The following is a 208,530-nucleotide window of genomic DNA, read 5'->3' on the forward strand; positions in this document are numbered from 1 at the left end:
GGAGGATGTGCAGACCGTCGATTACCAGGCCCTGCGCGAACGCGATATCGAGCGCCTGGCCGATCTGGTGGAAAAGCACCTGGACACCGCGCGGTTGCGCCAACTCTGTGGGGTGGCCTGACATGCTCAACCTGATCCTCGGCGGCGCCCGCTCGGGCAAGAGCCGCCTGGCTGAACAGCTGGCCTGCGCCAGTGGCCTGCCGGTGACCTACATCGCCACCAGCCAGCCGCTGGATGGTGAAATGAACGAACGTGTGTTGCTGCACCGCCAGCGTCGCCCCGATGACTGGGGGTTGGTCGAAGAACCCCTGGCCCTGGCCGCGGTACTGCGCGCCGAAGCGGCCGAAGGGCGCTGCCTGCTGGTGGATTGCCTGACCCTGTGGCTGACCAACCTCCTGATGCTCGAAGACGACCAGCGCCTGGCCGAGGAGCGTGATGCGCTGCTGGCCTGCCTGGAACAGTTGCCGGGCACGGTCATCCTGGTCAGTAACGAAACCGGCCTGGGCATCGTGCCCATGGGCGAGCTGACCCGGCGCTATGTCGACCTGGCCGGCTGGCTGCACCAGGCCGTGGCTGAGCGCTGTCAGCGTGTGGTGCTGACGGTGGCAGGGTTGCCCTTGATGTTGAAAGGACCTGCTTTGTGAGGGTGGGGGTGGGTTCAAGATTGTATCGGGGCGTACAGGTGCCTGCCTTGGGTTGTGTGGCGCCTGGGAGATCGAGCGCCGCCCGCGCGGCGCTTCGCGGCACAAGGCCGCTCCCACATCTGTTTCGGGCCAGTTACTCCTGTAAGGTCTCCTCTATCCGCCTTGTTTGTTCCATTCGATATCGAAGGGGTGCAGTTGCTCTTCATCCATCTCCAGCCATGCACCAAGGCTGCAACCCACCTGGCACAGGAATAATTGGCCCGAAACAGATGTGGGAGCGGCCTTGTGCCGCGAAGCGCCGCGCGGGCGGCGCTCGATCTCAAGAGCGCAGAAGATCTCCAGCCAAGCACCTGCCAGCCCCACCACGCACTAATAACCCCCATTACCCAACCCGAACAGGCCCATGACCATGACCCAACCCTGGTGGCAAACCCCCTGCCAACCCCTCGACAACGCCGCCATGGACCAGGCCCGCGCCCGTCAGCAGCAGCTGACCAAGCCTGCCGGTTCGCTCGGCCAGCTGGAAGGCCTGGCCATTCAGCTGGCTGGCCTGCAGGGGCGTGAGCGGCCAACGCTGGATCACGCCGCAATCAGCATATTTGCTGGTGATCACGGTGTGGTCGAGGAAGGCATCTCGGCCTACCCGCAAGCGGTGACCGGGCAGATGCTGCGCAACTTCGTCGGCGGTGGCGCGGCGATCAGCGTGCTGGCGCGCCAACTGCAGGCAAGCCTGGAAGTGGTCGACCTGGGCACCATCGACCCGCACCTGGAACTGCCTGGCGTGCGCCATCTGCGCCTGGGCGCCGGTACCGCCAACTTCGCCCGCCAACCAGCGATGACCGAGGGCCAGCTGCAGGCCGCTCTGCAGGCTGGTCGCGATAGTGCCCTGCGCGCCGCCGAACAGGGTGCGCAGCTGTTCATCGGTGGCGAGATGGGTATCGGCAACACCACGGCTGCGGCAGCCCTGGCCAGCGTCCTGCTGGGCTGCCCGCCAGCTGAATTGAGTGGCCCGGGTACCGGCCTGGACCGGGCCGGGGTGCGGCACAAGGCCGAGGTCATCGAGCGAGCGTTGAACAAGCATGGCCTGTGCGCCGACGATCCAGTGCGGGCTCTGGGCTGTGTCGGTGGTTTCGAGATCGCTGCCTTGACCGGTGCTTACATAGGCTGCGCGCAGGCGGGTATCGCGGTGTTGGTGGACGGCTTCATCTGCAGCGTCGCCGCGCTGTTGGCGGTGCGCCTCAACCCGCAGTGCCGGGCTTGGCTGCTGTTCGCCCACCAAGGTGCAGAGCCTGGGCACAAAGCCTTGCTCGACGCGTTGCAGGCCGAGCCGTTGCTTGCCCTGGGCCTGCGCCTGGGCGAGGGCAGTGGGGCTGCCCTGGCCGTGCCACTGTTGCGCCTGGCGTGTGCGTTGCACGGGCAGATGGCGACCTTCGCCGAGGCTGCGGTGGCGGACCGCCCGGCATGATCCTCGACCTGCTGCGCCATGGTGAAACGGAGCAGGGCGGCCTGCGTGGCAGCCTTGATGATGCCCTGACCGACAAGGGCTGGGCGCAGATGCGTAGCGCCGTGGCCGAGGCCGGCCCGTGGGAGGTGCTGGTCACTTCGCCGCTGCAACGCTGTGCGCGTTTTGCCGAGGAACTGGGCGAGCAGTTGAACTTGCCCGTACAGCGCGAGGCGGCGTTTCAGGAGCTGCATTTTGGTGACTGGGAGGGCCGTAGTGCGGCGCAGATCATGGAAGACCAGGCAGATGCGCTGGGGCGCTTCTGGGCGGACCCATACGCGTTCACGCCGCCCAATGGCGAGCCGGTCGAGGCGTTCGCCGAGCGTGTGCTGGCAGCTGTCGAGCGCCTGAAACGTCAGCATGCCGGCAAACGTGTCCTGTTGGTCACCCATGGCGGCGTGATGCGGCTGCTGCTGGCCCGTGCCCGTGGCTTGCCGAGGGCGCAATTGCTGCAGGTTGAAGTCTGCCACGCTGCATTGATGCGACTGGTGCCGGGTGGCGACGGCCAGTGGGTCGAGGGGCGCTGAGATGTTGCCGTTGTGGATTGCCTTGCAGTTTCTCAGTAGCCTGCCGGTGAGTCTGCCGGGGATGCCGGCCCCGCGCGAGGTGGGGCGTTCGCTGCTCTGCTACCCGCTGATCGGGTTGCTGTTCGGCCTGTTGCTATGGCTGGCCAGCCATTTCCTACAAGACACGCCGGCGCCGCTGCACGCGGCCGTGCTGCTGACATTGTGGGTCTTGCTCAGTGGCGCCTTGCACCTAGATGGGCTGGCGGACAGTGCCGACGCTTGGCTGGGCGGTTTCGGTGACCGCGAACGTACTCTGCAGATCATGAAAGACCCGCGTAGCGGGCCAATTGCCGTGGTCACTCTGGTGTTGGTGCTGTTGCTGAAGTTCTGCGCCTTGTGGGTGCTGGTCGAGCAGGGTGTCGGTGCGCAGTTGCTACTGGCACCGTTGATCGGGCGGGCGGCAATGCTTGGGCTGTTCCTGAGTACGCCTTATGTGCGACAGGGTGGTTTGGGGCAGGCGCTGGCCGAGCACCTGCCCCGGCGTGTGGCCTGGTGGGTGTTGCTGGGTTGTGTGCTCTTCTGCCTGGTCCTGGGCGGGTGGATCGTGGTGCTGGCGTTGGCAGTGTTTGCCTGGTTGCGGCACCTGATGTGCCGGCGCCTGGGTGGGACTACCGGCGATACCGCTGGTGCAATGCTGGAATTGCTCGAACTGGCCGTGGTGCTGGGGTTGGCGTTGGGCCTTGCTCAACTCTAGAAGGTGGCGCGATCCCTGTGGGAGCGGGCTTGCCCTAATGCCAGTCAGTTAAGCGATTTGGGGCCGCTTTGCGGCCCATCGCCGGCAAGCCAGGCTCTCATAGAACAACACATGACTCATTGGTTCAGTGAGGTTCTGTAGGAGCAGCCTTGTGCTGCGAAGAGGCCGGTACTGACAAAGCCTGTCTGTTGCTTGTGCCGGCCTCTTCGCAGCACAAGGCTGCTCCTACAAAGGACGCGTCAAACGAGCGATATTTGTTCTCTGCGCGACAGCGCAGCCCAAAAGGGTTGGGCGATCTCCCACAGGTACGGCGCAGACCTCAAGATTTTCGCGGTCCCTGTGGGAGCCCGGCTTGCCGGCGATGGGCTGCGCAGCAGCTCCAATGAGAGACCGCGCAAGCAGGATGTTTCTGTAGGGGCTTTCTGAGCCCAACGTGCCGGCAAATTCCTGAAAAAACTCAGCAAGAAGCGGCATCTAGTCACTGGCGTATGCTTGCCCCTCCGCTAACTGTCGAGGAGTGTTCGCACCATGCGTCATGTCATTCTCGCCGCGCTGTTGTTGGCCATGGGGCCTGCTGCCATGGCAGCCGATCTCATGGCTTTCTGGAACACTCCCCGCCATGGCGGCAACAGCTTCAACCGGCTGCCACCTGACCAAGCCTACTTCGACGCCTTGAGCGGTTATGGCGCGACCTGGGTGCGGCTGTCCTACGATAAATGGCAGCCGGCGGAACGCGATTTCCTCCTCGGCGATGCCGATGCCTACCAAGGCCTGCCTGCCGCCGACCTAGCCACGCTGCGAGCCACCCTCGACCGTGCCCATCAGGCCGGCCTCAAGGTGGTCATCGCACCGCTTTCGCTGCCCGGCATGCGCTGGTCGCAAAACAACCACGGCCAGTTCGACGACCGTCTCTGGCAAGACAAGCGCTACTGGGTGCAGGCTGCGGCCTTCTGGCGGGATCTGGCGCGTGAGCTGAAAGGCCACCCGGCCATCGCCGCCTACAACCTGGTCAATGAGCCCGCCCCGGAGAAGCAAGGTGGCCTGGCCGAGCATGCCGACCTTGGGCAAATGCAGCAGTGGTATGCACGGCAGCAGGGCGGTGCGCGTGATCTGCCCGCCCTGTATCGGCAACTGATAGCGGCCATTCGCGAGCAGGACGCGGATACGCCGATCATGCTCGATGCCGGCTGGTTCGCCGCCGCTGACGCTTTCGGTTACTGGCCGGCACCTCTGGAAGACCAGCGGGTGCTATACAGCGTGCATATGTACGAACCCTATCTGGTGACCAGTGCACCGAACATGACGCGCAAGCAACCCATCGCCTATCCCGGCCCGGCACCGTTCGCAGGGCAGACACAGCGGTGGGATGGCCAGCGTGTGGCGCAATACCTGCGTCAGCCGCTGGACTGGGCCGAGGCCATGAAGGTTCCCCGCTCGCGCCTGGTGGTGGGCGAGTTTGGCTGCATGCGCAGATTGCCGGGGTGCCGGCAATACCTGGAAGACGTGCTCAGCGTGCTCGATCGCCACCGGTTGCACTGGGCCTTCTACAGCTTTCGTGAAGATAGCTGGGATGGCATGGACTACGAACTGGGCTCGGCCAAGGTGCCGTGGCGCTACTGGCAGGCCATCGAGCAGGGCGCTGCAGACCCGCTGCCGCGCAAGGCTACGATGGAGTTCGAGCCGATTCGCAGGCGCTTGAACCCGGGCTGACGTGGTGGGCAGTCGTGAAATCTCTTGCAACACACATGAAGCGGGTATATACACGTATCCATGTTGACCAGTGAATGCATCTGCACCCATCTGCGTCGGGCCGCCCGTGGGGTGAGCCGGCATTACGACGAGGCCCTTGCCGGCTTTGGGGTCAATGTCGCCCAGTTTTCCTTGTTGCGTCATCTGCAGCGGCTCGACCGCCCCAGTATCACCACGCTGGCAGAGGCCATGGGCCTGGAGCGCAGCACCTTGGGCCGCAACCTGCGGGTGCTGGAGGCTGAAGGGCTGGTGGCCTTGGTCGATGGCGACGACCAGCGCAACCGCGTGGTGCTGCTGACCGAGGCCGGTACGCAGCTGCTACGCGCTGCTCATCCTGCCTGGGAACAGGCCCAGGCCGAACTGGTGGAACGGCTGGGGGCAGGGCAGCGGGATGAACTGGTGCGTTTGCTGGATCAACTGGCTTGAATTGATACGACGATATGCGGGTATATACCCGTAAAACCTTGCGATGTGCTGGAGATAACGACAATGACTTCGGTGTGGCGAACCAGCGGGTGGGTATTGGTGGGGGCAGCGTTGATCCTGGCGCTATCCTTGGGGGTGCGGCACGGCTTCGGCCTGTTCCTGGCGCCGATGAGCGCCGACTTCGGCTGGGGGCGTGAGGTGTTCGCCTTTGCCATTGCCTTGCAGAACCTGATCTGGGGGCTTGCGCAGCCGTTCGCCGGCGCCCTGGCTGACCGCCTGGGCGCGGCGCGGGTGGTGATCATTGGCGGTATTCTCTACGCTGCCGGGTTGATGCTGATGGGCATGGCCGACTCGGCCTGGTCGTTGTCGCTGAGTGCCGGCTTGCTGATCGGCATCGGTCTGTCCGGTACCTCGTTCTCGGTCATCCTCGGTGTGGTCGGGCGTGCCGTGCCGGCGGAGAAGCGCAGCATGGCCATGGGCATTGCCAGCGCTGCCGGGTCTTTCGGCCAGTTCGCCATGTTGCCGGGCACCCTCGGCCTGATCCAGTGGTTGGGCTGGTCCGCAGCGTTGCTGGTGCTGGGGCTGATGGTGGCGCTGATCGTGCCTTTCGTGGGCCTGCTGCGCGACCGCCCGTTGCCCAGTCATGGTGCCGAACAGACCTTGGGCCAGGCCCTGCGCGAGGCGTGCTCGCATTCCGGCTTCTGGTTGCTGGCGCTGGGCTTCTTCGTTTGTGGTTTCCAGGTGGTGTTCATTGGCGTGCACCTGCCGGCCTACCTGGTCGACCAGCACTTGGCTGCGACCACCGGCACTACGGTGCTGGCGTTGGTAGGTCTGTTCAATATCGTCGGTACCTTCACCGCCGGCTGGCTGGGCGGGCGCATGTCCAAGCCGCGCCTGCTGACCGGGTTGTACCTGCTGCGTGCGGTAGTGATCGTGCTGTTCCTCTGGGCGCCGGTGACTGAATTCAGTGCTTACCTGTTCGGCATCGCCATGGGCCTGCTGTGGCTGTCCACGGTGCCACTGACCAACGGCACCGTGGCCACGGTGTTCGGCGTGCGCAACCTGTCCATGCTTGGCGGTATCGTCTTCCTGTTCCACCAGCTGGGCGCCTTCCTGGGTGGCTGGTTGGGCGGGGTAGTGTATGACCGTACCGGCAGCTACGACCTGGTCTGGCAGATTTCCATCCTGCTCAGCCTGCTGGCCGCCGCCCTCAGCTGGCCCGTGCGCGAACGCCCGGTCGCCCGCCTGCAGGCCCAGGCCGCATGAACCGCTATCTGGCTCGGGGGCTACTGGCCGTCGCCGCCTTGTTACTGCTGGCGCTGGTGTGGTGGGGCTGGCACAAGGGCGGGATGGCGTTGATGCAGCTGGGCATGAGTGTTTGTTAGGCGCTACCCTGCAAGTTCGAGGATTGTCTTGCAGGAGAAACGAGTCATGCGTGCACATTGGTTGACGGTGCCGGTGCTGGCCCTGCTTGCCAGCGCATCGAGCTGGGCTGCTGATTGCCCAGCGTTGTTGCAGGGCAGCCTGCCGGAGCTGCGTGGCAAGGGGCAGGTTGACCTGTGCGAGCGCTTTGCCGGCAAGCCGCTGGTGGTGGTGAACACGGCCAGCTATTGCGGTTTTGCGCCGCAGTTCGAGGGGTTGGAGGCGACGTACAAGGAATATCACGAACAAGGCCTGGAAATGCTTGGCGTGCCGTCCAACGACTTCAAGCAGGAAGATGCGGACAGCGAGAAGACCGCCAAGGTCTGCTATGCCAACTACGGTGTCACTTTCACCATGACCAAGACGCAGCCGGTGCGGGGCACGGATGCGATACCGCTGTTCGCTGAACTGGCCAGCCAGAGCAGTGCGCCGAAGTGGAACTTCTACAAGTACGTGGTGGATCGCAAGGGCAAGGTGATCGGCAACTTCTCCAGCCTGACCAAGCCGGATGATCCTGCGTTCCGGGCGGCGATCGAAAAGGCCATTGCCTCGCAGCCATAACCTGGCTGCTCTTGCTCTTGCTCTTGCTTCGGCTTTTGCTTCTAAGCGCGCGATAGTTCAGGCGCCGCAGATTGCGACTTCAGGAGGCCGAGCGAAGGGACTGCGTAGGGAGGTGACGGGCATGGATGCCCGTCAAGCGCTGAGGCCCCATGGATGGGGCCTGCAGCGCGTACTCCCGGGAGCAGGCCCGTAGCGAGGGAACCCCGGAGCGCAGCGTAGGGGCCGGATGATGGGAGCCAGCGTTTTTTGGTTACTTTTTGTCGCGTTTGACAAAAAGTGACCCGCCGTAAGGGCGGAAAGGTGAATAAGCGCCACCTTCGAAAATGAATGTTGACCCCGTTGTTGATGCCCACGCTTGAAAGCGAAGAGCGAAGAGCGAAGAGCGGAAAAGTACTGGTCTTGATATCGCGTATAGTCCATTTACGATGGCGACGCTTACTCACCTTTTCGCCCTTACGGCGAGTCACTTTTTGTCAAACGCGACAAAAAGTAACCAAAAAACGCTGCGCTCCCATCATCCGGCCCCTGCGCTGCGCTCCGGGGTTCCCTCACTCCGGCCTTGCTCCCGGGAGGACCGCGCTGCAGGCCCCATCCTGGGGCCCAGCGCTTGACGGGCATCCATGCCCGTCACCTCCCTCCGCAAGGCCTGCGTTCGGCCTCCTGAAGTCGCGAAGATCAAGATCAAGATCAAGATCAAGATCAAGGTCAAGATCAAGGTCAAGAGCCGAAGCAGGGGGCTTGGCTTGGTTTCGGGTTACTTCACTTTGCATGCACCGTAATCGCCACCAACCGCACTACCACCGGCCTGACCATCAACACACATACGAACGCCACAGGCATCGCCAACTGGTACGCCTTCAGCACATTGTCGAGGTATTCGGGGTTGACCCCCGCATTCGCTGCAGTGATCACGAAACACATCAACAGTGCCATGATCGACGACATGTAGAAGGCAAAAACGTAGGGCGTGGCGCCCGGGTGCAATTTGCGTCGGCTGCGTGCCTGGGGCAGGTTGCTCATGCGAACTCCTGAAAGGTGAGTAGAGGCGCAGGTTAGCAACGCACCTGGCAGCAGCTGTAGACCAGTCGTATTGAGTTCTTTATAAAGAGATTCTTACGAATCCAAGGGCTCAGCATGGACCTGCTCAATGCCATTCGCAGCTTCATCAAAGTGGTCGAAGCCGGCAGCATAGCCGCCGGTGCCCGCAATCTGGGCCTGAGCCCGGCCGCGGTCAGCCAGAACCTGGCTCGTCTGGAAGGCCATTTGCAGGTTCGCCTGCTTAGCCGCACCACCCGCAGTATGGCGCTGACGCCCGCCGGGACACAGTATTACGAGCGCGTCAGGCACATCGAGCGCGACCTGGCCCTGGCCGAACAGGCCGTCACAACCCCCGACAGTGAACCCCAGGGGCGACTGTGCATTGCCTCGACGTCCGCCTTCGGTCGTCACGTCCTGGCCCCCTTGATACCCGCGTTCAGTGCCCGCTACCCACTGCTTTCGATAGAGTTGATAACGACTGATCGCCGGGTCAACCATGCTCGGGAAGATGTGGACGTGAGCCTGCGCATTGCCCCGCAACTGGAAGACCAGTTGCTGGCCTGGCATATCGCCCGTATCCCGTTCATTTGCTGTGCCTCGCCCGGTTACCTGCAAGACGCCGGCGTGCCGGCCACGCCCGAGGCCTTGCGTGACCACCGCTGCCTGGTGTTCCGCTACCCGGTGGACGGGCGCTTCCTGCGTTGGGGGTTCATGCGCGACGGGCTGCGGTTCGAGGCAGAGTTCGGCAGTGTCCTGATAAGCGACGACATCGATGCCCTGACCCAGATGGCACTGCACGATGGCGGCATCACCCGCTTGGCCGAGTTCATCGTACGACCGCACCTGGCCGCTGGGGCGCTGGTACCGTTGTTCGAATACAGCGATAGCGGCCAGGCCTATGCCCAGACCGAACCGATGGATATCTACCTGTGCCTGGCCGACCGCTTCGCCATGACCACTAAAGTGCGTGTGTTCATGGACTACCTGCGCGAATGCCTGGGCGACAGCTGGCAGGTGCAGGCATGAAAAACCGCCACGAGGGCGGTTTTTCATGTAACGCGTACGAATCAGAAGCGGTAGGTAAGGGATGCACCGATACCGTGAGCACTGTTCTCATACTTGGCCTGATAGGTGCCTTTCAATGCCTGTTGTGTCGGCGAGCCCGACACATTGTTGACCTTGGTATCCTCTTCCCACAGGTACGAGTAGGCAACATCGATGGTCATGTCATCGTTCGGGCTCCAGCCGGCACCAAAGCTGACCGCTTTACGATCGCCAGTTGGAATACGTGGCGAGCGATCGTGGTTGTTGGTGGGTGACTGATCGACCGAGAAGCCTGCACGCAGGGTCCATTCCTTGTTCACCTTGTAGGCCGCACCAATGGCATGGGCCCAGGTGTCATGCCAGTTCTGCTCTTCGGTGATGGTCTGCAGCGGGTAACCCGCCGGTGCTTCGTTCTTGACAACGATGCTCTCCAGGCGGCTCCATCGGGTCCAGGTGCTACCCGCATACAGTGTCCAGTGGTCATCCAGCTCATGGGTGACCGAAAAGTCCACCGACTCTGGCGTCTTGATCTTCAGGCTGGCGTCGAATTTGCCGCTGAGACGCGCAACACTAACCGGATAGGAAACACGGGTGTCGCCTTCAAGCTTGTAGTCGACCATCGAGTGATAGGTCAGACCCAGACGGGTGCGGTCTGTGGCTTGTACGAGAATGCCAATGTTGTAACCGATCGCGGTGTCGTCGCCCTTGATCTTGATTTCTCCATCTGGGCCTCCGCCCAAGAACGAAGGGGCGGACGCGCTGTTCAGGTTCGAACCCAGTTCACCCTTGATACGGTTGATGGTCGGGCCAAAACCGATCGACACCTTGTCGTTGAAGGCATAGCTGATGGTTGGCTGGAAGGTGACAACCTCGACCTTGCTCTTCTTGCCCCAGTAGCGTGCCGCATCGTCGCTGCCGTAGTCGGTGATCAGGCCGTATGGCACGTAAACACCGAAACCGACGCTCCAGTGATCATCGATCGGCTTGACGTAGTAACCCATGGGTACGCCCACGACCGGGACCATGTCGCCATCGGTTTCCCCCCCGAAATTGCTACCACGACCCGAAATATCAGACTTGGCAATCACGGCCGCGCCACCCACGGTGACTTGCTCGCGCTTGAGGCGCGACATGCCTGCAGGGTTGCCATACACAGTGCTGGCATCTTCGGCAGAAGACGAGCGTCCCGCAAAACCGGTTCCCATGCCGCTGATACTTTGTTCGTTCAGCGCAAAACCTGCGGCGAGCAGTTGGCTGGAAGCAAGTGCAACGGCTACGCCGAGGGAGGCTTTGAGCATTACTTTTTTCATTATTAGAAAACTCCTTGGGATCTCCGGGGCGAAAAGCTACCAACAAATCTCCCGCCGCGCTATAGCCTCAATCGCAGGAGATAGAGCTGTTTTGTAGGACAATCCGACCAAAATTCCCTTTTTTCCGGGCACGCTGTAGGACGCGTCTCAAGATACCTGTGGCAATCTCTGATCTATGCAGGTATGCCAGGCATGGGTGAAGTCACGCAGGCGACCTTGGGGGTTGAAAATCTGTCGCCAGATCCGCGCCAGTGCGAGAAGGTCATCTGCGGCAGGTAGTGGCGTGGCCTGCTCTTCGACGAGCATCCAGGCAATGGCGGTGGAGTAGCGCAGGTTGACGGTGAGTTCCAGGTGCGGGCCGCCGAGGAAGGCGTGCTGGCTGGCCAGGCCGCGGACCAGGCTGGCCAGGTCGGGGTCACGGGCAAGGTAGTCGTCCCAGATAGCCTGGTGACGGTGTTCGCCGATGCGGTACAGGCCATGCCCACGTCGGTCGTGTAAAGCCGACCCCAAGGCCGACTGGCTGGCGGCGATGCCCAGCAACAAGGCTTCGGCGCTGGCGCAGTGACGGTTCAGGTAGACCAGGGTGGGTCGGATCACATACTGACACAATTCATTCGCCGCGATACCCATGATGCCCTCGAGCAGTTAGGGGCCGGACGGGCGCTGGAGCTTGGCAGCTGGTGAGTGATCAGGCCCGCCGGAAGCGGTAAGCACCGCTCGAGTTGAAGTCTAGTGTGATAATCGTGGCGTAAAGGGCTGTTTTTAAATCGATTACTGCCTGACGTGCCGGGCTATATGCCGTAAGGCAATTACGCCAGGGACATTCAGGCAGGCTTGCGATTGGATGATTCAGCGCTTGAATACCGCAGTATTCGCCGCTCACGCGGTAAGCGACTGGCGGGTTCGGGCAATGACCGCCTGCAGTGGTTCACTACGGCTGTACTGTTCAGGGTACAGGCGCTCGGTGTGGCAGGCGACGCCGTGTTCGTCTACCAGGGTGAAGCTGAAGCTACCCTTGCGAGGGGCAACGATAAGGCACTTCAACGGCGAGAAGGCCTGGGAGAGGGTGCCAATGGCAGCCTGAATCTGATGATGAGTTTGCATATTGTTGGAGGTTCCTGCTTTAAACACGGGGGTTATGATCCGTGCATGATAGAAACGTTCCAGTGACGCCTTTATTAAGGGACGAACGAACCTGACTGGAACAGGGCAGCCAGAGGGGGCGCAATCAAAGGTGGGCGCTTGGGCTGACTGGTAGGTACTTCAGAAGGCAGGCAGCACGCCGGGGCCAAGGTTCTAGGCCGTCGGGGTGGGATCCTGATCAATCTGTCACGTGATTCGTGCTTGAACAGCGCGAGGGCTGGCGAGTGAACCATCGAATGGGCCGGTCCTGGTTTCAGCAGCACCACTCTTGGGGGGAGCGGGTTCTGCAAGGACGCTTGAGGCCAGAATTGACTTTCAGCTTGGTACTAACGGAGCGAACCTTACCGAAAAGAAAGGCGCTTGGCAAGCATTTCATACTTGTTCAGATGAGCCGAGCAGTATGGCGCGTATTTATCCTGCTGGGAAGAGGGGGGGAAAGGCCCGCATCCTGCCTGATGTACCGATTTCGTGCACTCAAATGAAGGGTTATGGTGCACTTGTTCACATTCGGGGCAGCGCTTGCAACTGCCCGGCAACATGCCGCGACAGCTTCGCCAATGCCTTGACTGAGCGGTTAAGTCAATGAAAAAAAACACTATTTTTAGCTGGTGAAAAAATCGTCAGTTTGAGCGAAAGCCCCAAATCATGGGGGTTTGAGGGGGATGGGAGGGGGTTGTCCACCGAGTTATCCACAGGAACTGTGGATTGTCCCGGGCACTTGCTCTAGGACGGGCGTGCCAGCAATACAGTGATCTGTCTGACAATCGACATGCTCCGGGACACCTATTGGTTATCCGCTTGAAAACGTCAAGAAAAGATCGCTGAATTTTTTTTTCAATCCTCCGGAAATCCCAAGGTCAGGGCGCTAAAAAAAGCGTAGAGTGGCGCGCCTTTCGAGTTGCCAAACCTGTTGCTCATGAAGTTTCGCGGTAAACACCTCGCCGGCCCCGCTGCATCGACGCCTGCCCCTCCCCCCAAACGTTTCTCCCTCAAAGTAGCCTTGTGGCTGCTCGACAACCCGCGCCTGGGTGACAAGCCGCAGGTCAAGCACCTGGCCGGGCACCTGTTGAAACAGCCGGCGCGCCAGGGCGTGGTGGTGGCGCAAAGCCGTCTGGGGCAGATGCTGTGCCGCGATTGTGGCAATGCCCGTGACCGGCGTATTGGCCATGAACTGCTGCGCCAGGCTGCCCGTGCCGGTGATCGACGGGCACAACTGGAGTATGCGCGGCTGTGCCAGCACAGCGAGCCGGAGCAGGCGAGGTACTGGCTGGAACTGGCGGCGGGGCAGGGGTCGCAAGAGGCGCGGCGGCTTCTGAGGCAGTGGTTTCCTGCCTGAGGTGTGTTGCCAGCACTGGCCTCTTCGCGGGTAAACCCGCTCCCGCCGGAATAGCTATACCTCGGATACTGTGCAATTCCTGTGGGAGCGGTTTTACCCGCGAAGAGGCCGGAACAGGCAACACATCGCTCAGGCTGATAAGCTGCGCTGCATTCATCCAGGATCATTCGGGGTAAGCATGACAGTGGATCTGGCCAGCATTCTGCTGGGCTTGGTGGCAGGTGCCTTACCCTGCCTGGGTTGGGTCATGCAGGTGCAGCGCCGCCAAGGCGCGCGGCAAGGCGAGCAGGCCTTGCTCGAAGAGCGCCTTAATGCTGCCCAGCTAGCCCAGGCCGGCCTGCAGGCGCAACTGGACGCCAGCCGCGACGAGGTCAGCGACCTCAGCGAAGCCAACACCGTCAAGCAGACCCAGCTGGCCGCCCAAGGCCGTGAGCTGGAACTGCTGCAGATCGAACGCGACAATGCCCGGGACGCCGCCCATGCCTGGAACCTCGAGCGTGCCAACCGCGAAGCCGAGCTGCGCCGCCTGGAAGCCCAGAGCGCACGTCTGGAGGCCGAATTGCGCGAGCAGCAGGAAAGCCACCAGCAGCGCCTGGAAGACCTGCAGGAAGCCCGCGACACCCTGCGCGCCCAGTTCGCCGACCTGGCTACCAGGATCTTCGACGAGCGCGAACAGCGCTTCGCCCAGACCAGCCAGCAACATCTCGGTCAGTTGCTCGACCCACTCAAGGAGCGCATCCAGGCCTTCGAAAAACGCGTGGAGGAAAGCTACCGGCAGGAAGCCCGCGAGCGTTTCTCGCTGGGCAAGGAGCTGGAGCGCCTGCAGCAACTCAACCTGCGCCTGTCCGACGAAGCTACCAACCTGACCCAGGCCCTGAAGGGGCAGAAAACCCAGGGCAACTGGGGGGAGCTGATCCTCGAACGGGTGTTGGAGCATGCCGGCCTGGAAAAGGGCCGCGAATACCAGACCCAGGTCAGCCTGAAAAGCGCCGACGGCGAGCGTTTCCAGCCCGATGTGCTGATCATGCTGCCTGGTGACAAGCAGGTGGTGGTGGATGCCAAGGTCAGCCTCACCGCCTACCAGCAGTTCGTCGCCGGTAATGACGAGGCCGCGCTCAAGCAGCATGTGCAGTCGCTGCGCAGCCATGTCAAAGGCCTGTCGAGCAAGGACTACAACCGCCTCGAAGGCCTGCACAGCCTGGATTTCGTGCTGCTGTTCGTGCCGATCGAGGCAGCCTTCTCGGCAGCCCTGCAGGCCGAGCCGAACCTGTTCCAGGAGGCCTTCGACCGGCAGATCGTAATCGTCAGCCCGACCACCTTGCTGGCTACCCTGCGGGTGATCGACAGTCTGTGGAAGCAGGAACGCCAGGGCCAGAACGCTCGCGAGATCGCCGAGCGCGCCGGCTGGCTGTACGACAAGTTCGTGCTGTTCATTCAGGACCTGGACGAGTTGGGCAACCGCCTGCAGCAGGTGGACAAGGCTTATGCTGCGGCGCGTAACAAGTTGTGCGAAGGGCGCGGCAACCTGGTCAGCCGCAGCGAACAGCTGAAGCTGCTGGGCGCCCGTGCCAGCAAGAGCCTGCCGGCCGACCTGCTGGAGCGGGCGATGTCCGATGAGGCGTTGCCGGACGAAGTACTTACTGAACCAGGCTCAGATGGCGATTGAGCATGGCGCGCAGGGCCGCCGGCTTCACCGGCTTGGCCAGGTAGTCCAGGCCAGAGGCATGCACCATGGCGATGGTTTCCTTGCTGCCATCGGCACTGATCACCACGCCCGGCACCGGCTCGCCCAGGCGCGCCCGTAGCCAGCCCATCAGCCCGGTTCCGGTCTCGCCATCGTCCAGGTGGTAGTCCACCAGCGCCAGGTGCGGGCGCATGCCCTTGGTCAGCAGGGCTTCGCATTCAGCGCGGTTGCGCGCGGTCCACACCTGGCAACCCCAGCGGCTGAGCAGGCTGTTCATGCCGATCAGGATGCTGTCTTCGTTGTCCACGCACAGCACCTGCAGCCCGGCCAGTGGCTGGCCACCCTGTTCCACTGGAGCGCTGGGCGCCGGGGCGGCCTGGCGGGCAATCGGCACGCTGACCCGGAACACCGTGCCCTTACCCGGCCACGAGCGCACTTCCAGCCTGTGCCCCAGTACCCGGCAAAGGCCGTCGGCAATCGCCAGGCCCAGGCCCAGGCCTTTTTCGGCGCGGGTCTGGTGGCTGTCCAGGCGCTTGAACTCCTGGAATATCACCTGCAGCTTGTCGTCGGCGATGCCCGGCCCACGGTCCCACACCTCCAGCCACAAGCGTTCGCCCTGGCGCCGTACTCCTAGCAGGATCGGGCTCTTGCCATAGCGCAGGGCGTTGGTCAGGAAGTTCTGCAGCACTCGGCGCAGCAGCTTCATGTCGCTGTCCACCCGCAGGCGGCTGCCGCGCAGGCGGAACTCCAGGCCTTTCTCGGCGGCCAGCACCTTGAACTCGGCGCCCAGGGTATCGAACAGCTCGTTGAGGGCGAAGGGCTTGGTATCCGGGGTGATCTTGCCGTTTTCCAGGCGCGAGATGTCCAGCAGGTCGCTGATCAGCTCTTCAGCCGAGCGCAGCGAGCTGTCCATGTGCTGCACCAGTTGCCGGGCCTCTTCGTTCATGCCTTCGGCCTGCTGCGACAGGGCTGCGGAGAACAGCCGCGCGGCGTTCAGCGGCTGCATCAGGTCATGGCTGACTGCGGCCAGGAAGCGGGTCTTGGACTGGCTCACCGCTTCGGCATGGCTCTTGGCTTCGGACAACGCCTGGTTCAGTTGCGACAGCTCATGGGTGCGTTCCGCTACCCGTTGCTCCAGGCCTTCGTTGGCGTCGCGCAGGGCCTGCTCGGCTTCGCGGAACGGGGTGATGTCGGTGAAACTCATGACGAAGCCGCCGCCCGGCATCGGGTTGCCGATCAGTTCGATCACCCGGCCATTGGGGAACAAGCGTTCGGAGGAATGCGCACGGCCTTGGCGCATCCAGTGCAGGCGCCGCGCCACATGCACCTGCGCTTCGCCCGGGCCGCACAGGCCGCGCTCGGCGTTGTAGCGGATAATGTCGGCAATCGGCCTACCGACGCTGATCAACCCGTCGGGATAGTTGAACAGCTCCAGGTAGCGGCGGTTCCAGGCCACCAGGTGCAGGTTCTGGTCGACTACGCTGATGCCCTGGTTGATGTTCTCGATGGCCCCTTGCAGCAACGCGCGGTTGAACTGCAGCACCTCGCTGGCCTCGTCGGCGATACGCACCACGTCTTCCAGCTGCATGTCGCGGCCTTCGATGGCGGCCTTGACCACGGCGCGGGTCGACGAGGTGCCGAGTACACCGGCCAGCAGGCGTTCGGTGTGTTCGATCCAGTCGCCGTCGGCGTTCTGGTTGGGGTTGAAGCCTTTGCCCTGGCGGTAGGCGAAGCGGATGAAGCTCTGTCGGGCGCGCTCCTCGCCGACAAAGCGCGAGGCCAGGGTCAGCAGGTCATCGATCTGCACCGCCAGCAGCGGCTTGCTGCTGGGCCTGGCGCTGGTCTGCTGGCCGATGAAACGGCCGGCCTGCCAATGCTCGGAAACCCGCGTGCGCGACAGCACCGAGACCCAGGCAAACAGGGTGAAGTTGCCCGTCAGCGACAGCACCACGCCCTGGGTCAGCGGGCTGATCGGCAGGTTCAGCGGGTTGCCGTGCAGCCACGCCAACCCTGGGAACAGCTGCAGCGACCAGCCCACGCTGTGCGCGGCAATCGGCAGCACCAGGGTGTAGAACCACAGGAATATACCGGCAGCCAGGCCGGCGAACACGCCGCGCCGGTTGGCCTGCTTCCAGTACAGCGCACCGAGCATGGCCGGGGTCAGCTGGGTCACGGCGGCAAAGGCGATCTGGCCGATGGTCGCCAGGCTGGCGGTGGAGCCCAGCAGGCGGTAGCTGACATAGGCCAGCAGCAGGATCACCACGATGGTCACCCGGCGCACCGAAAGCATCCAGTGGCGGAACGCCTCGAACGGCCGCTCGGCGTTGGTACGGCGTAGCAGCCAAGGCAGCAGCATGTCGTTGGAGACCATGGTCGACAGCGCCACGGCCTCGACGATGACCATGCCGGTGGCCGCCGAGGCGCCGCCGATGAATGCCAGCAGGGCCAGGCTCGGGTGTGCCTCGGCCAGCGGCAGGCTGATGACGAACGAATCGGAGATTACCGTGCCCGGCAGCAACATCTGCCCGGCCAGGGCAATCGGCACCACGAACAACGCGGCCAGCGCCAGGTACATCGGGAACACCCAGCGCGCCAGGCGCATGTCCTGGGGTTCGATGTTTTCCACCACGGTGACGTGGAACTGCCGTGGCAGGCAGATGATCGCCATCATCGCCACAGCGGTCTGTACCACCATCGACGGCCAATTGATGGTCTCTTGCCAATAGTCCTGCAGGTGGACCGATTGGCGGGCCTGGCTGAACAGGTCGTCGAAGCCGTCATACAGGTTGAAAACGACGAAGATGCCCACGGCGAGGAAGGCCAGTAGCTTGATCAGGGATTCAAAGGCAATCGCCAGCACCATGCCACGGTGGTGTTCGGTGACGTCCAGGCTGCGGGTACCGAAGACGATGGCGAACAGTGCCAGTACCAGCGACACCACCAACGCGGTGTCCTGCACGCGGGTGCCGGTGGCGTCGGCATTGGCGCCGATCAGCAGGTTCACGCCCAGCACGATGCCCTTGAGCTGCAAGGCGATGTACGGCAGCACACCGACCAGGCAGATCAGCGCCACTACCACCGCCAGGGACTGCGACTTGCCGTAGCGCGCGGCGATGAAGTCGGCGATCGAGGTGATGTTCTGTTGCTTGCTGATCAGCACCATCTTCTGTAGCACCCAGGGTGCGAAGATCAGCAGCAGCACCGGGCCCAGGTAGATCGGCAGGAACGCCCAGAGCTGTTCGGCGGCCTGGCCGACCGCGCCGAAGAAGGTCCAGCTGGTGCAGTACACGGCCAGCGACAGGCTGTACACCCAGGCACGCAACTTCGGCGGCAACGGCGTGCTGCGGCGGTCGCCATAGAAGGCGATGGCGAACATGATGGCCATATAGGCCAGGGCGACCACGGCGATCAGCCCGCTGGACAACGACATGAAGACTCCGAAGCAAAAAGATAACGCGGTCCCGATCAATCAGTCTGGCACGCAGGTGCCGCTTCGTCAGCGCAGACGATGGTCGCAGTGGCAGGTGGTCGCAGGGTTCTCTTCAACCTGTGCCGGCCCTTTCGCGGGTGAACCCGCTCCCACAGGTACTGCACAGGCTTCGAAAGCGGCGCTGCCCCTGTGGGAGCGGGTTCACCCGCGAAGAGGCCAGCAGAGCAGGCATCATCCTTTACGGGTACCCAGCCAATAAAACACCCCCGCCAGTATCACCGACAACACCAGCAGGTAGAAGATCGCCCCCGGCCACAGATGCACAAGGGCAAACCCAACCAATACCGGCCCCAGCGCTGCACCGAGGTTGGACAGGTTCTGCGCACCGTAATACACCCCACGCAAGTGCTCCGGCGCAATCAGGTCGATGAACATGTACTCGGCCGGGATCACGATGATCTCGCCCAGGGTGAACACCAGCATCGCCAGGCACCACGCCAGTGCCGAACCGGCCATGGCAAAGCCCAGCAGCCCGGCGATGAACAGGCCCATGCCGGCCAGCAGCCAGGGCATCAGGCGCTGGCGGCTGATGCGCCGGCCGATCAGGTACTGCAGGGCGATCACCGTCACCGCGTTGGTGGTGACCAGGTAACCGACCAGGCGCGCTGCCTCGGCCGGGCTGCTGGTCACCACCAGGTACTGCGACAGGTAGGCGGTGAACTGGCCGAACACCACTGCGCTAAGCACCCCGCCCAGGGTGAAGCATACCAGCCGCCGGTCACGGGCCAGCCCCAGCGCCACCTGGCCAAAGCCGGCCCCGGGCGTGTCCGGCGCACTGGCCTGCAGGCTGCGGTCACCCAGGCGCCAGTAGGCCAGGCACATACCGAGGCCGAGCAGGGCAGAGGCGATGAACGGCATATGGTCGTTCAGCTCCAGCATGACCACACCCAGCAGCGGGCCAGCGGCGTAGCCGACGTTGCTGAGGGTATACTTGATGGCGAACACTTCGGCCCGTTCCTCCACCGGCAGCAAGGCGCAGAAGCCTGCCTTGGCGGCGATGTCGACCACTGCCAGGGCCAGGTTGATCAGCACCAGGCAGAGGAAGAACAGCAGCGCCGAGCGGCTTACGACCGCGCCGACGAAAGCCAGGGCAAACAGCAGGGTGCTGGCGCTGACCAGTGTGTGGTTGCGCAAGGTATCCACCAGGTGACCGCCATACAGGCTCAGCAGCGAGGCGATGATCAGCGCGCCACCGATCAGCAGGCCGATCTGGCTGATCGGCAGCTGGAAGTTGTCGGCCAGGTACACCACCAGGTAGGGCAGGGTAAGAGCGCGTGCGACAGTGAGGGTGAAGGTGGTGGTAAGCAGCAGGCGTACGGTGTGCGGGTAGCGTTTTATAGCGGCGAGCATGACCACATCCTTGTTGTTCTGTTTTGCCGGGGCCAGCATATGCCAATAGAGGCCTGCTGCGCAGGCCTTTCGCGGGCGCGCCCGCGAAAGGGCCGGTACAGGCCTCCAAAATCCTTGAGCGCTTGCCAGCCAGCGCATTTCCCATGCAGATTTGTGGCTTGTCGCGCCCGGCGCGCCTCCAATTGAAAAGCCCTCAGGACCAAGGACGATGAGTCACTCCTCGCAATTCACCTTGCTCGGCAAGCGGCGTTTCCTGCCGTTTTTCATCACCCAGTCGCTGGGTGCCTTCAACGACAACCTGTTCAAGCAGTCGCTGATCCTGGCGATCCTGTTCAAGCTCAGCCTGGGCGACGGTGACCGTTCGATCTGGGTCAACCTGTGCGCCCTGCTGTTCATCCTGCCGTTCTTCCTGTTTTCGGCGCTGGGCGGGCAGTTTGGCGAGAAGTTCGCCAAGGACGCGCTGATCCGGGCGATCAAGCTGGCCGAGATCGTGATCATGGCGGTCGGTGCGCTCGGCTTCATCACCAACCACCTGGCTCTGATGCTGGTGGCGCTGTTCGGCATGGGTACCCACTCGGCGCTGTTCGGCCCGGTGAAGTACTCGATCCTGCCGCAGGCCCTGCGCGAGGAAGAACTGGTCGGCGGTAACGGACTGGTGGAAACCGGTACCTTCCTGGCCATTCTCGCCGGCACTATCGGCGCCGGGGTGATGATGTCGGCCGACAGCTATGCCGCCGTGGTGGCCGGCGGCGTGGTCGGTACCGCCGTGCTGGGCTATCTGGCCAGCCGCTGGATCCCACGGGCCGCTGCCGCCTCACCGCAAATGCCGCTGGACTGGAACATCTTCAGGCAGTCGTGGGCGATCCTGCGCATGGGCCTGGGGCAGCCGCCGGCGGTGTCGCGCTCGATCGTAGGCAACTCGTGGTTCTGGTTCGTCGGTGCCATCTACCTCACGCAGATTCCGGCCTACGCCAAGGACTGGCTGCACGGTGATGGCACGGTGGTGACCCTGGTTTTGACCTTGTTCTCGGTGGGGATCGCCCTGGGTTCGCTGCTGTGCGAGCGGCTGAGCGGGCGCAAGGTGGAAATCGGCCTGGTGCCGTTTGGCTCGTTCGGCCTGAGCCTGTTCGGCCTGCTGTGGTGGTGGCACTCCGGCGATGTGCCGGCTGCGGCGGCGCCACACGATTGGCTGGCGCTGTTGGGCATGGGCCAGGCCTGGTGGATCCTGCTGTCGATCGTCGGCCTTGGGGTGTTCGGCGGCTTCTATATCGTGCCGCTGTATGCACTGATCCAGGCTCGCACGGCCGAAGACCAGCGCGCCCGGGTGATCGCTGCCAACAACATTCTCAATGCCCTGTTCATGGTGGTGTCGGCAGTGCTCACCATCATCCTGCTGGGTCTGGCCGAGCTGAGCATCCCGCAGCTGTTCCTGGTGGTGTCGCTGCTCAACATCGCGGTCAATGCCTATATCTTCAGGATCGTGCCCGAGTTCACCATGCGCTTCCTGATCTGGCTGCTCAGCCATTCTATGTACCGCGTGCAGCATCGCGACCTCGAGCGTATCCCCGACGAAGGCGCGGCACTGCTGGTGTGCAATCACGTGTCGTTCGTCGATGCGCTGCTGCTGGGCGGGGCGATCCGCCGGCCGATTCGCTTCGTCATGTACTACAAGATCTACAACCTACCGGTGCTCAACTTCGTGTTCCGCACCGCAGGCGCCATCCCGATTGCCGGGCGCAACGAAGACATGGCCATCTACGAACGTGCATTCGCGCGCATTGCCGAGTATCTGGCCGATGGCGAGCTGGTGTGCATCTTCCCCGAAGGCAAGCTGACCGGGGACGGCGAAATCGATGTGTTCAAGGGTGGCGTCAACCGCATACTCGAAGAAACCCCGGTGCCGGTAATTCCATTGGCCTTGCAGGGGTTGTGGGGCAGCTTCTTCAGCCGTGACCCGGCCAAGGGCTTTTTCAAGCGCCTGTGGTCGCGGGTGACCATCGTGGCGGGCGCCGCCATCCCGGTAGAGGCGGCGCAGCCAGAGGCGTTGCGTGAGCAGGTCAGCCGCTTGCGCGGCAACCTGCGCTAGGGGAGGGGGTTAGCTGGCGCTGACTTTCAGGCCGACCAGGCCGGTAACGATCAGCGCCACGCTGGCCAGGCGTACCAAGGCCATGGACTCACCGAACAGGATGATGCCGGCGATCACCGTGCCGACGGCGCCGACTCCGGTCCAGATGGCATAGGCGGTGCCCAGCGGCAGCTCTTTCATGGCCAGGCCCAGCAGGCCCAGGCTGATGGCCATGGCGGCGACGGTGAGTACGGTGGGCAGTGGCTTGCTGAAACCGTCGGTGTATTTCAGGCCGACGGCCCAGCCGACTTCGAACAGGCCGGCGAAAAACAGGATGACCCAGGACATGGTACGTCTCCATCGTTGTAAATGATGGGGCCGTCCCCGGAGTGGTCACGCGGTGCGTCGTGAGGTCGTCCTCACAGTGGGTGCCATGGTGCACATATGCAGCCCTCTGGGCAAGCTTGTGCGGGCCTCTTCGCGGGTAAACCCGCTCCCACAGGAATCTCCACAATTTTCATGCCTGTGCAGTACCTGTGGGAGCGGGTTCACCCGCGAAAGGGCCGGCACTGCCAAAAAATCACTTCAAGGCCAGCACCGGCATTTCAAAACACATCAGACCCCTTGCGGAATCTCCTCGCCACCCAGCGCCTCGAACAGCACCGGCAGGAATTCGGCAAAGGTCATCATCATCAACTGGAAGCTGGCATCGAACTGCTGGGCAGCCTCATCGCCACCGTCCTGCTCGGCCTGCTCCTGCAGCAGCTCTTCGAACTTCAGGCGCTTGATCACCATCTTGTCATCCAGGATGAACGACAGCTTGTCCTGCCAGGCCAAGGCCAGCTGGGTGACCACCTTGCCAGTGCTCAGGTGCAGCTGGATTTCCTCGCCGGTCAGGTCCTGGCGCTTGCAGCGCACGATGCCGCCATCTTCGGCGGTGTCGCGCAGTTCGCACTCGTCCAGCACATAGAAGCCTTCGGCAGCCTCTTGCGACTTGACCCATTCGGTCATGGTGGCAACCGGTGCGATTTTCACGGTGGCCGGGCGCACCGGCAGCGAGCCCATCACTTCACGCAGGGTAGACAGCAGGTCTTCGGCACGCTTGGCGCTGGCCGAGTTGACCAGGATCATGCCCAGGCGCGGGGCGATGGCGGCGAAGATCATCGAGCGGCGGATGAACGCGCGCGGCAGGAAGGCCTGGATGATCTCGTCCTTGATCTGGTCGCGTTCCTTTTTATAGACCTTGCGCATCTGCTCGGTCTCGATCTCTTCGACCTTTTCCTTCACTGCGTCGTTGACCACGCTGCTGGGCAGTATGCGTTCTTCCTTGCGCGCGGCAATCAGCAGGTACTCGCCGCTGACATGCACCAGGGGAGCGTCTTCGCCCTTGCCGAACGGCGCGACGAAACCATAGGTGGTCAGCTCCTGGCTGGCGCAGGGGCGGGCCGGCTTGCTGGCCAGGGCCGCTTCCAGCGCTTCAGGCTCGAACGGGACTTCCTGGGTCAGGCGGTAGGTCAGCAGGTTCTTGAACCACATGAGGGGCAATCTCTCCTTAATGCATAAGGCGCGCATTATTCTCCGAGCGGTGCTCTCAGGCCAACCCTGTCGGAGTGCCAGTAGCGGTTGCTGGACGTAAAGATGCGCGTAGCAACGCTAGGTCTTTGAAAGGCATGAGTTTTTTTTTGAAAAAAGTTTAAAAAGTGCTTGCCAGGATACGGGGCCGCCCGTAGAATGCGCGCCACACCGAGACGAAGGGTGATTAGCTCAGCCGGGAGAGCATCTGCCTTACAAGCAGAGGGTCGGCGGTTCGATCCCGTCATCACCCACCACTCGATGTTTAGCGCAGCGGTAGTTCAGTCGGTTAGAATACCGGCCTGTCACGCCGGGGGTCGCGGGTTCGAGTCCCGTCCGCTGCGCCATATTTCACTTCCAGGGCCTACTGAACACCCGGAAGTTACAAAGAAAGCGACCTTAGGGTCGCTTTTTTTGTGCCTGCGATTTGGTGGTTTGCCGAAATTTGCAAAAAGTTGGATAAGTGCTTGCCAGAGCGCCAAGTCGCCCGTAGAATGCGCGCCACACCGAGAGACATGGGTGATTAGCTCAGCCGGGAGAGCATCTGCCTTACAAGCAGAGGGTCGGCGGTTCGATCCCGTCATCACCCACCACTCGATGTTTAGCGCAGCGGTAGTTCAGTCGGTTAGAATACCGGCCTGTCACGCCGGGGGTCGCGGGTTCGAGTCCCGTCCGCTGCGCCATATTTCACTTCCAGGGCCTACTGAACACCCGGAAGTTACGAAAAAAGCGACCTTAGGGTCGCTTTTTTTGTTTCTGCTTGTACTACAGGGCCTTTACGGGAATGCAGATATCGCAGCTGAACTCACCCGTTTGAGGATTGAATGCCGTCGCTGCATAAAACCTCTCAAAACACGGCCGGTCGTCACATTGCAGGCCGTTGGACGGTATCCACTCGCGGATCAGCCGCGTCCAGGCGTCAGCTATGTTCTCCACCTTCCCTTTGAAGCTCGAAACCGCATAGCGACCACCCGGCAGGGTCTGAATGTCTGCCTGACCGCTGGTGACAAAATCGGCTGGTACCTCAACGCAAGCATCATAGCGGCACTTGTTGGCTGGCGTGATGGACGGATCGTCATAACCGATTCCGAAGCAAGCTCCTTCGCTGAAGCCGTGTGAGTGCATCCATGGCGCCATTGTGCCGCGCCAGAATTCGCCGATCGCGGGGCCGTAGGGACCGATCAAACGCTGGTATGCGACTCGCGTTCTAGGTAAGTCGATGATGCGAACATTCATGGCGGTATCCTTTGCCGACCGATAAGAGACGACAGAATCACCGAACGCAGTCTCGTGTGTCTGATTCATATTGCTGAAGGCCTGACCAGGATTGCTCTCTCCCTCAGCGGGGTGCTGCCCGATGGCGGCCACCAGTGCTGCCGCTCGGTGGGGAGTGTTGGCCCGCCAGTCCGATGGCGTACAGCCAAACTTGAGTTTGAAGGCCCGCGCGAATGCCTCACCCGAATTGAAGCCAGTAGCCAGGGCGGTCTCCAGCACTGTTTCGTAGCTGCCGCAGGAAAGACGGAGTGCTGCTTTCTCCAGCCGTCTGCGCCGGATGTAGTTGCCCAGGGTCTCGCCCATCCATGCAGCGAAAATCCGGTGAAAATGAAAGCGCGAAAAATTGGCAATTTCGGCTAATTCCGCGCCATCCAACGGTTGCTCCAGGTGAGCATCGATATAGTTGAGTACACGATTCATGCGTCGTGTGTACTCAGCGCGGGATGCCTGAGCGGCAGGTTCGGTCGTCATAATGCGGAGACAATATTCTCAGATCAAAAAGCAGTGGCTCAGTAGTGTGAGCTGAGTAAACCTCTTCCAGCATTGAAAATGCCAGTCTTCCCGCTGCCATGATAGCGAATGTGCTCCAGCATGGCGCCAGAGTGCCCGCGTGTGCCATTGCATGGTGCACTGCCTGTGCCGGCCTCTTCGCGGGCAAGTCCGCTACCATAGGTGCAGCACCGCTCTCCGGCTTTGCGATATCCCTGTGGGAGCGGGCATGCCCGCGAAAGAGCGGCACAGCTGGCCCATAAATTGCTGTATCACCTGCATCAAGGGCTATCAACGTCGACAGCCCACGCATCTCACGACAACGGCGCCGTGTTGCCCCGCTTGCAAAGCAAGCCAGGCAGCCGGCGCCTTTTTGCGTTTCCCACAGGAGCCCGCCCATGACCAACAGCGAAGTGCGCAGCGTCTGCCCCTACTGCGGCGTCGGTTGCGGCATCGTCATGAGCGTTGCCGATGGCAAGGTCGGCAAGATCGGCGGCGACAAGCTGCACCCCAGCAACTTTGGCCGCCTGTGCACCAAAGGCCTCACCGCACACCTGCCGCTGACCGCCGCCGGACGCATGGAAGATGCCTATGTGCGCCAGCAGCGCAGCGAGCAGCCAGTGCGTACCGGTATCGACCAGGCCATCGCCGCTGCCGCCAGCCGCTTGCTCGGCATCATCGACCAGTACGGCCCGGACGCCGTGGCGCTGTACGTTTCCGGGCAACTTTCGCTGGAGGCCCAGTACCTGGCCAACAAGCTGGCCAAGGGCTTTATCCGCACTCGCCACATCGAGTCCAATTCGCGCCTGTGCATGGCCAGCGCCGGCAGCGGCTACAAGTTGTCGCTCGGTGCCGACGGGCCACCCGGCAGCTACCAGGATTTCGAGCACGCCGACGTATTCCTGGTGATCGGTGCCAACATGGCCGACTGTCACCCGATCCTGTTCCTGCGCCTGCTCGACCGGGTGAGGGCGGGCGCCAAGCTTATCGTCGTCGACCCGCGGCGCAGCGCCACCGCCGATAAGGCCGACCTGTTCCTGCAAGTGCGTCCCGGTAGCGACATGGCCTTGCTCAACGGCCTGCTGTACCTGTTGCAGCGTAACGGCCACACCAACCCCGACTTCATCGCCCGCCACACAGAAGGCTGGGACGAACTACCGGCTTTCCTCGACGACTACACCCCTGAACGCGTGGCCGCCATCACCGGGCTGGCCGAGTCCGACATCATCCGGGCCGCTGAGTGGATCGGCAGCGCCAGCAACTGGATGAGTTGCTGGACCATGGGCCTGAACCAGAGCATCCATGGCACCTGGCACACGAATGCGATCTGCAATCTGCACCTGGCCACGGGCGCCATCTGCCGCCCCGGCAGCGGGCCGTTCTCGCTGACCGGCCAGCCCAATGCCATGGGTGGCCGCGAGATGGGCTACATGGGCCCAGGCCTGCCAGGCCAGCGCTCGGCGCTGGTAGCGCAAGACCGTGCCTTCGTCGAGCAGCAGTGGCAACTGGCACCGGGCAGCCTGCGCAGCGAAGGCGGCGAGGGTACGGTGGCGCTGTTCGAGCAGATGAAAAGTGGCGAAGTGAAGGCCTGCTGGGTTATCTGCAGCAACCCGGTGGCCAGCGTCGCCAACCGTCAGCAAGTGATCGATGGCCTGCGCCAGGCCGAGTTGGTGATTACCCAGGATGCCTTCCTCGACACCGAGACCAACCGCTACGCCGACATCCTCCTGCCGGCCGCGCTGTGGGCCGAAGGCGAGGGTGTGATGATCAACAGCGAGCGCAACCTCACCCTGATGCCACGCGCTGTCGAACCACCCGGGCAGAGCCTGCCTGATTGGCAGATCATCGCCCGGGTCGCCTGCGCCATGGGCTACGCCGACGCCTTCGATTACCCCGATGCCGAAGCGGTGTACGAGGAGCTCCGCCGCTTCCACAACCCGGTGACCGGCTACGATCTGCGTGGCATCGGCTATGCCGAACTGCGCGAACAGCCGCGCCAGTGGCCCTGCGCCCCGGGCCGCGACAACCCGCGCAGCCCGCTGCGATATTGCAACGACGGCAGCAGCCAGGCGCTGCTGCACGATGCCCAGGGCGAGTGCCCGGCGTTGGCCTTCCCGACCGCCAGCGGCAAGGCCCGTTTTTTCGCCCGGCCTTGGTTGCCGGCAGCGGAGCAGCCGGACGCCGATTACCCCATGGTGCTCAATACCGGCCGCGTACAGCACCAGTGGCACACCCTGACCAAGACCGGCAAGGTGCCGGCGCTGAACAAGCTGGAGCCTGGCCCCTTCGTGGAGATCCACCGCGACGATGCCGCCCGTCTGGGCATCGCCGAAAAGGACCAGGTGGCCATCCGCTCCCGCCGTGGGCAGGCCGTGCTGCCCGTGCGAATCAGCGACCGGGTCATGCCGGGCAACTGCTTTGCCCCGTTTCACTGGAACGACCTGGTCGGCGAGCAGCTGGCGATCAACGCCGTGACCTGCGATGCGGTCGACCCGCTGTCGCTGCAGCCGGCGTTCAAGCACTGTGCCGTGACCCTGGAGCGGGTTGCAGGCGAGCGGATCGAAGCCCTTGATCTGAACACTGCCATTCCGCCGACCGCCGCCCTGTCCCGTCTGCTTGGCCTGGACACCCTGCCAGCCCCGGTACTGCCCGATGCTGCGCTGGCGGCGCCACGGCACCAGGTATTGTGGGCCTCGCAGACCGGCAACGGTGAGTTGCTGGCCGAACGCTGTGCCGAGCGCCTGCGTGGTGCCGGCCTCGATGTGCAGCTCAGTTGCATGGACGCGGTCAGCCCGCGTCAGTTGCAGGGCGCCGCCAGCGTGGTGCTGATCGCCAGCACCTTTGGCGATGGCGATGCGCCCGACAGCGCGGCGGCGTTCTGGCACGCCTTGCAGGGGGAGGAGGGCGCCCACTGCGCCGAACTGCGCTATGCCGTACTGGCCCTCGGCGATTCCAGTTACAACCAGTTCTGCGGCTTTGGCCGCAAGCTTGACCAACGTCTGGCCGAACTGGGTGGGCGGCGCCTGCTGCAACGGGTGGACTGCGAGCCGGACTTCGACGACGCCTTCGCCGCCTGGCTCGATACGCTGTTGCCTACGCTGGGCAGTGCCGCTGCACCGCAACCGGTCACCGAGCCTGCGCCCGCGGCGGCTTACAGCAAGCAGCAACCCTGGGCTGCCACCTTGCTGGAAAACCGCCTGCTCAACGGCCCGGGTGCCAGCAAGGAAACCCGTCAACTGGTGTTCGACCTGAGCGGCAGCGGCTTCACCTATGCCGCGGGCGATGCCTTGGGCGTGTGGCCGCGCAACTGCCCGCAGCTGGTCGACGAACTGCTGGCGCTGATGCAGCTCGATAGCCAGACCATGGTCGAGCTGAAAGGCCAGCCCGCCATGCCGCTGACTGAAGCCCTGCAAGCGCACCTGGAGATTGCCAAGGTCACCGCGCAGCAGTTGCAGGCCTTCGCCGGTAATGCCCCGGACCTGCAGCGCCTGGTGCAGCCCGAGTGCAAGGCCGAGCTGCAGGACTGGTTGTGGGGCCGGCAACTGGTCGATGTGTTGCGCGCCTTCCCCCAGCAGTTGCCGCTGGCCAGCTGGCTGGCCCTGCTCAAACCGTTGCAGCCGCGCCTCTATTCGATCAGCTCCAGCTCGCTGGCGCACCCGGAGCAGGTGCACCTGACCGTTTCCACGGTGCGCTATGGCGCGCGCAAAGGTGTGTGTTCAAGCTTCCTTGCCGACCGTGCGCAGGCGCTGAAGGTGGCCATCTTCCCGCAGGTGTCGAAACACTTTCGCCTGCCCGAGGACGACAGCGTGCCGGTGATCATGGTCGGCCCCGGCACCGGCATTGCGCCGTTCAGGGCCTTCCTCGAAGAGCGAGAGGCACGTGGGGCGAAAGGGGCTAACTGGCTGTTCTTCGGCGAGCAGTACGCGGCCACCGATTTCTATTACCAGGAGCAGCTGCAGGCCTGGCAGGCGGCAGGGCATTTGCGCCTGGACACAGCGTTCTCGCGCGACCAGGCCGAGAAGGTCTATGTGCAGCAGCGCATGCTCGAACAGGGCGCGCAGTTGTGGCAATGGCTGGAGGCGGGGGCGTACTTCTATGTGTGTGGCGATGCGCAGCGCATGGCAAGGGATGTGGATGCGGCGTTGCGGGCGATCGTGGCCGAGCATGGCGGCCTGGATGCAGCGGCGGCTGCGGCTTATGTCGAAGCGCTGGGCAGGGCCAAGCGGTATCGGCGGGATGTGTACTGAAGTGCTCCAGGATGGTGATGAATGCACCGGGAATGTGCATGGCTGTGCCGGCCCCTTCGCGGGTAAACCCGCTCCCACAAGAACTGCACAGGTCTGAAAATTGCGCAGATCCCTGTGGGAGCGGGTTTACCCGCGAAGAGGCCGGCACAGGGCAATCCAGTTGGCACACTCCCTGCTTTACCCCAGTTACAACAAAGCCCACTGATCAACGGCGATCAACCCGGGCCCCCTACCGTGATGAATACAGGCAAAGGCGCCTGGAGCTTCGGCTCCAGGCGCTTTTTTTTTGATCGAGGATCGGCTTATGAAGGCAACAGCGAGCAGCGGGCAACGAGAGCGACTGGTCATTGTCGGCAACGGCATGGTCGGCCACCATTGCGTCGAACAACTCATCAGCCGCGGCGCGCTGCAGCGCTTTGAGGTGCACGTGTTCGGCGAAGAGCGCCAACGCGCCTACGACCGCGTGCATCTGTCCGAGTACTTCGGCGGCAGCTGTGCCGAAACCCTGGCCCTGTGCGGGCAGGACTTCTACGGCGCCAACGGTGTTCACCTACATCTCGGTGAAGCGGTGCTGGAAGTCGACCGTGAGCGCGGCGAAGTGGTCACCGCCGAGGGCCGCTACGGCTATGACCACCTGGTGCTGGCCACCGGTTCCTACCCCTTCGTGCCCCCGATCGAAGGTTCCAGCGGCAATGCCCGCCTGGTCTACCGCACCCTCGACGACCTCGACGCCATCCGCGTTGCCGCAGCCAGTGCCCGCCGTGGCGTGGTAGTGGGCGGTGGCCTGCTTGGCCTGGAAGCGGCCAACGCTCTCAAGTCGCTGGGCCTGGAAGCCCACGTGGTGGAATTCGCCCCACGGCTGATGCCGGTGCAGCTGGACGGCGAGGGCGGCGCCGCGCTCAAGGCACAGATCGAAGCGCTGGGCGTTGGTGTACATCTGTCGCGTGCCACCCAGTCGATCAGTGCGGGTGAAGACTACCGCTACCGTATGAACTTCGATGGCGGTGAGCATCTGGAAACCGACCTGGTCGTGTTCTCCGCGGGTATTCGCCCGCAAGATGCCTTGGGCCGCGCCTGTGGCCTGGAGATAGCCGCGCGTGGCGGGGTGGTGATCGACAACCACTGCCGCAGCAGCGACCCACGCATTTTCGCCATCGGTGAGTGCGCCTCGTGGAACGGTAGCGTGTTCGGCCTGGTCGCCCCGGGCTACAGCATGGCGCGTAACCTGGCGGCGCTGCTGATGGGGGAGGCCGCTGGTGAATTCACCGGTGCCGACATGTCGACCAAGCTCAAATTGCTGGGCGTGGATGTTGGCTCCATCGGCGATGCCCATGGCGTCACTCCGGGCGCACGCAGCTACCGCTTCATCGACGAAGCCAACAGTGCCTACCGCCGGCTGGTGGTGGATGCCAGCGGCAAGCACGTGCTCGGTGCGGTGCTGGTCGGCGACAACAGCTACTACGACACCCTGCTGCAGTACGCCCAGAACGGCATCGCCCTGCCGGCCGACCCGGCGGTGCTGATCCTGCCGCAAGGTGGCGGCGCACCGGCTCTGGGCGCCGATGCGCTGCCCGACAGTGCGACCATCTGCTCCTGCCACAACGTCAGCAAGGGTGCAGTCTGCGCCGCCATCGACAGCGGCTGCGGCGACCTTGCCGCAGTCAAGGGCTGCACCAAGGCAGCCACCGGTTGTGGTGGTTGCGCGGCCCTGCTCAAGCAGGTGTTCGAGCACGAGCTGACAGCCCGTGGCGTGGCGGTGGACAAGAGCCTGTGCGAGCACTTCGCATACACCCGCCAGGAGCTGTACGGGCTGGTACGGGTGGAGGGCATCCGCACTTTCAACGAACTGCTCGAGCGCCACGGCAAGGGCCACGTTGGCTGCGACATCTGCAAGCCTGCGGTGGGCAGTATCCTTGCTTCGTGCTGGAACCAGCCGATCATGGAGCCGGCACTGGTGCCGCTGCAGGACACCAACGACACCTTCATGGCCAACATGCAGAAGAACGGTACCTACTCGGTGGTGCCGCGCATCCCCGGTGGTGAAATCACCCCCGACAAGCTCATCGTGATCGGCCAGGTGGCGAAGAAGTACGACCTGTACACCAAGATCACCGGCGGCCAGCGCATCGACCTGTTTGGCGCTCAGTTGCACGAGCTGCCGCTGATCTGGGGCGAGCTGATCGAAGCCGGCTTTGAAACCGGGCATGCCTATGGCAAGTCGACCCGCACGGTGAAGTCGTGCGTCGGCAGCACCTGGTGCCGTTACGGCGTGCAGGACAGCGTTGGCATGGCCCTGCGCCTGGAAGACCGCTACAAAGGCCTGCGCAGCCCGCACAAGCTCAAGTTCGCCGTGTCTGGCTGCACCCGCGAATGCGCCGAGGCACAGAGCAAGGACATCGGCGTGATCGCCACCGACAAGGGCTGGAACCTGTACGTATGCGGCAACGGCGGCATGCGCCCGCGGCACGCCGAACTGTTCGCCACCGACCTCGACGACGAAACCCTGGTTCGCCTGATCGATCGCCTGCTGATGTTCTACATCCGCACCGCCGACAAGCTGCAGCGCACTTCGGTGTGGCGCGAGAACCTGGAGGGTGGGCTGGATTATCTGAAGCAGGTGGTCATCGGCGACAGCCTGGGCCTGGCCAGCGAGCTGGAAGCGCAGATGCAGCATGTGGTCGACCAGTATGAATGCGAGTGGGCCAACGCCCTCAACGACCCCGAGAAGCTCAAGCGCTTCCGTACATTCGTCAACGACCACCGTGCCGACCCGGACGTGCACTTCGTGCGCGAACGCGAACAGCGCCGGCCCGCTGCGCCGCTGCACCTGATCCCAACCGTCGAGGAGGCTGTCTGATGAACCTGTCCAATGCTGCTGTGAAAACCCAAGCGAACTGGCAGGTGGTGTGCCGGGTGGATGACCTGGTGGCGGATTCGGGGGTGGTGGTGTGGTTCGACGGGGCCCAGGTGGCGCTGTTCTACCTGCCGGGGCAGGCACAGCCGCTGTACGCGGTGGACAACCGCGACCCGCGGTCCGGCGCCAACATCATCGGCCGCGGGCTGGTGGGCAGTGTGCAGGGCGAGCTGGTGGTGGCGGCGCCGTTGTACAAGCAGCACTTCAGCCTGCAGAGCGGGGAATGTCTGGAAGATAGCGGGCAGCGCCTGCGGGTGTGGCCGGTGCGCTTGAACGGGGAGGCGGTGGAGTTGGCTGTGGCCTGATGCTCATCAGTTGCCTGCACCGGCCCTTTCGCGGGTGAACCCGCTCCCACAGGGATCTCCACAGTTCTCCAGACCTGTGCATTACCTGTGGGAGCGGGCATGCGGTAAGCTTGAGCCCATGAACCTCGACACCCGCATCAAGTACCGCCACCTGCTGTGTTTCCTGGAGATTGCCCGGCAGGGCAGCCTGGCCAGGGCTGCCGACATCCTGGCAATCAGCCAGCCGGCCATCTCCAAGACCCTCAAGGAACTAGAAGACCTGCTGGAAACGCGCCTGTTCGCGCGTAGCCGCCAGGGCGTCGAGCTGACCCCGGCCGGGACGCGTTTCATGCGTTATGCCGGGCCTAGCGTGCAGGCCCTGCGCGATGGGGTCAGCAGCCTGCGTGGCGAGGCGCGGGCGCCGTCGCAGGTGCGCATCGGTGTGCTGTCCACGGTCGAAGGCCTGCTTATGCCCGAAGTGTTGTGCCGACTGCACCAGCGGCATGAGGCGCTGGTGATCAGTGTGGTGACCGGGGTCAGCGCGCAACTGCTCGGCCAGTTGCGCCTGGGCGAACTGGAGCTGGTGGTCGGGCGCATGACCGACAGCCCTCAGATTCAGGGCCTGTCGTTCGAGCACCTGTACAGCGAGTCGATGAGCCTGGTGGTGCGCCCGGGTCACCCGCTGCTGGCCAGCACACCAGTCGAACGGGGGCAGGTGGGGCGTTACCCGCTGGTGCTGCCGCCAGCCGGCACCACCATCCGCCAACATGCCGACAGCCTGTTCGTGCAATGCGGCATCCAGATGCCGGCGCAGCGCCTGGAAACCCTGTCACTGGCCCTGAGCCGACGCTACCTGCTGGGCAGTGATGCGCTGTGGGTGGCGCCGCGCGATGCGGTGCTGCTCGACCTGCGCCACGGCGAGTTGGTGGAGCTCGACCTGGGCGTGCGCGAACCCGGCGGTTCGGTCGGCATCTGCCGCAATGCCGCCTTGCCGCAGAGCCTGCCGGGGCAGTGGGTGTGCGAAGTGCTGCGCGAGGTGGCAGGGCAGTATCGCGAGGGGGCCTACCCTTGAACCCGCTCCGTCAACAGGGCACTGAGGGCCTTGAGATTGTCGTCGCTCAGGCTGCCGCTGGCTGCCATCAGGCGTAACTGCGCCTGCAGGATGGCATAGCGCTGACGGGCCAGTTGCAGGCGGGTGCGAGTCAACTGCTGCTCGGCATCCAGTACATCGCTGCTGATCCGTGCGCCAGCCTCGAAGGCATGCGTGGTAATGCGCAGGTCACTCTGGCTGGAGCGCAAGGCCTGTTGCAGGGCCTGGTACTGGCTGATCCCGCCGGTCAGGTTGAGGTAGGCCTGGCGGGCCATGAAGTCCGCCTCACGCCGTGCATCTTCCAGCTCATTCTCGGCGGCGCCTTGCAGGGCGCGGGCCTCACGGGTACGGCTTTGGGTGCCGCCACCGGCATACAGGGGCACGCTAAGCTGCACGCCAACCACCGTCTGGGTGTACTTCTCCTCGGGTACGGTCACGTCGTAGAGGCTGCCACCGACCGAAGCAAAGCGGCCATGCGCGGCCACCAGGTCGAGGGTTGGCAGATGGCCGGCCTGTTGTTTGTCCACTTCCTGTTCAGCGATCAGCTGGCGTACTTCGGCCGCCTGCACCTTCAGGTTGTGCTGGCGGGCCTGGTCGGTCCAGGCATCCAGGCGGGCCGGTTGCGGGCCACTGAACGCCACCTGGTCATCAAGCCTGGCCAGCTCGCCCGGCGTACTGCCGGTCAGCCTGGCCAGCGCCTGCTGGTTGAGGCGCAAGGCATTGTCGGCGGCAATCTGCTCGGCCTGCGCCAGGTCGTAACGGGCCTGGATGCGCTGCACCTCGTTCTCGGTGCCCGATCCCTCGCGGCGGAAGCGCTGCGCCTTGTCCAGTTGCTGGCCCAGGGTGTGCACCTGCTGGCGACTGGTGGCCAACTGGTCTTCGGCCAGCAACAGTTCGAAGTAGGCGTCGGCCACGCGCAGCATCAGGTCCTGGCGCGCAGCGAGCAGGTCGATTTCACCGGCCGTGGCCAGGGCCTTGCCTTGTTCATGGCCGATGACGTCCTGCCAGCGCAGCAGGGGCTGGATCAATACCAGCGCATAGGCATTGGAGTTGTCGCGTTTGCGGTTGGCAGCGCCGCTGTTCTCGCGGTCGACCCAGGCCGCGCCGCTTTCCAGGGACAGGTGCGGCAGTAGCTTGGCCAGCCCCTGTGGGGCCTTTTGTGCAGCTGCCTGCTGGCGTTGCTGGGCGGCGGCGTAGGCCATGTCATGCCCCAGGGCCTGCTGGTAGGTCTGGTACAGGTCGCGGGCCTGGACCGAGCTGGCGCAAGCCAGCGCCAGGCCCAGCACGGCTAGGCGGGTTCGTGTGCTTTGTCCGAACACGTCACGGACTCCTTTGCAAGTGAGGGCTTGGGTTGGCGGGGGTTGCGCATCAGCAGCACCATGGGCACGCCGATCAGCATCACCGCACCGAGCAGGCCGAAGAGCATGCTGAAGCCGAGCATCTGTGCCTGCTCCCGGGCCTGGATGAAGGCCAGCACGGCGTTGGCCTGGTCGGCACCGAGCAGGTCGGTGGAGAGCCGTCGCGGGTCGAGGTTGGCCAGGTCCCAGCCGCTGGCGAGCAGGCGGTTTTCGTCGACATGCTCGGAAAGCTGCCGATAACGCGCCCAGGAGAAGCGCGTGAGCAGGGTGGCGGCGATGGCGATGCCCACGCTGCCACCCAACTGGCGCATCAGGTTGAGCACGCCGGAGCCCATCGAAATCAGCTGCGCTGGCAGTTGGCGCATGGCCAGGTTGGTCAGTGGCACGAAGATCATGCCCAGGCCGAAGCCACGGATGATCAGTGGCCAGTACAGGGTGTCGGGGTTGCTTTGCAGGGTGAACTGGGTATGCAGGTACATGGCGTAGCCGTAGACCAGGATGCCCACACAAATGAAGTAGCGTTCATCGATGCGGTTTTCTTGCGACAGCTTGCCGATCACCAAGGTGCTGACCGCACTGGCCAAGGCGCCGGGGAAGATCACCAGGCCACTCTGGTAGGCGCTTTGTTCGAGCAGCGTCTGCAGCAGCAGGGGCACCATGAACAGTGTGCTGTACAGGCCAAAACCGACGCAGAAGGCGCAGACCGAGCCCAGCAGGAACTCGCGGTTGTTGAATAGCGCCAGGTTGACGATCGGGTTGGCCACCCGTCGCTCCCAGTAGCAGAACCCCATCAGGCCAAGCAGCGCCAGCGCCAGGCACAGCAGGCTCAGGTCTGACTCCAGCCAGTCCCAGTGCTCGCCGCGCTCCAGCAGGATCTGCAAGCTGCCGACGCCGATTGCGAGCAGCACGAAGCCCAGGTAGTCGATACTTTGCGGGCGTCGTTCGTTGGGCGAATCGCCCACACACAGCCAGGCCAGCAGCAGGGCCAGCGCACCGATCGGCAGGTTGATCAGGAAGATCCAGTGCCAGGAGAACTCGTCGATCAGGTAACCGCCCACCGACGGGCCAAGGGTTGGTCCCATCATCACCCCGACGCCGTACAAGGCCAGGCCGGCGCTGACCTTTTCCTTGGGGAACACGTCGTAGATGATCGCCTGCGAGATACCCAGCAAACCGCCTCCGGCCAGGCCCTGCACCACCCGCCACAGCACCATCTGCCACAGCTCCTGCGACAGCGCGCAACCGAGCGAGGCCAGCACGAACAGCGCCGACGACACCAGGTAGTAGCGGCGTCGGCCAAACCAGGCCGACAGCCAACCGCTGGCAGGCAGGATCACCACGTTGGCGACGATATAGCCGGTCGAGACCCAGGAAATTTCGTCCACCGACGCGCCGAAACTGCCCATCATGCTAGGGATAGCGACGTTGACGATGGTGACGTCGAGCAGCTCCATCATCGAGATCAGGGTGACTGTCACGGCCACCAGCCAGGGAGACTTCATAGTGGCTGCCCGCTGTCGCGGGTATCTACCTCGACGAACACGCTCATGCCCTGGCTAAGCGCCTGTTGCATGGCGGTTGGCAACTGGCGGAACTCGATGCGCGCCTGGATGCGCTGCACTACCTTGGTGAAGTTGCCAGTGGCGTTTTCCTGCGGTAGCAGCGAGAAGCGGGCGCCAGTGGCCGGCACCAGGCTATGCACCACGCCCTCGAACTGCTGCCCGGGAAAGGCATCGACGCTGATGCGTGCCGGTTGGCCGACGCGAACCCGGCTGATCTGGGTTTCCTTGAAGTTGGCCACCACCCATATGTGCTCGGTGCTGACCAGGCTCAACAGCTTTTGCCCGGCGACCACGAATTGTCCGGGTTGCACATCCTTGTGCACGATCACCCCACCCTGTGGGGATGCCTGCCGGGTGTCCTGCAGTTCAATGCGGGCCAGTGCCAGTGCTGATTCAGCGGCCTTGATCCGGTACTCTTCAACCTTCAGCGCCGCCTGGTTGGCCAAGGTACCTTCGCGGGCTGCCGTGGAGTTGTCGCGGGCTGCCTGCAACTGGTGGTTCAGGGCGTTGAAGCGGGCCCGCGCAGCTTCCAGGTCCTGGGTGCTGACCACCCCCTGGTTTGCCAGGCGTTGCGTGCGTTGGTAGTCGCTGCGGGCTTGCTCGACATTGGCCACCAGCTGGCCGATGGTGGCCTGTGCTGCCTGGCTGCGCGCTGCTGCACTACGCACCTGGCTGTCCATAAGGCCGGGCATGCCGCCTTGCCCGGTGGCCACCAGCGCGCCCAGGTAATTGGCCCGGGCTTGTTCAAGCCGCTGCTGGTATTCATCCTCGCGCACCTGGAACAGCAGGTCGCCTTTGTTCACCCGCGTGTTCTCGTGCACAGGCACCTGTACTACCACGCCGCTCAGCCGGGCCCGAATGGGGATGATCACGCCTTCCACCTCGGCGTTGTCGGTGCTGACGTACTGCCTCGCGTATTGCCAGCGTTGCAGCCCGAGTACTGCCAGGCCTGCGATGACCAGCGTCGATACTGCCAACTTGGCGTACTTGCCTTTCACCATGTCACACGCTCTCGTCCTTGTCGTTGTGGGCCATTACCCCTTGCCTGCGGTGGGCGCAGGCAAGGGGTAATGCTCAGCTGGTTGCTGCCACACACGTGGCCTGCGCGGTAGCGCGCTGATGCAGTTGCTCCAGCACGCCATCCCACAGCACGGTGCGGGCCACCAGCGCTTCGGCGGCGCTTTTCGCCAGGACCTGCTGTTGCTCCGGTTCGTTGACGATCTCGGTGATGATGCGTTTGGCCGCCGGACCGTGATCGTCGCCGTCCATTTCGATGTGGCGCTTGAGGTAGTAGGTGAGCATCGGCACGCTGGTTTCATCGATGGCCCAGCGTTGCAACAGGCCGCTGAACATGTCCGGGATGATGTCTTCGCGACCGAAGAAGAAGTACGCCAGCACCTGCTCGGTCGAGCCGTGCAGGGCAACCTCCAGGGTTTTGCTGACGAATACCTTGGCCGGCAACGGGATGTCGACATTGGTCAACGCCTGGGCCAGCGGCACGCCCGCTTGCAGCAGCGCCTGGAACTGACGGAACGGGCCGGTGTCGGCGCCAATTTCGTCCATCGCGCTAAGGTACAGGTCCAGGTGGCTTATGAAGCCGCCGTCAGGGTGTTCGTCGGTTTCCTCGCCGGTTACGATCTCGTTGATCAGTCGCGCGGCAATGATGTGCCGGGGCGGCAGCCAGGGCAGGGTGACGCAGGTAAGGTCGCGCTGGATGCGCTTGAGCAGCGTCATGAAATCCCACACGGCAAAGACGTGGTTCTCCATCAGCAGGCGTACGTCATCCAGGGTGCTGATGCGGGCGAACAGCGGGTGTGCCAGCAGGGTGCGGCGTTCGTTTTCAATCAGTTCATCTACGTCAAAAGACATACTCGGCTCCTTGAGTGTGGGGGGCTCACCGGGCAGTGAATCACTGCCTGGGGCTACCAGGCGGTGGCATCGTTTGCCAGGCGCCGGCATAGGGGAAACGTGCCTTGCAGTAGCGCAAGGCTCCGAAGAAACGCGGTTCGATCAGCGCCTGGCGGCCTTCATACCAACCGCTGGCGAGCAGTTGGCGGTGCAGGCGCGGCAGGCGCCAGCACGGCACCCGTGGATACAGGTGGTGCTCCAGGTGGTAATTGGAACCCAGGTGCAACAGGGTGCTCAGGCCGGCGGTACGCGAGCGGGCCACTGGCAGCGCGACACTGGCCTCGAAGGCATGCTCCTGGTAGGCGTTCAGGGCAGAAATCAACAAAGCCAGCAGCAGGCAGCCCGCCACGGCGGGCAGCAGCAACGGCCACTTTGCCGCCAGCAGCAGCCACAATGCCGGCCACAACAGCTGACAGGCCAGGTTGGCTCTGGCCAGCAAGCGGATCTGCCGGTCCGGCAGTGGCAGCGTGCCGCTTACCTTGGCGCCGGGCAGGGCCAGGCGCACGGTTTGCAGCAGGTACCAGGCGGTGGCATGCAGGCGCGACACCAGCAGCCGGGTAACTGCCAGGCGATAGCGCCGCAACAGGCGCCAGTCCGGGTCCTTTGGGCTGCCGTTGTAGCGATGGTGCTGCCAGTGGTCGACGAAGTAGCCAGTGACGCAGAAGCCCGTGAGCATCGAGCTCAGCAGCACCGCCAGCAGGCAGCTGTACAGGCGGTTGTCGCTGAGGTTGAAGTGGAAGCCTTCGTGGCCCAGGATTCCCTGCAGGAACAGGCCGTAGCCCGCCAGTAGCAGCAGCGGCAAAGCCAGCGGCCATGCCTGTGGTGCCTGGTCGAGGATGGCCACCAGTAGAACCAGCGGTGCGGCGAACAGCAGCAACGCATACCCGACCACCAAGGTGGTTTCCAACGCCGACGGCTTGAGCAGGCTGCGCTCCAGGCGTAGCGTGGGCTTGTCCAGTGCCAGTTGCGTCATCGGCCTGGCCTCAGTCGATCAGTTCGGGTTTGAGCGACAGCTGCCCGGCCTTGCTCAGGCTGCGCAGGCGCAAACCGATGAAGGCATCGACCAGGCTGGGCAGCCAACGCGCGGTGTACATGGCCACGCTGCCGAGGAAGGTCAGGCCGCGGTTGCGCAGGCCATGCTGGGTGCAGGCTCGTACCAGGCCATTGCTGGCGTCATCGAGCTTTTCCTCCAGCGACAGCACCACGCGCTCGCCGCGCTTGAAGCTGACCAGTCGCTTGACCGACAGACCGACCCGTTCAGCCGGGTCGTGAATGGCGGTATCGATGAACCCGGGGAACACCGTGACCACGTCCAGCTGCCCGGGGTACTGCATGCGCAGCACATCCGAATAGGCGCTCATGGCTCGCTTGCTGGTGGCATAGGCGGCGACGTAGGGCGCGTTGACCAGGGCGAACAGCGAAGACACGTTGACCACCTTGCCACGCTTGCGCAGCAGCGCCGGCAAGAACCGCGAGGTCAGTTGCCAGGGCGCCAGCAGGTTGACTTCCAGGGCACGGCGCACGTCATCGTTCACCCCTGTTTCGCCCCGTTCCAGGGTCAGCACCCCGGCATTGTTGATCAGGATGTCGATGTCGCCGAAGCGCTCCAGGATCGAGGCGGCAGCTTCGTCCAGACGCTCGCGATCGCACAGGTCGAGCAGGTAGTAGGCATCGAAGTTCAGTGCCATGTGCGGCTCGAGCCGGTCAATGCCGATTACGGTTGCCCCTTGGCGCTTGAGCTTGCGCGCGGTTTCCAGGCCAAGGCCGCGTGCCGCGCCGGTAATGACGACGATCTTGTTGAGCAGTTTCACAGGGTGACTCCATTGGCAATGCTGAAGGTGGCGCCTTGCAGGTAGCGGTCGAGGTTGGCCGTCATGCTGAAACGCCCGGGAGGGTGGAACTGCAGGCCACGGGTACTGGCCAGCCAGTCGCAGCCCAGGTTCGAGCGGATGAAGGCCAGGCCCCCGAGCATCTGGTGGGCCAGGTCGGACGCGCTGGCCAGTTGCTGCTCGATGCCGTAGCGGGTCAGCAGCAGGCGCGCCAGCAAGTCATCGGCGTTGCCTTGCAGGTGTTCCACTTCGTGCGCCAGGCCTTCCAGCGCGCTCAGGCACAGTTGCAGTTGGCAGGCCAACTGCACGCGCTGCTGGTCGCTCCAGCGGCGCTCGTCGATCGCCCGTTCCACCAGGCCCATGCAGGCGCCCAGGTAGCTGGCGCTGATCAGCAACTCGAACCAGATGAAACCGATGGTCTGCACGTCGCCCAACTGCGACTTCAGCCCGGCGGAGAAGATCATCTTGTCGCTGACGTAGACATCCTCCAGGCGAAGTTCCAGGCTCTGCGCCGCGGCCAAGGCGCTGTTGCCCCAGAATGGGTGATGGCTGATGCCCGGGGCGGTCGCGGGGATGAGCGCGATCATCAGTTCCTCGCCGTCCTCGCTGGTGCGGCTGTAGCTGGCGGTCAGCAGGTCCATCGAGCTGCTAAGGCTGCACGGTTGCTTGCTGCCGCTCAGGCGTACACCGTCGGCCAGTTGCACGGCTTCCATGCCGGCATCGAGGATGCCGCCACCAGGTACGCCTTCGGCGAAGCCCGAAGCCAGCAGCAGACGTTGCCGGGCGATAGCCGACAACAGCAGGCCTTCGGCGCCTGCACCATTGGCGGCAACGGCGACCAGGCTGGCCACGGAAAACTGGTGCATGGTGCTGGCCACAGCTAGCGAGGGCGATAACGCACCGAGGGCAAGCTGTACCTGCAGCGCTTCGCGTGCGCTGGCGCCCAGGCCACCGCCAGCCTTTGGCACCAGCAAGGCAACCGGGCCGGTATGCTTGAACCAGTCCACCACCGGGCTGTCCGCGGCTTCGCGCTGTTCGAAGGGCAGCTCCGTCAGCAGGTCGGCAAAACCTGGGGCAAAGCGCTGCAGGGTTTGCCTGGCGTTGTGCAGGAGTGACAAGGGCATGGCATCAATCCTTGATCTGGCTGTTCGGGAACAGGCCATGGATGATGGCGCTGATGTTGTCGCGGATCGCTTGTCGGGCGACCGGGTCCAGCATGTCGGCCAGCATCGGCAGGCCCAGGTCGAAGCAGGAACGGAAGGCAATGCTGGCGCCTTCGGCGGTTTCGCTGACTTGCCAGGAACCGGAGAAGTGGTCGATGTCGCCAGCGGTCTGGCGGAAATGAATATGCAGGTTGGCCGGGTCGAACACGTCACGTTCCTGCCATTTGAGAATGCCGCTGTGGAAGTTCACCTCCCAGTTGCTCAGCACCTCGTGTTCATGGATCGCTTCGATCTCGATATTGCGCACCGACTCGCACAGCTGCGGATAGATGCTGAAGTTGCTGATGGCGGCGTAGACCTGTTCGGCACTCTGGCTGGGAACATGGGCGTTCAGGCTGACTTCTTTCATTTCGGTGTCCTATTCAAAGGTGCTTGCGAGGGCGCGGGCGAAACCGCCGAGCAGCCATTCAACGTCGCTGTCGCTGTACAGGGCGGGCGGTGTCAGGCGGATTACCCGGTGATCGTTGAGTGAGTGGTTGACCACGATGCGTTGGTCGATCAGGTGCATGACCATGTTTGCCGCCAGCCCGGCATCGACGAACTCCAGGCCCAGCAACAGGCCGGCACTACGCAGCTGTACCTGGCCGCCGCGCGGGTGTTGGCGCAGCACGCTCTGCAGGCCCTGGCGCAGGCGTTGCCCCAAGGCTTCGGCGCGCTCCACCAGCTGTTCGCGCTGCATCACCTGCAATGTCGCCATTACCGCGGCCATGGCCAGCGGGTTGGCGCCGAAGGTGGAGGTGTGCATCAACGGGTTGCGATTGAGCGGTGCCTGCATGTCGGCCGTGCAAACCATGGCGCTGACTGGCACGCAGCCGCCGGACAGGCTTTTGCCGACCAGCAGGATGTCCGGTACCACGCCCTCGTGCTCGCAGGCCCACCAACGGCCGGTACGGCCCATGCCAGACTGGATTTCATCGGCAATCAGCACCGCTCCGTATTGGTCGCAGAGTTTGCGCACCTGCTGCAGGTAGCCGGCCGCAGGCACTATTACCCCGGCTTCGGCCTGCACCGGCTCGAGGATCACGCAGGCGCGTTCGGGCTGCGCCTGTAACTGCAGGCGCAACGCATCGACATCACCGAATGGCACGAAATGGCTGTCGCCCAGGCGGTCGGCGAACGGTGAGCGATACAGTGCACGGCCAGTGACCGCCAGCGCGCCAAGGGTCTTGCCGTGGTATCCACCCAGGGTCGAGATCACCTGTTGGCAACCGTTGAGCCAGGCCAGTTTCAGTGCTGCCTCGGTGGCTTCGGTGCCGGAGTTGCAGAAATACACATACTGCAGGGGCGCCGGGCATACCGCGGCCAGGGCTGCAGCGGCCTGTGCCTGGAACGGGTTGAGCATCAGCTTGCTGGCCATCGGGTGGCTGTGCAGCTGTTGGCTGACCTTCTCGACTACCTGTGGGTGCGAATGCCCGAGCAGGAACACGCCGTAGCCGCCGGCATCCAGGTAGCGGTTGCCGTCCATGTCGAACAGGTAGACGCCTTCGCCAGCCACTTCGATCGGCAGGTTCATCATCGACGCAAGGCGCGCATAGCCGGCATTGACATGGTCACGGTACTGGGCGCGCACGCGCTCGGCGTCGAGCCCTTCGGGCAGGGGAATGAAGCTGTTCATCGTCTCAGGCCTCCATGGCCAGTTCGCCACGGCTTTCACCCGCTACCGGAATCTTCAGCATGCGTTGCATGGCAGAAAGCTTGGGCGACAGGCGTGCCAGGGTCAGGGCCAGCTCTTGGTGTGGTGAACGCATGGCCAGGCGCTTGGCTGGCAACAGTTGTTCAAGGGAGCTGGGCAGTGGCTGCAGCAGGCTGGCGTAGCGGCACAGCTGGGTGGCGCGGCCGAGGGCGGCGCGGATATTTTCTTCCAGGGCCGGCAGGAACACCGGGCGTACCAGGCGTTCGTAGATGTCCGGGTTCATGCACCGCGGACGCTGGAAGGGCTTGCCCTGGTTGTGCATTTCCGCGCACATCAGGTCGAGCAGGTTGCGGATATCCAGTGCCTGCGGGCCGTTGCTGAGGAAGTAGTCGTCACCGATAAGGCGCTGGTCCAGCGCGCTGGCGATGCCTGCCGCCGCCACGTCGCGGGCGATCACGTCGACCCGTCCGTCCTCCGGGCACGGGATGATCGGCAGGTAGCCCGACATCATCAGCCCCATGGTCAGGTGAAAGCCCTGCAGTATGGGCATGTGGCCGCTGTGGCTGTCGCCGATGATGATCGACGGGCGGAAGATCGACACCGGTACGCCCGCATCACGTACCAGGCTTTCGGCCTGGCGCTTGACCACTTCGTACGGGGTCGAAGGCATCACCCCTGGGTGATAGTCACACGGGTGGGTGAAGGCGGTGCTGATGTGGTACAGCGGCACATCGGCGTCGCGGACAAACTCCAGTACTTGCTCGGTGCCCTGGTAGTTGACCGCGAACACCGCTTCGGCGTGGCCATCCAGGCGGGTAATGGCCGCACAGTGGATGACCCAGTCGACCCGCTTGGTCAGCGCCAGGTAGTCCGCGCTGGAAAGGCCCAGGCGCGGTTGGCAGATGTCACCGCGCAGGGTTTCGACCCCCGGGTGGCGGATGCTGCTACGGCGGGTCAGGCAGACCAGGTGATAGCGCTCGGCCAGTTGGTCGATCAGGGTATCACCCAGTACGCCGGCACCGCCGGTAAGGAAAACGGTCAGCCGTGAGGGTCCTGACATGGGCTAGCACTCCTTGCTCGCTAGGTTGATGAAGTGGCATGTGCCATGGCGCCCGTCTGCCTGGCAGTCGCAAGGGGGCCAAGAGACCGGAACGATTAAAAAAGCCGACCAGTAATCACGTGGTCGGCAAGTGGCCCTGCGCCTGACGTTGGAGACCCTGGTTGGCGCGGGCTGGAGGGGATGATGGCGATTTAGAAGTGGGGATTCTTGAACGAATCGCTTGTATTGCGCAGCACCATGGCGACGCGGCTGGGCGACATGCCGACCATGCGTCGCATCATGCGGGTGAGGTGGGCCTGGTCAGCGAAGCCACCGGCCATGGCGGCGTCGCTGAGGCTGGCGTCGTGGGCGAGGGCGTGGCAGGCTCGTTCGAGCTTGCGCCAGATGATCCATTGCGACAGTGGTACGCCCATTTGGCGCGTGGCGAAAAAGCGCAGGCGCGGGCTGGACAGGCCCACCGCGCTGGCCGCCCGCGATACCGCGCCGGTGCCGGCCCAGTCCTGGCGCAGCAGGTGCAGGGCATTGGACAGGCGCGGATCGAAGCTTTCGGGGGGGACCAGCTTGAGCTCCAGGGCCGCCACCACCTCGTGGAAGTTGGCGGCCTGGCGCACGCAATCGACGATGTCCTGGCTGACTGCTGCCTTGCCGCTGTCATCGAGCAAGGCTTTCAGCGCGCGGCCAAGCGGTGCATCCGGATAGAAGTAGAGAAAGGCAACGCGGTCTGGGTTTGGCAGTGAACGATGGTCGACGGAAGGCCCGATCAGAACCCCGGGCGCGGTGATGACCTGCTTGCCGAACTCCACCGTGATGTCGAAGCGCAGGCCGATGCACAGCTGGATGGCAACGTGGGCATGGGCTTCAGTCTGGTCGGTCTTGCCGGTGTAGCCCAGCCAGTAATCACCGAAGGTTACTGCTCCATCCCATCTCATTGCGCATCCCTGAAGCCTGTTCTAGATAGCCTGGCCGCATCTGAGCCCTTATCCTGAAGCGGCAGATGATAGCGTTATGGTATATCTTGGTCGATACAAAGCATAACGAATGATCTTTCGCAGAAATTAAGGCTTTTCTGCCGCGTGCAGGGCTGTGGAACTAATCCGTCTTTGCTGGCTCTTATGCCGGTAGCCATGGGTTGGGGACGCCTGATAAGCTCGCGGCTTCTACCCTGATTGCCCTTATGGCGCATGAACAAGGAAATTACATGAAACAGCATCGTTTGGCGGCTGCGGTTGCCCTGGTTGGCCTGGTACTGGCTGGCTGTGATCAACAGGCCAGCAGCCCCGAGCTGAAGACTCCGGCACAGAAAGCCTCGTACGGTATTGGTCTGAACATGGGCAAGAGCCTGGCTCAGGAAGGCATGGAAGACCTTGATTCGAAAGCGGTCGCCCTCGGCATCGAAGACGCCGTTGGCAAGAAAGAACAGCGCATCAAGGATGAAGAGCTGGTAGAGGCTTTCACCGCATTGCAAAAACGCGCTGAGGAGCGCCTGGCCAAGGCGAGCGAAGAAGCTGCCTCCGCCGGCAAGAAGTTCCTCGAAGAAAACGCCAAGAAGCCAGGCGTGGTCACCACGGCTTCGGGCCTGCAGTACGAAGTGGTCAAGAAGGCCGACGGCCCGCAGCCCAAGCCGACCGACGTGGTCACTGTCCACTACGAAGGCAAGCTGATCGATGGCAAGGTGTTCGACAGCTCCGTCGAGCGCGGCAGCCCGATCGACCTGCCTGTCAGCGGCGTGATCCCGGGTTGGGTCGAAGGCCTGCAACTGATGCACGTTGGCGAGAAGTACAAGCTGTTCATCCCGGCTGAACTGGCCTACGGCGCACAAAGCCCAAGCCCGCTGATCCCGGCCAACTCGGTATTGGTGTTCGATCTGGAACTGATCGCCATCAAGGACCCGGCCCAGCTGCAAGGCGCCGAGCCGGAAGCCGAAGCTCCGGCCGAAGCCCCTGCTGAAGCCCCTGCCAAGTAATACCGGCAAGCTTACGCAAAACGCCCCGTCCTGACGGGGCGTTTTCGTTTATGCCGGGTGGTTGGACGAACCTGCAACTGCTGGTACTGTCCGAGGAAATGCAGCGTGAGGAAGTAGGATGCTTCTGACGCAAATCGTTTGCGGCGTACGCACCCACGGTGTGAAACGGCTGTGTAAAAAACGCCCGATCTGACCGGGACCCTTGTCTGGCAGGCACCCGGGGTCAGAAACGTTGCCCTGTTCACAAGGTTATCCACAATAAATGTGGATAACCTTTTCCTCTCGGAGGCTCCATGAGCGCACCCTGGAATTTCGCCCGTTTCCTGCCCTTGGCCGAGCGCCTGCTCAGCCGTGGCCGGTTGCCGGCCTTGCTGTTCGCGGTAGCCCGCAAAGGCCCGCGCATCGGCCGGCTGCGTGAAGATGTGAAACTGCTGCAGTCGCTGTGCCTGGCCTGGTGGCGCGGCGAGTACCGCGCCATCAGCCCCAGGGCCTTGGTCACCATCGTCGCAGGCCTGCTGTATTTCGTCAGCCCCATCGACGCCATCCCCGACTGGCTGTTGGGCGTGGGCTTGCTCGATGACATCGCGGTGCTGGGCTGGGTGCTGAAGACCGTGGCTGATGAACTGGCGCGCTTCAAGGCCTGGCGCGACAGCCAGGCGCCCGAACGGCTGCGGGTGGTCGAGCGCCTGCCGGCCACCCCCGAAGCGCTGCGCTTGGAACGCAATACGCAGTGAAACTGGCCGCAACCGCAGCGCAACTGCACAGACCCCGGAGTTGGTAATATAATTGGCATAAGGGTTATGCCTACGGATTACATGCTGTAATCCTTTTTAAAGGGGTTTGTAATGGGTATTCAGGTCATCAGCCGGGACGGTCAACCCGAGTACGCCGTCGTTCCCTGGGAACAATACCAGGCACTGCTCAAGGCCGCAGGGCAGGCATCTGCCGAGGTGGTTGTCAGTGAAGCAGGCAATGCCGCTGCCAGTGCACCATTGCCAGCGTTCGACGAAGTTGCGCAGATTCGCCAGGCCAAGGGCATTGCTCCTGAGCAACTGGCGCGCAATGTCGGCGTTAGCCCGGCGTACCTGGCCATGATCGAATCAGGCGAACGCCAGCCGGACGCGGCCATCCGCCGTGCCCTGGCCTGGCATCTGGGGGTGGCTGGCTGGAGCGAGCCATCATGAGCCAGGTCAGGATCAGCCGTCAGCACTGGGATAACCTGCTGGGCGAGCTTGACCTGGCCCGTCGTCAACGTCACTTGCTGACGTACCGAGCGCTGATCGAGCGCTTGCAATTACCCAGCCCGGCCATGCAAACGCTGACCGCCGCGCTGGAGTATCTGGCGGTGCTGGATGCCCGCGCCGAGCAACCATTGCGCAGCTCGCTGGTGATCAGCCAGGGTGCCAGCCGTTTGCCGCGTACCGGCTTCTTCGAGTGCGTGGAGCGCCTGGGGCGTTTCTCCGGGCCGGTCGATGGCATGGAGGCGGCGTCGTGGCATGCTTCCGAAGTCGTCCGGGTGTTTGAGTACAGCTACCCCGAATCGGCCTGATTCGTTGCCTATTCCGGCCTCTTCGCGGGTAAACCCGCTCCCACAGGGATAGCGCCGACCTGTGGGAGCGGGTTTACCCGCGAAGAGGCCGGAACAGGCAAAGCATCCCTGTGGATCAGCCCGCAAGCCCTGCCATCGGCATCCACCACCTCCAATGCCTCCAGGTGCTGATGCCGGCCAAACAACTCCAGCAACTGCCCGATCGTGGCATTGAGCCGCACCGTCGGCTGTTCTTTCAACGGCAGCCCGGGCAATCTGCAATATCGACCCTTTTCGGCGATGGTCATGACGTATTCCTGAAAATGAAAGGGCCGGGCGTTTCCACGCCCGGCCCTTTCATTTCATGACAGCGCGATGACTGCTTGATGACAGATCGCATTAATTTGCCATCATTGCCACGGCGCCTTACTTCTTGGCCACCTTGGTGCTCGCACTCAGGTAGTCGATCAGGATGCGACCGGTTTCCGACAGGTAGGCATCGTCTTCCGGCTTGGTGTTTTCATCCTCGGCCGGCAGTGCATCCTCGTCCTCTTTCTTCAGCTCTTTCAGCGGCTCTTCACCCTTGGCCTTGCGGCGGATGTTCTCCAGCGCAAGCTGTTTGGCCTCGATGGCGTCGTGGCGTGCACGGCGGTCCTGCTCGTTGAGGCTGACCGTTTTCTCGTTCATCAGCTTCTGGGTCAGGGCCAGGCGGTCGCGGATGTAGGTGAACTCCGCGTCCTTGTCGCTGCGCGCTTCATGCTGCGCCTTGAGCTGGGCCAGGAACGGCTTGAACGGGTCGGCCGCCGGTTTGACCACAGGGCGGATGGTGTCCCATGGCATAGCCTCGGGCAGGGCGCTCTCGCCGATTTCCTTGGTGTCGATGATCGACGGGTAGTCAATGTCCGGCAGCACGCCCTGATGCTGGGTGCTCTGCCCGGAAACCCGGTAGAACTTGGCCAGGGTCAGCTTCAACTCGCCATGATTGAGTGGCTGGATGGTCTGCACTGTGCCTTTGCCGAAGGTTTGGCCACCGATGATCAGCGCGCGGTGGTAGTCCTGCATGGCACCGGCGAAGATTTCCGACGCCGAAGCCGACAGGCGGTTGACCAGCAGCGCCAGCGGGCCCTTGTAGAAGGCTCCGGGGTTTTCATCTTCCAGCACGTCGACACGGCCGTCGCTGTTGCGCACCAGTACGGTCGGGCCTTTCTCGATGAACAGGCTGGTGAGCTCGGTAGCTTCCTGCAGCGAGCCGCCACCGTTGTTGCGCAGGTCGATGACTACGCCGTCGACTTTTTCTTTCTGCAACTCGGTGAGCAGCTTTTTCACGTCACGCGTGGTGCTCTTGTACTCAGGGTCTCCGGCGCGGTAGGCCTTGAAGTCCAGGTAGAAAGCCGGGATTTCGATGATGCCCAGCTTGTAGTCACGCCCGTCCTGTTTGAGCTTGAGCACCGACTTCTTCGCTGCCTGCTCTTCAAGCTTCACCGCTTCACGGGTGATCGCCACGATCTTGCTGGTCTGGTCGCTAGGCGCGTTGCTGGCCGGGATGATCTCCAGGCGCACCACCGAGCCTTTCGGGCCGCGGATCAGCTTGACCACTTCGTCCAGGCGCCAGCCGACCACGTCGACCATTTCCTTGTTGCCCTGGGCCACACCGATGATCTTGTCGGCCGGGGCCACCTGCTTGGTCTTGGCTGCCGGGCCTGCCGGCACCAGGCGCACGATCTTCACCTGGTCGTTGTCGCTTTGCAGCACTGCGCCGATGCCTTCCAGCGACAGGCTCATGTTGATGTCGAAGTTCTCGGCGTTGTCCGGCGACAGGTAGTTGGTGTGCGGGTCGTAGGACTGGGCGAAGGTGTTGATGTAGGCCTGGAAAATGTCTTCGGCACGGGTCTGGTCCAGGCGCGCCAGCTGGTTCTTGTAGCGCTTGGTCAGGGTTTCCTGGATCTGCTTGGGTTCCTTGCCGGCGATCTTCTGGCGCAGCACTTCATCCTTGACGCGTTTGCGCCACAGGTCGTCGAGCTCGGCCTGGTCCTTCATCCATGGGGCGTCCTTGCGGTCGATCAGCAAGGTTTCCTTGGCGTTGAAGTCGATCTTGTCCACGCCTTTGTTCAGCTCGGCCAAGGCGAAGTCCAGGCGTTGCTTGACGCGGTCCAGGTAGCGTTTGTAGATGGTGAAGCCCGGGTCGAGGTTACCGCTCTTGAGGAAATCGTCGAATTGCGTTTTCCATTTGTCGAATTCAGCGATATCGGCGGCGGTGAAGTAGCTGCGCGCCGGGTCCAGCAGCTTGATGTAGCTGTCATAGATGATGACCGAGCGGGCGTCGTCCAGCGGCGGCTTGCTGTAGTGGTGGCGCTTGAGCAATTCCACCACGTTGAGGCTGGCGACGATCTCGTCGCGGTCCGGCTGCAGGCTATCCCACTTGTTGGCGGCCGCCGCATTGCCGCCGAGCGTGAGGCTGCCCAGGCCGATCATCAGCGCCAGGGCGGTGCTTGGGAGGAAATGCTTCATGCTGATTCGACGTGGAGACAATTGATCACGCATAGTAGGCCGTCTTTTCTGTTCACCGGTTGCAAAAAACCGGATGCATACTGCAAAAAGCCTGGGGACTTGGCGTTCCCAGGCTCGGTCATATGATTCAACTATGGAGGCACTGTGAAGGCATTGCAAGGCGTTGACGGACATGTGGCCTGGGTCGAGGCCGAACGCCCGACCTGCGACGCGGGCCAAGTGCGCATTCGCGTGGCTGCTGCGGGGCTGAACCGCGCCGATCTGCTGCAGATGAAAGGTTTGTATCCGCCACCGCCAGGCGCCAGCCCGTACATGGGCCTGGAGTGTTCCGGCGTGATCGAAGAAGTGGGCGCCGGTGCCGACTGGCGCGTGGGTGACCGTGTTTGCGCGCTGCTGGCCAGCGGCGCCATGGCCGAGGAGGTGGTGGTGGATGCCCGCCACGTGCTGCCTGTGCCCGAAGGCCTGAGCCTGCACGAGGCGGCGGGGTTGCCGGAAGTGTATGCCACTGCCTGGCTGAACATCTTCCAGCTGGGTGGCGTGAAAGCTGGCGAGAAGGTGCTGGTGCACGCTGGCGCCAGCGGCGTTGGCTCGGCCGCGATCCAGCTGTGCAAGGCGTTCGGCAGCCCGGTGTGGGTCAGCGTCGGTTCGCAGGACCGCTTGGCCTACTGCGAGGCGTTGGGCGCTGCCGGTGGCGTGGTACGTAACGAGAACCTGGAGGCGCTGGAAGGTTTCGGCCCGTTCGATGTGATTCTCGACCCGGTGGGCGCCAGCTATGGCGAACTCAACCTCAAGCTGCTGGCGCGTGACGGGCGCTGGGTGATCATCGGCCTGATGGGCGGGCGCAAGTTCGAGCTGGACCTGGCACAGGTACTGGGCAAGCGCCTGGAGATTACCGGCTCCACGCTGCGCAACCGCGATGACGGCTTCAAGGCCGAGTTGCTGCGCGATTTGCAGCAGCAGGTGTGGCCGCTGTTTACCGAAGGGCGCTTGTCGCCGCAGCTGGTGGATACCTACCCGGTGGAGTTTGCCCAGGCGGCATATGCCGAGCTTGAGACCAACCAGGTGTCTGGCAAGCTGGTGATGGTGATCGACCCAGGCCTGGCTTGAGATTGCCGGGGCTGCTTTGCAGCCCATCGCGACACAAGGCCGCTCCTACAAGGTAATGCGATCTCCTGTAGGAGCGGCCTTGTGTCGCGAAAGGGGCGCAAAGCGCCCCTATGGCCCTCAAGTCCAGCTCAGGATCGGCCACTTGTTGATCTCGGCATGCTCCCGCAACACCGCATCGGGGTTCACCACATGCGGATGATCCACCTTCAACAACAACGGCAAATCGTTCCGCGAATCGGAATAGAAACTCGCCCCCTCCAGGTTCTCCTGCTCCTGGTCCAGCCATTCCAGCAACCGCGTGATCTTCCCTTCGCGATAGGTCAGTACCCCATGGGTCTTGCCGGTATACACCCCGTTCACCGCCTCCAGCTCGATTGCCAGGTATTCGTCCACCCCCAGCCGCTCCGCAATCGGCCCGACCAGGTGGGTACCAGACGCGGAAATGATCAGGATACGGTCCCCACGCTTGCGGTGTTCGGCAATGCAGCGGCAGGCGTCGCCGTAGATGATCGGCTCGATCACCTCTTCGACCCACGGCTTCACCAGGTGCTCGACCTCTTCCAGGGTACGCCCTGCAATCGGCTCCAGGCTGAAGGCCATGTACTCCTCCATGTGCAGGTGGCCCCTGCCGTAGGCTTCCATCAGTTCATGGTCGCGGCGCAGGAACGCCTTGCCGTCGACCCAGCCCAGCCGGGCCATCTGCTCGCTCCACAGTGACGCGCAGTCGCCGTGGATCAGGGTTTCGTCCAGATCGAAAATTGCCAGTGCCATGGTGTTGATTCTCCTTAGGCCACTTCCCGTAGCGCCGTGGGGTCGATCGACAAGCTTACCCGTTGCCCGTCCGCGTGCAGGTCGGCCGGTGAACGGTTGAGCACGTCGACCACCAGCTCCACCTCGCGCACCTGCACCCGGTAGCGGATCACGTTGCCCAGCAGGCTGTGGCTGCGCACTTCGGCATCCAGTTCGCCGTTGATGCCCAGGGTGATCGATTCGGGCCGGATCGCCAGGCGGCTGGTCACCGGGCGCTGCAGCAGGCGGCTGGCGCTCTCGGCGTCGAGCAGGTTGTAGTTGCCAATGAAGCCGGCGGCAAACAGGTCCACCGGCGCGGTGTAGAGGGTTTCGGCATCGCCGCTCTGGACGATACGCCCCTGGTTCATCAGGAAGATGCGGTCGGACATGGTCAGCGCTTCTTCCTGGTCATGGGTGACGAAGATGGTGGTCAGTCCCAGCTCGCGCTGGATGGCGCGGATCTGCTCGCGCAGGTGCTTGCGGATGCGCGCATCCAGCGCAGATAGCGGCTCGTCGAGCAGCAGCAGGCGCGGGCGGGTGACCAGCGAGCGGGCCAGGGCCACGCGCTGGCACTGGCCGCCAGACAACTGGTGCGGGTAGCGCCCGGCGAAGTTGCCCAGTTCCACCAACTCCAGCACTTCGCGCACCCGAGCCTGGCTTTCATCGGCCTTGACCTTCTGCATGCGCAGGCCGAAGGCGACGTTCTGCTCGACGGTCATGTTGGGAAACAGCGCATAGCTTTGGAACACCATGCCAATGCCACGCTTTTGCGGGCTCAGCGGCACAATGTCATGGCCGTCGAGGAGGATCTGCCCACTGTCCACCGGGGTCAGCCCGGCGATGCAGCGCAGCAGCGTGGACTTGCCGCAACCGGACGGGCCAAGCAGTGTGACGAACTCGCCGCGCTCGATACGGCAGTCGATGTTTTCGAACACCGGGCTGCCGGCGTAGCTTTTTTGCAGTTTCTGTACGCTGACGAAGCTCATGTCAGGTCTTGTCCTTGTTCAGGCGGTTGGCGACCCAGGTGAGTACCAGCACGAAGGCGAAGTACGAGATCACCAGCGCGCTGTTGAAGTGGCCGCTGCTGTTGCGCATGTTGTTCAGGTAGACCTGCAGGGTCTCGTAGCGGGTGCCGACCAGCAGGTTGGCGAACACGAACTCGCCGAACAGGAACGAGAACGACAGCAGCAGTGCCACCATCAGGCCCTTGCGCAGGTTCGGCAGCACTACCAGCAATGCCGCCTGCCAGGTGCTGGCGCCCAGCAGCTGGGCGGCGTCCATCAGGTCGCGCAGGTTGATTGCCTGCAGGTTGTTGGTTATGGCCCGGTACATGAACGGCAGTGCGATGGTGAAGTAGCAGCCGATCAGGATCCACGGTGTGCCGACCATGGCCATGGGCCCGCTGCCATACAGCTGCAGCAGCCCCACCGACGACACCACCGGCGGCACCGCGAACGGTAGCAGGATGAGGATGTTCATCAGTGCGTCGAGCCTGGGGAAGTGGTAGTGCACCACGAACAGCAGCGGCAGGATCAGCACCACCGACAGCAGCAGCGCGCCCACGCACACCAGCAACGACTGGCCGAAGGCGGCCAGGAAGCGTGGCTCGCTCCACAGCGCGATGTACCACTTGAAGGTCAGGCCGCTGGGTAGCAGGCTGGCCGACCAACTGGTGGCCAGTGAGTAGAGGAGGGTGCCGGCCAGTGGCAGCAGCAGGATGAGGAACAGCAGGTAGACCACGGCGCGGTGGTACCAGCCGCCGGAATGGGCGTCAGCGCGCATGGTAGCTCCTTTTCAGTAGCCATTGATGCACTACCGTGACCAGCGTCATCAGCCCCACCAGGACCATCGCCAGGGCGCTGGCCAGGTTGGGATCGAGGCTGATATCACCGGCCACCAGGCCGGCGATGCGGATAGGCAGCACGTTGAAGTTGCCGGTGGTCAGCGCGTACACGGTGGCATAGGCACCGAGCGCGTTGGCCAGCAGGATGACGAAGGTGCCCAGCAGTGCCGGGGTCAGCACCGGCAGGCCGATGTGCCGCCAGAATTGCCAGTGGCTGGCGCCCAGCAGCGCGGCTGACTCGCGCCAGTCTTCACGCAGGGCGTCGAACGCGGGGTACAGCAGCAACACGCCAAGCGGGATCTGGAAGTAGGTGTACACCAGGATCAGCCCGCTCTTGGAATAGATGCTGAAGTCTTCCAGCAGGCCGACCTGTTTCAGCAGCAGGGTCAGCGCGCCGTTGAAACCGAGCAGGATGATGAAGGCGAAGGCCAGCGGCACCCCGGCGAAGTTGCTGGTCATGTTGGCGAAGGCGCTGACGAAGTCGCGCAGCTTCGAGTCCACCTGGCGCAGCGAGTAGGCGCCGAGGGTGGCGATGACGATGCCGAACAGGCTCGACCAGAAGCTGATCTCCAGGCTGCGTTGCAGGGCCTGCAGGTAGAACTTCGAGGCGAACACCTTGCTGAAGTTGGCCACGCCCCAGCCCGCTTCCGATTGCAGGCTGTTGATCGCCACCCAGGCCAGCGGGGCGATCTGGAAGATGACGAAGAACACGGCGAACGGTAGCAGGCAGAGCAGGGCCAGGTAGCGGCCTCGGGCGCTGCTGCTCTTGGGTGTAGTCACTTCAGCAGCTCCCGGCAGACACTCTTGTCATGCGCTGCGCCGAGCAGCTCGCAGATGGTCCCGCACAGCTCGGTTTGCAGCGGTTTGGCCGCAGGGTCGAGGCTGAAGGCATCGCCGAAGACGAACAGCGGCACTTCGCGCTCCTCGGCCAGCAGTCCGTTGTGCGAGCGGTCGTTGTTCATGCCGTGGTCGGAGGTGACCAGCACCTGGTAGCCCTCTTCGAGCCAGCCCGGCAGGTAATCGGCCAGCAGGATGTCGACGCTGCGCGCGGCGTTGCGGTACTGGCTGCTGTCCAGGCCGTGATGGTGGCCGACATCGTCGATGCTCATCGGGTGCACCAGCAGGAAGTTGGGGGCGTGGCGGCGGCGCAGGTATTCGCCATCGGCCAGCAGGTGCGAATCGGGGTAGCGGTCGTCCCAGTAGAACAGCCCGTGCTGGATCGGCAGCTTCGGCGCGTGGGTATGGCGGTCACGCTGCGGGTCGAAGGGAGAGCGATTGTACAGCTCGCTCATCCAGTGATAGGCCGCCGCCGCAGTGCCCAGGTTGGCCTCGCGGGCGTAGTGGAACACGCTGCGCTGGTTGGACAGGCGGTTGACATTGTTGTGCACGATGCCGCTGTCGATCGGCGGCACACCGGTGAGGATGCACTCGTACAGCGGCCGCGACAGTGACGGCAGTTCGCATTCCACGCGATACAGCGCGGCACGGTCGGCCTCGACGTAGGCGTGCAGATGGCCCATGGCGTGGTGGGCGACCTGGTAGTTGAGGCCGTCGAGCAGGACCAGGATGACGTTGTGTTGCATGGTGGCTCCAGTCATAAACCGCGTTGGCTTCTTCGCGGGTAAACCCGCTCCCACAGGGGCATGCGCCAGCCTTGAGACACGTGCTTTACCTGTGGGAGCGGGTTAACCGCGAAAGGGCCCGTCCAGGCGCTAGAGAAGCTAGCCCCTTACTCCATCTCGATGATCACCTGCTCCTGCCACATCTGCGGCAGCTTCTTCGAGCTCGCTTCCCAGGCATCGGCATTCTTGATCGGCTGCGCGGCCTTGTACTGTTCGTTGGGCAGCAGCTTGGCCTGTACGTCTTCAGGCAGCTTCAGGTGCTCGGCACGGATTGGCCGCGCGTGCCCCTTGGCCAGGTTGATCTGCCCGGCGTCGCTGAAGATGTATTCACGCGCCAGCTTGGCCGCATTCGGGTGCTTGGCGTATTTGTTGATGATGGTGGTATAGCCGGAGATCACCGAGCCATCCGACGGGATCAGCACTTCGAAACGCTTGGGGTCGATCTGTTCACGGTAGCTCAGACCGTTGAAGTCCCACACCACGCCCACTTCCACCTCGCCTTTCTCCAGGGTCTGGATGGTCGGGTTGGCCAGCGACAGGCGCTTCTGCTGGGCGAGCTTGGTGAACAGTTGCAGGCCCGGAGCCAGGTTGGTTTCGTCACCCTTGTACGCGATAGCCGCAGCCAGCACGCCGTTGGCGGCCTGGGCAGCGGTGCCGACGTCACCGATGGCGACCTTGTACTTGCCTTTTTCCAGGTCATGCCAGGAGGTTGGCCGCTCGCCTTCCTTGACCAGGTCCTTATTGATGATGAAGGCGATCGTGCCGGTATAGGCCAGCGCCCAGTGGCCGTCCTTGTCCTTGGCCCAGGTAGGTACCTGGTCCCAGGTGCTCGGCTTGTACGGTTGGCTCACGCCCTTGCTCACGGCGATCGGGCCGAAGGCGGCACCCACATCGCCGATGTCGGCACTGGCGTTGTCCTTCTCGGCTTCGAACTTGGCAATTTCCTGGGCCGAACTCATGTCGGTGTCGCTATGCTTGAGACCGTATTTGCTGGCCAGGTCTTCCCAGGTGCCTTTCCAGTTGGCCCAGGCATCGGGCATGCCCACGCTGTTGATGTTGCCTTCCTTGCGGGCAGCGTCTTCCAGGGCCTTGAGGTCGGGGCCGGCGGCCATGGCCGAGGTGCACAGGGTAATGGCCGAGCCGAGCAGTGACGCCATGAACAACTTTTTCATCCGAAGCTCCTAGGGTGGGTGCCTTTAGCGATGGTTGTTATGAGTGAAGCCGTTGTCTGGTGACCGTTGGTCTAGGTCAGCAAACCTTGAGCCAAGGTAGGCTGCTTGCGTGACAGTTTGATGTAGGGAAGGGCCGGTGAAGGCCCTGAGGCTACAGCGTAGACTACACAATCGCTCCGGTTCTGCTGGCTTGGCGCGTTTCTGGCACTATCTGGCCAAAGCCTTTGTCACAGGATGTTCATCAGCCCTGCCTAGGCTTGCACTATTCTCCAAGTGCCCTGTTTTGGGGCTGGACTAGTCCAGATAGGTAACCTTTGATGCAGTCGACGCCACCGCGTGCGGTAACAGCCATCTGTCACGCCCTGCAGGAGCAGATCGAGCACGGCCTGCTGGCCCCGGGCGGCAAGCTGCCGGCCGAGCGCAGGCTCAGCGAGGTGTTCGACACCACGCGCATCACCCTGCGTGAGGCGCTGGTGCAGCTGGAAGCCCAGGGGCTGATCTACCGCGAAGAGCGCCGCGGCTGGTTCGTCGCGCCCGAGCGGCTGACCTACGACCTGATCGAGCGTAGCCACTTCCATGCCATGGTCCGCGACCAGGGGCGGGTGCCCAGTACCGAACTGTTGTCGGCGCGGCTGCAGCCGGCTTCGGCGACCATCTGTGCGCGCTTGCAACTGCCGGCGTTGTCCAGCGTGGTGCGTATCTGCCGGTTAAGGCGGATCGATGGACGGGCGGTGCTGTATGCCGAGCACTACCTCAACCCCCGGTACTTCCCGGCGATTCTCGAACAGGACCTGGCGCAGTCGCTGACCGAAATTTATGGGCGGGTGTATGGCATCCAGTATGGGCAGGTGTGCTTCGAGATCTTGCCGACGGCGTTGCCGGTGGAGGCGGCCAGTGCCTTGAAGGTATCGGCGGGAAGCCCAGGGTTGCATATCACCCGGGTCAACAGTGACCAGCATGGGCACCTGATCGACTGTGACCTGGAGTATTGGCGGCATGATGCCATCCGCATCCGCGCTCAAGCTGGATGAAATGTTGGCTTCTTCGCGGGTAAACCCACAGGGACCGCACAGGTTTCAGCCTTTGCGCAGTACTTGTGGGAGCGGGTTCACCCGCGAAGAGGCCCTAACTGGAGGAACCGGCAGTCACTACCTGCACTGACAACCTTGGCGTTGCCAAATCCAGCCCGGCCTCATCCAGCTGCCGCTTCAACGCCAGGTTGAATGCCCGCGAAACCTCCCACTGCTTGATCGGTGCGGTCTTGAACCGCGCCCGCAAGATCGCCGAACCCGACTCGAAGCTTTCCACCCCCTGCAACTCCAACGGTGACCAGATGTTGCGGCGCATCAGCGGGTCGTTGCGCAGTTTCTGCCCCACCTCGCGAATCAGCGTGATCGCCTGGTCGATGTTCATGCTGTGCGGGATCGCCACGCGGAAGATCGCGTAACCGAACTCGCGCGAGTAGTTCTTGATGCTCTTGATCTCGCTGAATGGGATGGTATGCACGATGCCGTCGATATCACGCAGACGCACGGTACGGATGGTCAGCCCCTCCACCGTGCCCAGGTGACCGCCCACATCCACGTAGTCGTCGATGGCCAGTGAGTCTTCGATGATGATGAACAACCCGGTGATCAGGTCGGCCACCAGCGACTGCGCACCAAAGCCGATGGCCAGACCGATCACACCTGCACCGGCCAGCAGTGGGGTAACGTTCATGCCCATGTTGGCCAGGGCGACGATTACCGCGATGATGAAAATGACCACGAACATCACGTTGCGGATCAACGGCATCATGGTTTGCGCGCGGGCGTTGGCCAGGCCCCGGCGCGACCGTACCAGGGCGTGGTGCACTGCGGTGTCGGCAAGGATCCACACCAGCCAGGCGACGATCAGCGTGCCGGCCAGGCCCAGCAGGCGCACGCTTATGTCATGGCCTTCGCCCTCGGCGAAGCTGATCATCGACAGCCCCCACACGCGCAGCCCCAGCTCGATGAACACCAGCCAGATAAACAGGTGCACCAGCAGGTAGCCGAAGTTGCGCAGGCGTTCGGCGTACACTGCCTGGCGCTTGCTGGCGCGCTTGGGGTTGGCGGCGTGGCGGCGTACCAGGCCGTTGAGCACCATGCACACCACCACCAGCACCGTGCACATCAGCGACTGGCGCAGGGCGGTGCTGGTATCGCCGGCCGAGATGAAGGTAGCGAACAGCGAAATTGCCACCAGGATCAATGCCGGCACGAACCAGAAGCTGCCGAGAATCTCGATGGTGTCACTGAGGGTGCGCCGGGTCAGGCGCCGTGACAGCGGCTGGTTGCGGATCAGGTGGGCGATCGGGCGGCGGAAGCGCAGGATGAACAGCCCGGTGCACAGCGCCGCGATCACGTTGGCCAAGGTGGCCAGGGCGTGGGCCAGGTGGGTGCCGAGGGCGACCGTCAGGCGCGGGTCGCTCATCGCTTCACCGAACGCGGCGAAGCTGCCGATCAGCCACAGCGGGCGGAACGCCTGATGGCGCAGAATGTACAGGGCGCGGTGACGGTGGGGGCCGTCGAGCAGCGAGAAGGCGATCACGCAGATGGCCGAGAAGCAGGTGCCGACCACCAGCGCGTAGGCCAGCACCATGGCCAGCGATTTGCCCAGCGACGGCGGCAGCACGAAGCTCAGGTACACGGTGAACACCAGCGCCACCAGCCACGGGCCCAGCTTGCGCAGGGCAAAGCGCACCAGGTCCCAGGTGCGCGGGTGCTGCGGCAGTTCCTCGCTCAGGCCAAAGCGCAGGCGGACCCGGTGGCCGACCCAGTTGAAGGCGTAGGCCAGCACGCTCCAGACAGCGATGACGGCGGCAAAGCCGAACAGGATGGCCGGCCACTGGTGCACTGGCACCATCAACTCGGTCAGTTCGGCCTGGGCCTGTTCGATTTCCGCGGCCCAGCGATGAAACGGGCTGGCATCGCCGCTGAACTGTTTTTCGAAGTCATGCAGGGCACCGCCGATCAGGCCGAGCACACCCTGTTCGACGGTGGGTTGCGATTGCCTGGTGGCGTCGCGCAGCTTTTTCAGGTCGGCCAGCAGCTTGGCGCGTTGCTGGTCGTTTTCCAGGTTCTTGATCACCTCGTCCAGCGACTTGCCCAGCGGTTCGCTGGCTTCCGGTTGCGTGGACGCGCTACCGCCAAGCAGGCCTGGCAGGCCCGCGGCCTGCACCGGTAGGACAAACAGGAATAGCAGCAGGAACAAGCAACGCAGGAGAGCAGGCACTGGCAAAACTACCTCAGGTCAAACGATTGACCGAGTGTAGAGGTTTATGACGGCAGTTTCTCGAGGATCTTCCAGCAAGTGAGGCCGAAGATGCCCAAGGTGCCAATCCACATCATCAGCACGCCGATGTTGCGCTCGCGCAGGCTGAAACCGATGGTCAGCAGCATCAGGAACAGAAACACCGGCACGAACAAGGAAAGGAACGGGGACATGGACAGCAATCCTTTTGCAGTGGGGCCATGTAACAAGCATAGCGGGTGGCAGGCGAAGCGGGATTGACCTTGAGCACTGAACCAGGCAACGACGCTCTCTGTAGGAGCAGCCTTGCGCTGTGAAGAGGCCAGTACACTCCAAGCATCTCTGCTGGTTGTACCGGCCTCTTCGCAGCACAAGGCTGCTCCTACAAAGGGCGGGGTCTTCAGGATCTCAAGGCAACTCGCGGCAACGGTAGAAGGCGCTCAGCACCTTCACCAGGTGCGCCAGGTCATGGCTTCCGCACAGCTCGCGAATCGAATGCATGGCAAAGGTCGGCAAGCCGATATCCACCGTACGCACGCCCAGGTGGCTGGCCGCAATCGGCCCGATGGTCGAGCCACAGCCCATGTCGCTGCGTACCACAAAGCTCTGCACCGGCACTTCCTCGGCCATGCACAGGTGGCGGAAGAACCCGGCGGTTTCGCTGTTGGTAGCGTAGCGCTGGTTGTTGTTCACCTTGATTACCGGCCCGGCGTTGAGCTTGGGCCCATGGTTGCCGTCGTGCTTGTCGGCGTAGTTGGGGTGCACGCCGTGGGCGTTGTCGGCCGATACCATCAGCGAGCGCTGGATGGTGCGCACGTAGGCGTCGCCATCGGGCAGCAGGCGCTGCAGGGTCTGCTCCAGCATCGGGCCGTCGGCGCCACAGGCCGAGCAGCTGCCGACTTCTTCATGGTCGTTGCACACCAGTACGCAGGTTTCGTCGCTGTCGGCGGCCAGCAGGGCCTGCAGGCCGGCGTAGCACGACAACAGGTTGTCCAGGCGCGCACCGGCGATGAAGTCGCCGTTCAGGCCGACCAGCGCGGCGTCCTGGGTGTCGTAGAAGCTCAGCTCGTAATCCAGCACTACGTCGGCGATCAGCTCGTGCTCGCGGGCCAATTGCTCTGTGAGCAGTGCGCGGAAGTCGATGCGCTCGTCACCCGCCACCTGGGCCAGGATTGGCGGCAGTTCGTTCTGCGGGTTGATAGCCCAGCCTTCGTTGGCGGTGCGGTTGAGATGGATGGCCAGGTTGGGGATGATCGCGATCGGCAGCTTGAAGTCGATCAACTGGCTTTCGACCTTGCCGTCACGGCGGTAGGTGACCCGGCCGGCCAGCGACAGGTCGCGGTCGAACCATGGCGCCAGCAAGGCGCCGCCATACACTTCGACGCCTAGTTGCAGGAAGCCCTGGCGCTGCAGCTCGGGCTGTGGCTTGACCCGCAGGCATGGGCTGTCGGTGTGGGCACCGACCATGCGGATGCCGTTCAGCAGTGGTGCCTGCTTGCCCAGCTTGATGGCGATGATCGACGAGTCGTTACGGGTGACGTAATAGCGACCGCCAGGCACCGTGGCCCAGCTGTCGCGCTCGTCCAGGCGCTGGTAGCCGGCAGCTTCCAGGCGCTGGGCCAGGCTGGCGGTGGCGTGGAAGGGCGTGGGGGAGGCCTTGAGGAAGTCGATAAGGCCAGAATTCAGTGCGTCGCGCATAGCTCACTCCAGACAGCAGTGGCGCGAGTTTAGCGTATTAGGTCGACAAATTGTGTCCGCTTCTTCGCGGCTGAAGCCCCCACAGGTACTGCACAACCCTCGAAAGCGGTGCGGTCCCTGTGGGAGCGGCTTTAGCCGCGAAGAGGCCAGTACAGGCTGTACACATTCAGAAGGGCGCAGGGCACTCGAACTTCAGCCGCTCCCCGGATACCGGGTGGGTAAAGCTCAGCATCGAGGCATGCAGGCACAGCCGCTCATGGGCCGCCAGTGCCTCGGGGTTGGCATACAGCCGGTCGCCGAGCAGCGGGTGCCCGATCGACAGCATGTGCACGCGCAACTGGTGCGAACGCCCGGTAATCGGTGTCAGCTCTACCCGGCAGTAATCACCGCAGCGCTCGACGATGCGCCAGAAGGTCAGCGCATGCTTGCCCTGCTCGTGGTCCACCACATGCCGTGGCTTGGTTGGCGGGTCGTAGCGCAGCGGCAGGTCGATGCTGCCGCTGTCCAGCGCCGGCTGGCCCCAGCACAGCGCAGTGTAGGCCTTCTCGGTTTCGCGGTCGTGGAACTGGCGCGACAGCTCACGGTGGCTGTCGGCATCCCGGGCCAGCAGGATGATACCGGAGGTTTCCCAGTCCAGGCGGTGCACGATCAGCGCGTCGGGGTAGCCGTTTTCTTGCAGGCGGGTGATCAGGCAGTCCTTGTTGTCCTCGGCGCGGCCGGGTACCGACAGCAGCAGAGTCGGTTTGTTGATCACCAGGATGGCGGCGTCTTCGTGCAGGATCTGAATGTTGGACAGCGGCATTGCAGTATCTCTGTGATATCGGGGAAAACCATCGGGGCCGCCTTGCGGCCCATTCGCGGCACAAGGCCGCTCCTACAAGGAAATGCGTACCCCTGCAGGAGCGGCCTTGTGCCGCGAATGGACTGCAAGGCAGCCCCGATGGCCAATTGCGCGGATCAGCGATCCGGCAAGGTGATGTTCAGCTCCAGAATCGAGCAGCTACCCTGGTTTTCCAGCTCGATATGCACATCATCGTTGCCGATGTTTACATACTTGCGGATCACTTCCAGCAGTTCTTTCTGCAGTGCTGGCAGGTAGTCCGGTTCGCTGCGTTGGCCGCGCTCGTGCGCCACGATGATCTGTAGACGCTCTTTCGCTACCGACGCGCTGGTCTGTTTCTGTCTGCCACGAAAGAAGTCAAAAAGGTTCATGGTTTACTTGCCTCCAAACAGGCGCGCGAAGAATCCTTGCTTCGGCACTTCGATGAACCGCAGGGGCTTTTCTTTACCCAGCAGGCGGTCGACGGTATCGCTATAGGCCTGGCCGGCATCGCTCTGGTCGTCGAGGATGACCGGGATACCCTGGTTGGAAGCCTTGAGCACGGCCTGGCTCTCGGGGATCACACCCTTGAGCTTGATCGCCAGGATCTCTTCGACGTCGGCAATGCTCAGCATTTCGCCCTTTTCCACGCGCTCCGGGTGGTAGCGGGTGATCAGCAGGTGTTCCTTGATCGGCTCTTCGCCGTTCTCGGAGCGGCGCGACTTGCTCGACAGGATGCCCAGCATGCGGTCGGAGTCACGTACCGACGATACTTCGGGGTTGGTGACCACGACGGCTTCGTCGGCAAAGTACATGGCCAGGTGTGCGCCTTTCTCGATACCGGCCGGCGAGTCGCAGATGACGAAGTCGAAGTCTTTCTTCAGCTCCATCAGGACCTTTTCCACGCCTTCCTGGGTCAGCGCGTCCTTGTCACGGGTCTGGCTGGCAGCCAGCACGTACAGGTTCTCGAGACGCTTGTCCTTGATCAGGGCCTGTTGCAGGTTGGCTTCGCCGTTGACCACGTTGACGAAGTCGTACACCACGCGGCGTTCGCAGCCCATGATCAGGTCGAGGTTACGCAGGCCCACGTCGAAGTCGACGATGACGGTCTTGTGGCCACGCAGTGCGAGGCCGGTACCAATGGCGGCGCTGGTGGTGGTCTTGCCCACCCCCCCCTTGCCGGAAGTAACCACGATAATCTTGGCCAAGGTGTTTCACCCCTAAAATAATCGGGACACAAGTCCCTGCAAAAATACAAATAAATGGCAACGGTAAAAAGTTGCACTAAAAATGCTGGCAAGTATCCGTTAAAGCCGGGTGATGTTCAACACGTCGCCAGACAGGCTGACTTGCACGCCAGTGCCCCACAGCGGGTCGCGGCGCAGGTCTTCGCAGACCTTGTACTGGCCGGCGATGGAGACCATTTCGGCGGTCATCTGCTGGCAGAAGATTCGTGCCTTGGTATTGCCTTTGATGCCGGCCAGGGCGCGGCCGCGCATGGCGCCGTACACATGGATGTTGCCGTCGGCCAGAAGTTCCGCCCCCGGGCTGACCGAACCGGTTACCACCAGGTCGCCGCCCTGGGCATAGATCTGCTGGCCGCCACGTACTGGCGAAGTGATGATGCGGGTCGGGCGCACCTCGGGTTCGAGGATTGGCGGCGGGACGGGGGCCGGCTCGGGCTTCTTCACCTCGGGTTCAGGCTCCAGCGGCCGTTCGCGAGCGCCGGATGGCGGCAGCACCGGCAGGTCGATGGCGATGGCGGCGGCGATGTCCTCGATGCGGCTGGCGCGGATGGCCAGGGTGCGCAGGCCGTGGTGGCGGCAGATCCTCATCAAACCGGGCAGGTCGATTGCCCCCTCGTTGGCCGGCAGCTTGTCCAGCGCCAGCACCAGCGGCGTGTTGCTGAAGAAGTTCGGTGCCTGGGCGACTTTGGCCGCCAGTTGGCGGTCGAGGGCTTCAAGGTCATTGCGCGCCAGTTCCAGCACTGTAATGGCGAGCATGCTGCCCTTGAGCTGGAACACGGAGGCGGTATCGGGTGTGTGGTTTGGGCTCATGGTCTGCATAGACGGCTTGTTGCGAAAAAAGTGCCCTGACTTATAACGATAAGACCGGTTGCCCGCAACATGCGTTGATCCGTTGTAGAATGCGCGGCCTTTGTCTTTCCGGAAGCTTCAATGGAACGCCCGCGTTTTCGTCCCTATTTCCTTCACCCACGTTTCTGGGCCCTGTGGTTGGGCCTGGGCCTGCTGTGGCTGGTGGTCCAGTTGCCGTACCGGGTCCTGTTGAAAGTCGGTGCCGCGTTGGGTGCGGTGATGTACCGCTTTGCCGGTGAACGGCGCCGCATTGCCGCGCGCAACCTGGAGCTGTGCTTCCCGGAGCTGTCGGTCGACGAACGGCAGCACCTGCTCAAGGCCAACTTCGCCTCCACCGGTATTGCCTTCTTCGAAATGGCCATGAGCTGGTGGTGGCCCAAGGCCCGGCTGGCGCGCCTGGCCCATGTCGAGGGGCTGGAGCACCTGCAGGCCGCCCAGCAGGCGGGGCAGGGTGCCATCCTGATGGCGGTGCACTTCACTACCCTGGAAATCGGTGCTGCGCTGCTGGGCCAGCAGCACACCATCGACGGCATGTACCGCGAGCACGGCAACCCGCTGTTCGACTTCATCCAGCGCAGCGGCCGCGAGCGGCATAACCTCGACTCGCTGGCGGTGGAGCGCGAGGACGTGCGCGGTATGCTCAAGCTGCTGCGCTCAGGCCGGGCGATCTGGTACGCACCGGACCAGGACTACGGCGCCAAGCAGAGCCTGTTCGTGCCGCTGTTCGGCATCCCGGCGGCGACAGTGACGGCCACCACCAAGTTTGCCCGGTTGGGCAAGGCGCAGGTGATTCCGTTCACCCAGAAGCGCCTGGAAGATGGCAGCGGCTATCGTCTGGTGATCCACCCGCCGTTGGCGGATTTCCCCGGGGAGAGCGAAGAGGCGGACTGCCTGCGCATCAACCAGTGGGTCGAAAGCGTGTTGCGCGAATGCCCCGAGCAGTACCTGTGGGCGCATCGCCGGTTCAAGTCGCGGCCCGAAGGGGCGCCGCGGCTGTATGACAAGAAGAAGCGTTGAATCTTGTTTTGCCTGTGCCGGCCTATTCGCGGGTGAACCCGCTCCCACAGGTTCTCCACAGGCCCTGAAGGCTGTGCAATACCTGTGGGAGCGGGTTTACCCGCGAATAGGCCGGCACTGAGAGCACATCAACCCCAGGAAGGACTCCTATGGCGCCACCCCCGGTAACCGGTCTCATCCTTTCTGGCGGCGGCGCCCGCGCTGCCTACCAGGTCGGCGTGCTGGCCGGCATTGCCGAGCTGCTGCCCGCTGGCGCGCACAACCCGTTCCCCGTCATCGTCGGCACCTCTGCCGGTGCCATCAACGCCGTCACCCTGGCCAGCGGCGCTACCCATTTCAGCGAAGCCGTACAACGGCTCACCGCCTTCTGGCAGAACTTCCGCAGCCACCTGGTCATCCGCAGCGACTGGCCCGGCGTGGTCCGCCAGGCCAGCCGCTTCGTTGCCCACAACCTGCTGGGCGTGGGTGGCCCGGCGCCAGTGGCGCTACTGGACAGCAGCCCATTGCGTGGCTTGCTGCAGGCGCACCTGAACCTGGACGGCATTGCCCACTCCCTGGCCGCCGGGCAACTGCGCGCCGTCGCGGTGACCGCTTTTGGCTACGAATCCGGCCAGGCGGTGACCTTCTACCAGGGCCGCGGTACCATCGAAGCCTGGTTGCGCCACCGTCGCATCGGCATGCCCACGTCGTTGACCATCGACCACCTTCTGGCCAGTGCGGCCATCCCGCTGCTGTTCGCCCCGGTGCGGCTGGGCGACGAGTATTTTGGCGATGGCGCGGTACGCCAGTCGGCGCCGATTAGCCCGGCCTTGCACCTGGGCGCCAGCCGGGTACTGGTAGTCGGGGTCAGCGGCAACCCGCAGCGGCCGGCGCCACCGTTGCCAACCCAGCGCGTGTTCAGCGGGCAGCAGCCGAGCCTGGCGCAGATCGGCGGGCACATGCTCAACAGCACGTTCATTGACAGCCTGGAAGACGACATCGAGCTGCTACAGCGCCTCAACCACCTGAGCCACCTGTTGCCGGAGCACCTGGACGCCCGGCGCCTGGGCCTGGCGCCAATCGACGTGTTGGTGGTAGCGCCCAGCCAGCCCCTGGACGAGATTGCCGCGCGGCACCGGCGTGAGTTGCCGGCGGCGTTGCGCGTGTTCCTGCGCGGGCCGGGGGCGACCCGTACCAGCGGGGCGGGGGTGTTGAGCTATTTGCTGTTCGAGGCCAGTTACTGCAGCGAGCTGATAGAGCTGGGGCGAAAGGATGCCTTGGCCAAGAAGCGGGAGCTTTGCCAGTTCCTGGGGATTTGAAGTTGCCTGTGCCGGCCTCTTCGCAGCACAAGGCTGCTCCTGCAGGGGAGCGCGTCGCCTTGTAGGAGCAGCCTTGTGCTGCGAAGAGGTCTGGCCTGCCTACTCGGCTATCTGCAACTTGCGCGCCTGGGTATACACATACCGCACCTTCTCGTACTCGAACGGCGAGTTGAGCTGGCCATAGCGGAATTTGGTGCTGTAGCGCTTGTCCACCACACGCAACACGGAAATTTCCGGGTGGTCGCTGCTGGCTTCGGCCACGTTCAGGTAGTTGATCGCCTGTTCGCCCGCATAGTCCACCACCAGCCCGGCGGTGTCGCGCAGGTTCGACGGCCCCAACACCGGCAGCATCAGGTAGGGCCCGTCCGGTACGCCGTAGAAGCCCAAGGTCTGGCCGAAGTCTTCACTTTGCCGTGGCAGGCCCATCTTGGTCGCCGGGTCCCACAGCCCACCCACGCCGATAATGGTGTTGAACATCAACCGTGCGGTGATCTCCGCCGAGCGCTTGGCTTTCAACTGCAATACGCTGTTGAACAGGTTCGGCACGTCGCCCAGGTTGTTGAAGAAGTTGGTCACCCCGGTGCGCACGAAGCGCGGGGTGACGTACTGGTAGCCGCTTACCATCGGCAGCAACACCCATTGGTCCAGGCGGTAGTTGAAGTGATAGACGCGCCGGTTGATCGATTCCAGCGGGTCGTACACGTTCAGCGCTTGCAGGGTAGAGCGCTCGAACTCGCGCTGGTCCAGCCCGGGGTTGAATTTCAGCTCGCGCAGCGGGTCGACGAAACCATCGGCCTCGGGCGCCAGTGGTGCTTCGGTAACTTGCGGGTCGGCTTCGACCACGCTGGCCCGGGGGGCGGTTTCGGCGGCCAGGGCATGGCCGGCGGCGAACAGGGCAGTGGCGAAGAGGAGTTTGTTAACCACGGAAGAACTCCAGCATGGCGTCACTGTTGACGCGGTAATTGAGGTTGCCGCAATGGCCGCCGTGAGGGTAAAGGGTCAGGCGCTCACCGAATACCTTGCGCAGGAAGCCGATATCACCGGGGCCGAGGATGACGTCGTCGGCGTTGTGCATCACGGCGATCTTGTCGCTGCTGCTCAGGTAGTCTTCCAGCGCATACAGGCTGACCTGGTTGATCAGTTGCAGGATGCTGTTGCCATCGGTGCGGGCGCGCCACATGGGGATGACCTGCTCAGTCATGTAGCAGTCGAAGTCGCACTGCAGGGCACGCTTGAAGAACGGCGTGAGGCTGCTGCCCTCGGTGATCGGGAACTTTGGCGGAATGATCAGGCCGCGACGGTTGATCAGGTCAGAGGTGAAGGCAATGTCGGCCGCCGAGAAGCGGAACGAGGTGCCAATCAGCATGGCCATCTGCTCGTTGGAAAGGTGCTGGCGTGACTGCTGGAAGTCATACAGCAAGGCTTCATTGAGGTCGATGTAGCCCTTTTCCTGGAAGTAGCGGGTCAGCTTGGCCAGCATCAGCTCGTAGAAAGTGGTGCTGCGATCGATGCCCTTGACCTGGGTCTGCACCAGCTTGTCGAGGTTGTTGATTGAGGTGTACAGGTTGACCGGCGGGTTCAGCAGCAGCACGCGCTTGAAGTTGAAGCTGCGGCGGGTTTCGTCCAGGTGGCTGACGAAGGCAGCGTCGAGTGCGCCCAGGCTGTAGCCGGTGAGGTAGAACTCGCTGATTGGCAGGCGTGGGTGCTGGGCGCGCACGGCCTGCATCACCCGGTACATGTCTTCGGCATCATCCTGGCTGACGCCAGGGGTGGCGAAGCGCGAGGCGGCGCTCATGAAGTCGTAGCTGGTGGGCGAGGACAATTGCACCACGTGGAAGCCGGCCTGGTAGAACAGCTTTTTCAGGTATTCGTTGATGCTGCTGGTGTAGGGCGCCCCGGTGCCAGCGATGATGAAGATCAGCGGCGCCTCGCGGTCTTGGCGGGCCAGGCGGTACTTGAGCTTTTTCACTGCCCAGAAGTTGTCGGGCAGGGTGAACTCACGGTCCGGGCGCAGGTTGAGGCTGTAGTCGGACTGGCTGATTTCGTCGTCGTCGGGCAGGGTGGGGCGCTGGTCCGGCGGTGTGGTGGCGATGGTTGCCTCGAACGGGTTGGTCAAGGGGTAGCCATAGCTCGCGGCGTCGATATCCCGCGCCGAAGCGGCCACAGCCATGAGTAGGCCGCCGAGCAAGGCAGCGAGGCGCAAAGATCGAAGCATGTAATCCCCCAAGAGAACGCAAGGTCGAGCAGTGTGCAGGCTAGGACCACAGCGGGCCGGGCAAAGTTGCCAGGTGCGGTGGTGTTTGGTGTGCCTGTTATCCGCAACATAGCTGCAGAGATGTGATTTTGCCTTACAACAGGGCATCAGCGATCATGGATGCTTTCAATTACCGCTATTGGAGAACTGGATGTCTCGTTCGCTGCCGGCTGCGCTGCTTTTGCTGTTTCTGGGGCTGTGGCTTGCTGCCAGTTATGGCGTGCGCTACGGGCTGATGGAGGACGGGCAGTGGGTAGGGCTGTGCACGGCGCCGGCAGCCTACTGGCAATGTGAAGTACGGTCGTTGCTGGGGCTGGGCATTCATCATCAGGTGTTGGCCTGGAGCGGGCTGGCGCTGGCGCTGCTGGCGCAGGTCGTTGCCGGCCGTGGCGGTTGGTGGCTGGCGGTGTTGGCGTTGGTGTTCGCAGTGCCGGCGCTGGTGCTGTATACCGCCAGCATTGCCGTGTTCGCGCTGGTGCTGGCGGGGTTGCGGCTGGTCAGGCAAGCGCGGCGTGGCTGACAGGGGATGCCTTGGTTGTTGTGCTGGGGCGGAAATCGAGCGCCGCCCGCGCGGCGCTTCGCGGGACAAGCCCGCTCCCACATTTGTTGCAACGTGCCGAACCTGTCAGGCCATGGTTGCCAGCCTTGGTGGGTTGACTGGATTTCTGAGTTGGCATTGCTGCCGCATCACCTGTCTCAAGCCCTGCACCCAGGCTGGCAACGCCTCTCCCACAGGCATGGCCACGTTGCAACAAATGTGGGAGCGGGCTTGTCCCGCGAAGCGCCGCGCGGGCGGCGCTCGATTTCCGCCCCAGCACAACACCCAAGTCATGCCCCTGCCGGCCCCACCCTAATGCTCAAGCCGGTCGCAATCGCAAGCTCCGCCACAAAGCCGCCGTCATCAGCACACTCACCCCGGCCCACCCCCAGGCCTGCTGGTTCTCCAGCCCTTCCACAAACAACTGCGGCGCCACCCCGGCACCGACGATGAACGCCAGCAACGCCACCTCTGCCCGTCGCGCAGACACTGGCCAAAGTGCAAATACCAGTGCCGGCAACGCCAGCGCTGCGCTGGGGAAGCTGCGGTAGCGCGGGTCGAACACCATCGCCAGCATGCTCACCGCCGCGGCAAAGCCCGCCGCCAGCAACAGCCAGCCGGCCCGCGCCTGCAACCAGGCGTACAGCCGCTCGCGCCAGCCCGCACGCCGCGCCAGGGCTAACATCGCGTGGGCCAGCACCAGCAGGTTCAGCGCCGTCAGCAGCAGCGCCCACAGCCACTCCCCGGCAAAGCGTGCATGGGTACGCATCAGCTCGCCCCAAAGCCCCAGGCAGCCTGCGCCAAACGCCGCCAGCAACGGCAGCAGCAAGGCCGCCATGGTGGTAGCGGGGCGCCCGGCAAGCAGCAGCATCAGCACCATCAGCCCGGCACTGGCCAGCAACCACTGTGGCCAGTAAGGCAGGTTGCTCACCGGCCCTTCGAGTATGCCCTTGTCCTGCCGGTCGGCATCATAAAGCCCCCAGTAACCGCCGACCGCCCCCTCATTGGCGCGCTTCCATGGCTGGTCGAACGCCTCGATCAGGTTGTAGTGCCAGCCGTTGCTTTCGGCCATGGCCACGAACCCACGAATGAAGCGCGCCTCGTTGACCCGGCTGGGCTCTGCGGTCTCGCGCTGGCGGCCTTCGCTGGGCCAGCCTGTTTCTCCGATCAGGATGTCCTTGGGCGCGAAGCGCGTGCCGAATACCCGGCGCACATCGGCAACGTGGGTCAGGGCTTCGTCGATGCCACGCGGGTCGTCTTCCCAGTAAGGCAGCAGGTGGATAGTCAGGAAGTCCACCGATGGTGCTACCTGCGGGTGCTGCAACCAGAATTCCCACACATCGGCGTAGGTTACCGGCACCTTGACCTGGCTTTTCACCCGGGCGATCAGCGTGGCCAGCTGGGCGCCGGTCACCTCCTTGCGTAGCAGCGTCTCGTTGCCGACGATCACCGCGCTGACCACGTCGGGGTTGGCGTTGGCGGCGGCGATCAGCAGGTTGATTTCTTTCTCGGTGTCGGCGGGGTGGGCATTGACCCAGGCCCCCAGCATCACTTTCAGGCCATGCTTGCGCGCCAGCGCCGGAATCGCCTCAAGACCGGTCTGGGAATAGGTACGGATGCACTGGAATCGCTCGGCCAGCAACGCCAGGTCGGCATCCATGCGTGCCGGGCGCAGCCGGAACGGCTGGTCGTAGGGCGACTGGTCCTTGTCGAACGGGGTGTACGAGGCGCATTGCAGCTTGTGTGTCGGGCCGGCCGCGTCGGGCAGTTGCACCGGCTTGCCAAGCCCGTACCAGAGCCCTCCGAGCCCGAGCAGGGCGAGCAGGCAGGCGAGCAGGTACAGCGGAAGCAGCAGGCGGGCAGAACTGGGCATCGGGCGGTCCATCGTCAGGCGCAAAAGGGTAGATAGTAGCCCGGCGCCAAACCTTTGGCATGCAAGGATCGCGCAGGTCGGCGTAGGCCGATGGCGCTAATGGCACAGTGCTGTCGCATATGGGGCGGGTACAGGTCGTAGCTGGAGCAGGTCAAGTATTGTTGCAGGACGATGATGCAAACTCCGAGACCTGACGAGGGGATGCTTTGATGGCTGCTATTACAAAAATGCGACGTTTCCTGGGTGTGGGCACTGCCATGGTACTGGCCATGAGTGCGGCACAGGCAATGGCCAAAGAAGTCAGCATTGGTTACGTTGATGGTTGGGCCGACAGCGTGGCGACCACCAACGTGGCCGCCGAAGTGATCAAGCAGAAACTCGGCTACGACGTGAAGTTGCAGGCCGTCGCCACCGGGATCATGTGGCAGGGCGTGGCAACCGGCAAGCTCGATGCCATGTTGTCGGCCTGGTTGCCGGTGACCCATGGCGAGTACTGGGCCAAGAACAAGGACAATGTGGTCGACTACGGCCCGAACTTCAAGGACGCCAAGATTGGCCTGATCGTCCCCGAATACGTCAAGGCGGTGAGCATCGCCGACCTCAAGACCGATGACACCTTCAAGCAGAAAATCGTCGGCATCGACGCCGGCTCCGGCGTAATGCTCAAGACCGACCAGGCCATCAAGGACTACGACCTGACCGGTTACAAGCTGCAGGCCAGTTCCGGCGCGGCGATGACTGCGGAGCTGGGCCGTGCCTATGCCAAGCAGCAGTCCATTGCGGTCACCGGCTGGGTTCCACACTGGATGTTCGCCAAGTGGAAGCTGAAGTTCCTCGAAGACCCGAAAGGCGTGTATGGCGCCGCGGAAACCGTGAACAGCATCGGCAGCAAGGAACTGGCGACCAAGGCCCCGGAAGTGGCGGAGTTCCTGAAGAAGTTCAACTGGCAATCGAAGGACGAGATTGGCGAGGTGATGCTGGCGATCCAGGAAGGCGCCAAGCCTGAAGCGGCGGCCAAGGACTGGGTGGCCAAGCACCCTGATCGCGTGAAGGAGTGGACTGGCAAGTAACAACCCGTTACGGCCAATTTTGCTGCTTCGCGGGTAAACCCGCTCCTACAGGGATATCCACAGTCTTCAGGCTTGTGCACATCCCTTGTGGGAGCGGGTTTACCCGCGAAGAGGCCATCACTTTGTTACGCAACCGGTAAAACACCGTTGCATCTAAGACTAAGGTCGTCTGGTTGGCGTCCGATAGCCGCATAAAGTAAGGGTCGTGGGTTCCACCCCTATCTGTGCTGCTAGGACAAAAACAATGAACGACAGCATTTACCTCTCGATACAAAACAGCCCCCGCTTCAAGGAGCTGGTCACCAAACGCGAACGGTTCGCCTGGATTCTCTCGGCGATCATGCTCGGCCTGTACTGCGCCTTCATCCTCCTGATCGCCTACGGTCCTCAGATACTGGGCACCAAGCTCAGCCCTGAGTCATCGATTACCTGGGGCATTCCCCTGGGTGTCGGCCTGATCGTCTCGGCATTCGTCCTGACCGCCATCTACGTACGCCGCGCCAACGGCGAATTCGATGAGCTGAACAAGGCCATCCTGAAGGAGGCGCAACAATGATTCGCCATGCCAAAGCCCTGGCCGTACTGGCCTGCGGAGCCTTCGCACCCGCCGTTTGGGCCGCCGATGCCCTGACCGGCGAGGTGCAGAAGCAACCGCTGAACGTCTCTGCGATCGCCATGTTCGTGGCCTTCGTCGCCTTCACTCTTGGCATCACCTACTGGGCCTCCAAGCGCAACAAGTCAGCGTCGGACTACTACGCCGCCGGCGGCAAGATCACCGGCTTCCAGAACGGCCTGGCGATTGCCGGTGACTACATGTCGGCTGCCTCGTTCCTGGGTATTTCCGCACTGGTGTTCACTTCTGGCTATGACGGCCTGATCTACTCGATCGGCTTCCTGGTCGGTTGGCCGATCATCCTCTTCCTGATCGCCGAACGCCTGCGCAACCTGGGCAAGTACACCTTCGCCGACGTGGCCTCGTACCGCCTCGGGCAGAAGGAAATCCGCACCCTGTCGGCTTCCGGCTCGCTGGTGGTGGTGGCGTTCTACCTGATCGCGCAGATGGTCGGTGCCGGCAAGCTGATCGAGCTGCTGTTCGGCCTGGATTACCACGTGGCGGTGATTCTGGTGGGTATCCTGATGTGCCTGTACGTGCTGTTCGGCGGCATGCTGGCCACCACCTGGGTACAGATCATCAAGGCCGTGTTGCTGCTGTCCGGCGCCAGCTTCATGGCGCTGATGGTGATGAAGCATGTGGGCTTCGACTTCAACACCCTGTTCTCCGAAGCGATCAAGGTGCACGCCAAGGGCGAGGCGATCATGAGCCCGGGCGGCCTGGTCAAGGACCCGATCTCGGCATTCTCGCTGGGCCTGGCGCTGATGTTCGGTACCGCCGGCCTGCCGCACATCCTGATGCGCTTCTTCACCGTCAGTGATGCCAAGGAAGCGCGCAAGAGCGTGCTGTACGCCACCGGCTTCATCGGCTACTTCTACATCCTCACCTTCATCATCGGCTTTGGCGCCATCCTGCTGGTCAGCACCAACCCGGACTTCAAGGACGCCGCTGGTGCCCTGCTGGGCGGCAACAACATGGCAGCGGTGCACCTGGCCAACGCCGTGGGTGGCAGCGTGTTCCTCGGCTTCATCTCGGCAGTGGCCTTCGCCACCATCCTGGCGGTGGTTGCCGGCCTGACCCTGGCCGGTGCCTCGGCGGTGTCCCACGACCTGTACGCCAGTGTATGGCGCAAAGGCAAGGCCAACGACAAGGACGAGATCCGCGTGTCGAAGATCACCACCGTCGCCCTGGGCGTGCTGGCGATCGGCCTGGGCATCCTGTTCGAGAAGCAGAACATCGCCTTCATGGTTGGCCTGGCGTTCTCCATTGCCGCCAGCTGCAACTTCCCGGTACTGCTGCTCTCGATGTACTGGAAGAAGCTGACCACCCGCGGCGCCATGATCGGCGGCTGGCTGGGCCTGGTGAGCGCGGTGACGCTGATGATCCTCGGCCCGACCATCTGGGTACAGATCCTCGGCCACGAGAAGCCGATCTACCCGTACGAGTACCCGGCGCTGTTCTCGATGCTGATTTCCTTCATCGGTATCTGGTTCTTCTCGGTCACCGACAAGTCCAAGGCAGCTGAAGACGAACGTGCGCTGTTCTTCCCGCAGTTCGTGCGTTCGCAGACTGGCCTGGGTGCTTCGGGTGCTGTTTCGCACTGATCCAGCACTGACGCTTCAGCAAAACGCCCCGCTTGCCGGGGCGTTTTGCTGTCTGGCACACCCCGGCGGGATGTCGTTGGGAAATTTCAACAATTCGCTCGGAGGGTTCCCGTATTTTCCTTGTGGGTAAATGCGAATAATCCAACCTGTCAACGGCGCTTTGCCTGATTGACTCTCAATCAAAGCTTATGTCTACAGGTTTCCAGGAGATCTATTCGTGAAAGCATTCATGCTGGCACTTCCTTTCGTTGCACTCGTCACCGGCCAGGCCATGGCGGGGGACCCGATCGAGAAACAGGTGCTCATCACTGCCACAGTGCCCACCGCCAACTTCTACGTCGAACCCGTCGGCGGCAACTGGATGAACGACCCGCAGGAAATGGCCTGGAACTCGTTTCAAGGCAACCTGACCCCAGTTCGCAAGCAGTTGCAGGCCAAGAGCACCATCGGCCCGATCACCGCCCACCTGCTGTCGCCGGCCGTAGTCAGCAGCGGCCTGGACGCCATCGACCTGGATGTGAAGATCGGCACCACTGTTCTCACCACCAGTGCTGCACAAATCCTCACCGAAACCGAGGCTGCGCCGGGTGCCATCGTTGACTTCGAAGTCGCCGCGCAGGTTCCGGCCGGTGGCTACAAGCCAGGCAACTATCAAGGCCTGGTCAGCATGATGTTCGAAACTGCCGCGCCCTGATTCGTCCATACGTTTCTTATCCTTTCATCCGTTGTTGCTTACCTTCACCCCTTGGGTCGCGCCGGGGGTGAGGGCGGCGTCTTGCTTGCAGACAGGTCATGGCCTTTTCCTCAACTACAAAGACTTTGCTGCTGACCGCATGCTTTACCGTGCTCCCGGTCGCTGCCCAGGCTTCTGACAATGCGATGGGCGTGGTCAGCCAGGCCCAGGGGCTACCACGGGAGTTTCAAGAACACTTTTTCGATGTGCCGCTGGCGGTGCGGGTGGACCTGGATGGCCGTTACCTGGGTGATGCCATGGTGGTGCTCAGCCGCGACGAGCGCGTTCAACTGCTGGAGTTCACCGACCATTTCGACAGCCGCGAGCCAGAAACCCTGCGCCGCCGCTGGCAGGAGCGCCTGGCTTCCGGTCGCCCTCTGGGCGACTGCAAGCGCGACTGCCCTGATGGCTTGCGCGCTATCCACTACAGCCTGGTCAACTCGCAGCTTTCCTTGCTTACCCATGCCGCCGAGCTGGCCGGTGACGCACCGCGTTACCACGCCTTGCCCGACCAGGGCAGCGGGCTGCTGCTGCGCAACCAGCTGAACCTGGTCAGCGATGGCCGCGATACCAGTGGCCTGTTTTCTCTGGCAGGCCAGGGCAGCCTGGGCAACTGGACTACCCTGGGCGATGCCCAGTTCGACCGTGGCAGCGCGAGCAACCAGCAGACCCGCCACCGGGTCAGCCAGCTGTACGCCGAGCGCCTGCATGATGAACATTTTTTCGCCTGGGCTACTTCACCCCGGGCGTCCAGGGCCTGACCCGGCAGCCGCGGCTGCTCGGGCAGAGCCCCGATACCACGCTTGGCCTGATGTTCGGTAGCAGCGACAGCCTGCTTGTCGACAATGGCCAGCCCAGCTCGACACCTATTTACGTCACCCCCAACCGCCCCGGCGTGGTGGAGATCTACCGCAACGGCTCGCTGATCAACAGCCAGCCGGTGCAGCCCGGCTTGCAGGCCCTGGACACTCGCGTGTTGCCAGGCGGCATCTATCAGGTCGAAGTGCGCCTGCTGGAAGACGGCCAGGAAACCGCACGCACCGAAGAGTTCGTCTACAAGCCCAACAGCTGGCGCAACCCCGACAGCCGCTGGCGCTACAACCTGTACCTCGGCCAGCAGGCCAGCCTGCTGAGCAACTGGGACGAGAACCATGCCGACAGCCTCAGCGCCGGTGTCATTGCCAACTACCTGCTGCACCCGCGTGCAATCCTCGGTCTGTCCGTGCAGCAGGTGGACGAAGCCATGCAGTACGGCACGTCGCTGGACTGGGACGTGCTCGACCGCCTCAAGTTCTACGGCAACCTCTACCGCACCGAAGACCAGGGCGATGGCTACGACCTGCAGGTGATCCACAACCATGATCTGGGCTCGCTGGTGTTCAGCCACAGCCGTTCATGGCTGGAAACCGTCAGCCGCCCGACCCATAGCCAGTTCGTGCGCTACGAAGAACAGAGCCAGACCTCCATGTTGTTGACCCACCGCCTGAACAACCGCAGTACCGCCACCATTCGGCTGGCCCACAGCTCGGGTGCCGCTGACGGCGTCGGCATCGACCTGGGCTGGTCGTACTACGGCAAGTTGCTGGGTTCCGATGCCAACTGGCGCCTGAGCCTGTTCGACCGCCCCGGCACCCGCAGCAGTGGCGACACGCGCAGCCGTGGCGTCAACCTGACCGTGAGCATGAGCCTGGGTGGCCCCGGCGAGCGCATTGCCGCCAGCATCGGCAGCCGCACTTCCCATGATGGCGGGCGTGACCAGAATGCCTCGTTGTCCTACCAGCGCGACGTCGACCTGGGTGCTGTGCGCAGCCTTGGCGGTACCGTGACGGCGGACCGTTATGGCGCCGGTTTCGGTGGCGATGCCCAGTTCCAGAACGAGGTGCTGTATGGCGACGCCTATGCGCAGAGCTCGTCCTACAACGGTGAGATCAGCGCCGGCCTCAACCTGCAGAGCATCGTCGCGGTGGGCGAGGGCAAGGTGGCCATGACCGGCCAGTACCTGCCCCACGAGGCCGGGCTAATCGTTGATGTCGAGAGCGACATCGACGGCCTGGCGCTGCGTGCCGACGACCAGTACGGGCAGAGCGCCACGCTGCACCCCGGTCGCAATGTGATCCCGGTGGGGGCCTACAAATCCGGTTATGTGCAGTTCGATCTGGATGGCGACAACGAAGCGGCGGCGGTGATCCAGCCGACCAGCTTCGACTACCACCTCAATCGTGGGGGCGTGGGTTATCGCAAGCTGCGGGTGATGCGCACGGTGACCGTGCTGGGGCGGGTGCTGGATCGTCATGGCGCGCCGCTGTCAGGGGTGCAGGTGGTTAACCATGCCAGCCGCAGTGTCAGCGAGGCGGGAGGGCATTTTGCCGTGGAGATGAGCGAGTCGACGCCGACCCTGGAAGTGCGCAAGGGAGGGCAGGCGCTGTGCCTGCTTGAACTGGCGCTGACGCAACTCGAACGCGAGGGCGATGTACTGCTGGCAGGCGACCTGACCTGTGAGCCGGGCAAAATCGCTCAGATCGGGGCGGTGAAAATGGAGGACAAGGGTTGAGTGAGTACCTGAACAACAGAGGGGCTTCCCGACTGTCCTGGGGGTTATGGCTGTTGCTTGGCCTGGCCACGGCCGGGCGAGAGGCTGCCGCCCTGGAGGCGCTCGTCAGCGCTGAATACCTGGGGGATGCTGCGGGGCGCTTCGTGAATACCACCCCGCTGGCTGCTTACTGCCAGCGCTGGTCTGCAGACTGCCGGGAAATGCGTGCCATGCAGCTTCCCATCACTTATGACAGGACGACAATCAAGAACAGCGGCGATGTACGTGACCATTTCTACGTTCAGTTGCCTTCAGCTCGAACGGTGGACGTGTTCAACAGTGCTACCGGAGAGTCCTATCGCCTGAACTTCGAGTTTCTTGGCGTCAGTCAACAGGTTCAGGGCACGCCCGAATTACGTGTCAATCCTGTGTGGACACAATTCATCAAAGGAGGCTGTACGTATCGGCGGACATTCGGTTATGCCGCCCGCCCTTATGCCACGCATTACCTATGGCTGGTACGCGACCCGAATTCACCTACCGGTTGCCAATCCATTCATGATGCGATGTCTAGCGGGTATACGGTCAAGACTTCGGTCAGCAATATGGGGATCGCATATCGGCTGACCATGCCCGAACCCAGTCGAATGAAGCCCGGTTTTTATACCGGTAGCCTGACCTATAGCATCGGGCCAGGTGGCGACTTCGACTTCGGCAATGGTGTCAGTGCTCTGAATGGCAATAGCCTCACATTGAACTTTGAACTCGATGTGCAGCATGCCTTTGTCTTTGAGTTTCCACCTGGGTCGGAGCGGGCCGTGCTGGAGCCGCCGGGTGGGTGGAGTGCATGGCTGGGAGGCAGGGGAACGCCCCAGCGGTTGCAGCGGGACGTTCCGTTTCGGCTCTGGTCCACGGGCCCGTTCAAGGTCTACAAGCTTTGCCAGCAATACCAGGGCAGTGAGTGCACCATCCGCAGTAGCGACAACCATAGCGTGCCAGTCTCCATTGCCCTGAGCCTGCCGGGGGGCATTCAGCATCAGGGCAAGCCGGTACAGAGGCTGGAACTGCCGAGCGGCCGTGCTGCGGCATTGGCGTTCGATTCGGTGACACCGGTACTCAACCGCCCCGGGCAGTTGCATTTCACCGTGGGCCCGGAGGATGTCAAGGCCATGCTGGGCCATCCGGGCAGCCGCTATGAGGGCCTGGTGACGGTGGTGTTTGACTCGGAGCTATGACCGGCAGCTTGTCTCTAGGAAGTTTCCTCAAACGATAGGGAAATTTCCTGCAGTTTGAGTACGAACAAAAGACCACAATCGATCCATTGATGCTGATTGGCTATCAAGGGTTTTCTGCTATGAGGATTCTGTCGTGAAACCACTTCGCTATTTCTGCCTGGCTTTGACGCTGTTGCCGTGCATGGCCCATGCAGCGCCGGAGCTCAACGTCGGCGGGCTCTATGATTACCTGGAGGAAGGCAGGAGCACCTTGCTCAAGCGCGTGCGCAATGGCGGTGATTCCACTGCCTTCGTCAAGGTCAGCGTGGTCGAGTTGGTGTATGACGGCAGCGCGGCCCCCCGCGAAGTGCCCCTCGACGGCCTGGCGCTGGAGCAGCGGGGCCTGATAGTCAGCCCGGCACGTCTGATCGTTCCGGCGCGTGGTATGCAGGCAGTGCGCCTGTTGTACCGCGGCGAGCGTGACAAGGAGCGCTACTACCGCCTGCGTTTCATCCCGGTGTTGCCGGAGCTGGGTGACGGCTTTGCCGTCAGCGAAGCCGAAGCCGAGCAGTACCGCGACAGCCTCAAGGCTGGCGTCAACCTGCTGGCCGGCTACGGCACGCTGCTGTTCGTGCGCCCCGACCAGACCCGCTACGAAACGCCGATCCGTCGCCAGGGCGGTGCGTTGACCGTGACCAACCAGGGCAACGCTACCGTGGTGCTCGACCACTTCCGCCAATGCCAGGCCCAGGACCAGGTATGCGAGCCGGCCACCAAGCACCATCTGCTACCCGGGCGCACCCGCAGGTTCGACGGCCAGGCCGCCAAGGTGCACCAGTTCGAACTGCAGGAAGGGACCGAGCGCAAGGCCATGGTACTGGAAGGATGAGTCCCTCTGCAGCAACGTATCAGCCAGGCGAGGTGGGCGATGCATAGCGCACTGGTCGTCGACGACCACCCCTTCATCCGCTCCACGGTTTGCATGCTGTTGCGCCAGGAGCGCCTGCGGGTCATCGGCCAGACCGACAACGGTATCGATGCGGTGCGCATGGCGCGCGAGCTGGCTCCCGATATCATCATCCTCGACATCAGCCTGCCTGGGCTCGACGGCATGGAAGTGATCGCCCGGGTCAAGCGCCTCGAACGCCCGGTCAAGACCCTGGTGCTGACCTCGCACCTGGCCGAAGCCTATTCCCTGCGCTGCATGCAGGCCGGGGCTGCCGGTTTCGTATCCAAGACCAACGACCTGGGCGAACTGAACAAGGCGGTACGTGCAGTGCTGTCCGGGTTCACCTACTTCCCCGATGTGGTCATGAGTTCGGTGCACAGCCACGAACTGCATGCCACCGACGCCCAGCGCATTGCCAGCCTCAGCGATCGCGAGCTGATGATTCTGCAGCACCTGGCCCGCGGCCTGAGCAACAAGGCGGTCGGCGAGGCCATGCTGCTGAGCAACAAGACCGTCAGCACCTACAAGGGGCGCCTGCTGGAAAAGCTGCGCCTGAACTCGCTGATCGACCTGGCGGATTTCGCTCGTCGCAACCAGCTGATCTGAACCGTGCGTGCAATCTGGCTGCTGTTGTTGTGTTGTGTATTTCCCCTGCCGGGCCTGGCTGTACCTGTGTTCCATGGCCGCGCTACCTTCGAAGGACCACGTGCGGAGCCGGCCGGCAGTGACCTGCGCTGGCTGTGGCAGCAACGGGTGTTACGCCTTGGGGTACTGGGCAGCGACCAGCCGCCGCTGGATGTGCTCGGTAACGGGCGTGCCTACGAAGGCATCACGGCCGATTACGCGGGGCTGGTGGCCGAACACCTGCACCTGGACATGCAGGTACAGGTGTTCGACTCGTTCGAGGCGGCGGTCGCAGCGTTGCACGAGGGCAGGGTCGACATGCTCGGCTCGGTCAGCACTCAGCAGGCGCAGCAGGCCGGCTTGCACCTGTCGTCACCCTACGCCGAGGACCTCCCCTTGCTGCTGGCCCAGGAGCGCAAGGTCGGCATCATGGGCACCGAGCCGCTGCGGCTGGTGATGGTGGACGGTTACCGCACAGCGGAGCAGGTCGGCCAGTACTACCCGCAGGCCAGCCTTCAGTTGCATCCCACCGCGTTCAGTGCCTTGGCCGCGCTGTCCCTCGGCCAGGCCGACCTGTACCTGGGCAATGCGTTGGTCGCACGTTACGTACAGGGGCGCAGCCCATTCAGCGGTGTGGAGGAGATCGGCCATGCGGCCTTGCCGCGCCAGGGCATCGGCTTTGCCATGCTCGACAACGCTACGCCCCTGCCGCGGCTGGTGGACACGGTGCTGGCGGGTATCAGTGCGAACCAGCGTGCACGCATACAGGCACGCTGGAGCCCGCTGGCGAGCGGCGCGCGCTCGGGCCAGGCGGTGCACTTGAGCGAGGCCCAGCAGCGCTGGCTGGCTGCCAACCCGAAGGTGCGGGTATTGGTGGACGAGCAAGTGCTGCCGCTGAGCTACCGCGACAGCAAGGGCCAGTTGCACGGCCTTACCCTCGATGTGCTGCAACTGATCACCCGGCGCACCGGCCTTGAGTTCGACGTGCAGTCAGGGGCAGGCGTGGAGCAGATGATCGGCCAGGTAACCCAGGGCAAGGCGCAGCTGATTGCCGGGCTGCCCTACAGTGACAGCCTGGCGCAGCGGCTGGGCTTCAGCCGTGCCTATCTCAGTGCTTCGCGGGTATTGGTCAGCCGCACGGGCGCCCAGGCGCCGGCCAGCCTTGAGCAACTGGCCGGGCGGCAGGTTGCGCTGGTCTGGGGCAGTGCAATGGTCGAACTGCTGCGGGAACGATATCCGCAGGTGCGCCAGCGCTTGCTGCATGGCCCCCTGGAGGCCCTGCACGCGGTTGCCGATGGTCGGGTGGACGCGGCATTGCTGACCCTTGACGACGCTCGGCCACTGGTCGCCCGCTGGTACCCCGGGCAGTTGCAGGTCAGTGCCAGCCTGGCTCTGCCGCCAGCGCACTTCGCCCTGGCCGGGGCCCGGGGCGCCAGCGAGCTGCTGGGCATCATCGACAGCGCCTTGCTCAGCCTTGCACCACACGAAACCAATGCGCTGGTGCGCCGTTGGCGCAATCCGATGATCGTTCCCGACGGCGCATGGCCGCGCTTGCGCAGCAAAGTCCTGATCGGCTTCGGCATTGCCCTGTGCCTGCTGCTGATGGCCTTGTTGTGGATTCGCTACCTGGGCCGCCTGCAGGTGCGGTTGCGGCGGGCCAAGCGTGCGGCAGATGCGGCCAACCAGGCCAAGACCGAATTCCTCGCCACCGTCAGCCACGAGATCCGCACGCCGCTGCATGCGGTGCTGGGCATGCTTGAGCTGGCCCAGCGCAAGGCCGCCCAAGGTGTGCTCGACCGCCTGGCCATCGAGGTGGCCACCGAGGCAGCACGCGGGTTGAAAGAGCTGATTGGCGACATACTCGACATCACCCGCATCGAAACGGGCCATCTGCAGCTTTCGCCACAACGGGTACGAGTGAGCGAGCTGGTCGGGCGGGTGGTGCAACTGTTCGAACAGCTGGCCCGTGGCAAAGGCCTGGAGTTGCAGATGCAACTGAGCGGGGCAGTCGGGGCCGAGGTCATGCTCGACCCCCTGCGTTTCAAGCAGGTGCTGGCCAACCTGCTGAGCAACGCGATCAAGTTCACCCAGCGCGGACGCATCGTGGTCAGCCTGCAGGCGGCTCCGCTAGACGGGCAGCTCGATGTCGTGCTGCGGGTCAAGGATAGCGGCGTGGGTATCGCCGCCAGCGAGCTGGCGGCACTCGGCGAGCCGTTCAGGCAGGCCAGCAACCACCGCCAGTCGCCACGTGCCAGCACGGGGCTGGGCTTGAATATCAGCCGCAGCTTGTGCCAGTTGATGGGGGGCAGCTTGCAGCTGCGCAGCACGCTAGGGGAGGGCACCGAGGTGCAGGTGCAGCTCAAGTTGCCGTTGTTGCCGGGCGCGGGAGCGCCACCTGGCACATCGTTTTTGCCGGAGGTCGAACCTGGCGCGCGGCTGCGGGTACTGGTGGTGGACGACTACCCGGCCAACCGCTTGCTGTTGGCGCAGCAGCTGGATTATCTCGGGCACCAGGCCCGGGTGGCGGAAGATGGCGCGCAAGCCTTGCGCCTGTGGCTGAAGGAGCATTTCGATGTGGTCATCAGTGACTGCAACATGCCGAGGCTGGACGGCGACGGACTGGCTCGCGCCATCCGCGAGCACGAGCGCCGCAGCGGGCGCCCGCGCTGTCGGCTGATCGGCCTGACCGCCAGCGCCCAGGAGGTCGATCGCAGGCGCAGCTGCGAGGCAGGGATGGATGATTGCCTGTTCAAGCCCCTGGACCTCGACAGCCTCACCCAGGCCCTGATCAGCGCCCGGCCAGTGGCGGAACCCGATGACGGCAGTAGCCTGCTCGACCTGCAGCACCTGAGGCACCTGGTAGGCAACGACGAAGCTGCGTTGAAGGCGCTGCTGGGCGACCTGCGTGCCAGCAACCGTGAAGACCTGCAGCGCCTGGAAAACCTCGGCGATACGCCTGAGGCTATCGTCGGCCTGGCTCATCGGGTAAAGGGCGGCGCCCGTATTGTGCGCGCCGATGCGTTGGTTGCCCTGTGCGAGCAGGTCGAACGCTGTTGCCACGCCCAGCCGCTGGAGCGCGCTGCGCTCAGCCAAGCGGTGCGTGCCATGGGCGACGCCATGCGGCGCCTCGAACGGCAGCTGGCGCGCCAGGCCGGGCTGGGCGTGGCGGGGTCATATCATGCCGAGCAACAACAACACCAACAGGATCACCAGTACCACGCCGATGATGCCGGACGGACCATAGCCCCAGCTGCGCGAGTGCGGGAAGACCGGTAAGCCACCAATCAGCAGAAGGATCAGGATGATGATGAGGATCGTGGTCATGACGGAGTCCTTGCGTGGTTGAGGGTCAAGGGCCTCGGACTGCTGGCCTCTTGTAAGTAAGGACCGGTGGTGATTGCCAAAGATTCCATTTGTGTGGTGCCTGTACCGGCCTCTTCGCAGCACAAGGCTGCTCCTACAGCTGTGTGCGGTCCCTGTAGGAGCAGCCTTGTGCTGCGAAGAGGCCGGTACAGGCCAACCACACAGTCATGCCCGTCCATTCACTAGCCTGATGAACCCTGCCAGTCCCCCTGGCCTTGATTAGACTCGTTGCACAACCCATCAGAACAAGGCCAGCCACAATGCAAAACCGCATCATGATTACCGGCGCCGGGTCCGGCCTCGGTCGCGAGATCGCCCTGCGCTGGGCGCGTGAGGGCTGGCGCCTGGCGCTGGCCGATGTCAACGAAACCGGCCTGCGCGAAACCCTGGAGCTGGTCCGCGCGGTCGGTGGCGAGGGCTTCGTCCAGCGCTGCGACGTGCGCGACTACAGCCAGCTCACCGCCCTGGCCCAGACCTGCGTCGAGCAGTTCGGCGGCATCGACGTGATCGTCAACAACGCTGGTGTCGCCTCGGGCGGGTTCTTCGCCGAATTGTCGCTGGAGGACTGGGACTGGCAGATCGCGGTCAACCTGATGGGCGTGGTCAAGGGCTGCAAGGCCTTCCTGCCGCTGCTAGAGCGCAGCAAGGGGCGGATCATCAACATTGCCTCGATGGCCGCGCTGATGCAGGGCCCGGGCATGAGCAACTACAACGTGGCCAAGGCCGGCGTGCTGGCCCTGTCGGAAAGCCTGCTGGTGGAACTGCGCCAGCTGGAGGTGGCGGTGCATGTGGTGTGCCCTTCGTTCTTCCAGACCAACCTGCTGGACTCGTTCCGCGGGCCGAATCCGGCGATGAAGGCGCAGGTTGGCAAGCTGCTGGAGGGCTCGCCTATCAATGCGACGGAAATCGCCGAGTACATCCACCAGCAGGTTGCCGCTGGTGAGTTCCTGATCCTGCCCCATGAGGCCGGGCGCCAGGCCTGGCAACTGAAGCGTCAGGCCCCCGAGCGGCTGTATGACGAGATGGCTGAAATGGCGGTGAAAATGCGGGCCAAGGCTCAGTCGCGATGATTCGTCTGTAGGGAAAATTACCTAGAAATGTAGGGAGCCTCTGAATCACGGTTGAGCTATTGAGTAGCCGAATGCCATCAGGGCAGGCTGCGGTTTTCCCTTTCGCTGGAGGATCGGAGCATGTTGGTAATAGGGCGCCAAGTAGGGGAGGTTATCGTGATTGGTGATGACATACGGGTCATGGTGGTGGAGACGCGGGAGGGGGTGGTGCGCTTTGGCGTGGATGCCCCGCGCGAGGTGCCGGTGCATCGGGCCGAGGTGTACAAGCGCATCAAGGAGGGGCAGCAGGCTAAAGCCCGCGGGGTTTGATGTTGCCTGTGCCGGCGATGAGGCCGGCGCTGCTAGTCGAGCAATTCGCGAGGCACATCATGCTTGGCCAGCAACTGGCACTGCTGGCTTTCCGGGTCGAACAGGATGTACGCCTGGCCCTTGGCCAATGCCTGTCGTACCCGCAGCACGCGGGTTTCCAGCGGGGTATCGTCGCCGTTGTCGGTGCCGTCGCGGGTGACGAAGTCCTCGATCAGGCGGGTCAGGGTTTCGGCTTGCAGTTGGTCGTAGGGGATCAGCATGGTGTGCGGTATCTAGGGTGTCGGTATGGGCATGCTACGCGAAACATCTGGCATTTTGGGGCCGCGTTGCAGCCCCCGGGGCCCTCAAGCCTTGTTCCCGACCAGGCTATCCACTATGGGCACCCGCGTATCGCTCTCCATCTGCGCATCATGTTCCAGCTGGTGGCTGAAGCGCTCCAACGATGCATTGGCCGGCTGCGAGTCACTGGCAAACACCGGCGGGCTCAGCAGGTACGCCGATAACAATCGGCTCAGCGCCGCCAGGCTGTCGATATGGGTTCGCTCATACCCATGGGTAGCATCGCAACCAAACGCCACCAGCGCGGTACGAATATCGTGCCCCGCCGTCACCGCCGAATGGGCATCGCTGAAGTAATAGCGAAACAGGTCGCGCCGCACCGGCAGGTCGTGGTCATTGGCCAGCTTCAGCAGGTGCCGGGACAGGTGGTAGTCGTAAGGCCCCGACGAGTCCTGCATGGCCACGCTCACCGCATGCTCGCTGGAGGCCTGCCCGGGCGCCACCGGGGCGATGTCGATGCCGACGAACTCGCTGACATCCCAGGGCAGGGCGCCGGCGGCACCCGAGCCGGTTTCTTCGGTGATGGTGAACAGCGGGTGGCAGTCGATCAGCGGCTGGCTGCCGCTTTCCACCACGGCTTTCAGCGCCGCCAGCAGCGCTGCCACACCGGCCTTGTCGTCCAGGTGGCGGGCGCTGATATGGCCGCTTTCGGTGAATTCGGGCAGTGGGTCGAAGGCAACGAAATCACCAATGCTCACGCCTAGCGCCTCGCAGTCGGCGCGGGTGGCGCAATAGGCATCCAGGCGTACCTCCACGTGTTCCCAGCTGATCGGCATCTGGTCGATGGCGGTATTGAAGGCATGCCCGCTGGCCATCAGCGGCAGCACGCTGCCACGGAACACGCCAGTGTCGGTGAACACGCTGACCCGGCTGCCTTCGGCGAAGCGGCTGGACCAGCAGCCGACCGGCGCCAGGGCCAGGCGGCCGTTGTCCTGCAACTGGCGCACGCTGGCGCCGATGGTGTCCAGGTGTGCGGACACGGCGCGGTCAGGTGAGGTCTGCCGCCCCTTTAGAGTGGCGCGGATGGTGCCGCGGCGGGTCAGCTCGAAGGGTATGCCCAGCTCGTCCAGGCGTTCGGCCACGTAGCGCACGATGGTGTCGGTGAAACCGGTGGGGCTGGGGATGGCGAGCATCTCCAGCAACACGCGCTTGAGGTAGTCGAGATCGGGTTCGGGATGTCGGTCGGACATGGTTGGGGGCTCCTTATATCCTGCGGCGGCCTCTTCGCGGGTAAACCCGCTCCCACAGGGACCCCACAGGGCCTGAGTGCAGCGCCGTACCTGTGGGAGCGGGTTTACCCGCGAAGAGGCCAGCAGCGGTTACGCCAAAGGCCGGCTATGCGGAAACAGCAGGTCGATAAAACGCTCGGCGGTCGGTTGCGGTTCATGGTTGGCCAACCCGGCACGCTCGTTGGCCTCGATGATCACGTACTCTGGCTGCCCGGCATCACGCACCATGAAGTCCAGCCCCACCACTGGAATCTCCAGCGCCCGTGCAGCGCGCACGGCAGCGTCGGCCAGCGCCGGGTGCAGGCGCTCTGTCACGTCTTCCAGGGTGCCGCCGGTGTGCAGGTTGGCGGTGCGTCGCACGGCCAGGCGCTGGCCGGCGGGCAACACGTCGTCATAGCCCAAGCCCGCCGCGCGCAGTGTGCGCTCGGTTTCGTCGTCCAGCGGAATACGGCTTTCGCCACCGGTTGCCGCCTGGCGCCGACGGCTCTGGGCATCGATCAGTTGGCGGATGCTGTGATTGCCATCGCCCAGTACCTGCGCCGGGTGACGGATGGCGGCGGCCACCACTTCATAGCCGATCACCACGATGCGCAGGTCATGCCCGGCATGGAAGCTTTCCAGCAGTACGCGGCTGTCGAACTGGCGGGCATGCGCCACGGCGCGGGTGATGTCGTCGATGCAGGTGAGGTTCACCGCCACCCCTTGCCCTTGCTCGCCATCGACCGGCTTGACCACCACCGCGCCATGCTCGTCGAGAAACGCCAGGTTGTCATCGGCATTGCCGGCCAACTGCTGCGCCGGTACCTGCAACCCGGCGCTGTGCAGGGCATGCCGGGTCAGGCGCTTGTCCTGGCACAGGGTCATGGTCACGGCGCTGGTCAGGTCGCTGAGCGACTCACGGCAGCGTATGCGACGCCCGCCCAGGCTGAGGGTGAACAAGCCGCCGGCAGCATCGTCCACTTGTACCTCGATACCCCGACGCAGCGCTTCGTCGACGATTATGCGTGCGTACGGGTTGAGGTCGGCTTGAGGCCCAGGCCCGAGAAACAGCTGCTCGTTGATGCCGTTCTTGCGCTTGACCGCAAAGGTCGGCAGGTTGCGAAAGCCCAGCTTCTGGTACAGGCGCTTGGCCTGGCGGTTGTCGTGCAGCACCGACAGGTCCAGGTAGGCCAGGCCGCGGCTCATGAAGTGCTCGACCAGGTGGCGCACCAGCACTTCACCCACGCCGGGGCGGGTGCAGTGCGGGTCCACGGCAAGGCACCACAGGCTGCTGCCGTGCTCGGGGTCGTCGAACGCCTTGGCGTGGTTCAGGCCCATGACGCTACCGATCACCGCGCCGGTGTCTTCGTCCTCGGCCAGCCAGTACACAGGGCCGCCCAGGTGCAGAGGGGTGATCAGCTCGGCATCGACCGGCAGCATGCCACGCGCCTGGTACAGGGTGTTGATCGCCTGCCAGTCGCCGGGGTTCTGCGCCCTGCGCACCCGAAAGCCACGGAACACACGCTGCGCTGGGCGGTAATCGGTGAACCACAGGCGCAGGGTGTCTGACGGGTCGAGGAACAGTTGCTGCGGGGCCTGGGCCAGCAACTGCTGCGGCGCGGCCACATATAGCGCGATGTCGCGCTCGCCGGGGCGTTCTTCCAGCAGGTCGGCGGCCAGGTCGGCCGGGTTGGGGTAGGTGTGGCCAATCAGCAGCCGGCCCCAGCCGCAATGCACGGCGCGCGGCTGGGCGTGGGGCTGGCTGCCGTCGCCGGCCAGGCGCGCCTGCAGGCGCTCGTAGGACGGCGCCTGGCCGCGTAACAGGCGCTGACCGTAGGCAGTTTCGTGAGCTTTCATCGGTCAGATTCCTTGTTCGCTCAGCCACAGGTTCAGCGCCGCCAGCTGCCACAGCTTGGAGCCGCGCAGCGGGGTCAACTGGCCGTGCGGGTTGCTCAGCAGGCGGTCGAGCATGGCCGGGTTGAACAGCCCGCGATCCTGGCTGGGGTCGGTCAGCAGCTCACGCACCCAGCCGAGGGTGGCGCCTTCCAGGTGTTTCAGGCCCGGCACCGGGAAGTAACCCTTCTTGCGGTCGATCACTTCGTGTGGAATCACTCGCCGCGCCGCCTGCTTGAGCACATGCTTGCCGCCATCGGGCAGCTTGAAGCGCGCCGGAATGCGCGCCGACAGTTCCACCAGGCGGTAGTCGAGGAACGGCGTGCGCGCCTCCAGGCCCCAGGCCATGGTCATGTTGTCCACCCGTTTGACCGGGTCGTCGACCAGCATCACCGTACTGTCCAGGCGCAGCGCCTTGTCTACCGCGTCGGGGGCGCCGGGGCGGGCGAAGTGTTCACGAACGAAGTCGCCGGCCGCGTCGGTTTCGAGCAACCAGGGTGCCTGCACGGTGTCGCGATACTCGGCGTGAGTGCGGTCGAAGAAGGCCTCGCGGTAGGCGGTGAATGCATCCTGGGCGCCGTCCACCTGCGGGTACCAGTGGTAGCCGGCGAACAGCTCGTCGGCGCCTTGGCCGCTTTGCACGCCCTTGCAGTGCTTGGCCACCTCCCGCGACAGCAGGTAGAAGGCAATACAGTCGTGGCTGACCATTGGCTCGCTCATCGCGCGGAAAGCGGCTGGCAACTGGTCGATGACCTCGTGCTCGGCGATGCGCAGTTGGTGGTGACGGGTACCATAGTGTTTGGCGATCAGGTCGGAATACTGGAATTCGTCGCCGCGTTCGCCGCCGGCATCCTCGAAACCGATGGAGAAGGTCGACAGGTCGTCCACGCCTGCTTCGCGCAGCAGGCCCACCAGCAGGCTTGAGTCGACCCCGCCAGACAGCAGCACACCTACGTCCACCGCTGCACGCTGGCGGATGGCCACGGCGTCGCGGGTGGCGTCGAGCACGCGGGTGGTCCAGCCTTCCAGGTCCAGCTCACGTTCGTCGGGGTTGGCGCCGTAGTGCAGCTGCCACCAGGTCTGGCGTTCCACTTCGCCACGGTGGTCGATGCGCATCCAGGTGCCGGGCTCCAGCTTTTGCACGTTGGCCAGCAAGGTGCGTGGCGCCGGCACCACGGCGTGGAAGTTCAGGTAGTGGTTGAGTGCCACCGGGTCGAGCATCGGGTCGATGTCACCACCCTTGAGTAGCGCTGGCAGGGCCGAGGCGAAACGCAGTCGCTCGCCGTTGCGCGACAGGTACAAGGGTTTGACGCCCAGGCGGTCGCGGGCGAGGAACAGGCGCTGGTTGTCGCGCTCCCAGATAGCCAGGGCGAACATGCCATTGAGCTTGGGCAGCAGCGCCGCGCCCCAGGCGTGGTAGCCCTTGAGCAACACCTCGGTGTCGCCGTCGGACCAGAAGGTGTAGCCCAGGGCTTGCAGCTCCTGGCGCAGCTCGGGGAAGTTGTAGATGGCACCGTTGAAGGCCAGCGACAAGCCCAGGGTGTTGTCGACCATCGGCTGGGCAGAGCCGTCGGACAGGTCCATGATTTTCAGGCGCCGGTGGCCGAGGGCGATCGGGCCCTGGCTATGGAAGCCCCAGGCATCCGGGCCGCGGGGCGCCAGGTGGTGGGTGATGCGCTCTACCGCAGCCAGGTCGGCTGGGCGAGGGGCTTGGTCGATGGGGGTGAAACGCAACTCTCCTGCTAATCCGCACATAGGTCCTTACCGGTTTTTCCGTTGGGGAGGGGGTGCCCCGGATTAGGGCACCTTAAGGAACTGACCCATGTGGTTTTTGAGAGTTTTAGATCGATCTGTTATATGAGGTTGGAGTGAAGGGGATGGCGTTGGATTTGTTGTGGCTTTGAGACCGAGCGCCGCCCGCGCGGCGCTTCGCGGGACAAGCCCGCTCCCACATTTGTTGCAACGTGCCGAACCTGTCAGGCCATGGTTGTCAGCCTTGTTGCCTTGACGCGATTTCCCGGCTGGCGCTACCGCCGCCTCGCCAGTCTCAAACTCTCCACCAAAGCGGGCAACGCCTCTCCCACAGGCATGGCCACGTTGCAACAAAATGTGGGAGCGGGCTTGTCCCGCGAAGCGCCGCGCGGGCGGCGCTCGGTCTCAAAGCCACAACAAATCCAACGCCATGCCCCCGGGCTTATCACTTGCCTCGAATCAACCTGCGCAAGGCAAACCGGTTCGGATGGCACGCCTCCGCCACCGCCCGTGGCAACGGCAGCGGTTCCCCGCACACCCACGCCGCCACCAGTTCGCCGCTCAAAGGCGCTGTGATCAACCCGCGCGAGCCATGCCCGCTGTTCACATACAACCCATCCAGCCAGGGGCAGGCCACATCCGGCACCTGCCGTGCATCCCGGCCCAGCACTGCGTAGGCCTCGGCGAACGCCTGCGCATCCGCCACCGGCCCGACGATCGGCAGGTAATCCGGGCTGGTGCAACGGAACGCCGCACGCCCCTGCAATTGCCCGGGGGCCAGCTCTGCGGTGCCCAGGCGCTGGGCCAGGTCGGCCGAAATCTCGTCCAGCAATGCCAGGTTGCCCTGGTGCTCGGCCACCGTCGGTGCCAGGTCTTGGCTGTGGAAATCGAAGCTCGCGCCCAGGGTATGTTCATCGCCGCGCGGCGGCGCTACATAGCCCTCCGCGCACAGCACGGTGCGCAGCGCGCGGCTGCCGGCGGTGGCCGGCAGGCGGGTGATCTGCCCACGGATGCGCTTGAGCGGCAACTTCGCGCATGGCTCGAAGCGCCGTACGTCGGCGGCACCGGCCAGGACCACCACCGGCGCGCTGGCCAGCAGGCGTTCGCCAGCCCAGGCTTGCCACTGCTCGTCGACCTTGCGCAACTCCAGCACTTCCTGGTGCGTCAACAGGCGAACACCTGGGTGCTGCAACTGCTGCTGGCACAGCGCTGGCGGGTGTACCCAGCCACCTTCGGGATAGAACAGTCCACCAGCTGGCAAAGCCACCCCGGCGATAGCTTCGGCTTCTGTACGTTCCAGCGAGTGCAGCAGGCCATGTTCGAAGGCGGCGGCCAGTTTGCCCTGGCGTTCGGCTTCCTTGCTGTCGAACGCCAGTTGCAGCACGCCACAGGCATCCCAGTCGCGGCCGCGTTGCAGGCGCTCCAGCTGGCGCCGCGTGTAGCCGAAACCGGACAGGATCATCTGCGACAGCGCCGTGCCATGGGCGGACAGCTTGAGGTACAGCACCCCTTGCGGGTTACCTGAAGCTTCCTGTGCCGGGGTGTCGTGGCGTTCCAGCACGGTAACCTGCCAGCCACGCCGTGCCAGGCTGGCGGCGGTTGTGCTGCCGGCGAGCCCGGCGCCTATCACCAGCGCTTCACGCGGCCCCGGTGGGGCCGCCGGGCGCGCGTACCACGGCGCGCCGGGGCAGGACACGGGACCGACGTAGGCGCCGTTCATCACTTCCCATTTCTTGCCGATGCCCGGCACCTTCCTCATGGCGAAGCCGGCGTCGACCAGGCTGCGGCGTACCCAGCCGGTGGTGGTGAAGGTGCCTAGCACCGTACCCGGGTATGACAGCCGCGCCAGTTGCGCGAACAGCTGCGGGGTCCACATGTCGGGGTTCTTGGCCGGGGCGAAGCCGTCGAGGAACCACACATCGATCTGTGCATCGAGTTGCGGCAGCTGTTCCAGTACGTCGCCTATCAGCAAGGTGAGGGTGACCCGGCCGTTGTCGAAGGTGAACTGCTGGAAGCCCTGGTGCACCGCCACGTACTGTTCCAGCAGGGGCTGGCTGTAGGCCGCCAGCTCCGGCCACAGGCGCACGGCGCGGGCCATGTCTTCGTGACCGAGGGGGTACTTTTCGACGCTGACGAAATGCAGGCGGGCCTCGGCGTGGGCGTGTTGCTCGAACAGTTGCCAGGCGCAGTAGAAATTCATGCCGGTGCCGAAACCGGTTTCGCCGATCACCAGACAGGCGTGCGGGGCGAGGGCGGCGAAACGTTCTGCCAGGCGGGTTTGCCCGAGAAACACGTGACGGGTTTCCTCGATGCCTTCGTTGACCGCGAAATAGACGTCGTCATATTGCCGCGAATGGGGGCGGCCCTGGTCGTCCCAGTCGATCTGGGCGTGCTGGAGGAGGGTGGACATGGTTGGCTCGGTTGCAGCGGATGGGCGGATTTTATGCCATCCGGAAGGTTTGCGCAGGCTGTGCCGGACGCTTCGCGGGCAGAAATGAAATCCGCTAGTCTTGCTTATCCATTGAAGGAGCCAGTGCATGTTCGAATCCGCCGAAATCGGCCACAGCATCGACAAGGAGGCTTACGACGCCGAGGTACCCGCTTTACGCGAGGCCCTGCTCGAAGCCCAGTACGAACTCAAGCAGCAGGCGCGTTTCCCGGTGATCGTGCTGATCAACGGCATCGAAGGCGCCGGCAAGGGCGAGACGGTCAAGCTGCTCAATGAGTGGATGGACCCGCGAATGATCGATGTGCTCACCTTCGACCAACAGACTGACGAGGAACTGGCCCGCCCGCCGGCCTGGCGCTATTGGCGGGCCCTGCCTCCGAAGGGGCGCATGGGTGTGTTCTTCGGCAACTGGTACAGCCAGATGCTGCAGGGGCGGGTGCACGGTGTGTTCAAGGATGCCGTGCTCGACCAGGCCATCACCGGCGCCGAACGCCTGGAGGAGATGCTGTACGACGAAGGCGCGCTGATCATCAAGTTCTGGTTCCACCTGTCCAAGAAGCAGATGAAGGCGCGGCTGAAATCGCTCAAGGACGACCCCCTGCACAGCTGGAAGATCAGCCCGCTGGACTGGCAGCAGTCGGAAACCTACGACCGTTTCGTGCGCTTTGGTGAGCGAGTGCTGCGCCGTACCAGTCGCGACTATGCGCCGTGGCATGTCATCGAGGGCGTCGACCCGAACTACCGCAGCCTGGCGGTAGGGCGCATCCTGCTGGAAAGCCTGCAGGCGGCGCTGGCCAACAACCACAAAGGCAAGCACCAGGGCAACGTTGCCCCGCTGGGCCGTAGCATCGACCAGCGCAGCCTGCTCGGCGCGTTGGACATGACCCTGCGCCTGGACAAGGCCGACTACCAGGAGCAACTGGTCACCGAGCAGGCCCGTCTGGCCGGCCTGCTGCGCGACAAGCACATGCGCCGGCATGCCCTGGTGGCGGTGTTCGAAGGCAACGACGCTGCTGGCAAGGGCGGTGCCATCCGCCGCGTGGCCGCCGCGCTGGACCCACGCCAGTACCGCATAGTGCCGATTGCCGCGCCCACTGAAGAAGAGCGCGCGCAGCCTTACCTGTGGCGGTTCTGGCGGCACATTCCGGCGCGCGGCAAGTTCACCATCTTCGACCGCTCCTGGTATGGTCGGGTGCTGGTGGAACGGGTGGAAGGCTTCTGCAGCCCGGCCGACTGGATGCGCGCCTACAGCGAGATCAACGATTTTGAAGAGCAGTTGGTGAATGCCGGCACGGTGGTGGTCAAGTTCTGGCTGGCGATCGACCAGCAGACTCAGCTGGAGCGCTTTGAGGAGCGCGAGCAGATCCCGTTCAAGCGCTACAAGATCACCGAAGATGACTGGCGCAACCGCGACAAGTGGGATGACTATGTCCAGGCGGTGGGGGACATGGTCGACCGTACCAGCACCGAGATCGCGCCGTGGACGCTGGTGGAGGCCAACGACAAGCGCTGGGCTCGGGTGAAGGTGCTGCGCACCATCAACCAGGCGCTTGAGGCGGCGTTTGCCAGGGACAAGAAATAATCGAAGTTCCTGTTTGCCTGTGCCGGCCTCTTCGCGGGTGAACCCGCTCCCACAGGAATACCACAGGGCTGAATTTTGTGTGATCCCTGTGGGAGCGGGTTTACCCGCGAAGAGGCCAGAACAGGCAGCACACCCGCCAAGCCATGCCGCAGAAGAATGACCTGATGAATTCTTTTCCCGGCACTCGCCACCGTCTCCGCCCTCCAAGCCCGTAGAATTCAACTACCCCCACCACGGGCTTGATCGAGGATTTTATGCACACCATTACTGGCCGCTGGGGCTATGGCCTGTTCCTGGCACTTCTGACCGCGCTGCTCTGGGGCATCCTGCCGATCAAGCTCAAGCAGGTGCTGCAAGTGGTCGACCCGGTCACTGTCACCTGGTATCGCCTGCTGGTTTCCGGTGGCCTGCTGTTCGCCTGGCTGGCCGCCAAGCGCAGGTTGCCTTCCTTCAGCAAACTGGCAACCAAGGGCAAGGGCCTGGTGGTGTTGGCCGTGCTCGGCCTGATGGGCAACTACGTGCTGTACCTGATTGGCCTCAAGCTGCTCAGTCCGGGCACCGCGCAACTGGTGGTGCAGATCGGCCCGGTGTTGTTGCTGGTGGCCAGCGTGTTCGTGTTCCGCGAACGCTTCAGCCTGGGGCAGGGCATGGGCCTGCTGGTTCTACTGGCGGGGTTTGGCCTGTTTTTCAACCAGCGCCTGGAAGAGCTGCTGACCTCGCTCGGCACCTATACCACCGGCGTGCTGACCATCCTGCTGGCCACCAGCATCTGGGTGTTCTATGCGCTTAGCCAGAAACAGCTGCTGACAGTGTGGCATTCGCAGCAGGTAATGATGGTGATCTACCTCAGCTGCGCCGCGCTGCTGACACCCTGGGCCCACCCGCTGGAGGCGTTGCAGCTGACCCCGGTGCAAGGCTGGCTGTTGCTGGCCTGTTGCCTGAATACCCTGGTGGCCTATGGCGCGTTCGCCGAGGCGCTGGCGCACTGGGAGGCGTCGCGGGTGAGTGCCACGCTGGCGCTGACCCCGCTGGTGACCTTTGTCGCGGTGGCGCTGGCAGCCCTGGTTTGGCCTGAGTATGTGCATGCCGAGGATATCAATGCCCTGGGCTATGTGGGGGCGGTAACCGTGGTGCTCGGCTCGGCGCTGGTGGCACTGGGGCCGTCGCTGGTGGCCGGGTGGCGGGCGCGCAGGGCGCGGTTGGCCCAGGTCTGACAGGCCTGCGCGCTTTTGTGGGAGCGGCCTTGTGTCGCGAAAGGGCTGCAAGGCAGCCCCAGCATTTTTGCATCCAGGCAGAGATCCTGGGGCCGCTTTGCGGCCCTTTCGCGACACAAGGCCGCTCCCACAATGACCGCGTAATGGCCTGCTACCCTGGTTAGCCCTTGCCCCCCGGGGCCAGCATGTTCTCAGGCCTCACCCACTGGTCGAACTGCTCATTGGTCAGGTACTTCAACTCCAATGCCGCTTCGCGCAAGGTCTTGCCTTCGCTATAGGCCTTCTTGGCAATTTCTGCCGCCTTGTCATAGCCAATATGCGGGTTAAGCGCCGTCACCAGCATCAACCCCCGCTCCAGGTGCGCCGCCATTTGCCCGGCATCCGGCTCGATGCCCGCCACGCAGTGCTGCTGGAAGTTGCGGCAGCCATCAGCCAGCAATTCGATCGACTGCAGCAGGTTGTGGATGATCACCGGCTTGAACACGTTCAGCTGTAAATGCCCCTGGCTGGCGGCAAAGCCGATTGCCGCGTCGTTGCCCAGCACCTGGCAGGCCAGCATCGACAGCGCTTCGCACTGGGTAGGGTTGACCTTGCCTGGCATGATCGAGCTGCCCGGCTCGTTGGCCGGCAGGCGTACCTCGGCCAGCCCGGCGCGCGGGCCGGAACCCAGCAGGCGCAGGTCGTTGGCGATTTTCATCAGGGCCACGGCCAGGGTCTTCAGGGCGCCGGCCAGGCTGGTCAGCGGCTCGTGGCCGGCGAGGGCGGCAAACTTGTTCGGCGCAGTGACGAACGGCAGGCCGGACAGCGCCGCCAGCTCGGCGGCGACGGCTTCGGCAAAACCATGCGGGGCGTTGAGCCCGGTACCCACGGCAGTGCCGCCCTGGGCCAGTTCACATACCGCCGGCAGGGTGGCGCGGATGGCGCGCTGGGCGTAGTCGAGCTGGGCGACGAAGGCCGACACCTCCTGGCCGAAGGTGATCGGCGTGGCGTCCATCATGTGCGTGCGGCCGGTCTTCACCAGCTTGTGGTGGCGTGCCGACAGCTCGGCCAGGCCCGAGGACAGTTCGGTGATGGCCGGCAGCAGCTTGTCGTGCACGGCCTGCACCGCGGCGATGTGCATGGCGGTGGGGAAGCAGTCGTTGGAGCTCTGCGAGCGGTTGACGTGGTCGTTGGGGTGCACGGGCGCCTTGCCGCCACGGCCCTTGCCGGCCAGTTCGTTGGCCCGCCCGGCGATCACTTCGTTGACGTTCATGTTGCTCTGGGTGCCGCTGCCGGTCTGCCAGACCACCAGCGGGAACTGGTCGTCGTGCTGGCCGTCCAGCACTTCGTCGGCGGCCTGTTCGATCAGCCGGGCGATGTCGGCCGGCAAGTCGCCATTACGGTCGTTGACGCGGGCCGCGGCTTTCTTGATCAGCGCCAGGGCATGCAGCACCGCGATGGGCATGCGTTCCTTGCCAATGGCGAAGTTGATCAGAGAACGCTGGGTCTGCGCACCCCAGTAGGCGTCCTCAGGAACTTCGACCGGGCCCAGGCTGTCTGTCTCGATACGGCTCATTCTGTACTCACTCCTGTGTAGTTCGAATTCGCAGTTTAGGCCCTGATTCGACCGAGCGGTTCAGTCGCTCGTCGTGCCACTTGAGCACATCGCCACCACGGCGCAGAATGCTCTACTCCTGAGGTACCCGCCTCCCTCTCTTCTGAAGGAAATGCAATGACCCGTCTCCGTGTCCTTTGTGCCGCCGTTGCCCTGGCTTGCGCCAGCGGCCAGGTACTCGCTGCCACCGCCAGCCACAACGCTGCTGCCGAGAAGTTCCTGACCCTGGCCAACGCCGACAAGCTGGGCACCCCGGTGTACATGCAGGTCCAGCAGATGTTCGCCCAGCGTTTCGCCCAGACCAAGGCCCCGGCCGCCAAGCAGCCGGTGCTGGAAAGCTACCAGGCCAAGGCCAACGCCGCGCTGGACAACGCTATCGGCTGGAACAAGCTGAAGCCGAAGATGGTCGACCTGTACACCCAGACCTTCACCGAGCAGGAGCTCAAGGACCTGGTCAAGTTCTACGAATCGCCGCTGGGCAAGAAAGTGCTGCGCGAAATGCCCAAGGTTACCCAGCAGTCGGCCCAGTTGACCCAGCAGAGCCTGGAGCCAGCGGTACCGGTGGTGAACAAGCTGCTGGATGACATGACCAAGGAGCTGGACCCGAACGCAGGCAAGGCCGCCGCCCCGGCGAAGAAGTGAGTACACCGCGATGACCATGCAACAGCGTATCGAACAGCAGCTGGCTGCCCTGGCGCCGCAACACCTGCAAGTGCTCAACGAAAGCCACATGCACAGTCGTGGTCAGGAGACCCACTACAAGGCAGTGATCGTCAGCGAGCAGTTTGCCGGGTTGAACAGCGTCAAGCGCCACCAGAAGGTGTACGCCACCATGGGTGAGCTGATGGGGCAGATCCATGCCCTGGCCATCCACACCTACACCGCCGAAGAGTGGGCCAAGGTCGGCGTTGCACCGGCCTCGCCGGTGTGTGCGGGCGGCGGGCACTGAAACCTTGCTGTTGTTCTGGTAGAATCCGCAGCATTCCGGGGGCCGCTTTGCGGCCCATTCGCGGCACAAGGCCGCTCCTACAGGGATAGCGCAGCCCGTCGGCTGGTGCATTCCCCTGTGGGAGCGGCCTTGTGCCGCGAATGGGGCGCAAAGCGCCCCCTGCTTTTTTGTCACACTGTCAAACCCGGTCCGCCCCTTACGAGGGCAACCACCTGGAGAACCTGCTTCATGTCCCAACCCATCGTCGTCGCGGCGCTGTACAAATTCGTCACCCTGGAAGACTACGTCGAGCTGCGCGAGCCGCTGCTCAAGACCATGCTCGACAACAACGTCAAAGGCACCCTGCTGCTGGCCCACGAGGGCATCAACGGCACCGTGTCGGCCACCCGCGAAGGCATCGACGGCCTGCTGGCCTGGCTGCGCAACGATCCGCGCCTGGCCGATGTCGACCACAAGGAGTCGTACTGCGACGAACAGCCGTTCTACCGCACCAAGGTCAAGCTCAAGAAAGAGATCGTCACCCTCGGCGTACCTGGCGTGGACCCGAACAAGGCAGTCGGTACCTACGTCGAGCCCAAGGACTGGAACGCGCTGATCAGCGACCCGGAAGTGCTGCTGATCGACACCCGCAACGACTACGAAGTGGCCATCGGCACCTTCAAGGGCGCCATCGACCCGAAGACCGAAACATTCCGCGAGTTTCCTGACTACATCAAGGCCAACTTCGACCCCGGCAAGCACAAGAAGGTTGCCATGTTCTGCACCGGCGGTATCCGTTGCGAAAAAGCCTCCAGCTACATGCTCGGTGAAGGCTTCGAGGCGGTCTATCATCTTAAGGGCGGCATCCTGAAATACTTCGAGGAAGTGCCTCAGGAAGAAAGCCTGTGGGACGGCGACTGCTTCGTCTTCGACAACCGCGTCACGGTGCGCCATGACCTGAGCGAAGGCGAGTACGACCAGTGCCACGCCTGCCGTCACCCGATCAATGCAGAGGAGCGTGCGTCCGAGCACTACTCGCCAGGGGTCAGCTGCCCGCATTGCTGGGACACCCTGAGCGAGAAGACCCGGCGTAGCGCCATCGACCGGCAGAAGCAGATCGAGCTGGCCAAGGCCCGCAACCTGCCGCACCCGATCGGTTACAACTACAAAGCCGAGGCTTGATGCATGTCTGCACGCCTGATCTATGTGATGGACCCGATGTGCTCCTGGTGCTGGGGTTTCGCGCCAGTGGCCTCGGCCCTGATCGCCCAGGCACGTGACGCAGGCGTGCCCACTCGGCTGGTGCCTGGCGGGCTTCGCACTGGCGGCAGTGCCCTGGACAGCTCCACCCGCAAGTACATCCTCGAACACTGGCAGGCAGTGGCTGATGCCACCGGCCAGCCATTCCGCTTCGAGGGGGCCATGCCGGAGGGCTTCGTCTACGACACCGAGCCGGCCTGCCGTGCCCTGGTCACCGCCCGCGAACTGGACGCCGAGCGCGTCTGGCCGCTGTTGGCGCTGATCCAGCGTTCGTTCTACGAGCAGGGCGTGGATGTGACCATTGCGCCGCAACTGGTCGAGCTGGCCGAACAGGCAGGCTTCGACCGTGCCGGGTTCGCCGAGGCCTTTGCCCGTGCCGACACCCGCGCCGCTACCGCAGCCGATTTCAGCTGGGCCCAGGACCTGGGCATTGCCGGTTTTCCGACCCTGCTGGCCGAACGTAATGGCCAACTGGCCCTGCTGACCAACGGCTACCAGCCGCTGGAACGCCTGCAACCCTTGCTCGGCCGTTGGCTGCAGCAGGCCGCCTGTGCTTGATCTGCCTGGGTCACCCGACCCGGTGCCGGGCAAGCCTCACAGTGCGGCCGATCGACTGAGCTGGGCGGAAATCCGCCGCTTGGCCCTGCACCACAAGAAAAGCCTCTGGTCCGCCAACCTCATCGCCGTATTGGCGGCCTGTTGCAGCGTACCTATCCCGTTGCTGCTGCCGTTGCTTGTGGACGAAGTGCTGCTGGGCCATGGCGATGCCGCACTGAAGTGGATGAACCACCTGCTGCCGTCCAGTTGGCAGGTGGCGGCCGGCTACATCGGCCTGATGCTGCTGCTGACCCTGTGCCTGCGCCTGGCTGCCCTGGCATTCAACGTGATCCAGGCCAAGCTGTTCGCCGGCCTGGCCAAGGACATCGTCTACCGCCTGCGCATTCGCCTGATCGAGCGGCTCAAGCGTATCTCGTTGAAGGAATACGAAAGCCTGGGCAGCGGCACGGTGACCACCCACCTGGTCACCGATCTGGACACCCTCGACAAATTCGTCGGCGAGACCCTCAGCCGCTTCCTGGTGGCCATGCTGACCCTGACCGGCACGGCGGCCATCCTTATCTGGATGCACTGGCAGCTGGCCTTGTTGATCCTGTTGTTCAACCCACTGGTTATCTACTTCACCGTGCAGTTGGGCAAGCGGGTCAAGCACCTGAAAAAGCTCGAGAACGACAGCACTGCGCGGTTTACCCAGGCGCTGGCGGAAACCCTCGACGCCATCCAGGAAATCCGCGCCGGCAACCGCCAGGGCTACTTCCTCGGTCGCCTTGGTCTGCGCGCCCGGGAAGTGCGTGACTACGCCGTGGACTCGCAATGGAAGAGCGATGCCAGCGGCCGTGCCAGTGGCCTGCTGTTCCAGTTCGGCATCGATATCTTCCGCGCCGCGGCCATGCTCACTGTGCTGTTCTCCGATTTGTCGATCGGCCAGATGCTGGCTGTGTTCAGCTATCTGTGGTTCATGATCGGCCCGGTGGAGCAACTGCTCAACCTGCAATACGCCTACTACGCCGCCGGAGGTGCGTTGAGCCGCCTCAACGAACTGCTTGCGCGTGCCGACGAGCCGCAGTACCCGGCTGCCAGCGACCCGTTCGCCGGCCGCGAGACCGTGGGTATCGAAGTGCGCGACCTGCGCTTTGCCTATGCCGACGAGCCGGTGCTCGAGCACCTCGACCTGTCCATCGCCCCGGGCGAGAAGGTGGCGATCGTCGGCGCCAGCGGTGGTGGCAAGAGCACCTTGGTGCAACTGTTGCTGGGCCTTTATAGCGCCCAGGCCGGCACCATCCGCTTTGGCGGTGCCAGCTTGCAGGAGATCGGCCTGGAAACCCTGCGCGAAAACGTTGCGGTGGTGTTGCAGCACCCGTCTTTGTTCAATGACACAGTGCGCGCCAACCTGACCATGGGCCGTGACTGCAGCGATGAGGCCTGCTGGCAGGCGCTGCGCATCGCCCAGCTGGATGCCACCATCGCCGCCCTGCCGCAGGGCCTGGACAGTGTCGTGGGGCGCTCTGGCGTGCGCTTGTCCGGTGGTCAGCGCCAGCGCCTGGCCATTGCCCGCATGGTGCTGGCCGAACCCAAGGTGGTGATCCTTGACGAAGCCACCTCAGCTCTGGATGCCGCCACCGAATACAACCTGCACCAGGCCCTGGCGCGCTTCCTCAGCGGCCGCACCACACTGATCATCGCCCACCGCCTGTCGGCGGTGAAACAGGCTGACCGGGTGCTGGTGTTCGATGGCGGGCATGTGGCCGAGGATGGCGATCATCAGCAACTGATTGCCGAGGGTGGGTTGTATGCCAAGTTGTATGGGCACCTGCAGCAGAGCTGAGTTGGTGGTTGCCTGTGCCGGCCTGTTGGTACAAATCCCCCGATTTCCTGTCATAAAAAACCCAACCGCAGGGGTGGCAAATGGCCTACGCTGTGCTTGTCTGGGTTGATTTGCGCCTTATCTGCTCTGTGACAGGGACTCCATGAAGGGACATCGCACTCTAGAAGCGCCAAAGTTGCTCGGCATCACCTGGCCCTTCATTGCCGTTGTGGTCTTCCAGGTGGCCTTGGGCAGCCTCAGCCTTTATACGCTCTCGGCCGTGCGTGCCTATGTCGCGGGTGAAAGCCTGTGGTCCAAGGCGCAGAAAGACGCCATCTACTACCTCAACCTGTACGCTGAAACCCGCGACGACAGCACCTTCCAGCGCTATCGTCAGGCCATCACCGTGCCCCAGGGCGACCACCAGTTGCGCGAGGTGCTCGACCAGCCCATCCCCGACCTGAACGCCGCGCGCCAGGCTGTGCTGCAAGGCGGCAACCACCCCGAAGATGTCGAGCGGATCATCTGGTTCTACCGCAACTTTCGCAACGTCAGCTACATGCAGACGGCCATCGACTATTGGGACATCGGCGATGACTACCTGAGCAAGCTGGATATGCTGGCCGTGGAAATGCGTAGCAGCTTCGCCGCAGGCCCGGTCGATGCCCGCACGGTCAGCGACTGGAAGGCGCGTATCGTCACCATCAACGAAGGGGTAACCCCCGCCGCCAGGGCGTTCAGCGATGCCCTGGGCGAAGGCTCGCGCATGCTGTTACGGGTGCTGCTGATCACCAACCTGCTGACTGCGATGTTCCTGATTGCCATTGCCTGGCGCCGTTCCAGCAAACTGTTGGCCCAGCGCCAGGCCTTTGCCAGCGCCCTGCAGGAAGAAAAGGAGCGGGCGCAGATCACCCTGCAGGCCATTGGCGATGCGGTGATTACCGCTGATGTGGAGGGCAGTATCGGTTACATGAACCCGGCCGCCGAGCAACTTACCCACTGGCAGGCCGGCCAGGCCCAGGGCCTGCCGCTGTCGGCGTTGTTCAGCCTGGTGGACGAGCAGGCCGAGGAAGACGGCCGCAGCCTGGTCGAGCAGGTGCTCAGCGGTAGCCTCAGGGGCGGCGCCGAGCATGCCCGGTTGATCCAGCGCCTGGACGGCAGCACTGTGTCGGTCAACCTGGTCGGCTCACCGATCGTCAGTGACGGCCAGGTCAGTGGCATCGTGCTGGTGCTGCACGACATGACCCAGGAGCGCCAGTACATCGCCAACCTGTCCTGGCAGGCTACTCACGACGCCCTGACCGGCCTGGCCAACCGCCGCGAGTTCGAGTACCGCCTGGAGCAGGCGCTCAATGGCCTGGCGCGTCTGGCCGGGCGGCATTCGCTGATGTTCCTTGACCTCGACCAGTTCAAGTTGGTCAACGACACCTGCGGGCATGCCGCAGGCGACGAGTTGCTGCGGCACATCTGCGCCGTGCTGCAGTCCGGTTTGCGCGAAGGCGATACCCTGGCCCGGCTAGGTGGTGACGAATTCGGTGTGCTGCTGGAAAACTGTCCGCCCGACCAGGCCGAGCGCATTGCCGAGCAGCTGCGCCAGATGGTGCAGAGCCTGCATTTCGTATGGAAGGGGCGGCCGTTCGTCACCACCGTCAGCGTCGGCCTGGTGCACATGGCCCAGGCCCCTGGCACCCTCGAGACATCGCTGCGCGCCGCCGACATGGCCTGCTACATGGCCAAGGAAAAGGGCCGCAATCGCGTGCAGGTGTACCATGCCGACGACAGCGAGCTGTCCATGCGCTTTGGCGAAATGGCCTGGATCCAGCGTCTGCACGTGGCCCTGGAGGAAAACCGCTTCTGTCTGTACGCCCAGGAAATCGCCCCGCTGAAAACATTCGAAGGCCCCGGGCATATCGAGATCCTGCTGCGCCTGCACGACGAAAGCGGCCGAACCATCCTGCCCGGCAGCTTCATCCCGGCGGCCGAGCGCTATGGCCTGATGACCGCGCTGGACCGCTGGGTGGTACGCAATGTGTTTAAGGTCATCCACCAGTGCCTGGACGAAGGGCGTGAAGGGCCGCTGTCGATCTGCGCGATCAACCTGTCGGGGTCGAGCATTGGCGACGACAAGTTCCTCGAGTACCTGCAGCGCCTGTTCGTCGAGTACGCCATCCCTGCGCGGATGATCTGTTTCGAAATCACCGAGACCAGCGCCATAGCCAACCTTGGCAGCGCCATACGCTTTATCAACGAGTTGAAGGGGCTGGGTTGTCGCTTCTCGCTCGATGATTTCTGCGCTGGCATGTCATCGTTCGCCTACCTCAAGCATTTGCCCGTGGATTACCTGAAGATCGACGGGAGTTTCGTCAAGGACATGCTCGACGATCCGGTCAACCGGGCAATGGTCGAGGTCATCAACCACATCGGTCACGTAATGGGCAAGCGCACCATCGCCGAATTCGTCGAAACACCCTTGATCGAGCAGGCCTTGCAGGAGATTGGCGTTGATTACGCCCAGGGCTACCTGATTGAACGCCCCCAGGTGTTCACCTGTGACAGTCTGCAGCGCCAACGGATCGCCACCCGGCCTCTGTTGCAGCGGGCGCCTGGCACGTTTCGTTAGCTAGAGATCGCAAGGATCAAGGAGCTCAAAGTGATTGATGCATTCGTTCGTATCGGCCCTCTGATGGACCCTGCAAGCTACCCCCACTGGGCCCAGCAACTGATTGAGGATTGCCGCGAAAGCAAGCGCCGGGTTGTGGAACACGAGTTCTACGCACGGCTGCGCGATGGCCAGTTGAAGCAATCGACCATCCGCCAGTACCTGATCGGTGGCTGGCCGGTGGTTGAGCAGTTCTCGCTTTACATGGCGCACAACCTGACCAAGACCCGTTACGGTCGGCATCAGGGGGAGGATATGGCGCGGCGCTGGTTGATGCGCAATATCCGGGTCGAGCTCAACCATGCCGACTATTGGGTCAGCTGGGCCCAGGCGCATGGTGTGCACCTGCATGAATTGCAGGCGCAGAACGTCCCGGCCGAGCTGAACGGCCTGAACGACTGGTGCTGGCGTGTGTGTTTCACCGAAAACCTCGCCATATCCATGGCGGCGACCAATTACGCCATTGAAGGCGCGACTGGCGAGTGGTCGGCGGTAGTGTGTTCCAGCGACACCTATGCGCTGGGCTTTCCGGAGGATGAGCGCAAGCGGGCGATGAAGTGGCTGAAGATGCATGCCCAGTATGACGACGCGCACCCATGGGAGGCGCTGGAGATCATCTGCACCCTGGCCGGCGAGAACCCGACGCTGGGGCTGCGTACCGAGCTGCGCAGGGCGATATGCAGGAGCTATGACTGCATGTACCTGTTCCTGGAGCGGTGCATGCAGCTGGAAGGGCGCCAGCAGGAGCGTAGGCGCCCGGCGTTGGCAGTGGGCTGATCGTTCGTCTGTATCGGCCTCTTCGCGGGTAAACCTGCTCCCACAGGTACTGCACTGCCCTCATGGACGGTGACTCTCCCGTGGGAGCGGGTTTACCCGCGAAAGGGCCGGTACAGGCAAACCTTTACTGGGCGTTGAACGCCTGCCCATTCACCCCTTTGCTGTCCGGCCCCATCAGGTACAGGTACACCGGCATGATCTCTTCCGGCAGCGGGTTGTTCTGCGGGTTTTCACTGGGGTAGGCCTGTGCCCGCATCGCCGTGCGCGTGGCGCCCGGGTTGATGCTGTTGGCGCGCACCGGCGCCACGCCTTCCAGTTCATCGGCCAAGGTCTGCATCAGGCCCTCGGTGGCGAACTTCGACACGCCATAGGCGCCCCAGTAGGCCCGGCCCTTGCGCCCGACGCTGCTGCTGGTGAACACCACCGACGCATCTTCCGACAGCTTCAGCAGTGGCAGCAGGGTGCTGGTGAGCATGAAGGTGGCATTGACGTTGATGTGCATCACGCGCATGAAGTTGTCACCCGACAGCTGCTCCAGCGGTGTGCGCGGGCCGATGATCGAAGCGTTGTTCAGCAGGCCGTCGAGGCGACCGAACTGGTCCTCGATCATCACCGCCAGTTCGTCGTACTGGTGGGGCAGGGCGGTTTCCAGGTTGAACGGGATCACTACCGGCTGCGGGTGCCCGGCGGCTTCGATCTGGTCGTAGACCTCGTTGAGATTGGCCTCGGTCTTGCCCAGCAGCAGCACGGTGGCGCCCAGCGCAGCATAGGCCTTGGCGGCAGCAGCGCCGATGCCGCGGCCGGCGCCGGTAACCAGGATGATCCGGCCTTGCAGCAGGTCGGGGCGGGCGGTGTAGTCGAACATGGTAGGTCCTTCGAGTTCGTTGGCGCGGCACCGCTCCCACAGGGGCTGTGCTGCGGTCTAGACGGGGTTCAGCAGCCGCACAGCGCGCTGTCGATAACCTTGCGCAGTTCCAGTGGGTGGTCCACCACCACGTCGGCGCCCCAGTTGTTGGGGTTGTCCTCTGGATGAATATAGCCGTAGCGCACCGCTGCCGTGCGGGTACCGGCGTCGCGGCCAGACTCGATGTCGCGCAGGTCGTCGCCGACGAACAGCACGCTGGCCGGGTCCAGCCCCAGGGTCTTGCAGGCCAGGATCAGCGGCTCGGGGTCGGGCTTGCTGTTTTTGACGTGGTCCGGGCAGATCAGCAGCGCCGAACGCTCGGCCAGGCCCAACTGCTGCATGATCGGCTCGGCGAAGCGTACCGGCTTGTTGGTGACCACGCCCCACAGCAGGTTGCCTTTCTCGATGTCGGCCAGTAGCTCGGCCATGCCGTCGAACAGCTTGCTGTGCACCGCGCAATCGCGCTGGTAGCGCTCGAGGAACTCCAGGCGCAGGGCCTCGAAGCCCTCTGCCTCCGGGCTGATGGCGAAGGTTGCGGCGACCATCGCCCGGGCACCGCCGGAGATCACGTCGCGGATCAGCTTGTCATCGACGGCCGGCAGCCCGCGCTCGGCGAGCATGGCCTGGCAGATGGCGATGAAGTCCGGCGCCGTGTCGAGCAAGGTGCCATCCATGTCGAAGAGTACTGCTTGCAAGCGCATGCTCATTCCTCGCGCAGGGTCTGGATCATGTAGTTGACGTCAACGTCGCTGCTGAGCTTGTAATGCTTGGTCAGCGGGTTGTAGGTCAGGCCGATGATGTCCTTCACCTGCAGGCCGGCAACGCGGCTCCAGGCGCCCAGCTCGGACGGGCGGATGAACTTCTTGAAGTCGTGGGTGCCGCGCGGCAGCATCTTCAGGATGTACTCGGCGCCGACGATGGCCAGCAGGTAAGCCTTGGGGTTGCGGTTGATGGTGGAGAAGAACACCTGCCCACCAGGCTTGACCATGCGGTAGCAGGCGCGGATGACCGAAGACGGGTCGGGCACGTGCTCGAGCATTTCCAGGCAGGTGACCACGTCGAACTGTTCGGGCATTTCCTCGGCCAGGGCTTCGGCGGTGATCTGCCGGTACTCCACCTGCACGCCCGACTCCAGCTGGTGCAACTGGGCCACGGCCAGCGGCGCCTCGCCCATGTCGATGCCGGTGACCGTGGCACCGCGCAGGGCCATGGCCTCGCTGAGGATGCCGCCACCGCAACCCACGTCCAGCACTTTCTTGCCGGCCAGGCTGGCGCGCTCGTCGATCCAGTTGACGCGCAGCGGGTTGATTTCGTGCAGCGGCTTGAACTCGCTTTCGCGGTCCCACCAGCGGTGGGCCAGCGCTTCGAACTTGGCGATTTCGGCGCGGTCGACGTTGCTCATTGAACAGTCCTCTGAAACTTCGCAAAATTGCGCCGGAGTATACCCGAGCGCTCGGCCCCGAGGGTCGCTATAATCGCCGGCTTTTGATATCCGAACGACGGGGAGAGGCGATGCGCGAGCGACTTTTGGCGGCGGAGAAGGTGATCGGGATCCGCTGGCAGGGCGGCGTCTTGCACCTGCTCGACCAGCGCCTGCTGCCGTCAGAAGAACGCTGGCTGGCCTGCGACAATGTCGCGCAGGTGGCGACGGCGATCCGCGACATGGCCGTGCGCGGCGCCTCGGCCATCGGCATTGCCGCGGCCTATGGCCTAGTTCTGGCCCTGGAAGAACGGCTGGCCGAGGGTGGCGACTGGGAAATGGACCTGGAAGAAGACTTCCTCACCCTGGCTGAAGCGCGCCCTACCGCCGCCAACCTGTTCTGGGCGCTGAACCGCATGCGCGAGCGCCTGCAGCGCCTGCGTCCGGACGAAGACGTGCTGGCGGCGCTGGAGGCCGAAGCAGTGGCCATCCACGAAAGCGACCGCGAAGCCAACCTGACCATGGCTCAGTACGGTATCGAGCTGATCCGTCGCCATCAGGGCAATGCCCAGGCCCTGCTCACCTACGGCAATGCCGGCGCCCTGGCCTGTGGTGGCTTCGGCACCGCGCTGGGGGTGATCCGCGCCGGCTACCTCGAGGGCATGGTCGAGCGGGTGTATGCCGGCGAGACCCGCCCCTGGCTGCATGGCTCGCGCCTGACCGCCTGGGAGCTGGCCAACGAAGGCATTCCGGTGACCCTGTGCGCCGACTCGGCGCTGGCTCACCTGATGAAGAGCAAGGGTATCACCTGGGTGGTGGTGGGTGCGGACTGCATCGCCGCCAACGGCGACGTGGCCGGCAAGATCGGTACTTACCAGCTTGCGGTCAGCGCCATGCACCACGGCGTGCGTTTCATGGTGGTGGCGCCGAGCACCAGCATCGACCTGAATCTGGCCACGGGCGAGGACATCCCGCTGGAAGAGCGCGCTGCCGACGAGTTGCTGGACATCGGCGGCACCCGGGTGGCGCCGGATGTCGAGGTATTCAACCCGGTATTCGACGTGACCCCGGCCGACCTGATCGACGTGATCGTGACCGAGCGCGGCATCGTCGAGCGGCCGGATACCGCCAAGCTGGCACAATTGATCTGCCGCAAGCGGTTGCACTGAGGGTGTAAGGCGGTAGAGATGTGGCGCCTGTGAGGTCGAGCGCCGCCCGCGCGGCGCTTCGCGGGGCAAGCCCGCTCCCACATTTGTTGCAACGTGCCGAACCTGACAGGCCATGGTTGCCAGCCTTGGTGGGCTGGCTGGATTACTGAGTTGGCACTGCTGCCGCCTCACCTGCCTCAAGCCATGCACCAAGGCTGACAACGCCTCTCCCACAGGCATGGTCACGTTGCAACAAATGTGGGAGCGGGCTTGCCCCGCGAAGCGCCGCGCGGGCGGCGCTCGATCTCCCAGGCGCCACAAATTTCACGGCAGGCACCCCTGTGCCACATCTCCCCACCGCCCCTGCCTTTGTGATAACATCCGGCAGTTTCCAAGACCGCCCACCACAGCGGCCTTCATTGCGCAGATCCATGGCACAACTCATTGATTTGTCGTAAGTCGTCGCACCCTTATGCGCTGCGGCGGCGAGCTTCGTTCGGCCCTTGATGGAGCTGCGAAGTTTCACCAGAAAAAGGAATCAGGCTTCTCATGGGCGAACTGGCCAAAGAAATCCTCCCGGTCAATATCGAAGACGAACTGAGACAGTCTTACCTCGACTACGCGATGAGCGTGATTGTCGGGCGAGCGCTGCCCGATGCGCGTGACGGCTTGAAGCCCGTGCATCGCCGCGTTCTCTATGCGATGAGCGAACTGGGCAACGACTGGAACAAACCGTACAAGAAATCCGCCCGTGTGGTCGGTGACGTGATCGGTAAGTACCACCCGCACGGCGACACCGCGGTCTACGACACCATCGTGCGTATGGCCCAGCCGTTCTCGCTGCGCTACCTGCTGGTCGACGGCCAGGGCAACTTCGGGTCGGTGGACGGCGACAACGCCGCAGCCATGCGATACACCGAAGTGCGCATGGCCAAGCTGGCCCACGAGCTGCTGGCTGACCTGCACAAGGAGACCGTCGACTGGGTGCCCAACTATGACGGCACCGAGCAGATCCCGGCGGTCATGCCGACCCGTATTCCCAACCTGCTGGTCAACGGTTCCAGCGGTATCGCCGTGGGTATGGCGACCAATATCCCGCCGCACAACCTCGGCGAGGTCATCGATGGCTGCCTGGCACTCATCGACAACCCCGAAGTCACCATCGATGAGCTGATGCAGCACATCCCTGGCCCGGACTTCCCGACTGCCGGCCTGATCAACGGCCGCCAGGGCATCATCGAGGCTTATCGCACCGGCCGTGGCCGCATCTACATGCGCGCCCGCTCCGAGATCGAAGACATCGACAAGGCCGGTGGCCGCCAGCAGATCGTGGTTACCGAGCTGCCGTACCAGCTGAACAAGGCCCGCCTGATCGAGAAGATCGCCGAGCTGGTCAAAGAGAAGAAAATCGAAGGCATCACCGAGCTGCGCGACGAGTCCGACAAGGACGGCATGCGCATCGTCATCGAGCTGCGTCGCGGCGAGGTGCCGGAGGTGGTGCTCAACAACCTGTATTCGCAGACCCAACTGCAGAGCGTGTTCGGCATCAACGTCGTCGCCCTGGTCGACGGTCGTCCGCGCCTGCTCAACCTCAAGGACCTGCTCGAGGCGTTCGTCCGTCACCGCCGTGAAGTGGTGACCCGCCGTACCGTGTTCGAGCTGCGCAAGGCCCGCGAACGCGGCCACATCCTCGAAGGCCAGGCAGTCGCGCTGTCCAACATCGACCCGGTCATCGCCCTGATCAAGGCCTCGCCGACTCCATCCGAAGCCAAGGAAGCCCTGGTCTCCACCGCCTGGGAATCCAGTGCCGTACAGGTCATGGTCGAGCGCGCCGGCGCCGATTCCTGCCGCCCGGAAGACCTGCCGGAGCAGTACGGCCTGCGTGAAGGCAAGTACTACCTGTCGCCGGAACAGGCGCAGGCCATTCTCGACCTGCGCCTGCACCGCCTGACAGGCCTGGAACACGAGAAGCTGCTGGCCGAGTACCAGGAAATCCTCGAGCAGATCGGCGAGCTGATTCGTATCCTCAGTAGCGCCGAGCGCCTGATGGAAGTGATCCGCGAAGAGCTGGAAGCCATCCGCGCCGAATATGGCGATGCCCGCCGCACCGAAATCCTCGATGCGCGCCACGACCTCAACTACGGCGACATGATCCCGGAAGAAGAGCGCGTGGTGACCATTTCCCACGGCGGCTACGCCAAGACCCAGCCGCTGTCCGCCTACCAGGCCCAGCGCCGTGGTGGCAAAGGCAAGTCTGCCACCGGGGTGAAGGACGAGGACTACGTCGAGCACCTGCTGGTTGCCAACAGCCACGCCACCCTGCTGCTGTTCTCCAGCAAGGGCAAGGTGTACTGGCTGAAGACCTACGACATCCCTGAAGCGTCCCGCGCCGCCCGCGGTCGCCCACTGGTCAACCTGTTGCCGCTGGAGGAGGGTGAGCGTATCACCGCCATGCTGCAGATCGACCTCGAGGCCCTGCAGCAGAACGCTGGCGCCGACGAAGAGCTGGAGGACGCGGAAGACACCGTGCTCGAAGGTGAAGTGGTCGAAGCCGAGGAAGTGGACGAGGAAGACGGCGACACCCCAGAGTGGGTAGCCGAGCCGACCGGCGCCTACATCTTCATGGCCACCGCTTCGGGTACCGTTAAGAAGACCCCGCTGGTGCAGTTCGCCCGTCCACGCTCCAACGGCCTGATCGCCCTGAAGCTGAAGGAAGGTGACACCCTGATTGCCGCGGCCATCACCGACGGTGCCAAGGAAGTCATGATGTTCTCCGATGCTGGCAAGGTGATCCGCTTCGCTGAAAGCGTGGTGCGCGAGATGGGCCGTAACGCCCGTGGCGTGCGCGGCATGAAGCTGGGCAAGGGCCAGCAGATCATCTCCATGCTGATCCCGGAGTCCGGCGCACAGATCCTCACCGCCTCCGAGCGTGGCTTTGGCAAGCGCACCCCGTTGTCCAAGTTCCCGCGTCGCGGTCGTGGTGGCCAGGGCGTGATCGCCATGGGTACCAAGGGGCGTAACGGCCTGCTGATTGGCGCCATCCAGGTGCAGGAAGGCGAAGAGATCATGCTGATCTCCGACCAGGGCACGTTGGTGCGTACCCGCGTTGGCGAAGTGTCCAGCCTGGGCCGTAACACCCAGGGCGTGACCTTGATCAAGCTGGCTGCTGATGAAACGCTGGTGGGGCTGGAGCGTATCCAGGAGCCTTCCGAGGAGGAGCTCGATGATGTGATCGAGACGGACGCGGAGGGCGCCGAGGCCGACGCGCCGGACAACGAAGAAGCTGCTGGCGCCGAAGAGGCCCCGCAGGAGTAAGCAAGTGTAAAACCCGAACGGGGCGACCAAGGTCGCCCCGTTTGACTGATTAGAGTTGGCAACGTCCTCAGGGCGGTGCAATACCCTGTGGGAGCGGGTTTACCCGCGAAGAAGACACCGCGGTGCATGGCAAGGGCTTCGCCCTTGTTCGCGGGTAAACCCGCTCCCACAGGGTTCCCGGCAGCATCGAAGATTGACGATTTGTTCTATTTGGCAGAGCGAGAGTGGATGTGAGCAAACGAGCCTTTAACTTCTGCGCAGGCCCTGCCGCGCTTCCTGACGTTGTGTTGCAGCGCGCCCAGGCCGAGATGCTGGATTGGCGTGGCAAGGGCTTGTCGGTGATGGAAATGAGCCATCGCAGCGACGATTACGTGGCCATCGCCGAAAAGGCCGAGCAGGACCTGCGTGACCTGCTGTCTGTCCCCTCCAACTACAAGGTGCTGTTCCTGCAGGGCGGTGCCAGCCAGCAGTTCGCCGAAATCCCGCTGAACCTGCTGCCTGAAAACGGCACCGCCGACTACATCGAGACCGGTATCTGGTCGAAAAAGGCCATCGAGGAAGCGCGCCGCTTCGGCAACGTCAACGTCGCCGCCAGCGCCAAGCCCTATGACTTCCTGGCCATCCCGGGCCAGAACGAGTGGAAGCTGACCAAGAACGCAGCCTACGTGCACTATGCGTCCAACGAGACCATCGGTGGCCTGCAGTTCGACTGGGTGCCGGAAACCGGTGATGTGCCGCTGGTGGTCGACATGTCGTCCGACATCCTTTCGCGCCCGATCGATGTGTCGCAGTACGGCCTGATCTACGCCGGCGCGCAGAAGAACATCGGCCCAAGCGGCCTGGTAGTGGTGATCGTGCGCGAAGACCTGCTGGGTCACGCCCGCAGCAGCTGCCCTACCATGCTCGACTACAAGGTCTCGGCTGACAACGGCTCGATGTACAACACCCCGGCCACCTACTCCTGGTACCTCTCGGGCCTGGTGTTCGAGTGGCTGAAAGAGCAGGGTGGTGTCGACGCCATGGAGCAGCGCAACCGCGCCAAGAAAGACCGCCTGTACGGCTTTATCGACAGCAGCGAGTTCTACACCAACCCGATCAGCCACAACGCCCGTTCGTGGATGAACGTGCCGTTCCGTCTGGCTGACGAGCGCCTGGACAAGGCCTTCCTCGCCGGTGCCGATGCCCGTGGCCTGCTCAACCTCAAGGGCCACCGTTCGGTGGGCGGCATGCGCGCCTCCATCTACAACGCCCTGGGCCTTGAAGCGGTTGAAGCCCTGGTGGCCTACATGGCCGAATTCGAGAAGGAGCACGGCTGATGTCCGAGCACGAACTGAAGGCGCTGCGCGTTCGCATCGACAGCCTCGACGAGAAGATCCTCGAGCTGATCAGCGAGCGTGCCCGTTGCGCCCAGGAAGTGGCCAAGGTAAAGACCGCCTCGCTGGCGGAAGGCGAAAAGCCGGTGTTCTACCGCCCCGAGCGTGAAGCTGCCGTGCTCAAGCGCGTGATGGAGCGCAACAAGGGGCCGCTGGACAATGAAGAGATGGCGCGCCTGTTCCGCGAAATCATGTCGTCGTGCCTGGCCCTGGAAGAGCCGCTGAAAATCGCCTACCTCGGCCCTGAAGGTACCTTCACCCAGGCTGCGGCCATGAAGCACTTCGGCCACGCGGTGATCAGTCGGCCGATGGCAGCCATTGACGAAGTGTTCCGCGAAGTGGCGGCCGGTGCCGTCAACTTCGGCGTGGTGCCGGTGGAGAACTCCACAGAAGGCGCGGTCAGCCACACCCTCGACAGTTTCCTCGAACACGACATGGTGATTTGTGGCGAGGTCGAGCTGCGTATCCACCACCACCTGCTGGTGGGTGAGAACACCAAGACCGACAGCATCACCCGCATCTACTCCCACGCCCAGTCGCTGGCCCAGTGCCGCAAGTGGCTGGACGCGCACTACCCGAACGTGGAACGCGTGGCCGTATCGAGCAATGCCGAGGCGGCCAAGCGGGTCAAGGGCGAGTGGAACTCGGCGGCGATCGCCGGCGATATGGCGGCCAACCTGTACGGTTTGACCCGCTTGGCCGAGAAGATCGAAGACCGTCCGGACAACTCCACGCGCTTCTTGATGATCGGCAACCAGGAAGTACCGCCGACCGGCGATGACAAGACCTCGATCATCGTTTCGATGAGCAACAAGCCGGGTGCCTTGCACGAATTGCTGGTGCCGTTCCACCAGAACGGTATCGACCTGACCCGCATCGAGACCCGCCCGTCGCGCAGCGGCAAGTGGACCTACGTGTTCTTCATCGACTTCGTCGGCCACCACCGCGACCCGCTGATCAAGGCGGTGCTCGAGCAGATCAGCCAGGAGGCTGTGGCGCTGAAGGTGCTGGGGTCGTATCCGAAGGCGGTGCTTTGATTTGAGATTGTTGGGGCTGCAAAGCAGCCCCAATGGCCCTCACAGGCTATCTAGTTTCTGAACAGGGTTCGCACCAGTGGTAAAAGCAGTAACAACCAAACCCGCGCCAATCATCAACCGCCTGGTCGTGGTCGGTCTCGGCCTGATCGGTGGCTCGTTCGCCAAGGGCCTGCGTGAAAGCGGCCTGTGCCGCGAAGTGGTCGGTGTCGACCTGGATGCCCCCTCACGCAAGCAGGCCGTGGCCCTGGGCGTGGTCGACCGCTGCGAGGAAGACCTTGCTGCCGCCTGTGTCGGTGCCGATGTCATCCAGTTGGCCGTGCCGATCCTGGCCATGGAAAAAGTCCTGGCCCGCCTGGCCAGGCTTGACCTTGGTGATGCTGTCATCACCGACGTCGGTAGCGCCAAGGGCAACGTCGTGCGTGAAGCGCGTGCCGTCTTCGGTGAGCGCCTGCGCCGCTTTGTCCCTGGCCACCCTATCGCCGGCTCCGAGCAGAGCGGGGTAGAGGCTGCCAATGCCACCCTGTTCCGCCGGCACAAGGTCATCCTCACGCCGCTGGCCGAAACCGACCCGGCTGCTTTGGCCCTGGTCGATCGGCTGTGGCGCGCGCTGGGCGCTGACGTGGAGCACATGCCGGTCGAGCGCCACGACGAAGTGCTGGCCGCCACCAGCCACCTGCCACACCTGCTGGCCTTCGGCCTGGTCGATTCACTGGCCAGGCGCAATGAAAACCTCGAGATCTTCCGGTACGCTGCGGGAGGCTTCCGCGATTTCACGAGAATCGCCGGCAGCGACCCGACCATGTGGCACGACATCTTCCTCGCCAACCGCGACGCTGTCTTGCGCACGCTTGATACATATCGCAGCGATCTGGACGCCTTGCGCGATGCGATCGCTGAAGGGGACGGGCATCAGCTGCTGGGTGTATTCACCCGAGCACGCGTTGCCCGCGAGCATTTCAGTAAAATCCTGGCCCGCCGGGCCTATGTGGACGCTATGAACGCCAACGATCTGATTTTCCTGGCCCAACCGGGTGGCCGCCTGTCCGGGCGAATCCGCGTACCGGGCGACAAGTCGATTTCCCACCGCTCGATCATGCTCGGCTCGCTGGCCGAAGGCACCACCGAGGTCGAAGGCTTCCTCGAAGGTGAGGACGCGCTGGCGACCCTGCAGGCATTCCGTGACATGGGGGTGGTCATCGAAGGCCCCAACCACGGTCGCGTGACCATTCACGGCGTCGGCCTGCACGGCCTCAAGCCGCCACCCGGGCCACTGTACGTGGGCAACTCGGGTACCTCGATGCGCCTGCTGTCGGGCCTGCTGGCCGGCCAGCCGTTCGACGTGACCATGACCGGCGACGCCTCGCTGTCCAAGCGCCCGATGAACCGTGTGGCCAACCCGCTGCGCGAAATGGGTGCCGTTGTCGAGACCGGCCCGGACGGCCGCCCGCCGCTGACCATCCGCGGTGGCCACAAGCTCAAGGCGCTGACCTACACGCTGCCGATGGCCAGTGCCCAGGTCAAATCCTGCCTGTTGCTGGCCGGCCTGTATGCCGAAGGCAAGACCACCGTCACCGAGCCTGCGCCAACCCGTGACCACACCGAGCGCATGCTGCGCGGCTTCGGCTACAGCGTCGAGAGCAACGGCCCGGTAGCCTCGCTGCAGTCCGGCGGCAAGCTCACTGCCACCCGTATCGAAGTGCCGGCCGACATTTCCTCGGCAGCGTTCTTCCTGGTGGCAGCGTCCATTGCCGAAGGCTCCGAGCTGGTGCTGGAACACGTTGGCATCAACCCGACCCGCACCGGCGTGATCGACATCCTGCGCCTGATGGGCGGTGACATCACCCTGGAAAACCAGCGTGAAGTCGGCGGCGAGCCAGTGGCCGATCTGCGTGTGCGCGGTGCCAAACTGAAGGGTATCGATATCCCTGAAGAACTGGTGCCACTGGCCATCGACGAATTCCCGGTGCTGTTCGTTGCCGCTGCCTGCGCCGAAGGGCGTACCGTGCTGCGTGGTGCCGAAGAGCTGCGGGTGAAGGAATCCGACCGCATCCAGGTCATGGCCGACGGCCTCATCACCCTGGGCATCAAGTGCGAGCCGACCCCGGACGGCATCATCATCGACGGCGGCCAGCTCGGCGGCGGCGAAGTGCACGGCCACGGTGACCACCGTATCGCCATGGCCTTCAGCGTTGCCTCGCTGCGCGCCAGCGCGCCGATCCGCATCCACGACTGCGCCAACGTCGCCACCTCGTTCCCCAACTTCCTGGCACTGTGCGCCGAAGTGGGTATCCGCGTGGCGGAAGAGGGCAAGTCGTGAGTGCCCTGGCGCCGGTCATCACCATCGACGGGCCAAGCGGCTCGGGCAAGGGTACGGTCGCCGGGCTGCTGGCCCGCGAGCTGGGCTGGAAGCTGCTGGACTCCGGCGCGCTGTACCGTTTGCTGGCGTTCAACGCCAGCAACCACGGCGTCGACCTGACCAACGAAGAGCTGCTGACCAAGCTTGCCGCCCATCTGGATGTGCAGTTCATGGCCGCCGAGCCCGGTAAGCTGCAACAAATCATCCTCGAGGGTGAGGACGTCAGCAACGTCATCCGCACCGAAACCGTCGGCGCCGGTGCATCGATGGTCGCCTCGCTGCCTGCCGTGCGTGATGCGCTGCTGGTGCGCCAGCGCGAATTCCGCGAGGCCCCGGGCCTGATCGCCGACGGTCGCGACATGGGCACCGTGGTGTTTCCGGACGCGCCGTTGAAGGTCTTCCTCACCGCCAGCGCGGAGGAGCGGGCACGTCGCCGCTACCTGCAGTTGAAGGGCAAGGGTGAAGATGTTAGTCTGTCGAGTCTGCTGGATGAGATTCGTGCGCGTGACGAGCGCGACACCCAACGTGCAGTGGCCCCGCTGAAACCAGCGGCCGATGCCATTCAGTTGGACTCTACCGAGTTGTCCATCGAGCAGGTGTTGCAACGTATCAGGAGCGAGATCGCGCTGCGCGACCTTCTCTGATAGCCAGGAGAGCAGGCAGGGGCACCAGTCAACGTCCTGCCGGCTTTCCTTTACTTAAAACAAACCCACATTGTCTGGAATGTGGCTATGGGCGTCTGTTTCGCCCGAATCTACAGGAATTAAAATGAGCGAAAGCTTTGCAGAACTCTTTGAAGAAAGCCTGAAAACCCTCAATCTTCAGCCGGGTGCCATCATCACCGGTATCGTTGTCGACATCGACGGCGACTGGGTTACCGTACACGCTGGCCTGAAGTCCGAGGGCGTCATCCCGCTCGAGCAGTTCTACAACGAAGCTGGCGAGCTGACCATCAAGGTCGGTGACGAAGTTCACGTTGCGCTGGACGCGGTCGAAGACGGCTTTGGCGAAACCAAACTGTCCCGTGAAAAAGCCAAGCGCGCCGAGTGCTGGATTGTTCTGGAAGCAGCTTTCGCCGCCGAAGAAGTGGTCAAGGGCGTTATCAACGGTAAGGTTAAGGGCGGCTTCACTGTCGACGTTAACGGCATCCGTGCGTTCCTGCCGGGCTCCCTGGTTGATGTCCGCCCAGTGCGCGACACCACCCACCTGGAAGGCAAAGAGCTGGAATTCAAGGTCATCAAGCTGGACCAGAAGCGCAACAACGTTGTCGTTTCCCGTCGCAGCGTGCTGGAAGCCGAGAACAGCGCCGAGCGCGAAGCCCTGCTGGAAACCCTGCAGGAAGGCCAGCAAGTCAAGGGTATCGTCAAGAACCTCACCGACTACGGCGCATTCGTGGACCTGGGCGGTATCGACGGCCTGCTGCACATCACCGACATGGCCTGGAAGCGCATCAAGCACCCATCGGAAATCGTTAACGTTGGCGACGAAGTCGACGTACGCGTTCTGAAGTTCGACCGCGAGCGCAACCGCGTTTCGCTGGGTCTGAAGCAGATGGGCGAAGATCCGTGGGTAGCTATCACTGCCCGTTACCCGGAAGGTACTCGCGTACAGGCTCGCGTTACCAACCTGACCGACTACGGCTGCTTCGCTGAGCTGGAAGAAGGCGTTGAAGGTCTGGTACACGTTTCCGAAATGGACTGGACCAACAAGAACATCCACCCGTCGAAAGTCGTTCAGGTTGGCGACGAAGTGGAAGTCATGGTTCTGGACATCGACGAAGAGCGTCGTCGTATCTCCCTGGGCATCAAGCAGTGCAAGTCCAACCCATGGGAAGACTTCTCCGGCCAGTTCAACAAGGGTGACAAGATCACCGGTACCATCAAGTCGATCACCGACTTCGGTATCTTCATCGGTCTGGACGGCGGCATCGACGGTCTGGTTCACCTGTCCGACATCTCCTGGAACGAAACCGGCGAAGAAGCCGTACGTCGTTTCAAGAAGGGCGACGAGCTGGAAACCGTCATCCTGTCGGTCGACCCAGAGCGCGAGCGCATCTCCCTGGGCATCAAGCAGCTGGAAGACGATCCGTTCTCCAACTTCGTTGCTGTCAATGACAAGGGCGCTATCGTCAAGGGCATCGTGAAAGAAGTTGACGCCAAAGGCGCCATCGTCACTCTGGCCGACGACATCGAAGCTACTCTGAAAGCTTCCGAAATCAGCCGTGACCGCGTTGAAGACGCGCGTAACGTCCTGAAGGAAGGCGAAGAGATCGAAGCCAAGATCATCAGCGTTGACCGCAAGTCCCGCGTAATCAGCCTGTCCATCAAGTCGAAGGACGATGCTGAAGAGCGCGAAGCCATCCAGAGCCTGAAAAACGCTCCGGAAGCGGCTGCCGACACCACCATGGCTGCGCTGCTGCGCGAAGCAATGGCCAAGCAGAACTGAGTTCTGTTTGATCGGTAAAAAGGGCGACCCTCGGGTCGCCCTTTTTTTTGGTGTGGATTCAGGTTTGGGTTTGCGTTGTTCGTCGTGGGTTTTGTTGCGTCTGGCAGATCGAGTGCCGTCCGCGCGGCGCTCGATTTACCAGGCGATGCACCCCTACCGCCATACCCTCATGCCCCCGATGGTTGCCGGCCTGCCACCAATCCATTCCAACCCTGCCTGCCCCCACCAGCTAGACCATTCCTGTAAAACTTCAATCTTGAATTTTTTTATTAAGTCAAGAAGCACCCTGTTCAAATCCCTTCCAGCGTGCTACAAACTGGTTAAGCAATGATCTAGCTGCTTGATAACGAAGGGAAAAATATGACGAAGTCGGAGCTGATCGAACGTATTGTCACCCATCAGGGGCTGCTCTCGTCCAAGGACGTGGAGCTGGCCATCAAGACCATGCTTGAGCAGATGTCACAATGCCTTGCCACTGGCGATCGCATCGAGATCCGCGGTTTTGGTAGCTTCTCGCTGCACTATCGCGCCCCTCGCGTAGGCCGTAACCCGAAGACCGGCCAGTCGGTCAGCCTCGAAGGCAAGTTCGTGCCGCACTTCAAACCTGGCAAAGAGTTGCGCGACCGGGTCAATGAAGAAGAACATGATGAGGCCCACACCTGATTCCACAAGGAGCAATCTGATGCGTAACCTCAAGCGCGCCCTGGCGGCGGTGTTCGTGCTGCTGTTGGCGGCTGTGGTGCTGTTCTTCGTGCTGGAGAACCAGCAAACCGTCTCGTTGGTCCTGTTCGGTTGGGCAGCCCCGGCCATGCCAGTCGCCGTGCTGGTCCTGGCCGCCCTGGTCATTGGTCTGGCAGTCGGGCCGCTGCTGGGTGCCTACGGCGTGCAGCGTAGCAAACGCAAGATCAGGGCTTCTGCCCGCCAGGCGGCGCTGAACGGTAACTAAGGATATTTCCTACACCCGAATGGGAAAGTCTCACCTATGCCTGCACCGGCCGACATGGAGTAATAACGCACTTCATTTTCGGCCTAGGCGAGTGTGCGCAGCATGGATTTTCCCGTCCTTTCCCATCACGGTGGTACCCGCGGCGTTACCGGCTCCTGCCATCAACTGCACCTCGACCCGTCCACCAGCCTGCTGATCGACTGCGGCCTGGAGCAGGGCGCCGAGGCGGCACCAGGCGTAGCATCGGCACCGCTCGGTTTCGATGTGCAGGGCATCGAGGCCCTGGTTATCACCCATGTGCACCTTGATCACGTTGGCCGCATCCCGGCACTGCTGGCTGCCGGCTACCGTGGGCCCATCCTGTGCAGCGAGCCGTCCGCCCGGCTGCTGCCGCTGGTGCTGGAGGATGCCTACAAGCTGAGCATCAGCAGCGAGCCTGCCCATGTGGCGAGGTATCTCGATTTTGTCCGCGACCTGATCGTGCCTCTGCCTTTCGAACAATGGCGCACCTTGGTCGATCACCCCGGCCTCACCTGCCGCATTCGCCTGCAACGCGCCGGCCACCTGCTGGGTTCAGCCTATGTCGAATGCGACATGCAGCACGAACAAACCAACACCCGCTACGTGTTTTCTGGCGACCTCGGCGCCTGTGGCAACCCCTTGCTGCGCCCCGTACAGCCCCCGGAGCGGGCCGATGTGCTGGTACTGGAGAGCACCTACGGCGACCGCTTGCACCCGCCTGCAGGCGACCGTCAGCAGCGGTTGGAGGCGGCCATCGACCGCGCCCTGGCCGACCAGGGCACGCTGCTCATTCCGGCCTTCAGCCTGGGTCGCACCCAGGAGCTGCTGTACGAGCTCGAAGGCATTCTTCACCGCAAGGCCTTGCTGAACAAGGCCGGCCCGGCCCTCGATGGCGACCCGCTCGACTGGTCGCAGTTGCCTATCATCCTCGACTCACCCTTGGCCCAACGCATTACCGGCGTGTATCGCGAGTTGCATGACTATTGGAGTGCCGAGGCCCGGGCGCGCCTTGCCGAAGGGCGCGACCCGCTGGGTTTCAGCCAGCTGATCAGCGTGGACACCCACGCCCGCCACCAGCAGGTGGTCAATTACCTGAAGAGCACCGGTCGGCCGGCGATCGTGATTGCCGGCAATGGCATGTGCTCGGGCGGGCGTATTGTCAATTACCTCAAGGCCATGCTGGGGGACCCACGGCACGAGGTGATGTTTGTCGGTTACCAGGCCAAGGGCACGCCGGGCGCGGTGATACAGGCTAGCGAAGGGGCGGAAGGGTTTGTGCAGATCGACCTGGATGGGCAGATGTATGAGGTGCGCGCAAAAGTCGTAACCTTGCCGGGTTACTCTGGGCATGCGGATCAGGATGGGTTGGTGAGCTTCGCACTGGATGGTGCTGAAGCTGCCAGGAAGGTTGTGCTGGTCCACGGAGAAGCCCGGGCGAAAGCTGCGTTGGCCCAAGCGCTATGCAAGCGTGGCGGTAGAGGGGTCGACGTAACGGTTGCCTTGTAGCGGGCTGCAGGCCGTCGGCTTGTGGGGTGCTGGTGGAACTTTGTTGACGGTATCTTTCTCTTAGGTCGGATAAGTGCTAAAGCTGTAGGTCGTTTTGTGCGGTCTGCGGTGGGTGAGCAAAATGCCGCTACGCTTAGCTTCAGCAGGTCTTTTACGTCGGATCAGCTGCAGCCAAGGCTTAGCCTCGCTGCCATAGGAATCATGCAAATGGTCAGATCTAAGGAAAACGAGAACAAATGCCAAATGAACGTAGCCCCGGAGTCGAAAATGACGAAGTTGATGTTCTCGAGCTTTGGCATGTCTTGTGGAGTCGTAAACTGCTCATCCTTTCGTGCATTGTTTTAGTTACGGCAGCGGCTCTTGTTTATATCTCCTTCAAGACGCCGATGTACGAAGCCAAGTCTTTTATCTTGCCGCCGACCAAGAATGATATTGCCCAATTGAACTATGGACGCACCGAAGCGAGCGGCCTCGAAGCGTTCACGCCCAAAGATGTTTATGAGATTTACCTGCGTTCCCTGCAGTCTGAGGCCCTGCGACGCCAGTTCTTTCGCACGGTCTATTTGCCTAATTTGCCAGAGGTGGCCCGCCAAGGCTCTCAAGATGCACTTTATGACCAGTTTGGCAAGGTATTGACTGTGGGGCCGGTGACGGGAGATAGTGCCGAGCGCTTTCTGATCAGGGCGTTAAGTGACGACCCCAAGATGAGTGTAAAGTGGGTAACGCGTTTTTCCGAAATGGCCAGCGACCTTGCCAAAAAGACGCTGGTTGAAGATGCCGATACTGAAGTGAAGGTGCTGGTCAAGACTCTGGAGCAACAGATCCGCAGCGCAAGGGATGCGGCGCGCAAGCAGCGGGAAGATCAAATCGTCCGCCTTGAAGAGGCGCTGAAAGTTGCCAAGGCAGTGAGCCTGAGCAAGCCCCCCATCATTGCCAGTGGTATGAACACTGAAGTGTCTGGCGGTATGCAGGGCGCACTGACCTACATGCGCGGCAGCCAGGCCCTTGAGGCAGAGCTTGCAAACCTTCGCGCGCGGGAATCCGATGACCCTTTCGTCGCCGATTTGCGGGAGATCCAGGAGAAGCTCGACTTCTACCGCAACCTGCACTTGAACCCGGCCGTGATCGAGGTGTTTCAGCAGGATGGTGCCATTGAGGTGCCTGATAGTCCGGTCCGGCTTCGCAAGTTGCTCATTGTTGTAGGGGGCGTGTTCGCCGGGCTGGTACTCGGTGTGCTCTTGGCCGCATTTGCCCACCTGGTTTCGGCTGAAAGGGAGCGTCGTCTGGGGCGCGCTTGAGCTACTACCCCCGAGTCTGCATGCTGCGGGTAGAGTCGAATCGATAGTGATGAATTTTAACAAGAGGCTGGTTGCGTGAAGCTCATAGAAACAAATATCTCGGACGTAGTCGTTTTTGAGCCTACCGTTTTCGAGGACGACAGGGGCTGGTTCTATGAGTCTTATAGCGAGCCTAAGTTCCATGCGTTGCTCAGTGCGCAAGGTATTACGCTTCCTCCTTCTTTTGTTCAGGAGAATTGCTCTCTATCCAAAAAGGGGGTGATGCGCGGCTTGCACTATCAACTTTATCCTTTTGCCCAAGGCAAGTTGGTAAGTGTGGTTCAGGGCGCGGTGTTCGACGTGGCAGTGGACATTCGAAAAGGTTCTCCTACCTTCGGGCAGTGGGTAGGCATGGAGCTATCGGCGGCCAACCGCAAGATGATGTGGGTGCCTGAAGGCTTCGCCCATGGTTTCATCGCCCTGGAAGAAGATACGGTGTTCCAGTACCGCACGACCAATGTCTACTCCAAAGAGCATGAACGCAGCATTGCCTGGAATGACCCGGACTTGGCTATCGAATGGCCGCAGGTGGAGGGGCTGCTGATCAGTGACAAGGATGCGATAGCGCCAACCCTTGCCGAGGCTGACTTGCCACCTTTGATCCTGAAGGGGCAGGCGGAAGACTTGGTACTGCCGATCATCGGTGATGATCGCGGGAGTCTGATCAGCATCGAAAAGGCGTTGAATATCCCGTTTGCCATCCGTCGCGTCTACTACATCTTCGGTACCAAGGCCGGCGTCAGCCGCGGTTTTCATGCCCACCGGGATCTTCAGCAACTGATCATCTGCCTGGCCGGCAGTTGCCGCATGACCCTCGATGACGGTACCGGCCGGGTTGACCATATGCTTGATGCCCCGCAGAAAGCCCTGCTGATCAAGAATATGGTCTGGCGTGAAATGCATGATTTCAGTGAAGACTGTGTGCTCATGGTCATCGCCAGTGAAACCTACGATGAGCGTGATTACATCCGCAGTTATGATGACTTCAAGAGGCTGATCGCCCATGCCTAGTATTCATGCCCTGGCCGATGTACAAACCGACGCCATCGGTGAAAAAACCAGAGTCTGGCAATATGCAGTCATCCTCAAAGGTGCGCGAATTGGCAGCAATTGCAACATTTGCGCCCACACCCTGATCGAGGGAGGGGTTGTAGTCGGGGACAACGTCACTGTGAAAAGTGGTGTGTTTCTGTGGGAGGGGCTCGTGATCGAGGACAATGTCTTCATTGGCCCCAATGCTACATTCACCAATGACAGGGTGCCGCGCTCCAAGTGCTACCCCGAAGCGTACGAAGTCACGGTGCTGAGGGAAGGCTGCAGCATCGGGGCGAATGCGACATTGCTCCCGGGCGTCACGATTGGTCGACATGCCATGGTAGGTGCTGGCGCCGTAGTGACAAAGGATGTACCTGATTACTGCGTGGTAGTGGGTAATCCGGCAAAAGTAATAAGGGAGCTAGAGCATGGTTGATTTCCTGAATCTGAAGGCCGTAAATAAACAGTACCGCGACGAACTGTTGAAGGCGTGCGCCGATGTCATCGACTCCGGCTGGTACATCGGCGGTAGCGCCCTGGCCCGCTTTGAAAGCAACTTTGCCGCTTATTGCGGTACCGCTCATTGCATTGGCGTGGCAAACGGCCTTGATGCACTAACGCTGACCTTGACTGCCTGGAAGCAACTGGGGCGTGTGAAGCAGGGTGATCAAGTCATCGTCCCGGCCAATACCTATATTGCGAGCGTGCTGGCAATCACCGCCAGTGGGTTGGAACCTGTGCTCGTCGAGCCGAGCCCTGCAACGTTCAATATTGATCCTTCCCTCATTCGTCAGGCTATTACCGACAAGACCCGCGTCATCTTGCCGGTGCACCTGTATGGGCAGATTGCAGACATGAAGGCGATCAACGAGATTGCCGCCGAGTACGGTTTGCTGGTGCTCGAAGACTCGGCCCAGGCTCACGGTGCCTCAATCGATGGCAAGCGAGCGGGGAACTGGGGGGATGCCTCAGGCTTCAGCTTCTATCCGGGCAAGAATCTGGGGGCGCTCGGCGATGCCGGCGCGATCACCACCTCGGATGCCGAGTTGGCGGAAGTGCTGCGCGCCCTCAGAAACTACGGTTCCCATGAGAAGTACAAGAACTTGTACGTCGGTGTGAACAGTCGTTTGGATGAGATACAGGCGGCTATGCTGGACGTAAAACTCAAGTATCTCGATGAAGAAATCAGCAAGCGTCGGCATATCACCACGTGCTACCGCGCAGGCATTCGCAATGCTCATATCGTCCAGCCGCAAAGCAGCGTTGCCGAGGAGCATGTCTGGCATCTGTATGTAGTGCGCACGGCGTACAGAAACGCGCTGCAGCAACATCTTCGCGAGCAGGGTGTGCAGACGCTGGTTCACTACCCGATCCCGCCTCACAAGCAACAGGCTTACCGCCAATACAACGGTTTGAGCCTGCCGCTGACTGAAATTATTCATGATGAAGTGCTCAGCCTGCCTGTGGACCCCACCATGAGCGACGCGGATATCCAGAAGGTCATCGATGCCTGCAACAGTTTTACTGTGTCCGGGCAATAATTCATGACGTTGATCAAGACCAGTCTGCTGAATGCTATTGCTGTTGTTGTAAAGATGGCGACATTGCTGGGGCTCAACAAGGTGCTGGCCCTTTATGTAGGGCCAGCGGGTTATGCGGCGATCGGGCAATTGCAGAATGCCGTGACCATGTTCACGACACTGGCCAGCGGCGCTGTAAGCACCGGGGTAACCAAATACACCGCGGAGTTTGCTGATCGGCCGGACGAACAACACAGGATCTGGCGAACTGCCGGGACGCTGTCACTGCTGGTTTCGTGTGTATTGGCAGCGCTGATCGTGGCCTTGCGGGCACCTTTGGCAGGCTGGTTTTTCAACGATGAAACATTCGCACCGGTGTTGGTTTGGTTTGCCGCTACCTTGGTATTTTTTGCCTTCAACTCGTTGCTGCTGGGCATTCTGAACGGCAAGAAAGACGTTCAGCGCTACGTGCTCGCCAATATTCTCGGCAGCCTGATATCGCTGGTGGTAACCTGTGCACTGACCATCAGGCTGGGGTTGTACGGTGCTCTGGTTTCGCTGGCCGTGTACCAGTCGTTGAGCTTCGTGGCCACCTTGGTCATCTGCATACGCACGCCATGGTTCCGCCTCACTGATTTCATCGGGGCGCTGGACAGGCAGTCCCTGTCACGGCTGGCAAAGTTTGCTCTGATGGCCGTGGTGACAGCGTGCTCTCTGCCCATTTGCCATGTGTTCATCCGGGATTACCTGGGGGCGGAATTCGGCTGGGATTACGCAGGTTACTGGGAGGCCATGTGGCGGTTGAGCACGGCCTATCTCATGCTGATCACCACGACGCTTGCGGTCTACTACCTGCCAAGGCTCTCGGAACTTTCCGATGCGGGTGAACTTCGTCGGGAAATCATCCAGGGATACAAGCTCATCCTGCCCCTGACCATTGCTGCCGGTCTGGTTATCTACCTGCTCAGGGACTTCATCATTCATGTGCTGTTCTCGGAGTCATTCCTGCCCATGCGTGAGTTGTTCGCATGGCAGATGGTCGGAGACAGCCTGAAGGTAGTCAGTTGGCTGATGGCCTATCTGATGCTCGGCAAGGCACTTACCCGCTTGTATTTGGTTACCGAAGTCTTCTCGACGCTTTCGCTGTACGCACTGACTGTCTATTTCACTCAGCTGTGGGGGTATGAAAAAGTTACCCTTGCATACGCGGCAAACTACCTGTTGTACGGAGTCATGATGTATTTCTCGGTATTCCGTCGTTTGCACATTATTGTTGGCGATACGGCGCGGAGCTGAGTAGATGAAGGACGTCATCGAACAGTTGCATGGACGCATTCTTGGCGCTGAACCGGCCCAGGCTTTGGTGCAGGCGCAGGTCTATGGGGCATTACTCTGGGCGGTGGACCTGGGTATTTACGATGCCATCGTGCTGGAGCGCGAATTGGTGACCCGGTGCGCCAGCCGGGTAACGCTGCCGACCGCCAGCGGCGTATCACGCGGCTGCCTGCATGTGGTCAGCGAGCCCTATATGCAAGGCGGGCATACCCGGCTGATGGAGCGCCTGGCCCACATGCACGAAGGGCCTGTGGACCTGCTGGTGGCGCGCAGCGCCAAGCCCCAGGTGCTCGAACGCCTGGCGGGCTATTTCGCCCATATCGAGGTGGCACGCGGCGATGACCCGTGCGCCCGCCTCCAGTCCATCGTCGACACCCTGGCCCAGTACGACAAGGTTGTGCTGCACATCCATCCGGACGACATCATCACCACCGTCGCCTGCGGCTTGTTGAAGCAGCAGCGTGGCGTCGCGCTGACGGTGTATTTCGTCAACCACGCCGACCATGTGTTCAGCTTTGGCGCGTCGGTGGCCGATGTGTACTTCGAGATCAGCGCCTACGGGCACCACCTGGACAAGAAGAAGCACCTCACCTGCCAGAAGAGCTTCCTGGCGATCCCGATCGAGACCAGCGGCGCCAAAGTGCCGGATGCCGTGCCAACCCACGAGCGAATCAAGGTGTTCAGCGCCGCCTCGGCGGCCAAGTACAAGCCCCACCGCGGCCTGGACATGCGCCCGTCGATCACGGCGATTCTCGAACGTTTCCCCAATGCCGAATGCTGGATCATCGGCGCCAATCCCCTGACCAACACTTGGTGGTGGACAGTGAAGTTGCGCTACCCCAAGCGCTTCTTCATCCGCCGTCACCTGCCGTACAAGGACTACTTGGCCTTTGCGGAAAAAGCCGACTTCTACCTGGACAGCTACCCTATACCCGGTGGCACGGCGTTCGCTGAACAGTTGCTCAAGGGCCGGCGTTGCGTGGGGTTGGTGGCGCCTATCCAGGGCTACTCCCCCGCAGACAGCCTGAAGGTGGCCAGCGTTGACCAGCTGCTGGCGAGCATTGCACAGCCCCGGCCCAGTGCCCCGGTGGTGGAAGCGGTGCAGCGGGTCAACTCGTTGGAGGCGGTGAAAGCGCGTTACCTGGCCTGCATCGAGCGGGGCGAATACAGCGAGAACGAACTGGCAGCCATGCTGCCGTGGACGGGCAACCTGGATTTCATGAAACCGACAGGTAAGGTCACTAGCATGATCCCTGCGGAAGTCTTCGACGCCCTGTGCCGCATAGACACGAACCTGGCGTTGCGAACGCTGCTTTCCTACGCCTGGGTGCCGAGAATCAAGCTCTTGATCAAGGTCACGCTGTACCGGCTGGCCAGGCTGACCAGAGCGCGAGGGTGAGTGTGATCAGGATCTTTATCGGCGTGCTGTTCTGCCTGCTGTTCTTCAGCGACTTCGTCGTGTTGACGCTGGGGCTGGGCAGCGTGTTTGCCGGTTGGCGAGAAATGATCAGCCTGCTGATGATCATGTGGCTGCTGTTGCGGGCGCTGGCCAGCATCACGGCGCGTGGCATGGTCAACCTCGAAGTAGGGCGGTGGTTGCTGGTCGTGCTGTTCTTTGTCTTCCTGTACCTGCTGTTCGGCGACCTGAGCGCGTCATCGGTGCGCATGTTCCGTGCACTGGCCGTGCCGGTGTTCGTCGGCATGGCGGTGGCCGTCTGGGCGCAAGCGGTGTCGACCGAGAAGAAGCTGCGCCATGTGTACTGGTCGGTGTTGGCCATGAGCGTGCTCACTGGCGTGTATGCGTTGTACCAGTACCTGACCATCGTCTCGGCCGAGCAGTTCTGGTACTGGCCGCTGCTTACCGCCAAAGGCTATGAACTGCAACCCTACAACTCTATGCGTGACGGGCTGCCGCGGGTTTCCGGCTTCTTCACTGGCACGCTGGAATTTTCTGCAGTAATCCTCAACACCGCCGCCATGACACTGGCCGTGTTGCTCAGCGGGCGTAACTGGTCGTTGATCCGGCGCCTGCTGCTGATTGCGGCCTTCCTGCTGCTGTGCGGGCTGATTGTGATCGGCTCGGTGCGTACGGCAATGATCGGCCTGGTGTGCATCTGCTCGATGCTGGTGGTGGCCCGGGTACTGCGCACGGCCTGGCTGATCTCGCTGCTGGGCTATTTGCAGTTCGTTGGCCTGACCGTGGCAATTTTCGCCTACCTGTCGATGGGCTACACCCAGGATTTGTCGGCGCTGGACCGCGAGCGCCAGTGGCTGCACATGTATGAGGTGCTGAGCGCGCACCCCATGGGCTATGGCTTTGGCGCGGTAGGCCCGGGCCAGCCGCACTGGTTCGATTCGTTCTGGCTCAACCTGCTGGCCACCTGCGGTTTGGTCGGCCTGCTGATCATGGCCGGGTTGATCCTTTGGTATCACAAGCTGGTGACGATCGTCGTCCGGGACAGGCCCCATGCCAGCTCCTGGAAAAACGGCCTGGGCAACTTCGTGATTGCCAGCTACCCGTTCTTCCTGAGCTCGTTCTTTTTCCAGTCCTATACGAACAGTGTTGTCCTCTACATTTTCGCGATCGTGGTGATGGTGATCATTGGTGAAAACAGAAGAACAAAAGTTGAGCTTGGCAGTACTGATCGTTCTGTATCGGAAAACTAGCCAGGACTCGATTGCCCTGCAGTCGCTGCTCGCACAGCAGGCGCTGCTGCATGACGAGGGCATCGACCTGCAACTGTACGTCTGGAACAACTCCCCCGGCGTGGCGCAGCCGTGCCCGGGCGTACGCTGGCACGAGGCGGACAACCAGCGGCTGTCGGTGGTCTACAACCAGGTGGCCGAACAGGCGTTTGCCGCCGGGGTCGATCTTTTCATGATTTCGGATGACGACACCAACTACTCGAACATCCGCCTGTCCAGCTGCCTGGCGCAGATCGGCAAGGTGCGCCAGGCACCGGGTGGCGACCAGGTGGGCGTGTTCATGCCCCGGCTGATCAGCCATGGGCAACTGGTTAGCCCCGGCAAGCGCTGGCTGTTCATGGGCCGCCTCACGCCCAACGTGGCCCCTGGGCTGGTGGACTCGAAAAACCTGTTGGGCATCAACAGCGGCCTGATTTTCACCCGCGAGTGCTTCCAGCGCATGACGCCGTTCTATGACGAGCGGTTGCGCTTCTATGCCACCGATACCGACTTTTTCATCCGCTACGAGGAGTATTTCCCAAAGGCCTGCGTGCTGGATGTGGAGATTGCCCACGACCTGTCCGAGCACAGCGCCGATACCCCCGAGCGTGCCTTGTTCCGCTTCGAGGAAATGATCCACGGGTTGCGTATCAGCTTTCATTCCCACGGCCTGCTGGAGCGCATCCTGCTTGACCTGTACCTGGTCTATGCGGCCATTCGCAAAGCGGTGGCTTACCGCCGTCCGGCCTTCGTCAAGGCCTTGTTTACCCAGGTGAGGGCTGTGAAATGATGCATGCCTTGCTCGAAAAACTGGTGCTGCTGATTAAAAAACGCCCATTGGTGGTCGACCGGCGCATCTCGTCGGGCTACCTGCTGGGGCTGTTCGTGACTAAGCTGCTGATGGCCTGCCGCGGTATGATCCGCCTGCGCCGACGGCGCCTGGCGTTCATTGGCTCGGGAGTAACCTTGAAGGAAGTGGGCAAGATCGAGTACGGCCCAGGGCTGGTCATCGACCAGGGCTGTTTCGTCGATGCCTTGTCCAATGACGGCATCCGCTTCGGCACCGCCGTGTCGCTGAACAAGCACATCATCATCGAGTGTACCGGTAGCCTGGCCAACATTGGCAAGGGCCTGGTGATTGGCGACAACGTCGGTCTGGGTGCAGGCTGCTTCCTGGGCTGCGCCGGTGGCATCGAGATTGGCAGCGACACAATCATCGGCAACTTTGTCAGCTTCCATTCGGAAAACCACAACTTCGAAGACCCAGTGCAACCTATCCGACTGCAGGGCGTGAGCCGCCAGGGCATCAAGGTGGGCCGCAATTGCTGGATCGGTGCGAAGGTGACCGTGCTCGATGGCGCTGTGATCGAAGACGGCTGCGTGTTCGCCGCAGGGGCGGTGGTGGCCGCGGGCGTGTACCGCAAGAATTCGATTTATGGTGGCGTGCCGGCCAAGTTCATCAAGGCGCGCGTGGCGGAAGAAGGGGTGGCATGAAAACGTTGCACTTTGTCCATCTGCTGAATGACTACAGTGGTAGCCCGCGGGTACTGAACCAGACCATCACCGCGCTGCAGCAACATGGCGCTGACTGCACCCTGCATGTGGGCAGCAGCGGCCACGGCGTGCTCGACGAACTGCAGGTACGCACCTGCAAGTTTGCCTACAAGCGTTTTGACAACCGCTGGCTGACCTTGCTGGCGTATGCCGGATCGCAGGTGGCGCTGTTCTTCAGCCTGTTGTGCCAGGTGCGGCCGGGGTCGGTCGTACTGGTGAACACCATGCTGCCCTTTGGTGCAGCCTTGGCCGCCCGTTTGCGTGGCGCCAAGGTGGTTTACCACGTGCATGAAACCTCCATCCGGCCTGCGCTGCTCAAGGCGTTCTTGCGTCGGGTGATTGCCGGTTGCGCCAGCAAGGTGGTCTACGTATCGAAGTACCTGCAGGTACAAGAAGACGTGGCTGGCGTGCCTGCAGTGACCGTGTACAACGGTCTGGCCGAGGGCTTTCAGCAGCAGGCGATGGCCACGCCGTACCAGCACTTGCACGACGGCCGCTTCAATGTACTGATGCTGGCGTCGTTGAAAGGCTACAAGGGGGTGGACGAATTTGTTGCCCTTGCCACGGCACTGGCCGCGGACCCTGTGCTGAAGTTCACCCTGGTGCTCAATGCCAGCCCGCAGGAAGTGGACGCCTACTTCGCCGGCAAGGCTCTACCGCAAAACCTCATGCTCAGCCCGGCCAGTGCCGAGGTGGCGAAGTTCTACCGCAATGCCAGCCTGGTGCTGAACCTCTCCCATGTGGATGGCTGGGTCGAAACCTTTGGCCTGACCATTCTCGAGGCGATGGCCTTCGGCATCCCGACTATCGTGCCCCCGGTAGGCGGCCCGGTCGAACTGGTCAGCGACGGGGTAGAGGGTTACCAGATCGATTCGAAGAACCATGAACAACTGGTGTGCACCGTTGCGCGCCTGTCGCAGGACCCAAAAGTGTGCCAGGAGCTGTCCGAGCGCGCACGCAGGAAAGCGAGTGAGTTTTCCACCGCCAACTTCCAGAAGAATATCGTGATGGTGTTTGATGACTTATAAGATTGCAGTGATTGGTACGGTCGGTTTACCCGCCCAATACGGGGGGTGGGAAACATTGACCGAACAATTGGTGCGCAACCTGCCGGGTGACTGCGAACTCACCGTGTATTGCAGTGCGCCGCATTACCCCCAGCGTCCGAAGTTTTTCGAGCGCGCCCGCCTGGTCTACCTGAACCTCAAGGCCAATGGCGTGCAAAGCATTCCGTACGATGTACTGAGCATGCTGCATGCCTACCGCAAGCATGACCTGATGTTGATTCTGGGGGTTTCCGGCTGCATTGCCCTGCCATTCATGCGCCTGCTGACCCGCAAGCCTATCGTGGTGAACATTGACGGCTATGAATGGAAACGCGCCAAGTGGTCCAACTTCGCCCGCTGGTTCCTGAAGTTGTCCGAAGCGGTGGCTGTGCGTTTTGCCCATGCGGTCATCACCGACAACAAGGTGCTGCAGGAATATGTGACCGCCGAATACAACAAGCCTAGCGAACTGATTGCCTACGGTGGCGACCAGGCCCGGGCCGGCGAGCCAACCGAGCAAGCCCGCCAGGCTTACCCGTTCCTTGGTGCGCCCTATGCCTTTACGGTGTGCCGCATCGAGCCAGAGAACAACATCCATGTCATTCTCGAGGCCTTCGCCGGCTCTGGCATGCCGCTGGCGATCATCGGCAACTGGAATCACAGCGAATATGGCGTGCAACTGCGCAAGCAATACGAAGGTGTAAGCAATATTCACCTGCTGGACCCGATCTACGACGTGGAGCAACTGAGCCCGCTGCGCAGCAATGCCACGGTGTACCTGCATGGCCACAGTGCCGGCGGCACCAACCCTTCGCTGGTCGAAGCCATGTGGCTGGGCCTGCCGGTGGTAGCCTTCGATGTGTCGTTCAACCGCGCTACCACCGAAGACCAGGCGCTTTACTTTGCCGACAGCACCTCGCTGCGCAACCACGCCCAGGCACTGTTTGCCGATGAGGGCGCCCGTGCGCAACTGTCTGCGCGCCTGCACGAAATTGCCAACCGCCGTTACCGCTGGTCGGTGGTGGCAGACCAATACCGCAGCGTGTTCACCCGCCTGCTGGGCCGGGCGGGGAGAGGTTGATGGCCGGGCAAGGCAACGTGCAACGGCCGGGTATCCTCATCACCGGCGGTAGCGGTTTTGTCGGCAAGGTGTTGCTGCAGCGTCTTGCTGCGGACACACGCTGGGCACCGCGCGCACTGGTGCGGCAGTCGCCTGGCCAGCGGCTGGCTGGCGTCGATTACCGGCCATTCAGCGAGTTGGCGGCGGTAGAGGTGGCGTCCGGGCATTTCGAGCAGGTCGACACCGTAATCCACCTGGCCTCCCGTGTGCACGTAATGCAGGAAACCGCCGCCAACCCGCTGGCCGAATTCCGCCGGGTAAACGTGGAAGGCACCCTGAGCCTGGCCCGGGCCGCTGCCCAGGCCGGCGTGCGGCGCTTCATATTTGTAAGCTCGGTGAAGGTGAACGGCGAAACCACTGACGGCCGCCGGCCCTTCACCGCCGACGAAGCCCCCGCGCCTTCGGACCCGTACGGCATCTCCAAGCGCGAAGCCGAAGACGGCCTGCGCCAACTGGCGGCTGAAACCGGACTGGAAGTGGTGATCGTGCGGCCGGTGCTGGTGTATGGCCCTGGCGTGAAAGCCAACTTCCGCAGCATGATGAACTGGCTGAGCAAAGGCGTGCCGCTGCCGTTTGGCGCCATCCACAACAAGCGCAGCCTGGTGGCGCTGGACAACCTCGTGGACCTGCTGGTGACCTGCATCGACCACCCGGCCGCCGCCAACCAGACTTTTTTGGCCAGCGATGGCCACGACCTGTCCACCACCGAACTGCTGCAACGGCTGGGCAAGGCGCTGGGCAAGCCCGCCAGGTTGCTGCCGGTGCCCGCCGCCTGGTTGAAGGGCGCGGCCACCTTGGCCGGCAAAGGCGGGCTGGCCCAGCGCCTGTGCGGCTCGTTGCAGGTAGACATTGGCAAAACCCGTGAACTGCTGGGCTGGCAGCCCCCGCTGGATGTCGACCAGGCACTGCGGGCCACGGCACTCAACTTTTTGAAAGAGCAAGACAAATGACGGCATGGTGGCTCATTCCCCTGGTCGCAGGGGCATCCCTGCTCTTGACCGCAGCGCTGCGGCGCTACGCCCTGAACAAACAGATCATCGACGTGCCCAACGCGCGCAGTTCGCACACCGTGCCTACTCCACGGGGTGGCGGTGTGGCCATTGTGCTGAGCTTTCTGGGCTGCCTGCCGCTGCTGGGCCTGGCCGGTGCAGTGCCGTTGCCGACGCTGGTCGCCATCGGCGGGGCAGGGGCACTGATCGCGGTAATCGGCTTCATGGATGACCATGGACACATCGCCGCCCGCTGGCGCCTGCTCGGCCACTTCGCCGCAGCCGGCTGGATGCTGTACTGGCTAGGCGGCCTGGCGCCGGTGCTGGTGTTTGGTTTTACCCTGGACCTGCAGTGGTTCGGCTACATCCTGGCCGCGCTCTACTGTGTGTGGATGCTCAACCTGTATAACTTCATGGACGGCATCGACGGCATCGCCAGCGTCGAAGCGGTGACTGCCTGCCTGGGCATGGTGCTGCTCTCGGCCCTGGCCGGTGCGCCGCAGCTGATGGCGCTGCCGCTGTTGCTGGCCGCAGCCACGCTCGGCTTCCTGTTCTGGAACTTCCCGCCGGCCAGGATCTTCATGGGTGACGCCGGTAGCGGCTTTCTCGGCATCGTATTGGCGGGCCTGTCGCTGCAGGCGGCCTGGGCCGCGCCACAGTTGTTCTGGTGCTGGCTGATTCTGCTGGGCGTTTTCGTCGTCGACGCCACCTTCACCCTGATCCGCCGCCTGTTGCGCGGTGACAAGGTGTACGAAGCGCACCGCAGCCACGCCTACCAGTTCGCCTCGCGCCACTACGGCAAGCACCTGCCGGTGACTCTGGCGGTGGCCGCGCTCAACCTGTTCTGGCTGCTGCCGATAGCCCTGTGCGTGCTGTTGCTTGGTCTGGACGGCGTGTGGGGCGTGATCATCGCCTACCTGCCATTGGCATTTCTGGCCGTGCGCTGGCGCGCCGGCGAACTCGAACACTAGCTAGAGTGATAGAAAGAAGACGCTAGACATGTCACTTTGTAAAGCTCTCAGAGGTTCTATGGATAAGCTGCGCTCAAGACTGCTTGGACTACCTCGGCGCCACAAGCGGGCGATCCAGGTAGCGACTGATGTCATTCTGGTCTGGTTTGCGCTGTGGCTGGCGTTTGTCGTGCGCCTGGGCATCGATGACCTGGCCAACCCTGTCCGTGACCACACCTGGTTGTTCATCACTGCACCGATCATCTCGATCCCGCTGTTCATCCGCTTTGGCTTGTACCGGGCAGTGATGCGCTATTTCGGCAATGACGCACTGATCGCCATCATCAAGGCCGTGACGCTGTCGGCGCTGATCCTCGGCTTCATCATCTACTGGGCCAGCAACCACCAGAACGTGGTGCCGCGCTCGATCACCTTCAACTACTGGTGGCTGAGCCTGATCATGGTCGGCGGCCTGCGTCTGGCCATGCGCCAGTACTTCCTGGGTGACTGGTTTGCCACTGCCGTGCAGCACGTGCCCTTTGCCAACCGCGACGATGGCCTGCCACGGGTGGCCATCTATGGTGCCGGCTCGGCCGGTAACCAGCTGGTGGCGGCGCTGCGCATGGGCAAGGCCATGCGCCCGGTCGCCTTCATCGACGACGATGCCAGCATCACCGACCGGGTTATCGCCGGCCTGCAGGTGTACCAGCCGGAACAGCTGCAACGCATGATCGACGACACCGGCGCCGAAGAAATCCTGCTGGCGTTGCCCTCGGTCAGCCGCAGCCGCCGCCGCGAAATCCTCAACCTGCTGGAAGGCTACCCGCTGCACGTGCGCAGTGTGCCCGGCTTCATGGACCTGGCCAGCGGCCGGGTCAAGGTGGACGACATTCAGGAAGTGGACATTGCCGACCTGCTGGGCCGCGACGCGGTGCCGGCACAAGGCGACTTGCTACAGCACTGCATCATCGACCAGACGGTGATGGTGACCGGTGCCGGCGGCTCGATCGGGTCCGAACTGTGCCGCCAGATCCTCGGGCAGGCGCCGCGCACCCTGCTGTTGTTCGAGCACAGCGAATTCAACCTGTACACCATTGCCAGTGAGCTGGAGCAGCGCATTATCCGCGAAGGCCTGGCCGTGCAGTTGATCCCCATCCTGGGCTCGGTACGCGACCAGGCCAAGATGCTCGACGTCATGCGCGCCTGGCAAGTGGACACCGTGTACCACGCCGCGGCCTACAAGCACGTGCCAATTGTCGAGCACAACATTGCCGAAGGCCTGTCGAACAATGTGTTCGGTACCCTGTACACCGCCCAGGCGGCGCTGCAGGCCGGCGTTGCCAACTTCGTGCTGATTTCCACCGACAAGGCCGTGCGCCCGACCAACGTGATGGGCAGCACCAAGCGCCTGGCCGAAATGGTGCTGCAGGCCCTTAGCCGCGAGGTGGCGCCGGTACTGATGGGTGACACCGGCAATGTCTCGCAGGTGAACAAGACCCGCTTCACCATGGTGCGCTTCGGCAACGTGCTAGGCTCGTCGGGCTCGGTCATTCCGCTGTTCCACAAGCAGATCAAGGCCGGCGGGCCGCTGACCGTGACCCACCCGAAAATCACCCGCTACTTCATGACCATCCCCGAGGCCGCGCAACTGGTGATCCAGGCCGGCTCCATGGGGCAGGGCGGTGATGTGTTCGTGCTGGACATGGGCGAGCCGGTGAAGATCGTAGAGCTGGCGGAAAAGATGATTCACCTGTCCGGCTTCAGCATCCGTTCCGAGCGCAACCCGCTGGGCGACATCGCTATCAACTTCACCGGCCTGCGCCCGGGCGAGAAGTTGTACGAAGAGCTGCTGATCGGCGACAACGTGATTGCCACGCGACACCCCATGATCATGAGCGCCAACGAGGACTACCTGCCCTGGGATGTGTTGAAGCAGCGCCTTGACGCCCTGCGCGCGGCGACTGCGGCGGATGACTTTGCCACCGTACGCCAGCTGCTGCGCGACACCGTGAGCGGCTATGTGCCTGGTGGGGAAATTGTGGATTGGCTGTACCAGCGCCGGCGCATGGAGCCCTGAGCACTGAGTACTGAACCCTTATAAGAGCAGGTGTTGCCGGTAGCGCAACACCAACATGAACTTCAAACGTTGTGAAGTTTGAACGCGGGAAATGGGAAGAACTGAACGATGACTATTCTGGTAACTGGTGGTGCGGGTTTCATTGGCGCGAACTTCGTCCTGGACTGGCTAGCCGGCAATGACGAGCCCGTGGTCAACCTCGACAAACTCACCTACGCAGGCAACCTGCAAACCCTGAGCAGCCTGCAGGACGACAAGCGTCATATCTTCGTGCACGGCGATATCGGCGACTCCGAACTGGTTGCCCGCCTGCTCGAGGAGCACCAGCCGCGTGCGATCGTCAACTTCGCTGCCGAGTCCCACGTGGACCGCTCGATCCACGGCCCGGAAGACTTCATCGAAACCAACATCGTCGGCACCTTCCGCCTGCTGGAAGCCGTACGCGCCTACTGGGGCGGCCTGGATGAACAGGCGCGCCAGGCGTTCCGCTTCCTGCATGTGTCCACCGACGAAGTGTACGGTTCTCTGGGCGCCGGCGACCCGGCCTTTACCGAGACCCACCAGTACCAACCCAACAGCCCGTACTCGGCCAGCAAGGCCGCCAGCGACCACCTGGTGCGCTCGTATCACCATACCTACGGCCTGCCGGTGCTGACCACCAACTGCTCGAATAACTACGGCCCGTACCACTTCCCGGAAAAACTCATCCCGCTGATGATCGTCAACGCCCTGGCCGGCAAGCCGTTGCCGGTGTACGGCGACGGCCAGCAGATTCGCGACTGGCTGTACGTCAAGGACCACTGCAGCGCCATCCGCCGCGTGCTGGAAGCCGGTAAAACCGGCGAGGTGTACAACGTGGGCGGCTGGAACGAAAAGCCCAACCTGGAAATCGTCAACCGCGTGTGTGCCCTGCTGGACGAACTGCGCCCACGCGCCGACGGCAAGCCCTACGCCGAACAGATCACCTACGTGACCGACCGCCCCGGGCATGACCGCCGCTACGCCATCGATGCCCGCAAGCTCGAGCGCGAACTGGGCTGGAAGCCTGCCGAAACCTTCGAAACCGGCATTCGCAAAACAGTGGCCTGGTACCTCGACAATCAGGAGTGGGTGCAGAACGTGCAGTCTGGCAGCTACCGCGACTGGGTCGAGAAAAACTACGCAGGGCGCTCGGCATGAAGATTCTGCTACTGGGCAAGGACGGCCAGGTAGGCTGGGAACTGCAACGCAGCCTGGCCCCGCTGGGCCAGCTGCTGGCGCTGAATTCCCGCAGCCAGGCACACTGCGGCGAGCTGGCCAACCTGCCGGGCCTGGCCGAAACCGTGCGTGCCTACACCCCCGATGTAATCGTTAACGCCGCCGCCTACACCGCCGTGGACAAGGCGGAAAGCGACCGCGAGCAAGCCTTCAAGGTAAACGCCGACGCCGTCGGCGTGCTGGCCCGTGCTGCCGCCGATTGCGGCGCACTGCTGGTGCATTACTCCACCGACTACGTGTTCCCGGGGCAGGGCACCCAGGCCTGGCGCGAAGACGACGCCGTCGGCCCGCTGAATGCCTATGGCGAAAGCAAGCTGGCAGGTGAACAGGCCATCCAGGCTGCCGGTTGCCAGCACCTGATCTTCCGCACCTGCTGGGTGTATGCCGCACGCGGCAACAACTTCGCCAAAACCATGCTGCGCCTGGCTGCGGAACGCGAAAGCCTGGGTGTGATCGACGACCAGCATGGCGCCCCAACCGGTGCCGAACTGATCGCCGATATCACCGCCCACGCCATCACCGCCACCCGCCGTGACCCGGCCTTGGCCGGGCTGTACCACCTGGCGGCGGCCGGCGAAACCACCTGGTGCGGCTACGCCCGTTACGTGCTGCAGCAGGCAGAGGCCCTGGGTGTGCCCTTGAAAGCCCATGCCGAGCAGGTCAACCCGTTGACCACCGATGCCTACCCGACCCCGGCCAAGCGGCCGGCCAATTCGCGTCTGGACACCCATAAACTGCAGAAAGCCTTTGCCCTGACCCTGCCAGACTGGCGCCTGGGTGTGGCTCGCATGCTTACGGAAATACACGAGAAATGACCACTATGAAGCGTAAAGGCATCATTCTGGCGGGCGGGTCGGGTACCCGTCTGCATCCGGCGACCCTGGCAATTTCCAAGCAACTGCTGCCGGTGTACGACAAACCGATGATCTATTACCCGCTGACCACCCTGATGTTGGCGGGTATCCAGGACATTCTGATCATCTCCACCCCGCAAGACACCCCGCGGTTCGAGCAACTGCTGGGTGACGGCCATCAGTGGGGCATCAATATCAGCTACGCCGTGCAGGCCTCGCCAGATGGCCTGGCACAGGCCTTCCTGATTGGTGAGGATTTCATCGGTAACGACCTGTCGGCGCTGGTGCTGGGCGACAACATTTATTACGGCCACGACTTCCAGCAACTGCTGCGCAACGCCATGGACCGCGGCGAAGGCGCCAGCGTGTTCGCCTACCACGTGCACGACCCCGAACGTTACGGCGTGGTGGAGTTCGATGGTCAGGGCAAGGCGATCAGCCTGGAAGAAAAACCGGCCAAGCCGAAATCCAGCTATGCCGTGACCGGGTTGTACTTCTACGACAAGGACGTGGTCGAGATTGCTAAAGGCATCAAGCCGTCTGCGCGGGGCGAGCTGGAGATTACCGATTTGAACCGGGTGTACCTGGAGCAGAACCGGTTGTCGGTAGAGATCATGGGGCGCGGATATGCCTGGCTGGATACCGGGACGCATGATTCGTTGCTGGAGGCTAGCGGGTATATTGCGACCATTGAACGCCGGCAGGGGTTGAAGGTGGCTTGCCCGGAAGAGGTGGCGTACAGGCAGGGGTGGATTGGGGCGGAGCAGTTGCTGAAGCTGGCTGAGCCGTTGGCCAAGAATGGGTATGGGCAGTATTTGAAGAGGTTGGTGCAGGATAGGGTTTATTGAGTCTTATGCAGACGCCCTGAGTAGAGAAGCACTCCGTTAATCTCTGCAAGTTAGTGATTGATGGAACGCTTAATATGCAACGGAGTGTGCACCCTCACCGTGCCAGGCCTTCGTAGCCTTGCATTTGGAAGGTCAATGGTAATTGCCTTTTGCATGGCCCAGCCATGCAAAAGGCTATGTGTCGTTAATTCTGGCTGTCTAGGCTGGGTTTTAGAGTTGTGAACTGGAAGGCCTTGAACTATTGGGGCATTGCGTCAGTCAGGAATAAAACCCCCTCTTGCGAGGGGGCACTTAGCTTTATGACTGGTGTGCACTAACTACAGTGCTCAAAATATTTGGCATTTTCTCGTACAACTTAAGCGATCCTGTTGTGCTCAGGTGTCCAGGGTCTCGATAGATCGGGACACCATCGATGATCGTCTTGCACGAATTGGCATCGCAGAGCACGTCGGACAGGTAGATCACTTTGGCACCCAAAGTGGTCTCTGCGTACTTCATGAGGTTGAGCACGTTCTTGTGGGATCGCTCGAACAGCTTTCTGTCGAGCAGACATTTGTTGGACTGATTGAGCGATGGGTTGACCATCTCGCCCTGAATGCAGCTCACAATGGTGTTGTTGAGTGGCGGTGGCGGAGCAATGATTACCACCTGCTTGCCCAGTGCTTTCAGCTTCTCAACGACCACTTGCATATCCTTCATGGCGCGCTCTGGGGTCGACTTCGCAATTTGCATTGCTCCATTGGCGTCGAAGGAAATCGACTCATAGGAGTCATGCATGTACTGTCCATACGAGCCCGCCAGGATAACGGTCTTGATCGTCGGGGTTTCGCTGATGAATTTGAAGGCGCTGTCGTTAAAACCGACACATTGGCGCGCCTGCTCTTCGAAGTTGCTCCGTTTGGTGTTCGGCGCTGTGTTCAGGAAGGGTGCGCATGAACTGCGGGTGGCCTGGCGGATGTCGATTTTCTGTGATTGAGCCATCCCTGGGATGTTGTGCATCGCGTAGGAGTCCCCCCACACGATGATCTTCGGGTCTTGCGAGGTTCGGCACTTCTCAGTGTCTTTATAGATGTTAGTGCCACAGGAACGGTCAAGGCCGTAGTTCGGCGCGAACAACTTCTCGATCTTTTCAGCCGATTGGACCTTCAGGAACGCGTGCGAGAGGCCGAACAGTGCCAGGGTCAGGGCAGGGAACACGACCAACGAAGGCTTGAAGCCGTACTGCATCTTCCGGAACGGCTCTTCCACCAGGTGGTACAGCGCGAGGGCCGACGCCAACGATGCGGCCAGCAGGGTCGCTTTCACCGTCATGCTTTCAGTACTGATTGTGGCGTTTGCGATCGCGATAATTGGCCAGTGGACCAGGTACAGCGAGTAGGAAATATCGCCGGCCTTCTTGATGGGAAGTGTCCACGTTTGGCCGTTGAGTTGTCGGTGGTTCGCCAGCAGGACGATGGCCGTTGCAAAGCACACCACCACGGCGTCCAGGCCAGGATGCGACAGGCCAGAGTTGACGAACGGTGAAACCAGCAGTACGGCGAAGGCAGGAATAGCCAGCTTTGATGTGACGCTCTTGACGACGGTGCTGTGCACGAGCATCGATGCGATGCTACCAATCAGAAGTTCCCAGGCCCGGGTGGGGAGAAGATAAAATGCAGCCGACTGATTGCTCGCTGACAGGTACAAGCAGCCAACGAAGCTGACAATGGCAAGCGCTATCAGAAGCTTGCGCCAGTGCTTGGCTGGGGTGAAGGCCAAGAGCGCAGGGACGAAGAAGTAGAACTGCTCTTCAACCGCGAGCGACCACATATGCAGTAATGGTTTGGTCGCCGACTCAAGGTCGAAGTAGCCGGCTTGGCTCATCAGTACAAAGTTAGTGGAAAAGGAGAGTGCGCCGATAATCTGCTGTTTTAGAGATTCTATCTGCATGGGTGGCAGTAAGAGTTTTGCGGCGATGATGGTCGCAAAAATTGTTACGAAAGAAGCGGGCAGCAAACGCTTTGCTCGCCGAAGATAGAACTGCTTGAAGGAAAAGCTGTCGCGTTCAAGTCCCTTTGAAACGATCGATGTAATCAAGAATCCAGAGATTACAAAGAATATGTCTACCCCTAGATATCCATATTGGAAGCCAGGAATAGCCAAATGTTCAAGAACGACGAATAAGACAGCAAGCCCGCGTAAGACCTGAATATCAACCCTGATTGTAGACATCTCATTCCCGGTTTGGATTTTTGCGAAAGGTGCAAATTATATCCATAACCCATGCCATTACCAAGCCGGATGCGGGGCATTTTTAAAATGCTAGCTAAGGCGGAGTCGCCGTAAATCTAAATAGTAGGCTGAATCTGCTTGCCTTCTTCGATGGTTTGGCTGTGCTTCTTGACCTATGCACCATAGCGCAGTGCACGGGCTATGCCCGCCAGCCATTACAACCTCGGTTGCAACGCGAGACGTAGTGGTCAGCACAGCCAGTTACCACGCAGCTGTGTCAGGTGGCCAGCCGACGTAATGCTTGCTGCTACGCATTGATCAACGCGTAGTCGAAACGGCACGCCTACAGGATCTGGGGACCGCTAAGATGTGCTCACACCTAAGTGGGGATTTGGTGTTTTGAACACCATACCGAGGCTTGTGCCTCCGCGTCCCTTGGGAGATCGCGGTTGCGGTGCTGCTCGCCTGAACATCCTGTTAGGCAGAATTCTTGGCGAATTGATCGGGGGAGCGGTCGCCTATGTCAAGGGCTAAGCCGACCAAAATACCGTGATATGATCGGCCTGACTCTTGGCTATTATTCAGAGCGTTCTAGATCTTTTGCGATGCATTGAGCGGAGACTTTTTCTTCTTTTGGGTCTTGATAGAAAGCCACAACGGTTATTTCCCCTGTAGTCTCGGGGATCGGGAAGCGCGCGGACTGTGAGGTTTCATACCAGCGTGCAGCATGACGATTGCCGTCAATGAGTAGGTAAAATGCAAATTTGCCACTTTCGTGTATTTTTCCATCCACAACAAGTGAGCAGTGCGCGAAGACATCGCTCTTGGTTTTGTAAGCGGCAACAGTGACTTTAGCACCGTCGGAAACGAGTGGCGAAGCGTTTGCCAATGATTCTTTGCTTATCGGTTTTGTGTGCTTATCGGAGGCTGTTTCTGTGCTCAGTAAAGCCAAAGCTTCTTTATAATAGCGCTCGCTATAATGGAAGGGGGATATACCCCAGCGGTGCGTTTCGTCCGCAGTCAAAATATCGGGTGAGAACTGCAGGAACTGGTCTTTTCCGAGCTTTTTCTCGAGCTCATTGTACATCCAATCTAGTTCTTGGTTGGCTTTCTCGGTGGCTGCAAGGGTTACCGGGAATTCTGTATCACTCGAGTGTTCAAACTGGCTAGCCCAGTAGACTTTATTGATGACTACGGAGTTTAACTTGCCATGCGATTCCAACAGGTCCAGGAATTTTTGCATTCCTTGAAGCCATAGTTCACGACGCTCTTTCGAAGCGTGCTTGATCAGTCGGTATCCACTGACGGAACTGTCCGCCAGCAAACCACTCTCAGCAAGTTCGCTTGAGTTAGTGATAATATGCCCAGTTGGTAGGGCGACCAAATCGAATCTTTCATCGATCAGATCTATCAATATCACATCGGCACTGCTTAGGTTTTCCGTCTCAGTGAGTATTTGCTTGGAAAAATCGTACGCAACCATGCGTCGCCGAAACGCTGAAGCTATGCGATTGAGCGCTTCTTCATTTTCGTAAGGGTCGCTACACAGCGAGGCCATTGAGGAGCGTGCGAAGTAAGCCGTTAACTTAAAGTTCCGGTTTTCCTCTAGGTTGAATATATCTCTAGATACACAGCTACCGTAAATCATTAAGTTCTTGAGCACAGTTTACTTCAGCCTTCTATACTTTTGATTTATATAAGTGGGTATGCATCCCGCTCCGCCAGGCCGCTCCTTGGATCCAGTCACCAAGCGTCCCGGCTGCAAAGGAAGCCTTGGGTGCTAGGTGTAACTGAAGAACCATTATCCATAGACAGATTCAGGAATGCAACGTGCGGATTTCTTGGCCCCTTCGTTCAGGGATTACCATGAACATGCGCCGAAATGGATCCAATAAGAATCGCTAGATATATGAACTTTTTTGGCTTGAAGGTGTCGCTGAGCGATCATGTGCGCAGGACCATTGCAAGACAGGGTGTGCTCAAAATGAGAGGCATTTTGTGATCTTCGTCACATAAATGGAGCTTGGGCAAGCTCCGCGCCTGCACACCTTGCTTAGGCGGAATGAAAAGGCTTAAGCGGAAGTTTCAGTATTGCAGCTATCGAGAGACTCATGGCAGGCGCTGATGCGCTATAGTCAATGCTAGGCTTTCTTTAACGGGCTATAGAATTCGAGGGCAGCCTTTCTTCCCGTCAGGTAGGTATCCCCCTCGCAGTCTTTGATGGATGTTATATAGAACTCCTCAAAGATTTTGGCGGTTGCCTTCAGTGCTTCGTCGTCGGTCGCTTCGGCAATCTGTTTTGCCAAGTGCACTGCTCTCGTTTGGCCATAATCTGGAAGTGCTACGGCTTCAATGGAATAGGAGAAATACTTATTCTCAAATATCTGCTTACTCAAGTTCTTCGACATCGTAAGTAAAGATTGCTCGATGGTTTTGTCCACAAAGCTCAGGCCTGTAAGCTTACGGTATTTCATGAGTGTAATGATTGCGCCTATGTGGCCATTGTAGACACGAAAACGCATGTTTCCATTTTCCTGCATTTCGGTGCCAAGTTTTTTCAGGTACTCAATTTCGTTTTCTTGAGGCGTGAAAACATATTCATAAAGCCAAAGATCGCCTTGTGAGTCCTCTTCCGATAGTTTAATTGTTATGTCTTTGGATGTGATTGTGCGGATTAGTCTGAAGGCCTTGCTCAGGTACTTTTCATCTTTGGTTGTCTCGTAAAGTCGCATGTATCCATACGCTGTATAGGCGTTCATGAAGGCGCCATAGAAAGGTTTCTTCATTGTTGCCCAGTACATGGGGAATGCAAAATCATTTCTTATGTAGGCATGATCCTCTATTGTTTCGGTATAGATGCTAGCCGCCAGATCAAGATAATCGATTTGATCGCGCATGGCCTTTGATAAGCCGTGTTTCCTGGATGAAGCATCTAGCGCGCATGCATTGATGGCGAAAGCGAATGGATTGAATGGCTGGTGGTAGTCGGTGACGTATTTTTCCGGCCATGACCTGAATAGATCAAGATGATGCTTGGGCTGCCAGTCGGTTCTGTTTGGGCCGGTGCTCATCGCCCTGTCGAACCAGTCGTTTGTCAATGCTTCGTAATGAATCTTCATGGGTCTCTATCCTGCGCCCAATGTGTAACGGCCAGTGAAATTCTGGTGTCCTTACATATCCGCGATGTAGGTTCGGGTCGTAGTGTTATCCGGTCTGCGGAAACGTCAGGTGGCTGGAAAAATATACCCCCACAACGAAACTGTTCGTGGTGGGAGTATCAAGATTGCAAGGTGGTCCAGAATCGCTCAGAGGATGCTGGTTATTGCTGTTTTTCTTGCCAGTAAATGCTGACTACGGCTGGATTCTTGTCATTAATCAGAACGCCAATGGTTGGCGAGTTTTTCTTGACGTAATGAACCTTCAGCGTTGTCGACGCTACGTTTGTTTGTTCGGAAACAGCATAACCCAAGGTGCGGAAGTGCTCGTCAAATTTTGCTTTTGTAGCATCTTGTGCGAGCGTGTACTGAACCTCATAGCTCTTGAATGTACCGTTTTCAATAGGTTTGCTGGTGTTCTTGGTGATGCTGCCCTCAAGGGTCAGTTTCTCGCCCGAGGGGAGTTGAATATCAACGCCTTTTTTCTCATTGCAGCCGCCCAAAGCGAGCAGGCAGGACAAAACGGCAACGCAGGTGATTTTTTTCATTTTGAACTGTAAACCTAGGGTTGTTAGTGTTGAGACGTAATTTCGGATTTTACCAAGCTTGGCAGCGGGTTGCTATTCCGTTTGCTTGAACTCCGCATGCTTGGGTGAGGTTTTGAGCAAGTCGAAGGCCATCCTCCTTTTGATAGCTTTTCGTGAATACTTTTGTATAAACTCATTTCGAGCAGTCTGGCGAAATTCCAGGCTTCTGAAGGATCTTATTGCGTCCTCGATATCGCACGGATTGAAAACGGCTGCATTCTGAATTCGGTTGCTGGCAAAACGGCCTGGGTAGCCCGATAGGCCGGCTAGTATCGGTTTCTCAGTGGCTGCGTACTCGAACAGCTTTGATGGCAGCACGCGACGGAAAGCCTTCATGTCATTCAGGTGCAAAAACAGAACATCAGCTTCACGATAGAGTTTAAGTAGGGCATCACGCTTCATTGGCGGAGTCAGGTAAACGTTGCTCACCTTTTCACTTTCAAGCGCTTTTTCAAGCCGGTCAGTAGCACCGCCAGATCCAATGATGTGGAATTCCACTTCCGTTTCCAAGCGTTTGGCCAGTTGCGGCACAATCAGATGTAAACCTTGGCCTGCACCTATGTTTCCTGCATATACAATTTTTAGTTTGCGTGGTAGTGCTGGGAGGCTTTGCACTGCAACTGTTGCCGGGAGTGGCGTCAGGAACAGCTCATCGATTCCGTTCGTATAGAAGGTAAAGGCTTTTTCCGGATAGCGTTTTTTAAAATATGAGGTGAATCCTGGTGAAATAAGATTCACTTTGGCGGCTTGCCGTATGGTGGTAGCCTCTACCGATGAAAAGATTGCAGACGTTATTCTTCCAAGTGCCGGAGGCAGCACCCCTTGCAAGGTATCGACAAAAATGTCCCTGATGTCCAAGTATAGCTTGGTCCCAGTTCTTTTGGAGATATAGGCCCCTAGGGAAGCGGTCATCAGGCGTGACGAGGTGGCGAAGATCAAATCGTATTGCTTGTTTCTGGCTGCCTTGCACACTTGCATGGCAAAACTGCCGAAAGAAAAAGCCTGGTCAACAAAACCACTTTTGTGTGAAGGCACGGCAAGACGCCGTACAGTGAGATTGGAAAACCGCTCATAGCTGGGCGCGGTGGCCTTGAAAGTATGATACCGATTGGGCTGCGTGGTGATGACATCGATTTCCACGTGGTCGCTGACATTATCCAGAAGCGCGTTTACCAGAGCTTCCGCACGGAAAGACCCTGCCGACAAGTCCGGTGGGTAGTAAAAGCTCAAAAAGAGAATGCGAGTTTTCACGGTCGGTTACCTGGCTTGAGCCGGGGCAAACAACACCCGTTCATATAGATCGACTAGGCTCTTTTCCTGTGCTTCCCAGTTCAGATTCCGTGCGGTATTTCTCGCATTGTGGGCAAAGCGTTCGCGAAGCTCGCGATCGCCAAGCAACTTCACAATGGTGTTGCTTAACGCCTGCTCGTCATTTCCTGGCACCAGCAAGCCGATTTCGTTGGCTCTGACAATTTTGCGGATCTCTGGAAAATCAGTGGCCACCACCGGCAACCCGGCGATCACATACTCGAAGAGTTTGTTTGAATCCGTCGTGTAATGATTGAGGCATGTGTTCTCGATTGGCTGTACACCAATGTCGGCGGATGCTGTATAGGCCGGCAATTCTGCCAATGCCACTGTCGGAATGAAGTGGACTTTATGTTGAAGGTTCAATTCATGTGCCAATGCCATGAGCGGCTGAGCCAGCCGGCCCCCGCCTATCAGCACGAAGAAGCAATCAGGCACATGCTGTGCGCAGCGGATCAGCTTTTCCAGACCACGCCCTTGTTGCAAGCCACCCTGGTACACCACGATCGGCCATGGCTCAAGCAGTCCCAGTTCATCCCTGATCTTGTTGGAGCGCGGGCTCTCGACAAGTCTTGGGCGGTTTTGCAGTACCAGTGGCCGCTCCACGCCGTAGGCTCTGGCGAAGTATTTGGCGCGTGCGTCGGTGGTGGTGATGGTGCCATTGGCAGACGGCATCAGCCGTTTTTCGACGAACCCCACCACTTTTCTCAAGCTCTTGTAACCTTCGCGGCTGGTACTTATTTCATGTGCGTCATATACCAGCTTGGCTCGTGACAGTTTTGCAGCCAGCCAGGCAGTCGGCAGGGTATTTACATCATGTGAATGAACCACCGGAGCACGGTACTCAAGCATCTTGAGTAGCAGGGCAAAGTGGGTCCAGCCGCGCGCGATGGCTCTGAATACCAGCATCTTAAGGCTGGGTTTGATCAAGGCGGGTTTGGCTGCCTCGACAGCTGCCTTGGCGTTAGCCGGTATATTTTTCTTTCGCAGTTTCCACAGGGGGGACCGGGCTACGCGCACGACTTCAATGCCGTCCTGCAGTACAGTGTGCTCCTGGGTAACGCCTGGCGTATGCAGCGCAAACACCCTCACCTTGTAGCCTGCACGTTGCAGCGTTTGCGCTTCCTTCATTACGCGCGCGTCATTCAGGAACTCATTCCAGACGATCATCGAGACTTTTGTCATTGCGTTGCCACCTCTGCAGCTGCAGGAGTATCAAAAATTTCAATGCAATTAACGATGTCGGGTGTCAATGCAAGGGCCGCCGAATAGTCTTTTCGCACGATATGTCTTTCCAGCATGTACATCAGTGCGGCCAACCACACTTTATGAGGGTCGATCGACGCCAGTGCCTGGCGTTGATCTGCGCTGCGCAGTGTTTCAAACAGTGCGTCCTTCTGGGCAACAGGCCAGCTGCAGCCAATTGCTTCGATTCGCCAATTGCTCCAGTGGCTGAGCACAAAGCCGGAAGCAGGCGAAGTCAGAAGCGTGTTGTTGGTGATGTCCAGCGGTACGATCTGGCGGGGAAGCGTGGCGAGATAGCCGTTAATGGCAGGCAAGTTGTCGATGATATTATCGACGTTACTTGTGTCCTCCTCGTTGATGCAGGCCAGGCGCAGCGCGTTGATTGTCGTTTCATCCAGGCGCTGCTCAAGGTACAGGCGTGTGCGCGTAAACTGCGCAATCAGCGCTGTAGAGGGCTCGAGCAGCAGCAGTTTTCGTGCGATCGCAAGAATGCCTTCGCCAATCTTACGACCGCCGATCAGCTTTTCAGCGCCGTCAAACTTGTAGACATGGCAATCAATGTCGCTCACTCGGTAGTGACCAACAAATGGCAGGTCTGGAAGGCCATGTTGCGTAGTCAGCAGCGTGCGCTCCTGCAAAGCGGAAGACGAAATGTTGCTGCCAAATACCTTGACCAGCAGTGTGCCGGTGTCGTCCTGCTGTTCCAGTTGCAGGGTGAACGCGTAAATATCGGCAAAGCCGACCTGGTGCCAATGCATCTTGTAGCCGTCGGCTGCTTCCAGGCCTAGTTTATCAAGCAGTGCCTTGACCCACTTTTCCCTGTTCTCGGCATCCAGAATGTATTCCAGGCCGTTACTCTGTGGTCGAAGCTCGATAAGAGGCTGGGATTGATAGAACAATGCGTTGACTTGTCGATGCTGAATACGCAGGCCGATCACGTCCAGGATCATGCTGGACAGCCTCTGCAGCCCTTGGCGCATAATCAGCACGGCAATCACTGCATTGAAAATCTTGCTGTGCTGGTAATACAGGAAGTCGGTAACCAGGAAGAAAAAGCTCAGGAGAAAGCCGGTTGCGGCCAGGGCGTTGAGAATCGGGCCGTAATGATGATGAAAGCTCTCGCGGACTCTTCTAACGTGGTTGTAGGCCAGGACGCTAACGCTGCTGGCAATGACCAGGTAAACAAGAATCGCCAGCAGCAAGCTTGGGTACACATACAATAATGCCAGCGCGCTCAGGCTGAAGAAGGCTGCGCCGGCCATGGCACGATTGAAGCGCGAGTAAGCATTGGTGGCAATCTTGTCCTGGTTCTCGAACAGGTTCAGCTTCGAAGTGCGTGCCAGAAGCTTTTGCGTGCCGTTGCGACAAAGCAGCGCGCTGGCCAGTTCTGATAACAGGTAGGCGATGTAGCAAAGCGCTGCCGCTGCGGTCAGTGAATAGATCAGATGATCTTTTTCAAGCGTATGCAAAATGGACGGGAAATAGGCAGGTGTTTTTTCCGAACCCAGCAGAATGATGACTTTGAGTGGCAGGAAAAACGCCAGGAGAAGAAATATCTGGCTCGCTAAAGTACTGATCTGTACCAAAAGCGTAATAATGGGTACAACCCGGACGAATTTTACGCCCAGGGAAATGCACCAGCCGATAGTTGCTTTGATCTGCTGTTGGAGTTTCATATCAAACCGCAAGCGTGCGCGCAAATTTCGTGCTTGTGTGCATCACTTTTCCTGCCAATAAATGCTAGCGAGCGTTTCGTAACCGTCGTCCTTGTTTCGTGTGGTAAAGATTGCGCCAATCGGAGGTACAGCCTTTTTGTAATACTGTACCTTGAACTGATTGGCGTCGTTGACGATGATCTTGCGGGTATAGCCATTGGCTTTCAGCACCGCGTAGACATCATTTTCGGCAATTTTATCCACGCCGGAGTAAACGAATTCATGCATGCTCAGGAACCCCGCATTGTTGGGTTTCCTGTGCGATTTCTGATGCGTCCCTCTGAGTAGCACGTACGTGGAGTCACTCAGATGCAGGGCATTGGCAGACTTCACATCTGCCATTGCATCCGCAGCAGGTGGTTGTTCGCAACCGGTCAGCATTGCCAGCAGCGCGATAATGAAAACGTATGGCTTCATGGTGTGGTCACTTCAATTGATGATCCGTGCCAGCAATTGCCTGGCAACGGTGCTGTAGTAGGTGCCATGGTAGTAGTAGGGGCAGAATGCCCACTTGTGCTCGTTTTTCGAGACGTATTGCACCATCTTCGCTAAAGCTTGTTTGGCAATGGTTCTGTAATACGAGCTGTCATAGTGATAGGGGCAATAGGCCCAACGCGGGGTGCCACCGGCTATCAGCCCGGCATCCTTGCCACCAATTCGTTCTACCGGGACTGTCGAGTCTTCCAGGCTGTCCAGCATCGGGTCGATGATTGCATTGTTCAGATCGATCAGGCCCTGGAACGTGCTACCAGCGAAGCTGGCAACGATCTCTTTGCTCTTGTACTGGCTCGCCCAGTTGGCCTGATGCACAAAAATGTTCGGGCACAGGCTGGCCACGCGATCCAGGAACATGGGCAGGGCCCAGGCGCGCAGCTGCTTTGCCTGTTCACTCCAAGGGGCCTGCACGGTGTATTCGATACCACATTTAGCCAGCGTCTTGAGCATCAACGGGCTGGCCGTCACGATCGAGGTGCCAAATGTGGCAATGCCAATGCTTTCGTCAAAGAAATCCACAATGACGATGTCGGGGCGAGATTGTTCGAGTTGTTGCCAATGCTCTTTCGAAGCATCCCACTCAACGCGCTTGGCCTCTGCGCCTTCTGCTTCAACGCGGAACCGTGCATCGAGACATGGCGGCGCCATGTACGAAATCACCGACGATTGAGACATGTAGAAACACACCTCAAAGCGCTCCAGCGTCTTTTTCTGGAACTTGAACAGATTATGGGAAGCGCTTGAGCCAAGAATTGCGACGCGTATCTTGCCTGACCCCGTTTTGACGGGGTTCGGCCGCGATGCCTTTTTTTCAAGCCTGGCCTTCTGTGACAAGAGGCTGTTCACCACCTCTGTATCGGGGCCGTCAATGTTCTTTTGCTCAGCCTTGAGCTGTTGGCGTACGTTGTTGAGTTTCTCTAGGTACTTGTGAGGCATGCCCAGCGGCGATTGCCTGAGTAGTTGGCTCAGGTAGTCGAGCCGTGGTTGTTGCAGGCCAAACCGTGCAAACAGGGCTGGGTCGAAACCTTTGACGCTTTCGGGGGTGCCAAGTATGCGCGCCCGAGCGCCAAAGAAGTAGGAATCGCTAAGTGGATGCTTGGTATAGAGGTACAGCGGCTCTTCACGTGTGAGGTGAATGTGCTCGGCAGAGATCTGCTGCTGCTCCAGGGTGGTGACGACAAGATGATGCGCATACTGGGTAATCGCATGTGTCTTGGGGCCACTGGTTTTGTCGACCATCGTCAGCGCCAGAGCCAGCGTGTCGTAATCCACTGGGCGATAGCATTGGTCCGAAGGCAGAAATTCCAGGCCATTCTTCAGCGAGATCAATAACACCTCCGAGATATTGCGCTCGGAGGTGGCCTCGGACTGAATCAGGTCGATGACGCTTTCATGGATACAGTCATCGTCGTCAATGCGTGACGTGACCAGTGTCGCCGCATTGACCCCCTTGAGCAGAAGCATGACTTCGCGGCTGACCATGCTGTAGTCGCTGACCTGAAGCGTGCGGGCATTCAGGTCAGTGTTGCGCAGTAACTGCTCAAGGCGCGTGCGGTGCAGGACCGGTAATGCTTCATCAATGAAGATGATCCACTCGAAGCCTTGATTACTTTGGTTGGCCAAGGATGGGAGAACGGTGTTGGCAAAGATCTCCAGCCTGTAGGACAGCCACAGTTCATCCTTGATGCCGATACCAAAATTGGTGAAAACAAAGTGCTTCAAAGCGGATTTCAACATATCTTCAATGGTTCTGAATCACTGCGATTTCCCGCTCTGCCATCTTGTAGCTGGCGCTTTGCCCGCGAACTCGATTGGCCGCAGCCTTGGATTTTTCCACGAAGGTATTGCCATTGAGGTACATCTCCTCAATCGCTTGAGCCAGTTGCTCGTAGTTTTCTGGTTCGACCACGTAGCCGGAGGTGTGGTCGACGAACTCGGGAACGGCGGCTACAGCCGTAGTGACCGGCACCAGGCCTGACGACATGGCTTCGTCGCGGGATACCCCCTGGGTGTCCATACGGCTCGGGCAAAGGAAGATGCCGTAGTCCTTGTGCGTATCTGCAATTTCCGTGTGATTGAGGAAGCCCTGCTGGATCTTTACGTTGCTGAAGTTGCGCAGCGGTTTCAGGGTTTCGTCAAACAGTGGGCCGTCACCGATCAGGCAGAACTCCATGTCGTTGAACCAGGATTTACCCGCCAGGCTCTGGATCGCTTTCACGGTCAGGTCGTTGGCATAGGTCTTCGAGGTATATGGACGAATGGACAGCACTTTCTTGCGCTGCTCGACCGACTTTTCGCGATAGTCGAACAAGTCGGTGTTGATCGGGTTGTGAATGATTTCGAACTGGCCTTCCGGTAGGCGGAATCCAAGGTCTTCCATCACTTCTTCCGCGAAGTAGCGCGATACGAACACCAGTTTCAGGTTCGGGTGCATCGGCTGCAGCAGTTCGCGCCAGAACGTCATGCGTTTTTCGCTGGCGAGCTTGCCCAGGCGCAGTTGCTCATCAGTGGTGAAGTTGAACTCACGACGCCACCAAGGCTGGATATCTGAACCATGTACCCAGACAGTGATGCGCGTGCTATTCAGGAACGGACGCAGTGCGTTCCACATCTGCTCGTCGAGGAAGTGCACGAGGATCGACTTGTAGCGATTTTTCTCGAGCATTTTTGTCAAGGTCGAAGTGCAGCCGGTAACCACGTCGACGTTCTGGAACTCGTGGTAGCTGACCGTTTCGTTCGGTCGCAGCCGGAATACGTCTACGTTGACCCCACGCTCTTGGTATGCCGTGACCCGGGTGTGTACGAACTTGTTGCGGTACAGGTCAGAATAGGTCGGGTAGTGGTTGGTCAGTAGCAAGTGCTCACTGCGGCCCATCATTTCAGATGGCTGCAGGTTGCGGTGCCCCAAGACCAGTGCCTTCAGTTCGGCACTGCCTGCAGCATAGGCGCGCAAACCGAAGCGAATGTAGACGGCTTCCGGTGGAATGTCGGCAGTCTGGTTGCGATTGGCATACTGCATCACATGGCTGATACGCTGCTTGTCGGCATCCAGGAACAGCACGACCAGCTGCAGGTTCAGGCCAGGAGTGCAGTCAACGAACAGCTTGAGGCGGCCATCTTCGCAGCCCAGTTCATCCACACGGACTTCCTGCTGGGCATAGATATATTCATGCTTGCCATCGGCCAGCTTGGAGTGCACGCGCCAGGTATCGCCGTCGACGACCAGGTCAACGAATTTGTTGCGAACGACGCCAAACATCTCGGCCAAACCGCGTCCCGTGATCTCCGGTGCGTCGTGGCTGATCTGCAGCGGGGCAATGGACTCCGCACGCGCCTGCAACTGGTCGATGGTCATGCCGAGGTTCAGCTCGAGATCGTCGACTTTGGCGCTGATGTTTTCATGCTGTGCAGCGCCGTTCTCGCAATAGTTGAACGGGTCGATGGCCAGGCCCTGGGCATGGGTGTACTGCAGCGACGGCAGGTTCTTCAGCCAATTGCGCAGCGGTTGTCCGGCAACGATTTCGGTAGCAACCAGCGAACGGCGGGCGCTCAGCGTCTGGGTCGGGCGATAGGCCTGTTCGTTCCACTGCAGTTCGGCAGTGTGGCCCTTGCAGGTGAAGTGGGCCGCTTTACCGACTACCTGGGCGCGGCTGTAGCGGGTAGCCAGCGCCAGGTCGAGCAGATAGTTCGGGCCGTAGTAGTCGCCAGGCACAAAGGCGGCGACCCAAGGTGTATTGCCAACCAGTTCGCCCAGCGAGGTCTTTTTCAGCTGTGCCGGCTTGAGTACCAGGATGCGCGGGTCATCACTGACGATGCTGCTCTGGTAGGCATCGCTGATGATGACCATGCGCACCTGGCTGTAGGTCTGACGGTTCAGATGGGCGCGCAGCATGTCGAACTGTTCGCGGTCCTGGGCTTCACCGATCACTACGATTTCCGGCAGGCGCTGGGCCCTCGCGGTACCGGTGACCTTGCTCATCACGTATTCCAGACGCTGGGTGTAGGTGTGCTCCTGCATCACTTTGCGCAGGGCTGCCAGCCGCAGCTTGTCACTGTTCAGCGGGTCTTCGGCCAACAATTGCAGGCGGCGCAGCATTTCCTCGCCGTTGTCGGTGGTAACGACCAGATCGCCGAACAGCAGGCGTACACCGCGCGAGAAGTTGCTCACGGTCAGGGTGTTGCAGCCGAGCAATTCGAAGACGCGACGGGCAAACATCGATTGCGATTGCTTGATCGAGTTCAGGTTGATCGCATAGCGGTAGCCCTTGTAGGCCGTGTCAATCTTCTCGAAGGGCAGGGTACCGACGATATAGGGCTGGTATTCCTCTGGGAACTGGTAGTTCGCATCGTTCTTGCCGAAGTTGCGGTCGAAGATTTCCAGCGGACGGAACTTCGGCAGCTCGCAGACGAAGTTGCCCAGGTCGCGGGTACGCTCGGGGTAACGAACGTAGTAAGCCCCGGCAAAGCAGAAGGCGTCCTTGCGTTCGTATAGCTCGACGGGGTTGTGCAGCGCAGGCTGGCAGGCGAACGGCAGCAGGTAGACGCGGTCGTGACCGAGTGCTCCTCTATAGCGGTGAATACAGTCGATATCGGTGGTGAATACGTGGTCGAACTGTTTGGCGGTGGTCAGGAAGGTCTCGAAGTGAACCGGGTCTTCCTTGTTCCAGAACACGGTTGGTACCTTGTTCTGACGGCACCAGGCCAGAATGTCCTGCAGCTCCTGGCCGTTGTGGCCGACTTTGCTGCCCCATAGGTCATCCTTGCCGCGCCAGGCGGACTCGATGAACAGCAATTCCGGGCCAAAGCCTTCGATTTCCGCTTTCCAGTTGGTTGGGGTGAGCGGCATCAGGTCACATTCGTAACGATAGGAGCCGAAGGTGAACTCATCCATCACGCACGCCACTTTCAGGCGGCTGACAGGCTGGTCCGCCTGACGCAGCAGGGTACTGCGGCTCTGCTCGCTGGTCGGCAGGGCTGCTGGCAGCTTCAGGTAGTTTTCATCTTGTACCGGTGCCGGCGGCAGCAGCGCCTTGCGCGGTTCGTTGGCCAGCAGCTTCTGCTCGTTTTGCTGGCGTTGCTGGCTGGCTTTGCGGTACAGGCGTAGCAGGCGGATTGGCAGCTTGACCAAGCCGCCCAGCGAGGTCGCGCTGTTCTTGATCTGGTAGCCGAGCTGATAGGTCATGCTTGCGCGGGTTTTCACCAGGCGCTGCTCTGCTAGGTGGCGCTGGGTGTTAGCGCGCTCCAGATTTTCATTGAGCTCGTCGATCTTGCGCTGCTGAGCGGTACTGCGTTCAAGCAATTGATTGAGGCTGGCCTTCAATTGCGGGATTTGTTCGCCGGTCAGGGCGCGGTACTTCATGTTTGCCGCACCAAGGCCAGCCTTGGACGAGTTGAGTTCGGTTTCAAGTTGCTCGCGCAGACCTTGCCACTCTTTATTGGTGGCAACGAGGCTGGCTTCAGCTGCCTGACGGCTGGCCCTTTCAAGCATCAGCTGTTCTTCGAGCATTTCTTTGGCCAGGTTGAGCGACGCAATGGTCTCTGCCATGGCCACCCGCGCTTCCTCAGATTCAGTGGTGGCAGGTGTCAGCTTAAGCAGTTGGTCTTCCAGCTGGGTACGTTGTTCAAGCAAGGCTTTGATGGAGTTTGCCTGGGCGGTATGCTCACGCTGGCTTTGGGCTTGAGCGTCATTCATCAGCTGCAACTGAACTTCCAGTTCAGTCTGCCGGCCTTGCAGTGCAATGACCGTTTCGGCATGAGCTGCATTAGCCAGCTGGCTTTGAAATTGCAGTTCGTTCATGGCTTGCCGCTGCTTGCTCAGCTCTGCCTTCAGTTCAGCTTGACGTGCTTTCAACAGGGCAATGGTCTCTGCCTGAGCAGCGTCGGCCCGTTGGGTTTGGGCCTGCAATTCGTTCATATACTCCAACTCGCTTTCAAGTTCGGCTTCCAGTTCCGCTTGGCGCATGCGCAGCGTGGTGATCGTGTTGTCTTTCTCAGCAATATCCTGCTTGCTTTGGGATTGCAGACGGGTCGTTGCATCAATCTGGTTTTGCAATTCAGCACCCATCGTCGCCAACTGTTCGTGTAATCCTGCGATGGTTTCAAGGTGGGCAGTGTTGGCTTGGTCAGCCTGGGTCTGAAGCTCGCTCATTGCTTGCAAATGGCGTTCAAGGTCGGATTCCAGCGCCGTTTTCTGGGCTTGCAACTCAGCAATAGTCTGCAGATGTGCTGCCTCTGCGCGTTGAGCCTGAGCCTGATAGTCGCTCATTGCCTGCGCCTGGTTTACCAGCTCGGCTTGCAATGCTGCCTGTTGGGTGTGTAGCGCAGTGATCGCGTCAATATGCTCTGCGTTTTTCTGTTGTGCATTGAGCAGTAGTTCAGCCGCTTGTCGCTGCTGGCTTTCCTGTTCGGCTTGCAAAGCCACCTGCTGGGCACGTAACGCAGTGATTGTGTCGATATGCTCTGCGTTTTTCTGTTGTGCATCGAGCAGTAGGCCAGCCGCTTGTTGCTGCTGGCTTTCCTGTTCGGCTTGCAAAGCCACCTGTTGGGCACGTAACGCAGTGATTGTCTCTAGATGCTCTGCGTTCTTCTGCTGAGCATCGAGCAGTAGTTCAGCCGCCTGTTGCTGCTGGCTTTCCTGTTCGGCTAGCAGTGCCGCCTGTTGGGCGCGTAACGCGGTGATCGCGTCGATATGCTCTGCGTTTTTCTGTTGTTCATCGAGCAGTAGTTCAGCTGCTTGTTGCTGCTGGCTTTCCTGTTCGGCTTTCAATGCTGCCTGATAGGCGCGCAGGTCGGTGATGGTGGCGATATGGCTATCGATGATTTCCTGCGCCTGAGACAACTGGTCGGCTACAGCCTTGCACTGCTCTTCCTGCGCCCGTTGCTTCTCTGCAGAGCCACGCAGCTCGGCAGTTGCCTCAGTCAATTGCTTTTGAGTTTTGGCGTACTGATTCTGCAACTCGTCGAGTCGCAGCTTCGCGTCAGCCAGGCTTTGTGCGCGAGCTTCCTCAACCGCCGCTAACTGCTGTTCAAGTTGGCCATACTGCTCGGTCGCAACACGATACTTTTTGTTGGCTTCCACCAGTCGCTGCGTGGTCTCTTCAAGCTCCCGGACACGCTGTGCCTTGGCTTCGAGGATCTCCCGGTTGGATTTTTGGAGCGTTGCGATTTCTGCTTCGCGCGTTTGCAATTGTTTGAAAAGCGCTTCGGCTTTTTGCACTTCTGGCTTCAGCAGAGTGATTTGCTCAGTAGCACCGCGATACTTTTTATTGGCCTCTTCCAGACGCTTGCCGATTGCCGCGAGATTCTCGCGCAAAGTGCGCTCGATGGATTCGAATGCCTTTTCCAGCTCACGAACGCGATCAACGGTCAGCGAGTCGATGACACCTGGCTTGTGCGTATCGCCCTTCACCGCAACGATGCCCAACCATTTGCCGAGCATCTTCACATCGATGATCTGCAAGTGCTCGGCCAGCAGCCGGAACGGTTCCATCAGGTAGAACGTGTGCTTGTGGTCAATGAAGTCATTGACCCCGAACGGCACGGTGATCACCAGCCGGCCACCCTGCTTGAGCAGGTCGTAGGCCTTCTCAACGAACAACTCCGGGCGTACCAGGTGTTCGAGCACTTCGCTGATGACGATGGTGTCCGGTTCAACCTCGAGCGTGTCCAGCGCGAGGAAGTCTGAATTGATATACGTGACGTTCTGCTGGATGTGTGCAGGCTCGGCGGACAGGTAGCCTTTGGCCTCTTCAATGGCCTGCGGGCTGGTGTCCACACCGGTGACCTGGCAGCCTTCACGTGCCAGCAGCAGGGGCACGATGCCCTGCGAGCAGCCGACATCCAGGATCCGGCGCCCTTTTACCTGGGCGCAGATCCAATGGATGCGGGACTGCGTTTCCCGCATGAACTGATCCCCCAGCTTGCCGTAATAGGCTTCCATCACGCGGTCATGAATATCGGCCAAAGGTGAAGGCAGCTCTGTGTTCACGGTAGGTTTCTCAAGCGTAGGGTTGTTCATGCGGTTCGATCCATCAAGCCTGGGTAACGCCGGCAGCGTCGATCACGAAGGCCGCGTCGCGCACGTTGAAGGTGCCGCGGAACTCGCGGTGTTTCACCAGCAGTACGTGGATGTCGGCGCTATCCTGGGCAAAGTCGAACTCCACATGCTCGTGGCGTGCCAGGCGCTGCGGCAGGGCTTCGATGTTCGGTTCGACCAGTTGCAGGGTGGCTTCCAGCTCGTTGCCCAGGCGCTCGGCGATGCTCAGTGCCGGGCTTTCGCGCAGGTCGTCGATGTCGGCCTTGAAGGCCAGGCCGTAGCAGGCAATCTTCACTTGCTGGGCCGACTTGCCCGGGTTCTTGATCAGGAAGTTGGCCAGGGCCATCTTGACCTTTTCGATCACCCACTCAGGCTTGCTGTCGTTGACCACGCGGGCGGTGCGGATCAGGCGCGCCTGCTCTGGGGTCTGGCTGACGATGAACCATGGGTCGACGGCGATGCAGTGGCCGCCCACGCCAGGGCCTGGTTGCAGGATGTTGACGCGCGGGTGGTGGTTGGCCAGGCGAATCAGCTCCCACACATCGATGTCCAGCTTGTCGCAGATGATCGACAGTTCGTTGGCGAAGGCAATGTTCACGTCGCGGAAGCTGTTTTCGGTCAGCTTGCACATTTCCGCAGTGCGGGCGTTGGTGACGATGCACTCGCCTTCAACGAAGGTGCGGTACAGGCGTACGGCCGCTTCGGAGCACTTGTTGGTCATGCCGCCGATGATGCGGTCGTTTTCTACCAGCTCGCGCAGTACGTGGCCCGGCAGTACGCGCTCAGGGCAGTGGGCAACGCGGATGTCGGAATCTTCACCGTGGGTTTGCGGGAAGCTCAGGTCCGGGCGGGCCTGGGCCAGCCAGAAGGCCATCTGCTCGGTGGCGCCGACCGGGGAGGTGGATTCCAGGATGACCAGGTCGCCTTTTTTCAGCACGGGCGCGATGGCCTTGCTGGCGGATTCGATGTAGCTCAGGTCCGGCTGGTGGTCATCCATGAACGGGGTCGGCACGGCGATCAGGAAGGCATCGGCAGCTTCCGGAACGGTGGAGGCGCGCAGGAAACCTTCGGTTACGGCAGCGTGTACCACCATGTCCAGCTCAGGCTCGACGATGTGGATTTCGCCGCGGTTGATGGTGTCGACTGCATGCTTGTTTACGTCGATGCCGATGACATGCTTCTTGCGGGCGGCGAAAACGGCGGCGGTTGGCAGACCGATATAGCCCAGGCCTACGACGGAAATTTTATTGAAGCTCATGCTGCGTCCTTGGAGTTAGAGAAGGCGGAAAGTGCGTCGAGGATTCGCGCGCACGCTTCTCCATCGCCGTAGGGGTTGTGGGCGAAGCTCATCTCGCGATAGGTCGCATCGTCGGTGAGCAGTTTCGCCAGGTGTTCGGTGATCGATTCAACGTCAGTGCCCACCAGCTTGACGGTACCGGCAGCCACGGCTTCCGGGCGCTCGGTGGTGTCACGCATGACCAGTACCGGTTTGCCCAGGGCAGGGGCTTCTTCCTGGATGCCGCCGGAGTCGGTCAGGATCAGGTACGAGCGGGTCATCAGGTAGACGAACGGCAGGTAGTCCAGCGGCTCGATGAGGTGAATGTTGTTGACGTCGGCCAGCAGGCGGTTGACCGGTTCGCGCACGTTCGGGTTGAGGTGTACCGGGTAGACGATGTCCACGTCAGGGAACTGGCGTGCGGTTTGTACCAGTGCCTGGCAGATGCGCTCGAAGCCGCCACCAAAGTTTTCGCGGCGATGGCCGGTGACCAGCACCATGCGGCGCTCGGGGTTCAGGAAGCTGAACTGGTCTTCGAACTGGCTTTTCAGCGCGGGGCTTTCCAGCTTGCGGACCACTTCCAGCAGCGCGTCGATCACGGTGTTACCGGTGGTGTAGATGGTCGCGGCGTCGGTGCCTTCGCGCAACAGGTTCTCCTGCGAGGTGGAGGTGGGCGCGAAGTGCAGGGCGGCCAGTGCGCCGGTCAGGCGGCGGTTGCCTTCTTCTGGCCATGGCGAATACAGGTTGCCAGTGCGCAGGCCGGCTTCAACATGGGCAATCGGAATCTGCTGGTAGTAGGCGGCCAGGCTGGTGGCCAGGGTTGTTGCGGTGTCGCCGTGCACCAGCACCACGTCGGGCTTGAACTCGGCCAGCACAGGCTTCAGACCCTGCAGGATGGCAGTGGTCACGTCGGTCAGGTCCTGGCCGGGCTTCATGATGTTCAAGTCATAGTCGGGCGTGATCTCGAACAGCTCCAGTACCTGGTCGAGCATCTGGCGGTGCTGGCCAGTTACGCAGACGCGCGACTCGAAACGGTCGTCCTGGGCAAGGTTGAGGGCCAGGGGGGCCATTTTGATGGCCTCTGGGCGGGTGCCAAATACGGTGAGGGTCTTGAGGGACACGGCGACGGTCTTCTGTGTATTGAGTGAAGGCGATTGGATCAGGTGTTACGGGTGCAGATCACAGGTACTACGCAAATCGGCCGGGGGGATTGGCCTGGAGCGCTCCACACACGCAAACGCGAGCGGGGGGCTTTGAGGGTGGTGAAGAAAAATTCATCTGGCTTGGATCCTTCAAGCGTAGCGATAGTCCAACGCCTGCAAATTTATCACTTCGTCATCAATATGGCATCCCATGTGGCACGTTTTTTTCCCCCTGATCGTCCGAATTTGCCCATATCAATCGATTGAGCGGATCATATTATTGTAAGTTGTATCAGGAAAAACGATTGTTTGATCTTATTCAGGCATCATGCCAATAAAGTCAATTCGACGAGGCATACGACAAACGGGCGGGGGCCTTGTCCGGCAAGGCTTGTGGGAAAAACAACAACATTTGGTCTGAATGAAACCTAGGTTAAACGGGAATTTACCTAGAGGCGTTTTGCCATCATCCTTGTGTCATGAAGTTAACCTGAATTGTGGCGTAACGCCATCACTTTTGGGTGGGCGAAGTTGATTTTTTTAATGTCGAATTCGGTAACGATTAACCGGGCCAAGTGCCTGTTTGCAATGTGGCTGAACCGCTAGGGTTGATTGCGCAGCCGAAGGAAAACGGCTGCCGGAAAACGACCAACTCAAGGAGTGTTCACCATGCGTAACAATGTTCTGTCGTACCTGCTGCTGCCGCTGTTCGCCAGCCTGTCCTTTTCCCTGAACGCCGCCCCGGCCAGCGCCACGGCGATGCCCGAGCCGGTGCCGGTGGTAAGCCAACAGCAGGCCCACCAGCCGCAGCGGCTGGACCTGAACACGGCCGATGCGCTGACTTTGCAGACGGAGTTGAACGGCATAGGGAAGGCCAAGGCCGAGGCCATCGTGGCCTACCGGGAGGCCAATGGGCCATTTGCTTCGGTGGATGAGCTGCTGGAGATCAAGGGGATTGGGAACGCGTTGCTGGAGCGTAACCGGGACAAGGTAATGGTGGAGTAAGCGGGGGAGGAGGGTGAGCCCGGTGGTTTGGGGTTGCCTTCTGGAGCTTGGGGCCGCTTTGCAGCCCATCGCGACACAAGGCCGCTCCCACAAGGGGCCGCGTATCTCCTGGGGGAGCGGCTAGTGTCGCGAAAGGGGCGCAAAGCGCTCCCAGCAAATATCAAACAAAACAATAAGTTAATTATTTGTTTTGCGATGCGTCAAAATATCGCCTGAAGAGGTGGCTTTTAAGCCCTTTACTTTGACCTTTTAGCGGTCTTGCGCATCCTTGGCATCCGCTTCGGCGTTGCGCTCATGCACCTTGCGCAACTGTTCTTCGGTCAGTGGCAATTTTTTTGCCGTGTCGCGCAGCAGCATCAGCCCACCGACGATCGAGCCAAGGGCTATGATGAGTATCAGCCAGGCATACCAGGGCATTGTCGTTCTCCTTTGCTGGTGATGGGCAGCGCTTGTACGAGTGTTGAGCAATTGCCCGCTCCGTTGGTTCAATTATAGGAGCCTGCCACTGCCAGGCCAATTCCGTGACCCATGGGCCCCAAAGCCCGCGTCACTTCGTTTACAATGCGCGCCGTTTTCGACTTGCCAAGAGACCCTGCCCATGTCCGCCTGCCAGACGCCCCTGATCGTCGCCCTGGATTTCCCTACCCGTGAGGCCGCCCTGAAGCTGGCTGACCAGCTTGACCCTGCGCTGTGCCGGGTGAAGGTTGGCAAGGAGCTGTTCACCAGCAGCGCTTCGGGCATTGTCGAAACCCTGTGTGACAAGGGCTTCGAAGTGTTCCTGGACCTCAAGTTCCACGACATCCCCAACACCACGGCCATGGCGGTGAAGGCCGCTGCCGAAATGGGTGTGTGGATGGTCAACGTGCATTGCTCCGGTGGCCTGCGCATGATGGCGGCCTGCCGTGAAGAGCTGGCCAAGCGCAGCGGCCCGCAGCCGTTGCTGATTGGCGTGACCGTGCTGACCAGCATGGAGCGTGAAGACCTGGCCGGTATCGGGCTGGATGTCGACCCGCAAGAGCAGGTGCTGCGTCTGGCGGCGCTGGCCCAGAAGGCTGGCATGGACGGTTTGGTGTGTTCGGCGCTGGAGGCCCCGGCGCTGAAAGCGGCGCACCCGTCGCTGCAACTGGTGACCCCGGGTATTCGCCCGGCGGGCAGTGCGCAGGACGACCAGCGCCGTATCCTCACCCCGCGCCAGGCACTGGATGCGGGCTCGGATTACCTGGTGATCGGCCGGCCGATCAGCCAGGCCGCCGACCCGGCGCAGGCGTTGGCTGCGGTGGTGGCGGAAATTCGTGGGTAACTAGCCCGCGCTGTGAAGAAAGGCCGGCACGAAAGTGCCGGCCTTTTTTGTTTGGCTTGGTGCATGCACCGCCTTGGCGGTGATCGCCGGCAAGCCGGCTCCCACAGAAGAGCGCAGCCTCACAGGCAGAGCTGGACCTGTGGGAGCGGGCGAGTCAGCTTTTGGATTTTGGGTTGTTTCCCTCAAAACCTGTCAGTGCAGTTTGTTCTTGGCCAGTTCGATGTCGTTCATCAGGGCCTTGGCCATGGCCAGCAGGTAATCGGCGGAGCCCAGCAGTTTATGGTCATCTTCCATGTCGCCGTCGCGCACGAGGTGCTTGATGTAGCCCAGCAGGACTGACACGTGCTCGTAGGCATCATCGATCGGTATGCCGGGTTGTACGCGGAGCAGGTCCAGGGTGGGGTTGCCGGCTTCGAGGAAGGTTTCCAGGCCTGCGGTTAGGATGGGGGAGGGGGTGTACTGTTTCATGGTGAAAATCCAGTGCGTGACGAGGAGCAACCACCCGGATCTTTCTCACGGACAAAGGTGGCAGCCATTGCGCGGGGTGAGAAACCGGTGCACTGACGCCGGCCAAGCCGAAGCCTGCCCGCGAATGGCTGCCATTGAACAGTGGAGCAGCAGTGCATAACAGGTTCTCACACCCGGTCACCAACATGGCGACCCGGTGAAGTTATCCCTGAGGGATTTCCCCGACAATTCAGCTGCTTCCGACCGCTGCGTAGGATAGTTCGCTTGTTGCTTCAAGCTGAAGCGGTGGGGGCAAGGTTCAGGAAAGTCTGACGATTCTGGAGGGGCTGACAGGTGTACGCCTCAAGTGCCGTAGCGCCTGTTAGATCGAGCGCCGCGCGGGCGGCGCTCGATCTCACAGGCACTGCAAAACCCAAGGCATGCGCCTGGACGCCCAAACGTAATCCGCAATCAAACCTTGAGCACCAACTTGCCAAAATTCTCACCACAGAACAGCTTCAACAAGGTCTCGGGGAAGGTCTCCAGCCCTTCCACCACATCTTCCTTGCTCTTCACCTGCCCGCTGGCCAGCCACCCGGCAATCTCCAGCGCGGCCTTGCCATAGTCCTTGGCGTAATCCATCACCACAAAGCCTTCCATGCGCGCGCGGTTCACCAGCAGCGACAGGTAGTTGGCCGGGCCTTTCACGGCGTCCTTGTTGTTGTACTGGCTGATCGCGCCGCAAATCACGATGCGTGCCTTGAAGTTGATGCGGGTCAGCACAGCGTCGAGGATGTCGCCGCCGACGTTGTCGAAGTACACGTCCACGCCTTGTGGGCATTCGCGCTTCAGGCCGGCCAGCACGTCTTCGGCCTTGTAGTCGATCACTCCGTCAAAGCCCAGTTCGTCCTTCAGGTACTGGCATTTCTCGGCGCCACCGGCAATACCGACCACCCGGCAGCCTTTGATCTTGGCAATTTGTCCGACGATGCTGCCCACCGCGCCGGCTGCGCCGGAAATGACCACGGTATCACCGGCCTTGGGCTGGCCGACGTCGAGCAGGGCGAAGTAGGCGGTCATGCCGGTCATGCCCAGCGCCGACAGATAGCGGGGCAGGGGCGCCAGGCTGGGGTCGATCTTGTGCAGGCCCTGGGGCTCGCCAGTGAAGTAGTCCTGCACGCCAAGGGCGCCGCTTACATGGTCGCCCGGCTTGTAGTCGGGGTGGTTGGAGGCAACCACTTCGCCAACGCCAAGCGCGCGCATCACCTGGCCCAGGGCCACGGGCGGTATGTAGGACTTGCCTTCGTTCATCCAGCCGCGCATGGCCGGGTCCAGCGACAGGTACAGGTTGCGCACCAGCACCTGGCCTTCGCCGGGTTGTTCGGCGGGTACGGTTTCGAAACTGAAGTCGTCACGGCGCACGGCGCCGACCGGGCGTTTGGCGAGCAGGAAGCGGCGGTTGGTGTGGGTCATGGCAGGTCCTTGTGGGCAGTGGAGGGGGAGGCGATAAATCTACCCTGTTGATATAGGCAGGTCCTTAACATCACTGACAAGCATGGTAGCCCAACCGGTGGGGTGATGATGCTGCCCGGCCGGGTGGTGGCTGACTATGCTCTGAAGCCCACCAAGCACGCTTTGGAGCACGCGATGAGCATGACCTTTTCCGGCCAGGTAGCCCTGGTCACCGGCGGTGCCGCCGGCATCGGCCGGGCAACCGCCCTGGCTTTCGCCCAGGAGGGCCTGAAGGTGGTGGTGGCCGACCTTGACCCGGTCGGTGGCGAGGCCACTGTCGCCTCGATCCGTGCGGCGGGCGGCGAGGCGCTGTTCATTGCCTGTGACGTTACCCGCGACACCGAGGTGCGCCAGCTGCATGAGCGCCTGATCGCCGCCTATGGGCGGTTGGACTATGCCTACAACAACGCTGGTATCGAGATAGAGCAGGGCCGCCTGGCCGAGGGCAGCGAGGCGGAGTTCGATGCCATCATGGGTGTTAACGTGAAGGGTGTGTGGTTGTGCATGAAGTACCAGTTGCCATTGCTGCTGGCCCAGGGCGGTGGGGCCATCGTCAATACCGCTTCGGTGGCGGGCTTGGGTGCGGCGCCGAAGATGAGCATCTACAGCGCCTCCAAGCACGCGGTGATCGGCCTGACCAAGTCGGCGGCCATCGAGTATGCCAAGAAGGGTATCCGGGTGAATGCCGTGTGCCCGGCGGTGATCGATACCGACATGTTCCGCCGCGCCTATGAGGCCGACCCACGCAAGGCCGAGTTTGCCGCTGCCATGCATCCGGTGGGGCGCATTGGCAAGGTCGAGGAAATTGCCAGCGCCGTGCTGTACCTGTGCAGCGACGGCGCGGCGTTTACCACCGGACATTGCCTGACGGTGGATGGTGGGGCCACGGCGATCTGACCCGATATTGGTGTGGCCTTCTTCGCGGTTAAAACCGCCCCCACTTCAGGGCCGGTGATATTCCTGTGGGAGTGGGTTTACCCGCGAAGAGGCCCTGGCAGGCCACCACAATGTCAGCGCAACCACAACGCACCCCACCACCAACACCCCACCAAACACCAACAACGCCAACCGCGACCCCAGCCGGTCACTCAGGAACCCGGTAAAGATTACCGGCAGGCTGAACCCCAGGTACGCCAGCAAGAAGAACCCGGCACTGGCTCGTGTCTTCTGGCTGCCGGCCAGTTGGTTCACTGCCGCTAGCCCCCCCAGGTAGATAAACCCGTAGCACGCACTGCTGGCCGCTACTGCACCCAGCAACACCGCGCCCAACTGCCCACCGTCCGCACCCCAGGCCAGCACCGCATAGCTGCACGGCAATATCATCAGCCCCAGCAGCGTGGCTGTACGGCTGCCGAGGCGCCGCGCCATGGGCTGGAACAACAGCCCGCAGCTGATCACGCAAAAGGTCGAGAAGCCCGACCAGGCGTTCAGCCCATGCTGGCGCAGGATGCCTGGCAGCAGGGCGATAACCACCCCCGAGCAGGCCCACGCTAGCAAAATGGCCAGGCCATAGCCCACGCTGCCACGCGGATAGCAGGGCAGGCGCAGCATGGGGATGCGCTGTGCCGGACATGTGTCGGGCAGTCGCCACACCAGCAGAATGGCCAGCGTTGCCAGCAGCAGTTGCAGGTGGAAGCTGCCCGGCGTCAGGCTGGGGCCACGCAACAGGAACAGGCTGGTCAGCGCCGCGCCCAGGCCAAAGCCCATAGAGGTGCTGGCAGTGACCCATGTGGCGGCGCGAGGGTCATGCTCGCTGCCCATCAGCTCGCCCATGTAGGCGGTTGCCGTGGCGGTTGCCAGGCCCGTGCCCACACCCAGGCACATGCGCGCCAGGCCCAGGGTTTGCAGGCTGGGGGCCAGCAACATCAGTCCGGTGGCGAGCATCGACAGGGCCAGGGCGGCCAGAATCAGCGGCCGGCGCCCAACCCGGTCGGCCAGCCCGCCCAATGCCAGCAGCACGGGCAGCACGCCCAGCACGTAGCCGGAGAAGGCAGTCGCCGTGGCGGCGGCGCCTTGGCCGGAAAGGTCGGCGTAGGTGATGTACAGCGGGGCCGGCAGGTTGACTGCCAGGGTGATCAGACAGAGGGCGAAGGCCAAACGGGCCGGGGCGGAGTGCATGGTAGAGATCCTGGTTCTGTGGTGTCGCCCTTTCACGGGTACTGCACCGCTCTCCGGTTGGGTGCGATCCCTGTGGGAGCGGGTTCAGCCGCGAAAGGGCCTGGCCTGCCCACTCTGATGCCAGCCCATTCCCCTCACCAGACACACCACCAACCCTTTTATGCTTAACTGTTCGCTCAAAACCAGCGAACACTTGCCCCATGCACTTGCCCCTAGACCGCACCAGCCCTACCCCGTTGGTGCAGCAACTCACTGACCGCCTGCAAACCTGGATCGACCAGCAGCGCCTGCGCCCCGGCGCGCGCCTGCCGTCAATCCGGGCCTTGGCCCGCAGCCAGGCGGTCAGTGCGTCGTGTGTGATCGAAGCCTACGACCGCCTGGTCGCCAGCGGTTGGCTGGAGGCCCGCCACGGCACCGGCTTTTTCGTCGCCGAGCGCAAACCCGGCGTGGCTGCGGAGGACGCCCAGCCCTGGGGCGAGACCGGTGACGGTAGCTGGCGGCAGTTCCGCGAGGGCCATGATGAATTGCTGAAACTAGGCTGCGGCTGGCTGCCCAGCAGTTGGCGCGCCGCCACTGAACTGGCCCAGGCAGTACGCCAGGTCAGCCGCGGTAACCCGCAGGACCTGTTCGACTATTGCCCACCGCTGGGCCTGGCCAGCCTGCGCCAGCAACTGCACAGGCGCCTGGCGCAGCTTGGCATCGCTGTCGGCCCCGAATGCATCCTCACCACCCACGGCGCTAGCCACGGCCTCGATCTGTTGGTGCGCACCCTGCTGCGTCCGGGCGACACGGTGCTGGTGGAAAACCCAGGCTACTACAACCTGTACAACCTGCTGCGTCAGCACCAGGTCCACATGCTGCCGGTGCCACGCACCGCCGAAGGCCCGGACCTGGCCACCCTCGAAGCCCTGCTGGCGGCGCACAAGCCGCGCTGCCTGTTCATCAACAGCCTGTACCACAACCCCACCGGCACCAGCCTGACGCCGAAGGTGGCCTACCGCCTGCTGGAACTGGCCCGCGAGCACGACCTGCGCATCATCGAGGACGATATCTATGCCGACTTCCAGGAGGGGCCGGCCACCCGGCTGGCCACCCTCGACAGCGAGCAGCGGGTGATCTACATGGCCAGCTTTTCGAAAACCCTCAGCAGCTCGCTGCGGGTCGGCTACCTGGTCGCCGACCCGGTGTTGCTGGCGCGTCTGGCCGAATTCAAGATGGTCAGCGGCATCGGCACTTCGCGCTTTGCCGAGCAGGTGGTGGGGCAGATGCTGGCCAACGGCAGCTATCGAAAGAGTGTGCAGCGCCTGCGCATACGCCTGGGGCAGCACATGGCCAGGCTGCTCGGCCAGCTGGAGCAGGCGGGCTGGCAGGTGTTCTGCGAGCCTTACGGCGGCATGTTCGTCTGGGCTCGGGTGCCGGGGCGGGATTTCGCCAGCCTGGAGCGCCTGGCACTGGAACACGATGTGCTGCTCACCCCCGGCAGCGCCTTCGATTACCAGAGTGCGGCCAGCGATTGGGTGCGCATCAATGTCGCCTACGGGCAGGACTCCCGCGCCCAGGCCTTCATTCAGCACGCAGGGCGACCTCTGCCAAGCTGATAGCGACACGCTCATAGCTATTTGACACTATTCTGACGCCAGGCCCTTGTTCATCGGCTGGCAACGTTGCCACCCTTGGCCTTCGGGATAACCTCGCACGCAGAAGGGGAATCGGCATGGGCGCGAGCAAGCACGGTGTGCTGGCCAACCTGGGCATGGCCCGCAAACTCGGCCTGGGCTTTGCCCTGGTGCTGGTGCTGACCCTGGCGGTGGCGGCCATTGGCATTGCCGCGCTGCACAGCGTTGGCCAGCGCTTCGACAGTTTGCGCCAACTGGCCCAGTTCAATACCGACCTGCTGCGCTTGCGCCAGCACGAGCAGGCCTTTGCCCTGCGCTCCGACATGCAGCAGGCCGAGGCATTGCGCAGCGGCCTGCAGGGCCTGGCCGAACGCGCCCGTGGCCTGCCGGCGCTGGCGGCGGCGGAAACCGACCTGGCGGCCTATGGCCAGGCATTCGAGGCCTTTGTCGAGGCGGTGCAGGCCAAGGAACTGGCGCTGGACATGGCCAGCTGGTCGGTGTCCAGTGTGGCCAACAACCTTGACGTATTGCAGGCAGGCCTGGCCGATGACGGCGTCTACACCCTGAAGCAGTCCCAAGGCCAGCAGGGCGGTGCGTTTCTCGAACAGGCCGCGCAGGTGGCGCAGGTGTCGCGGCTGATGCTGCAGGCCATGGACGAAGCGCGGGTGCGCCTGGAGAAAAGCCGCAAGGGCGAAGAGGGCGTAAGCCAGGAACGTATCGCCCAGACCATCGAGGCCGCCAGCCTGGTCAGCCAGTTGCAGGGCGCCGTCAGCGATGCCGGCTACCAGAGTGTGCTGGGCGAAGTGGCGGGGCACATTGGTAGTTTCTCGGAAAAACTCAACGAATACACCGACCAACTGGCCCGCGAGCAAGGGTTGAAGGCGCAGTTGCAGGCCAGTGCCGAACAAGTCACCAGTCGGGTCGACCAGGCCTACCTGGGGCAGGAGCAGACCCTGCAGGGCGAACTGCAACGCAATGCCGTGGCCATCAGCCTGGCCACGGCATTGGCGTTGCTGGTGGGTGTGCTGGCTGCCTGGCTGATCACTCGCGCCGTGGTCGGGCCGCTCAAGCATGTGATTGCCCGCGCCCAGCGCATTGCTGCCGGCGAGCTGGGCTTTGATGCCCAGGCGCCACGCCGTGATGAAGTAGGGCAACTGATGCAGGCCATGCAGCAGATGGCAGCAGGCCTGTCGGACATTGTCAGCGGTTTGCAGCAAGGTATCGAGCAACTGGCCGGCAATGCGCAGGCGCTGTCGGCGGTGACCGAGCAGACCAACCGCGAGGTGGGCAGCCAGAGGGAAGAGACCGAGCAGGTGGCCACTGCCATGCAACAGATGACCGCCACCGTGCACGATGTGGCGCGCAATGCCGAAGAGGCGGCGCAGGCGGCCCAGGCTGCGGATGATAAAGTTGATTCCGGGCAGCAGGTGGTGCGCCAGAGCATGCAACGCATCGAGCAACTGGCGGCGGCGGCAGAGACGGCCAGCGCCAGTATCGACAGCCTCAGTGCCGAGATCCACACCATTGGCGATGTGCTGGAAGTGATCAAGAGCGTGGCCGAACAGACCAACCTGCTGGCGCTGAATGCTGCTATCGAAGCAGCCCGGGCTGGTGAGCAGGGGCGTGGCTTTGCCGTGGTCGCGGATGAAGTGCGTGCGCTGGCGCGGCGTACCCGGCAGTCTACCGAGCAGATCGAGACCCTGGTCGCCAGCTTGCGCGGTAATGCCCAGCAGTCGGTGGCGCAGATTCGCGGCAGTACCGAGTTGGTGCGTTTAGCGGTGGCTGATGCGTTGCAGACCGAAAGCGCGCTGGGCAGCATTGCGGCAGCGGTGTCATTGATCCAGCAGATGAACCAGCAGATTGCCGCTGCGGCCGAGCAGCAGAGCTCGGTGGCCGAAGAGATCAGCCGCAGCGTCACGCAGATCCGCGGCAGTGCCGATCAGGCGGCGTTGGCGATGCAGGACAATGCCCGGTCGAGTGTCGCGCTGGCGCAGCTGGGTACCGACCTGAAGGGGATGGTGGGGCATTTCAGGCTTTAGGTGCCTGGCGTGGGATTTTCGTTGGTGTTGAGATCGAGCGCCGCCCGCGCGGCGCTTCGCGGGGCAAGCCCGCTCCCACATTTGTTGCAACGTGCCGAACCTGACAGGCCATGGTTGCCAGCCTTGGTGGGCTGGCTGGATTTCTGAGTTGGCACTGTTGCCGCCTTTCCTGTCTCAAGCCATGCACCAAGGCTGACAACGCTTCTCCCACAGGCATGGTCACGTTGCAACAAATGTGGGAGCGGGCTTGCCCCGCGAAGCGCCGCGCGGGCGGCGCTCGATCTCAACCCCACCCCAATCTATCGTCATACCCTACGTGGGTTCAAAATCACCAAGGCCAGCACCCCCGCCACAATCCCCCAGAACGCCGAGCCGATCGAGAACAAGGTCAGGCCCGAAGCGGTAACCATGAAGGTAATCAATGCCGCCTCTCGCTCACGTGCCTCGCTCATGGCCACGGTCAGCCCGTTCATGATCGAGCCGAACAGCGCCAGCGCCGCAATCGACAGCACCAGCTCTTTAGGTAACGCCGCAAACAGCGCCGCCAAGGTCGCGCCGAACACCCCGGCAATACCGTAGAAAATCCCGCACCACACCGCCGCGGTATAACGCTTGGCCGGGTCTTCATGGGCATGCGGCCCGGTGCAGATCGCCGCGCTGATCGCCGCCAGGTTGACCCCGTGCGAGCCAAACGGTGCCAGCAGCAGCGAGGCAAGGCCGGTGGCCGAGATTAGCGGCGAAGCAGGCACCTGGTAGCCGTCCGCACGCAGCACGGCCACACCCGGCATGTTCTGCGAGGTCATCGCCACCACGAACAGCGGAATGCCAATGCTGATGGTCGCCGCCAGCGAGAAGCTTGGCGTAGTCCATACTGGCGTGGCCGCTTCCAGGCGGAAGCCGCTGAAGTCCAGCAGACCCAAGGCGCCGGACAGCGCCGTGCCCACCAGCAGCGCGACCAGCACGCAATAGCGCGGCGACAGGCGCTTGACCAGCAGGTAGCTGAAGAACATGCCAAGTACCAGCAAGGTGCGGTGCTGGGCGGCAACGAAGATTTCGCTGCCGATCTTGAACAGGATGCCCGCCAGCAGCGCCGAGGCCAGCGAGGCCGGGATGCGTTTGACCAGGCGTTCGAAGCTGCCAGTCAGGCCACAGACCAGCACCAGCACGGCGCAGGTGATATAGGCGCCGATCGCCTCGCCATAGCTGACCCCGCCCAGGCTGGTGATCAGCAAGGCGGCGCCGGGGGTGGACCACGCCACGGTGATCGGCGTGCGGTAACGCAGCGACAGGCCGATGCTGCACACCGCCATGCCGATCGACAACGCCCAGATCCATGACGAAATCTGCGCGCTGGTCAGCCCGGCTGCCTGGCCGGCCTGGAACATCAGCACCAGAGAGCTGGTATAGCCGGTGAGCATGGCGATAAAGCCGGCGACCACCGCCGACGGGGAGCTATCTGCCAGGGGCCGCAGGCGTGCGGAAGTGGCTTCGATCATGAACAAAATCCTTGTAAAGGTGTAAGCAGTTTTTTCAGACTACAGCGAGCAGGGTTGATCCTTGCCATACAGCGACCATTGCTTTTAGCCGTACAGTCGCCAACTATTGGGCGCAAATGCAGAACTGCACAGGCAGCCACAAGAATGGTGCCCGCTTTTGTAGGAGCAGCCTTGTGCTGCGAAGAGGCCGTTTCAGCCCATGCAGGTGCTGCGCCTGTAACGGCCTCTTCGCAGCACAAGGCTGCTCCTACAGGGCAAGGCCAGATCTTTGGCATAGAGGGGGAGAGGGGGAGAGGGGCGATGTACAAGGTCTATGGCGACTACCAGTCGGGCAACTGCTACAAGGTCAAGCTGATGTTGAGCCTGCTGGGCCTGCCGTATGGATGGCACCCGGTGGACATCCTCAAGGGTGAGACCGAAACGCCCGAATTCCTGGCGATGAACCCCAACGGCAAGGTGCCGGTGCTGGAGCTGGAAGACGGCAGCTATCTGTGGGAGTCCAATGCCATTCTCAACTTCCTGGCCGATGGCAGCGAATTCCTGCCCACCGAGCCACGCCTGCGCACCCAGGTGTTGCAGTGGCAGTTTTTCGAGCAGTACAGCCATGAGCCGTATATTGCCGTGGCGCGTTTCATCCAGTTCTACCTGGGGTTACCGGACGAGCGCCTGGAGGAGTACCGCAAGCTGCACAAGGGGGGTTACAAGGCACTGAGGGTGATGGAGCGGCAGCTGCAGATGACGCCGTATCTGGTCGGCGAGCAGTATTCGATTGCCGATGTGGCGTTGTATGCCTACACCCATGTGGCGCAGCAGGGCGGGTTCGATCTGGCCGACTACCCGGCAGTGAGGGCCTGGCTGGAGCGGGTCAGCAGCCACCCGCGGCATGTGCCGATGGTGGGCTGATCTTTAGCCTGTACCGGCCTCTTCGCGGGTAAACCCGCTCCCACAGGGAAATCACAGGGCCTGAGGGCAGCGGAGTACCTGTGGGAGCGGGTTTACCCGCGAAAGGGCCAGTACAGGCCACCTGCAAACGGTCAGGCCGACGCGAACCGCTCATCCAGGTAGGCAATGATGGCCTTGGACTCATACATCCAGGTCACCTTGCCCGCCTCTTCGATGCGCAGGCACGGCACTTTCACCCGGCCGCCACCTTCCTGCAGGGCCTGGCGGTGCACCGGATCGTTTTTGGCATCGCGCAGCGCCACCGGCACGTTCAACCGGTGCAGGGTGCGGCGGGTCTTGACGCAGAACGGGCAGGCGTGGAACTGGTACAGCGCCAGGCCCTTGGCCGCTTGCTCGACGCGGGCCTGGGCGGCGGCGTCGCGCTTGCGCTTGGCCGGGCGGCTAATCCAGTCGCCGAAGACGATGAGCTGGCCGAGGCCAACCCGCAGGGCTTTGACGATCATGGGCAACTCCTGAAATGAAAAAGCCGACCCGGCAGGGTCGGCTTGGGGTCAGCAGCCAATCACTTGATCAGGCTGAGGAACTCGCTGCGGGTGGCGGCGTTTTCGCGGAACTCACCCAGCATCACCGAGGTGATCATGGTCGAGTTCTGCTTCTCGACACCGCGCATCATCATGCACATGTGCTTGGCTTCGATGACCACGGCCACACCGGCGGCACCGGTTACCTGCTGCACCGCCTCGGCAATCTGGCGGCTGAGGTTTTCCTGGATTTGCAGGCGGCGGGCGTACATGTCGACGATGCGTGCCACCTTCGACAGGCCCAGTACCTTGCCCTTGGGCAAGTAGGCCACGTGCGCCTTGCCGATGAACGGCAGCATGTGGTGTTCGCACATCGAATACAGCTCGATGTCCCGGACCAGCACCATTTCGCTGTTGTCAGAGCTGAACAGCGCGTTGTTGGTGACTTCTTCCAGTGTTTGTTCATAACCGCGGCAAAGGTACTTCATCGCCTTTGCAGCCCGCTTGGGCGTGTCGAGCAGGCCCTCACGGGAGACGTCCTCGCCAATCTGGCTGAGGATCTCGGTGTAGTTCTGTTCCAGGGACATGGATCTACCTGTGGGAAAAAATCGCAAAAACGAAGGGTACGGCGGTGAGGGCGGCGCTGCAAGCGCGGCGTTACTCGTCGCGGCCTTCGAGCATGGTTCGCTTGAGCATCACATACACCGCGCCGGTGCCGCCGTGGCGGGCGTTGCACGAGGCAAAACCGAGCACCTGCGGGTGCTGGCGCAGCCAGGTGTTGACGTGGCTCTTGATCATCGGGCGCTTGCCGTCCAGGCGCGCGGCCTTGCCGTGGGTAACCCGCACGCAGCGCACTTCCAGTTTGGTGGCTTCGGCGATGAAGTCCCACAGGGTTTCGCGGGCCTTTTCCACGGTCATGCCATGCAGGTCGAGGCTGCCCTCGAACGGGATCTGCCCCTGCTTCAGCTTGCGCAACTGGCCTTCCTGCACGCCATCACGGCGCCACAGCAGCTCGTCTTCGGCGCCAACGTCGATGACGAACTGGTCGGACATGCCGTCGATCACCAGCGCCTTGTCACTGCGCACGGTCGCCGCCTGGCGCAGGCCGGCCAGCTGCTGGCGGTCGGCCTTGGGCTTGCCGACTTCGGCGCGGTCGTGCCTGATCGGTTTGACACCGCGCACTTCGGCCTTGAACAGGGAAAAATCGTCGTCTTGCATGATGCCTCCACGTGGGCGGCGTAGTTTACGCGACTGTGGGGCCTTGTGCAGCCTGTGCGGGCCCTTCGCGGGTAAACCCGCTCCCGCAAGGACCGCGTCAGCAGCGCCTCAATCGTGTTTTTTCATCAGGTGCGGCGACAGGTTCAGCTCCCGCCCACGGCGCAGGCGAATGCGGCTGCGCCGCCAGAAGCGCACGCCCAGCCACAACAGTAGCAAGCCGGCCCCGGTGAGGATGCTGGCCAGCGGTTTGTTGGCATTGAGTTCCGCCAGGGCAGGGTAGTTGCCCAGCAGGCCGGCCACGCCGGCCATCGCCAGCAGCACGCCAAGGGTTGCCAGCAGGGCCGACAGGCCGGCCGCCAGGCGGGCGCCCCAGTTACGCGGTTCGCGCGGGCGCAGGCGCTTGGCGTCGAAACTGCCTTTGAGCTTCATTCCGCTCTCCTTTGTGGATATCCGGAATTCGACCTGGGGCCGCCCATCGGGTTCCGCCCGGCTGCCGGGCGGTCGTGCCCAGCCGCTTAGATCAGGCTGGCGGTGGGGGCCACGCAAGCGAAGTTGTCGGCCATCACGGCCATTTCGCACTGGTGGATCTGCGCGGCCGGGATCACTCCATCCTTGAATGCCAGGTCGCGAGTCGCCGAGGCATCTTCAACCAGGGTGCAGCGATAACCATAGTCCTTGGCGCGGCGTACGGTGGTGCTGACGCTGGAGTGGCTCATGAAGCCGCAAACGATCAGGTCCAGGTGGCCCAGCGCCTGCAGCGTCTCATGCAGCTGGGTGTTCTTGAATGCGTTGGGCATGCGTTTTTCGATGACGATTTCACCTTCCAGCGGCTCCAGCCCCGGAATGAACTGGCCGGCCGGCCCTTGTGGGTCGAAGCGGCCACCGACAGTGCCCAGGTGGCGAACATGGATGATCGGACGGCCGCTCTTGCGCGCGGCGTCGAGCAACCTGGCGATGTTGGCCACGGCCTCGTCCATGCCCGACAGCGCCAGGGGCCCGCTGAGGTACTCCTTCTGCGCATCGATGATGATCAGGCTGGCGTGGCTCAGCTTGGCCGGCGGGTAGTCGCGGCCAGTGAGGCGGAACATCGTGGTTGGAACGGACATCAAGGGCTCCTTGGATAGGGCTTTTGTATACCTATTGTCCCCTGCCTTGGCGCCAATGGGAATGGTTGACAACGCAAGCGGCATGGTTACTGGCTTGTGGCTAGCCATTGGGCAGGTCAAAGGAACAAATGTACGGGTGGGGCTGTTAGACTTTGGTCCGGTCTGAATTAGGAGTACCCCGTGATCACATCCCGTCTGCGCACGCTGCGCGACTACATCCGCTGGGCGGTCAGCCGCTTCCACGAGCACGACCTGTTCTTCGGCCACGGTGCCGACAACGCCTGGGACGAGGCCCGCCTGCTGGTACTGGGGGCGGTGCACCTGCCGTGGGAAGTAGCCGACAGCTATCTGGACTGCATGCTAGAGGACGATGAGCGGGTACGCCTGCAGCACCTGCTGAAGCGCCGTATCGAAGAACGCGTGCCGGCCGCCTACCTGCTGGGCGAAGCCTGGTTCTGCGGCATGTCGTTTATCGTTGACGAGCGCGTGCTGGTGCCGCGTTCGCCGATTGGCGAGCTGATCGAGAAGCGCTTCGAACCATGGCTGGCGAGCGAGCCGGCGCGCATCCTCGACCTGTGCACCGGTTCTGGCTGCATCGGCATCGTTGCCGCTGACGTGTTCCCCGAGGCCGAGGTGGTGCTGGCCGACCTGTCGTTCGATGCGCTCGAAGTGGCCAACCAGAACATCGAGCGCCACGGCCTGGACGGGCGCGTGTACACCGTGCAGGGCGACGGTTTTGGCGGTTTGCCGGGGCAGCGTTTCGACCTGATCCTGTCCAACCCGCCGTATGTCGATGCCGAGGACTTCGACGACATGCCGGCCGAGTACCACCACGAACCCGAGTTGGGCCTGGCCTGCGGCAACGATGGCCTGGACCTGGTGCGGCGCATGCTGGCCGAAGCGGCGGACCACCTGACCGACAAGGGCTTGCTGATTGTCGAGGTGGGTAACAGCCAGGTGCATGTCGAGGCGCTGTACCCCGAGGTGGACTTTGCCTGGCTGGAATTCGAGCGCGGCGGGCATGGGGTGTTCATGCTGACTGCCGAGCAGTGCCGCCAGCATCAGGAACTGTTCAAGGCCCGCGTCTGATTCCAGGGCCTCTTCGCGGGTAAACCCGCTCCTACAGGTATGGCGTTGCCCTCAGGTGCGACGCGGTCCCTGTGGGAGCGGGTTTACCCGCGAAGCAGGCAACGCGGTGTCAGCGCGTGGCAATCCAGATCAGCAACCCCGCCTGGAACACTGCAAACGCCACCAGGCAAGTAATGGTAAAGCGCAACCCGCTGTCTTCACGCTGGTACTTGGCCACCCGCTCATCGCGCTCACGCAGTTGCCCTTCCTTCTCCTGCAACTGCTGGTCAGCCTGCTGCAGCAGGCTGGCAGCATCCAGTATCTCCACCCGCTGCAAGCGCTCGCTGTTCCACGCGCCCTTGAGCTGGCCCACCGTCATTTCCACGGTACGGCCCTTGAGGTGCTGGCTGTCCTCGTACTCCACCTCGATACCCACCCCGCGCAGGCAGTGATCCCGGCGCAGACGCGAGTCTTCGTTCAGCGCATCCTTGCTCGGCAACGCCATGCCCTCGACCCGGTAGTGCGACCACTTGCGCTGCAGCCACTGCGCTGCCTGGGCCAGCAGGAAGCGGCCGATGCCACGGTTCAACGGTTCCAGGTGCAGGCCATGTCCACCGCCGATGCGCACCAGGCGTTCGGTATGGTCGACGCGGATGTCCAGACGGTTCTGCTCCTTGTGTACCATCTGGCCCGGAAGTTTGATTTCCATGCGCAGCAGGCTGTGAGCCTTGTCGTGGCGCTCGGCATAGCCGAACTGCACAAAGCGCAGCGGCCGTGCGCCGGTGCTGCGGTCGGTGGGCAGGGCGGCCAGGCGCAGCAGCTGGAAATGTTCGGCGGTCAGCTCGGCCCAAGGAAGGGCAGGGCTTTCCTGAGGTTCTTCGGCCGGCTCTGCGGCGACGGGGGTGGTTGTCATCAGGGCTTGTCCTCGGCTATGCCCGCTGTATCGGCAGGCGTGTCCGAGACCTGAGCCCGTTTACCTCACGCCGAAGGCAAATGCTGGATGAACGTCACAATCCGTTCACCCAGCTCTCGCGCCAGCGGCAGTTCGGGGTTGAGGTAGCTGTCGCGCTGCTGGCTCATCGCCCTGGGGCTGATGCGCAGCATGTGGTTCATGCCATCGATCAGCACCAGCTGCGCATCCGGCTTGGCCGCCTTCAGCCGTTCGGCGTCGACTACGCCCACCTGCACGTCGTTGCGCCCCTGCACGATCAGTGCGGGCATGGACAGGCGGGCAAAGGCCGCCGCCGGGTTCTGTTGGAACAGCGAAATCAGGTAGGGCTGCACGCTGGGACGGAACACCTGGCGCAGCGGCGCCGGCACCTCCAGGCTGGTCTGCCCGGCCTGCAGGCGGTCGAGCAGGGCGCTGCCACCGGCCAGTTGTGCCGGCGGCAGGCGCTGGGCCAGCTGTTCGCGCAGCACCTCGGCCAGCGGCCGGCCGCTGCCGGCCAGGGTGATCACCGCGCTGGCGCCTGCCTGCTCGGCGGCCAGGCTGGCGATCAGTGCGCCCTCACTGTGGCCGATCAGGATCAGCGGGCCAAAGCGCGGGTCGGCCTTGAGCTTGTGGCTCCAGGCGACCACATCGGCCACGTAGCGCTCCACGCTGAGGTCACGCTCGTCCGGCGTGGCCGGCTGGCTGGCGGCCACCCCGCGCTTGTCGTAGCGCACGCTGGCGATGTGCTCGTTGGCCAGCAGCAGGGCCAGGCGCTTGAGGTTGTCGACCCGGCCTGATGCCGGGTTGTTGCCGTCACGGTCGGTTGGGCCGGAGCCGGCGATGATCAGCACTACCGGTGGTGGGGTGGCCTGTTGCGGCAGCAGCAGGCTGCCGTGCAGCACGCCCTGGCCGGTGTCGAGGTCGATCGGGCGTTGCAGCACGGTGGGGGCGGCCTGGGCCAGGCCGGTACACAGCAGGAAGAACAGGGCGACTAGGCGCGACATCATGCGGTACTACATGGGGAGATGAGGGTTTGACCCAGTGTTCGTGGGAAGGTTCGAAGGGGAGGTTGCCTGTGCTGGCCTCTTCGCGGGTAAACCCGCTCCCACAGGTACAGCACAATTTTCGCATCTTGTGATGACCCTGTGGGAGCGGGTTTACCCGCGAAGAGGCCAGCACAGGCGATCAATCCATCTGTATACTGCCGCTTTCGTTCACTTCAGGCAGATCTCGCGGAGCGTCCATGTCCGGCAATACCTACGGCAAGCTGTTCACTGTCACCACCGCTGGCGAGAGCCATGGCCCGGCGTTGGTCGCCATTGTCGATGGATGCCCACCGGGCCTGGAAATTTCCCTCGCCGACCTGCAGCACGACCTTGACCGGCGCAAGCCTGGCACCAGCCGCCACACCACCCAGCGTCAGGAAGCCGACGAGGTGGAAATCCTCTCCGGGGTGTTCGAAGGCCGCACCACCGGCTGTTCGATCGGCTTGCTGATCCGCAACACCGACCAGAAGTCCAAGGACTACTCGGCGATCAAGGACCTGTTCCGCCCGGCCCACGCCGACTACACCTACCACCACAAGTACGGCATCCGCGACTACCGCGGCGGTGGCCGCAGCTCGGCCCGTGAAACTGCCATGCGCGTGGCTGCCGGTGCCATCGCCAGGAAGTACCTGGCCACCCAGGGCATCACCGTGCGCGGCTACATGAGCCAGCTGGGCCCGATCGAAATCCCGTTCAAGTCCTGGGAGTCGGTGGAGCAGAACGCTTTCTTCAGCCCTGACCCGGGCAAAGTGCCGGAGCTGGAGGCCTACATGGACCAGCTGCGCCGTGACCAGGACTCGGTGGGTGCCAAGATCACCGTGGTCGCCGAAGGCGTGATGCCGGGCCTGGGCGAGCCGATCTTCGACCGCCTCGACGCCGAACTGGCCCACGCGTTGATGAGCATCAACGCGGTCAAGGGCGTGGAAATCGGCGCCGGCTTCGCCAGCGTGGCCCAGCGCGGCACCGAGCACCGTGACGAGCTGACCCCGGAAGGCTTCCTCAGCAACAACGCTGGCGGCATCCTCGGCGGTATTTCTTCGGGCCAGCCGATCGTTGCCCACCTGGCGTTGAAGCCCACCTCCAGCATCACCACCCCGGGCCGCTCCATCGACATCGACGGCAACCCGGTGGACGTCATCACCAAAGGCCGCCACGACCCGTGCGTGGGCATCCGCGCCACGCCGATCGCCGAGGCGATGATGGCCATCGTGCTGATGGACCACCTGCTGCGCCACCGTGCGCAGAATGCCGATGTGAAAGTGAATACCCCGGTGCTGGGCCAGCTCTGATTCGCCAGTACCGGCCTCTTCGCGGGTAAACCCCCCACGGGAATATCACTGGGCCTGAGGGCAGTGAGGTACCTGTGGGGTTTACCCGCGAAGAGGCTGGCACAGGTCCCCACAAGGCCACCCCATGCAACCAATCCCCTACTGGCGCCTGTCCAGCTTCTACCTGTTCTACTTCGCCCTGCTCGGTTCCACCGCCCCGTTCCTGGCGCTGTACTTCGACCACCTGGGCTTCTCCCCGGCGCGCATCGGCGAGCTGGTTGCCATCCCCATGCTCATGCGCTGCGTCGCCCCCAACCTGTGGGGCTGGCTGGGTGACCGCACCGGCCAGCGCCTGTTGATCGTGCGCCTGGGCGCATTGTCGACCCTGGCTACCTTCGCCCTGATCTTCCTTGGCAAAAGCTACGCCTGGCTGGCGCTGGTCATGGCCCTGCACGCGTTCTTCTGGCATGCGGTGCTGCCGCAGTTCGAGGTCATTACCCTGGCCCACCTGCACGGGCAAACCGCGCGCTACAGCCAGGTGCGCCTGTGGGGCTCGATCGGCTTCATCCTCACCGTGGTCGGCCTGGGCCGGCTGTTCGAGTGGCTGAGCCTGGATATTTACCCGGTGGCGCTGGTCACCATCATGGCCGGCATCGTCGCCGCCAGCCTGTGGGTACCCAATGCCCAGCCGGTGGAACAGGGCGAGCGCAGCGGCGCGGGCGGCTTCCTGCAGCAGCTGCGGGCGCCCGGGGTGATCGCGTTCTACGCCTGCGTGGCACTGATGCAGCTCAGCCACGGGCCGTACTACACCTTCCTCACCCTGCACCTGGAACACCTGGGCTATGCCCGTGGTGCCATTGGCCTGCTGTGGGCCCTGGGGGTGGTGGCCGAAGTACTGGTGTTCATGGGCATGAGCCGCATCTTCGCGCGCTTTTCGGTGCAGCGGGTACTGCTGGCCAGCTTCGTGCTGGCGGCGCTGCGCTGGCTGTTGCTGGGCAACCTGGCCGGTGAGCCGGCGGTGCTGGTGTTCGCCCAGGTACTGCACGCGGCCACCTTCGGCTGCTTCCATGCCGCCAGCATCGCTTTCGTCCAGGCCAGTTTCGGCGCTCGCCAACAGGGCCAGGGCCAAGCGCTGTATGCGGCGCTGTCGGGCACTGGCGGTGCGCTGGGGGCGTTGTATTCAGGCTACAGCTGGAAACTGCTGGGGCCCACCTTCACCTTTGGTATGGCCAGTGCCGCAGCCCTGGTTGCAGCCGTTATCATTGCCCTTTGTTCGCAACCGACCAGGACCCGCCCCTGATGAGCATTCTCAGCGTTTTCCACACCTCCAGCCCGGAACTGCCGAACAAGGTGCTGACGCACCACGACGACATCGCCGCCACCCTGGCCGAGCAGGGGGCGCGCTTTGCCCATGCCGAGCATGGCCTGCGGGTGCGCCCGGGCACGGCCCAGGACGAGGTACTGGGCGCCTGCCGTGGGTACCTGGACCAGTTGATGACGGCGCATGGCAGCAAGGCCTTCGTGGTGCTCAACCGTGACGGTGAGGCCCCGGCACAGGTAGATGTGCGCGATGAGCATGTGCATGACGCCGACGAGGTGTTTGCCGTGGTCAGCGGGCGGGCGCAGGTTGGCCTGCGTTTAGGGGATTGGGTGTATTCGGTGCTCTGTGAGAAGGGGGACCAGTTGGTGGTACCGGCAGGGACTCGGCGCTGGGTCGAGCTGGGCGATGCACCGTTTTGCCTGGCGTTGCGGTTGTATGGCAGCGAGCAGGGGATACAGCCGAAGTTTACCGGGGATGTGACTGCGCGGGCGTTTCTGGGCATTGATGAGTTGTGATGGCTTTGCCGGCCTCTTCGCAGCACAAGGCTGCTCCTGCAGGGCCCGCGCCAGCCTCAGCTTTGCGCTGTACTTGTAGGAGCAGCCTTGCGCTGCGAAGAGGCCAGATCAGCCAACACAAAACTCAGCGATAAGTCGGCAAGGCAAACCGCTGCTGGCTTTGCAGCATCGAAATCACCGGCAATTCACTGGCCTGCTCGGCCAGATCCCGGCGAATTGCACTGATCGCCCATGAAAGCTGCTCGGCACTGTGCAGTTGCGCATAGGTCAGCACCCGGCGGGTAACCTTGCCATCAGCAGCGCGCAGGGTCAGTAGCACACCGCCGTCGGGGCGGGCCTGGGTATTTACCTGGTAGGCCGAAAATACCGAAACGAACTTTTCCTGGATGAGGTCCATATCAACTCCTGGCTGTTGCGTGGCAGACATGAGTTGATGGTTGCAGTGACCGTGCCAGTATGTTTTTTTGAAAAAAATATTTAAATTCAGTCGGTTACGTCAATCCTTCCGAAACGCCGTCGTGCAACCTGCACGGTCGTGCATTTTGCACAGTGCATATTGCATGACCCGCGGCCAGCTATCGGCCCGATAGAATCTGAACCTTTGACCCGGCCGCCTTGCCTGACAAAGACTTGGGCAACGATTTCTGCCAGGAGGTTCCAGATGTCCAGCCAACCCACGCCCGCCGCCATGACCGACGACGAAACCGCCGCCTTCGCCGAGCAGGTGTTCGAACGTGCCCGCCGGGGCGATGCCGAGATGCTCGGGCGTCTGCTTGCCAGCGGCCTGCCGGCTAACCTGCGCAACCACAAGGGCGACACCCTGCTGATGCTGGCCAGCTACCACGGCCACCACGATGCCGTGCGCGTGCTGCTGGCGCACGGCGCCGATCCACTGATTGCCAACGATAATGGCCAGCTGCCCATCGCTGGTGCCGCGTTCAAGGGGGATCTGGCCATGATCCGCCTGTTGCTGGAGCACGGCGTGCCGGTGGACGCCGCCGCGCAGGATGGCCGCACTGCGCTGATGCTGGCGGCTATGTTCAACCGTGGCGAAATCCTCGACTACCTGCTGGCCCAGGGCGCCGACCCGACCCGCCAGGATGCCCGCGGTGCCACCGCACTGATGGCGGCGCAAACCATGGGTGCCGTGGACGCCGCAGCACGCCTGCAAGCGCTGGCCGGCTAACCGCAAGGGGGCATTTGCGGCTATCCTTGGCGACTTTTCACCCGTCGCAGGCCCCCTTTCATGAAAACTCAGTTGCTCGAATTCATCAGCCTCATTGGCGCTGGCTGCATGCGCGAGGAAGACATCGAGCGCATCGCCGACGAGGCCGCCCAGGCCTACGCCGATCCCGCTGCCTTCCTGGCCGCCAACCCCGACATCAACTACGACGACAGCTTCCCCATCCCGCTGGGCGAATGGGTGGTGCTGGGCAGCCTGCCGGACACAGTGGTGTTCCAGGCCGACAGCTACCAGGACCTGTTCCAGCAGATCGCCGATTCGTTCGACCAGAACGTGCCGCTCACCCTCAAGCCCAAGCAACTGGCCCGCACCGAGCCGCTGACCGCGCTCAATCGCATCCAGGTGCAGATGGGCGCGTTGAACAAAGAGGCCGGTGGTTATGTGCTGCTCAACTTCAGTCAGTTGCTGGATGACGAGTTGCAGATGGTGATGGTGGGGCAGAACGACCTGGCGCGGGTGCTGGAGCTGGGGGCAGAGGTGGGGATCAAGGTCGAGCCGGCCCTGGAAGCCCTGAAGGTCGCCATACACATCTGATTTCAGCGTTTGCTTCTTCGCGGGTAAACCCGCTCCCACAGGGATATCACTCCCCTCAAGCCCAGTGATATCCCTGTGGGAGCGGGTTTACCCGCGAAGAGGCCTGCACAGGCAGCTTCAAGCATCAGCCCAGCGCGGTATCGAGGAACATCATCACCGCAAACCCACCCATCAACCCCAGGGTCGCCGCTGTCTGGTGCCCATTGCGGTGGGTTTCGGGTATCACCTCGTGGCTAACCACAAAGATCATCGCCCCCGCCGCCAGCCCCATGCTCACCGGGTAGGCCAAGGCAAAGCCGGTCGAGATCCCCAGGCCGATCACCGCGCCCAGCGGCTCCATCAGCCCCGACCCGATCGCCACCAGCGCAGCCTTCAGGTTCGACAGCCCGGTAGCGCGCAAGGCCAGCGCCACGGCCAGCCCCTCGGGGATGTCCTGGATGGCGATGGCGCTGGTCAACGGCAGGCCGATGTTCATGTCGCCATTGGCAAAGCTTACGCCAATGGCCATGCCCTCAGGCAGGTTGTGCAGGGTAATAGCCAGCACGAACAGCCACACGCGGCTGATGCGCTCGGCCTCTGGGCCACATGGGCCGGTGCTTTCGTGTTCATGTGGGGTGAAGCGGTCCAGGCCCAGCATCAGCAGCACGCCCAGGCCCATGCCCAGCACCACGGTAAAGGCCGCGGCCGGGCCGTTGCCGGTAATTTCGCGGGCGGCATCCAGGCCCGGCAGAATCAGCGAGAACGAACTGGCCGCCAGCATCATGCCGGCGGCAAAACCCAGCATCACATCCTGGGTGCGCGCCTGGACATCACGCAGCACCACCGCCAGTACCGCGCCCAGCGCCGTGGCGCCAAAGCCGGACAACCCGCCCAGCATGGCAAGGTGCAGGTTGTCGGCGTGGTCGCCGTTCACCGCGTTCCACAGGCTGGCGGCTAGCAATAGCATCACTGCCAGCAGGCTGAGCCCAAGGCCGGCGCTGAGCCAGGGGGTGTTCACAGCCTGTTGGCGCCAGGCATGCAGCAGTGAGGGTGGAGCGGCGCTTTGGGTCTGGGCGGGTGGCATGCGAACCTCGAATCAGTGGATACCGGCAGTCTACTCAGGGACCTGGGCCAACCGCCAAGGATTCCCTTCTATTGCCTTGATAGCTGACTATGCTGTGCAGCAAAGCCTTTGACAGGAGTTTTGGCATGGGGTCGACGTTCAACAGCCTGGTCGGGCTGATCATCCTGGCGCTGGATATCTGGGCCATCCTCAATGTGATCAAGAGCGGCAGCGAAGTGGGCATCAAGGTCTTGTGGATCTTGCTGATCGCCTTGCTGCCGGTGGTGGGCCTGGTGATCTGGGCGATTGCCGGGCCGCGGGGGGATGTGCGGATCTGAATGTCTGTACCGGCCTCTACCCGGGTTTATCCGCGAAGAGGCCAGTACAGACAAAACCGGCAACACCCCCGTGACAAAATTTTCACATTGGTTTAAACAGAATCCGCACCCGCACAATGCTGCGTTGGTCTAGCGCCACCGCCATCTCCGCAAACCGTAATCCTAGGACCTTCCCATTCATGGCTAACCCGGACGCCTTGAAGCTACGGGGCGCGCGAGCGTCGTTCTCGCCGACCCTGAAATCCCACCTGGCCTACACGCTGCTCAGCGGCCTGGTGATCATGCTGATGCTCAGCCTCGTTCGCCTGGCGTTGCTGGTCTACAACAGCGACATGATCGGTGATACCCCCAGCGCGACCGTCGCAGAAGGCTTCCTCAACGGCTTGCGCTTCGATTTGCGGGTGGTGGTGTACATCAGCATTCCGCTGCTGCTGGCCATCCTCAGCCCCTGGGCCATGGCCCGGCGTGGCCTGTTCCGTTTCTGGTTGACCATCACCTCGAGCGTGGTGATGTTCCTCGGCCTGATGGAAATGGACTTCTATCGCGAATTCCACCAGCGCCTCAACGGCCTGGTATTCCAGTACATCAAGGAAGACCCGAAAACGGTACTGAGCATGCTCTGGTACGGCTTCCCGGTGGTGCGCTACCTGCTGGCCTGGTTGTTCGGCACCTGGCTGCTGAGCCTGCTGTTCAAGGGCATCGATCGCATGACCCGTGGCAAGGGCGCCGGCGAGGTGACCCTGCAGCGCCGCGCGGCGCCGTGGTACAACCGCCTGGCGGTGTTCATGGTGATCCTGCTGGTGGCCGTGGTCGCCGCCCGTGGCACCTTGCGCCAGGGCCCGCCGATGCGCTGGGGGGATGCCTTCACCACTGAATCCAACTTCGTCAACCAGCTGGGCCTGAACGGCACCCTGACCCTGATCGATGCCGCCAAGAGCCGCTTCGGCGAGGACCGCGCCAACATCTGGAAGCCGGTGCTGGAGCAGGATGTGGCCACGCAGAGCGTGCGCGAGCAACTGCTGACCGCCAACGACACCCTGGTCGATGCCGACGAGGCCGCCATCCGCCGCGACTTCGTGCCGCCGGCCGAGCGCACCTTGCCGATCAAGAACGTGGTGGTGATCCTGATGGAAAGCTTCGCCGGCCACTCGGTCGGCGCGCTGGGCAGCCCCAACAACATCACCCCGTACTTCGACAAGCTGGCCAAAGAGGGCCTGCTGTTCGACCGCTTCTTCTCCAACGGCACCCATACCCACCAGGGTATGTTCGCCACCATGGCCTGCTTCCCCAACCTGCCAGGCTTCGAATACCTGATGCAGACCCCGGAAGGCGGCCACAAGCTGTCCGGGCTGCCGGCCTTGCTCAGCGCTCGCGATTACGACGATGTGTACGTCTACAACGGCGACTTTGCCTGGGACAACCAGTCCGGCTTCTTTGGCAACCAGGGCATGACCACCTTCATTGGCCGTAACGACTTCGTCAATCCGGTGTTCTCCGACCCGACCTGGGGCGTATCCGACCAGGACATGTTCGACCGTGGCGCCGAAGAGCTGGCCAGGCACGACGGCAAGAAGCCGATCTACGCGCTGCTGCAAACCTTGTCCAACCACACTCCGTATGCGTTGCCCAAGGACCTGCCGGTAGAACCGGTGACCGGCCAGGGCCGCCTGGACGAGCACCTGACTGCCATGCGTTATTCGGACTGGGCGTTGGGGCAGTTCTTCGAGAAAGCGCGCAAGGAGCCGTACTTCAAGGAAACCCTGTTCGTCATCGTGGGCGACCATGGCTTTGGCAACCACCAGCAGGTCACCGAGCTGGACCTGGGCCGCTTCAACGTGCCGCTGCTGCTGATTGCCCCGGGCATCCAGGAGAAGTTCGGTGCGGTCAACCACACCGTGGGCACCCAGGTCGACATCGTGCCGACCATCATGGGCCGCCTGGGTGGCCAGGCCCGTCACCAGTGCTGGGGCCGCGACCTGCTCAACCTGCCTGAGGGTGACCAGGGCGTGGGCATGATCAAGCCATCGGGCAGCGAGCAGATCGTTGGCCTGGTACAGGGCGACCGCATCCTGATCGAGTCCAAGGACATGACCCCGCGCATGTACCGCTACCAGCTGGGTAGCGAGTTCAAGGCCGAGTTGATCGAAAGCCCGGACCAGCCGGAGATGCTGAAGAAGCTGGAAGCGTATATCCAGACGGCAACCAAGAGCTTGCTGGATAACACGGCCGGTGTAGTGCACGGCACTCCAAAGTAGAAGCTGGATCGCCAGGTGGACCTGGGCCGTGTGGGAGCGGCCTTGTGCCGCGAAAGGGCTGCGCAGCAGCCCCAGTTCCAGTATCCATGCATAAATCGCCGGGGCCGCTTTGCGGCCCTTTCGCGACACAAGGCCGCTCCCACAAAAGCCGCACCGTTAGCAAGTCATCTGACTGAACATTCTCCCCGCCCCAAGGTCACTTGTTTCAGGCATCACACACCCGATGTTCGTTGACTGAGAGGGGCCGTTCAATGAAAGAGTGGGAAGTCATCTTTGCCGACCAGAAGGGCGTGCTCACCACCCTGACGCTGCGCGGCGAGCAGTGCCCCAGCGAGGAGGATGCCGCGCGGGCCATCCGTTCGCACCTGTTCCCGGTGATGGACGAACTGGACCTCAACGACTTCCAGGACCGCGCCATTTCCCCCACTGCACGCTGGCTCAAGGAGCAGACTGGCGTGACCATCACCAGTATCCACGAAACGCCCTGAACCACACGTTTGCGTGGTGCCATGGCAAGCACTACGCTGCATGAAGGTGCCAGCCCACTCTGCGGGTCAGCACTGCATCCCTTCGCGTCTTGCATCAGCTCGAACTGCCCGGCAGCTGCCGGCAGGTGCGTAGTGCACGGAAAGTCTATCCATCGCATTATTCAGGAGGACGTTTCATGAGCAGCCAGAACGACGATATCAGCAGCAACGTCCTGCGTCAGATGAAGGCAGGCGGTTTCGACTTCACACAGATCCACCCCATTGAGTTCTACGCCATATTCCCCGACGAAGCAGGGGCCCGCCGCGCGGCCAGGCAGTTTCGCGGCGAATCGCTGAATGCCCAGGTGAAGGAGTTGGGCGACGGTGCCTGGCATCTGGAGCTGAGCAAGGTCATGTATGCCACCCATGGCGGGATTGGCGACTTCGAAGAGGCCTTCGAGCAGATGGTGACACCCTATGGTGGTGAGGTGGAAGGGTGGGGGGTCAAGCAGGAGCGGCCCATAGCCTGATACTTTGGGAATTTGGGGCCGCTTTGCGGCCCCAAGGTTCTCAATGCCTGCGCCCAGCCATATGCGTCAAATAGGCCAGCAATTCATCCAGCTCCGGCTCACTCAAAACACTCTCTGCAAACCCCGGCATCTTCGCCTGCGGCCACCGCCGCAGGCTCTGCGGGTCACGAATCAGCTGGCGTAGATACTCAGGTCGAAAGTACTCGGTCGGGTTATGCGGCACATTCAAGTCCGGCCCCACCTGCGCATCACCCGCGCCGTTCAGCCTATGGCACGCCAGGCAATTCTGCTGGAACAGGGTAAAGCCCCGGCGTACCGGGCTGTCGGCCGGCAGCTTCGGATCGGGCAGCAGCGCCGGAAAACGCGCTTCGACAGAGGCCAGCTTGCGAATAGTGGAAATCTGGAACGGCCACTGCTCCGGGCGGATGCCGCTGGCCTGCGGTGCAGTCCACACCAGGTAGAACGGCCCCGCACTCGGTTTGCCCTGGGCCAGTGGTGGCCACGGCTGGCCTGGGTCCTCCACTGCCAGCCAGGCCTGTGCCGGCCCATGCTGTAACAGCGGCGCTGCGGGCATTTCGGCGGCAAAGCCGTCCAGCGCCACCGCCTGCAGATGGTCGCTGGCGCTCACGCCGTCCAGCAGCGCGGCCAGCGGCACCGCCCGATAGTGCATGAGCCGCTTGTAGGAAACGTCCTGCTCGATGCTGATGTCCCGGGCCAGCGGGTGGTCGAGCAGTTCGGCACTGCTCCACTGGCGCGTCGTGGCGCCCAGTTCAAGGTGCAGTTGCGCCGCCGACAGCGGCAGGCTCAGGAGGAACACTAACAGGGCAAGGCAGTTGCGCATGGGTAATCTCCGACCATCAAGGCCAGCAGGTTACCTGTGCGCTGCCTGTTGGCGCCACAGCGGCAGTCAGCCGAACAAACGTGTCAGGTTCGGCAGGATCAGCAGCAAAGTCGTGGCGAAGAGAATGAGCCCAGCTTGGCGAATTTTCGATTGTCTGAACATGGCGGACCGCCTTCTTGTTGTTATTCCTGAATACCCGTTGGCTTCCCTGTCGCGCTTCGGGTCGATCGCAGTAGCGTTGCGTGACGCCTGAACTGCCTGCCTCTTGAAAGTGGATATACAACCAACATTAGGGTGTGCGTCATCCATGTTTGAGAACCCTTTGTTCTAATGATCTGGTCCGTTGATTTCTGTTAGCTATGAGGCCAAGTGCCAGCCGGCTGGCATGCTCTCGCTAGACGGTGGCGCAAGTGCCAGCACGGCGCCGACGAAATGTGACCGTTCGTCAGTGCAGCCTACTTGCTTGTACGTGCCTTTCGCGTCAGTCTCTACAGCAGATTCCCACCCATGTCGTTCAGGACTACCCCTATGTCGTTACGCATCTGCATCCTTGAAACCGATGTCCTGCGACCGGAGTTGACGGCGCAGTACCAGGGCTACGGCAGGATGTTCGAGCAGCTCTTCTCGCGTCAGCCTATCGCCGCCGAATTTCGTGTGTACAACGTGATGAACGGCGATTACCCCGCCGACAACGAAGCATTCGATGCCTACCTGGTGACGGGCAGCAAGGCCGATTCGTTTGGTACCGACCCGTGGATCCAGACCCTCAAGGCCTACCTGCTGAAGCTGTATGAGCGTGGCGAGAAGCTATTGGGTGTGTGTTTCGGCCACCAGTTGCTGGCATTGACCCTGGGTGGCAAGGCCGAGCGTGCCGAACAGGGCTGGGGCGTGGGTATCCACCGTTATTCGCTGGCGGCCCATGCACCGTGGATGGACCCGGAGGTGTCGGAGCTGACCTTGCTGATCAGCCACCAGGACCAGGTGACCGAGCTGCCGGAAGGTGCCACGGTGATCGCCTCCAGCGATTTCTGCCCGAACGCGGCGTACCACATTCGTGACCAGGTGCTGTGCTTCCAGGGGCACCCGGAATTCGTGCACGACTACTCCCGCGCGCTGCTCGATGCGCGCCAGGAGCATCTGGGCGATGAGGTGTACCACAAGGCCGTGGCCAGCCTGGCCGCCGAGCATCAGGGCGACCTGGTGGGGGAGTGGATGTTGCGGTTTATCCAGCACCCGATCAGCAAGCACGACGCGGCGTGAGGGCCGGGGCCGCAAAGCGGCCCCTACAATCTCAAAGCCAGCCCGATTTCTTGAAGCTGGCATACAACCCGGTACAGCCCAGCCCAATTACCCCCAATACCCCGAAATACCCATAGTGCCATCCCAGCTCCGGCATGTTCTGGAAGTTCATCCCGTAAATCCCGGCAATTGCCGTGGGGAACGCCAGGATCGCCGCCCAGGCCGCGAACTTGCGCTGCACGATGCTCTGCCTTGACGATTCCAGCAGCATGCCGATCTCGATGGTCTGGCTGGCGATGTCGCGGATACCGGCCAGGTCTTCCATCTGCCGCGTCACGTGGATCTGCACATCACGGAAGTACGGGCGCATGTTCTTGTCGATGAACGGGAAACTCAGGCGCTGCAGTTCCTCGCTCACTTCCACCATCGGCGCCACGTAGCGGCGCAGGCGCAGGATGTCGCGGCGCAGACTGTGCAGGCGGCGGATATCGTCCTCCTGCAGCGAACCGCCAAGCACGCTCTGCTCCAGTTCTTCGATCTCGCCATGAATGGCCTCGCTGACCGGCTGGTAGTTCTCGGTGACGAAGTCGAGCAGGGCGTACAGCACGAAATCTTCGCCGTGCTCCAGCAGCAACGGCCGCGCTTCGCAGCGCTGGCGCACCAGGGCGTAGGATTTGGAGTGGCCGTTGCGGCAGGTGATGATGTAGCCGTTGCCGGCGAAGATATGTGTTTCGATGAACTCCAGCTTGCCTTCGTGGCGCACCGGCGAGTAGGTGACGATGAACAGGGCGTCGCCGAAGGTTTCCAGCTTGGGCCGGCTGTGCTTTTCCAGGGCGTCTTCGATAGCCAGTTCGTGCAGGTTGAACTGGCATTGCAGGTTGGCCAGTTCCTCGGCGTTGGGCTCTTCCAGGCCGATCCACACAAAGTGCCCCGGCTTGCGGGCCCACTCACTGCCTTCATCAATGCTGATGTTGGTCACTTTTCTGCCGGCGCTGTACACCGCCGATGCCACGACTCGCCCCATGGTTGTTCGCTTTTTACGGTTGAACACGGGTTACAGCTTGGGCTGTCGTGGGCTCAAGAGCAACCTGCCGTGGCCAGTTCCCTTTCCATGCGGTCGATGCACTGCTGCATCTGCTCCCGGCATTGTTCGATCAGCGCCGGCAGGTCCTGCAAGGTCATGCCCGCCGTGGCGATCGGTGGGAGAGAGCGCACGATGACCGTGCGCTGCCGCCAGCTGTTCAGGCTCAGGCGCCTGGCATAGCGGCTGACACACACTGGCACGATCGGCACGCCAGCCTCGATGGCCATGTGAAACGCGCCTTTCTTGAAGGCCAGCAGGTGCTCGCCAGCGTTGCGCGTGCCTTCGGGGAAAATCCAGATCGAGGTGTCGTCTTGCAGTACCCGGGTGGTCTTCTGCATGGCCTTGCGTGCCTGGTAGGCGTTCTTGCGGTCAACCAGCACATTGCCGCCTAGCCAGAACAGTTGGCCGAACAGCGGGATCCAGCCCAGGCTCTTCTTGCCGATGGCCACGGTGCGTTGTGGCACCACCTGGCCCAGCAAGAACAGGTCGAAATTGGACTGATGGTTGGCAACGATCACACATCCGGGTGGCTGGTCCCACAGCGGACCGACTTCGGCCTTGACCCTGATGCGCATCAGCCAGGTGGCCGGCAAGCTGTAGAGGCGGGCGAACAGGCGGCTGTTGTCGGGGTTGAAGGGGCGGCACAGGCCAATGACCAGGCCCAGGGCACCAACCACAAGGAAATGCAGCGCCAGCAGGAACATGCGCAACGAATAAAGCATGGTACGACTCACACCAGACAGTCGCCGGGCAGTGTACGGGTGTGCACTGGTTGGGGCAAACCTTGGTGTGAGCCTGTTCCGGCCTCTTCGCGGATAAACCCGCTTCCACAGGTGAAGCGGGGCTTCTGTGGGAGCGGGTTTACCCGCGAAGAGGCCGGTCCGGCTAGCCCATATGCTGCTGGTCCAGCTCGATCGCCTTGTCCAGCGCCTCCAGCAGGCCTTTGCGCACCTTCAGCTTGGTGTTCTTGTGCGCCAGCATGTTCAGCTTCTTCAGCTCCCGCGCCGCCGCCAGTGCCGCTTCCTGCAACTGCTCGGCCGGCACCACTTTGTCGAGGAAGCCGGCATCCACCGCGCCCTGCGGGTCAAACACCTCGGCATTGATCACCGAGCGGTGGAAGGCCGAGCGGCGCAGGCGGTCGCGGGCCAGCTCGATGCCGGCATGGTGCATGGTCATGCCGATCTGCACTTCGTTCAGGCACACTTTGTACGGCCCTTCGACACCAATGCGGTAGTCGCCCGACAGTAGCAGGAAGGCGCCTTTGGCTACGGCATTGCCCGGGCAGGCGACCACCACCGGGAACGGATGCGACAGCAGGCGGCGGGCGAGGGTGGAGCCGGCGGTGACCAGGCTGATCGCCTCTTTGGGGCCGCTGGTCATCACCTTGAGGTCGTAGCCGCCAGACAGGATGCCGGGCTGCCCGGTGATGATCACCACCGCGCGCTCTTCGGTGGCGCGGTCGAGCGCGGTGTTGAAGGCGGCGATGACGTCTGGCGAGATGGCGTTGACCTTGCCGTTGTTCAGGGTCAGGGTGACGATGCCGTCTTCGGCGTGGTAGGTAATCAGCTCGCTCATGGCAGAGTCCTTTTGTTGGCGTGGCGACGACGTTACCCAGCGCCACGGGCGAGGTAAAGCAGTAAGGCTGACTGGTCGGTCAGCGCTCGCCGGGGCTCAAATGCAAATGCATGAAAAAATTGAAAAAAATGCTTGCCAAAGGGAAAGCCTTTCACTAAATTAGCGCACCTCGACAGGCTGCAAGGCTTGGAGAGAAACGGTGAAGTGTCCGAGTGGTCGAAGGAGCACGCCTGGAAAGTGTGTATACGAGAAATCGTATCAAGGGTTCAAATCCCTTCTTCACCGCCACATTCTACGAAGAGCCCCCGAGCTGAGAAGCCGGGGGCTTTTTGTTTCTGGGGCCGCTTTGCGGCCCATTCGCAGCACAAGGCAGCTCCTGCAGGGGCGCACCCCATCCTGTAGGAGCAGCCTTGTGCTGTGAATGGGCTGCAAGGCAGCCCCAAAAATCTAGAAGCTGACCGAAGCCGACAGCCGAGCCGACCGCGGCGCCCCCTGGAACAGGTAGTTATCCCCCAGGTAATCCCCCACATCGCGCCAATAACGCTTGTCGAACACGTTATCCACAGTCAACCGCAGCACCGTGTCATACCCCCCGATACGCGTGCGGTAGCGGCTACCCACATCGAACACCGTATACCCACCAACTTCCACATTCCCCGCCTGGCTCGCATATTTGCTGGCGCTGTAACGCGCCCCGCCCAGCAGTGCCAACCCCGCTACCGGCAGGGTGTATTCCGCCTGCAGCGCCGCCCGGAACCTGGGCACGTTGATCGCCTGGTGGCCTTCATAGGCATCGGTATCGCTGTTCTGCACCCGCGCCCGAATGGCCGCAGCGCTGGCCTGCACCTGCAGGTTCGAGGTCACCCAGCCGCTGGCGCCCAGTTCCAGGCCGGTGTTCTTCTGCTGGCCTTGCTGCACATAGGTGAAAGTGCCGGCGCCGTCCGGGCGCGCGTACTGGTATGCCTGGCGTATCTGGAACAATGCGGCGCTGAAACTCAGGCCTTGCCAGTCGTGTTTGAGGCCCAGTTCCAGTTGATGCGAAGTCGTGGGCGCGAGGATTTCGGCTGCGTTGCTGGCAAACCAGGGCGCTGTGCCGCCGGCTGACAGGCCTTTGGCGTAGCTGGCGTACAAGGTGGTGTCCGGCTGAGGTTTGTAGATAAGCGCGGCATTGGGCAGCAACTCGTATTGTCGAGTATGGCGGCCGGCAACGCCATTCTCGTTCCAGGTCTTTTCATCCAGGCGTACTTCACGACCGCCCAGCACGGTCTGCCATCGCTCGTTGAAGCTGATACGGTCGCTGACGAACAGGCCGTACTGGCGGCTGTCCAGGCGACGCTCGCTAGGCCCTATGGATTTGTCGGAAGGCGGCTGGGCTATCGACCCAGTGTAAATATTGCCGCCGTGCTCCAGAAGTTCGTTGTAGTAAGTCCGCTGATCCAGAGTTCGGCGTTGAGCGCTGGTTCCTACGATCAGTTCATGGCTGGTGCCTGCTATGTCAAACCTGCCATTGAGCATAGCCTGGGCTTCATCGATGCGACGAGTGTCGTCGGGGCTGCGAAAATCGTAGATGTCGTAGTCACCTTCCGGGCTAAAGTGCGACTGCATACCATCTTCGCTGCCCCACGCAAACGAGCTGTAGTCATCGATCACGACCTTGCTGCGCGAGGCACTCAAGGTACCGGTCCAGGCCTCGTTGAAACGATACTCGAAGCGCCCGCCCAGGTTCAGTGAATCGTTCTGCACCGGCTTGGCCCAGTGCTGGTAGGCCAGGCGGTCTTCCGGGTCGATGCCATGGGGTACTTCGCTGCCACCGAGCAGCTGGTAACCCGGCACCGAGCGCTGTTCACGGTGCTGGTATTCGGCATCCAGCTGCAGGGTGGCATCCGGGTTGATCTGCCAGTCGAAGGCCAGCGAGGCGAAGTCGCGCTTGCCGTCGGCGTGGTCGACGTATGAGCGGATGTCTTCATGGGCCAGGTTGGCCCGCAGGCCGAACTGCCGCTCGCTGCCGAACCAGCCGCCCAGGTCGGTGGCCAGATAGCGTTCGCCCTGTTCGTTGGTCGACACCGTGATACTGCGCACGTCTTCGGCGCGCTTGGTCACGTAGTTGACCAAGCCGCCCGGCTCCGACACGCCGCTCTGCAGCCCGGACAGCCCCTTGAGCAACTCCACCTGCTGCTTGTTCTCCAGGGCCACGTTCTGCTCGCCGGCAATGGTCTGGCCATTGATGCGGTAGCTGCTGGCGGCATTCAGCTCGAAGCCACGCACGTTGAAGTTTTCGTAGTAACCGATGGGGGCGTAGCTTTCGCCTACCGAGGCGTCGCTTTGCAGCACTTCGCTGAGCTTGCGGACCTGGCGGTCTTCCAGCAGCTGCTGGCTGAACACGCTGATCGAGGCCGGGGTGTCGAGCAAGGGCGCGGGCTGGAAGCCGCCTACTGCTGCCTGGCGTGCCTGGTAGCCGTCGTCGGCGTAGGTGTCGGAGACCTGCAGCGGGGCCAGTAACACGCTGTCTTCGGCAAGCGCATGTGGGCAATGCAGGGCCAGGCCCAGGCTGAGCAGGCTCAGAGGCAGGCGGGGGTGACGCGGGGGCATGCGGTGGGGCTCCTGGATGCGCACACCTGTGCCGGCCTCTTCGCGGGTAAACCCGCTCCCACAGGGATATCACTGAACCTGAGGATAGTGATTTTCCTGTGGGAGCGGGTTTACCCGCGAAGAGGCCGGCACAGGCCATGAAAAAGGCGGCATCTTACAGCCGCCTTCAACATAAAACGATCCAGGCCCGGTGATATTCAGTCTTGGTTGGCCGGCCGCCTGTGCTGCCGCCAGTTGTCATCGATCTTCGACCAGGTCTTGCCATCGGTAATGGCCATAAGCTTGCGCCCGTCCTTGAAGGTGGCCAGGAAGGTGGCTTCTTCTTCCTTGCCACCCAGCCACAGCCCGGCCAGCAACCCCACCGGACCGGCCACCAGGGCGCCGGCTACGCCCCAGCCCAGGGCGCTGCCAAGGTTACGGCTGGACTCCAGGCTGGCTAGCCGGAGGTCGCTGATGCGTGCCAGGGAAATCCGCTCGCCCGGCGAGGGGCTGCGCGGGGTCTTGAGTGTGAGCGATCCGTTGCGATACTCGCCTTCACCTTGCAAGAAATCGCCGGATTGCACCGTGAGTCTTGTCATAACGTCGTCCTGTCAGGGAAAGGGCATTGACCAGCGCCTACTGAGCGCTGACCGGGCGGGCAAGTCAACGGCCATGCGACGGAGGGTCGTGCGGTGCATTGTCGCCATGGCTAATGGCCTCTTCGCGGGCATGCCCGCGAAGAATCCGACAAAAATCTTTCAGGCCGCCTGGAAAGCGTGCTTGCGCTTGCGCTCGGCCAACCCCCACGCCAGCAACGCCAGCCCGCCAATCACCAACCCCGCCACCACGATCCCCATCCAGCCCTGGCGCTGGAACAACTGCGTGCCCAGCAACGACCCTAATGCCCCGCCAATGAAGTAGCAGGTGATATACCCGGCATTCAGCCGCGTGCGCGCCTCGGGCCGCAGGGCAATCACCGCATTCTGGTTGCTCACGTGCACCAGTTGTACTGCCAGGTCGAGCATCAGCACGCCCAGCAGCAAGGCCAGCAACGACTGCTCGGCGAAGCCCAGCGGCACCCATGACAGCAGCAATACCACCAGGCCCACGGTGGTGCCCAGCGAACCCTTGCCACGGTCGGCCAGGCGACCCGCCCAGTTGGCCGACAGTGCACCCGCTGCACCGGCCAGGCCGAACAGGCCTATCACCGCGTCCGAATAGTGATACGGGCCTTTCGCCAGCAGGAACGCCAGTGGCGTCCAGAACAGGGCGAACAGGCTGAATGCCAGCAGGCCGAGCAGCGAACGCAGGCGCAGCACCGGTTCTTCGAGGAACAGGCGGAATACCGAGCCGATCAGCGCCGGGTATTTCAGGCCGGCATGGCTGTGGTGTTGCGGCAGGCTGCGGTACAGCGCCACGGCGGTGATGGCCATCAGAACCGCGGCCAGCACGTAGATGCTGCGCCATCCACCCAGTTCGGCCATGAACCCGGCGGCGGTACGCGCCAGCAGGATGCCCAGCAGCAATCCGCTCATCAAGGTGCCGACCGCGCGCCCGCGCTGGTGTGGCTCACTGAGGGTCGCAGCCATGGGCACGAGGATCTGCGCCACCACCGAGAACAGCCCGGTCAGCGCGGTGCCAAGGATCAGCCAGGGAAGGCTCGGTGCGCAGGCGCTGATGACCAGGCCCAGGGTGGAAATGGCGGTCATCACGGTGATCAGCCGGCGCTGCTCGAACAGGTCGCCCAGCGGTGCCAGCAGCAACAGGCCGGCGCCGTAGCTGAGTTGCGCGGCAATGACGATGCTGCCGGCACTGGCGGTGCTCAGGCCGAACTGCTGGGCGATGCTGTGCAGCAGCGGTTGCGCATAGTAGTTGCTGGCCACGGCCAGGCCGGTGGCGGTGGCCATCAGCAGGATCAGGGCACGGCTGAGAGTGGGGGCGTTCATGCAGTTCTCGTTGCGGGCAGGAGTAAGGGGGGATTATCGGAAAGTGTCGGGCACGACATCAATGCATTGTGTGGCAAGGCAGGGCGGGGGAGGGTGTTGCTGGAGGTTGGGCAGCGGTTGAACCTGTGCCGGCCTTTTCGGGTAAACCCGCGAAGAGGCCGGAACAGGCAACCCTTCAATCAGGCTGCAAACCCGCCATCAATCGTCAAGCTGGCCCCAGTGACATACCCCGCCTCAGGCCCCGCCAGGTAAGCCACGAAGCTGGCAATCTCATCCGCCTCGCCATACCGCCCGATCGCCATCAGCGGGATCAGGCTGTCAGCGAACTCGCCGCTGGCCGGGTTCATGTCGGTGTCCACCGGCCCTGGCTGCACGTTGTTCACGGTAATGCCTTTCGGCCCCAGGTCACGTGCCATGCCGCGGGTCAGGCCGACCAGCGCTGATTTGCTCATGGCATAGGGGGCGCCACCGGCAAACGGCATGCGCTCGGCATTGGTGCTGCCAATGTTGATGATGCGCCCGCCTTGGCCCATGTAGCGTGCCGCGGCCTGGCTGGCAACGAATACGCTGCGCACGTTCACCGCCAGCATGTGGTCGAAGTCGGCCAGGTCGAATTCGGTCACCGGCGCTACCGCCAGCACACCGGCGTTGTTGACTAGGATATCCAGCCGGCCGAAGGCCTTCACCGTGTCATCCACGGCCAGTTGTACGGCCGCTGCGTCGGCACTGTCGGCCCGCAGGGCCAGCGCCTTGCCGCCGTTTTCGGTAATTTCCTCAACCAACTTCTGCGCCGGGCCGGCGGAACTGACATAGGTGAAGGCCACCTGTGCGCCTTCGCGGGCCAAGCGTCGCACGATGGCTGCACCAATGCCGCGGGAACCGCCCTGTACCAGGGCCACCTTGCCTTCGAGTGTGTGTTGCTTGGACATGTTGATCTCCTGCTGGAAGCCAGGCCGGAATGCCTTGGATGGGCGCAGTATCGGCGTTTGATTACCTGCTGATAAGATGGTAATCACTATCAGCAGAGTAAACCTTTGGTTGCCAATCATGGCCATGGAATCTTTCAACGCGTTGGAATGCTTCATTCGCAGTGCCGAGGTCGGCAGCTTTGCCGAGGCCGCCAGGCGCCTCAGCATTACCCCGGCTGCCGTAGGCAAGCATGTTGCCCAGTTGGAAGCACGCCTGGGGGTGCGGTTGTTCCAGCGTAGTACCCGCAAGCTGACCCTGACCGAAGCAGGGCAGCGATTTCTGGGGGAGGTCAGTGACAGCTTTCGCACCATCCAGTACGCCGTGGCCAACCTGGCCAGCAGCGAAGGCCAGCCGGCCGGGTTGTTGCGGGTGAGCATGGGCACGGTGTTCGGGCGCTTGTATGTGTTGCCATTGCTGGGTGAGTTCCTGCGTCGCTACCCGGCCATTACCCCGGACTGGCATTTTGACAACCGTCAGGTCGACCTGATCGGCCAGGGCTTCGATGCGGCGATTGGTGGTGGCTTCGATCTGCCGCCGGGGGTGGTGGCGCGCAAGCTGACCCCGGCGCATCGGGTGCTGGTGGCGGCGCCGGCGTACCTGGGCCGGCACGCGCCGATTGACGACCCGCAGGTACTGCAACGGCATGACGGTATCCTGATCCGCTCGCCGCAGACCGGGCGGGTGCGCTCATGGCCGTTGACCAGCCGTTGGCAGGTGCAGCAGCCACTGCAGTTGCGCCAGGCGATGACCATGAGCGATTCGGATGCGGCTTGCGCGGTGGCTGAGCAGGGCTTGGGGATTGCCCTGGTGAGCCTGCCGTTTGCCGTGCCGTACCTGGAAGGCGGGCGGCTGCGGCGGGTGCTGCCGGACTGGTATGTGGACGATGGGCATATCAGCCTGTATTTCGCCGAACACAAGCTGTTGCCAGGCAAGACCCGGGCGTTTGTCGATTTTGTGGTGGAGCAGTTCGCAGAGCAGGGTTTGGCGCGGCGGTTCGATGCCTTGCAATCCGTGTAGGAGCAGCCTTGTGCTGCGAAGAGGCCGGTAAGGCAAGAGATCTTCTGTGTTGCTCATGGCCCCTTCGCAGCACAAGGCTGCTCCTACAAGGGGTATCACTGGCCTGAGGAGCGAAGAGGCCGGTTCAGACAATATCGACGATGACCAATGCCTGTGCCCCCAGGCTTACCTCATCATCAACCTTCTTGCCGACCAGTTGTTGCCCCAGCGGCGAGCGCGGGGTAATCACCGTCACCAGCCCATCCCCCTCGCCAATCTTCAACCCCGCCGCCTCGGGCCCGAGGAACAGTCGGCGCTGCCCGCCATCTTCATCTTCCAGTGTCACCAGGTTGCTCACCTGCACCCCGCGTGCCGGGTCATGATCGCGCAGCAGCAGTTGCTGGTAGGTCAGCAGCGCCTTGCGGATCTCGGCGCTGCGGCGGGCCTGGCCGGTGGCCAGGTACGAGGCTTCCAGGCCAAGGGTGTCATACTTGTTCTCGGCTATGTTCTCTTCGGCTGTGGCGGCTTCGTAGGCGGTTTGCGCCGCGCGGGTCAGCACATCCAGGTCATGTTCGAGGGTGGCGACGATCTGCGCCAGCAGGTGGGGCTTGTCCATGGTCAGTAACAGAACTCCAGCACGTTGGCCTGGCTTTTGTCGGTGGGCGCGGTGCGGTTCTGCTGTAGCCAGAACTGGCACTTGGGGCTGTTGAGGTTGCGCGGGTTACCCTGGGCGGCCTCGGCGGCCTGTTGCAGTTCCTGCTTGTGCAGGATGTCCTTGTAGCGTTCGAACATTTGCGCCTGGGCATCTGCCACAGGGGCTGGTGCTGGCGGCGTGGCAGGCCGGTATGCGCTGGGGGCCACGGCCTGGGCCAGTGGCTGTACCTGTTGTGGCCACAGTTGCAGGGCCAGCCAAAGGCTGGCGGCGATGGCCACGGCGCCCAGCCACAGGCCAAAGGCAACGCACAGGATCAACGGCAACGGCTTGAGAGTGATCTTCAATTCACGGTGGCGCGGCATGGCAGCCTCCTGACAGGGTGTTCGGGGAGCATTGTCGCATGCGCCTGGGCATTTTTCCGCGCAGGTGCTTTTTTCAGCGACAAATTATGCGCAGAATGCGCGGTTTTTCCGCTGGGCGAGGGCAGGGCACATGAAAGCCACCTGGGACATCTTCTGCAGCGTCGTCGACAACTACGGCGATATAGGCGTGACCTGGCGCCTGGCCCGGCAGCTGGTGGCCGAGCACGGCCTGGCAGTGCGCCTGTGGGTGGATGACCTCAATGCGTTCACACCCATGTGCCCAGAGGCCGATGCCACCGCCCTGCAGCAGTGGCAGCACGGTGTGGATGTGCGCCAGTGGCCGGTGACCTGGTTGCCGGTGGCGCCGGCTGATGTGGTAATCGGTGCCTTCGCCTGCCAGTTGCCAGCAGCTTATGTGGAGGCAATGCGTGCTCGCGCCACGCCGCCGCTGTGGCTGAACCTCGAATACCTCAGTGCCGAGGACTGGGTGGAGGGCTGCCATGGCTTGCCTTCGCCGCAGCCCAATGGCTTGCGCAAGGTGTTTTTCTTTCCCGGCTTTACCGAAAAAACCGGTGGCCTGCTGCGCGAGGGCTCGCTGCTGGCGCGGCGTGATGCGTTCCAGCAGGGGGCAGGGCAGGCCTTCTTGCAGGGGCTTGGCGTAACCCCTGAAGCGGGGGCGTTGCTGATGTCCCTGTTCGCCTACGAAAACCCGCAACTGGGCAACTGGCTTGATGCCATGGCCTCAGGCGAGCAACCTTGTCACCTGCTGGTGCCGCAAGGGCGCGTGGTCGCGGGGCTCAGCCAGTGGCTTGGCGAGGCGCCGCTGCAAGTGGGCAGTGTGCACAAGCGAGGAGCGCTGACCGTGCAGGTACTACCTTTCGTCAGCCAGGACGACTACGACCGGTTACTGTGGAGCTGTGATTTCAACGCCGTGCGCGGCGAAGACTCGTTCGTGCGCGCGCAGTGGGCCGGGCAGCCGATGCTGTGGCACATCTACGTGCAGGACGAGAATGCCCATTGGGAAAAGCTCGAAGCGTTTCTCGCGCATTATCGACACGGGTTGTCAGGCGATGCCGATGCCGCCCTGCTTGGCCTGTGGCGTGCCTGGAACATGGATCGCGACATGGGGCAGGCCTGGCAGGCGGCCCGCCAGCACTGGCCAGAACTGCGGCAGCATGCCCGGCTTTGGGCAACGCGACAGGCCGCTCAGCCGGACCTTGCCACAGCGCTAGTACACTTTTACCGAAATTCGCTATGATACGCGGCCTCGATTTTTATAAATCCATCCAGATTCGGATACTTCGTAATGAAAACTGGTAAAGAACTGAAACCCGGTACCGTCCTGCGGATCGACAACGACCCGTGGCTGGTTCAAAAAGCTGAGTTCACCAAGTCGGGCCGTAACAGCGCGATCATGAAGACCAAGCTGAAGAACCTGCTGACCGGCTACAAGACCGAAACCGTCTACGGTGCAGACGACAAGCTGGACGACGTGATCCTGGATCGCAAAGAAGCGACCCTGTCGTTCATCAACGGTGACGAATACACCTTCATGGACACCACCGACTACACCATGTACGAACTGAACGCCGAGGACATCGAAGCCGTTCTGCCGTACATCGAAGAAGGCATGGAAGACGTCTGCGAAGCCGTGTTCTTCGAAGGCCGCCTGGTATCGGTTGAACTGCCGACCACCATCAGCCGCCAGGTTGTCTACACCGAGAACGCTGCACGCGGCGACACCTCGGGCAAGGTCATGAAGCCTGCCAAGCTGAAGAACGGTACCGAGATCTCGGTTGCCGACTTCATCCAGATCGACGAGTGGATCGATATCGACACTCGCGACAACAGCTTCAAAGGCCGCTCCAAGAAGTAATCCTTCTTGTGAAACGCAAAAAACCCGGCCTTGGCCGGGTTTTTTTATGCCTGTGGCTTACACGGTCACATGCAGGCGCACATCCACATTGCCGCGGGTGGCGTTGGAATACGGGCACACTTTGTGCGCCTTTTCCACCAGCCCTTCGGCATCGGCCTGAGCCAGACCCGGCAGGTTGATGTGCAGGTCGATGTCCAGGCCGAAACCACCCGGAATCTGGCCGATGCCCACCTTCGCGGTGATCGAGGCATCCGCCGGCAGGGCTTTTTTCTCTTGCCCGGCCACGAACTTCAGGGCACCGATGAAGCACGCCGAGTAACCTGCGGCGAACATCTGCTCGGGGTTGGTGCCGTCACCGCCAGCGCCACCCAGTTCCTTGGGGGTGCTCAGGCTGACCACCAGCTTGCCGTCACTGGAGCGGGATTTGCCATCGCGCCCACCGGTGGAGGTAGCTTCTGCGATGTACAGCGGAGTGACCTTTTGCATCTTGAGCCTCGCTAATGTGCTGTGCGCTTCCTGTCTGGAGGAGGGCGCGGGTTGGTGTGGGATTTAAATTAGCGCGCAATTAGTTAGTGCGCAAGATAAATCGTCACCGTTCATCCGAACGGCCATTGCACAGCATAGCTGTCAGAGGTTTTTCTGCAGGTTCTCGCGCAGCGCCAGCAGGTCGGCTTGCAGCTGTTGCAGTTGTTCCAGGCTGCGCCCGCTGGCCTTGAGGATGCACTGTGGCACTTCCCTGGCTTGCCGCTGCAAGTCGCGACCCTTGTCGGTCAGTTGCACCAGTACCACCCGTTCGTCCTCACGGCTGCGGTTGCGTTGTAGCAGGCCTTCGCTTTCCAGGCGCTTGAGCAGCGGCGTCAGTGAGCCGGGGTCGGTGAGCAGGTGCTGGCTGATCTCTCCTACGGTCAGGCCGTCGTGCTCCCACAGCACGAGCATGGCCAGGTACTGGGGGTAAGTCAGGCCCAGGGCCTGCAGCAGCGGTTTGTAGACCTTGGTCATCAGCAACGAGGTGGAGTGCAGGGCGAAACAGACCTGGTTTTCCAGCAGCAGCTCGTCACAGGAGGCTTGGGTGTTGGCGTTCATGCAGGTCCTTGAAGGTAATCAATGGGAAAGTCTGGCGCGCTGATCATTATTGCGCGCATTACTCGCGCAATTCACTGCGCAAGGCCAGATCCCAAGGTGGGATTGGGCTGAAGCGGCTCTTGAGGAATTCGAGCAGCAAACGGCTGCGAGAGTTCGTTTCATGTTCCAGGCGTAGCGCGTAGATACCGCTGGTTTCGGCTTCGGGCAAGCCACCGTCGCAAAACAACGGTATCAGCTCGCCGCGCAATAGGTATTCGCTGATCAGCCAGGTGGGCAGATGGGCTATGCCTAGGCCGGCGAGGGCGCCGAACAGCAGGGTTTCGGCGTTGTTGGCGGCCATGCGCATGCGTGAGGGGCGGTACAGGCGGGTTTGCCCGGCCACGTTGAAGCGCCAGGCGAATGGCGGCGCCAGGCCGTCCCAGTCCAGGCCATCGTGCCCGGGCAGTTGGCTGGGGCAGGTGGGCATGCCGCGGCTGGCCAGGTAGGACGGGCTGGCGCAGGCGATGCGCACCATGTAGGCCAGTGGCGTGGCGACCAGTCGGGTATCGGCCAGGGGGCCCGCGCGCAGCACCAGGTCGACCTCGCCCAGGTGGCTGCCATGCAGGTCGACGAAGCTGTCGATCAGGCGCAGTTGTACATCCAGGCCTGGGTAGGCCACCAGAAAGTCGGCGATGGCCGGGGCCAGGTGGCGGCGGCCGAATGCGGCGGGAGCATCGATACGGATCAGGCCCTCGGGAGCATTGCTCAGCGACACCGCTTCGGCGCGGGCCAGGCGCAGCTCCTCGATGATGCGCCTGGCCCGTTCGGCAAAGGCATTGCCTGCGGGTGTGGCGCGCACGGCGTGGGTGCTGCGGGTGAACAGGCGACTGCCCACGGCGTTTTCCAGGTTGTCGATGCGCCGGGCCACCGCGGACGGGGTCAGCGGATGGCGGCGGGCGGCGGCAGAAAAGCTGCCGGTTTCCAGCACATCGAGGAACAGGCTCAGCTGGTCGGTCAGGGTGTCGGGGCTCATGGATACCTGCTTTTGCGAAAAACGCACAGCCATTGTGCGCTGCTGTGCGTTTCCCCGCTAGCCCGCAATCGATAGCATGCTTGCATCATGTGTTCTGGCGGATGAGGCCCTGATGATCGAGTGGTTGTTGTATATCGTGTTGGGCGCAGCCCTGGGGACCATGGGTGGCCTGTTCGGCATTGGTGGCGGGCTGATCGCTATTCCGGCGCTGGGCGTGCTGTTCGGCCTGGATCAGCAGTTGGCGCAGGGCACGGCGCTGGTGATGGTAGTGCCCAATGTGTTGCTGGCGCTGTGGCGTTATCACCAGCGTAACCGCATCGAACTGCGCTATGCCGTGCCGCTGTCGCTGTGCAGTTTCGCGTTCGCCTGGCTGGGGTCGATCTGGGCGGTGGGGCTGGATGCACATTCCATGCGCCTGGGGTTTGTCGGCTTTCTGGTTGCCCTGGCGTTGTGGAATGTGGTGCGGATGTTCATGAAGGTGACGCCACCCAGCGCCGAATTGCGCTATGCCTGGCCGTGGTTGGGAGTGCTGGGCAGCTTTGCCGGGGCCATGGGTGGTTTGTTCGGGGTGGGTGGTGCCGTGGTGGCCACGCCGATCCTGACCAGTGTGTTCGGTGCCACCCAGGTGGTGGCGCAGGGGTTGTCGCTGGCGCTGGCGGCGCCAAGTACCTTGGTGACCTTGGTGACCTATGGGGTACACCACAGTGTCGACTGGGGGGTGGGGATTCCGCTGGCGGTGGGGGGCTTGCTCAGCATCAGCTGGGGGGTGAAGTTGGCCCATGCGTTGCCGGAGAAAGTGTTGCGGGCGATGTTCTGCCTGTTTTTGGTGGTGTGTGCGGTGATGCTCGGGTTCGAGCTTTGAGGGGCTGCGCAGCAGCCCCAAGTTACTTGAACCCTTCGACAATGTAGTCGGCCATGCAATCGGTGATCGGTGAAGGGTTCTGGGTACTGCGCACCAGCATCACATTGGCCACCGGTAACTGCGGCAACCCTTCGCTCTCGCCCAAAATGCGGATATTCCCGCCAATCAGGCTCTGCAACTGCGCGGTCACCGCCAACCCTGCGGTGACAATGGCAAAGATCGCCGCCAGGCTCGGGCTGGTATAGGCAATGCGGTAGTCGATGCCCTGGGCCTCCAGGGCATTGCAGGTCCATGCACGGCAGAAGCAGTCGGTGTTGAACAAGGCCACCGGCATGGGGCGTTGCTCTTGCGGGCAGAAGCCTTCGGCCGCTGCCCACACCAGGCGCTCCTGGCGCAGCAGCTGGCCAATCTCGTTGCCCGGCTCACGGGTGACGATGGTCAGGTCCAGATCCTGGCGCAACATCAGTTGCTTGGACGAGTCGCAATGCACTTCTACCTGCACCAACGGGTAGGCCTGGGCAAAGCTCGACAGGATGGTCGGCAGAAAGCGCATGGCGTAGTCGTCCGGTGTGCCGATGCGTACTACCCCGACCATGTGCGGCATGCGCAGGGTGTTGAACACTTCTCCGTGTAGCTTGAGGATGCGCCGGGCATAGCCCAGCAGCACCTGGCCTTCGGCAGTCAGGCGCACCTGGCGGCCATCGCGCTCAAACAGCTGACGCTGCAGGATGTCCTCCTCCAGGCGTTTCATCTGCATGCTCACCGCCGACTGGGTGCGGTTGACCACCTCACCGGCACGGGTGAAGCCGCCCTGCTCAGCGATGGCCACGAAGGTGCGCAGTACGTCCGCGTCGAGGCTCTGGTACTGGGACATTGCATCAATCTCCGAGATGGATGGCATCAGAAACATTCGTTGGATTGATCTTATGCCTGGGTTGAAACTGAGGCCATCAACACGGAGGGCTTCACGATGAAAGGTCATGTCAGCAGCATCCAGCAACCTGCCTTTTCCCTGAACCACCTGTGGCATGCCGCCCTGCAGCGCCCGGCGCGTTGGCTGCAGCTGTACCGCCAGCGCCAGGAATTGGCCAGCCTCAGTGATGCGACCTTGCACGACCTGGGGTTGAGCCGGGCGGATATCCAGCAAGAGGCCGAGCGGCATTTCTGGGATGACCCGCTGAGGAGGTGAGTTGGGGCGCAGAGGTGTTTGGCTGGAGGTTTTTAGCGCCTGTGAGATCGAGCGCCGCCCGCGCGGCGCTTCGCGGGGCAAGCCCGCTCCCACATTTGTGGACTGCCCCCAAGAAGTTGGACACCAATCCAACCCGTGGGGGATCTATGGGTAAATACACAGAGCAGTTCAAGCTCACGGCTATCACCGCTTACCTAGAGGGCAACCGGGGCTTTCGCAAGGTGG

The 208,530-nt window shown here is 62.2% G+C and carries 184 protein-coding genes, 5 tRNA genes and 3 pseudogenes (1 of these 192 running past the window's edge); 103 read left to right on the forward strand and 89 right to left on the reverse strand.

Features of this window, described 5'->3' with window-relative positions:
• The 10 genes from CAY82_RS12380 to CAY82_RS12420 form a co-directional block, all read left to right on the forward strand.
• A protein-coding gene (locus CAY82_RS12380; protein WP_087501459.1) for a cobyric acid synthase crosses the window boundary here: on the forward strand, window positions 1-121 show its final stretch. 1,334 nt of this gene lie to the left of the window's left edge; the window shows 121 of its 1,455 coding nt (coding positions 1,335-1,455); its start codon lies off the left edge, out of view; it ends in the stop codon at window positions 119-121.
• Window position 122: 1 nt separating this feature from the next.
• Window positions 123-644, forward strand: a complete 522-nt coding sequence (gene cobU / locus CAY82_RS12385; RefSeq protein WP_087501460.1) for a bifunctional adenosylcobinamide kinase/adenosylcobinamide-phosphate guanylyltransferase — start codon at window positions 123-125, stop codon at window positions 642-644.
• Between the two features lie 409 nt (window positions 645-1,053).
• Entirely contained in the window at window positions 1,054-2,109 is a 1,056-nt protein-coding gene (gene cobT / locus CAY82_RS12390) for a nicotinate-nucleotide--dimethylbenzimidazole phosphoribosyltransferase (RefSeq protein WP_087501608.1), read from the forward strand.
• A complete protein-coding gene (locus CAY82_RS12395) occupies window positions 2,106-2,672 on the forward strand; it encodes a histidine phosphatase family protein (protein ID WP_087501461.1) in 567 nt (188 codons plus the stop codon). The genes cobT and CAY82_RS12395 overlap by 4 nt, the downstream gene beginning before the upstream one ends.
• Window position 2,673: 1 nt before the next feature.
• Window positions 2,674-3,405: an adenosylcobinamide-GDP ribazoletransferase gene (locus CAY82_RS12400; RefSeq protein ID WP_087501462.1), complete on the forward strand. Its 732-nt coding sequence runs from the start codon at window positions 2,674-2,676 to the stop codon at window positions 3,403-3,405.
• Between the two features lie 528 nt (window positions 3,406-3,933).
• Entirely contained in the window at window positions 3,934-5,115 is a 1,182-nt protein-coding gene (locus tag CAY82_RS12405) for a glycoside hydrolase family 5 protein (RefSeq protein WP_256576264.1), read from the forward strand.
• A gap of 60 nt (window positions 5,116-5,175) precedes the next feature.
• Window positions 5,176-5,580 carry a MarR family winged helix-turn-helix transcriptional regulator gene (locus tag CAY82_RS12410; protein ID WP_087501463.1) on the forward strand — a complete coding sequence of 135 codons (405 nt, stop codon included), beginning with the start codon at window positions 5,176-5,178 and terminating at the stop codon, window positions 5,578-5,580.
• A 72-nt stretch (window positions 5,581-5,652) separates the two neighbouring features.
• Window positions 5,653-6,846 carry an MFS transporter gene (locus tag CAY82_RS12415; RefSeq protein ID WP_170931071.1) on the forward strand — a complete coding sequence of 398 codons (1,194 nt, stop codon included), beginning with the start codon at window positions 5,653-5,655 and terminating at the stop codon, window positions 6,844-6,846.
• Entirely contained in the window at window positions 6,843-6,965 is a 123-nt protein-coding gene (locus CAY82_RS27055) for a hypothetical protein (protein WP_075044023.1), read from the forward strand. The genes CAY82_RS12415 and CAY82_RS27055 overlap by 4 nt, the downstream gene beginning before the upstream one ends.
• A 46-nt stretch (window positions 6,966-7,011) precedes the next feature.
• Window positions 7,012-7,563: a glutathione peroxidase gene (locus CAY82_RS12420; protein WP_087501465.1), complete on the forward strand. Its 552-nt coding sequence runs from the start codon at window positions 7,012-7,014 to the stop codon at window positions 7,561-7,563.
• 759 nt (window positions 7,564-8,322) lie between these two features.
• Here CAY82_RS12420 and CAY82_RS12430 read toward each other — a convergent pair.
• The gene (locus CAY82_RS12430; RefSeq protein WP_087501467.1) at window positions 8,323-8,583 is read right to left on the reverse strand and encodes a DUF2798 domain-containing protein; all 261 of its coding nucleotides are present in this window, start codon (window positions 8,581-8,583) and stop codon (window positions 8,323-8,325) included.
• A 114-nt stretch (window positions 8,584-8,697) separates the two neighbouring features.
• On the opposite strand from CAY82_RS12430, the gene CAY82_RS12435 reads away from it, so the two are divergent.
• Window positions 8,698-9,627, forward strand: coding sequence for a LysR family transcriptional regulator (locus CAY82_RS12435; protein WP_087501468.1), 930 nt, complete (start codon window positions 8,698-8,700; stop codon window positions 9,625-9,627).
• 41 nt (window positions 9,628-9,668) lie between these two features.
• Here CAY82_RS12435 and CAY82_RS12440 read toward each other — a convergent pair whose 3' ends face one another.
• From CAY82_RS12440 to CAY82_RS12450, 3 genes are all read right to left on the reverse strand, one after another.
• Window positions 9,669-10,955 (reverse strand): OmpP1/FadL family transporter, encoded by a 1,287-nt coding sequence (locus CAY82_RS12440; protein WP_087501469.1) that lies wholly within the window; start codon window positions 10,953-10,955, stop codon window positions 9,669-9,671.
• 147 nt (window positions 10,956-11,102) lie between these two features.
• Window positions 11,103-11,585, reverse strand: a complete 483-nt coding sequence (locus tag CAY82_RS12445) for a hypothetical protein (RefSeq protein ID WP_087501470.1) — start codon at window positions 11,583-11,585, stop codon at window positions 11,103-11,105.
• Between the two features lie 249 nt (window positions 11,586-11,834).
• Window positions 11,835-12,059 carry a hypothetical protein gene (locus tag CAY82_RS12450; protein WP_003257337.1) on the reverse strand — a complete coding sequence of 75 codons (225 nt, stop codon included), beginning with the start codon at window positions 12,057-12,059 and terminating at the stop codon, window positions 11,835-11,837.
• Window positions 12,060-13,014: 955 nt separating this feature from the next.
• Between CAY82_RS12450 and CAY82_RS12455 the strand changes: the two genes are divergently transcribed.
• Entirely contained in the window at window positions 13,015-13,434 is a 420-nt protein-coding gene (locus CAY82_RS12455; RefSeq protein ID WP_087501471.1) for a tetratricopeptide repeat protein, read from the forward strand.
• A gap of 292 nt (window positions 13,435-13,726) precedes the next feature.
• Complete coding sequence (gene rmuC / locus CAY82_RS12460; protein ID WP_170931072.1) at window positions 13,727-15,100, forward strand: DNA recombination protein RmuC; 1,374 nt, start codon at window positions 13,727-13,729, stop codon at window positions 15,098-15,100.
• Here the strand turns inward: rmuC and CAY82_RS12465 are convergent.
• Window positions 15,072-18,548: a hybrid sensor histidine kinase/response regulator gene (locus CAY82_RS12465; RefSeq protein ID WP_087501473.1), complete on the reverse strand. Its 3,477-nt coding sequence runs from the start codon at window positions 18,546-18,548 to the stop codon at window positions 15,072-15,074. The two genes, rmuC and CAY82_RS12465, sit on opposite strands and share 29 nt — an antisense overlap.
• A 231-nt stretch (window positions 18,549-18,779) precedes the next feature.
• Window positions 18,780-19,958 carry an MFS transporter gene (locus CAY82_RS12470; RefSeq protein ID WP_087501610.1) on the reverse strand — a complete coding sequence of 393 codons (1,179 nt, stop codon included), beginning with the start codon at window positions 19,956-19,958 and terminating at the stop codon, window positions 18,780-18,782.
• A 208-nt stretch (window positions 19,959-20,166) separates the two neighbouring features.
• Between CAY82_RS12470 and CAY82_RS12475 the strand changes: the two genes are divergently transcribed.
• Window positions 20,167-22,044 carry a 1-acyl-sn-glycerol-3-phosphate acyltransferase gene (locus tag CAY82_RS12475; RefSeq protein WP_087501474.1) on the forward strand — a complete coding sequence of 626 codons (1,878 nt, stop codon included), beginning with the start codon at window positions 20,167-20,169 and terminating at the stop codon, window positions 22,042-22,044.
• 9 nt (window positions 22,045-22,053) lie between these two features.
• Here the strand turns inward: CAY82_RS12475 and sugE are convergent, their stop codons facing one another.
• Window positions 22,054-22,371, reverse strand: a complete 318-nt coding sequence (gene sugE, locus CAY82_RS12480) for a quaternary ammonium compound efflux SMR transporter SugE (RefSeq protein ID WP_087501475.1) — start codon at window positions 22,369-22,371, stop codon at window positions 22,054-22,056.
• A gap of 267 nt (window positions 22,372-22,638) precedes the next feature.
• On the reverse strand, window positions 22,639-23,559 hold the full coding sequence (rdgC, locus tag CAY82_RS12485; RefSeq protein ID WP_063911574.1) for a recombination-associated protein RdgC: 921 nt from the start codon (window positions 23,557-23,559) through the stop codon (window positions 22,639-22,641).
• 217 nt (window positions 23,560-23,776) lie between these two features.
• Here rdgC and CAY82_RS12490 point away from each other — a divergent pair.
• The 4 genes from CAY82_RS12490 (at window position 23,777) to CAY82_RS12505 (ending at window position 24,278) form a co-directional block, all read left to right on the forward strand.
• A tRNA-Val gene (locus CAY82_RS12490) sits at window positions 23,777-23,852 on the forward strand.
• A 13-nt stretch (window positions 23,853-23,865) separates the two neighbouring features.
• Window positions 23,866-23,942 (forward strand) — tRNA-Asp (locus CAY82_RS12495).
• Window positions 23,943-24,112: 170 nt separating this feature from the next.
• Window positions 24,113-24,188: transfer RNA gene (locus CAY82_RS12500), tRNA-Val, on the forward strand.
• Between the two features lie 13 nt (window positions 24,189-24,201).
• Window positions 24,202-24,278 (forward strand) — tRNA-Asp (locus tag CAY82_RS12505).
• An 82-nt stretch (window positions 24,279-24,360) separates the two neighbouring features.
• Here CAY82_RS12505 and CAY82_RS12510 read toward each other — a convergent pair.
• Window positions 24,361-25,290, reverse strand: coding sequence for a GyrI-like domain-containing protein (locus CAY82_RS12510; protein WP_218190830.1), 930 nt, complete (start codon window positions 25,288-25,290; stop codon window positions 24,361-24,363).
• 467 nt (window positions 25,291-25,757) lie between these two features.
• Here CAY82_RS12510 and CAY82_RS12515 point away from each other — a divergent pair, with 467 nt between their 5' ends.
• The 4 genes from CAY82_RS12515 (at window position 25,758) to pcaQ (ending at window position 33,876) form a co-directional block, all read left to right on the forward strand.
• Window positions 25,758-29,606 carry a bifunctional nitrate reductase/sulfite reductase flavoprotein subunit alpha gene (locus CAY82_RS12515; RefSeq protein WP_087501477.1) on the forward strand — a complete coding sequence of 1,283 codons (3,849 nt, stop codon included), beginning with the start codon at window positions 25,758-25,760 and terminating at the stop codon, window positions 29,604-29,606.
• Between the two features lie 304 nt (window positions 29,607-29,910).
• Window positions 29,911-32,463: a nitrite reductase large subunit NirB gene (gene nirB, locus CAY82_RS12525; protein WP_087501479.1), complete on the forward strand. Its 2,553-nt coding sequence runs from the start codon at window positions 29,911-29,913 to the stop codon at window positions 32,461-32,463.
• Window positions 32,463-32,825, forward strand: a complete 363-nt coding sequence (gene nirD, locus CAY82_RS12530) for a nitrite reductase small subunit NirD (RefSeq protein WP_087501480.1) — start codon at window positions 32,463-32,465, stop codon at window positions 32,823-32,825. Before nirB ends, nirD begins: the two co-directional genes overlap by 1 nt.
• Before the next feature lie 118 nt (window positions 32,826-32,943).
• Entirely contained in the window at window positions 32,944-33,876 is a 933-nt protein-coding gene (gene pcaQ / locus CAY82_RS12535) for a pca operon transcription factor PcaQ (protein ID WP_087501481.1), read from the forward strand.
• On the opposite strand, the gene CAY82_RS12540 is transcribed toward pcaQ, so the two are convergent.
• From CAY82_RS12540 to CAY82_RS12590, 11 genes are all read right to left on the reverse strand, one after another.
• Complete coding sequence (locus CAY82_RS12540) at window positions 33,867-35,213, reverse strand: TolC family outer membrane protein (protein ID WP_087501482.1); 1,347 nt, start codon at window positions 35,211-35,213, stop codon at window positions 33,867-33,869. The two genes, pcaQ and CAY82_RS12540, sit on opposite strands and share 10 nt — an antisense overlap.
• Window positions 35,183-36,754: a DHA2 family efflux MFS transporter permease subunit gene (locus CAY82_RS12545; protein ID WP_087501483.1), complete on the reverse strand. Its 1,572-nt coding sequence runs from the start codon at window positions 36,752-36,754 to the stop codon at window positions 35,183-35,185. The genes CAY82_RS12540 and CAY82_RS12545 overlap by 31 nt, the downstream gene beginning before the upstream one ends.
• A complete protein-coding gene (locus CAY82_RS12550; RefSeq protein WP_087501484.1) occupies window positions 36,751-37,815 on the reverse strand; it encodes an HlyD family secretion protein in 1,065 nt (354 codons plus the stop codon). Before CAY82_RS12550 ends, CAY82_RS12545 begins: the two co-directional genes overlap by 4 nt.
• 73 nt (window positions 37,816-37,888) lie before the next feature.
• Window positions 37,889-38,683: a DUF3050 domain-containing protein gene (locus CAY82_RS12555; protein WP_087501485.1), complete on the reverse strand. Its 795-nt coding sequence runs from the start codon at window positions 38,681-38,683 to the stop codon at window positions 37,889-37,891.
• 40 nt (window positions 38,684-38,723) lie between these two features.
• Window positions 38,724-39,695 carry a fatty acid desaturase gene (locus CAY82_RS12560; RefSeq protein WP_087501486.1) on the reverse strand — a complete coding sequence of 324 codons (972 nt, stop codon included), beginning with the start codon at window positions 39,693-39,695 and terminating at the stop codon, window positions 38,724-38,726.
• A 10-nt stretch (window positions 39,696-39,705) separates the two neighbouring features.
• Window positions 39,706-40,533: an SDR family oxidoreductase gene (locus tag CAY82_RS12565; RefSeq protein ID WP_087501487.1), complete on the reverse strand. Its 828-nt coding sequence runs from the start codon at window positions 40,531-40,533 to the stop codon at window positions 39,706-39,708.
• Complete coding sequence (locus CAY82_RS12570; protein WP_087501488.1) at window positions 40,530-41,675, reverse strand: acyl-CoA dehydrogenase family protein; 1,146 nt, start codon at window positions 41,673-41,675, stop codon at window positions 40,530-40,532. Before CAY82_RS12570 ends, CAY82_RS12565 begins: the two co-directional genes overlap by 4 nt.
• Before the next feature lie 4 nt (window positions 41,676-41,679).
• Entirely contained in the window at window positions 41,680-42,123 is a 444-nt protein-coding gene (locus CAY82_RS12575) for a type II toxin-antitoxin system RatA family toxin (RefSeq protein ID WP_087501489.1), read from the reverse strand.
• A gap of 9 nt (window positions 42,124-42,132) precedes the next feature.
• Window positions 42,133-43,389 (reverse strand): aspartate aminotransferase family protein, encoded by a 1,257-nt coding sequence (locus tag CAY82_RS12580; RefSeq protein WP_087501490.1) that lies wholly within the window; start codon window positions 43,387-43,389, stop codon window positions 42,133-42,135.
• A gap of 4 nt (window positions 43,390-43,393) precedes the next feature.
• Complete coding sequence (locus CAY82_RS12585) at window positions 43,394-44,467, reverse strand: SDR family oxidoreductase (protein WP_087501491.1); 1,074 nt, start codon at window positions 44,465-44,467, stop codon at window positions 43,394-43,396.
• Window positions 44,468-44,658: 191 nt separating this feature from the next.
• Entirely contained in the window at window positions 44,659-45,396 is a 738-nt protein-coding gene (locus tag CAY82_RS12590) for an AraC family transcriptional regulator (RefSeq protein ID WP_087501492.1), read from the reverse strand.
• 269 nt (window positions 45,397-45,665) lie between these two features.
• Here CAY82_RS12590 and CAY82_RS12595 point away from each other — a divergent pair, with 269 nt between their 5' ends.
• The 4 genes from CAY82_RS12595 to CAY82_RS12610 all read left to right on the forward strand — a co-directional run bounded on the left by CAY82_RS12595 (window position 45,666) and on the right by CAY82_RS12610 (window position 47,979).
• On the forward strand, window positions 45,666-46,430 hold the full coding sequence (locus tag CAY82_RS12595) for an FKBP-type peptidyl-prolyl cis-trans isomerase (protein ID WP_087501493.1): 765 nt from the start codon (window positions 45,666-45,668) through the stop codon (window positions 46,428-46,430).
• 293 nt (window positions 46,431-46,723) lie between these two features.
• On the forward strand, window positions 46,724-47,164 hold the full coding sequence (locus tag CAY82_RS12600) for a YkvA family protein (RefSeq protein WP_087501494.1): 441 nt from the start codon (window positions 46,724-46,726) through the stop codon (window positions 47,162-47,164).
• A gap of 111 nt (window positions 47,165-47,275) precedes the next feature.
• Complete coding sequence (locus tag CAY82_RS12605) at window positions 47,276-47,614, forward strand: helix-turn-helix transcriptional regulator (protein WP_087501495.1); 339 nt, start codon at window positions 47,276-47,278, stop codon at window positions 47,612-47,614.
• Window positions 47,611-47,979: a hypothetical protein gene (locus CAY82_RS12610; RefSeq protein WP_063911582.1), complete on the forward strand. Its 369-nt coding sequence runs from the start codon at window positions 47,611-47,613 to the stop codon at window positions 47,977-47,979. Before CAY82_RS12605 ends, CAY82_RS12610 begins: the two co-directional genes overlap by 4 nt.
• Window positions 47,980-47,987: 8 nt before the next feature.
• On the opposite strand, the pseudogene CAY82_RS12615 reads toward CAY82_RS12610, so the two are convergent.
• Together CAY82_RS12615 and CAY82_RS12620 are read right to left on the reverse strand one after the other, a co-directional pair.
• Window positions 47,988-48,212, reverse strand: a pseudogene (locus tag CAY82_RS12615) (diguanylate phosphodiesterase); the annotation flags it as partial.
• A gap of 172 nt (window positions 48,213-48,384) precedes the next feature.
• Window positions 48,385-50,466 carry a carboxy terminal-processing peptidase gene (locus CAY82_RS12620; protein ID WP_170931066.1) on the reverse strand — a complete coding sequence of 694 codons (2,082 nt, stop codon included), beginning with the start codon at window positions 50,464-50,466 and terminating at the stop codon, window positions 48,385-48,387.
• Window positions 50,467-50,610: 144 nt separating this feature from the next.
• Here CAY82_RS12620 and CAY82_RS12625 point away from each other — a divergent pair, with 144 nt between their 5' ends.
• Window positions 50,611-51,573 carry an NAD(P)H-quinone oxidoreductase gene (locus tag CAY82_RS12625; protein ID WP_087501497.1) on the forward strand — a complete coding sequence of 321 codons (963 nt, stop codon included), beginning with the start codon at window positions 50,611-50,613 and terminating at the stop codon, window positions 51,571-51,573.
• 117 nt (window positions 51,574-51,690) lie between these two features.
• On the opposite strand, the gene CAY82_RS12630 is transcribed toward CAY82_RS12625, so the two are convergent.
• The 6 genes from CAY82_RS12630 to CAY82_RS12655 all read right to left on the reverse strand — a co-directional run bounded on the left by CAY82_RS12630 (window position 51,691) and on the right by CAY82_RS12655 (window position 56,999).
• On the reverse strand, window positions 51,691-52,344 hold the full coding sequence (locus CAY82_RS12630) for an HAD family phosphatase (RefSeq protein ID WP_087501498.1): 654 nt from the start codon (window positions 52,342-52,344) through the stop codon (window positions 51,691-51,693).
• 14 nt (window positions 52,345-52,358) lie between these two features.
• Window positions 52,359-53,348: an ABC transporter ATP-binding protein gene (locus CAY82_RS12635; RefSeq protein ID WP_087501499.1), complete on the reverse strand. Its 990-nt coding sequence runs from the start codon at window positions 53,346-53,348 to the stop codon at window positions 52,359-52,361.
• 1 nt (window position 53,349) lies between these two features.
• A complete protein-coding gene (locus tag CAY82_RS12640) occupies window positions 53,350-54,144 on the reverse strand; it encodes an ABC transporter permease (protein WP_087501500.1) in 795 nt (264 codons plus the stop codon).
• Window positions 54,134-54,985, reverse strand: a complete 852-nt coding sequence (locus CAY82_RS12645; protein WP_087501501.1) for an ABC transporter permease subunit — start codon at window positions 54,983-54,985, stop codon at window positions 54,134-54,136. The genes CAY82_RS12640 and CAY82_RS12645 overlap by 11 nt, the downstream gene beginning before the upstream one ends.
• Window positions 54,982-55,788 carry an alkaline phosphatase family protein gene (locus CAY82_RS12650; RefSeq protein WP_087501502.1) on the reverse strand — a complete coding sequence of 269 codons (807 nt, stop codon included), beginning with the start codon at window positions 55,786-55,788 and terminating at the stop codon, window positions 54,982-54,984. Before CAY82_RS12650 ends, CAY82_RS12645 begins: the two co-directional genes overlap by 4 nt.
• 146 nt (window positions 55,789-55,934) lie before the next feature.
• Window positions 55,935-56,999, reverse strand: coding sequence for an ABC transporter substrate-binding protein (locus CAY82_RS12655; protein WP_087501503.1), 1,065 nt, complete (start codon window positions 56,997-56,999; stop codon window positions 55,935-55,937).
• A gap of 317 nt (window positions 57,000-57,316) precedes the next feature.
• Between CAY82_RS12655 and CAY82_RS12660 the strand changes: the two genes are divergently transcribed.
• Window positions 57,317-58,030, forward strand: a complete 714-nt coding sequence (locus CAY82_RS12660; RefSeq protein ID WP_087501504.1) for a UTRA domain-containing protein — start codon at window positions 57,317-57,319, stop codon at window positions 58,028-58,030.
• 94 nt (window positions 58,031-58,124) lie between these two features.
• Here the strand turns inward: CAY82_RS12660 and CAY82_RS12665 are convergent, their stop codons facing one another.
• The 7 genes from CAY82_RS12665 to minC form a co-directional block, all read right to left on the reverse strand.
• Window positions 58,125-60,254: a mechanosensitive ion channel family protein gene (locus tag CAY82_RS12665; RefSeq protein WP_087501505.1), complete on the reverse strand. Its 2,130-nt coding sequence runs from the start codon at window positions 60,252-60,254 to the stop codon at window positions 58,125-58,127.
• A 44-nt stretch (window positions 60,255-60,298) separates the two neighbouring features.
• The gene (locus tag CAY82_RS26690) at window positions 60,299-60,466 is read right to left on the reverse strand and encodes a hypothetical protein (RefSeq protein ID WP_170929313.1); all 168 of its coding nucleotides are present in this window, start codon (window positions 60,464-60,466) and stop codon (window positions 60,299-60,301) included.
• Between the two features lie 214 nt (window positions 60,467-60,680).
• Window positions 60,681-61,970, reverse strand: a complete 1,290-nt coding sequence (locus tag CAY82_RS12670) for a M18 family aminopeptidase (protein ID WP_063911593.1) — start codon at window positions 61,968-61,970, stop codon at window positions 60,681-60,683.
• Between the two features lie 166 nt (window positions 61,971-62,136).
• A complete protein-coding gene (locus CAY82_RS12675) occupies window positions 62,137-62,772 on the reverse strand; it encodes an RluA family pseudouridine synthase (protein ID WP_011532730.1) in 636 nt (211 codons plus the stop codon).
• Between the two features lie 155 nt (window positions 62,773-62,927).
• Entirely contained in the window at window positions 62,928-63,182 is a 255-nt protein-coding gene (gene minE, locus CAY82_RS12685; protein ID WP_003252572.1) for a cell division topological specificity factor MinE, read from the reverse strand.
• A 3-nt stretch (window positions 63,183-63,185) separates the two neighbouring features.
• Complete coding sequence (gene minD, locus CAY82_RS12690) at window positions 63,186-63,998, reverse strand: septum site-determining protein MinD (protein ID WP_013971423.1); 813 nt, start codon at window positions 63,996-63,998, stop codon at window positions 63,186-63,188.
• Between the two features lie 99 nt (window positions 63,999-64,097).
• Window positions 64,098-64,856, reverse strand: coding sequence for a septum site-determining protein MinC (minC, locus tag CAY82_RS12695; protein ID WP_087501507.1), 759 nt, complete (start codon window positions 64,854-64,856; stop codon window positions 64,098-64,100).
• A gap of 111 nt (window positions 64,857-64,967) precedes the next feature.
• On the opposite strand from minC, the gene CAY82_RS12700 reads away from it, so the two are divergent.
• A complete protein-coding gene (locus CAY82_RS12700; protein ID WP_087501508.1) occupies window positions 64,968-65,903 on the forward strand; it encodes a lipid A biosynthesis lauroyl acyltransferase in 936 nt (311 codons plus the stop codon).
• 149 nt (window positions 65,904-66,052) lie between these two features.
• Window positions 66,053-67,201 (forward strand): patatin-like phospholipase family protein, encoded by a 1,149-nt coding sequence (locus CAY82_RS12705; protein ID WP_087501509.1) that lies wholly within the window; start codon window positions 66,053-66,055, stop codon window positions 67,199-67,201.
• A 99-nt stretch (window positions 67,202-67,300) separates the two neighbouring features.
• Here the strand turns inward: CAY82_RS12705 and CAY82_RS12710 are convergent, their stop codons facing one another.
• Window positions 67,301-68,125 (reverse strand): VacJ family lipoprotein, encoded by an 825-nt coding sequence (locus tag CAY82_RS12710; RefSeq protein WP_140399106.1) that lies wholly within the window; start codon window positions 68,123-68,125, stop codon window positions 67,301-67,303.
• Window positions 68,118-69,416, reverse strand: a complete 1,299-nt coding sequence (locus CAY82_RS12715) for a serine/threonine protein kinase (RefSeq protein WP_087501510.1) — start codon at window positions 69,414-69,416, stop codon at window positions 68,118-68,120. Before CAY82_RS12715 ends, CAY82_RS12710 begins: the two co-directional genes overlap by 8 nt.
• 190 nt (window positions 69,417-69,606) lie before the next feature.
• On the opposite strand from CAY82_RS12715, the gene CAY82_RS12720 reads away from it, so the two are divergent.
• Window positions 69,607-69,975: a hypothetical protein gene (locus tag CAY82_RS12720; RefSeq protein WP_087501511.1), complete on the forward strand. Its 369-nt coding sequence runs from the start codon at window positions 69,607-69,609 to the stop codon at window positions 69,973-69,975.
• A 337-nt stretch (window positions 69,976-70,312) separates the two neighbouring features.
• Here the strand turns inward: CAY82_RS12720 and CAY82_RS12725 are convergent, their stop codons facing one another.
• Window positions 70,313-71,878: a beta (1-6) glucans synthase gene (locus CAY82_RS12725; RefSeq protein WP_087501512.1), complete on the reverse strand. Its 1,566-nt coding sequence runs from the start codon at window positions 71,876-71,878 to the stop codon at window positions 70,313-70,315.
• Window positions 71,879-72,075: 197 nt separating this feature from the next.
• Between CAY82_RS12725 and CAY82_RS12730 the strand changes: the two genes are divergently transcribed.
• From CAY82_RS12730 to CAY82_RS27060, 10 genes and pseudogenes are all read left to right on the forward strand, one after another.
• Window positions 72,076-72,936: a glycine betaine ABC transporter substrate-binding protein gene (locus CAY82_RS12730; protein ID WP_087501513.1), complete on the forward strand. Its 861-nt coding sequence runs from the start codon at window positions 72,076-72,078 to the stop codon at window positions 72,934-72,936.
• Between the two features lie 244 nt (window positions 72,937-73,180).
• Window positions 73,181-73,492: a DUF485 domain-containing protein gene (locus tag CAY82_RS12735; protein WP_003260090.1), complete on the forward strand. Its 312-nt coding sequence runs from the start codon at window positions 73,181-73,183 to the stop codon at window positions 73,490-73,492.
• Window positions 73,489-75,153: a cation acetate symporter gene (locus CAY82_RS12740; protein WP_087501514.1), complete on the forward strand. Its 1,665-nt coding sequence runs from the start codon at window positions 73,489-73,491 to the stop codon at window positions 75,151-75,153. Before CAY82_RS12735 ends, CAY82_RS12740 begins: the two co-directional genes overlap by 4 nt.
• 217 nt (window positions 75,154-75,370) lie before the next feature.
• Window positions 75,371-75,847: a CS1 type fimbrial major subunit gene (locus CAY82_RS12745; RefSeq protein ID WP_087501515.1), complete on the forward strand. Its 477-nt coding sequence runs from the start codon at window positions 75,371-75,373 to the stop codon at window positions 75,845-75,847.
• 149 nt (window positions 75,848-75,996) lie between these two features.
• Entirely contained in the window at window positions 75,997-76,647 is a 651-nt protein-coding gene (locus CAY82_RS27245; RefSeq protein WP_306460813.1) for a hypothetical protein, read from the forward strand.
• A 50-nt stretch (window positions 76,648-76,697) separates the two neighbouring features.
• Window positions 76,698-78,437 carry a TcfC E-set like domain-containing protein gene (locus CAY82_RS12750; RefSeq protein ID WP_306460814.1) on the forward strand — a complete coding sequence of 580 codons (1,740 nt, stop codon included), beginning with the start codon at window positions 76,698-76,700 and terminating at the stop codon, window positions 78,435-78,437.
• Complete coding sequence (locus CAY82_RS26695; protein ID WP_170931067.1) at window positions 78,434-79,651, forward strand: hypothetical protein; 1,218 nt, start codon at window positions 78,434-78,436, stop codon at window positions 79,649-79,651. The genes CAY82_RS12750 and CAY82_RS26695 overlap by 4 nt, the downstream gene beginning before the upstream one ends.
• Window positions 79,652-79,832: 181 nt before the next feature.
• On the forward strand, window positions 79,833-80,519 hold the full coding sequence (locus tag CAY82_RS12760; RefSeq protein ID WP_087501613.1) for a pilus assembly protein: 687 nt from the start codon (window positions 79,833-79,835) through the stop codon (window positions 80,517-80,519).
• Between the two features lie 39 nt (window positions 80,520-80,558).
• Complete coding sequence (locus CAY82_RS12765) at window positions 80,559-81,185, forward strand: response regulator transcription factor (protein ID WP_087501516.1); 627 nt, start codon at window positions 80,559-80,561, stop codon at window positions 81,183-81,185.
• 192 nt (window positions 81,186-81,377) lie between these two features.
• Window positions 81,378-84,272 (forward strand): annotated as a pseudogene (locus tag CAY82_RS27060) (transporter substrate-binding domain-containing protein); the annotation flags it as partial.
• A gap of 102 nt (window positions 84,273-84,374) precedes the next feature.
• Here the strand turns inward: CAY82_RS27060 and CAY82_RS12775 are convergent.
• Window positions 84,375-84,527: a DUF3309 family protein gene (locus CAY82_RS12775; RefSeq protein WP_003252624.1), complete on the reverse strand. Its 153-nt coding sequence runs from the start codon at window positions 84,525-84,527 to the stop codon at window positions 84,375-84,377.
• 299 nt (window positions 84,528-84,826) lie between these two features.
• Here CAY82_RS12775 and CAY82_RS12780 point away from each other — a divergent pair, with 299 nt between their 5' ends.
• Complete coding sequence (locus CAY82_RS12780; RefSeq protein ID WP_087501518.1) at window positions 84,827-85,636, forward strand: SDR family oxidoreductase; 810 nt, start codon at window positions 84,827-84,829, stop codon at window positions 85,634-85,636.
• Window positions 85,637-85,756: 120 nt separating this feature from the next.
• On the forward strand, window positions 85,757-85,945 hold the full coding sequence (csrA, locus tag CAY82_RS12785; protein ID WP_087501519.1) for a carbon storage regulator CsrA: 189 nt from the start codon (window positions 85,757-85,759) through the stop codon (window positions 85,943-85,945).
• A 32-nt stretch (window positions 85,946-85,977) separates the two neighbouring features.
• On the opposite strand, the gene CAY82_RS12790 is transcribed toward csrA, so the two are convergent.
• The 5 genes from CAY82_RS12790 to mnmC form a co-directional block, all read right to left on the reverse strand.
• Complete coding sequence (locus CAY82_RS12790) at window positions 85,978-86,205, reverse strand: YheU family protein (RefSeq protein ID WP_087501520.1); 228 nt, start codon at window positions 86,203-86,205, stop codon at window positions 85,978-85,980.
• An 84-nt stretch (window positions 86,206-86,289) separates the two neighbouring features.
• Entirely contained in the window at window positions 86,290-87,474 is a 1,185-nt protein-coding gene (locus CAY82_RS12795; RefSeq protein WP_087501521.1) for an osmoprotectant NAGGN system M42 family peptidase, read from the reverse strand.
• A gap of 129 nt (window positions 87,475-87,603) precedes the next feature.
• Window positions 87,604-89,349 (reverse strand): N-acetylglutaminylglutamine synthetase, encoded by a 1,746-nt coding sequence (gene ngg, locus CAY82_RS12800; protein ID WP_087501522.1) that lies wholly within the window; start codon window positions 89,347-89,349, stop codon window positions 87,604-87,606.
• A gap of 3 nt (window positions 89,350-89,352) precedes the next feature.
• Window positions 89,353-91,140, reverse strand: coding sequence for an N-acetylglutaminylglutamine amidotransferase (locus CAY82_RS12805; RefSeq protein ID WP_087501523.1), 1,788 nt, complete (start codon window positions 91,138-91,140; stop codon window positions 89,353-89,355).
• 442 nt (window positions 91,141-91,582) lie between these two features.
• Window positions 91,583-93,547 carry a bifunctional tRNA (5-methylaminomethyl-2-thiouridine)(34)-methyltransferase MnmD/FAD-dependent 5-carboxymethylaminomethyl-2-thiouridine(34) oxidoreductase MnmC gene (mnmC, locus tag CAY82_RS12810; protein WP_087501524.1) on the reverse strand — a complete coding sequence of 655 codons (1,965 nt, stop codon included), beginning with the start codon at window positions 93,545-93,547 and terminating at the stop codon, window positions 91,583-91,585.
• Window positions 93,548-93,674: 127 nt separating this feature from the next.
• Here mnmC and pap point away from each other — a divergent pair, with 127 nt between their 5' ends.
• Together pap and CAY82_RS12820 are read left to right on the forward strand one after the other, a co-directional pair.
• On the forward strand, window positions 93,675-95,168 hold the full coding sequence (pap, locus tag CAY82_RS12815) for a polyphosphate:AMP phosphotransferase (RefSeq protein ID WP_087501525.1): 1,494 nt from the start codon (window positions 93,675-93,677) through the stop codon (window positions 95,166-95,168).
• A gap of 254 nt (window positions 95,169-95,422) precedes the next feature.
• Window positions 95,423-96,382, forward strand: a complete 960-nt coding sequence (locus CAY82_RS12820) for a DMT family transporter (RefSeq protein WP_087501526.1) — start codon at window positions 95,423-95,425, stop codon at window positions 96,380-96,382.
• A gap of 160 nt (window positions 96,383-96,542) precedes the next feature.
• Here the strand turns inward: CAY82_RS12820 and CAY82_RS12825 are convergent, their stop codons facing one another.
• On the reverse strand, window positions 96,543-97,937 hold the full coding sequence (locus CAY82_RS12825) for a class II fumarate hydratase (RefSeq protein ID WP_087501527.1): 1,395 nt from the start codon (window positions 97,935-97,937) through the stop codon (window positions 96,543-96,545).
• Window positions 97,938-98,093: 156 nt separating this feature from the next.
• On the opposite strand from CAY82_RS12825, the gene CAY82_RS12830 reads away from it, so the two are divergent.
• The 7 genes from CAY82_RS12830 (at window position 98,094) to CAY82_RS12860 (ending at window position 105,962) form a co-directional block, all read left to right on the forward strand.
• Complete coding sequence (locus CAY82_RS12830) at window positions 98,094-98,618, forward strand: DUF2059 domain-containing protein (RefSeq protein WP_087501528.1); 525 nt, start codon at window positions 98,094-98,096, stop codon at window positions 98,616-98,618.
• Between the two features lie 10 nt (window positions 98,619-98,628).
• The gene (locus CAY82_RS12835; RefSeq protein WP_087501529.1) at window positions 98,629-98,925 is read left to right on the forward strand and encodes a BolA family transcriptional regulator; all 297 of its coding nucleotides are present in this window, start codon (window positions 98,629-98,631) and stop codon (window positions 98,923-98,925) included.
• A 228-nt stretch (window positions 98,926-99,153) separates the two neighbouring features.
• Window positions 99,154-100,086, forward strand: coding sequence for a rhodanese-related sulfurtransferase (locus CAY82_RS12840; protein ID WP_087501530.1), 933 nt, complete (start codon window positions 99,154-99,156; stop codon window positions 100,084-100,086).
• Window positions 100,087-100,089: 3 nt separating this feature from the next.
• On the forward strand, window positions 100,090-100,722 hold the full coding sequence (locus CAY82_RS12845; protein WP_087501531.1) for a DsbA family protein: 633 nt from the start codon (window positions 100,090-100,092) through the stop codon (window positions 100,720-100,722).
• Window positions 100,715-102,547, forward strand: coding sequence for an ABC transporter ATP-binding protein (locus tag CAY82_RS12850; protein ID WP_087501532.1), 1,833 nt, complete (start codon window positions 100,715-100,717; stop codon window positions 102,545-102,547). The genes CAY82_RS12845 and CAY82_RS12850 overlap by 8 nt, the downstream gene beginning before the upstream one ends.
• A 142-nt stretch (window positions 102,548-102,689) precedes the next feature.
• Entirely contained in the window at window positions 102,690-105,146 is a 2,457-nt protein-coding gene (locus CAY82_RS12855) for an EAL domain-containing protein (protein WP_087501533.1), read from the forward strand.
• A 30-nt stretch (window positions 105,147-105,176) separates the two neighbouring features.
• Window positions 105,177-105,962 carry a TenA family transcriptional regulator gene (locus CAY82_RS12860; RefSeq protein ID WP_087501534.1) on the forward strand — a complete coding sequence of 262 codons (786 nt, stop codon included), beginning with the start codon at window positions 105,177-105,179 and terminating at the stop codon, window positions 105,960-105,962.
• A gap of 124 nt (window positions 105,963-106,086) precedes the next feature.
• Here the strand turns inward: CAY82_RS12860 and CAY82_RS12865 are convergent, their stop codons facing one another.
• The 3 genes from CAY82_RS12865 to ubiG all read right to left on the reverse strand — a co-directional run bounded on the left by CAY82_RS12865 (window position 106,087) and on the right by ubiG (window position 108,268).
• The gene (locus CAY82_RS12865) at window positions 106,087-106,827 is read right to left on the reverse strand and encodes a YciK family oxidoreductase (protein WP_087501535.1); all 741 of its coding nucleotides are present in this window, start codon (window positions 106,825-106,827) and stop codon (window positions 106,087-106,089) included.
• 68 nt (window positions 106,828-106,895) lie between these two features.
• Window positions 106,896-107,567 carry an N-acetylmuramic acid 6-phosphate phosphatase MupP gene (mupP, locus tag CAY82_RS12870; RefSeq protein ID WP_087501536.1) on the reverse strand — a complete coding sequence of 224 codons (672 nt, stop codon included), beginning with the start codon at window positions 107,565-107,567 and terminating at the stop codon, window positions 106,896-106,898.
• 2 nt (window positions 107,568-107,569) lie between these two features.
• The gene (gene ubiG / locus CAY82_RS12875; RefSeq protein ID WP_025338098.1) at window positions 107,570-108,268 is read right to left on the reverse strand and encodes a bifunctional 2-polyprenyl-6-hydroxyphenol methylase/3-demethylubiquinol 3-O-methyltransferase UbiG; all 699 of its coding nucleotides are present in this window, start codon (window positions 108,266-108,268) and stop codon (window positions 107,570-107,572) included.
• Between the two features lie 110 nt (window positions 108,269-108,378).
• Between ubiG and mtnA the strand changes: the two genes are divergently transcribed.
• From mtnA to rfbA, 28 genes and pseudogenes are all read left to right on the forward strand, one after another.
• Window positions 108,379-109,455, forward strand: coding sequence for an S-methyl-5-thioribose-1-phosphate isomerase (gene mtnA / locus CAY82_RS12880; RefSeq protein ID WP_087501537.1), 1,077 nt, complete (start codon window positions 108,379-108,381; stop codon window positions 109,453-109,455).
• A gap of 528 nt (window positions 109,456-109,983) precedes the next feature.
• On the forward strand, window positions 109,984-112,749 hold the full coding sequence (gene gyrA, locus CAY82_RS12885) for a DNA gyrase subunit A (RefSeq protein WP_087501538.1): 2,766 nt from the start codon (window positions 109,984-109,986) through the stop codon (window positions 112,747-112,749).
• A gap of 230 nt (window positions 112,750-112,979) precedes the next feature.
• Complete coding sequence (gene serC / locus CAY82_RS12895) at window positions 112,980-114,065, forward strand: 3-phosphoserine/phosphohydroxythreonine transaminase (protein ID WP_087501539.1); 1,086 nt, start codon at window positions 112,980-112,982, stop codon at window positions 114,063-114,065.
• Window positions 114,065-115,159, forward strand: a complete 1,095-nt coding sequence (gene pheA, locus CAY82_RS12900) for a prephenate dehydratase (protein ID WP_013971453.1) — start codon at window positions 114,065-114,067, stop codon at window positions 115,157-115,159. The genes serC and pheA overlap by 1 nt, the downstream gene beginning before the upstream one ends.
• Before the next feature lie 76 nt (window positions 115,160-115,235).
• Window positions 115,236-117,476 (forward strand): bifunctional prephenate dehydrogenase/3-phosphoshikimate 1-carboxyvinyltransferase, encoded by a 2,241-nt coding sequence (locus CAY82_RS12905; RefSeq protein ID WP_087501540.1) that lies wholly within the window; start codon window positions 115,236-115,238, stop codon window positions 117,474-117,476.
• On the forward strand, window positions 117,473-118,159 hold the full coding sequence (gene cmk, locus CAY82_RS12910) for a (d)CMP kinase (protein WP_087501541.1): 687 nt from the start codon (window positions 117,473-117,475) through the stop codon (window positions 118,157-118,159). Before CAY82_RS12905 ends, cmk begins: the two co-directional genes overlap by 4 nt.
• Before the next feature lie 124 nt (window positions 118,160-118,283).
• Entirely contained in the window at window positions 118,284-119,960 is a 1,677-nt protein-coding gene (gene rpsA, locus CAY82_RS12915) for a 30S ribosomal protein S1 (RefSeq protein WP_003252673.1), read from the forward strand.
• Between the two features lie 360 nt (window positions 119,961-120,320).
• The gene (ihfB, locus tag CAY82_RS12920) at window positions 120,321-120,623 is read left to right on the forward strand and encodes an integration host factor subunit beta (RefSeq protein ID WP_087501542.1); all 303 of its coding nucleotides are present in this window, start codon (window positions 120,321-120,323) and stop codon (window positions 120,621-120,623) included.
• A gap of 19 nt (window positions 120,624-120,642) precedes the next feature.
• Window positions 120,643-120,906, forward strand: a complete 264-nt coding sequence (locus CAY82_RS12925; protein ID WP_003260859.1) for a lipopolysaccharide assembly protein LapA domain-containing protein — start codon at window positions 120,643-120,645, stop codon at window positions 120,904-120,906.
• A 102-nt stretch (window positions 120,907-121,008) separates the two neighbouring features.
• The gene (locus CAY82_RS12930) at window positions 121,009-122,433 is read left to right on the forward strand and encodes an MBL fold metallo-hydrolase RNA specificity domain-containing protein (protein ID WP_087501614.1); all 1,425 of its coding nucleotides are present in this window, start codon (window positions 121,009-121,011) and stop codon (window positions 122,431-122,433) included.
• Window positions 122,434-122,669: 236 nt separating this feature from the next.
• Complete coding sequence (locus tag CAY82_RS12935) at window positions 122,670-123,731, forward strand: LPS O-antigen chain length determinant protein WzzB (protein ID WP_087501543.1); 1,062 nt, start codon at window positions 122,670-122,672, stop codon at window positions 123,729-123,731.
• Between the two features lie 75 nt (window positions 123,732-123,806).
• A pseudogene (rfbC, locus tag CAY82_RS27065) lies at window positions 123,807-124,367 on the forward strand (dTDP-4-dehydrorhamnose 3,5-epimerase); the annotation flags it as partial.
• 27 nt (window positions 124,368-124,394) lie between these two features.
• Entirely contained in the window at window positions 124,395-124,781 is a 387-nt protein-coding gene (locus tag CAY82_RS27070; protein ID WP_223998121.1) for an FdtA/QdtA family cupin domain-containing protein, read from the forward strand.
• On the forward strand, window positions 124,774-125,241 hold the full coding sequence (locus tag CAY82_RS12945) for an acyltransferase (RefSeq protein WP_087501545.1): 468 nt from the start codon (window positions 124,774-124,776) through the stop codon (window positions 125,239-125,241). The genes CAY82_RS27070 and CAY82_RS12945 overlap by 8 nt, the downstream gene beginning before the upstream one ends.
• Window positions 125,234-126,346 carry a DegT/DnrJ/EryC1/StrS aminotransferase family protein gene (locus CAY82_RS12950; protein WP_087501546.1) on the forward strand — a complete coding sequence of 371 codons (1,113 nt, stop codon included), beginning with the start codon at window positions 125,234-125,236 and terminating at the stop codon, window positions 126,344-126,346. The genes CAY82_RS12945 and CAY82_RS12950 overlap by 8 nt, the downstream gene beginning before the upstream one ends.
• 3 nt (window positions 126,347-126,349) lie before the next feature.
• Window positions 126,350-127,621 carry an O-antigen translocase gene (locus CAY82_RS12955; protein ID WP_087501547.1) on the forward strand — a complete coding sequence of 424 codons (1,272 nt, stop codon included), beginning with the start codon at window positions 126,350-126,352 and terminating at the stop codon, window positions 127,619-127,621.
• Window positions 127,622-127,625: 4 nt separating this feature from the next.
• Complete coding sequence (locus CAY82_RS12960) at window positions 127,626-129,059, forward strand: hypothetical protein (RefSeq protein WP_087501548.1); 1,434 nt, start codon at window positions 127,626-127,628, stop codon at window positions 129,057-129,059.
• Window positions 129,060-129,061: 2 nt separating this feature from the next.
• Entirely contained in the window at window positions 129,062-130,327 is a 1,266-nt protein-coding gene (locus tag CAY82_RS12965; RefSeq protein ID WP_170931068.1) for a hypothetical protein, read from the forward strand.
• The gene (locus CAY82_RS12970) at window positions 130,287-131,135 is read left to right on the forward strand and encodes a hypothetical protein (protein ID WP_087501550.1); all 849 of its coding nucleotides are present in this window, start codon (window positions 130,287-130,289) and stop codon (window positions 131,133-131,135) included. The genes CAY82_RS12965 and CAY82_RS12970 overlap by 41 nt, the downstream gene beginning before the upstream one ends.
• Window positions 131,132-131,839 carry an acyltransferase gene (locus CAY82_RS12975; protein WP_087501551.1) on the forward strand — a complete coding sequence of 236 codons (708 nt, stop codon included), beginning with the start codon at window positions 131,132-131,134 and terminating at the stop codon, window positions 131,837-131,839. Before CAY82_RS12970 ends, CAY82_RS12975 begins: the two co-directional genes overlap by 4 nt.
• Window positions 131,836-132,927 (forward strand): glycosyltransferase family 4 protein, encoded by a 1,092-nt coding sequence (locus tag CAY82_RS12980; RefSeq protein WP_087501552.1) that lies wholly within the window; start codon window positions 131,836-131,838, stop codon window positions 132,925-132,927. Before CAY82_RS12975 ends, CAY82_RS12980 begins: the two co-directional genes overlap by 4 nt.
• A complete protein-coding gene (locus CAY82_RS12985; protein ID WP_087501553.1) occupies window positions 132,917-134,026 on the forward strand; it encodes a DUF1972 domain-containing protein in 1,110 nt (369 codons plus the stop codon). The genes CAY82_RS12980 and CAY82_RS12985 overlap by 11 nt, the downstream gene beginning before the upstream one ends.
• Window positions 134,026-135,015, forward strand: a complete 990-nt coding sequence (locus CAY82_RS12990) for an SDR family oxidoreductase (protein ID WP_087501554.1) — start codon at window positions 134,026-134,028, stop codon at window positions 135,013-135,015. Before CAY82_RS12985 ends, CAY82_RS12990 begins: the two co-directional genes overlap by 1 nt.
• Complete coding sequence (locus CAY82_RS12995; RefSeq protein ID WP_087501555.1) at window positions 135,012-136,025, forward strand: glycosyltransferase family 4 protein; 1,014 nt, start codon at window positions 135,012-135,014, stop codon at window positions 136,023-136,025. The genes CAY82_RS12990 and CAY82_RS12995 overlap by 4 nt, the downstream gene beginning before the upstream one ends.
• A gap of 58 nt (window positions 136,026-136,083) precedes the next feature.
• Window positions 136,084-138,081 carry a nucleoside-diphosphate sugar epimerase/dehydratase gene (locus CAY82_RS13000; RefSeq protein ID WP_087501556.1) on the forward strand — a complete coding sequence of 666 codons (1,998 nt, stop codon included), beginning with the start codon at window positions 136,084-136,086 and terminating at the stop codon, window positions 138,079-138,081.
• A gap of 108 nt (window positions 138,082-138,189) precedes the next feature.
• A complete protein-coding gene (gene rfbB / locus CAY82_RS13005) occupies window positions 138,190-139,260 on the forward strand; it encodes a dTDP-glucose 4,6-dehydratase (RefSeq protein WP_087501557.1) in 1,071 nt (356 codons plus the stop codon).
• Window positions 139,257-140,153: a dTDP-4-dehydrorhamnose reductase gene (rfbD, locus tag CAY82_RS13010; RefSeq protein WP_087501558.1), complete on the forward strand. Its 897-nt coding sequence runs from the start codon at window positions 139,257-139,259 to the stop codon at window positions 140,151-140,153. Before rfbB ends, rfbD begins: the two co-directional genes overlap by 4 nt.
• 5 nt (window positions 140,154-140,158) lie before the next feature.
• Entirely contained in the window at window positions 140,159-141,040 is an 882-nt protein-coding gene (rfbA, locus tag CAY82_RS13015) for a glucose-1-phosphate thymidylyltransferase RfbA (RefSeq protein WP_087501615.1), read from the forward strand.
• 297 nt (window positions 141,041-141,337) lie between these two features.
• On the opposite strand, the gene CAY82_RS13020 is transcribed toward rfbA, so the two are convergent.
• The 12 genes from CAY82_RS13020 to wecB all read right to left on the reverse strand — a co-directional run bounded on the left by CAY82_RS13020 (window position 141,338) and on the right by wecB (window position 162,188).
• The gene (locus CAY82_RS13020) at window positions 141,338-143,251 is read right to left on the reverse strand and encodes an acyltransferase family protein (RefSeq protein ID WP_087501559.1); all 1,914 of its coding nucleotides are present in this window, start codon (window positions 143,249-143,251) and stop codon (window positions 141,338-141,340) included.
• 577 nt (window positions 143,252-143,828) lie between these two features.
• Window positions 143,829-144,914, reverse strand: coding sequence for a DUF6270 domain-containing protein (locus tag CAY82_RS13025; RefSeq protein ID WP_087501560.1), 1,086 nt, complete (start codon window positions 144,912-144,914; stop codon window positions 143,829-143,831).
• A 478-nt stretch (window positions 144,915-145,392) separates the two neighbouring features.
• Window positions 145,393-146,370, reverse strand: a complete 978-nt coding sequence (locus CAY82_RS13030; RefSeq protein WP_087501561.1) for a D-glucuronyl C5-epimerase family protein — start codon at window positions 146,368-146,370, stop codon at window positions 145,393-145,395.
• 200 nt (window positions 146,371-146,570) lie between these two features.
• On the reverse strand, window positions 146,571-146,954 hold the full coding sequence (locus CAY82_RS13035) for a hypothetical protein (protein ID WP_087501562.1): 384 nt from the start codon (window positions 146,952-146,954) through the stop codon (window positions 146,571-146,573).
• A gap of 72 nt (window positions 146,955-147,026) precedes the next feature.
• A complete protein-coding gene (locus CAY82_RS13040; protein ID WP_087501563.1) occupies window positions 147,027-148,244 on the reverse strand; it encodes a glycosyltransferase family 4 protein in 1,218 nt (405 codons plus the stop codon).
• A 6-nt stretch (window positions 148,245-148,250) separates the two neighbouring features.
• Window positions 148,251-149,486: a glycosyltransferase family 4 protein gene (locus CAY82_RS13045; RefSeq protein ID WP_087501564.1), complete on the reverse strand. Its 1,236-nt coding sequence runs from the start codon at window positions 149,484-149,486 to the stop codon at window positions 148,251-148,253.
• The gene (locus CAY82_RS13050; RefSeq protein WP_087501565.1) at window positions 149,483-151,222 is read right to left on the reverse strand and encodes a hypothetical protein; all 1,740 of its coding nucleotides are present in this window, start codon (window positions 151,220-151,222) and stop codon (window positions 149,483-149,485) included. Before CAY82_RS13050 ends, CAY82_RS13045 begins: the two co-directional genes overlap by 4 nt.
• A gap of 42 nt (window positions 151,223-151,264) precedes the next feature.
• Window positions 151,265-151,678 carry a hypothetical protein gene (locus CAY82_RS13055; RefSeq protein ID WP_087501566.1) on the reverse strand — a complete coding sequence of 138 codons (414 nt, stop codon included), beginning with the start codon at window positions 151,676-151,678 and terminating at the stop codon, window positions 151,265-151,267.
• Window positions 151,679-151,690: 12 nt separating this feature from the next.
• A complete protein-coding gene (locus CAY82_RS13060; RefSeq protein WP_256576267.1) occupies window positions 151,691-153,493 on the reverse strand; it encodes a DUF6270 domain-containing protein in 1,803 nt (600 codons plus the stop codon).
• 4 nt (window positions 153,494-153,497) lie between these two features.
• The gene (locus CAY82_RS13065; protein WP_087501567.1) at window positions 153,498-159,773 is read right to left on the reverse strand and encodes a methyltransferase domain-containing protein; all 6,276 of its coding nucleotides are present in this window, start codon (window positions 159,771-159,773) and stop codon (window positions 153,498-153,500) included.
• Between the two features lie 13 nt (window positions 159,774-159,786).
• On the reverse strand, window positions 159,787-161,049 hold the full coding sequence (gene wecC, locus CAY82_RS13070; protein ID WP_087501568.1) for a UDP-N-acetyl-D-mannosamine dehydrogenase: 1,263 nt from the start codon (window positions 161,047-161,049) through the stop codon (window positions 159,787-159,789).
• Window positions 161,046-162,188, reverse strand: coding sequence for a non-hydrolyzing UDP-N-acetylglucosamine 2-epimerase (gene wecB / locus CAY82_RS13075; RefSeq protein WP_087501569.1), 1,143 nt, complete (start codon window positions 162,186-162,188; stop codon window positions 161,046-161,048). The genes wecC and wecB overlap by 4 nt, the downstream gene beginning before the upstream one ends.
• 690 nt (window positions 162,189-162,878) lie before the next feature.
• On the opposite strand from wecB, the gene CAY82_RS13080 reads away from it, so the two are divergent.
• The gene (locus CAY82_RS13080) at window positions 162,879-163,214 is read left to right on the forward strand and encodes a ComEA family DNA-binding protein (protein WP_087501570.1); all 336 of its coding nucleotides are present in this window, start codon (window positions 162,879-162,881) and stop codon (window positions 163,212-163,214) included.
• A 249-nt stretch (window positions 163,215-163,463) separates the two neighbouring features.
• Here CAY82_RS13080 and CAY82_RS13085 read toward each other — a convergent pair whose 3' ends face one another.
• Window positions 163,464-163,631 (reverse strand): DUF2897 family protein, encoded by a 168-nt coding sequence (locus CAY82_RS13085; RefSeq protein ID WP_010952850.1) that lies wholly within the window; start codon window positions 163,629-163,631, stop codon window positions 163,464-163,466.
• Between the two features lie 181 nt (window positions 163,632-163,812).
• On the opposite strand from CAY82_RS13085, the gene pyrF reads away from it, so the two are divergent.
• Entirely contained in the window at window positions 163,813-164,514 is a 702-nt protein-coding gene (gene pyrF, locus CAY82_RS13090) for an orotidine-5'-phosphate decarboxylase (RefSeq protein ID WP_012271070.1), read from the forward strand.
• Between the two features lie 192 nt (window positions 164,515-164,706).
• Here the strand turns inward: pyrF and CAY82_RS13095 are convergent, their stop codons facing one another.
• Window positions 164,707-164,982: a DUF3077 domain-containing protein gene (locus CAY82_RS13095; RefSeq protein WP_087501571.1), complete on the reverse strand. Its 276-nt coding sequence runs from the start codon at window positions 164,980-164,982 to the stop codon at window positions 164,707-164,709.
• Window positions 164,983-165,432: 450 nt separating this feature from the next.
• Window positions 165,433-166,434: an NADP-dependent oxidoreductase gene (locus tag CAY82_RS13100; RefSeq protein ID WP_087501572.1), complete on the reverse strand. Its 1,002-nt coding sequence runs from the start codon at window positions 166,432-166,434 to the stop codon at window positions 165,433-165,435.
• A 174-nt stretch (window positions 166,435-166,608) separates the two neighbouring features.
• Between CAY82_RS13100 and CAY82_RS13105 the strand changes: the two genes are divergently transcribed.
• A complete protein-coding gene (locus CAY82_RS13105) occupies window positions 166,609-167,370 on the forward strand; it encodes an SDR family oxidoreductase (RefSeq protein ID WP_087501617.1) in 762 nt (253 codons plus the stop codon).
• 45 nt (window positions 167,371-167,415) lie between these two features.
• Here the strand turns inward: CAY82_RS13105 and CAY82_RS13110 are convergent, their stop codons facing one another.
• Window positions 167,416-168,591 carry an MFS transporter gene (locus CAY82_RS13110; RefSeq protein ID WP_087501573.1) on the reverse strand — a complete coding sequence of 392 codons (1,176 nt, stop codon included), beginning with the start codon at window positions 168,589-168,591 and terminating at the stop codon, window positions 167,416-167,418.
• A 200-nt stretch (window positions 168,592-168,791) separates the two neighbouring features.
• On the opposite strand from CAY82_RS13110, the gene CAY82_RS13115 reads away from it, so the two are divergent.
• Both CAY82_RS13115 and CAY82_RS13120 read left to right on the forward strand, forming a co-directional pair.
• Window positions 168,792-170,189 carry a PLP-dependent aminotransferase family protein gene (locus CAY82_RS13115; protein ID WP_087501574.1) on the forward strand — a complete coding sequence of 466 codons (1,398 nt, stop codon included), beginning with the start codon at window positions 168,792-168,794 and terminating at the stop codon, window positions 170,187-170,189.
• A gap of 116 nt (window positions 170,190-170,305) precedes the next feature.
• Window positions 170,306-172,246, forward strand: a complete 1,941-nt coding sequence (locus CAY82_RS13120) for a methyl-accepting chemotaxis protein (RefSeq protein ID WP_087501575.1) — start codon at window positions 170,306-170,308, stop codon at window positions 172,244-172,246.
• Window positions 172,247-172,551: 305 nt separating this feature from the next.
• Here CAY82_RS13120 and CAY82_RS13125 read toward each other — a convergent pair whose 3' ends face one another.
• Window positions 172,552-173,742: a benzoate/H(+) symporter BenE family transporter gene (locus tag CAY82_RS13125; RefSeq protein ID WP_087501576.1), complete on the reverse strand. Its 1,191-nt coding sequence runs from the start codon at window positions 173,740-173,742 to the stop codon at window positions 172,552-172,554.
• Between the two features lie 300 nt (window positions 173,743-174,042).
• Here CAY82_RS13125 and CAY82_RS13130 point away from each other — a divergent pair, with 300 nt between their 5' ends.
• On the forward strand, window positions 174,043-174,645 hold the full coding sequence (locus tag CAY82_RS13130) for a glutathione S-transferase family protein (RefSeq protein WP_087501577.1): 603 nt from the start codon (window positions 174,043-174,045) through the stop codon (window positions 174,643-174,645).
• A gap of 131 nt (window positions 174,646-174,776) precedes the next feature.
• Here the strand turns inward: CAY82_RS13130 and CAY82_RS13135 are convergent, their stop codons facing one another.
• The 5 genes from CAY82_RS13135 to CAY82_RS13155 all read right to left on the reverse strand — a co-directional run bounded on the left by CAY82_RS13135 (window position 174,777) and on the right by CAY82_RS13155 (window position 177,490).
• Window positions 174,777-175,148, reverse strand: coding sequence for a glutaredoxin (locus tag CAY82_RS13135; RefSeq protein WP_019473979.1), 372 nt, complete (start codon window positions 175,146-175,148; stop codon window positions 174,777-174,779).
• Between the two features lie 59 nt (window positions 175,149-175,207).
• Complete coding sequence (gene folE, locus CAY82_RS13140; protein WP_051101386.1) at window positions 175,208-175,753, reverse strand: GTP cyclohydrolase I FolE; 546 nt, start codon at window positions 175,751-175,753, stop codon at window positions 175,208-175,210.
• Between the two features lie 70 nt (window positions 175,754-175,823).
• Entirely contained in the window at window positions 175,824-176,384 is a 561-nt protein-coding gene (locus CAY82_RS13145; RefSeq protein ID WP_087501578.1) for a Smr/MutS family protein, read from the reverse strand.
• 108 nt (window positions 176,385-176,492) lie between these two features.
• The gene (locus CAY82_RS13150; protein WP_087501579.1) at window positions 176,493-176,813 is read right to left on the reverse strand and encodes a hypothetical protein; all 321 of its coding nucleotides are present in this window, start codon (window positions 176,811-176,813) and stop codon (window positions 176,493-176,495) included.
• 86 nt (window positions 176,814-176,899) lie between these two features.
• Complete coding sequence (locus CAY82_RS13155) at window positions 176,900-177,490, reverse strand: cysteine hydrolase family protein (RefSeq protein ID WP_025338152.1); 591 nt, start codon at window positions 177,488-177,490, stop codon at window positions 176,900-176,902.
• A gap of 180 nt (window positions 177,491-177,670) precedes the next feature.
• Between CAY82_RS13155 and prmB the strand changes: the two genes are divergently transcribed.
• A complete protein-coding gene (prmB, locus tag CAY82_RS13160; RefSeq protein ID WP_087501580.1) occupies window positions 177,671-178,579 on the forward strand; it encodes a 50S ribosomal protein L3 N(5)-glutamine methyltransferase in 909 nt (302 codons plus the stop codon).
• A 109-nt stretch (window positions 178,580-178,688) separates the two neighbouring features.
• Here prmB and CAY82_RS13165 read toward each other — a convergent pair whose 3' ends face one another.
• Both CAY82_RS13165 and CAY82_RS13170 read right to left on the reverse strand, forming a co-directional pair.
• Window positions 178,689-179,471 (reverse strand): hypothetical protein, encoded by a 783-nt coding sequence (locus CAY82_RS13165; RefSeq protein WP_087501581.1) that lies wholly within the window; start codon window positions 179,469-179,471, stop codon window positions 178,689-178,691.
• Between the two features lie 65 nt (window positions 179,472-179,536).
• A complete protein-coding gene (locus tag CAY82_RS13170) occupies window positions 179,537-180,496 on the reverse strand; it encodes an alpha/beta hydrolase (RefSeq protein ID WP_087501582.1) in 960 nt (319 codons plus the stop codon).
• A 236-nt stretch (window positions 180,497-180,732) separates the two neighbouring features.
• On the opposite strand from CAY82_RS13170, the gene aroC reads away from it, so the two are divergent.
• The 3 genes from aroC (at window position 180,733) to CAY82_RS13185 (ending at window position 183,639) form a co-directional block, all read left to right on the forward strand.
• Window positions 180,733-181,824, forward strand: a complete 1,092-nt coding sequence (gene aroC / locus CAY82_RS13175) for a chorismate synthase (protein WP_087501583.1) — start codon at window positions 180,733-180,735, stop codon at window positions 181,822-181,824.
• 124 nt (window positions 181,825-181,948) lie between these two features.
• Entirely contained in the window at window positions 181,949-183,103 is a 1,155-nt protein-coding gene (locus tag CAY82_RS13180) for an MFS transporter (protein WP_087501584.1), read from the forward strand.
• On the forward strand, window positions 183,103-183,639 hold the full coding sequence (locus tag CAY82_RS13185; protein ID WP_087501585.1) for an oxidase: 537 nt from the start codon (window positions 183,103-183,105) through the stop codon (window positions 183,637-183,639). The genes CAY82_RS13180 and CAY82_RS13185 overlap by 1 nt, the downstream gene beginning before the upstream one ends.
• A 124-nt stretch (window positions 183,640-183,763) precedes the next feature.
• On the opposite strand, the gene CAY82_RS13190 is transcribed toward CAY82_RS13185, so the two are convergent.
• The gene (locus CAY82_RS13190; RefSeq protein WP_013971511.1) at window positions 183,764-184,036 is read right to left on the reverse strand and encodes a DUF3509 domain-containing protein; all 273 of its coding nucleotides are present in this window, start codon (window positions 184,034-184,036) and stop codon (window positions 183,764-183,766) included.
• 264 nt (window positions 184,037-184,300) lie between these two features.
• Between CAY82_RS13190 and CAY82_RS13195 the strand changes: the two genes are divergently transcribed.
• Window positions 184,301-184,825, forward strand: a complete 525-nt coding sequence (locus tag CAY82_RS13195) for an ankyrin repeat domain-containing protein (protein ID WP_087501586.1) — start codon at window positions 184,301-184,303, stop codon at window positions 184,823-184,825.
• A gap of 60 nt (window positions 184,826-184,885) precedes the next feature.
• A complete protein-coding gene (locus CAY82_RS13200; protein ID WP_087501587.1) occupies window positions 184,886-185,416 on the forward strand; it encodes a hypothetical protein in 531 nt (176 codons plus the stop codon).
• A gap of 124 nt (window positions 185,417-185,540) precedes the next feature.
• Here CAY82_RS13200 and CAY82_RS13205 read toward each other — a convergent pair whose 3' ends face one another.
• Entirely contained in the window at window positions 185,541-186,479 is a 939-nt protein-coding gene (locus CAY82_RS13205) for a ZIP family metal transporter (protein WP_087501588.1), read from the reverse strand.
• A gap of 125 nt (window positions 186,480-186,604) precedes the next feature.
• Between CAY82_RS13205 and CAY82_RS13210 the strand changes: the two genes are divergently transcribed.
• The 4 genes from CAY82_RS13210 to CAY82_RS13225 all read left to right on the forward strand — a co-directional run bounded on the left by CAY82_RS13210 (window position 186,605) and on the right by CAY82_RS13225 (window position 190,048).
• On the forward strand, window positions 186,605-186,796 hold the full coding sequence (locus CAY82_RS13210) for a PLDc N-terminal domain-containing protein (protein ID WP_087501589.1): 192 nt from the start codon (window positions 186,605-186,607) through the stop codon (window positions 186,794-186,796).
• A gap of 179 nt (window positions 186,797-186,975) precedes the next feature.
• On the forward strand, window positions 186,976-189,051 hold the full coding sequence (locus tag CAY82_RS13215; RefSeq protein WP_087501590.1) for an LTA synthase family protein: 2,076 nt from the start codon (window positions 186,976-186,978) through the stop codon (window positions 189,049-189,051).
• 251 nt (window positions 189,052-189,302) lie between these two features.
• The gene (locus CAY82_RS13220; RefSeq protein WP_087501591.1) at window positions 189,303-189,539 is read left to right on the forward strand and encodes a hypothetical protein; all 237 of its coding nucleotides are present in this window, start codon (window positions 189,303-189,305) and stop codon (window positions 189,537-189,539) included.
• A gap of 176 nt (window positions 189,540-189,715) precedes the next feature.
• On the forward strand, window positions 189,716-190,048 hold the full coding sequence (locus CAY82_RS13225) for a ribonuclease E inhibitor RraB (protein ID WP_087501592.1): 333 nt from the start codon (window positions 189,716-189,718) through the stop codon (window positions 190,046-190,048).
• 40 nt (window positions 190,049-190,088) lie between these two features.
• Here the strand turns inward: CAY82_RS13225 and CAY82_RS13230 are convergent, their stop codons facing one another.
• The gene (locus CAY82_RS13230; RefSeq protein WP_087501593.1) at window positions 190,089-190,889 is read right to left on the reverse strand and encodes a cytochrome c; all 801 of its coding nucleotides are present in this window, start codon (window positions 190,887-190,889) and stop codon (window positions 190,089-190,091) included.
• 66 nt (window positions 190,890-190,955) lie between these two features.
• Window positions 190,956-191,198 (reverse strand): hypothetical protein, encoded by a 243-nt coding sequence (locus CAY82_RS26090; RefSeq protein ID WP_140399107.1) that lies wholly within the window; start codon window positions 191,196-191,198, stop codon window positions 190,956-190,958.
• 219 nt (window positions 191,199-191,417) lie between these two features.
• On the opposite strand from CAY82_RS26090, the gene CAY82_RS13235 reads away from it, so the two are divergent.
• A complete protein-coding gene (locus CAY82_RS13235; protein WP_087501594.1) occupies window positions 191,418-192,149 on the forward strand; it encodes an amidotransferase in 732 nt (243 codons plus the stop codon).
• A 31-nt stretch (window positions 192,150-192,180) separates the two neighbouring features.
• On the opposite strand, the gene CAY82_RS13240 is transcribed toward CAY82_RS13235, so the two are convergent.
• From CAY82_RS13240 to CAY82_RS13250, 3 genes are all read right to left on the reverse strand, one after another.
• Window positions 192,181-193,152 carry a magnesium and cobalt transport protein CorA gene (locus tag CAY82_RS13240; RefSeq protein ID WP_087501595.1) on the reverse strand — a complete coding sequence of 324 codons (972 nt, stop codon included), beginning with the start codon at window positions 193,150-193,152 and terminating at the stop codon, window positions 192,181-192,183.
• Between the two features lie 53 nt (window positions 193,153-193,205).
• Complete coding sequence (locus CAY82_RS13245) at window positions 193,206-193,934, reverse strand: 1-acyl-sn-glycerol-3-phosphate acyltransferase (protein WP_087501596.1); 729 nt, start codon at window positions 193,932-193,934, stop codon at window positions 193,206-193,208.
• Between the two features lie 163 nt (window positions 193,935-194,097).
• Window positions 194,098-194,787 (reverse strand): crotonase/enoyl-CoA hydratase family protein, encoded by a 690-nt coding sequence (locus tag CAY82_RS13250; RefSeq protein ID WP_087501597.1) that lies wholly within the window; start codon window positions 194,785-194,787, stop codon window positions 194,098-194,100.
• Between the two features lie 198 nt (window positions 194,788-194,985).
• Here CAY82_RS13250 and CAY82_RS13255 point away from each other — a divergent pair.
• A tRNA-Ser gene (locus tag CAY82_RS13255) sits at window positions 194,986-195,075 on the forward strand.
• 159 nt (window positions 195,076-195,234) lie between these two features.
• On the opposite strand, the gene CAY82_RS13260 is transcribed toward CAY82_RS13255, so the two are convergent.
• The 4 genes from CAY82_RS13260 to CAY82_RS13275 form a co-directional block, all read right to left on the reverse strand.
• Window positions 195,235-197,376 carry a TonB-dependent siderophore receptor gene (locus CAY82_RS13260; RefSeq protein ID WP_087501598.1) on the reverse strand — a complete coding sequence of 714 codons (2,142 nt, stop codon included), beginning with the start codon at window positions 197,374-197,376 and terminating at the stop codon, window positions 195,235-195,237.
• 197 nt (window positions 197,377-197,573) lie between these two features.
• Window positions 197,574-197,954: a hypothetical protein gene (locus tag CAY82_RS13265; RefSeq protein ID WP_087501599.1), complete on the reverse strand. Its 381-nt coding sequence runs from the start codon at window positions 197,952-197,954 to the stop codon at window positions 197,574-197,576.
• Window positions 197,955-198,113: 159 nt separating this feature from the next.
• Window positions 198,114-199,301: an MFS transporter gene (locus CAY82_RS13270; protein WP_087501600.1), complete on the reverse strand. Its 1,188-nt coding sequence runs from the start codon at window positions 199,299-199,301 to the stop codon at window positions 198,114-198,116.
• A gap of 179 nt (window positions 199,302-199,480) precedes the next feature.
• Window positions 199,481-200,230, reverse strand: coding sequence for a 3-oxoacyl-ACP reductase family protein (locus CAY82_RS13275; RefSeq protein ID WP_087501601.1), 750 nt, complete (start codon window positions 200,228-200,230; stop codon window positions 199,481-199,483).
• Window positions 200,231-200,348: 118 nt separating this feature from the next.
• Here CAY82_RS13275 and CAY82_RS13280 point away from each other — a divergent pair, with 118 nt between their 5' ends.
• Window positions 200,349-201,287 (forward strand): LysR family transcriptional regulator, encoded by a 939-nt coding sequence (locus tag CAY82_RS13280; RefSeq protein WP_087501602.1) that lies wholly within the window; start codon window positions 200,349-200,351, stop codon window positions 201,285-201,287.
• A 124-nt stretch (window positions 201,288-201,411) separates the two neighbouring features.
• On the opposite strand, the gene CAY82_RS13285 is transcribed toward CAY82_RS13280, so the two are convergent.
• Both CAY82_RS13285 and CAY82_RS13290 read right to left on the reverse strand, forming a co-directional pair.
• On the reverse strand, window positions 201,412-201,882 hold the full coding sequence (locus CAY82_RS13285; protein WP_087501603.1) for a GreA/GreB family elongation factor: 471 nt from the start codon (window positions 201,880-201,882) through the stop codon (window positions 201,412-201,414).
• 2 nt (window positions 201,883-201,884) lie between these two features.
• Window positions 201,885-202,283, reverse strand: a complete 399-nt coding sequence (locus CAY82_RS13290; protein ID WP_087501604.1) for a hypothetical protein — start codon at window positions 202,281-202,283, stop codon at window positions 201,885-201,887.
• 130 nt (window positions 202,284-202,413) lie between these two features.
• Between CAY82_RS13290 and earP the strand changes: the two genes are divergently transcribed.
• Window positions 202,414-203,541: an elongation factor P maturation arginine rhamnosyltransferase EarP gene (earP, locus tag CAY82_RS13295; protein WP_087501605.1), complete on the forward strand. Its 1,128-nt coding sequence runs from the start codon at window positions 202,414-202,416 to the stop codon at window positions 203,539-203,541.
• A gap of 48 nt (window positions 203,542-203,589) precedes the next feature.
• Window positions 203,590-204,159: an elongation factor P gene (efp, locus tag CAY82_RS13300; protein ID WP_013971530.1), complete on the forward strand. Its 570-nt coding sequence runs from the start codon at window positions 203,590-203,592 to the stop codon at window positions 204,157-204,159.
• A 57-nt stretch (window positions 204,160-204,216) separates the two neighbouring features.
• Here the strand turns inward: efp and CAY82_RS13305 are convergent, their stop codons facing one another.
• The 3 genes from CAY82_RS13305 to CAY82_RS13315 form a co-directional block, all read right to left on the reverse strand.
• The gene (locus CAY82_RS13305) at window positions 204,217-204,645 is read right to left on the reverse strand and encodes an organic hydroperoxide resistance protein (RefSeq protein WP_013971531.1); all 429 of its coding nucleotides are present in this window, start codon (window positions 204,643-204,645) and stop codon (window positions 204,217-204,219) included.
• A 141-nt stretch (window positions 204,646-204,786) separates the two neighbouring features.
• Window positions 204,787-205,242: a MarR family winged helix-turn-helix transcriptional regulator gene (locus CAY82_RS13310; protein ID WP_087501606.1), complete on the reverse strand. Its 456-nt coding sequence runs from the start codon at window positions 205,240-205,242 to the stop codon at window positions 204,787-204,789.
• Window positions 205,243-205,300: 58 nt separating this feature from the next.
• On the reverse strand, window positions 205,301-206,254 hold the full coding sequence (locus CAY82_RS13315; RefSeq protein WP_087501618.1) for a LysR family transcriptional regulator: 954 nt from the start codon (window positions 206,252-206,254) through the stop codon (window positions 205,301-205,303).
• A gap of 112 nt (window positions 206,255-206,366) precedes the next feature.
• On the opposite strand from CAY82_RS13315, the gene CAY82_RS13320 reads away from it, so the two are divergent.
• On the forward strand, window positions 206,367-207,116 hold the full coding sequence (locus tag CAY82_RS13320) for a sulfite exporter TauE/SafE family protein (protein ID WP_087501607.1): 750 nt from the start codon (window positions 206,367-206,369) through the stop codon (window positions 207,114-207,116).
• Window positions 207,117-207,138: 22 nt separating this feature from the next.
• On the opposite strand, the gene CAY82_RS13325 is transcribed toward CAY82_RS13320, so the two are convergent.
• Complete coding sequence (locus CAY82_RS13325) at window positions 207,139-207,990, reverse strand: LysR substrate-binding domain-containing protein (protein WP_061552405.1); 852 nt, start codon at window positions 207,988-207,990, stop codon at window positions 207,139-207,141.
• Window positions 207,991-208,086: 96 nt separating this feature from the next.
• Between CAY82_RS13325 and CAY82_RS13330 the strand changes: the two genes are divergently transcribed.
• Complete coding sequence (locus CAY82_RS13330; RefSeq protein WP_015269375.1) at window positions 208,087-208,305, forward strand: DUF1127 domain-containing protein; 219 nt, start codon at window positions 208,087-208,089, stop codon at window positions 208,303-208,305.
• The last annotated feature ends 225 nt before the right edge of the window (window positions 208,306-208,530 follow it).

It is taken from the genome of Pseudomonas sp. SID14000, assembly GCF_002165135.1.
GTDB lineage: Bacteria > Pseudomonadota > Gammaproteobacteria > Pseudomonadales > Pseudomonadaceae > Aquipseudomonas.

Coding starts and splice junctions, on each gene's coding strand:
- cobU (WP_087501460.1), top strand. CDS start 123: ATGCTCAACCTGATCCTCGGCGGCGCCCGCTCGGGCAAGAGCCGCCTG.
- cobT (WP_087501608.1), top strand. CDS start 1,054: ATGACCCAACCCTGGTGGCAAACCCCCTGCCAACCCCTCGACAACGCC.
- CAY82_RS12395 (WP_087501461.1), top strand. CDS start 2,106: ATGATCCTCGACCTGCTGCGCCATGGTGAAACGGAGCAGGGCGGCCTG.
- CAY82_RS12400 (WP_087501462.1), top strand. CDS start 2,674: ATGTTGCCGTTGTGGATTGCCTTGCAGTTTCTCAGTAGCCTGCCGGTG.
- CAY82_RS12405 (WP_256576264.1), top strand. CDS start 3,934: ATGCGTCATGTCATTCTCGCCGCGCTGTTGTTGGCCATGGGGCCTGCT.
- CAY82_RS12410 (WP_087501463.1), top strand. CDS start 5,176: ATGTTGACCAGTGAATGCATCTGCACCCATCTGCGTCGGGCCGCCCGT.
- CAY82_RS27055 (WP_075044023.1), top strand. CDS start 6,843: ATGAACCGCTATCTGGCTCGGGGGCTACTGGCCGTCGCCGCCTTGTTA.
- CAY82_RS12420 (WP_087501465.1), top strand. CDS start 7,012: ATGCGTGCACATTGGTTGACGGTGCCGGTGCTGGCCCTGCTTGCCAGC.
- CAY82_RS12430 (WP_087501467.1), bottom strand. CDS start 8,583: ATGAGCAACCTGCCCCAGGCACGCAGCCGACGCAAATTGCACCCGGGC.
- CAY82_RS12435 (WP_087501468.1), top strand. CDS start 8,698: ATGGACCTGCTCAATGCCATTCGCAGCTTCATCAAAGTGGTCGAAGCC.
- CAY82_RS12440 (WP_087501469.1), bottom strand. CDS start 10,955: ATGAAAAAAGTAATGCTCAAAGCCTCCCTCGGCGTAGCCGTTGCACTT.
- CAY82_RS12445 (WP_087501470.1), bottom strand. CDS start 11,585: ATGGGTATCGCGGCGAATGAATTGTGTCAGTATGTGATCCGACCCACC.
- CAY82_RS12450 (WP_003257337.1), bottom strand. CDS start 12,059: ATGCAAACTCATCATCAGATTCAGGCTGCCATTGGCACCCTCTCCCAG.
- CAY82_RS12455 (WP_087501471.1), top strand. CDS start 13,015: ATGAAGTTTCGCGGTAAACACCTCGCCGGCCCCGCTGCATCGACGCCT.
- CAY82_RS12465 (WP_087501473.1), bottom strand. CDS start 18,548: ATGTCGTTGTCCAGCGGGCTGATCGCCGTGGTCGCCCTGGCCTATATG.
- CAY82_RS12470 (WP_087501610.1), bottom strand. CDS start 19,958: ATGCTCGCCGCTATAAAACGCTACCCGCACACCGTACGCCTGCTGCTT.
- CAY82_RS12475 (WP_087501474.1), top strand. CDS start 20,167: ATGAGTCACTCCTCGCAATTCACCTTGCTCGGCAAGCGGCGTTTCCTG.
- sugE (WP_087501475.1), bottom strand. CDS start 22,371: ATGTCCTGGGTCATCCTGTTTTTCGCCGGCCTGTTCGAAGTCGGCTGG.
- rdgC (WP_063911574.1), bottom strand. CDS start 23,559: ATGTGGTTCAAGAACCTGCTGACCTACCGCCTGACCCAGGAAGTCCCG.
- CAY82_RS12510 (WP_218190830.1), bottom strand. CDS start 25,290: ATGAATCGTGTACTCAACTATATCGATGCTCACCTGGAGCAACCGTTG.
- CAY82_RS12515 (WP_087501477.1), top strand. CDS start 25,758: ATGACCAACAGCGAAGTGCGCAGCGTCTGCCCCTACTGCGGCGTCGGT.
- nirB (WP_087501479.1), top strand. CDS start 29,911: ATGAAGGCAACAGCGAGCAGCGGGCAACGAGAGCGACTGGTCATTGTC.
- nirD (WP_087501480.1), top strand. CDS start 32,463: ATGAACCTGTCCAATGCTGCTGTGAAAACCCAAGCGAACTGGCAGGTG.
- pcaQ (WP_087501481.1), top strand. CDS start 32,944: ATGAACCTCGACACCCGCATCAAGTACCGCCACCTGCTGTGTTTCCTG.
- CAY82_RS12545 (WP_087501483.1), bottom strand. CDS start 36,754: ATGAAGTCTCCCTGGCTGGTGGCCGTGACAGTCACCCTGATCTCGATG.
- CAY82_RS12550 (WP_087501484.1), bottom strand. CDS start 37,815: ATGGTGAAAGGCAAGTACGCCAAGTTGGCAGTATCGACGCTGGTCATC.
- CAY82_RS12555 (WP_087501485.1), bottom strand. CDS start 38,683: ATGTCTTTTGACGTAGATGAACTGATTGAAAACGAACGCCGCACCCTG.
- CAY82_RS12560 (WP_087501486.1), bottom strand. CDS start 39,695: ATGACGCAACTGGCACTGGACAAGCCCACGCTACGCCTGGAGCGCAGC.
- CAY82_RS12570 (WP_087501488.1), bottom strand. CDS start 41,675: ATGCCCTTGTCACTCCTGCACAACGCCAGGCAAACCCTGCAGCGCTTT.
- CAY82_RS12575 (WP_087501489.1), bottom strand. CDS start 42,123: ATGAAAGAAGTCAGCCTGAACGCCCATGTTCCCAGCCAGAGTGCCGAA.
- CAY82_RS12580 (WP_087501490.1), bottom strand. CDS start 43,389: ATGAACAGCTTCATTCCCCTGCCCGAAGGGCTCGACGCCGAGCGCGTG.
- CAY82_RS12585 (WP_087501491.1), bottom strand. CDS start 44,467: ATGTCAGGACCCTCACGGCTGACCGTTTTCCTTACCGGCGGTGCCGGC.
- CAY82_RS12590 (WP_087501492.1), bottom strand. CDS start 45,396: ATGAGATGGGATGGAGCAGTAACCTTCGGTGATTACTGGCTGGGCTAC.
- CAY82_RS12595 (WP_087501493.1), top strand. CDS start 45,666: ATGAAACAGCATCGTTTGGCGGCTGCGGTTGCCCTGGTTGGCCTGGTA.
- CAY82_RS12600 (WP_087501494.1), top strand. CDS start 46,724: ATGAGCGCACCCTGGAATTTCGCCCGTTTCCTGCCCTTGGCCGAGCGC.
- CAY82_RS12605 (WP_087501495.1), top strand. CDS start 47,276: ATGGGTATTCAGGTCATCAGCCGGGACGGTCAACCCGAGTACGCCGTC.
- CAY82_RS12610 (WP_063911582.1), top strand. CDS start 47,611: ATGAGCCAGGTCAGGATCAGCCGTCAGCACTGGGATAACCTGCTGGGC.
- CAY82_RS12620 (WP_170931066.1), bottom strand. CDS start 50,466: ATGAAGCATTTCCTCCCAAGCACCGCCCTGGCGCTGATGATCGGCCTG.
- CAY82_RS12630 (WP_087501498.1), bottom strand. CDS start 52,344: ATGGCACTGGCAATTTTCGATCTGGACGAAACCCTGATCCACGGCGAC.
- CAY82_RS12635 (WP_087501499.1), bottom strand. CDS start 53,348: ATGAGCTTCGTCAGCGTACAGAAACTGCAAAAAAGCTACGCCGGCAGC.
- CAY82_RS12640 (WP_087501500.1), bottom strand. CDS start 54,144: ATGCGCGCTGACGCCCATTCCGGCGGCTGGTACCACCGCGCCGTGGTC.
- CAY82_RS12650 (WP_087501502.1), bottom strand. CDS start 55,788: ATGCAACACAACGTCATCCTGGTCCTGCTCGACGGCCTCAACTACCAG.
- CAY82_RS12655 (WP_087501503.1), bottom strand. CDS start 56,999: ATGAAAAAGTTGTTCATGGCGTCACTGCTCGGCTCGGCCATTACCCTG.
- CAY82_RS12660 (WP_087501504.1), top strand. CDS start 57,317: ATGCAGTCGACGCCACCGCGTGCGGTAACAGCCATCTGTCACGCCCTG.
- CAY82_RS26690 (WP_170929313.1), bottom strand. CDS start 60,466: ATGTCCCCGTTCCTTTCCTTGTTCGTGCCGGTGTTTCTGTTCCTGATG.
- CAY82_RS12670 (WP_063911593.1), bottom strand. CDS start 61,970: ATGCGCGACGCACTGAATTCTGGCCTTATCGACTTCCTCAAGGCCTCC.
- CAY82_RS12675 (WP_011532730.1), bottom strand. CDS start 62,772: ATGCCGCTGTCCAACATTCAGATCCTGCACGAAGACGCCGCCATCCTG.
- minE (WP_003252572.1), bottom strand. CDS start 63,182: ATGAACCTTTTTGACTTCTTTCGTGGCAGACAGAAACAGACCAGCGCG.
- minC (WP_087501507.1), bottom strand. CDS start 64,856: ATGCAGACCATGAGCCCAAACCACACACCCGATACCGCCTCCGTGTTC.
- CAY82_RS12700 (WP_087501508.1), top strand. CDS start 64,968: ATGGAACGCCCGCGTTTTCGTCCCTATTTCCTTCACCCACGTTTCTGG.
- CAY82_RS12705 (WP_087501509.1), top strand. CDS start 66,053: ATGGCGCCACCCCCGGTAACCGGTCTCATCCTTTCTGGCGGCGGCGCC.
- CAY82_RS12715 (WP_087501510.1), bottom strand. CDS start 69,416: ATGCTTCGATCTTTGCGCCTCGCTGCCTTGCTCGGCGGCCTACTCATG.
- CAY82_RS12720 (WP_087501511.1), top strand. CDS start 69,607: ATGTCTCGTTCGCTGCCGGCTGCGCTGCTTTTGCTGTTTCTGGGGCTG.
- CAY82_RS12725 (WP_087501512.1), bottom strand. CDS start 71,878: ATGGACCGCCCGATGCCCAGTTCTGCCCGCCTGCTGCTTCCGCTGTAC.
- CAY82_RS12730 (WP_087501513.1), top strand. CDS start 72,076: ATGGCTGCTATTACAAAAATGCGACGTTTCCTGGGTGTGGGCACTGCC.
- CAY82_RS12735 (WP_003260090.1), top strand. CDS start 73,181: ATGAACGACAGCATTTACCTCTCGATACAAAACAGCCCCCGCTTCAAG.
- CAY82_RS12740 (WP_087501514.1), top strand. CDS start 73,489: ATGATTCGCCATGCCAAAGCCCTGGCCGTACTGGCCTGCGGAGCCTTC.
- CAY82_RS12750 (WP_306460814.1), top strand. CDS start 76,698: ATGTTCGGTAGCAGCGACAGCCTGCTTGTCGACAATGGCCAGCCCAGC.
- CAY82_RS12760 (WP_087501613.1), top strand. CDS start 79,833: ATGGCCCATGCAGCGCCGGAGCTCAACGTCGGCGGGCTCTATGATTAC.
- CAY82_RS12765 (WP_087501516.1), top strand. CDS start 80,559: ATGCATAGCGCACTGGTCGTCGACGACCACCCCTTCATCCGCTCCACG.
- CAY82_RS12775 (WP_003252624.1), bottom strand. CDS start 84,527: ATGACCACGATCCTCATCATCATCCTGATCCTTCTGCTGATTGGTGGC.
- CAY82_RS12780 (WP_087501518.1), top strand. CDS start 84,827: ATGCAAAACCGCATCATGATTACCGGCGCCGGGTCCGGCCTCGGTCGC.
- csrA (WP_087501519.1), top strand. CDS start 85,757: ATGTTGGTAATAGGGCGCCAAGTAGGGGAGGTTATCGTGATTGGTGAT.
- CAY82_RS12790 (WP_087501520.1), bottom strand. CDS start 86,205: ATGCTGATCCCCTACGACCAACTGCAAGCCGAAACCCTGACCCGCCTG.
- CAY82_RS12795 (WP_087501521.1), bottom strand. CDS start 87,474: ATGTCCGACCGACATCCCGAACCCGATCTCGACTACCTCAAGCGCGTG.
- ngg (WP_087501522.1), bottom strand. CDS start 89,349: ATGAAAGCTCACGAAACTGCCTACGGTCAGCGCCTGTTACGCGGCCAG.
- CAY82_RS12805 (WP_087501523.1), bottom strand. CDS start 91,140: ATGTGCGGATTAGCAGGAGAGTTGCGTTTCACCCCCATCGACCAAGCC.
- mnmC (WP_087501524.1), bottom strand. CDS start 93,547: ATGTCCACCCTCCTCCAGCACGCCCAGATCGACTGGGACGACCAGGGC.
- pap (WP_087501525.1), top strand. CDS start 93,675: ATGTTCGAATCCGCCGAAATCGGCCACAGCATCGACAAGGAGGCTTAC.
- CAY82_RS12820 (WP_087501526.1), top strand. CDS start 95,423: ATGCACACCATTACTGGCCGCTGGGGCTATGGCCTGTTCCTGGCACTT.
- CAY82_RS12825 (WP_087501527.1), bottom strand. CDS start 97,937: ATGAGCCGTATCGAGACAGACAGCCTGGGCCCGGTCGAAGTTCCTGAG.
- CAY82_RS12830 (WP_087501528.1), top strand. CDS start 98,094: ATGACCCGTCTCCGTGTCCTTTGTGCCGCCGTTGCCCTGGCTTGCGCC.
- CAY82_RS12835 (WP_087501529.1), top strand. CDS start 98,629: ATGACCATGCAACAGCGTATCGAACAGCAGCTGGCTGCCCTGGCGCCG.
- CAY82_RS12840 (WP_087501530.1), top strand. CDS start 99,154: ATGTCCCAACCCATCGTCGTCGCGGCGCTGTACAAATTCGTCACCCTG.
- CAY82_RS12845 (WP_087501531.1), top strand. CDS start 100,090: ATGTCTGCACGCCTGATCTATGTGATGGACCCGATGTGCTCCTGGTGC.
- CAY82_RS12855 (WP_087501533.1), top strand. CDS start 102,690: ATGAAGGGACATCGCACTCTAGAAGCGCCAAAGTTGCTCGGCATCACC.
- CAY82_RS12865 (WP_087501535.1), bottom strand. CDS start 106,827: ATGTTCGACTACACCGCCCGCCCCGACCTGCTGCAAGGCCGGATCATC.
- mupP (WP_087501536.1), bottom strand. CDS start 107,567: ATGCGCTTGCAAGCAGTACTCTTCGACATGGATGGCACCTTGCTCGAC.
- ubiG (WP_025338098.1), bottom strand. CDS start 108,268: ATGAGCAACGTCGACCGCGCCGAAATCGCCAAGTTCGAAGCGCTGGCC.
- mtnA (WP_087501537.1), top strand. CDS start 108,379: ATGCGCGAGCGACTTTTGGCGGCGGAGAAGGTGATCGGGATCCGCTGG.
- gyrA (WP_087501538.1), top strand. CDS start 109,984: ATGGGCGAACTGGCCAAAGAAATCCTCCCGGTCAATATCGAAGACGAA.
- pheA (WP_013971453.1), top strand. CDS start 114,065: ATGTCCGAGCACGAACTGAAGGCGCTGCGCGTTCGCATCGACAGCCTC.
- rpsA (WP_003252673.1), top strand. CDS start 118,284: ATGAGCGAAAGCTTTGCAGAACTCTTTGAAGAAAGCCTGAAAACCCTC.
- ihfB (WP_087501542.1), top strand. CDS start 120,321: ATGACGAAGTCGGAGCTGATCGAACGTATTGTCACCCATCAGGGGCTG.
- CAY82_RS12925 (WP_003260859.1), top strand. CDS start 120,643: ATGCGTAACCTCAAGCGCGCCCTGGCGGCGGTGTTCGTGCTGCTGTTG.
- CAY82_RS12930 (WP_087501614.1), top strand. CDS start 121,009: ATGGATTTTCCCGTCCTTTCCCATCACGGTGGTACCCGCGGCGTTACC.
- CAY82_RS12935 (WP_087501543.1), top strand. CDS start 122,670: ATGCCAAATGAACGTAGCCCCGGAGTCGAAAATGACGAAGTTGATGTT.
- CAY82_RS12945 (WP_087501545.1), top strand. CDS start 124,774: ATGCCTAGTATTCATGCCCTGGCCGATGTACAAACCGACGCCATCGGT.
- CAY82_RS12950 (WP_087501546.1), top strand. CDS start 125,234: ATGGTTGATTTCCTGAATCTGAAGGCCGTAAATAAACAGTACCGCGAC.
- CAY82_RS12955 (WP_087501547.1), top strand. CDS start 126,350: ATGACGTTGATCAAGACCAGTCTGCTGAATGCTATTGCTGTTGTTGTA.
- CAY82_RS12960 (WP_087501548.1), top strand. CDS start 127,626: ATGAAGGACGTCATCGAACAGTTGCATGGACGCATTCTTGGCGCTGAA.
- CAY82_RS12975 (WP_087501551.1), top strand. CDS start 131,132: ATGATGCATGCCTTGCTCGAAAAACTGGTGCTGCTGATTAAAAAACGC.
- CAY82_RS12980 (WP_087501552.1), top strand. CDS start 131,836: ATGAAAACGTTGCACTTTGTCCATCTGCTGAATGACTACAGTGGTAGC.
- CAY82_RS12985 (WP_087501553.1), top strand. CDS start 132,917: ATGACTTATAAGATTGCAGTGATTGGTACGGTCGGTTTACCCGCCCAA.
- CAY82_RS12990 (WP_087501554.1), top strand. CDS start 134,026: ATGGCCGGGCAAGGCAACGTGCAACGGCCGGGTATCCTCATCACCGGC.
- CAY82_RS12995 (WP_087501555.1), top strand. CDS start 135,012: ATGACGGCATGGTGGCTCATTCCCCTGGTCGCAGGGGCATCCCTGCTC.
- CAY82_RS13000 (WP_087501556.1), top strand. CDS start 136,084: ATGGATAAGCTGCGCTCAAGACTGCTTGGACTACCTCGGCGCCACAAG.
- rfbB (WP_087501557.1), top strand. CDS start 138,190: ATGACTATTCTGGTAACTGGTGGTGCGGGTTTCATTGGCGCGAACTTC.
- rfbD (WP_087501558.1), top strand. CDS start 139,257: ATGAAGATTCTGCTACTGGGCAAGGACGGCCAGGTAGGCTGGGAACTG.
- rfbA (WP_087501615.1), top strand. CDS start 140,159: ATGAAGCGTAAAGGCATCATTCTGGCGGGCGGGTCGGGTACCCGTCTG.
- CAY82_RS13020 (WP_087501559.1), bottom strand. CDS start 143,251: ATGTCTACAATCAGGGTTGATATTCAGGTCTTACGCGGGCTTGCTGTC.
- CAY82_RS13030 (WP_087501561.1), bottom strand. CDS start 146,370: ATGAAGATTCATTACGAAGCATTGACAAACGACTGGTTCGACAGGGCG.
- CAY82_RS13035 (WP_087501562.1), bottom strand. CDS start 146,954: ATGAAAAAAATCACCTGCGTTGCCGTTTTGTCCTGCCTGCTCGCTTTG.
- CAY82_RS13045 (WP_087501564.1), bottom strand. CDS start 149,486: ATGACAAAAGTCTCGATGATCGTCTGGAATGAGTTCCTGAATGACGCG.
- CAY82_RS13050 (WP_087501565.1), bottom strand. CDS start 151,222: ATGAAACTCCAACAGCAGATCAAAGCAACTATCGGCTGGTGCATTTCC.
- CAY82_RS13055 (WP_087501566.1), bottom strand. CDS start 151,678: ATGAAGCCATACGTTTTCATTATCGCGCTGCTGGCAATGCTGACCGGT.
- CAY82_RS13060 (WP_256576267.1), bottom strand. CDS start 153,493: ATGTTGAAATCCGCTTTGAAGCACTTTGTTTTCACCAATTTTGGTATC.
- CAY82_RS13065 (WP_087501567.1), bottom strand. CDS start 159,773: ATGAACAACCCTACGCTTGAGAAACCTACCGTGAACACAGAGCTGCCT.
- wecC (WP_087501568.1), bottom strand. CDS start 161,049: ATGAGCTTCAATAAAATTTCCGTCGTAGGCCTGGGCTATATCGGTCTG.
- CAY82_RS13080 (WP_087501570.1), top strand. CDS start 162,879: ATGCGTAACAATGTTCTGTCGTACCTGCTGCTGCCGCTGTTCGCCAGC.
- CAY82_RS13085 (WP_010952850.1), bottom strand. CDS start 163,631: ATGCCCTGGTATGCCTGGCTGATACTCATCATAGCCCTTGGCTCGATC.
- pyrF (WP_012271070.1), top strand. CDS start 163,813: ATGTCCGCCTGCCAGACGCCCCTGATCGTCGCCCTGGATTTCCCTACC.
- CAY82_RS13095 (WP_087501571.1), bottom strand. CDS start 164,982: ATGAAACAGTACACCCCCTCCCCCATCCTAACCGCAGGCCTGGAAACC.
- CAY82_RS13100 (WP_087501572.1), bottom strand. CDS start 166,434: ATGACCCACACCAACCGCCGCTTCCTGCTCGCCAAACGCCCGGTCGGC.
- CAY82_RS13105 (WP_087501617.1), top strand. CDS start 166,609: ATGAGCATGACCTTTTCCGGCCAGGTAGCCCTGGTCACCGGCGGTGCC.
- CAY82_RS13110 (WP_087501573.1), bottom strand. CDS start 168,591: ATGCACTCCGCCCCGGCCCGTTTGGCCTTCGCCCTCTGTCTGATCACC.
- CAY82_RS13115 (WP_087501574.1), top strand. CDS start 168,792: ATGCACTTGCCCCTAGACCGCACCAGCCCTACCCCGTTGGTGCAGCAA.
- CAY82_RS13120 (WP_087501575.1), top strand. CDS start 170,306: ATGGGCGCGAGCAAGCACGGTGTGCTGGCCAACCTGGGCATGGCCCGC.
- CAY82_RS13125 (WP_087501576.1), bottom strand. CDS start 173,742: ATGATCGAAGCCACTTCCGCACGCCTGCGGCCCCTGGCAGATAGCTCC.
- CAY82_RS13130 (WP_087501577.1), top strand. CDS start 174,043: ATGTACAAGGTCTATGGCGACTACCAGTCGGGCAACTGCTACAAGGTC.
- CAY82_RS13135 (WP_019473979.1), bottom strand. CDS start 175,148: ATGATCGTCAAAGCCCTGCGGGTTGGCCTCGGCCAGCTCATCGTCTTC.
- folE (WP_051101386.1), bottom strand. CDS start 175,753: ATGTCCCTGGAACAGAACTACACCGAGATCCTCAGCCAGATTGGCGAG.
- CAY82_RS13145 (WP_087501578.1), bottom strand. CDS start 176,384: ATGCAAGACGACGATTTTTCCCTGTTCAAGGCCGAAGTGCGCGGTGTC.
- CAY82_RS13150 (WP_087501579.1), bottom strand. CDS start 176,813: ATGAAGCTCAAAGGCAGTTTCGACGCCAAGCGCCTGCGCCCGCGCGAA.
- CAY82_RS13155 (WP_025338152.1), bottom strand. CDS start 177,490: ATGTCCGTTCCAACCACGATGTTCCGCCTCACTGGCCGCGACTACCCG.
- CAY82_RS13165 (WP_087501581.1), bottom strand. CDS start 179,471: ATGACAACCACCCCCGTCGCCGCAGAGCCGGCCGAAGAACCTCAGGAA.
- CAY82_RS13170 (WP_087501582.1), bottom strand. CDS start 180,496: ATGATGTCGCGCCTAGTCGCCCTGTTCTTCCTGCTGTGTACCGGCCTG.
- aroC (WP_087501583.1), top strand. CDS start 180,733: ATGTCCGGCAATACCTACGGCAAGCTGTTCACTGTCACCACCGCTGGC.
- CAY82_RS13180 (WP_087501584.1), top strand. CDS start 181,949: ATGCAACCAATCCCCTACTGGCGCCTGTCCAGCTTCTACCTGTTCTAC.
- CAY82_RS13185 (WP_087501585.1), top strand. CDS start 183,103: ATGAGCATTCTCAGCGTTTTCCACACCTCCAGCCCGGAACTGCCGAAC.
- CAY82_RS13190 (WP_013971511.1), bottom strand. CDS start 184,036: ATGGACCTCATCCAGGAAAAGTTCGTTTCGGTATTTTCGGCCTACCAG.
- CAY82_RS13195 (WP_087501586.1), top strand. CDS start 184,301: ATGTCCAGCCAACCCACGCCCGCCGCCATGACCGACGACGAAACCGCC.
- CAY82_RS13200 (WP_087501587.1), top strand. CDS start 184,886: ATGAAAACTCAGTTGCTCGAATTCATCAGCCTCATTGGCGCTGGCTGC.
- CAY82_RS13205 (WP_087501588.1), bottom strand. CDS start 186,479: ATGCCACCCGCCCAGACCCAAAGCGCCGCTCCACCCTCACTGCTGCAT.
- CAY82_RS13210 (WP_087501589.1), top strand. CDS start 186,605: ATGGGGTCGACGTTCAACAGCCTGGTCGGGCTGATCATCCTGGCGCTG.
- CAY82_RS13215 (WP_087501590.1), top strand. CDS start 186,976: ATGGCTAACCCGGACGCCTTGAAGCTACGGGGCGCGCGAGCGTCGTTC.
- CAY82_RS13220 (WP_087501591.1), top strand. CDS start 189,303: ATGAAAGAGTGGGAAGTCATCTTTGCCGACCAGAAGGGCGTGCTCACC.
- CAY82_RS13225 (WP_087501592.1), top strand. CDS start 189,716: ATGAGCAGCCAGAACGACGATATCAGCAGCAACGTCCTGCGTCAGATG.
- CAY82_RS13230 (WP_087501593.1), bottom strand. CDS start 190,889: ATGCGCAACTGCCTTGCCCTGTTAGTGTTCCTCCTGAGCCTGCCGCTG.
- CAY82_RS26090 (WP_140399107.1), bottom strand. CDS start 191,198: ATGGATGACGCACACCCTAATGTTGGTTGTATATCCACTTTCAAGAGG.
- CAY82_RS13235 (WP_087501594.1), top strand. CDS start 191,418: ATGTCGTTACGCATCTGCATCCTTGAAACCGATGTCCTGCGACCGGAG.
- CAY82_RS13240 (WP_087501595.1), bottom strand. CDS start 193,152: ATGGGGCGAGTCGTGGCATCGGCGGTGTACAGCGCCGGCAGAAAAGTG.
- CAY82_RS13245 (WP_087501596.1), bottom strand. CDS start 193,934: ATGCTTTATTCGTTGCGCATGTTCCTGCTGGCGCTGCATTTCCTTGTG.
- CAY82_RS13250 (WP_087501597.1), bottom strand. CDS start 194,787: ATGAGCGAGCTGATTACCTACCACGCCGAAGACGGCATCGTCACCCTG.
- CAY82_RS13260 (WP_087501598.1), bottom strand. CDS start 197,376: ATGCCCCCGCGTCACCCCCGCCTGCCTCTGAGCCTGCTCAGCCTGGGC.
- CAY82_RS13265 (WP_087501599.1), bottom strand. CDS start 197,954: ATGACAAGACTCACGGTGCAATCCGGCGATTTCTTGCAAGGTGAAGGC.
- CAY82_RS13270 (WP_087501600.1), bottom strand. CDS start 199,301: ATGAACGCCCCCACTCTCAGCCGTGCCCTGATCCTGCTGATGGCCACC.
- CAY82_RS13275 (WP_087501601.1), bottom strand. CDS start 200,230: ATGTCCAAGCAACACACACTCGAAGGCAAGGTGGCCCTGGTACAGGGC.
- CAY82_RS13280 (WP_087501602.1), top strand. CDS start 200,349: ATGGCCATGGAATCTTTCAACGCGTTGGAATGCTTCATTCGCAGTGCC.
- CAY82_RS13285 (WP_087501603.1), bottom strand. CDS start 201,882: ATGGACAAGCCCCACCTGCTGGCGCAGATCGTCGCCACCCTCGAACAT.
- CAY82_RS13290 (WP_087501604.1), bottom strand. CDS start 202,283: ATGCCGCGCCACCGTGAATTGAAGATCACTCTCAAGCCGTTGCCGTTG.
- earP (WP_087501605.1), top strand. CDS start 202,414: ATGAAAGCCACCTGGGACATCTTCTGCAGCGTCGTCGACAACTACGGC.
- efp (WP_013971530.1), top strand. CDS start 203,590: ATGAAAACTGGTAAAGAACTGAAACCCGGTACCGTCCTGCGGATCGAC.
- CAY82_RS13305 (WP_013971531.1), bottom strand. CDS start 204,645: ATGCAAAAGGTCACTCCGCTGTACATCGCAGAAGCTACCTCCACCGGT.
- CAY82_RS13310 (WP_087501606.1), bottom strand. CDS start 205,242: ATGAACGCCAACACCCAAGCCTCCTGTGACGAGCTGCTGCTGGAAAAC.
- CAY82_RS13315 (WP_087501618.1), bottom strand. CDS start 206,254: ATGAGCCCCGACACCCTGACCGACCAGCTGAGCCTGTTCCTCGATGTG.
- CAY82_RS13320 (WP_087501607.1), top strand. CDS start 206,367: ATGATCGAGTGGTTGTTGTATATCGTGTTGGGCGCAGCCCTGGGGACC.
- CAY82_RS13325 (WP_061552405.1), bottom strand. CDS start 207,990: ATGTCCCAGTACCAGAGCCTCGACGCGGACGTACTGCGCACCTTCGTG.
- CAY82_RS13330 (WP_015269375.1), top strand. CDS start 208,087: ATGAAAGGTCATGTCAGCAGCATCCAGCAACCTGCCTTTTCCCTGAAC.